The sequence below is a fragment of the Vibrio sp. nBUS_14 genome (genome assembly GCF_051201655.1).
GTDB lineage: Bacteria > Pseudomonadota > Gammaproteobacteria > Enterobacterales > Vibrionaceae > Vibrio.
In genome coordinates, this window is sequence record NZ_CP179206.1 from 1,153,429 (window position 1) to 1,384,114 (window position 230,686).

General features: G+C 43.3%; 201 protein-coding genes, 5 tRNA genes, 1 other RNA gene and 24 pseudogenes (2 of these 231 running past the window's edge). 154 read left to right on the forward strand and 77 right to left on the reverse strand.

All coding sequences use genetic code 11. The annotated features are described in order from the left end of the window. Nucleotides 1–357, forward strand: partial view of an o-succinylbenzoate--CoA ligase gene (gene menE / locus ACMAZD_RS05325; protein ID WP_435248820.1) — the 3' end only. The gene continues 1,074 nt to the left of window position 1, outside the view; only the last 357 of its 1,431 coding nucleotides appear in the window; the start codon falls outside the window, past its left edge; the stop codon is at nucleotides 355–357. Nucleotides 358–513: 156 nt separating this feature from the next. After that, nucleotides 514–678 (forward strand): hypothetical protein, encoded by a 165-nt coding sequence (locus tag ACMAZD_RS05330; protein ID WP_435248821.1) that lies wholly within the window; start codon nucleotides 514–516, stop codon nucleotides 676–678. Nucleotides 679–833: 155 nt separating this feature from the next. On the opposite strand, the gene ACMAZD_RS05335 is transcribed toward ACMAZD_RS05330, so the two are convergent. The 3 genes from ACMAZD_RS05335 to ACMAZD_RS05345 form a co-directional block, all read right to left on the reverse strand. Further along, nucleotides 834–1,754 carry a YeiH family protein gene (locus ACMAZD_RS05335; RefSeq protein WP_435248822.1) on the reverse strand — a complete coding sequence of 307 codons (921 nt, stop codon included), beginning with the start codon at nucleotides 1,752–1,754 and terminating at the stop codon, nucleotides 834–836. 162 nt (nucleotides 1,755–1,916) lie between these two features. Further along, nucleotides 1,917–3,791 carry an MFS transporter gene (locus ACMAZD_RS05340; protein WP_435248823.1) on the reverse strand — a complete coding sequence of 625 codons (1,875 nt, stop codon included), beginning with the start codon at nucleotides 3,789–3,791 and terminating at the stop codon, nucleotides 1,917–1,919. Nucleotides 3,792–3,808: 17 nt separating this feature from the next. Next, a complete protein-coding gene (locus ACMAZD_RS05345; RefSeq protein WP_435248824.1) occupies nucleotides 3,809–4,399 on the reverse strand; it encodes a TetR/AcrR family transcriptional regulator in 591 nt (196 codons plus the stop codon). A gap of 196 nt (nucleotides 4,400–4,595) precedes the next feature. Between ACMAZD_RS05345 and ACMAZD_RS05350 the strand changes: the two genes are divergently transcribed. The 4 genes from ACMAZD_RS05350 (at nucleotide 4,596) to tsgA (ending at nucleotide 9,611) form a co-directional block, all read left to right on the forward strand. Then, complete coding sequence (locus ACMAZD_RS05350; protein ID WP_435248825.1) at nucleotides 4,596–5,516, forward strand: Tim44 domain-containing protein; 921 nt, start codon at nucleotides 4,596–4,598, stop codon at nucleotides 5,514–5,516. 657 nt (nucleotides 5,517–6,173) lie between these two features. After that, nucleotides 6,174–7,466, forward strand: coding sequence for a group II intron reverse transcriptase/maturase (ltrA, locus tag ACMAZD_RS05355; RefSeq protein ID WP_435249317.1), 1,293 nt, complete (start codon nucleotides 6,174–6,176; stop codon nucleotides 7,464–7,466). Between the two features lie 204 nt (nucleotides 7,467–7,670). Next, on the forward strand, nucleotides 7,671–8,381 hold the full coding sequence (gene deoD / locus ACMAZD_RS05360) for a purine-nucleoside phosphorylase (protein WP_435249330.1): 711 nt from the start codon (nucleotides 7,671–7,673) through the stop codon (nucleotides 8,379–8,381). Nucleotides 8,382–8,453: 72 nt separating this feature from the next. Then, nucleotides 8,454–9,611, forward strand: coding sequence for an MFS transporter TsgA (tsgA, locus tag ACMAZD_RS05365; RefSeq protein WP_435248826.1), 1,158 nt, complete (start codon nucleotides 8,454–8,456; stop codon nucleotides 9,609–9,611). Nucleotides 9,612–9,684: 73 nt separating this feature from the next. On the opposite strand, the gene ACMAZD_RS05370 is transcribed toward tsgA, so the two are convergent. From ACMAZD_RS05370 to ACMAZD_RS05395, 6 genes are all read right to left on the reverse strand, one after another. Further along, nucleotides 9,685–10,359, reverse strand: a complete 675-nt coding sequence (locus ACMAZD_RS05370) for a Crp/Fnr family transcriptional regulator (protein WP_435248827.1) — start codon at nucleotides 10,357–10,359, stop codon at nucleotides 9,685–9,687. Nucleotides 10,360–10,522: 163 nt separating this feature from the next. Further along, nucleotides 10,523–10,607, reverse strand: a tRNA-Tyr gene (locus ACMAZD_RS05375). 102 nt (nucleotides 10,608–10,709) lie between these two features. Beyond that, nucleotides 10,710–10,794 (reverse strand) — tRNA-Tyr (locus ACMAZD_RS05380). 101 nt (nucleotides 10,795–10,895) lie between these two features. Then, a tRNA-Tyr gene (locus ACMAZD_RS05385) sits at nucleotides 10,896–10,980 on the reverse strand. Between the two features lie 102 nt (nucleotides 10,981–11,082). Next, nucleotides 11,083–11,167 (reverse strand) — tRNA-Tyr (locus tag ACMAZD_RS05390). Between the two features lie 102 nt (nucleotides 11,168–11,269). Continuing rightward, nucleotides 11,270–11,354 (reverse strand) — tRNA-Tyr (locus ACMAZD_RS05395). A 389-nt stretch (nucleotides 11,355–11,743) separates the two neighbouring features. Here ACMAZD_RS05395 and ACMAZD_RS05400 point away from each other — a divergent pair. The 3 genes from ACMAZD_RS05400 (at nucleotide 11,744) to ACMAZD_RS05410 (ending at nucleotide 16,437) form a co-directional block, all read left to right on the forward strand. Continuing rightward, nucleotides 11,744–12,862, forward strand: a complete 1,119-nt coding sequence (locus tag ACMAZD_RS05400; protein WP_435248828.1) for an efflux RND transporter periplasmic adaptor subunit — start codon at nucleotides 11,744–11,746, stop codon at nucleotides 12,860–12,862. Continuing rightward, entirely contained in the window at nucleotides 12,862–15,975 is a 3,114-nt protein-coding gene (vexH, locus tag ACMAZD_RS05405) for a vibriobactin export RND transporter permease subunit VexH (RefSeq protein ID WP_435248829.1), read from the forward strand. Before ACMAZD_RS05400 ends, vexH begins: the two co-directional genes overlap by 1 nt. 141 nt (nucleotides 15,976–16,116) lie before the next feature. After that, nucleotides 16,117–16,437: a DUF1244 domain-containing protein gene (locus ACMAZD_RS05410; protein WP_004736423.1), complete on the forward strand. Its 321-nt coding sequence runs from the start codon at nucleotides 16,117–16,119 to the stop codon at nucleotides 16,435–16,437. Nucleotides 16,438–16,528: 91 nt separating this feature from the next. On the opposite strand, the gene ACMAZD_RS05415 is transcribed toward ACMAZD_RS05410, so the two are convergent. Beyond that, a complete protein-coding gene (locus tag ACMAZD_RS05415; RefSeq protein ID WP_435248830.1) occupies nucleotides 16,529–17,596 on the reverse strand; it encodes a PLP-dependent cysteine synthase family protein in 1,068 nt (355 codons plus the stop codon). Nucleotides 17,597–17,725: 129 nt separating this feature from the next. Between ACMAZD_RS05415 and ACMAZD_RS05420 the strand changes: the two genes are divergently transcribed. Further along, entirely contained in the window at nucleotides 17,726–18,199 is a 474-nt protein-coding gene (locus ACMAZD_RS05420; protein ID WP_318842411.1) for an Lrp/AsnC family transcriptional regulator, read from the forward strand. A gap of 72 nt (nucleotides 18,200–18,271) precedes the next feature. Then, complete coding sequence (locus ACMAZD_RS05425) at nucleotides 18,272–18,937, forward strand: hypothetical protein (protein ID WP_435248831.1); 666 nt, start codon at nucleotides 18,272–18,274, stop codon at nucleotides 18,935–18,937. 123 nt (nucleotides 18,938–19,060) lie between these two features. On the opposite strand, the gene tesB is transcribed toward ACMAZD_RS05425, so the two are convergent. Beyond that, nucleotides 19,061–19,921, reverse strand: a complete 861-nt coding sequence (gene tesB, locus ACMAZD_RS05430; protein WP_435248832.1) for an acyl-CoA thioesterase II — start codon at nucleotides 19,919–19,921, stop codon at nucleotides 19,061–19,063. A 168-nt stretch (nucleotides 19,922–20,089) separates the two neighbouring features. Between tesB and ACMAZD_RS05435 the strand changes: the two genes are divergently transcribed. Then, nucleotides 20,090–20,530: a YbaY family lipoprotein gene (locus ACMAZD_RS05435; RefSeq protein WP_435248833.1), complete on the forward strand. Its 441-nt coding sequence runs from the start codon at nucleotides 20,090–20,092 to the stop codon at nucleotides 20,528–20,530. Between the two features lie 99 nt (nucleotides 20,531–20,629). On the opposite strand, the gene ACMAZD_RS05440 is transcribed toward ACMAZD_RS05435, so the two are convergent. Beyond that, nucleotides 20,630–20,932, reverse strand: coding sequence for an MGMT family protein (locus tag ACMAZD_RS05440; protein ID WP_435248834.1), 303 nt, complete (start codon nucleotides 20,930–20,932; stop codon nucleotides 20,630–20,632). Between the two features lie 171 nt (nucleotides 20,933–21,103). Here ACMAZD_RS05440 and ACMAZD_RS05445 point away from each other — a divergent pair, with 171 nt between their 5' ends. The 5 genes from ACMAZD_RS05445 (at nucleotide 21,104) to ACMAZD_RS05465 (ending at nucleotide 25,861) form a co-directional block, all read left to right on the forward strand. After that, on the forward strand, nucleotides 21,104–21,847 hold the full coding sequence (locus ACMAZD_RS05445; protein WP_435248835.1) for a hypothetical protein: 744 nt from the start codon (nucleotides 21,104–21,106) through the stop codon (nucleotides 21,845–21,847). Nucleotides 21,848–22,091: 244 nt separating this feature from the next. Further along, nucleotides 22,092–22,188: signal recognition particle sRNA small type (ffs, locus tag ACMAZD_RS05450), an RNA gene on the forward strand. A 118-nt stretch (nucleotides 22,189–22,306) separates the two neighbouring features. Further along, the gene (locus tag ACMAZD_RS05455; protein WP_102557431.1) at nucleotides 22,307–22,930 is read left to right on the forward strand and encodes a TnsA endonuclease N-terminal domain-containing protein; all 624 of its coding nucleotides are present in this window, start codon (nucleotides 22,307–22,309) and stop codon (nucleotides 22,928–22,930) included. A gap of 2 nt (nucleotides 22,931–22,932) precedes the next feature. Next, nucleotides 22,933–24,798, forward strand: coding sequence for a Mu transposase C-terminal domain-containing protein (locus ACMAZD_RS05460; RefSeq protein ID WP_435248836.1), 1,866 nt, complete (start codon nucleotides 22,933–22,935; stop codon nucleotides 24,796–24,798). Then, a complete protein-coding gene (locus tag ACMAZD_RS05465) occupies nucleotides 24,767–25,861 on the forward strand; it encodes a TniB family NTP-binding protein (protein ID WP_435248837.1) in 1,095 nt (364 codons plus the stop codon). Before ACMAZD_RS05460 ends, ACMAZD_RS05465 begins: the two co-directional genes overlap by 32 nt. Nucleotides 25,862–25,864: 3 nt before the next feature. Here the strand turns inward: ACMAZD_RS05465 and ACMAZD_RS05470 are convergent, their stop codons facing one another. Further along, on the reverse strand, nucleotides 25,865–26,173 hold the full coding sequence (locus tag ACMAZD_RS05470; RefSeq protein ID WP_057623759.1) for a helix-turn-helix domain-containing protein: 309 nt from the start codon (nucleotides 26,171–26,173) through the stop codon (nucleotides 25,865–25,867). 100 nt (nucleotides 26,174–26,273) lie between these two features. Here ACMAZD_RS05470 and ACMAZD_RS05475 point away from each other — a divergent pair, with 100 nt between their 5' ends. From ACMAZD_RS05475 to hsdR, 3 genes are all read left to right on the forward strand, one after another. Next, entirely contained in the window at nucleotides 26,274–26,819 is a 546-nt protein-coding gene (locus ACMAZD_RS05475; protein WP_435248838.1) for a hypothetical protein, read from the forward strand. Further along, nucleotides 26,813–28,195 (forward strand): DEAD/DEAH box helicase, encoded by a 1,383-nt coding sequence (locus tag ACMAZD_RS05480; protein ID WP_435248839.1) that lies wholly within the window; start codon nucleotides 26,813–26,815, stop codon nucleotides 28,193–28,195. The genes ACMAZD_RS05475 and ACMAZD_RS05480 overlap by 7 nt, the downstream gene beginning before the upstream one ends. An 85-nt stretch (nucleotides 28,196–28,280) precedes the next feature. Further along, nucleotides 28,281–30,728 (forward strand): EcoAI/FtnUII family type I restriction enzme subunit R, encoded by a 2,448-nt coding sequence (hsdR, locus tag ACMAZD_RS05485; protein WP_435248840.1) that lies wholly within the window; start codon nucleotides 28,281–28,283, stop codon nucleotides 30,726–30,728. Between the two features lie 45 nt (nucleotides 30,729–30,773). Here hsdR and ACMAZD_RS05490 read toward each other — a convergent pair whose 3' ends face one another. After that, nucleotides 30,774–31,151 (reverse strand): elongation factor Ts, encoded by a 378-nt coding sequence (locus ACMAZD_RS05490; protein ID WP_102403116.1) that lies wholly within the window; start codon nucleotides 31,149–31,151, stop codon nucleotides 30,774–30,776. Nucleotides 31,152–31,225: 74 nt separating this feature from the next. On the opposite strand from ACMAZD_RS05490, the gene ACMAZD_RS05495 reads away from it, so the two are divergent. Further along, nucleotides 31,226–31,375 (forward strand): hypothetical protein, encoded by a 150-nt coding sequence (locus tag ACMAZD_RS05495; RefSeq protein ID WP_008220701.1) that lies wholly within the window; start codon nucleotides 31,226–31,228, stop codon nucleotides 31,373–31,375. Nucleotides 31,376–31,535: 160 nt separating this feature from the next. Here the strand turns inward: ACMAZD_RS05495 and ACMAZD_RS05500 are convergent, their stop codons facing one another. Then, a complete protein-coding gene (locus ACMAZD_RS05500) occupies nucleotides 31,536–31,934 on the reverse strand; it encodes a hypothetical protein (RefSeq protein ID WP_008220703.1) in 399 nt (132 codons plus the stop codon). A gap of 155 nt (nucleotides 31,935–32,089) precedes the next feature. Here ACMAZD_RS05500 and ACMAZD_RS05505 point away from each other — a divergent pair, with 155 nt between their 5' ends. The 12 genes from ACMAZD_RS05505 to cas6f all read left to right on the forward strand — a co-directional run bounded on the left by ACMAZD_RS05505 (nucleotide 32,090) and on the right by cas6f (nucleotide 44,766). Then, a complete protein-coding gene (locus ACMAZD_RS05505) occupies nucleotides 32,090–33,568 on the forward strand; it encodes an N-6 DNA methylase (protein WP_435248841.1) in 1,479 nt (492 codons plus the stop codon). Next, on the forward strand, nucleotides 33,568–35,337 hold the full coding sequence (locus tag ACMAZD_RS05510; protein WP_435248842.1) for a restriction endonuclease subunit S: 1,770 nt from the start codon (nucleotides 33,568–33,570) through the stop codon (nucleotides 35,335–35,337). The genes ACMAZD_RS05505 and ACMAZD_RS05510 overlap by 1 nt, the downstream gene beginning before the upstream one ends. 18 nt (nucleotides 35,338–35,355) lie before the next feature. Then, nucleotides 35,356–36,633 carry an AAA family ATPase gene (locus ACMAZD_RS05515; RefSeq protein ID WP_435248843.1) on the forward strand — a complete coding sequence of 426 codons (1,278 nt, stop codon included), beginning with the start codon at nucleotides 35,356–35,358 and terminating at the stop codon, nucleotides 36,631–36,633. Continuing rightward, nucleotides 36,630–37,172: a hypothetical protein gene (locus tag ACMAZD_RS05520; protein WP_435248844.1), complete on the forward strand. Its 543-nt coding sequence runs from the start codon at nucleotides 36,630–36,632 to the stop codon at nucleotides 37,170–37,172. The genes ACMAZD_RS05515 and ACMAZD_RS05520 overlap by 4 nt, the downstream gene beginning before the upstream one ends. Then, a complete protein-coding gene (locus tag ACMAZD_RS05525; RefSeq protein ID WP_435248845.1) occupies nucleotides 37,111–37,842 on the forward strand; it encodes an RNA ligase family protein in 732 nt (243 codons plus the stop codon). The genes ACMAZD_RS05520 and ACMAZD_RS05525 overlap by 62 nt, the downstream gene beginning before the upstream one ends. A gap of 18 nt (nucleotides 37,843–37,860) precedes the next feature. After that, nucleotides 37,861–38,511 carry a toll/interleukin-1 receptor domain-containing protein gene (locus tag ACMAZD_RS05530; RefSeq protein ID WP_435248846.1) on the forward strand — a complete coding sequence of 217 codons (651 nt, stop codon included), beginning with the start codon at nucleotides 37,861–37,863 and terminating at the stop codon, nucleotides 38,509–38,511. 68 nt (nucleotides 38,512–38,579) lie between these two features. Next, complete coding sequence (locus ACMAZD_RS05535; protein ID WP_102276546.1) at nucleotides 38,580–39,341, forward strand: IS5 family transposase; 762 nt, start codon at nucleotides 38,580–38,582, stop codon at nucleotides 39,339–39,341. Between the two features lie 7 nt (nucleotides 39,342–39,348). After that, complete coding sequence (locus ACMAZD_RS05540) at nucleotides 39,349–39,702, forward strand: hypothetical protein (RefSeq protein ID WP_435248847.1); 354 nt, start codon at nucleotides 39,349–39,351, stop codon at nucleotides 39,700–39,702. Between the two features lie 91 nt (nucleotides 39,703–39,793). After that, entirely contained in the window at nucleotides 39,794–41,005 is a 1,212-nt protein-coding gene (locus ACMAZD_RS05545) for a TniQ family protein (protein WP_435248848.1), read from the forward strand. Nucleotides 41,006–41,007: 2 nt separating this feature from the next. Beyond that, nucleotides 41,008–43,095 carry a type I-F CRISPR-associated protein Csy2 gene (locus ACMAZD_RS05550; protein ID WP_435248849.1) on the forward strand — a complete coding sequence of 696 codons (2,088 nt, stop codon included), beginning with the start codon at nucleotides 41,008–41,010 and terminating at the stop codon, nucleotides 43,093–43,095. A 6-nt stretch (nucleotides 43,096–43,101) separates the two neighbouring features. Next, nucleotides 43,102–44,151, forward strand: coding sequence for a type I-F CRISPR-associated protein Csy3 (gene csy3 / locus ACMAZD_RS05555; RefSeq protein WP_435248850.1), 1,050 nt, complete (start codon nucleotides 43,102–43,104; stop codon nucleotides 44,149–44,151). Nucleotides 44,152–44,160: 9 nt separating this feature from the next. Further along, complete coding sequence (gene cas6f, locus ACMAZD_RS05560; protein ID WP_435248851.1) at nucleotides 44,161–44,766, forward strand: type I-F CRISPR-associated endoribonuclease Cas6/Csy4; 606 nt, start codon at nucleotides 44,161–44,163, stop codon at nucleotides 44,764–44,766. 719 nt (nucleotides 44,767–45,485) lie between these two features. On the opposite strand, the gene ltrA (ACMAZD_RS05565) is transcribed toward cas6f, so the two are convergent. Beyond that, entirely contained in the window at nucleotides 45,486–46,958 is a 1,473-nt protein-coding gene (ltrA, locus tag ACMAZD_RS05565; RefSeq protein WP_435248852.1) for a group II intron reverse transcriptase/maturase, read from the reverse strand. Between the two features lie 874 nt (nucleotides 46,959–47,832). Between ltrA (ACMAZD_RS05565) and ACMAZD_RS05570 the strand changes: the two genes are divergently transcribed. Then, nucleotides 47,833–48,240 (forward strand): hypothetical protein, encoded by a 408-nt coding sequence (locus ACMAZD_RS05570; RefSeq protein ID WP_435248853.1) that lies wholly within the window; start codon nucleotides 47,833–47,835, stop codon nucleotides 48,238–48,240. Between the two features lie 441 nt (nucleotides 48,241–48,681). Here the strand turns inward: ACMAZD_RS05570 and ltrA (ACMAZD_RS05575) are convergent, their stop codons facing one another. Further along, on the reverse strand, nucleotides 48,682–50,154 hold the full coding sequence (gene ltrA / locus ACMAZD_RS05575) for a group II intron reverse transcriptase/maturase (RefSeq protein ID WP_435249331.1): 1,473 nt from the start codon (nucleotides 50,152–50,154) through the stop codon (nucleotides 48,682–48,684). A gap of 799 nt (nucleotides 50,155–50,953) precedes the next feature. Between ltrA (ACMAZD_RS05575) and ACMAZD_RS05580 the strand changes: the two genes are divergently transcribed. From ACMAZD_RS05580 to ACMAZD_RS05590, 3 genes are all read left to right on the forward strand, one after another. Then, complete coding sequence (locus tag ACMAZD_RS05580; RefSeq protein ID WP_435248854.1) at nucleotides 50,954–52,483, forward strand: DUF4041 domain-containing protein; 1,530 nt, start codon at nucleotides 50,954–50,956, stop codon at nucleotides 52,481–52,483. A 624-nt stretch (nucleotides 52,484–53,107) separates the two neighbouring features. Beyond that, complete coding sequence (locus ACMAZD_RS05585; RefSeq protein WP_435248855.1) at nucleotides 53,108–53,647, forward strand: hypothetical protein; 540 nt, start codon at nucleotides 53,108–53,110, stop codon at nucleotides 53,645–53,647. Nucleotides 53,648–53,834: 187 nt separating this feature from the next. Beyond that, nucleotides 53,835–54,212, forward strand: a complete 378-nt coding sequence (locus ACMAZD_RS05590) for a PEGA domain-containing protein (protein ID WP_435248856.1) — start codon at nucleotides 53,835–53,837, stop codon at nucleotides 54,210–54,212. Nucleotides 54,213–54,473: 261 nt separating this feature from the next. On the opposite strand, the gene ACMAZD_RS05595 is transcribed toward ACMAZD_RS05590, so the two are convergent. After that, nucleotides 54,474–55,577 carry an ISAs1 family transposase gene (locus ACMAZD_RS05595; protein ID WP_435247125.1) on the reverse strand — a complete coding sequence of 368 codons (1,104 nt, stop codon included), beginning with the start codon at nucleotides 55,575–55,577 and terminating at the stop codon, nucleotides 54,474–54,476. Between the two features lie 181 nt (nucleotides 55,578–55,758). On the opposite strand from ACMAZD_RS05595, the pseudogene ACMAZD_RS05600 reads away from it, so the two are divergent. From ACMAZD_RS05600 to ACMAZD_RS05665, 14 genes and pseudogenes are all read left to right on the forward strand, one after another. Continuing rightward, a pseudogene (locus ACMAZD_RS05600) lies at nucleotides 55,759–56,009 on the forward strand (hypothetical protein). Between the two features lie 422 nt (nucleotides 56,010–56,431). Beyond that, entirely contained in the window at nucleotides 56,432–56,863 is a 432-nt protein-coding gene (locus tag ACMAZD_RS05605) for a regulatory protein RecX (RefSeq protein ID WP_435248857.1), read from the forward strand. Between the two features lie 210 nt (nucleotides 56,864–57,073). After that, the gene (locus ACMAZD_RS05610) at nucleotides 57,074–57,358 is read left to right on the forward strand and encodes a helix-turn-helix domain-containing protein (protein ID WP_435248858.1); all 285 of its coding nucleotides are present in this window, start codon (nucleotides 57,074–57,076) and stop codon (nucleotides 57,356–57,358) included. A gap of 236 nt (nucleotides 57,359–57,594) precedes the next feature. Beyond that, nucleotides 57,595–58,188 (forward strand): tyrosine-type recombinase/integrase, encoded by a 594-nt coding sequence (locus ACMAZD_RS05615; RefSeq protein ID WP_096444297.1) that lies wholly within the window; start codon nucleotides 57,595–57,597, stop codon nucleotides 58,186–58,188. A gap of 187 nt (nucleotides 58,189–58,375) precedes the next feature. After that, nucleotides 58,376–58,780, forward strand: a complete 405-nt coding sequence (locus ACMAZD_RS05620) for a DUF6088 family protein (RefSeq protein ID WP_008218079.1) — start codon at nucleotides 58,376–58,378, stop codon at nucleotides 58,778–58,780. Between the two features lies 1 nt (nucleotide 58,781). After that, the gene (locus tag ACMAZD_RS05625; RefSeq protein ID WP_435248859.1) at nucleotides 58,782–59,735 is read left to right on the forward strand and encodes a nucleotidyl transferase AbiEii/AbiGii toxin family protein; all 954 of its coding nucleotides are present in this window, start codon (nucleotides 58,782–58,784) and stop codon (nucleotides 59,733–59,735) included. 18 nt (nucleotides 59,736–59,753) lie between these two features. Beyond that, entirely contained in the window at nucleotides 59,754–61,301 is a 1,548-nt protein-coding gene (locus tag ACMAZD_RS05630; RefSeq protein ID WP_435248860.1) for a type I restriction-modification system subunit M, read from the forward strand. Beyond that, entirely contained in the window at nucleotides 61,291–62,553 is a 1,263-nt protein-coding gene (locus tag ACMAZD_RS05635) for a restriction endonuclease subunit S (RefSeq protein ID WP_435248861.1), read from the forward strand. The genes ACMAZD_RS05630 and ACMAZD_RS05635 overlap by 11 nt, the downstream gene beginning before the upstream one ends. A gap of 78 nt (nucleotides 62,554–62,631) precedes the next feature. Beyond that, complete coding sequence (locus ACMAZD_RS05640; RefSeq protein WP_435248862.1) at nucleotides 62,632–62,823, forward strand: hypothetical protein; 192 nt, start codon at nucleotides 62,632–62,634, stop codon at nucleotides 62,821–62,823. Nucleotides 62,824–62,828: 5 nt separating this feature from the next. Next, entirely contained in the window at nucleotides 62,829–63,482 is a 654-nt protein-coding gene (locus ACMAZD_RS05645) for a DUF6933 domain-containing protein (protein ID WP_435248863.1), read from the forward strand. A gap of 44 nt (nucleotides 63,483–63,526) precedes the next feature. Further along, nucleotides 63,527–66,805: a type I restriction endonuclease subunit R gene (locus tag ACMAZD_RS05650; RefSeq protein ID WP_435248864.1), complete on the forward strand. Its 3,279-nt coding sequence runs from the start codon at nucleotides 63,527–63,529 to the stop codon at nucleotides 66,803–66,805. Further along, nucleotides 66,805–67,581: a M48 family metallopeptidase gene (locus ACMAZD_RS05655; protein WP_435248865.1), complete on the forward strand. Its 777-nt coding sequence runs from the start codon at nucleotides 66,805–66,807 to the stop codon at nucleotides 67,579–67,581. The genes ACMAZD_RS05650 and ACMAZD_RS05655 overlap by 1 nt, the downstream gene beginning before the upstream one ends. An 8-nt stretch (nucleotides 67,582–67,589) precedes the next feature. Then, complete coding sequence (locus ACMAZD_RS05660; RefSeq protein ID WP_435248866.1) at nucleotides 67,590–68,516, forward strand: COG2958 family protein; 927 nt, start codon at nucleotides 67,590–67,592, stop codon at nucleotides 68,514–68,516. A gap of 325 nt (nucleotides 68,517–68,841) precedes the next feature. Beyond that, entirely contained in the window at nucleotides 68,842–69,801 is a 960-nt protein-coding gene (locus tag ACMAZD_RS05665) for an Rpn family recombination-promoting nuclease/putative transposase (protein ID WP_435248867.1), read from the forward strand. A gap of 43 nt (nucleotides 69,802–69,844) precedes the next feature. On the opposite strand, the gene ACMAZD_RS05670 is transcribed toward ACMAZD_RS05665, so the two are convergent. Continuing rightward, on the reverse strand, nucleotides 69,845–69,940 hold the full coding sequence (locus tag ACMAZD_RS05670; RefSeq protein ID WP_435248868.1) for a helix-turn-helix domain-containing protein: 96 nt from the start codon (nucleotides 69,938–69,940) through the stop codon (nucleotides 69,845–69,847). Between the two features lie 69 nt (nucleotides 69,941–70,009). On the opposite strand from ACMAZD_RS05670, the gene ACMAZD_RS05675 reads away from it, so the two are divergent. After that, complete coding sequence (locus tag ACMAZD_RS05675) at nucleotides 70,010–70,747, forward strand: IS6 family transposase (protein WP_435248869.1); 738 nt, start codon at nucleotides 70,010–70,012, stop codon at nucleotides 70,745–70,747. 399 nt (nucleotides 70,748–71,146) lie between these two features. Continuing rightward, nucleotides 71,147–71,953 carry a hypothetical protein gene (locus ACMAZD_RS05680; protein ID WP_435248870.1) on the forward strand — a complete coding sequence of 269 codons (807 nt, stop codon included), beginning with the start codon at nucleotides 71,147–71,149 and terminating at the stop codon, nucleotides 71,951–71,953. A gap of 358 nt (nucleotides 71,954–72,311) precedes the next feature. Here ACMAZD_RS05680 and ACMAZD_RS05685 read toward each other — a convergent pair whose 3' ends face one another. The 3 genes from ACMAZD_RS05685 to ACMAZD_RS05695 form a co-directional block, all read right to left on the reverse strand. Then, nucleotides 72,312–72,548, reverse strand: coding sequence for a hypothetical protein (locus ACMAZD_RS05685; protein ID WP_435248871.1), 237 nt, complete (start codon nucleotides 72,546–72,548; stop codon nucleotides 72,312–72,314). Between the two features lie 886 nt (nucleotides 72,549–73,434). After that, entirely contained in the window at nucleotides 73,435–74,628 is a 1,194-nt protein-coding gene (locus ACMAZD_RS05690) for an IS91 family transposase (RefSeq protein WP_435248872.1), read from the reverse strand. 101 nt (nucleotides 74,629–74,729) lie between these two features. Beyond that, on the reverse strand, nucleotides 74,730–74,888 hold the full coding sequence (locus tag ACMAZD_RS05695) for a hypothetical protein (RefSeq protein ID WP_435248873.1): 159 nt from the start codon (nucleotides 74,886–74,888) through the stop codon (nucleotides 74,730–74,732). Between ACMAZD_RS05695 and tnpC (ACMAZD_RS05700) the strand changes: the two are divergent. Further along, nucleotides 74,849–75,947 (forward strand): annotated as a pseudogene (tnpC, locus tag ACMAZD_RS05700) (IS66 family transposase); the annotation flags it as partial. The gene ACMAZD_RS05695 and the pseudogene tnpC (ACMAZD_RS05700) sit on opposite strands and share 40 nt — an antisense overlap. 18 nt (nucleotides 75,948–75,965) lie before the next feature. On the opposite strand, the pseudogene ACMAZD_RS05705 reads toward tnpC (ACMAZD_RS05700), so the two are convergent. The 5 genes and pseudogenes from ACMAZD_RS05705 to ACMAZD_RS05725 form a co-directional block, all read right to left on the reverse strand. Beyond that, nucleotides 75,966–77,327 (reverse strand): annotated as a pseudogene (locus ACMAZD_RS05705) (IS1634 family transposase); the annotation flags it as partial. A gap of 100 nt (nucleotides 77,328–77,427) precedes the next feature. Beyond that, complete coding sequence (tnpC, locus tag ACMAZD_RS05710) at nucleotides 77,428–79,011, reverse strand: IS66 family transposase (protein ID WP_435248587.1); 1,584 nt, start codon at nucleotides 79,009–79,011, stop codon at nucleotides 77,428–77,430. Nucleotides 79,012–79,066: 55 nt separating this feature from the next. Continuing rightward, the gene (gene tnpB, locus ACMAZD_RS05715; protein WP_102481560.1) at nucleotides 79,067–79,423 is read right to left on the reverse strand and encodes an IS66 family insertion sequence element accessory protein TnpB; all 357 of its coding nucleotides are present in this window, start codon (nucleotides 79,421–79,423) and stop codon (nucleotides 79,067–79,069) included. Continuing rightward, entirely contained in the window at nucleotides 79,420–79,773 is a 354-nt protein-coding gene (gene tnpA / locus ACMAZD_RS05720) for an IS66 family insertion sequence element accessory protein TnpA (protein WP_435248589.1), read from the reverse strand. The genes tnpB and tnpA (ACMAZD_RS05720) overlap by 4 nt, the downstream gene beginning before the upstream one ends. Before the next feature lie 60 nt (nucleotides 79,774–79,833). Then, a pseudogene (locus ACMAZD_RS05725) lies at nucleotides 79,834–80,121 on the reverse strand (DUF4277 domain-containing protein); the annotation flags it as partial. Between the two features lie 133 nt (nucleotides 80,122–80,254). On the opposite strand from ACMAZD_RS05725, the pseudogene ACMAZD_RS05730 reads away from it, so the two are divergent. Next, nucleotides 80,255–80,383, forward strand: a pseudogene (locus ACMAZD_RS05730) (transposase domain-containing protein); the annotation flags it as partial. A gap of 170 nt (nucleotides 80,384–80,553) precedes the next feature. On the opposite strand, the gene ACMAZD_RS05735 reads toward ACMAZD_RS05730, so the two are convergent. The 3 genes and pseudogenes from ACMAZD_RS05735 to ACMAZD_RS05745 form a co-directional block, all read right to left on the reverse strand. Next, nucleotides 80,554–80,886: a hypothetical protein gene (locus ACMAZD_RS05735; protein ID WP_435248874.1), complete on the reverse strand. Its 333-nt coding sequence runs from the start codon at nucleotides 80,884–80,886 to the stop codon at nucleotides 80,554–80,556. A gap of 8 nt (nucleotides 80,887–80,894) precedes the next feature. After that, nucleotides 80,895–81,467, reverse strand: a complete 573-nt coding sequence (locus tag ACMAZD_RS05740) for a heparin lyase I family protein (RefSeq protein WP_435248875.1) — start codon at nucleotides 81,465–81,467, stop codon at nucleotides 80,895–80,897. 121 nt (nucleotides 81,468–81,588) lie between these two features. Continuing rightward, a pseudogene (locus ACMAZD_RS05745) lies at nucleotides 81,589–81,825 on the reverse strand (IS91 family transposase); the annotation flags it as partial. Here ACMAZD_RS05745 and ACMAZD_RS05750 point away from each other — a divergent pair. Continuing rightward, nucleotides 81,822–82,571: pseudogene (locus tag ACMAZD_RS05750) on the forward strand (group II intron maturase-specific domain-containing protein); the annotation flags it as partial. The pseudogenes ACMAZD_RS05745 and ACMAZD_RS05750 overlap by 4 nt on opposite strands. 11 nt (nucleotides 82,572–82,582) lie before the next feature. Here ACMAZD_RS05750 and ACMAZD_RS05755 read toward each other — a convergent pair. Next, nucleotides 82,583–82,882 carry a hypothetical protein gene (locus tag ACMAZD_RS05755; RefSeq protein WP_435248876.1) on the reverse strand — a complete coding sequence of 100 codons (300 nt, stop codon included), beginning with the start codon at nucleotides 82,880–82,882 and terminating at the stop codon, nucleotides 82,583–82,585. Between the two features lie 183 nt (nucleotides 82,883–83,065). On the opposite strand from ACMAZD_RS05755, the gene ACMAZD_RS05760 reads away from it, so the two are divergent. From ACMAZD_RS05760 to tnpA (ACMAZD_RS05790), 7 genes are all read left to right on the forward strand, one after another. Continuing rightward, nucleotides 83,066–83,404, forward strand: coding sequence for a hypothetical protein (locus ACMAZD_RS05760; RefSeq protein ID WP_435248877.1), 339 nt, complete (start codon nucleotides 83,066–83,068; stop codon nucleotides 83,402–83,404). Between the two features lie 24 nt (nucleotides 83,405–83,428). Continuing rightward, a complete protein-coding gene (locus tag ACMAZD_RS05765) occupies nucleotides 83,429–90,469 on the forward strand; it encodes an RHS repeat-associated core domain-containing protein (protein ID WP_435248878.1) in 7,041 nt (2,346 codons plus the stop codon). Nucleotides 90,470–90,481: 12 nt separating this feature from the next. Then, complete coding sequence (locus ACMAZD_RS05770; protein WP_371715199.1) at nucleotides 90,482–91,105, forward strand: DUF4272 domain-containing protein; 624 nt, start codon at nucleotides 90,482–90,484, stop codon at nucleotides 91,103–91,105. 377 nt (nucleotides 91,106–91,482) lie between these two features. Then, nucleotides 91,483–91,743 carry an HNH/ENDO VII family nuclease gene (locus tag ACMAZD_RS05775; protein ID WP_435248879.1) on the forward strand — a complete coding sequence of 87 codons (261 nt, stop codon included), beginning with the start codon at nucleotides 91,483–91,485 and terminating at the stop codon, nucleotides 91,741–91,743. After that, nucleotides 91,664–92,140 (forward strand): hypothetical protein, encoded by a 477-nt coding sequence (locus tag ACMAZD_RS05780; RefSeq protein ID WP_435249403.1) that lies wholly within the window; start codon nucleotides 91,664–91,666, stop codon nucleotides 92,138–92,140. The genes ACMAZD_RS05775 and ACMAZD_RS05780 overlap by 80 nt, the downstream gene beginning before the upstream one ends. Beyond that, nucleotides 92,140–92,616 carry a hypothetical protein gene (locus ACMAZD_RS05785; RefSeq protein WP_435248880.1) on the forward strand — a complete coding sequence of 159 codons (477 nt, stop codon included), beginning with the start codon at nucleotides 92,140–92,142 and terminating at the stop codon, nucleotides 92,614–92,616. Before ACMAZD_RS05780 ends, ACMAZD_RS05785 begins: the two co-directional genes overlap by 1 nt. Before the next feature lie 1,122 nt (nucleotides 92,617–93,738). Next, nucleotides 93,739–94,167 carry an IS200/IS605 family transposase gene (gene tnpA / locus ACMAZD_RS05790; protein WP_435248881.1) on the forward strand — a complete coding sequence of 143 codons (429 nt, stop codon included), beginning with the start codon at nucleotides 93,739–93,741 and terminating at the stop codon, nucleotides 94,165–94,167. Between the two features lie 240 nt (nucleotides 94,168–94,407). Here the strand turns inward: tnpA (ACMAZD_RS05790) and ACMAZD_RS05795 are convergent, their stop codons facing one another. Beyond that, nucleotides 94,408–95,601, reverse strand: a complete 1,194-nt coding sequence (locus ACMAZD_RS05795; protein ID WP_435248882.1) for an IS91 family transposase — start codon at nucleotides 95,599–95,601, stop codon at nucleotides 94,408–94,410. A gap of 51 nt (nucleotides 95,602–95,652) precedes the next feature. Here ACMAZD_RS05795 and ACMAZD_RS05800 point away from each other — a divergent pair, with 51 nt between their 5' ends. Continuing rightward, a complete protein-coding gene (locus tag ACMAZD_RS05800) occupies nucleotides 95,653–96,024 on the forward strand; it encodes a helix-turn-helix domain-containing protein (protein WP_435248883.1) in 372 nt (123 codons plus the stop codon). Between the two features lie 66 nt (nucleotides 96,025–96,090). Here ACMAZD_RS05800 and ACMAZD_RS05805 read toward each other — a convergent pair whose 3' ends face one another. Then, nucleotides 96,091–96,726 carry a recombinase family protein gene (locus ACMAZD_RS05805; protein ID WP_435248884.1) on the reverse strand — a complete coding sequence of 212 codons (636 nt, stop codon included), beginning with the start codon at nucleotides 96,724–96,726 and terminating at the stop codon, nucleotides 96,091–96,093. Nucleotides 96,727–96,934: 208 nt separating this feature from the next. Here ACMAZD_RS05805 and ACMAZD_RS05810 point away from each other — a divergent pair, with 208 nt between their 5' ends. From ACMAZD_RS05810 to ACMAZD_RS05820, 3 genes are all read left to right on the forward strand, one after another. Next, the gene (locus ACMAZD_RS05810; RefSeq protein WP_435248885.1) at nucleotides 96,935–97,204 is read left to right on the forward strand and encodes a hypothetical protein; all 270 of its coding nucleotides are present in this window, start codon (nucleotides 96,935–96,937) and stop codon (nucleotides 97,202–97,204) included. A gap of 869 nt (nucleotides 97,205–98,073) precedes the next feature. Beyond that, nucleotides 98,074–98,829, forward strand: coding sequence for a hypothetical protein (locus tag ACMAZD_RS05815; RefSeq protein WP_435248886.1), 756 nt, complete (start codon nucleotides 98,074–98,076; stop codon nucleotides 98,827–98,829). A gap of 679 nt (nucleotides 98,830–99,508) precedes the next feature. Beyond that, the gene (locus tag ACMAZD_RS05820; RefSeq protein ID WP_435248887.1) at nucleotides 99,509–101,338 is read left to right on the forward strand and encodes an NACHT domain-containing protein; all 1,830 of its coding nucleotides are present in this window, start codon (nucleotides 99,509–99,511) and stop codon (nucleotides 101,336–101,338) included. Nucleotides 101,339–101,943: 605 nt separating this feature from the next. Here the strand turns inward: ACMAZD_RS05820 and ACMAZD_RS05825 are convergent. Together ACMAZD_RS05825 and ACMAZD_RS05830 are read right to left on the reverse strand one after the other, a co-directional pair. Continuing rightward, nucleotides 101,944–102,249, reverse strand: coding sequence for a DUF6482 family protein (locus ACMAZD_RS05825; protein ID WP_435248888.1), 306 nt, complete (start codon nucleotides 102,247–102,249; stop codon nucleotides 101,944–101,946). Between the two features lie 106 nt (nucleotides 102,250–102,355). Beyond that, nucleotides 102,356–102,997, reverse strand: coding sequence for an NAD(P)-dependent oxidoreductase (locus tag ACMAZD_RS05830; RefSeq protein ID WP_435248889.1), 642 nt, complete (start codon nucleotides 102,995–102,997; stop codon nucleotides 102,356–102,358). 371 nt (nucleotides 102,998–103,368) lie between these two features. Here ACMAZD_RS05830 and ACMAZD_RS05835 point away from each other — a divergent pair, with 371 nt between their 5' ends. The 3 genes and pseudogenes from ACMAZD_RS05835 to ACMAZD_RS05845 all read left to right on the forward strand — a co-directional run bounded on the left by ACMAZD_RS05835 (nucleotide 103,369) and on the right by ACMAZD_RS05845 (nucleotide 106,906). After that, nucleotides 103,369–104,562, forward strand: coding sequence for an IS91 family transposase (locus tag ACMAZD_RS05835; protein WP_435248890.1), 1,194 nt, complete (start codon nucleotides 103,369–103,371; stop codon nucleotides 104,560–104,562). Between the two features lie 102 nt (nucleotides 104,563–104,664). Then, a pseudogene (locus ACMAZD_RS05840) lies at nucleotides 104,665–104,979 on the forward strand (DDE-type integrase/transposase/recombinase); the annotation flags it as partial. Nucleotides 104,980–105,343: 364 nt separating this feature from the next. Then, nucleotides 105,344–106,906, forward strand: a complete 1,563-nt coding sequence (locus ACMAZD_RS05845) for a hypothetical protein (RefSeq protein ID WP_435248891.1) — start codon at nucleotides 105,344–105,346, stop codon at nucleotides 106,904–106,906. 127 nt (nucleotides 106,907–107,033) lie between these two features. Here ACMAZD_RS05845 and ACMAZD_RS05850 read toward each other — a convergent pair. Next, nucleotides 107,034–107,195, reverse strand: a pseudogene (locus ACMAZD_RS05850) (transposase); the annotation flags it as partial. Nucleotides 107,196–107,816: 621 nt separating this feature from the next. Between ACMAZD_RS05850 and ACMAZD_RS05855 the strand changes: the two are divergent. Both ACMAZD_RS05855 and ACMAZD_RS05860 read left to right on the forward strand, forming a co-directional pair. Then, complete coding sequence (locus ACMAZD_RS05855) at nucleotides 107,817–108,893, forward strand: hypothetical protein (RefSeq protein WP_435248892.1); 1,077 nt, start codon at nucleotides 107,817–107,819, stop codon at nucleotides 108,891–108,893. A 2-nt stretch (nucleotides 108,894–108,895) separates the two neighbouring features. Continuing rightward, on the forward strand, nucleotides 108,896–109,483 hold the full coding sequence (locus ACMAZD_RS05860; protein WP_435248893.1) for a hypothetical protein: 588 nt from the start codon (nucleotides 108,896–108,898) through the stop codon (nucleotides 109,481–109,483). Nucleotides 109,484–109,523: 40 nt separating this feature from the next. On the opposite strand, the gene ACMAZD_RS05865 is transcribed toward ACMAZD_RS05860, so the two are convergent. Continuing rightward, nucleotides 109,524–109,850: a regulator gene (locus ACMAZD_RS05865; protein WP_435249332.1), complete on the reverse strand. Its 327-nt coding sequence runs from the start codon at nucleotides 109,848–109,850 to the stop codon at nucleotides 109,524–109,526. 720 nt (nucleotides 109,851–110,570) lie between these two features. Here ACMAZD_RS05865 and ACMAZD_RS05870 point away from each other — a divergent pair. Both ACMAZD_RS05870 and ACMAZD_RS05875 read left to right on the forward strand, forming a co-directional pair. Further along, a pseudogene (locus tag ACMAZD_RS05870) lies at nucleotides 110,571–111,245 on the forward strand (IS3 family transposase); the annotation flags it as partial. Nucleotides 111,246–111,290: 45 nt separating this feature from the next. Next, on the forward strand, nucleotides 111,291–111,377 hold the full coding sequence (locus tag ACMAZD_RS05875) for a hypothetical protein (protein ID WP_435249333.1): 87 nt from the start codon (nucleotides 111,291–111,293) through the stop codon (nucleotides 111,375–111,377). Nucleotides 111,378–111,957: 580 nt separating this feature from the next. On the opposite strand, the gene ACMAZD_RS05880 is transcribed toward ACMAZD_RS05875, so the two are convergent. Beyond that, the gene (locus ACMAZD_RS05880) at nucleotides 111,958–112,131 is read right to left on the reverse strand and encodes a hypothetical protein (protein ID WP_435248894.1); all 174 of its coding nucleotides are present in this window, start codon (nucleotides 112,129–112,131) and stop codon (nucleotides 111,958–111,960) included. A 134-nt stretch (nucleotides 112,132–112,265) separates the two neighbouring features. On the opposite strand from ACMAZD_RS05880, the gene ACMAZD_RS05885 reads away from it, so the two are divergent. Further along, complete coding sequence (locus ACMAZD_RS05885) at nucleotides 112,266–112,862, forward strand: helix-turn-helix domain-containing protein (protein ID WP_435248895.1); 597 nt, start codon at nucleotides 112,266–112,268, stop codon at nucleotides 112,860–112,862. Further along, nucleotides 112,855–113,292: a hypothetical protein gene (locus tag ACMAZD_RS05890; protein WP_435248896.1), complete on the forward strand. Its 438-nt coding sequence runs from the start codon at nucleotides 112,855–112,857 to the stop codon at nucleotides 113,290–113,292. The genes ACMAZD_RS05885 and ACMAZD_RS05890 overlap by 8 nt, the downstream gene beginning before the upstream one ends. Here ACMAZD_RS05890 and ACMAZD_RS05895 read toward each other — a convergent pair. After that, complete coding sequence (locus ACMAZD_RS05895) at nucleotides 113,249–114,277, reverse strand: IS630 family transposase (protein WP_435248897.1); 1,029 nt, start codon at nucleotides 114,275–114,277, stop codon at nucleotides 113,249–113,251. The genes ACMAZD_RS05890 and ACMAZD_RS05895 overlap by 44 nt on opposite strands. Nucleotides 114,278–114,322: 45 nt before the next feature. Here ACMAZD_RS05895 and ACMAZD_RS05900 point away from each other — a divergent pair, with 45 nt between their 5' ends. The 5 genes from ACMAZD_RS05900 (at nucleotide 114,323) to ltrA (ACMAZD_RS05920) (ending at nucleotide 120,505) form a co-directional block, all read left to right on the forward strand. Next, a complete protein-coding gene (locus tag ACMAZD_RS05900) occupies nucleotides 114,323–114,835 on the forward strand; it encodes a queuosine precursor transporter (protein WP_435248898.1) in 513 nt (170 codons plus the stop codon). After that, nucleotides 114,819–115,637, forward strand: a complete 819-nt coding sequence (queF, locus tag ACMAZD_RS05905) for an NADPH-dependent 7-cyano-7-deazaguanine reductase QueF (RefSeq protein WP_372142907.1) — start codon at nucleotides 114,819–114,821, stop codon at nucleotides 115,635–115,637. The genes ACMAZD_RS05900 and queF overlap by 17 nt, the downstream gene beginning before the upstream one ends. Nucleotides 115,638–116,268: 631 nt before the next feature. Next, the gene (gene istA, locus ACMAZD_RS05910; RefSeq protein ID WP_435247818.1) at nucleotides 116,269–117,801 is read left to right on the forward strand and encodes an IS21 family transposase; all 1,533 of its coding nucleotides are present in this window, start codon (nucleotides 116,269–116,271) and stop codon (nucleotides 117,799–117,801) included. Nucleotides 117,802–117,811: 10 nt separating this feature from the next. Then, nucleotides 117,812–118,534: an IS21-like element helper ATPase IstB gene (istB, locus tag ACMAZD_RS05915; RefSeq protein WP_286291966.1), complete on the forward strand. Its 723-nt coding sequence runs from the start codon at nucleotides 117,812–117,814 to the stop codon at nucleotides 118,532–118,534. A gap of 498 nt (nucleotides 118,535–119,032) precedes the next feature. Further along, on the forward strand, nucleotides 119,033–120,505 hold the full coding sequence (gene ltrA / locus ACMAZD_RS05920; protein ID WP_435248899.1) for a group II intron reverse transcriptase/maturase: 1,473 nt from the start codon (nucleotides 119,033–119,035) through the stop codon (nucleotides 120,503–120,505). 352 nt (nucleotides 120,506–120,857) lie between these two features. Here the strand turns inward: ltrA (ACMAZD_RS05920) and ACMAZD_RS05925 are convergent, their stop codons facing one another. Continuing rightward, nucleotides 120,858–121,508, reverse strand: coding sequence for a glutathione S-transferase family protein (locus tag ACMAZD_RS05925; RefSeq protein WP_435248900.1), 651 nt, complete (start codon nucleotides 121,506–121,508; stop codon nucleotides 120,858–120,860). A gap of 102 nt (nucleotides 121,509–121,610) precedes the next feature. Here ACMAZD_RS05925 and ACMAZD_RS05930 point away from each other — a divergent pair, with 102 nt between their 5' ends. Continuing rightward, nucleotides 121,611–122,510 (forward strand): LysR family transcriptional regulator, encoded by a 900-nt coding sequence (locus ACMAZD_RS05930; RefSeq protein WP_435248901.1) that lies wholly within the window; start codon nucleotides 121,611–121,613, stop codon nucleotides 122,508–122,510. Between the two features lie 345 nt (nucleotides 122,511–122,855). Beyond that, nucleotides 122,856–123,767: an alpha/beta fold hydrolase gene (locus tag ACMAZD_RS05935; RefSeq protein ID WP_435248902.1), complete on the forward strand. Its 912-nt coding sequence runs from the start codon at nucleotides 122,856–122,858 to the stop codon at nucleotides 123,765–123,767. Here the strand turns inward: ACMAZD_RS05935 and ACMAZD_RS05940 are convergent. Next, nucleotides 123,745–124,788, reverse strand: a complete 1,044-nt coding sequence (locus tag ACMAZD_RS05940) for an AraC family transcriptional regulator ligand-binding domain-containing protein (protein ID WP_435248903.1) — start codon at nucleotides 124,786–124,788, stop codon at nucleotides 123,745–123,747. The two genes, ACMAZD_RS05935 and ACMAZD_RS05940, sit on opposite strands and share 23 nt — an antisense overlap. 159 nt (nucleotides 124,789–124,947) lie before the next feature. On the opposite strand from ACMAZD_RS05940, the pseudogene ACMAZD_RS05945 reads away from it, so the two are divergent. Further along, nucleotides 124,948–125,198 (forward strand): annotated as a pseudogene (locus tag ACMAZD_RS05945) (metal-dependent hydrolase); the annotation flags it as partial. On the opposite strand, the pseudogene ACMAZD_RS05950 reads toward ACMAZD_RS05945, so the two are convergent. The 3 genes and pseudogenes from ACMAZD_RS05950 to ACMAZD_RS05960 all read right to left on the reverse strand — a co-directional run. After that, nucleotides 125,191–125,726: pseudogene (locus tag ACMAZD_RS05950) on the reverse strand (transposase domain-containing protein); the annotation flags it as partial. The pseudogenes ACMAZD_RS05945 and ACMAZD_RS05950 sit on opposite strands and share 8 nt — an antisense overlap. A gap of 181 nt (nucleotides 125,727–125,907) precedes the next feature. Beyond that, nucleotides 125,908–126,669, reverse strand: coding sequence for a transporter substrate-binding domain-containing protein (locus ACMAZD_RS05955; protein ID WP_435248904.1), 762 nt, complete (start codon nucleotides 126,667–126,669; stop codon nucleotides 125,908–125,910). A gap of 170 nt (nucleotides 126,670–126,839) precedes the next feature. Further along, the gene (locus tag ACMAZD_RS05960; RefSeq protein WP_435249334.1) at nucleotides 126,840–127,178 is read right to left on the reverse strand and encodes a hypothetical protein; all 339 of its coding nucleotides are present in this window, start codon (nucleotides 127,176–127,178) and stop codon (nucleotides 126,840–126,842) included. A gap of 247 nt (nucleotides 127,179–127,425) precedes the next feature. On the opposite strand from ACMAZD_RS05960, the gene ACMAZD_RS05965 reads away from it, so the two are divergent. The 5 genes from ACMAZD_RS05965 (at nucleotide 127,426) to ACMAZD_RS05985 (ending at nucleotide 130,654) form a co-directional block, all read left to right on the forward strand. Then, nucleotides 127,426–128,259, forward strand: a complete 834-nt coding sequence (locus tag ACMAZD_RS05965) for an AraC family transcriptional regulator (RefSeq protein ID WP_435248905.1) — start codon at nucleotides 127,426–127,428, stop codon at nucleotides 128,257–128,259. Between the two features lie 104 nt (nucleotides 128,260–128,363). Then, entirely contained in the window at nucleotides 128,364–129,092 is a 729-nt protein-coding gene (locus ACMAZD_RS05970) for an AzlC family ABC transporter permease (RefSeq protein ID WP_435248906.1), read from the forward strand. 2 nt (nucleotides 129,093–129,094) lie between these two features. Further along, on the forward strand, nucleotides 129,095–129,424 hold the full coding sequence (locus tag ACMAZD_RS05975) for an AzlD domain-containing protein (RefSeq protein ID WP_435248907.1): 330 nt from the start codon (nucleotides 129,095–129,097) through the stop codon (nucleotides 129,422–129,424). A gap of 51 nt (nucleotides 129,425–129,475) precedes the next feature. Continuing rightward, a complete protein-coding gene (locus tag ACMAZD_RS05980; RefSeq protein ID WP_435248908.1) occupies nucleotides 129,476–129,781 on the forward strand; it encodes an NIPSNAP family protein in 306 nt (101 codons plus the stop codon). 81 nt (nucleotides 129,782–129,862) lie between these two features. Then, a complete protein-coding gene (locus tag ACMAZD_RS05985; protein WP_435248909.1) occupies nucleotides 129,863–130,654 on the forward strand; it encodes a ribonuclease H1 domain-containing protein in 792 nt (263 codons plus the stop codon). A gap of 136 nt (nucleotides 130,655–130,790) precedes the next feature. On the opposite strand, the gene ACMAZD_RS05990 is transcribed toward ACMAZD_RS05985, so the two are convergent. After that, entirely contained in the window at nucleotides 130,791–131,939 is a 1,149-nt protein-coding gene (locus ACMAZD_RS05990) for a glycosyltransferase (RefSeq protein ID WP_435248910.1), read from the reverse strand. Between the two features lie 283 nt (nucleotides 131,940–132,222). Here ACMAZD_RS05990 and ACMAZD_RS05995 point away from each other — a divergent pair, with 283 nt between their 5' ends. The 9 genes and pseudogenes from ACMAZD_RS05995 to ACMAZD_RS06035 all read left to right on the forward strand — a co-directional run bounded on the left by ACMAZD_RS05995 (nucleotide 132,223) and on the right by ACMAZD_RS06035 (nucleotide 138,623). Next, nucleotides 132,223–133,149: a glycosyltransferase family 2 protein gene (locus ACMAZD_RS05995; RefSeq protein WP_435248911.1), complete on the forward strand. Its 927-nt coding sequence runs from the start codon at nucleotides 132,223–132,225 to the stop codon at nucleotides 133,147–133,149. Between the two features lie 16 nt (nucleotides 133,150–133,165). After that, nucleotides 133,166–134,101: pseudogene (locus ACMAZD_RS06000) on the forward strand (lipopolysaccharide biosynthesis protein); the annotation flags it as partial. A gap of 57 nt (nucleotides 134,102–134,158) precedes the next feature. Continuing rightward, on the forward strand, nucleotides 134,159–134,587 hold the full coding sequence (gene tnpA, locus ACMAZD_RS06005) for an IS200/IS605 family transposase (protein WP_435248912.1): 429 nt from the start codon (nucleotides 134,159–134,161) through the stop codon (nucleotides 134,585–134,587). 36 nt (nucleotides 134,588–134,623) lie between these two features. Next, a pseudogene (locus ACMAZD_RS06010) lies at nucleotides 134,624–135,133 on the forward strand (lipopolysaccharide biosynthesis protein); the annotation flags it as partial. Nucleotides 135,134–135,249: 116 nt separating this feature from the next. Continuing rightward, nucleotides 135,250–135,526: pseudogene (locus ACMAZD_RS06015) on the forward strand (hypothetical protein). 134 nt (nucleotides 135,527–135,660) lie between these two features. Then, the gene (locus ACMAZD_RS06020) at nucleotides 135,661–136,764 is read left to right on the forward strand and encodes an ISAs1 family transposase (RefSeq protein WP_435247125.1); all 1,104 of its coding nucleotides are present in this window, start codon (nucleotides 135,661–135,663) and stop codon (nucleotides 136,762–136,764) included. Nucleotides 136,765–136,899: 135 nt separating this feature from the next. Further along, complete coding sequence (locus ACMAZD_RS06025; RefSeq protein ID WP_435248913.1) at nucleotides 136,900–137,514, forward strand: LysE family translocator; 615 nt, start codon at nucleotides 136,900–136,902, stop codon at nucleotides 137,512–137,514. Nucleotides 137,515–137,562: 48 nt separating this feature from the next. Next, complete coding sequence (locus ACMAZD_RS06030; RefSeq protein ID WP_435248914.1) at nucleotides 137,563–138,339, forward strand: phosphotransferase family protein; 777 nt, start codon at nucleotides 137,563–137,565, stop codon at nucleotides 138,337–138,339. Continuing rightward, a pseudogene (locus tag ACMAZD_RS06035) lies at nucleotides 138,285–138,623 on the forward strand (hypothetical protein). The gene ACMAZD_RS06030 and the pseudogene ACMAZD_RS06035 overlap by 55 nt, the downstream one beginning before the upstream one ends. A gap of 42 nt (nucleotides 138,624–138,665) precedes the next feature. Here ACMAZD_RS06035 and ACMAZD_RS06040 read toward each other — a convergent pair. The 4 genes from ACMAZD_RS06040 to ACMAZD_RS06055 form a co-directional block, all read right to left on the reverse strand. Then, complete coding sequence (locus ACMAZD_RS06040) at nucleotides 138,666–139,133, reverse strand: DUF3429 domain-containing protein (RefSeq protein ID WP_435248915.1); 468 nt, start codon at nucleotides 139,131–139,133, stop codon at nucleotides 138,666–138,668. Then, nucleotides 139,130–139,675 carry a glutathione peroxidase gene (locus ACMAZD_RS06045; protein WP_435248916.1) on the reverse strand — a complete coding sequence of 182 codons (546 nt, stop codon included), beginning with the start codon at nucleotides 139,673–139,675 and terminating at the stop codon, nucleotides 139,130–139,132. The genes ACMAZD_RS06040 and ACMAZD_RS06045 overlap by 4 nt, the downstream gene beginning before the upstream one ends. 97 nt (nucleotides 139,676–139,772) lie before the next feature. Further along, a complete protein-coding gene (locus ACMAZD_RS06050; protein WP_435248917.1) occupies nucleotides 139,773–141,095 on the reverse strand; it encodes an ABC1 kinase family protein in 1,323 nt (440 codons plus the stop codon). Nucleotides 141,096–141,317: 222 nt separating this feature from the next. Continuing rightward, nucleotides 141,318–141,704 carry a thiol-disulfide oxidoreductase DCC family protein gene (locus ACMAZD_RS06055; RefSeq protein ID WP_435248918.1) on the reverse strand — a complete coding sequence of 129 codons (387 nt, stop codon included), beginning with the start codon at nucleotides 141,702–141,704 and terminating at the stop codon, nucleotides 141,318–141,320. A 162-nt stretch (nucleotides 141,705–141,866) separates the two neighbouring features. Between ACMAZD_RS06055 and ACMAZD_RS06060 the strand changes: the two genes are divergently transcribed. The 3 genes from ACMAZD_RS06060 (at nucleotide 141,867) to soxR (ending at nucleotide 143,907) form a co-directional block, all read left to right on the forward strand. Further along, complete coding sequence (locus tag ACMAZD_RS06060; RefSeq protein ID WP_435248919.1) at nucleotides 141,867–142,424, forward strand: DUF1439 domain-containing protein; 558 nt, start codon at nucleotides 141,867–141,869, stop codon at nucleotides 142,422–142,424. Between the two features lie 329 nt (nucleotides 142,425–142,753). After that, nucleotides 142,754–143,275 carry an NADPH-dependent FMN reductase gene (locus tag ACMAZD_RS06065; RefSeq protein ID WP_435248920.1) on the forward strand — a complete coding sequence of 174 codons (522 nt, stop codon included), beginning with the start codon at nucleotides 142,754–142,756 and terminating at the stop codon, nucleotides 143,273–143,275. A gap of 191 nt (nucleotides 143,276–143,466) precedes the next feature. Next, nucleotides 143,467–143,907 (forward strand): redox-sensitive transcriptional activator SoxR, encoded by a 441-nt coding sequence (soxR, locus tag ACMAZD_RS06070; protein ID WP_435248921.1) that lies wholly within the window; start codon nucleotides 143,467–143,469, stop codon nucleotides 143,905–143,907. Between the two features lie 17 nt (nucleotides 143,908–143,924). Here the strand turns inward: soxR and ACMAZD_RS06075 are convergent. Further along, nucleotides 143,925–144,107, reverse strand: a pseudogene (locus tag ACMAZD_RS06075) (ChbG/HpnK family deacetylase); the annotation flags it as partial. A gap of 175 nt (nucleotides 144,108–144,282) precedes the next feature. On the opposite strand from ACMAZD_RS06075, the pseudogene ACMAZD_RS06080 reads away from it, so the two are divergent. After that, nucleotides 144,283–144,851 (forward strand): annotated as a pseudogene (locus ACMAZD_RS06080) (IS1 family transposase); the annotation flags it as partial. A 49-nt stretch (nucleotides 144,852–144,900) separates the two neighbouring features. Here the strand turns inward: ACMAZD_RS06080 and ACMAZD_RS06085 are convergent. Then, a complete protein-coding gene (locus ACMAZD_RS06085) occupies nucleotides 144,901–145,386 on the reverse strand; it encodes an Lrp/AsnC family transcriptional regulator (protein WP_435248922.1) in 486 nt (161 codons plus the stop codon). Nucleotides 145,387–145,508: 122 nt separating this feature from the next. On the opposite strand from ACMAZD_RS06085, the gene ACMAZD_RS06090 reads away from it, so the two are divergent. The 3 genes from ACMAZD_RS06090 (at nucleotide 145,509) to ACMAZD_RS06100 (ending at nucleotide 149,125) form a co-directional block, all read left to right on the forward strand. Beyond that, on the forward strand, nucleotides 145,509–146,108 hold the full coding sequence (locus tag ACMAZD_RS06090; RefSeq protein WP_017092547.1) for a LysE family translocator: 600 nt from the start codon (nucleotides 145,509–145,511) through the stop codon (nucleotides 146,106–146,108). Nucleotides 146,109–146,562: 454 nt separating this feature from the next. Beyond that, nucleotides 146,563–148,044, forward strand: a complete 1,482-nt coding sequence (locus ACMAZD_RS06095; RefSeq protein WP_435248923.1) for a trypsin-like peptidase domain-containing protein — start codon at nucleotides 146,563–146,565, stop codon at nucleotides 148,042–148,044. Between the two features lie 424 nt (nucleotides 148,045–148,468). After that, on the forward strand, nucleotides 148,469–149,125 hold the full coding sequence (locus ACMAZD_RS06100; RefSeq protein WP_435248924.1) for a hypothetical protein: 657 nt from the start codon (nucleotides 148,469–148,471) through the stop codon (nucleotides 149,123–149,125). 134 nt (nucleotides 149,126–149,259) lie between these two features. Here ACMAZD_RS06100 and ACMAZD_RS06105 read toward each other — a convergent pair whose 3' ends face one another. The 5 genes from ACMAZD_RS06105 to ACMAZD_RS06125 all read right to left on the reverse strand — a co-directional run bounded on the left by ACMAZD_RS06105 (nucleotide 149,260) and on the right by ACMAZD_RS06125 (nucleotide 156,656). Next, nucleotides 149,260–151,377, reverse strand: coding sequence for a TonB-dependent receptor (locus tag ACMAZD_RS06105; protein ID WP_435248925.1), 2,118 nt, complete (start codon nucleotides 151,375–151,377; stop codon nucleotides 149,260–149,262). A gap of 391 nt (nucleotides 151,378–151,768) precedes the next feature. After that, a complete protein-coding gene (locus ACMAZD_RS06110; RefSeq protein WP_435248926.1) occupies nucleotides 151,769–152,725 on the reverse strand; it encodes a GntR family transcriptional regulator in 957 nt (318 codons plus the stop codon). Between the two features lie 236 nt (nucleotides 152,726–152,961). After that, on the reverse strand, nucleotides 152,962–154,959 hold the full coding sequence (fhuB, locus tag ACMAZD_RS06115; RefSeq protein ID WP_435248927.1) for a Fe(3+)-hydroxamate ABC transporter permease FhuB: 1,998 nt from the start codon (nucleotides 154,957–154,959) through the stop codon (nucleotides 152,962–152,964). Further along, entirely contained in the window at nucleotides 154,959–155,870 is a 912-nt protein-coding gene (locus ACMAZD_RS06120; protein ID WP_192852678.1) for an ABC transporter substrate-binding protein, read from the reverse strand. The genes fhuB and ACMAZD_RS06120 overlap by 1 nt, the downstream gene beginning before the upstream one ends. 18 nt (nucleotides 155,871–155,888) lie before the next feature. Next, nucleotides 155,889–156,656, reverse strand: coding sequence for an ABC transporter ATP-binding protein (locus ACMAZD_RS06125; protein WP_435248928.1), 768 nt, complete (start codon nucleotides 156,654–156,656; stop codon nucleotides 155,889–155,891). Nucleotides 156,657–156,808: 152 nt separating this feature from the next. Between ACMAZD_RS06125 and ACMAZD_RS06130 the strand changes: the two genes are divergently transcribed. Then, entirely contained in the window at nucleotides 156,809–158,014 is a 1,206-nt protein-coding gene (locus tag ACMAZD_RS06130) for an MFS transporter (RefSeq protein ID WP_435248929.1), read from the forward strand. 122 nt (nucleotides 158,015–158,136) lie between these two features. Here the strand turns inward: ACMAZD_RS06130 and ACMAZD_RS06135 are convergent, their stop codons facing one another. Next, a complete protein-coding gene (locus ACMAZD_RS06135; RefSeq protein WP_435248930.1) occupies nucleotides 158,137–158,313 on the reverse strand; it encodes a hypothetical protein in 177 nt (58 codons plus the stop codon). Between the two features lie 52 nt (nucleotides 158,314–158,365). Here ACMAZD_RS06135 and ACMAZD_RS06140 point away from each other — a divergent pair. Further along, a pseudogene (locus ACMAZD_RS06140) lies at nucleotides 158,366–159,328 on the forward strand (AraC family transcriptional regulator). A gap of 136 nt (nucleotides 159,329–159,464) precedes the next feature. After that, nucleotides 159,465–159,983, forward strand: a complete 519-nt coding sequence (locus ACMAZD_RS06145; RefSeq protein ID WP_435248931.1) for a lipocalin family protein — start codon at nucleotides 159,465–159,467, stop codon at nucleotides 159,981–159,983. A 90-nt stretch (nucleotides 159,984–160,073) separates the two neighbouring features. Here ACMAZD_RS06145 and ACMAZD_RS06150 read toward each other — a convergent pair whose 3' ends face one another. Next, entirely contained in the window at nucleotides 160,074–160,415 is a 342-nt protein-coding gene (locus tag ACMAZD_RS06150) for a hypothetical protein (RefSeq protein ID WP_435249335.1), read from the reverse strand. 126 nt (nucleotides 160,416–160,541) lie between these two features. Here ACMAZD_RS06150 and ACMAZD_RS06155 point away from each other — a divergent pair. Beyond that, nucleotides 160,542–160,705 (forward strand): annotated as a pseudogene (locus ACMAZD_RS06155) (helix-turn-helix domain-containing protein); the annotation flags it as partial. A 76-nt stretch (nucleotides 160,706–160,781) separates the two neighbouring features. On the opposite strand, the gene ACMAZD_RS06160 reads toward ACMAZD_RS06155, so the two are convergent. After that, nucleotides 160,782–161,396 (reverse strand): TetR/AcrR family transcriptional regulator, encoded by a 615-nt coding sequence (locus ACMAZD_RS06160; protein ID WP_435248932.1) that lies wholly within the window; start codon nucleotides 161,394–161,396, stop codon nucleotides 160,782–160,784. Between the two features lie 179 nt (nucleotides 161,397–161,575). Here ACMAZD_RS06160 and ACMAZD_RS06165 point away from each other — a divergent pair, with 179 nt between their 5' ends. The 7 genes from ACMAZD_RS06165 (at nucleotide 161,576) to cyoE (ending at nucleotide 171,325) form a co-directional block, all read left to right on the forward strand. Further along, complete coding sequence (locus ACMAZD_RS06165; RefSeq protein ID WP_435248933.1) at nucleotides 161,576–162,697, forward strand: efflux RND transporter periplasmic adaptor subunit; 1,122 nt, start codon at nucleotides 161,576–161,578, stop codon at nucleotides 162,695–162,697. A gap of 8 nt (nucleotides 162,698–162,705) precedes the next feature. Continuing rightward, nucleotides 162,706–165,804 carry an efflux RND transporter permease subunit gene (locus tag ACMAZD_RS06170; protein ID WP_435248934.1) on the forward strand — a complete coding sequence of 1,033 codons (3,099 nt, stop codon included), beginning with the start codon at nucleotides 162,706–162,708 and terminating at the stop codon, nucleotides 165,802–165,804. A 741-nt stretch (nucleotides 165,805–166,545) separates the two neighbouring features. After that, nucleotides 166,546–167,442 carry a ubiquinol oxidase subunit II gene (cyoA, locus tag ACMAZD_RS06175; protein WP_435248935.1) on the forward strand — a complete coding sequence of 299 codons (897 nt, stop codon included), beginning with the start codon at nucleotides 166,546–166,548 and terminating at the stop codon, nucleotides 167,440–167,442. 5 nt (nucleotides 167,443–167,447) lie between these two features. Next, nucleotides 167,448–169,529, forward strand: coding sequence for a cytochrome o ubiquinol oxidase subunit I (cyoB, locus tag ACMAZD_RS06180; RefSeq protein ID WP_435248936.1), 2,082 nt, complete (start codon nucleotides 167,448–167,450; stop codon nucleotides 169,527–169,529). After that, nucleotides 169,519–170,136: a cytochrome o ubiquinol oxidase subunit III gene (cyoC, locus tag ACMAZD_RS06185; protein WP_246852990.1), complete on the forward strand. Its 618-nt coding sequence runs from the start codon at nucleotides 169,519–169,521 to the stop codon at nucleotides 170,134–170,136. Before cyoB ends, cyoC begins: the two co-directional genes overlap by 11 nt. Next, nucleotides 170,136–170,447, forward strand: a complete 312-nt coding sequence (cyoD, locus tag ACMAZD_RS06190) for a cytochrome o ubiquinol oxidase subunit IV (RefSeq protein ID WP_435248937.1) — start codon at nucleotides 170,136–170,138, stop codon at nucleotides 170,445–170,447. Before cyoC ends, cyoD begins: the two co-directional genes overlap by 1 nt. A gap of 8 nt (nucleotides 170,448–170,455) precedes the next feature. Beyond that, nucleotides 170,456–171,325, forward strand: coding sequence for a heme o synthase (gene cyoE, locus ACMAZD_RS06195; RefSeq protein WP_435249336.1), 870 nt, complete (start codon nucleotides 170,456–170,458; stop codon nucleotides 171,323–171,325). A gap of 115 nt (nucleotides 171,326–171,440) precedes the next feature. Here cyoE and ACMAZD_RS06200 read toward each other — a convergent pair. Beyond that, a pseudogene (locus tag ACMAZD_RS06200) lies at nucleotides 171,441–171,623 on the reverse strand (hemolysin D); the annotation flags it as partial. A gap of 252 nt (nucleotides 171,624–171,875) precedes the next feature. On the opposite strand from ACMAZD_RS06200, the gene gloA reads away from it, so the two are divergent. The 3 genes from gloA to ACMAZD_RS06215 all read left to right on the forward strand — a co-directional run bounded on the left by gloA (nucleotide 171,876) and on the right by ACMAZD_RS06215 (nucleotide 174,343). Next, nucleotides 171,876–172,253 carry a lactoylglutathione lyase gene (gloA, locus tag ACMAZD_RS06205; RefSeq protein WP_435248938.1) on the forward strand — a complete coding sequence of 126 codons (378 nt, stop codon included), beginning with the start codon at nucleotides 171,876–171,878 and terminating at the stop codon, nucleotides 172,251–172,253. A 14-nt stretch (nucleotides 172,254–172,267) separates the two neighbouring features. Beyond that, nucleotides 172,268–173,365, forward strand: a complete 1,098-nt coding sequence (locus ACMAZD_RS06210; protein ID WP_435248939.1) for an alkene reductase — start codon at nucleotides 172,268–172,270, stop codon at nucleotides 173,363–173,365. Nucleotides 173,366–173,476: 111 nt separating this feature from the next. Then, entirely contained in the window at nucleotides 173,477–174,343 is an 867-nt protein-coding gene (locus ACMAZD_RS06215; protein WP_435248940.1) for a DMT family transporter, read from the forward strand. Between the two features lie 62 nt (nucleotides 174,344–174,405). On the opposite strand, the gene ACMAZD_RS06220 is transcribed toward ACMAZD_RS06215, so the two are convergent. The 5 genes and pseudogenes from ACMAZD_RS06220 to ACMAZD_RS06240 all read right to left on the reverse strand — a co-directional run. After that, nucleotides 174,406–174,672 carry a hypothetical protein gene (locus ACMAZD_RS06220; RefSeq protein ID WP_435248941.1) on the reverse strand — a complete coding sequence of 89 codons (267 nt, stop codon included), beginning with the start codon at nucleotides 174,670–174,672 and terminating at the stop codon, nucleotides 174,406–174,408. Between the two features lie 316 nt (nucleotides 174,673–174,988). Continuing rightward, entirely contained in the window at nucleotides 174,989–175,483 is a 495-nt protein-coding gene (locus tag ACMAZD_RS06225) for a peptidylprolyl isomerase (RefSeq protein ID WP_435248942.1), read from the reverse strand. Nucleotides 175,484–175,707: 224 nt separating this feature from the next. Then, entirely contained in the window at nucleotides 175,708–176,208 is a 501-nt protein-coding gene (locus tag ACMAZD_RS06230) for a thiol:disulfide interchange protein DsbA/DsbL (RefSeq protein ID WP_435248943.1), read from the reverse strand. Nucleotides 176,209–176,296: 88 nt separating this feature from the next. Next, nucleotides 176,297–176,431 (reverse strand): hypothetical protein, encoded by a 135-nt coding sequence (locus tag ACMAZD_RS06235; protein ID WP_435249404.1) that lies wholly within the window; start codon nucleotides 176,429–176,431, stop codon nucleotides 176,297–176,299. Further along, a pseudogene (locus ACMAZD_RS06240) lies at nucleotides 176,412–176,489 on the reverse strand (TetR/AcrR family transcriptional regulator); the annotation flags it as partial. The gene ACMAZD_RS06235 and the pseudogene ACMAZD_RS06240, both read right to left, overlap by 20 nt. 267 nt (nucleotides 176,490–176,756) lie before the next feature. On the opposite strand from ACMAZD_RS06240, the gene ACMAZD_RS06245 reads away from it, so the two are divergent. Next, nucleotides 176,757–177,713 (forward strand): glycosyl transferase family protein, encoded by a 957-nt coding sequence (locus tag ACMAZD_RS06245; RefSeq protein ID WP_435248944.1) that lies wholly within the window; start codon nucleotides 176,757–176,759, stop codon nucleotides 177,711–177,713. A gap of 98 nt (nucleotides 177,714–177,811) precedes the next feature. Here the strand turns inward: ACMAZD_RS06245 and ACMAZD_RS06250 are convergent, their stop codons facing one another. Then, entirely contained in the window at nucleotides 177,812–178,024 is a 213-nt protein-coding gene (locus ACMAZD_RS06250; protein ID WP_435248945.1) for a hypothetical protein, read from the reverse strand. Between the two features lie 319 nt (nucleotides 178,025–178,343). On the opposite strand from ACMAZD_RS06250, the gene ACMAZD_RS06255 reads away from it, so the two are divergent. The 4 genes from ACMAZD_RS06255 to udp all read left to right on the forward strand — a co-directional run bounded on the left by ACMAZD_RS06255 (nucleotide 178,344) and on the right by udp (nucleotide 183,985). Beyond that, on the forward strand, nucleotides 178,344–178,760 hold the full coding sequence (locus ACMAZD_RS06255; protein ID WP_435248946.1) for a CBS domain-containing protein: 417 nt from the start codon (nucleotides 178,344–178,346) through the stop codon (nucleotides 178,758–178,760). A 199-nt stretch (nucleotides 178,761–178,959) separates the two neighbouring features. After that, complete coding sequence (locus tag ACMAZD_RS06260) at nucleotides 178,960–180,423, forward strand: MATE family efflux transporter (RefSeq protein ID WP_435248947.1); 1,464 nt, start codon at nucleotides 178,960–178,962, stop codon at nucleotides 180,421–180,423. 168 nt (nucleotides 180,424–180,591) lie between these two features. Beyond that, complete coding sequence (locus ACMAZD_RS06265; RefSeq protein ID WP_435248948.1) at nucleotides 180,592–182,943, forward strand: zinc/cadmium/mercury/lead-transporting ATPase; 2,352 nt, start codon at nucleotides 180,592–180,594, stop codon at nucleotides 182,941–182,943. Nucleotides 182,944–183,226: 283 nt separating this feature from the next. Further along, on the forward strand, nucleotides 183,227–183,985 hold the full coding sequence (gene udp / locus ACMAZD_RS06270; protein WP_004736272.1) for a uridine phosphorylase: 759 nt from the start codon (nucleotides 183,227–183,229) through the stop codon (nucleotides 183,983–183,985). A 224-nt stretch (nucleotides 183,986–184,209) separates the two neighbouring features. On the opposite strand, the gene ACMAZD_RS06275 is transcribed toward udp, so the two are convergent. Both ACMAZD_RS06275 and ACMAZD_RS06280 read right to left on the reverse strand, forming a co-directional pair. Continuing rightward, nucleotides 184,210–185,376, reverse strand: a complete 1,167-nt coding sequence (locus tag ACMAZD_RS06275) for a DUF1887 family protein (RefSeq protein ID WP_435248949.1) — start codon at nucleotides 185,374–185,376, stop codon at nucleotides 184,210–184,212. 198 nt (nucleotides 185,377–185,574) lie between these two features. Further along, a complete protein-coding gene (locus ACMAZD_RS06280) occupies nucleotides 185,575–187,566 on the reverse strand; it encodes a methyl-accepting chemotaxis protein (protein WP_435248950.1) in 1,992 nt (663 codons plus the stop codon). Nucleotides 187,567–187,842: 276 nt separating this feature from the next. Between ACMAZD_RS06280 and hinT the strand changes: the two genes are divergently transcribed. The 7 genes from hinT (at nucleotide 187,843) to ACMAZD_RS06315 (ending at nucleotide 194,440) form a co-directional block, all read left to right on the forward strand. After that, nucleotides 187,843–188,193, forward strand: a complete 351-nt coding sequence (gene hinT / locus ACMAZD_RS06285) for a purine nucleoside phosphoramidase (RefSeq protein ID WP_435248951.1) — start codon at nucleotides 187,843–187,845, stop codon at nucleotides 188,191–188,193. 258 nt (nucleotides 188,194–188,451) lie between these two features. Then, nucleotides 188,452–189,843, forward strand: a complete 1,392-nt coding sequence (locus ACMAZD_RS06290; RefSeq protein ID WP_435248952.1) for a COG3014 family protein — start codon at nucleotides 188,452–188,454, stop codon at nucleotides 189,841–189,843. Beyond that, nucleotides 189,843–190,226: a YcfL family protein gene (locus tag ACMAZD_RS06295; protein ID WP_435248953.1), complete on the forward strand. Its 384-nt coding sequence runs from the start codon at nucleotides 189,843–189,845 to the stop codon at nucleotides 190,224–190,226. Before ACMAZD_RS06290 ends, ACMAZD_RS06295 begins: the two co-directional genes overlap by 1 nt. Nucleotides 190,227–190,360: 134 nt before the next feature. After that, a complete protein-coding gene (gene lpoB, locus ACMAZD_RS06300) occupies nucleotides 190,361–190,951 on the forward strand; it encodes a penicillin-binding protein activator LpoB (protein WP_017107631.1) in 591 nt (196 codons plus the stop codon). Nucleotides 190,952–191,137: 186 nt separating this feature from the next. Further along, nucleotides 191,138–191,992 (forward strand): phosphotransferase, encoded by an 855-nt coding sequence (locus tag ACMAZD_RS06305; RefSeq protein ID WP_435248954.1) that lies wholly within the window; start codon nucleotides 191,138–191,140, stop codon nucleotides 191,990–191,992. 108 nt (nucleotides 191,993–192,100) lie between these two features. Beyond that, a complete protein-coding gene (gene ycfP / locus ACMAZD_RS06310; protein WP_435248955.1) occupies nucleotides 192,101–192,640 on the forward strand; it encodes an alpha/beta hydrolase YcfP in 540 nt (179 codons plus the stop codon). 510 nt (nucleotides 192,641–193,150) lie between these two features. Then, nucleotides 193,151–194,440, forward strand: a complete 1,290-nt coding sequence (locus ACMAZD_RS06315) for an NAD(P)/FAD-dependent oxidoreductase (protein ID WP_435248956.1) — start codon at nucleotides 193,151–193,153, stop codon at nucleotides 194,438–194,440. Between the two features lie 75 nt (nucleotides 194,441–194,515). On the opposite strand, the gene ACMAZD_RS06320 is transcribed toward ACMAZD_RS06315, so the two are convergent. From ACMAZD_RS06320 to ACMAZD_RS06335, 4 genes are all read right to left on the reverse strand, one after another. Continuing rightward, nucleotides 194,516–195,070, reverse strand: coding sequence for a GNAT family N-acetyltransferase (locus ACMAZD_RS06320; protein ID WP_435248957.1), 555 nt, complete (start codon nucleotides 195,068–195,070; stop codon nucleotides 194,516–194,518). 137 nt (nucleotides 195,071–195,207) lie between these two features. After that, a complete protein-coding gene (locus ACMAZD_RS06325) occupies nucleotides 195,208–195,975 on the reverse strand; it encodes a peptidoglycan binding protein CsiV (protein WP_435248958.1) in 768 nt (255 codons plus the stop codon). Nucleotides 195,976–196,037: 62 nt separating this feature from the next. Next, a complete protein-coding gene (gene mfd / locus ACMAZD_RS06330) occupies nucleotides 196,038–199,499 on the reverse strand; it encodes a transcription-repair coupling factor (protein WP_435248959.1) in 3,462 nt (1,153 codons plus the stop codon). A 6-nt stretch (nucleotides 199,500–199,505) separates the two neighbouring features. Next, a complete protein-coding gene (locus ACMAZD_RS06335; protein ID WP_435248960.1) occupies nucleotides 199,506–200,075 on the reverse strand; it encodes a PilZ domain-containing protein in 570 nt (189 codons plus the stop codon). A 227-nt stretch (nucleotides 200,076–200,302) separates the two neighbouring features. Here ACMAZD_RS06335 and lolC point away from each other — a divergent pair, with 227 nt between their 5' ends. The 3 genes from lolC to lolE are packed head-to-tail and all read left to right on the forward strand — an operon-like array spanning nucleotide 200,303 to nucleotide 203,441. Further along, nucleotides 200,303–201,511: a lipoprotein-releasing ABC transporter permease subunit LolC gene (gene lolC, locus ACMAZD_RS06340; protein ID WP_435248961.1), complete on the forward strand. Its 1,209-nt coding sequence runs from the start codon at nucleotides 200,303–200,305 to the stop codon at nucleotides 201,509–201,511. After that, nucleotides 201,504–202,196: a lipoprotein-releasing ABC transporter ATP-binding protein LolD gene (lolD, locus tag ACMAZD_RS06345; protein WP_435248962.1), complete on the forward strand. Its 693-nt coding sequence runs from the start codon at nucleotides 201,504–201,506 to the stop codon at nucleotides 202,194–202,196. Before lolC ends, lolD begins: the two co-directional genes overlap by 8 nt. Further along, nucleotides 202,197–203,441, forward strand: a complete 1,245-nt coding sequence (gene lolE / locus ACMAZD_RS06350; protein WP_435248963.1) for a lipoprotein-releasing ABC transporter permease subunit LolE — start codon at nucleotides 202,197–202,199, stop codon at nucleotides 203,439–203,441. It begins immediately after the preceding gene. 194 nt (nucleotides 203,442–203,635) lie between these two features. On the opposite strand, the gene ACMAZD_RS06355 is transcribed toward lolE, so the two are convergent. Continuing rightward, nucleotides 203,636–204,148, reverse strand: a complete 513-nt coding sequence (locus tag ACMAZD_RS06355) for a DUF2062 domain-containing protein (RefSeq protein ID WP_102433713.1) — start codon at nucleotides 204,146–204,148, stop codon at nucleotides 203,636–203,638. Between the two features lie 17 nt (nucleotides 204,149–204,165). On the opposite strand from ACMAZD_RS06355, the gene ACMAZD_RS06360 reads away from it, so the two are divergent. The 11 genes from ACMAZD_RS06360 (at nucleotide 204,166) to pyrF (ending at nucleotide 215,731) form a co-directional block, all read left to right on the forward strand. Continuing rightward, the gene (locus ACMAZD_RS06360; protein WP_435248964.1) at nucleotides 204,166–206,475 is read left to right on the forward strand and encodes a DNA internalization-related competence protein ComEC/Rec2; all 2,310 of its coding nucleotides are present in this window, start codon (nucleotides 204,166–204,168) and stop codon (nucleotides 206,473–206,475) included. 31 nt (nucleotides 206,476–206,506) lie between these two features. Then, nucleotides 206,507–208,255, forward strand: a complete 1,749-nt coding sequence (gene msbA / locus ACMAZD_RS06365) for a lipid A ABC transporter ATP-binding protein/permease MsbA (protein ID WP_435248965.1) — start codon at nucleotides 206,507–206,509, stop codon at nucleotides 208,253–208,255. 14 nt (nucleotides 208,256–208,269) lie between these two features. Continuing rightward, a complete protein-coding gene (gene lpxK / locus ACMAZD_RS06370) occupies nucleotides 208,270–209,277 on the forward strand; it encodes a tetraacyldisaccharide 4'-kinase (RefSeq protein ID WP_435248966.1) in 1,008 nt (335 codons plus the stop codon). After that, nucleotides 209,258–209,437, forward strand: coding sequence for a Trm112 family protein (locus tag ACMAZD_RS06375; RefSeq protein ID WP_435248967.1), 180 nt, complete (start codon nucleotides 209,258–209,260; stop codon nucleotides 209,435–209,437). The genes lpxK and ACMAZD_RS06375 overlap by 20 nt, the downstream gene beginning before the upstream one ends. Then, complete coding sequence (kdsB, locus tag ACMAZD_RS06380) at nucleotides 209,437–210,183, forward strand: 3-deoxy-manno-octulosonate cytidylyltransferase (RefSeq protein ID WP_435248968.1); 747 nt, start codon at nucleotides 209,437–209,439, stop codon at nucleotides 210,181–210,183. Before ACMAZD_RS06375 ends, kdsB begins: the two co-directional genes overlap by 1 nt. Before the next feature lie 278 nt (nucleotides 210,184–210,461). After that, nucleotides 210,462–211,142, forward strand: a complete 681-nt coding sequence (gene cmk, locus ACMAZD_RS06385) for a (d)CMP kinase (RefSeq protein WP_017109944.1) — start codon at nucleotides 210,462–210,464, stop codon at nucleotides 211,140–211,142. Between the two features lie 106 nt (nucleotides 211,143–211,248). Next, nucleotides 211,249–212,919: a 30S ribosomal protein S1 gene (gene rpsA / locus ACMAZD_RS06390; protein ID WP_017057038.1), complete on the forward strand. Its 1,671-nt coding sequence runs from the start codon at nucleotides 211,249–211,251 to the stop codon at nucleotides 212,917–212,919. Nucleotides 212,920–213,038: 119 nt separating this feature from the next. Then, nucleotides 213,039–213,323 carry an integration host factor subunit beta gene (gene ihfB / locus ACMAZD_RS06395; protein WP_010439923.1) on the forward strand — a complete coding sequence of 95 codons (285 nt, stop codon included), beginning with the start codon at nucleotides 213,039–213,041 and terminating at the stop codon, nucleotides 213,321–213,323. Between the two features lie 129 nt (nucleotides 213,324–213,452). Beyond that, nucleotides 213,453–213,725 carry a LapA family protein gene (locus tag ACMAZD_RS06400; RefSeq protein WP_435248969.1) on the forward strand — a complete coding sequence of 91 codons (273 nt, stop codon included), beginning with the start codon at nucleotides 213,453–213,455 and terminating at the stop codon, nucleotides 213,723–213,725. Between the two features lie 11 nt (nucleotides 213,726–213,736). Then, a complete protein-coding gene (gene lapB, locus ACMAZD_RS06405; RefSeq protein ID WP_435248970.1) occupies nucleotides 213,737–214,912 on the forward strand; it encodes a lipopolysaccharide assembly protein LapB in 1,176 nt (391 codons plus the stop codon). A gap of 123 nt (nucleotides 214,913–215,035) precedes the next feature. Beyond that, nucleotides 215,036–215,731, forward strand: a complete 696-nt coding sequence (gene pyrF / locus ACMAZD_RS06410) for an orotidine-5'-phosphate decarboxylase (protein ID WP_435248971.1) — start codon at nucleotides 215,036–215,038, stop codon at nucleotides 215,729–215,731. 100 nt (nucleotides 215,732–215,831) lie between these two features. Here the strand turns inward: pyrF and miaE are convergent, their stop codons facing one another. Together miaE and ACMAZD_RS06420 are read right to left on the reverse strand one after the other, a co-directional pair. Further along, on the reverse strand, nucleotides 215,832–216,626 hold the full coding sequence (gene miaE / locus ACMAZD_RS06415; RefSeq protein WP_435248972.1) for a tRNA isopentenyl-2-thiomethyl-A-37 hydroxylase MiaE: 795 nt from the start codon (nucleotides 216,624–216,626) through the stop codon (nucleotides 215,832–215,834). 104 nt (nucleotides 216,627–216,730) lie between these two features. Next, complete coding sequence (locus ACMAZD_RS06420) at nucleotides 216,731–217,495, reverse strand: DNA repair protein (protein WP_435248973.1); 765 nt, start codon at nucleotides 217,493–217,495, stop codon at nucleotides 216,731–216,733. Nucleotides 217,496–217,809: 314 nt separating this feature from the next. Here ACMAZD_RS06420 and cysB point away from each other — a divergent pair, with 314 nt between their 5' ends. Together cysB and ACMAZD_RS06430 are read left to right on the forward strand one after the other, a co-directional pair. Next, on the forward strand, nucleotides 217,810–218,784 hold the full coding sequence (gene cysB, locus ACMAZD_RS06425; protein WP_102433705.1) for an HTH-type transcriptional regulator CysB: 975 nt from the start codon (nucleotides 217,810–217,812) through the stop codon (nucleotides 218,782–218,784). Between the two features lie 148 nt (nucleotides 218,785–218,932). Then, nucleotides 218,933–220,135 carry a methyltransferase gene (locus tag ACMAZD_RS06430; protein ID WP_435248974.1) on the forward strand — a complete coding sequence of 401 codons (1,203 nt, stop codon included), beginning with the start codon at nucleotides 218,933–218,935 and terminating at the stop codon, nucleotides 220,133–220,135. Nucleotides 220,136–220,299: 164 nt separating this feature from the next. On the opposite strand, the gene ald is transcribed toward ACMAZD_RS06430, so the two are convergent. After that, complete coding sequence (gene ald / locus ACMAZD_RS06435; RefSeq protein WP_017107652.1) at nucleotides 220,300–221,424, reverse strand: alanine dehydrogenase; 1,125 nt, start codon at nucleotides 221,422–221,424, stop codon at nucleotides 220,300–220,302. A gap of 156 nt (nucleotides 221,425–221,580) precedes the next feature. On the opposite strand from ald, the gene lrp reads away from it, so the two are divergent. From lrp to ACMAZD_RS06470, 7 genes and pseudogenes are all read left to right on the forward strand, one after another. After that, nucleotides 221,581–222,075, forward strand: a complete 495-nt coding sequence (gene lrp, locus ACMAZD_RS06440) for a leucine-responsive transcriptional regulator Lrp (RefSeq protein WP_004734558.1) — start codon at nucleotides 221,581–221,583, stop codon at nucleotides 222,073–222,075. 163 nt (nucleotides 222,076–222,238) lie between these two features. Next, a pseudogene (locus ACMAZD_RS06445) lies at nucleotides 222,239–223,139 on the forward strand (DNA translocase FtsK 4TM domain-containing protein); the annotation flags it as partial. 83 nt (nucleotides 223,140–223,222) lie between these two features. Further along, nucleotides 223,223–225,361 (forward strand): annotated as a pseudogene (locus ACMAZD_RS06450) (DNA translocase FtsK); the annotation flags it as partial. A gap of 238 nt (nucleotides 225,362–225,599) precedes the next feature. Then, nucleotides 225,600–226,196, forward strand: a complete 597-nt coding sequence (gene lolA, locus ACMAZD_RS06455; protein WP_435248975.1) for an outer membrane lipoprotein chaperone LolA — start codon at nucleotides 225,600–225,602, stop codon at nucleotides 226,194–226,196. Between the two features lie 70 nt (nucleotides 226,197–226,266). Next, nucleotides 226,267–227,616: a replication-associated recombination protein A gene (locus ACMAZD_RS06460; protein ID WP_435248976.1), complete on the forward strand. Its 1,350-nt coding sequence runs from the start codon at nucleotides 226,267–226,269 to the stop codon at nucleotides 227,614–227,616. 142 nt (nucleotides 227,617–227,758) lie between these two features. Beyond that, nucleotides 227,759–229,066 (forward strand): serine--tRNA ligase, encoded by a 1,308-nt coding sequence (gene serS, locus ACMAZD_RS06465; protein ID WP_435248977.1) that lies wholly within the window; start codon nucleotides 227,759–227,761, stop codon nucleotides 229,064–229,066. 220 nt (nucleotides 229,067–229,286) lie between these two features. Next, on the forward strand, nucleotides 229,287–229,553 hold the full coding sequence (locus tag ACMAZD_RS06470; RefSeq protein WP_435248978.1) for a DksA/TraR family C4-type zinc finger protein: 267 nt from the start codon (nucleotides 229,287–229,289) through the stop codon (nucleotides 229,551–229,553). A 105-nt stretch (nucleotides 229,554–229,658) separates the two neighbouring features. Here ACMAZD_RS06470 and bioA read toward each other — a convergent pair whose 3' ends face one another. Further along, on the reverse strand, nucleotides 229,659–230,686 hold the 3' portion of the coding sequence (gene bioA, locus ACMAZD_RS06475; protein ID WP_435248979.1) for an adenosylmethionine--8-amino-7-oxononanoate transaminase. Its footprint extends 250 nt past the window's final position; the window shows 1,028 of its 1,278 coding nt (coding positions 251–1,278); the start codon falls outside the window, past its right edge — the gene reads right to left on this strand; it ends in the stop codon at nucleotides 229,659–229,661.

Consider the following 230,686-nt stretch of genomic DNA (forward strand, 5'->3'; position numbering starts at 1 on the left):
GACCTCGGTGAATGGGATGGCGAACAAGTGTCGATTATTGGCCGAGCGGATAACCAGTTTATTTCCGGCGGTGAAAACATCCACTGTGAAGAAATTGAGCGAGCACTCAACCAATTACTTCAAGTTAAACAAGCCTTTGTAGTCCCTGTTGAAGACAATGAATTTGGCTTTAGACCGATTGCGATTGTTGACTGTGATGAACTGCCTACCAAAGAGTGGTTTACAGAACAGTTACAAGGGAGCCTAGAGCGATTCAAATTTCCTATCGAGTATTATCAGATGCCTGAGCAAGAACAGCAGGGGATCAAAGTATCGAGACCAGGCTTGGCATCTTGGTTATTGAAGCATAGGAACTAAAAAGCCGAAGACCTCTGGAAGGCGTGTGTCGTTTGCTAGATTGAGAGGCGGTTAGTTAATTTAGCAATTAGATAGTTCAAAACAGAATTTATTATCTTTATAACCATCCATCATAATAAGTGCTATAAATAACGGATTATAGAATAAAGAATTATTATGAAAATTGCCCTCATCATTGCGGTTTTACTGCAGATAGGCCTAGCAGTCACTTCGTCTGGACTGACGCGATCGTTGGCTGAACTCACCGCATTTGTGTTGGTTTTGGTACTTGTTTTGATGAAAAGGGAGAGCCAAAAGAGTGAAAAGCCCGTGTTTGACTAATGACTGTTGTCACAATGAATATATACGATAAAGGCAAAGCCCATTTGAGCTTTGCCTTTTTATTTTGTCGTTCGCTAATCTGTTTGTCTGGTTAACACATGAACCAATCTACAGTGCTTCTTTACGTATTAGGCGTAATAGGCGTATTAGGTGCATTATGCGAGAATTAACCACGCTAATGAGCCTGTCGAAATCATCGTCCACATTGTAATACCAAACATCAGTGGCTTCGGCCCTGCCGCTTTCAGCTTCTCAACCGAAATACCGCAACCAATCAAGAACAAACACACTACCAGCGCACGCTTAGATACATCAAAGATACCTTGATAGACCATCTCAAATTGTGGCAATAAGTCACTAACAGCGATAGCAGCGCAGTAGAAGAAAATGAAATAAGGAATCGTGATCTTCTTTTGATCGTTCTTGAAGATCATCGCACTGACTAAAGCGATTGGGACAATCCAAAGTGCGCGTGCTAGCTTCAATGTTGTTGCTGTTGTGAGTGCTTCTTCGCCATATGCTGATGCTGCGCCGACTACAGAAGAGGTATCATGAATTGCGATTGCCGCCCATGTACCGAAAGTTTGTTGACTTAGCTCAAGCGCATGGCCAATCATCGGGAACAAGAAAAGGGCAACTGAGTTCAACACAAATACTGTGGCTAACGCTAAACCAATTTGTTCATCGTCTGCTTTAATCGCTGGTGCTACGGCGGCAATGGCACTACCACCACAAATAGCGGTACCAGAAGAGATAAGGTAACCCGTGGTGCGATCCAGCCCCATTTGTTTCGCTAAGAACCAACCAATCACTAGCGTGCCAATGATGGTCGTGACAATCAAACCGATACCGTCGCCTGTTACAGCCAGTGCTTTTTCAAACTGAATGCCAAAACCTAAGCCGACAATTGAGTAGGCCAGTAGCTTCTTGGTGAGTTTGCCTACTTCTAGGTGCTCAGGGACTAAACCTAAACTCGCAAGCAGGAAACCGATCACGAGTGCCGTCGGTGAACTCACCCACGGGGTTAAGCAAAACAGAGCAGCAAGATAAAATGGAACAGACTTTTTTAGATTCATTATATTTAGGTCGTCGCGTCTAGTATTGGCAGCGTAGTGGAAGACTATACGCGTAACACAATGGTAAGTAAGTCTAAATGAATTGAACAAACGTTAAGTAAAACTGAACGCTTGTTCTTATGCTCTAATATTTAGCTAGAGAGTTGTCTGGGATGGCTCTGCTTAGCGCAATGATCCACGAAGCTCTGCAACCGACTGGCGCAATGTTTCACAAGAGGTATCTTTCGGCAAAATCGGCTTCCCAGCTTCGATCTCTAGCTTCGTCCAGAAGCGGGTTGGTAATCCTTTGCACGCTCTGCCTTTGTAACGACTGAAGTAGCTGCCCCATAAACCTTTGAGAGCCATTGGAATGACAGATACAGGAGAACGTTTGATAATCAGTTCCATTCCACGCATGAACTCTGCAACCTCACCATCAGAAGTTAGTTTTCCTTCTGGGAAAATACACACGATGTGGCCTTCATGCAGGGCACGTTCTACTTCTTTGAAAGCATTTCGAATCGATCTGCGGTTCGTTGCGGAGATTGGAATCACCCCCGCTCTTTTTAAGAAGCGTCTAATTGGCGGTAATTGGGTGTAATCTTCTTCCATCACAAAGCGAATCAAGCGAGGGCAAACGGCGCTCAGCAATAATGCATCCATATAACTTACGTGGTTGCAGACAATCAGCGCACCACCTTTCTCTGGTAAGTGGTGAAGATTCTTATGCTTTACACGGTACATGGTGTGAGTGACCACCCACGTAAAGAAGCGGAAAGCGTAAATAGGTACCTGACAGAACAGGTAAAGCATAACTAAAGTGTTTCCAACCGCGAGCAACACAAACAGTTGTGGAATCGAAAGATCTAGAACACTCAAGAAGACGATACCTAAGATTGCGCTTCCCACCATGAACAGTGAGTTATAGATGTTCAAACCTGCGATAACTTGCGCTCGTTCATTGGGTTTGGCTCTAAACTGCATTAAAGAGTACAAAGGCACGATGAAGATGCCACCTGACATGCCAAGCAGTAGTAGATAGGAAAATAGAGGCCATAATTCTGAGTAAGACACGAAGCTTTTGAACGAATCGAATTCAGGAAGTGCATCTGGTATCGAAACGGCCATTAGAAACCCGAAAAAAGAAATACCTAGGCTGCCCATGGGAACAATGCCGATCTCAATCCTGTGGTTGGATAATTTGTCACAAGCCAATGAACCAATGGCAATACCGACTGAAAACAGTGCTAATAAAAATGCGACAGCGCTTTCCGTACCGTTTAGGTAAACCTTGGTAAAGTTGGGAAACTGAGTGAGATAAGTCGCCCCTAAGAACCAAAACCAGCTTATTGCCATCAGTGCTTGGAACGTAGGTCGATCTTTCTTAGCAATCGCGAGCGTTTGGCGTGTCAGTGTAATAGGTTGCCACTTCACCTTTAGGTTAGGTGCATTGCTTGGCGCTTCAGGGATAAAGTGACTGGCTAAATAGCCGAGCACCGCAAACGTCACAATACAGACTGCGGCGATCAGCTTTGAATTCTCTTCTGAGGCAATGATTCCGGCGCCTAAGGTGCCGATCAAAATAGCTAAGAAAGTCCCCGTCTCGACCAAAGCATTACCCGAAACCAGTTCTTTCGATTCTAACTGCTGAGGAAGTAGGGCGTATTTTACAGGGCCAAAGAAGGCACTTTGTGTTCCCATTAAAAACAGTAATAGAAGCAGAATCGCGTAGCTTTCGTAGATAAAACCAATAGCGCCCAGTGACATGATCACGACTTCAAGAAGCTTAACCTTACGAATGAACCAAGATTTTTCGTACTTATCCGCCAAGACGCCCGCTAAAGCAGAAAAGAGAAAGAAGGGCAAGATAAAAAGACCAGCGGCCAAGTTAATGAACAAATTGCTGGAAATTGGCAAGGTGTCTACGCTTGCGAAGGCAACAAAGAGCAGCAGGACATTTTTGAAGATGTTGTCATTAAAGGCTCCCAAAAATTGGGTAATAAAATAGGGTAGGAACCTTTTTTGGGCTAACAGCGAGGATTGGCTGTCATTGTTCATTATCTGTCCTTCAATGATTACCAGTTGGTGAGGTAGTTTGAGATTAGGTTATTAATCAGTTCTTTACCATCAATAGGCTCAGAAGCGAAAAATTTATCATCAACACTCAGCAGGGTTATTCCGTGAACACCAGACCATAACACACGGCTTGCTTTCACAACTTCACTTTCGGTGTGTTCAGGCGCAATGGCCATTAATAATTGTTCTAGCATGCCCGTCATTTTATCAATTCGATTGGATTGCCACTCAGGAAGGTTTTCACCATTCATGTTGTGTTCGAAGATAAGCTGCCAGCGATGAGGATTTTTCTGAGCGTAGTCGTGGTAGCAATAAGCAAGGTTGAATAACGCTTGCTGTGGGTTGCTTGATTTCTCTACGGCTGATGCGGATTCAGAGGCGAGTTCGTCTAGTGTTTGAGCAACAACGTGCAGAAGCAACAGGTTATAGTTACCAAACACATTCACTAGAGTACTTGGTACATACCCGATCATATTGGCGATTTTGCGTAAACTTAACTCGTGATAAGAGTGCTCTTCTAGGAAGTCCGTCACCGTCTTTAAGGTGAGCTGAATCAGTTGTTCTCGAGTGTGATCGTTTCTTCGTGCCATGAGTAGTATCTAGTAAATGAACATCGTTCAATATTTTAATGCTGCCTCAGAGTGCCGTCAATCCCTTAGCTACATTAGTAAACAATTAATAACCGCAATATTATGATACATGTGTAAACGCCGTGAATATTTCATTGTTCTTTGTTAACGAGTATGATTAAGGTGTCGAAAGATAAAAAACCTATAAAGGATAATAATGAAACGATTTTTCTCACTAGTCGCGATCCTGTTAGTAACAGTCGCGGTGACGCCAATCGCGGAAGCGAAAAAGTTTGGTGGTGGTAAGTCATTTGGCAAAAGCTTTAAAACGGCTCCAGCACCAAAACAACAAAACACGAATTCGATCCGTCAAGATCAAACGGGTAAGAACACAGCAGTTAACTCTAGCAAGAAAGGCCTTATGGGCGGTCTGCTAGGTGGTTTACTTGCAGGTGGTCTTTTAGCTGCATTCTTTGGTGGCGCATTTGAGGGTATCCAGTTTATGGATGTTCTGATTATGGGTCTGATTGCTTTCCTAGCGTTCAAATTCCTACGCGGAATGTTGGGTGCGAAACAGGGCTCAATGAATCAGCAGAATGCACGTGGCCAACAGCCAGCATTCGGTGGTATGGGTCAGAACAAGTTTGAACAACCTAAGCAACAGCCAAATGTTCACAACTTCGAGCAAGCACAGCCTCAATCACAACCTCACTCGCCAAATAGTGCTGGTGGTTTCGGCTTTGGTGCACAAAGCGATGTTCCACATAACTACCCACCGGGTTTTGATCAAGCGGCATTCATCAATGGTTCTCGTGAGCACTACCGTACACTGCAAGGTGCATGGAACCACAACGAACTAAACACGATTGAAGAATACGTTTCTCCAAGCCTATTCGAAGACCTGAAAGCTGAGCGTGATAAGCTTTCTGGTGAGCAACATACAGACGTAATGTACGTTGATGCTGAAATCGTTCGTGCTGACCATGATGGTAGTAAAGCACAGCTAAGCCTTCAGTTTAGCGGTCGTTACCGTGATACATCGGATGGCATTGAAGAAGATATCACTGATATCTGGCACTTAGAGCGTGACCTAACAACTGACAATGCACCTTGGTTAATTGTTGGTATTCAAGGTTAATTCCAAGAGTTAACTCAACATCAATATGATGTAGTTATTAGGAATGATACCCAATAATTGAAAAACCCTGCTGAGAAATCAGCAGGGTTTTTTTTGGTGCGCCGAGCATGGCGTTGATCTAGGAGGTGAAAGTCCTCTACGGGCTCAGTCGAGCGAGAACCGTTAGCCTATGCAAGGGTGTTCACCGTGAGGTGAAATCTGAAGGAAGCAAATGGCAAAACTTGGTTGTGACGAACAGAAATCTGATAGTAGGCCATTACAACTTGGGCAACCTAGCCATAGATAGAATAGTCCAATGCCTCGACGGGAAGTGTGTAGTGGTAAATCAGGCACAGCCAAGGGAAAGAACAACGCCTTACCTCGGGAGATCTTATTGTTTGTCTCAATAGAGACTAATACAGCAGTGATGTTGTGTGATGGACAATAAGAAGTCAGCAGAAGGCATAGTACTTTGAGAATGTACAACTCAAAGGAAGGCCTGAACTGAATATATCAAGAAGCAGTCACTAGACACTCAATCATGTGGAGTCATAGCAAGATGAAACTCATCTCTACGTCCCAAAGGGCAATACCGCAAGTAAAGCTCATGGATACGAAGAATGACAAGCATGGTCGGCATAGACAGGAGGGCGAGTCTTGGTGACCTCAACTTCGTTGATGGAGCAAATTTGCTCTTCAACCAATTTGAATCAAGCTCTTAGACGCGTGAAGAAGAACAAAGGGTGTGCAGGAGTCGACAAGCTCGACATCAACGCCACTATCTCAAGACTTCGACAGGCATCAAACGGGCAAGAGCTTCGCCAGATTCTTCTGGATGGAAGCTATCAACCTCAATCTGTTCTTGGTGTAGAAATCCCCAAAGCTAGTGGTGGCGTAAGGCAATTAGGTATCCCAACAGTCCTTGATAGGGTAGTCCAACAGGCAATCACATCAGTGCTGTCATGTATCTATGAGCCGAAGTTCTCCGACAATAGTTACGGGTTTAGACCCAACCGCAGTGCGCACCATGCATTGGCGGCCGCCAGTCGCTACATCCGAGAGGGTCGAGGTTATGTAGTAGATATAGACCTAGCAAAATACTTCGATACAGTGAATCACGATAGGCTAATGCACAGGCTGTCACAAGATATTGCTGATAAACGCGTGTTAAAGCTAATTAGGTCATACCTACAGGTAGGCATAATGCGACATGGACTAGTTGAGCAGAGACAACGAGGCACACCCCAGGGTGGGCCATTATCTCCGCTACTATCAAATATTGTATTAGATGAACTGGATAAAGAGTTAGAGCGTAGAGGGCATAAGTTCTGTCGATATGCAGATGACTGTCAAATCTACGTGCGTAGTGAGGAAGCCGCTCATCGAGTCAAAGAGTCGATAACGGAGTTCTTGGAGCAGAAACTAAAGCTGACGGTAAACCGTAAGAAAAGTGCAGCAACGAGAGTGACAAAGCGAACTTACCTAAGCCATCGCTTCCAGATAGACGGAACAATCGGGATATCGAAGACGGCACAAGCTCAAATGAAGAAGCGAGTACGTCAGATAACGAAGCGAAATCGAGGACGAGAGTTACAGGTGATAATCACGGAGTTAACTCAATATCTAAGAGGATGGCAACACTACTTCAAGCTTACTGTTCGTAAAAGTGCAATGCAGCGCTTAGATGAATGGATACGGCGTAGACTAAGGTGCTACCGACTAAAGCAGCGCAAACGCAGACACAGCATAGCGACATGGTTACAGCGACAAGGTGTAACGGAGCGTAATGCGTGGAAGCTAGCGATGTCAGATAAGGGTTGGTGGCATCTAGCTTTAACGCCACAGGTTAATCACGCCATGCCAATAAAATGGTTCGAGGGGTTGGGGCTGTACTCATTAAGAGATGGGTACGAGTCACTGAAAGTATATTCGGAACCGCCGTATGCGACCCACGCTTGTACGGTGGTGTGAGAGGACGGAGGCTGCGAGGCCTCCTCCTACTCGATTGTATTAGGATAGCCAGTAAGCAATGCTTGGGTCTTTAGAAGAATGAATTCCCGGAATTTGCTAGAGATGATTCAAATTTGAGAGGCGGTACTTTGAAAGCGGACATTTGTCCTCAATGCTTTGTGCAATTGCTCCTTATGATTGCTCCAACAAAACAAATAAGGAAACATTATGACTGCACATATTGCTGGTACTGCTGAGGATTTCGCGTCTACGGTAATTATGCCAGGAGATCCACTACGAGCGAAATACATTGCTGAAACCTACTTAGAAGACTCAAAGCTCGTGACCGATATTCGCAACATGTTTGGATACACTGGCTATTACAAAGGGCAACGCATCTCAGTTATGGGGCATGGTATGGGTGTACCATCAATGGTTCTCTATGGTCACGAGCTGATTAATGACTTCGGTGTGAAGCGTATTATTCGTATCGGTAGTGTTGGAGCAACGCAGAAAGATGTGATGATGCGTGATGTGATTTTGGCACAAGCAGCCGGTACAGACTCTCCAACGAATGCTAAGCGCAGCAGTGGTTATCACATGGCGACATCGGCAACGTTTGAACTTTTGCAAAATGCTTACCTTTCAGCGAAAGAGAAAAATATAGACGTAAAAGTTGGTAACGTGTTTACCGGTGACCTTTATTACGATCCTGATGAAGACCTCATCCCTGCGTTGGAACGTTTTGGGGTGCTTGGTATTGATATGGAAGTTGCAGGCTTATACGGTCTAGCACAACAATTTGGTATTGAGTCATTAGCTATCCTGACGGTATCGGATCATTGCATCACGGGTGAAGAGACGACAGCAGAAGAGCGTCAGCTTTCATTTAACAATATGATTGAAATTGCTTTAGAAACGGCAATCAAAGCTTAAGCCTGTGTGGAGGGCTGAAAGTAAAGCTCTCCAAAACTAGAACATCCAACCTACGAGCCCTTGGAGTGAACAATGAAAAATAAAATAACACTCACTGCTATCAGCTTCCTCGCCAATTTCGTAATGGCGGGATTTGCGACACAATTTGGTATGTTGGTCGAGCCAATAGCCAATGCATTTAACGCTAATGTAAATGAAGTAGCATCAATATTTTCTTTATTAAATGGTGGAGCACTCGCCGGAACTATTGCGGCTTTCTTCTTAATTGAAAAAGTCGGTATTAAACGCATGACGGTACTGTGCTATGGCATTATCGCTCTGTCCTCATTAGGTCTTTATACAGCGCCTTCGTTATCGATCGTGATGTTATGTATGACTATCATTGGCTTTTGTGGCGGTGTTGGTCTGTGTATCGCTGGTACTATTGTCGTTTCACTATGGAAAGACAAAATTCAGAGCACAATGTTAGTGGTACAAGACGCGACATTTAACATTGCAGGTGTTGTGTTCCCTATGATCACCACTTACGCACTTACTAATGCTATGAATTGGAGCATCAGTTACTTGAGTGTTGGTGTGGTTGCATTTGCAACAATGTTTATAGCTTTGCTGACAAACTTCAATCAATGTGGTGATGAAAGCGAAACAAAAACTGAATCAAAGTCTGAATGGAACTTCGGCATTATAAGTGGTGGTATTGGATTATTCTTAGGAATGCTTGCCCTTTATACCTTCTTAACTTGGGCTCCAATGTTTGTGAAAGAGAAGTTCGATATTCCATTTGAACAAGCAGGTAATATTATTACTCAGTATTGGTCAGCAGCGTTGGTTGGTGCTTTAGTTTCGACTGTCATTGTATCGCGTATGAAAATTCAGTATTTCTTATTGACGATTATTACGCTTGCTATGGTGATAACGAGCGTCATCGTTACAACAAACCAACTAGAATGGCTCTCTTACCTGACTTACGGTTATGGGTTTGCTTGCGCCGCACTTTATAATGCTTTCATTGCTTATGGTGTGTCATTTGTTCGCAATGCATCAAGTAAAAATGTGTCTTATATTTTGGTCAGCGGCAGTGCTGGTGCAATGTTTAGTCCTGCGATTAGCTCTATGGTTGAAAGTATTGTTGGCTTACAAACGGTTATGTATGCTATCCCAGTTATTTATGCTGTTGTGTTGGTGATGCTTACTGCATCTACAAAGTACAAAGTACAAAGTACAAAGTGAGCCAATCTAACCAAACTCAATAAAGAGTTATCGGTTTTGAGTTATCCCGAAAGGCCTGCTTTTGTGCAGGCCTTTATTGCTCCGCAAACTTTTTAAGCCCTTCTAGATCAAGAATCCTTAAGCCTTTCTTTTCTTTTGCAATAAAGCCTTTATTCTCAAGCTCTTTCACTGCGCGGCGGTAGACTCGATCGGTAGTCGCGAAACGTTCTGCTTCAAGGTAGTTCTTTTGAAAGCCATCGACGGGTAAGTCATTCAAATATTGATGATAAATGTCGTAGGCAACATTGTAAGTGATCGGATACAGAAGACGCCTTGTTAGGATTTCGACGGTATCTTGATAGTCAATAGCGATAGCACTGGCGAAATAAAGAGAGAGCCTAGGTTGCTCTAACAAATATTTCTTTAGTTTTTGTGCATCAATGATAGATACGCTAATAGGTTCGATTGGCATAATATCCATTTGGCATCGGTATCCGGTAAAGAATTCCATCTCTCCGAAAACTTGTTGCTCGCACTCGAGAGTACCTAGCAAAAATGTTTTACCGTTTCGAGCCGTCATTCCCATAGAAACTCTTCCTGAATCAACAAGGTAGAGGTTCTCTACATGCTCTCCTTGAGTTAATAACCTCTCATTTTCCTCAAATATTCTGCTCGTACAAATACAATCACGAATGGTTTGTTCGATTAGTTGCTTGTCTTCGGTCCATTCAGTTTCGAAGCGACCTTTTCCTAGGGTTTGTAGCTGCATATTTGGTTTTAATTCAGTTGTTGAGAGAAACTTCTCAACTTGGATTATAGGTTATCAAGATCGTTGAACGAGAAAGGTAACGGGTACAGTGAAATATTATACACGGAAACGAAAAAAGCCAACTCAATGAGTTGGCTTTTCGATTTTCCAATTAAGGATAATATGGTGGAGGGAGACGGATTCGAACCATCGAAGGCAGTGCCGGCAGATTTACAGTCTGCTCCCTTTGGCCACTCGGGAACCCCTCCAGGGTGTGTCTTACTTTTCACAAAGTAAGCCTAAATTGATGTTTTCCCATAAGCCCATCAACTAGGTTGTTCTCTTAACTCTCGAAAGAGGTAAGAAGAATATGGTGGAGGGAGACGGATTCGAACCATCGAAGGCAGTGCCGGCAGATTTACAGTCTGCTCCCTTTGGCCACTCGGGAACCCCTCCAGGGTGTGTCTTACTTTTCACAAAGTAAGCCTAAATTGATGTTTCCCATAAGCCCATCAACTAGGTTGTTCTCTTAACTCTCGAAAGAGGTAAGAAGAATATGGTGGAGGGAGACGGATTCGAACCATCGAAGGCAGTGCCGGCAGATTTACAGTCTGCTCCCTTTGGCCACTCGGGAACCCCTCCAGGGTGTGTCTCACTTTTCACAAAGTAAGCCTAAATTGATGTTTTCCCATAAGCCCATCAACTAGGTTGTTCTCTTAACTCTCAAAAGAGGTAAGAAGAATATGGTGGAGGGAGACGGATTCGAACCATCGAAGGCAGTGCCGGCAGATTTACAGTCTGCTCCCTTTGGCCACTCGGGAACCCCTCCAGGGTGTGTCTTACTTTTCACAAAGTAAGCCTAAATTGATGTTTTCCCATAAGCCCATCAACTAGGTTGTTCTCTTAACTCTCAAAAGAGGTAAGAAGAATATGGTGGAGGGAGACGGATTCGAACCATCGAAGGCAGTGCCGGCAGATTTACAGTCTGCTCCCTTTGGCCACTCGGGAACCCCTCCAGGGTGTTTTTCCTAACTCATAATGGATAGGCTAAAGAGATGTTTTTCCCAACGCATCTCTCAAGTTCGGAGCGCATCATAGCAAACACGTTAAACCTGTAAAGAGTTTTTCTTATGGTTTTGTGTTGAATGCTTCCTTTTTGGGCAAAGATGGTGAAAAGTATGCATATTGCTCGGGAAGTGAACATCTGTATTAAGGTTTACGTATTAAATAGGTAACACCTTGAGGGAACTGGCTTTCTGTATTGTGTTTTATTTATGTAATTAGCCAAGAAACGTAAATGGAATTTAATCTAGATTTACACTTCTTGACGTTACATCATTCATCAGTTGATAGAATACGGTTAATTTCATTTATAGATATTAAATCTTACTTGCAGACCATTATTATGAAGCATAAATCTGTTTTAACCCTGCTTAGCTTGTCTATTCTTATGGCGTCTCCAGCCGTACTCGCAAAACGTCAGGGGCCTAGCACAGTAACGGTTGTTACTGAGCAGGTCGATATTCACCAAGTTAGCCAATCTCTTTCGTTGGTCGGTAAGTTAGAAGCCGAGCAATCTGTAATGATCACTTCTGAAGTGGCTGGCAGAGTGGACTCTATCAACATCAAAGCTAATCAAGATGTCACTCAAGGGCAGATGATGGTTCAATTAGATGACGACAAAGCAAAAGCTGCAGTAGCAGAAGCGCAAGCGTACCTAAAAGATGAGCAACGTAAGCTAGCGGAATTTCAACGCCTAGTGAAACGTAACGCGATTACGCAAACTGAAATTGATGCCCAGAAAACCAATGTAGAGATCGCTAACGCTCGTTTAGCCGCTGCAAATGCCAACCTGAAAGATCTGCACATCAGCGCGCCATTCTCGGGTACTGTTGGTTTTATCGACTTTAGCCGCGGTAAAATGGTGACTGCAGGTACTGAACTAGTGACCCTAGATGACCTATCGGTAATGCAATTAGACCTTCAAATTCCTGAGCGTTACCTTTCTAAATTGTCTAAAGGCATGACAGTAACGGCTCGCACCAGTGCATGGGGTGAGACTCAGTTCACGGGCACTGTGGTTGGCATCGATTCTCGTATCAACGCTGAAACCTTGAACTTACGAGTTCGCATCCATTTTGATAACAACAATGATTACTTGAAACCGGGCATGCTAGTGGCCGCGGATATGGACTTTCCGTCAGTTGAAGCACCGATTATCCCAGTTCAAGCGCTTGAGTATTCAGGTACGAAGCGTTTCGTCTATGTTATCGATGAAGATAACAAAGCAACTCGTACCGAAGTCTTTCTTGGGGCACGTATTGATAACGAAGTCGTGATCGACAAAGGTATCGAGATTGGTCAGAAGATCGTAGTGCAAGGGATCGTAAATATGCGTGATGGTGTGTTGGTTCAAGAACTTGCCGTCAATCGACCCGCTAAACTTGACGGCGATACCGCTAATCTTGATGGCAACAAAGCTAAACTTAATGAAAATACAGCAACTCAAGAAGGTGCGAACTAATGTTGTTATCTGATGTTTCTATAAAGAGACCAGTAGCGGCTATCGTATTGAGCTTGCTCTTGGTTGTATTTGGTATTGTATCGTTTAATAAACTGGCTGTTCGTGAGATGCCTGACATTGAAAGCCCAGTAGTGTCGATCAGTACTCGTTATGAAGGTGCATCAGCCTCCATCATTGAAAGCCAAATAACCTCAAATCTCGAAGACCAACTCTCCGGTATCAGTGGTATAGACGAAATTGAGTCAACCACTCGAAATGGTTCTTCAAGAATCACGATCACTTTTGAACTTGGTTATGATCTTAATACCGGTGTCAGTGATGTGCGTGATGCGGTAGCGCGTGCTCAACGTTCGTTGCCCGATGAAGCTGATGACCCGATTGTTTACAAGAACAATGGTAGTGGTGAAGCGTCAGTTTACATCAATCTAAGCTCAACCGAGATGGATCGAACGCAGTTAACCGATTACACCGAGCGAGTGTTGATTGACCGCTTTAGTTTGATCTCCGGTGTAAGTTCAGTAGACATCTCGGGGGGCTTGTACAAAGTAATGTACGTGAAGCTGAAACCTGCTCAGATGGCTGGACGTGGTGTGACGGCTTCTGATATTACGCAGGCGCTGAACAACGAAAATATTGAAAGCCCGGGCGGTGAAGTGCGTAACGATGCGATTGTGATGTCGGTTCGTACCGCTCGTTCTTTCACTGAAGCAAAAGACTTCGAATACCTAGTCGTTAAACGTGCTTCTGATAACACACCTATCTACTTGAAAGACGTAGCGGATGTTTACATTGGCGCAGAAAACGAGAACTCGACCTTTAAGAGTGACGGCGTTGTTAACGTAAGTATGGGGATTGTGCCTCAGTCAGATGCGAACCCACTTGAGGTGGCTGACTTAGTCCATAAAGAAGTCGAAGCAATTCAAAAGTTCTTGCCTGACGGTACTCGTCTAGCGGTGGATTATGATTCAACGGTATTTATCGACCGTTCAATCTCAGAAGTTTACAGCACACTCTTTATCACCGGTGGCCTGGTTATCTTGGTGCTTTACATCTTTATTGGTCAAGCACGTGCAACACTTATTCCAGCGGTAACTGTACCTGTATCTCTGATCTCGTCGTTTATTGCGGCGTACTACTTTGGCTTCTCTATTAACCTGATCACTTTGATGGCACTTATCCTGTCGATTGGTTTGGTGGTAGATGATGCGATTGTGGTGGTTGAGAACATTTTCCACCACATTGAACGTGGTGAGTCACCACTGCTTGCTGCCTATAAAGGTACTCGTGAAGTAGGCTTTGCGGTAATCGCAACAACGCTTGTATTGGTTATGGTATTCCTACCAATCTCGTTCATGGATGGCATGGTTGGCCTATTGTTTACCGAGTTCTCTGTATTGCTCGCTATGTCGGTGATCTTCTCGTCTGTCGTAGCATTAACGTTAACGCCAGTGTTAGGCAGTAAAATTCTTAAAGCGAACGTGAAACCAAATCGCTTCAATCGATTTGTAGAACGTGTGTTTGGCAAGCTAGAAGCTGGGTACAAAGCGATATTGCGCCGTGCTTTAAACTGGCGTTGGGCAGCTCCAATCATCATTATCGCGTGTATGGGCGGTAGCTATGGCTTGATGCAACAAGTGCCGTCGCAACTGACGCCTCAAGAAGACCGTGGTGTTATCTTTGCGTTTGTTCGTGGTGCTGATGCAACCAGTTACAACCGCATGTCTGCCAATATGGACATCGTTGAAGAGCGCCTAATGCCGCTGCTTGGTCAAGGTTTCTTGAAATCGTTCAGCATTCAATCGCCAGCGTTTGGTGGTAATGCGGGCGACCAAACTGGCTTCGTTATCATGATCCTAGAAGATTGGGACGAACGTGATGTCACGGCGCAAGAAGCCTTGAACGAAGTTCGTAAATCTTTGAATGGGATTCCTGATGTGCGTGTATTCCCATTCATGCCTGGCTTCAAAGGGGGTTCAAGTGAGCCAGTTCAGTTTGTTCTTGGCGGTTCTGACTACACTGAGCTTCAGAATTGGGCAGAGCTATTAAAGCAAGCGGCTGAAGACTCTCCAATGATGGAAGGTGCGGACATCGATTACTCTGAGAAGACACCAGAGCTATTGGTTACCGTAGACAAGCAGCGTGCAGCTGAGCTAGGTGTGAGTGTTTCTGATATTTCAGACACGTTAGAAATCATGCTAGGCGGCCGCAGTGAAACCACCTTTGTTGACCGTGGTGAAGAGTACGATGTTTACTTGCGTGGTGATGAAAACAGCTTCAACAACGCCAACGATTTAAGCCAAATCTACATGCGAACTCAGTCTGGCGAGCTAGTAACGCTTGATACGCTGACGCACATTGAAGAAGTGGCATCATCGATTCGTTTGTCGCACTACAACAAGCAGAAGTCGGTGACCATCAAAGCGAACATAATGGAAGGTTACACGCTGGGCGATGCTCTTGATTTCCTTGATGAACAAGCGATTGAGCAGCTTCCGGGTGATATCTCAGTGAGCTACTCAGGCGAGTCTAAAGACTTCAAAGAGAACCAATCGAGTATCTTAGTAGTGTTTGCGCTAGCGATGTTGGTGGCGTACTTGGTATTGGCCGCACAATTTGAGAGCTTCATTAACCCGCTCGTGGTGATGTTCACCGTACCTATGGGCATCTTTGGTGGCTTCTTAGGCTTGGTGTTGATGAGTCAAGGGGTCAACGTATACAGCCAGATCGGTATGATCATGTTGATAGGTATGGTGACCAAAAATGGTATCTTGATCGTAGAGTTTGCTAACCAACTTCGTGACCGTGGTATTGAGTTTGAAAAGGCGATCATTGATGCTTCAGCTCGACGCTTGCGCCCAATCATGATGACGGCATTCACCACGCTAGCGGGTGCAATCCCATTGATTACCTCAACAGGCGCAGGTTATGAGAGCCGAGTGGCGGTGGGTACGGTTATCTTTTTCGGTATGGGCTTCGCGACACTGATAACTTTGTTCGTCATTCCTGCAATGTATCGACTGATCTCTGGCTCAACACGTTCTCCAGGTCACGTGGAAGCAGTTCTAAATAAAGAACTCAGTCATGATAACGTGGGAAGAACTTCTCACGGTTAATGAACACGTACGACTAATGAACATGGAATAGTGTAACAATATAGAAAAGCCTGCGTTTGCTCCTAGCGAGTGGCAGGCTTTTTTTGTATAACAAACAGAGCTCAACGAATTAATACAATAAACCGAATAAAGGAAAGTAAAGTGGCTGAATTTAAATACAAAGATCTTTCTCAAGAAGAACAAGATAAGCTGGATGCAGCAACCTTTCGTCGCCTGTTAGCACACCTAGACAATAATAAGGATGTTCAGAACATCGACCTTATGATCTTGGCTGGCTTCTGCCGTAACTGTTTCAGCAAGTGGTACAAAGCGGAAGCTGAGCAACAAGGCCTAGACTTGGATATCGATGACGCTCGTGAGCGCGTATACGGCATGACTTACGATGAGTGGAAACAAAACCATCAGCCAAAAGCGACACCTGAGCAACTAGCGGCGTTTGAAGCGAAGCAGAAGCCAGAATAATTGTTCTCGCTAGAGATTGATTAATAGAACAAATCAAAAAAGAGCCATTAAGGGCTCTTTTTATTTTGGAAGCTTGTTCTTGGCTAAGTGCTTAAACTAATTCACCCGATTGAGAGAAAGCTTCTAACTTTGCAGCGTAAGGCTTTAGGTCACCAATGTTGTTGTTCACCCACTCGTCATTGAAGTAAGTGTCCAGGTAACGCTCGCCGCTATCACAAAGAAGGGTAACGATAGAGCCTTTCTCACCACGCGCTTTCATCTCGCTTGCCAGTTGAAGCACACCGTACATGTTCGTACCCGTAGATGCGCCAACCTTGCGACCAAGAATGTCAGACAACCAATGTGTGGTTGCGATGCTTGCTGCGTCTGGGATCTTACGCATTTCGTCAACCACACCTGGAATGAAGCTTGGTTCTGCGCGTGGACGACCGATACCTTCAATCTTGCTGAATGTGTTGCCTTTCACACTCGTATTGCCTGTTTTGAAGTACTCATGGAATACTGAGTTTTCAGGGTCGACAACACAAAGCTTAGTCTCATGCTGTTGGTAACGAATGAAACGGCCGATCGTTGCTGAAGTACCACCCGTACCCGGGCTCATTACTACCCAATTTGGAACTGGGTGATCTTCCATCTGCATTTGATTAAAAATCGAGTTCGCGATGTTGTTGTTACCACGCCAGTCAGTTGCACGTTCAGCGTAAGTAAATTGGTCCATGTAGTGGCCATTAAGTTCCGTCGCTAAGCGGCGAGACTCGTCGTAAATTTCATCTGAACGGTCAACAAGGTGTGCTTGGCCGCCGTAGAATTCAATCTGTTCAATCTTTTTCTTCGCTGTGCATTTTGGCATTACCGCAATAAACGGAAGACCAAGTAGGCGAGCAAAGTACGCCTCAGACACAGCCGTGCTGCCAGATGATGATTCAATGATCGTTGTTTCTGGGCCAACCCAACCGTTACAGATAGCGTATAAGAACAGAGAACGCGCTAAACGGTGCTTCAAAGAGCCTGTTGGGTGTGTGCTTTCATCTTTAAGGTAGATATCAATGCCTTCGATGCTTGGAAGGTTTAGCTTGATAAGGTGCGTATCCGCTGAGCGTTGGTAGTCGGCTTCAATTTTACGAATCGCGTTGTTAATCCATTGATGGTCAGTGCACATAAGCGTTCTCCTGATCTTGTGTAGGAATTTTTTGTAATTGGTATGGTTATAATTTAGCTAGAATTCGAGAGAAAAACTTTGCCATATTTGCTTTTTTTTGACTAAAATGTAGAAAATTATGCTCTTTAAATGCGATTTGGTGAAAGTGTGATAGATGCCGTAGATAAAAAAATATTAGGGTTGTTACAAGAAGACAGCACGCTGTCACTGAACGATATTTCTGAAGCCGTTAACCTCACGACAACGCCTTGTTGGAAAAGGCTGAAGCGTCTTGAAGAGAACGGCATTATTGAAAAAAGAGTGGCGTTGCTGAATCCTGAGAAGCTTGATCTTGCTTTTACCGCGTTCGTATTGGTGAAAACAAGTAACCATTCTCATGAGTGGTATGGGCGCTTTGTGAATACTGTGTCGGACTTTCCAGAAGTGATGGAGTTCTATCGAATGGCTGGCGAGTATGATTATATGATGAAGGTTCAGGTTAAAGACATGAAGTGCTTTGATGATTTCTACAAGCGCTTGGTGAATAGTATTGATGGTATCTCGAATGTGACCTCGACGTTTGCTATGGAGCCATTGAAGTACACGACAGCTCTACCGCTTTAAACTATACCGAGCCTCACGTTATATTTTGTCTCAGTTGATACATTGCCTCTGCGATATAGAAAAGGATTACTCATGTTTGCAAAAATCTCTACCGCGATCCAATTAATGTTAGCTGTCGCTATTTTTTACTTAGGTTACACCCTCTACTCATTCACTAACAAAGTTGGTGAAATTGTCGATACCTACCCTCAAGTTATTGAAGATATCTCAATGCTCACCAAAGACTTAAAAGTAGAAGAGTGGCTGGTACTGGCAGAGCACATCGACGAGCTGGCGCCAGAGGTGCTCAATACTGTTGAAGATATTAGAAAGACGGTTGAAAAGGTAAACACAACGGTAGCGTCGGTCGACAGTAAAATTCCTGCTATTTTAGACGAAGTAAAAAATATTCGAACGGAAGTCGAGCAGGTGAGAACTGATGTGATTCCACCAACGCTGACCGAGCTCAAGCGCTACCGTGTTGATGTGATGCCACCAATGCTTGCTGAAAGTAAGTCGTACCGGGAACAAATGATACCTATGGTGATTGCCGAATCTGAAATGCTCAGAGCTGAAGTCCCTGCGATTTTGTTACAAGCAAACCTATTGGCTGACAAGAGTAAGGAATTAGCTCAAAGTGCGGCAGAAGGAGCGGTTAAAGGCGTGGTGTTATCCCCGTTTAACCTGCTTAGAGATGCGGGCGATGGCATTAAAACGCGAGTGCAAGGTGAATTGGAGCCTACGCTAGAGACTGAATAGAGAGTGTTGACTATTGAGTAGCAACCTTTGCTCGGCGTTATGAAAAAGAAAAGAGGCTAGGCTTTACCTAGCCCCTTATTGCTAACTAGTGCTTGTATATTGTTTGTAAAAAGCGCCTATTCATTACTTAGTAAAGCGCATCACACCTTCTTGAACCGCAGTCGCGACTAAATCACCTTTTTGATTGAAGATCTCGCCTCGCACCAGGCCACGAGTGTTTGCTGCTGTCGGGCTTTCAATCGCATAAAGCAACCATTCGTCCATCTTGAATGGGCGATGGAACCAGATCGAGTGGTCAATCGTCGCGACTTGAAAGTTTGGCGTCATAAGTGACACTTCATGCGGGTGAAGTGCCGTAACCAAGAACCCCCAATCTGACGCGTAAGCAAGCAAATATTGGTGAATGAGTTGGTTATCTGGCAACGCACCGTTCGCTCTCACCCACAAATATTGTTTTGCTTCAGTCTTTTTAGGCTTCAGTGGGTTAACGACAGTAACAGGGCGCATTTCAATCGGCTTTTCGCCACAAAAAGTCTTACGCAGTTTTTCAGGTAAGAACTCAGCAATATGGCTCGCTAACTCAGTTTCAGATGCAAAGTTTTCAGGCCCAGGGATGTTTGGCATTTCATTCTGATGTTCAAAACCTGGCGCATCACCATGGTAAGAAGCCGTGAGATAGAAAATAGGGCGGCCATTTTGAATCGCTTTAACACGGCGCGTGCTGAAGCTGCGTCCATCTCTTAGGTTCTCAACATCGTAAATGATTGGCTTTTCAGGATCGCCGGGAAATAGAAAATAACTGTGGAACGAGTGAACACTACGGTCATCTTGAACAGTATAACGAGCCGCGGAAAGCGCTTGCCCTAATACTTGACCACCATAAACCTGTGGTAGGCCGAGGTTCTCACTTTGCCCGCGGAACAGACCTTCTTCCAGCTTCTCTAGCTGAAGTAAACTTAATAATTCTTGTAAAGGTTGACTCATCGCTAGCATGCCTCTTGGTAAAATGGATGTCAGATTATTGTGTTAATCATTTAGCTTAGTCAGATATCTGTCAATAAATCATAGGGTTTCAAGACAGAATATGAAAGCTCTCTTATAATTGATGAGTAGATTTGCCGAGTCCGGCAAACATGTTGAGAGAAATTGAATATGAAAAAGGCTCTAATTCTTATTACGTCTTTAGTATCGTTTGGCCTACTTGTTGGTTGCCAAGCAACGTCAGAAACGAACATTTTTCAGGAAGTAGTTGCAGAGAACGCTCAAGTGATTTCAGGAACCGTAAGCTATCGCGAAAGAATTGCATTACCCGAGAATGCAGTGGTTACCGTAACGTTGGAAGATATTTCTCTGGCTGACGCACCATCGACCGTTATCGCGACTCAAGAATTTACTGCTGATGGTAAACAAGTCCCGTTCGCATTCGAGCTGAGCTACGACAACAACAAGATTCAACCGAACCACCGTTACAACATGCGCGCAACGATTCATGTTGACGGCAAACTGCGTTTCACAACTGACACCATTAAGTCAGTGATTACCGACGTAGAAAACACGCAACAAGCAGACCTACGCTTGGTTGGTGTTCGTTAATTAGAAATGGATCCCAATATTAAGGCATCTTGCTAGTTGATTAGTTGATTAGTTGTTTAGCTAATTCGTCGACTCGCTAACTAGTGATTAATGGCAGTTCTAGGGCTGCCATTTGTATATTCTGAGTTTAACCTTCCCTGTATCACTGACTTCAATCCCTTCTTCGACCAGATGCTGCATCTGGCGGTCAAACGAGTCACCTTTCAAAGATATCTCACCCTTACTATTGAGCACCCGATACCAAGGGAGTTTGCTACCTTCTGGTAAGTTACCTAATGCTTTACCTACATGTCGTGCATACCCCGGAAAACCTGAAAAACGTGCTATGTCTCCATAAGTTGTTACTTTTCCATATGGAATTTGGTGAATCACTGCAAAGATTTGGGGAAAAAATTGGTCCATACTAAATGTTCCTAGTTCATAAATACCAATCAAAGTAAGTAAGTGTTCAAAAATAGCGCAGGAAAAAAGCTTGAGAGCAAGGCAGATTTTTTCGAGTTTTTTAACAAGCTAGGGTGACCAGTTAATTACTACGATTGGTATGGTACCACGGATCGGTAGAAGGAGAGGGCTATGGTATTTTCAACGTTTCAGTTCTTGATAACCACATTATTAGCCGTTGTTTGTGCGAGAGCAATTAGTTTAAGTGAGGGAGATATCCCAGTACTTGCAATGGTCATCCCTGCATTATGGATATTACCGCAGGGCGGAATTGCAGGATTAATTCTGCTTGTTTCCATGACGACTTATGGCTTAACGCTGCCCCTACAGCCCATCACGCTCTCTGTTAGTGCGTGGGTGCTATTCCCATTATTGATGGTGGTCTTTTCAAAACGCAGTAGCTTGTCGGTTGTTATTATTTCGGGATTAATTGTCGCGACCCTACAAGTCGGGATTATGGTGACCCAATCCGCTGGTAAGCTCGATGGCGCTCCTTGGATTACCACACTGCAAACCTTGTCGATCATCATGATTTGGTGGGCGGCGAATCACCTTAAGCCAGCTAGCCGACACAGCTGGTGGTCATTAGGCTTGATTCTTCCATTATGGATGGCCGATTTACCTTACGCGGCTTTGGTTGCATTGTGTGTTACAGGCATCATGGCATCTATGGAAACACTCACTCGCTTGAAAACCTTCCGTTGGAATACACTACTGTGTTGGACATTGCCGACAGTTGGCTTTGCCGCACTAGTGATTACACCCAGCATAGAGGTACCAAGCCCAGTCTTTGTGGTGTGGTTATGTTTGTTGGGCACCGCATGGATGACAGACTACATCATCCGCACGGAAGAGAACGAAGACGCCGACCTCTAGCTGAAGTGAATGATATTTCGCTCGTAATGATAAAGGCGACCACATGTGATTTGAATGAATGCGTTATGAAATAAAGACAAAGGTGGTGCTTTATCCGACAGTTTTACGGCGTGTTGGGTAAAGGGTAATCACTTAAACCACATTTGTTTAAAAAGAGTCGCTTTGTGCTTGCAATGGTTGCTGCGATGCTTAATAATCCAATCACTCTTTGAGGCAAGCCTCTTAGAAAAATAATCTATGGAGGCTCTGGTCCTCCCGCAACACTAACTTGTGAACTCGGTCAGGCCTGGAAGGGAGCAGCCGCAGCAGGCGACGTGTGTGCCGGGATGTGGCTGGGGCTTCCACCCATTTGAAGCCTGCAATATATGTTCGCATAAATTGCAGGCTTTCTTCATATTTGCACCATAAGTCTTCATAGTCTATTTTTTGTTGTAGGTTTACAACAAAAGTGATTTTGCTATGTTCGACCAAACCAAGAAATCATCTCACGTACACAACATCTGTAAGTTCATGAGCTTGAAGAATGATGCTGTTGTTCGCACTCTCTCCATTTTGGAGTTCGATTTCTGCTTTCACCTCGAATATAACGCAAACATTAAAAGTTTTACCTCTCAACCTTTTGGCTTCCACTATCAATTCAATAATCGTAAGTGCCGATATACCCCAGACTTTTTAGTAACAGATCACAACGAGCAGTCAACCCTCTTCGAAGTAAAACACTCTAGTCAGATTCTCAAACCTGATTTCAGGAATAGATTTGAAGAGAAACAAAGAGTTGCGTTGAATGAGTTCAACAGACGCTTAGTTTTGGTTACTGAGAAACAAATTAGAATGGGATCGACGTTAGATAACTTTAAGTTACTACACCGTTATTCCGGATTGCGAACCGTGACTGAGTTTCAAAAGCTAGTATTGGCGTTTATTCAACGAAAACAAATGGTGCAGCTACAAGAGGTGTCTTTGTATTTCGGTTTATCGGAGCAAGACACACTTATCTCTACTCTTCCTTGGATCTCTTCAGGGCAAATCAAAACAGACCTCAACAATATTGGCTTTGGCCTTGAAACTTACGTTTGGTGTTAAGTATGCCATCGGACTCTAACAACATATTTGGGTTCTTTGATGAGTTTGAAGCTTCAGAAGAAGAGTCGCAGCAATTACCAATAAAGCTAATCCAAGAACCTATTGAAATACATTCAACTATCGATAGTCAATCAAAGAAGGTACAACAAGAAGTTCTCCGTCGTATCAAAATCATCGCGTTTGTGGAAAAACGTTTAAAAGGTGGATGGACCGAGAAAAACCTGAATCCCATCTTAAGTCTCGTTGAATCAGAATTACAGCTTACTCCTCCGAGTTGGCGAACCTTAGCAACATGGACAAAGTCCTACTTTGAGGCAGGAAGAGATCCATGTGCGCTTATTCCAAGGCATACGTTTAAAGGCAACCGACAAAAAGAAATCGATTCTCAATCTTTGGTCGATGAAGCAATTAACAGCATATACCTTACCCGAGAAAGACTTAGCGTTGCTGAAGCATACCGATACTATAAGAGTCGAGTGATTCAAATAAATCGTGAGATTGTCGAAGGTAAAATAAAGCCAATTGCTGAACGTTCTTTTTACAATCGAATACACGACTTACCTCCTTATGAGGTAGCGATTGCAAGGTTTGGCAAACGATACGCAGACAGAGAATTTCGTTCGGTTGGTCAGCAAGTAGCTTCGACCAAACCAATGGAATATGTAGAAATTGACCATACCCCAGTACCGGTGATTTTGATTGATGATGAGTTAGATATTCCTTTAGGGCGCCCCTATCTGACGATGCTTTATGACCGCTTCAGTAAGTGTATCGTAGGGTTGAGTGTGAATTTTAGAGATCCCAGTTTCGACTCTGTGCGCAAGGCTTTGCTTAATACTTTAATAGATAAAAGCTGGTTGAAAAATAGCTACCCTTCTATAAAGAATGATTGGCCATGTCACGGAAAGATTGACTACCTAGTTGTTGATAATGGCGCTGAATTTTGGACCGACAGCTTAGAAGACTCTTTAAGGCCATTCGTAACTGACATTCAATATAGTCAAACTGCTAAACCTTGGCGAAAGTCAGGGATCGAAAAGCTGTTTGATCAGATGAATAAAGGGTTAGTGAATTCACTACCTGGAAAAACATTCACCAACCCTACTCAACTACAAGATTACAACCCAAAGAAGGATGCGGTGGTTAGAGTTTCTGTATTTCTTGAATTACTTCATAAATGGATTGTCGATTATTACCACATGGCACCAGATTCAAGAGAACGTGATATTCCATACCACAAGTGGAACCAATCGGAATGGACTCCCTCCTACTACGTTGGTGCTGAGAAGGAGCAGTTGAGAGTTGAGCTAGGTTTGCTTAGATACCGAACTGTTGGAGTGGCAGGGATCAGGCTTCATAACCTACGCTATCAGTCCTCAGAACTTATTGAATACCGTAAATATTGGGCGTCCAACAATGGCAAAAAGCTGTTTGTTAAGACCAAAACAGACCCTTCAGATATCAGCTACATCCATGTTTACCTAGAATCGGAAAAGAGGTACATAAAAATTCCAGCGGTAGACAACAGTGGATATACAAAAGGACTGTCCCTTTTTGAACATGAGCGCATACAAAAAGTACGCAGGCTCAATACTAAGCAGCTTGCTGATGATGAGGCGCTTGCGGATACATTTCTGTATATGAAGAAACGTATTAGGGAAGAAACCGACAGGTTCCGCAGTGCCAAAAGTAATAAGGGTAGCTTGCCTAAAACGGGTAATACTTCGAAATTAGCAAAGTTCAATGATGTGGGCTCAGAGGGTCCAAGCTCAATCCTTACAACTCCGACCAAAAAAGAAGCTGCGGTCGTGTTCGATGTTTCAGAACAAGTAGCTGATGATGACTTTGAAGATATTGAGGGGTATTGATTTGAACTTAACATCTAGACAGTTTGAGCAACTAAAGTCCTTTGAAACCAGCTTTATCGAGTATCCATCTATAACTGAAATCTATTCTATCTTCGATCAGCTTCGTTTTAATCACTCCCTTGGCGGTGAACCGGAGTCTTTCTTGTTAACTGGTGAGGCCGGAAGTGGAAAGACGGCTTTGATTAACAACTATCTATCACGCTTTCCGTCGAGTGGCACTTGGAGCAAACAACCTGTTCTTAGCACCAGAGTGCCAAGCCGCATAAATGAACAGAATACGCTTACGCAGTTTTTAGTCGATTTAGATGGAAAGTCAGGCGGAAGAGGTACTCGACGACGTAATGAAATTGCTCTTGGTGAGGCTGTTGTAAAGCAACTTAAACGTAAATCTGTTGAGCTGATTATCGTCAATGAAATTCAAGAGCTTGTGGAGTTTTCTACAGCAGAAGAAAGGCAAGCTATTGCTAATACGTTCAAATACATAAGTGAAGAAGCAAAAGTCTCGTTTGTGTTGGTTGGTATGCCATATGCTGATGTGATTGCGACAGAGTCACAATGGAATTCGCGATTAAGTTGGAGACGAAAGATTCATTACTTTAAGTTGTTTAAAGCTAACAGCTATTCGAGTGGAACGGCATCTTATAATTTTGACTTGGAGCAAAAAAAGCACTTTGCTAAATTTGTTGCTGGTTTGAGTGCGAGAATGGGCTTTGATGAACCGCCAGTGCTTACAAGAAATGAAGTGTTATATCCTTTGTTTATTATGTGTAGAGGGGAGTGCCGAGCGTTAAAGCACTTCTTGAAAGACGCACTACTTATGAGTTTCAATGAGAACGTCGATACGATAGACAAAGAGATATTGTCGCGCACGTTTTCATTTAAGTTTCCCTACTTGGATAATCCCTTTAATTGTCCTGTAGAGGAGCTTCGTCTTCATCAAATTGACTCTGGATCGTCTTACAACCTAAATGCCATTACTTCAGAAGATAAGATACTAGCTCCACGATTTACGGATGCAATTCCGTTGAGCATGTTATTGAGCAAAAATGGACTTAAAGCTTAAGCATTACTTCTCGTTCTTTAGATTCTCCAACAACACAGCCTTCTCTTCATCACTCATCTTATCAATGGCGCACGCTAACTCAGCGCTCAATTCGCTCCTACAGAAAAAGTAGTTTAGCGGCACATCTAACTCTTCAGCCATACGTTCAAGCGTACCAATATCGGGTACATGCCTGCCTTTCTCGTAATGATTCATACGACCGCTAGCAGAACTCTGCTCCATACCAATTTTCACCCCTAAATCTTTTTGGGTGATCTTGGCTTTTTTACGCGCAGCTTTGAGCCTCGCTGGGATTGGGTTGTCTTTTTGCACTTACACATTTCTTTTCAACCTTTAGATAACTTAGATTGTCTAAGTTTTACTGATTTTTGTATACTTAGCAATCCTAAGTTTTATTGCCTGTAAGAGTCACATGAAGAAAGTAATCAGAATTAACCCTCACATGTTTAACCTATTGATTGAAAAGGGGATGGACAATTTCTCCGTCACAGAAGCTAGAGATGCTTTGCTAAACAGTGCTTCAACCTTCTCGAGTAAGGACGACGCGCGGAAGTATGTTTATAAGCAACTTCTATCATTTGAGGAGAAAGGCTGGCTTTCTGTCATTGGGGCTCGTAGAGACAAACGCTACCACCAAACTAACGAATTCAAAGCGCTCACAATTGAGCCTAGAGTGGCTAGAAATAAGAAAGCTAAGGTCGATTCAATGGCTGTTCAAACTCCAGAGTGCTCTCTAAATGCACTAGAGCAAGAGAAGAAGCAGCATGAAGGCGAACTGGCGATTGCTTTGGGCGAGATTGAGGAATACCAATCGTTGTTAACGCGTTTCCCAAACAACAAGCAAGATATGCAGCCGCTATTTAATGCGGCAAGAGAACGCTCAGCCAAGCTATTAGGCAGAATTAATGCACTAACCAACTGGATGCAAGTCGCCCAAAGTAAGGCTCCTCAATGTTAAGAGCATGGCAAGCCGAGTGTGCAGCTCAAGCTATCGAGAAATTCACTTTAAACAAGCATTCACACTTCCTCTGCCAAGCTACCCCTGGAGCGGGTAAAACCGTTATGGCCGCCGAGGTCGCGAGTCGGTTATTTGAACAAGGCATGATTGACTTAGTGCTGTGTTTCTCCCCTTCACTGACTGTTGCGGAAGGGATGAAAAAGACCTTTTCATGGAAACTAGAATGTTCCTTTAATGGAGGCTTGGGTTCTCTTGGGGGCTCTTACACCTATCAATCAATCCGTTTTTTAGAACAAAACTTTTGGAACACCGTCAGTAAATATCGAGTCTTAGTCGTATTTGATGAGATCCACCATTGTTCGTTTGATGACGAGGGGCGGTCAAACTCATGGGGGCTAGAAATTGTCTCGAAGATCCAAGGCTTTGCTCATTATACTTTGGCGCTGTCGGGCACTCCTTGGCGTTCTGATCGACTACCAATTGTTATGGCCGAGTATTCTGATCCTGATGGCAAGGTTGTTTGCGATTACCAATACGGCTTGCAACAGGCCGTTGAAGATAAGGTATGCCGCCGCCCTAAAATCGTTTTAATCGATAATGAACACCTGAGTGTTAAGGCTGGCAGTGACAATCAACATTTTGCCTCTATTCTTGATTGTCTTAAACAATCCGATGTCTCTTATCAAAGCGTCATTCACAACGAAGACGCTATGAATTACATATTAAATAGTGGTTGCCAAAAGCTAGCGCAGATAAGGCAAGATTCCCCAAGAGCTGGAGGCTTAGTGGTTGCCGCTTCTATTAAGCACGCTAAAGACATTCAAAAGCGACTTGTTGAGCAGTTTAATCAATCAGCATGCATAGTGACTTATCACCATGATAATCCGTTACACGAAATTGAGTCCTTCCGTCACTCAAAGGTTCAGTGGATAGTCAGTGTTGGGATGATAAGTGAAGGAACGGATATTCCAAGGCTTCAGGTTTGCTGCCACATGAGTTCGGTAAAAACGGAACTGTACTTCAGGCAAGTGCTCGGGCGAATTTTAAGAATCAATGACTCACCCAATCAAGAAGCGTGGTTGTATACCTTTGCTGAAGAAAGTTTGATTGGGTTTGCTGAAAGAATTGAGCAGGATATTCCAAAGTCGTGTCTATTTATTAAATCGAATGAACAGAATGAAGAATCAGATAAGGCGCAGAGTTTTACTCCTACAGATTTGTCGAATGATAAGATTATGGTATCTGGGGAGTCCTCAATTCAACTAAATTGGTCAAAAACCGACGGGGTTCAAAACGCTTTTTACTCTGATTTCGAAGATTATGATGAGTTACGTTTAGGTGATTTTAAACAAAGAGTTATCGCAACATTCACTTAATCACACCGTGAATAATGCGCACTCGGATTTATATTGGCTTTACGATATACTGATTAGCTATTGAGTCTCTCTACGAGTAATCCAAATGGTCAGCAGCATTAATAAAGCTAAGTTATCTGAAACCGACATCATTACCAAATTCATACTTCCTGCGATTAAAGAGGCAGGGTGGGATGATATGACTCAGATTCGCCAAGAAGTGAAACTGCGCGATGGTAAAGTGATTGTTCGAGGCCAAGCTGCTGCTCGTCAGAAAGTAAAATCAGCTGACATCGTACTTTATCATAAGCCTAGTATGCCGCTTGCGGTGATTGAGGCAAAAGCCAATAAGCATGAAGTTGGTAAAGGCATGCAACAAGGCATGGTATACGCTGGCCTGTTAGAGGTGCCATTCGTTTTTGCATCGAATGGTGATGGTTTTATTTTCCGAGACTTAACCAACCCAACTCAACTTGAAACGGAAATTCGTTTAGAGGATTTCCCAACACCTCAGCAGTTGTGGGAAAAGTATTGTGCTTGGAAAGGGTATAAAGAAGAACATCTGCCAATTATCACCCAAGATTACCATGATGATGGCAGCGGTAAATCACCGCGTTACTACCAGCTTCAAGCTATCAACAAAACAGTAGAGGCCGTTGCTGCTGGCCAAGACAGAGCCTTACTAGTCATGGCGACGGGTACAGGTAAAACCTACACCGCATTTCAAATTATCTGGCGACTTTGGAAAGCCAAAGCCAAGAAGCGAATTCTGTTCCTAGCGGATAGAAATATTCTCGTCGATCAAACCAAAACGAATGATTTTCAGCCGTTTGGCACGGCAATGACAAAAATTACAGGTCGCAAAGTCGACCCTGCCTTTGAGGTTCATCTAGCGCTTTATCAAGCGCTTACGGGGCCAGAAGAAGAACAAAAAGCCTACAAGCAAGTCGACCCTAACTTCTTTGACTTAATCATCATTGACGAGTGCCACCGTGGTAGTGCTTCAGAAGACAGCGCTTGGCGTGAAATTCTTGAATACTTTAGCAGTGCGACTCAAGTCGGTTTAACGGCAACACCAAAAGAGACCGATGAAGTATCTAACATCGAGTACTTTGGCGATCCAATTTATACCTACTCTCTTAAAGAAGGTATTGAGGATGGCTTCTTAGCCCCTTATAAGGTCGTTCGTGTCGATATTGATGTGGATGTCCAAGGTTGGCGACCAACCAAAGGGCAAACTGACAAAAATGGCGAAGTGATTGAAGATCGAATCTACAACCAAAAAGATTTTGATCGCACTATGGTTATTGATGAGCGTACAGAGCTTGTCGCACAAACCATCACCAACTATCTGAAACGCACCGACCCAATGGCCAAAACCATCGTGTTCTGTAACGACATCGACCATGCAGATCGCATGCGCCGTGCATTGGTAAACTTGAACCCTGAGCAAGTTAAGAAGAACGATAAATACGTAATGAAGATCACGGGTGATGATGACATTGGTAAAGATCAGCTAGACAATTTCATCAATCCTAAGAAAAAGTACCCTGTTATTGCCACGACTTCAGAGCTAATGACGACGGGAGTTGATGCAAAAACCTGTAAATTAGTGGTGCTTGATCAAGGTATTCAATCGATGACCAAGTTTAAGCAAATCATTGGTCGTGGTACTCGTATTGATGATCGCTATGGCAAGCTTTGGTTCACTATCTTGGATTTCAAAAAAGCGACAGAACTGTTTGCTGATGAACGCTTCGACGGAACTCCAGAACGCGTGAAGGTCACTACGCCAGAGCAGTTCGAAGATGAAGAAGATTTAGATGACATCATCGACGGCGTTGATGATGTCGATGTTGATAACCCATTCGGTGATGAAGACATTGATCCTGATTCAATTCAAGAACCAGAGGCTACCTATGGTGAAGATTTTGGAAGCTCCCCTGAAAGTACAGGCGGTGCAGACGATTGGGATGATGAGAATCGAGTTCGCAAATTCCATGTGAATGGAGTTCCAGTAAAAGCGCTCGCTGAACGCGTCCAATATTACGATTCAGACGGTAAGCTTGTGACCGAGTCATTTAAAGACTACACCCGAAAAACCATGGTGAAACAGTTCTCCTCTTTAGATGAGTTCACCAAGCGTTGGAACGAATCTGACCGCAAGCAAGCCATTATCGATGAGCTAGCCGAAGCCGGTATTCTATGGGAAGCGCTAGAAGACGAAGTGGGTAAAGACATGGACCCATTCGATATGATTTGTCATGTCGTTTACGATCAACCTGCTTTAACTCGTAAAGAGCGCGCCGATAACGTGAAAAAGCGTAACTACTTCACTAAATATGGCGATACCGCGCAGCAGGTTCTGAACAACCTTCTCGACAAGTATGCTGATGAGGGAGTGCAAGAAATCGAAAACATCCACGTTCTTAAAGTGAAACCTTTCGATGAAATGGGCAGACCGTTAGAAATCATTAAGAAAGGCTTTGGTGGCAAACTGCAATATTTAGAAGCGGTTAATGAACTGGAAGCTGCTATCTACCAATCTGCTTAACAATATTCACACCGTGTAGATACGAAAACCTTTAAGGCCGCTAAATTAGCGGCCATTTTCATTGTCGTTGAACAGGTCTAGTTCTGCCGATAGCTCCGTTAGCTGATCGGTCAAATCACAATTTATACATTCATGTTCAACATACTTGGGGAGTACAGTTCCTAGCTTTAACGCTTGGTAATCTGGGTGTTCCGACAGTATTAATAAGTACTGTTTTAGCCGTTCGTCAGGTGTCGATTCTCGTTGGAGTTGTTTTTTAATATTTTGGCCAAGCTTACGAATATAATCTTTGTCAGTCTCTTTAAAGTCATCGTTAGCATTGAGCTCATCATAAAGCACACTTGCAAGCTGGCTATGGCTCCAACCCAAGGCATCCAAAGCTTTTTGAATCTGTTTTTGCTTTTGTTTTGTCGCTGTCCCCATTTGTCCCTAACCCCCTAGTTATTATTACCTTGTCTTAGCGAAGACATCTTAATCACGAAAAAAAGGACAAAATCATGACTAAATCAAAAGCACCAATGACACCAGAAGCCGCTGCTCGCATTCAAGGTAATGCCGCAAAACAAAACGGTGGGCAAGTTCCTAAAGGCGACTTTGCTGGCCGAGCTCAACGCGCAGCTGCTCACAACCAAAAACAAGGGAAATAGGAGTTCATCATGAATAAACCAGCTTCAAGTACACCTAAAGGTGGCGCTAAGCCGAATCCCAATTACCCAAGCACGACGGGCAAACCATCGGGCGGTGGTCGCGGAAACACACCTAAGCGCTAATAATTAAAGGAGGGGTAGCATAATGCTGCCTCTCCTTTTATGAGCATCTGTTGGCGTGTTGCTTGAATGTGCGAAGAAATATAGCTTGATCTGATTTGTAGTCTGAATATGCCACATCATTTTCTGTTTTTTCTAATGCGCATAAACAAGTTTCCCGTTTACTTTCATACCAACTTACCGACACCATATTTTTGCTAGAATTCACGCAAGTATCGACAATCGCGTATTCCACTTCGAGAGGATACCTTTCTTTGTCTAACCCGCTTTCAACAGCGTAACCCCCTAGGGCTCCAACCAGTAAAGCGGAGCTAGCAGAAACGAGCTTTCGCTTGCTGAACTTAAACCCTTTAAAACTCTTCTCACACTCTGAACACGATATGTTTTCTGCAAATTCAATCTCATTGTCCTTCTGGCAACGAGGGCATTCTATTTTCATTATTTAGCCAACTGTATTTATGATTATGATTTTATAAGTTCAGGCTATAGATTAATGAATCTTATATCTATGGTTTCATAGAACTAACTTCATTTTTTTTGACCTAGTTCTGCTATAATTCGCGACAAATTTCAGTTGTTTAAAAGTAGAAAAACATGTCTATCAGTTCAGTTATCAAATCCATTCAAGACATCATGCGTAAAGATGCGGGTGTCGACGGTGATGCACAGCGCCTTGGTCAAATGTCTTGGTTACTTTTTCTTAAAGTATTTGACGCTCAAGAAGAAGAGTTAGAACTAGAACTGGACGACTACAAATCACCAATCCCAGAACAATATCTATGGCGTAATTGGGCGCAAGATGTCGAAGGCATTACCGGTGAAGCACTGCTTGAGTTCGTAAACGATGACTTGTTCTACAAACTGAAAAACTTAACCGCACCAGTTGACCTAAACCCCCGTGGTTTTGTAGTGAAAGAAGCCTTTAGCGATGCGTTTAACTACATGAAAAACGGTACGTTACTGCGCCAGGTGATCAACAAGCTGAATGAAATTGATTTTACTGATTCTTCAGAGCGCCACCTGTTTGGTGATATCTACGAGCAAATCTTAAAAGATCTACAAAGCGCAGGTAACGCGGGTGAATTCTATACGCCTCGTGCCGTTACACGCTTCATCGTCAACCGATTAGATCCAAAGCTTGGCGAAGCGATTATGGACCCAGCAACGGGTACCGGCGGCTTCCTAGCGTGTTCGTTTGACCACGTAAAAGACAACTACGTGAAAACAGCAGCGGATCACCAAACACTGCAAAAGCAAATTCACGGTGTAGAGAAGAAGCAGCTTCCGCATCTATTGTGTATCACCAACATGATGCTGCACGGTATTGAAGTACCAGTACAAATTAAACACGGTAATACGCTTAACAAGCCGCTTTCAAGTTGGGATAGCAACATCAACGTAATTGCGACCAACCCGCCGTTTGGTGGTACCGAAGAAGACGGCATTGAGAAGAACTTCCCTGCAGAAATGCAGACGCGTGAAACTGCCGATCTGTTCTTACAGCTTATTATTGAAGTGCTTGATGAAAACAACGGTCGAGCAGGCGTAGTACTGCCAGATGGCACATTGTTTGGTGAAGGCGTTAAAACCAAAATCAAAAAGGTGCTTACCGAAGAATGTAACCTGCACACCATTGTGCGTTTACCTAATGGCGTGTTTAACCCATACACAGGCATCAAAACTAACATTCTGTTCTTCACCAAAGGTAAGCCAACCAAAGACGTATGGTTCTACGAGCACCCATACCCAGAAGGCGTGAAGAACTACAGCAAAACCAAACCAATGAAGTTTGAAGAGTTCCAACAAGAAATTGATTGGTGGGGCAATGAAGAAGACGGTTTTGCAAGCCGCGTTGAAAACAATCACGCTTGGAAAGTGCCAATCGCCGACATCATTGAGCGTAACTTCAACCTGGATATTAAAAACCCATACCAAGGTGAAGTGATAAGCCACGATCCAAACGAGTTATTAGAGAGCTACCAACAGCAGCAGCAAGAGATCTCTCAGCTTCGTAATCAACTTAAAGATATTCTAGGTGAAGCCCTGAATTCGTCCGTGGGTGGTGCTGAATAATGAGTGTAGAACAGACCTCTATGAATCAGTTGATCACCGACAATATCGACATTTGGACTTCAACCGTTAAAACCAAATCCGCCTCTGGTCGTGGCAGCAGCAAAAAGCGCGAGCTTTATGGCGTAAAGAAACTGCGTGAGCTGATTTTAGAATTGGCAGTGCGCGGTAAGTTAGTGCCCCAAGACCCAACGGATGAACCAGCATCGGTACTGCTAGAGCGAATTGCGGAAGAAAAAGCGCAGTTGGTGAAAGAGAAGAAGATTAAGAAACAAAAAACTCTTCCCGAAGTTACTGAACAAGAAGCCCCATTCAGTGTTCCAAAAGGTTGGGAATGGACGAGACTTGGCAATTTAAGTAGTGATATTCATTATGGGTATACGGCTTCAGCGAAGCCCGACTCGGAAGGGGTCAGACTTCTTAGAATTACCGATATTCAGAATGATAAGGTGAATTGGGGGACAGTTCCAGCTTGTGAAATTACTGATGAAAAAGCAAAATCTTACTTACTTGAAAATGATGATATTTTAATTGCTAGGACTGGTGGGACTATAGGAAAGTCATATCTTGTTGAGAATATCGACTTACAAGCCGTTTTTGCATCATACTTGATACGTGTAAAAAGAATTAAAGCAGTCTACGCACCATTTATTAAGGTATTTTTAGGAAGCCAGCTGTATTGGAAGCAATTGATTGAGAACTCTGCTGGAACAGGGCAACCTAATGTAAATGCAACAGCTCTAAAGCAGTTGTTATTTATAATGCCACCATTCGAACAACAACACCGCATCGTCGCCAAAGTCGATGAACTCATGACACTCTGCGACCAACTAGAGCAACAAACAGAAGCCAGCATTGAAGCGCATCAGGTATTGGTAACAACGCTGTTAGACACGCTAACTAACTCTGCTGATGCCGAAGAGCTAATGCAAAACTGGGCTCGAATTAGTGAGCACTTCGATACCTTGTTCACCACCGAAGCGAGCATCGACCAGCTAAAACAAACCATCCTGCAACTGGCGGTAATGGGTAAGCTATCAAAGCCTTTAGATTCTGATACACCTGTTTCAAATCATTTGGATAGTATCCTAGAGCAACAAAAGTTAACTGCTTCAGCCAAGGAGTTTAAGCTTATAGAAGCTGAACTCGAAAGCGCCAAAGCTGAAGTTGGTGCTAACAGGGTGATGTTAAAAGCCCGATGTTTTTGTGACTTCATTACAAAGGGAACAACACCAAGTAAAACAGAGTTACTAGAAATCGGAGATGTACCTTTCTTAAAAGTTTATAACATTGTAGATAATCAATTGGACTTTGATTACAGACCAATTTTTATTTCTCAAGGTGTACATGAAGGAAAACTAAAGCGATCCATGGCAAGCCCAGGGGATGTGATAATGAACATTGTTGGACCGCCTCTAGGTAAAGTGACGATTCTTACTGATCAATATACACAATGGAATATGAATCAGGCATTAGCTGTTTTTAAACCAGTAGATGTCGTTTTCAACCGTTACCTTTATTACGTATTATCTTGTGACTTGACTCTAAACTCAGTTTTAAAAGAAGTGAAAGGGACTGCTGGGCAAGACAATCTGTCTTTAGAACAATGCCGTGATTTGCTTATTCCTATTATTGGTATTGAAGAGCAAAAAAGGTTAGTTGAGTTAGTCGACATACTACTAGAGCAATGTAAGTTTCTAAAAACTCGCTTAAAAGAGTCTCAAACAACACAACTACACCTTACTGATGCTATTGTTGAACAGGCTGTTTAGAGCCCGAAGGATATTTTTATGTTTAAGAGAATCAAACTTACCAATTTTAAAGCGTGGCGTGAGTCAGGAGATGTCAACCTTGCCCCAGTGACTCTTTTACTTGGTGAAAACTCAACGGGTAAATCTAGCCTGTTACAGAGCTTACTTTTGATGAAGCAAACAGCTATTTCTCCTGATAGAACTATACATTTGAACCTCGGAGGTGATGAGGCCAATGACTATGTCGACATGGGTAGTTTTGAAGATCTTTTAACGCATAATCCAGAGCAAAGACAAATTCGCATTGAAATGGATGTTGAAGGTGATTTTGGTAAGCGGTTTCTTAAAGTTGATTATGCTCAAGATTCGAAAAAAAGTCCGGTAGTGGATGAGTTACAATTGAGTACAGATAATCAACATTGGTTTCGAGCTGTCCGTACTAGTAAAGGTGCATTCAATATTTATCAACCGAATGAAACACGTACCAGCTTAAAAAGCCGAGAGTATGCACCAGAAAGGGGCATATCCTTTTCTAAAGAAGCGATCTATAAGTTAGGACCGCTAGGTGGTGAAGTTGAAGATAGTAGCCTGAATATAAGAAGAGAGCTTGAATCAATTTCTTATCTAGGCCCCCTTCGAAGCAAACCTAAGCGAACTTATGTATGGAATAGAACTCGCCCAGGGTTGATCGGTGTTGATGGTAGTGAAGCTGTTTTTGCACTGCTGGCTAGCAACAGTACTTCGACAAAAAATAGTGATGGTCTCGTTGAATCGGTTTCAAAGTGGTTAAAGAGAATGAAGATTGCCGATAAGCTGGAAGTTAAAACTATCGGCTCAGGAAATTACAATATTCTAGTACATAGAGATGGTGTTCCAGCGAATTTAATTGATGTCGGTACGGGCATTTCTCAAGTCCTTCCCGTTCTTGTCTTAGCATATTTTGCACCCGAAAACTCTACAATTATCTTAGAAGAGCCGGAAATTCATTTGCATCCATTAGCTCAATCGCTACTTGCTGAATTGTTTGTAGAGGTAAGCCGTAAACGAAAAGTTCAGTTTATCGTTGAAACACATTCCGAGCATTTATTTAGACGAATGCAAACCTTGGTTGCAACCAATAAAGCGAAGCCAGAGCAATGTGCATTGTATTTTGTTGAACGAAAAAATTCAGATGCGGTGTTGAAAACATTGAGTATGGATAAATATGGACGGCTAGAAGAATGGCCGCAAAACTTTTTCGGTGATGCTACTGGTGAATTGAGAAAACAAGCTCAAGAAACGATGCAACGAATGAAAGCAGAGCGAGCGAGTCAATGAGTAGACATGTAATTGATACCAACGTGCTGATTGTGGCCAGTGGAGAGCACTCTGAATCCCCCTTTCGCTCTGAAAATCACCCAGTTGAAGATGCTAAAGAGGCAAGTAAAGTCCTTGATTGGCTCGTAGATTTTGATAAGAGCTGCCGTCATATGGTCGTAGATTATGACTATGAAATAATGGGTGAATACGATAATAAGCTCACCGATCAAGATTATGGTAGACGTGTTCTATTCGATAAGATGGATAGAAACCAGATTGACTACGTAGATATTGAGTGGGATACCAACCCTGCTCACACCGCCAAAGTTGCTGTTCTAAACGAGCCATTAAGAACTGTTGTACATGATCTCGCTGATACCAAAGTAGTAGCGACATGTATTAAAGCAAATGAAGAACAACCTGAATGTACGATTGTTAATGCTTGCGACACGGATTGGTATGATTGGGAGTCTGAATTGTTAGATGCAGGTGTCAATGTTGAGCAAATTATCGATGTTTGGCTTAGAGAAAAGTGGCGTCAACATCATGGACGATGAGTTTTTCCGATTTCCTCATACTCCACACATTGCTTGGTTAGGCGATAGGGAACCCAGGGGTGATAAACTATTGCCACCATTAGAAGTGGAATCTTTTTTATCTTCAGAGCTAGTTGTTGAAGAGAAAGTCGATGGGGCGAATGTGGGCTTATCAATTGATCAGCATGGGGAACTAAGAGCACAAAATCGAGGGGCTTGGATAGATAAAGGTGTAGGTGGTCAGTTTAAGCACCTGTGGAAATGGATAAAGCATTATGAGTATCAACTAAAATTAGCTCTTGATAGCGATCTAATACTGTTTGGTGAATGGTGTTATGCCGAGCACTCAATTGGTTACGAAAAGCTACCAAATTGGTTTATTGGCTTTGATATTTATAGTCGTTCAGCAGACAAATTTTATTCTGTTAAAAGAAGGAATGAGTTTCTAGCGACTGTAGGTATTCCCATTGTTTCACCGTTGATTCAAGGTAGATTTAGTCTCAAAGACTTGAAATTGATGCTAGACCAACCGTCATATTATGGTGCTAATAAGATTGAAGGTATTTATTTAAGGAAGGATAAAGGGAACTGGCTTGAGAAAAGGGCCAAATTAGTAAGGGCTGATTTTACTCAAACTATTGACGAACACTGGTCTCGTAAGTCTCTAATTCCAAACAAAATTCAGTATTAAAGTAGAGAGGGAGAGGTAATGGCAAATTTATTTTTTTCGTACTGTCATGTTGATGAAGTGCTACGAAATGAATTAGAAGTCCACCTTGCTATGCTTAAAAGGCAAGGACTGATTACTACGTGGCATGATCGCCGGATTGTTGTTGGTTCTGAAATTGACCAAGATATTAGTCAAAATTTAGAAGATTCAGATGTAATTCTTCTTTTGGTGAGTGCTCACTTCTTAGCTTCAAATTATTGCTATGAAAAAGAAATGGCTAGAGCCCTAGAAAAGCACGAACTCAGGGAGGCAAAAGTGATTCCTGTCATTTTACATCCGTGTGATTGGCATCATGCACCCTTTGGAAAGCTATTGGCTACGCCCACAGATGGAAAGCCTGTAACAATGTTTGCTAATCAACAAGAAGCATTCACAATTATCGCAAAACAGATCAGAGTGGCAATTGATGAACTAACAGTTAGTTCCACCTCTCAAAGCGTTACTAGATCCATTAGCCCTCAAGCTCCTGCCAATTCAGAAAGCGTAGCTTTACCGCGTTCGAGTAATATGCGCTTGAAACAAGAGTTTAGTGATCATGATAGAGATTGCTTTTTGGAAACAAGTTTTGACTACATAGCTCGTTATTTTGAAGGCTCTTTAGAAGAACTAGGGCGTGTTGATCTTTCGTGAGTGTTTTTTGAACAGCATGGTAAAGAGTTATAATTTGCTTCGCCAAAAGTAAAACCATAACCAATACCATGCCAAGAACAATGCTAACTGATATTCGCTGGGAACTGCTACTCCAAGTTATGAAAAGTACAGGTCGTATTTACGATAAAACTGAACATCGAATGACATTTGAAGGAATACTTTATCGAATGAGAACAGGTATTCCTTGGCGAGATCTACCCTCTGAGTTCGGAGAGTGGAGTACCGTTTACAGACGATTTAATCTTTGGTCAAAGAAAGGGATTTTAGATAATCTTTTCAAAAGCTTATCTAGCATGGCTGACTTTGAATGGGTATTTCTTGATGGCTCTATAGTTAGAGCGCATCAGCATAGTACAGGTGCAGCTACTGAAAGTTCAGAGCAAATAGGAAAAAGTCGCGGGGGCAACTCAACCAAAATTCACTTAGCTGTAGATAGTGGTGGCCTGCCGATTTGCTTTGATTTATCAGAGGGACAACGCCACGATATAGTGCATGCCGAAAGCTTAGTTGAGCAACTCGATGAAGTTAATACCATCGTTTGTGATAAAGGATATGACAGCGAACCTTTCCGTACTTTTGTTAAGGAACGTGGCGGAGAAACAGTAATTGCTAAACGCAATTACGGACAAGATATAGACAAAGACAGTATGGATTGGTGTCTATACAAGTATCGTCACTTGGTCGAAAATGCCTTTGGGAGAATTAAGCATTATCGAGCTATTTCAAGTAGATATGACAAGCTAGAAAGGAATTATGCCAGCATGTTATCACTGGCATTCATGTTAATGTGGCTACCGATGTATTGTTGAACACGGAATGTACAGCAAAGATCAACACGCCCTAGGTAATAGGAACCCGCAGATACAAGTTCGTTTTAAGCAAACTACCTCGACACGTTTTTGTGCTTATATTTATGAAAATGGCAGTCAGAAGAGCGTGTGTAATATTTGGTATGGTAGTGGGCACTTTGAGCGCAATACTATTTGTTATTCAAGCTCTGAGAATGATAACAGTATGAATGATTGGCTAAGTGTTGAAAATGATGGTCTTTCATTGTACTTAAAAGCTAGCGGGATGAATTTTTATCGAACAAGTGACACGGAAGAACAACTTACGCTGCAAGGTGCAGCAGAATACTTTTGGTCGTCTTTTATTCATTCTCTACAGTGATCTGCTTTCATACTTATTACAGTTTAAATTTGCATTAATGGGAATATCAGCGAAACTAAAACTTAGATACTCTAAGTTTTAGTGGTGGCATGTGAAAACGGACATTCAACTTTACCCTGACGAATCGCTCGAAAGCTTCTTGCTGCGTTTATCGCAAGAGCAAGGCTGCGAGCGATTTTCTCATTTCGCAGAAGACATCTGGTTCGACACCATGGATCAGCATGAAGCGATGGCTGGTGCTTTCCCCTTAGAGCTCAACCGAGTTAATATCTACCACGCTCAAACCACAAGCCAAATGCGGGTGCGGGTTCTTATTCATCTTGAGAACCAACTAAAGCTCAATAACTTTGGTGTACTGCGCCTAGCGTTATCGCATTCAAAAGCCCAATTCTCTCCGCAATACAAAGCTGTTCATAGATTTGGGGTTGATTACCCTTATGCTTTTCTTCGCAAACGCTTCACGCCTATATGCCCTCTGTGTATTGACGAAGCACCCTACATTCGCCAGCAGTGGCAGCTTATCTCTCACCAAGCTTGTGAAGACCATGGCTGTAAACTGGTTCATCACTGCCCTGAGTGTAAGTCGAGACTTGAATATCAATGTACCGAGACTATTAGCCAATGTGAATGTGGTTATGAACTCCGAAACTCGCCAGTCGAAGATGCGCCAGAGGCTGAGACCTTGGTTGCCCGATGGTTGTCAGGAAATGATTCAAAACCCTTGGGATTGCTGAAGGAAGAAATGACCCTCTCTGAGCGCTATGGTTTTTTACTGTGGTATGTAAATCGCTATGGTGATATCGATGACCTCAGTTTTGAGTCATTCATTGAATGCTGTGGTTCTTGGCCAACGTCATTGTGGCAAGACCTCGATGCTTTGAAAGAGATGGCTGAACTCGTTCGAGTAAAAGATTGGAAGAAGGTGTTTTTCAATGAAGCTTTTGGAGCTCTGCTTAAAGATTGCCGTCAGTTACCCAGTCGGCAGTTGAGTCACAATATCGTACTTGCACAGGTGCTAGCTTACTTTACAAAGCTAATGGCAACAGTGCCTTCAAGCGCGAAAGGAAATATCAGTGATGTACTGCTCAGCCCCTTAGAAGCTTCTACATTACTTTCCTGTACAACAGATGAAGTGTATCGGCTGTATGAGTTTGGTGAGATTAAAGCCGCGATCAGGCCGCGAATGCATACAAAGATAGCGAGTCATGAGTCGGCGTTTACTTTAAGAAGTGTCATCGAAACAAAGTTGACTCGAATGAGCTCTGAAAGTGATGGTTTAAGTGTGTATCTACCTGAGTGGTAATTATGACGAAATTAAGAGACTTATTAGCAATTGAAGACGAGACAGTAAAGCAGATTACGTTAAAGAAGATGTTCATGCCTTATACGGAAGATGTCTGTGTTGAAGGGTGTGAAAAAGAAGCGTTAACGATTTTGCTTAATCTCAGTTCAAGCCATCAAGCCGATAGGTGCTCTGATTGGTTGGATGTAGCCCGTGCTAAAAGGCATTTAAAAGCGCCTGAGAACCTTGAGGCGTCCCTTGATGAGATCAAATGGTTCCACACCCATAATCTCAAATTTCCAGACTGCCGAGTTAAAGATCAGCGAATAATTGCACAGCCTCTTGTGACAACCGAGGCATTTATTTCAAGCGCAGTATTAGAGCAACGCTTGGGGTGGGCGCATAACTCTGCAGTGTATCGCCATACATTGTGGTTATTGAATCCTTTCCGCTGGCAATCACAGTCCGTGAGTCTTCTTTCACTTGTTCAGCAAGAAACCTCTGTTTGGGTTGAGCTGCTCAAAGAATTTGGTTTAGGCATTAAGTCACTTGCTCGCTTAAAACATACAATTGAAGAACAACTTCCTGAAAATAGTTTTCCTGACAGTGTCAGCACTTACAGCAAGCAACTGCGGTTTCCATGGGGGGATGATTATGTTTCGGTGACCCCAGTGGTCAGTCATGCCATCCAAAGAGAGTTAGAAGTGAGATCGAGAAGTCGAGAAAGTAAGCTTAGCTTTGTGTCTTCGTCACTGCCGAACTCTCCGAGTATCGGGAACTTGTGTGGCAGTTTAGCTGGGCATATGAAAGCTCTTAACTACCCGCTAGACGTTAAATCAGCGCAGGTTGGGACGTTACCTGAAAGCCGCAAAAAGAGTGGTCACTACTTTGATGACTATCAGGTAACTAACACCAAAATCTGTCAGGTGCTAAATCATCTAATTGGTTCAGAGCCATCAAAAACACAGAAGCAAAGGGAGAGCGCTCGTAAGGTTAGAAGTAAGATATTGCGAAAGCAGATAGCCCTGTGGATGCTTCCATTAATTGAGTTAAGAGATATCGTTGATGCAGACCTTAATCAACAGCAATTGGAACATGATGATACTTTAGCTCAAGCCTTTTTGGCGCTACCAGAATCGGACCTAGGCTCCTTAGCTAGTGAATTTAACCGTCGCTTACATCTCGCGTTTCAAAATAATAAGTATGCCGCAAAGTTTGCCTATCATCATAAGCTTATGCAGGTCGCCAAAGCCCAAATTGTATGGGTACTTGAACAACTTAGTAAACCAAATGGCAATGAAGATAAGGTAACGGGTGAGCAGTATATCTATTTGTCATCAATGAGAGTGCAAGATGCGGTCGCAATGAGTAGCCCATATCTGTGTGGTGCTCCTTCTTTGGCGGCTATTTGGGGGTTCATGCACCATTACCAAAGAGAGTTTAATAAGCTAGTTAATTGTGATTCCCCGTTTGAGTTTTCGAGTTTCTCTTTTTATGTTCGAAGCGAGAAGATTCAACCGACAGCGAAGCTTACCGAACCCAACTCCGTCGCCAAAGCACGAACGGTTTCGAACGCTAAGCGACCAACCATTCGTAGTGAACGATTGGCGGACCTAGAAATAGACTTAGTTATCAGAGTCCATAGCGACAGCCGAATTTCAGATTTTAAGTCCGCGCTTAAAACGGCACTTCCCGTTGCTTTCGCCGGAGGGGCATTATACCAACCACAGCTCTCGACGCAGGTTGAGTGGCTTAAGACGTATACCAGCAGGAGTGAGCTTTTCCATGTCTTAAAAGGGTTACCAGCATACGGGCGATGGTTATATCCAAGTGAAAAGCAGCCGAATGATTTTGATGATCTAGAACGTTTAATCACTAAAGATGCTGATAACTTACCAGTTTCCATCGGCTACCATTTGTTAGAGCATCCAACTAAACGGTGCAACTCAATCACCAGTTGTCACGCTTACGCAGAGAATGCGATAGGGCTTGCTCAGCGAGTAAACCCGATAGAAGTACGTTTTAGTGGAAGAGATCACTTTTTAAACCACGCCTTTTGGTCGATAGAATGCAGTAGCGAAACTATTCTTATAAAAAACTATAGGGATTAATCGTTTATGGAACTTTGTACTCAGCTGAACTACGTACGCTCTCTTTCCGCTGGCAAAGCATATTTCTACCATCTTTCGAAAAGTGGTGAGATGTGTCCCCTTGAAATTGATAGAACTAGGTTGCGCGCACCAAAAGGGGGTTATGCAGAAGCATATAAGGGAGACAAGTTTGCTGAAAAGAATGTTGCTCCACAAGATTTAGCTTATTCCAATCGTCCGTTCATTGAAGAGTGTTATGTAAAGCCGGGTGTAGATGATATCTACTGTGCATTCCCCCTTCGAATTCGAGCCAATTCTCTAACCCCAGATATCTGTAGTGACGGTGAAGTACGCGGTAAACTTTCATTACTGGCTAAAACTTACAAAGAGCTCAATGGGTATCAGGAGCTAGCTCATCGATTCGCAAAGAACATCCTGCTTGGCACTTGGCTTTGGAGAAACAGAGAGTGTCGACAATTGTCGATAGAAGTGACCACCAGTGATTCACAAACCTTGATTATAGAAAACGCAACAAGGCTTTCTTGGTATGGTCATTGGGACGAAGATTCAGCAGGATGTCTAGAAAAGCTCACAGCCTATTTGATGCGAGCCCTTTCTGACCCAACCGAATACTCCTACATGGATGTCAAAGCTAAAATTGGAGTTGGTTGGGGAGATGAGGTTTACCCAAGCCAAGAGTTTTTAGATAGCCAAGAAGATGGTGTTCCTACTAAGCAGCTTGCCACCATAAAACTATTGAACGGACAGGAAACTGTTGCATTTCATGGTCAAAAAATTGGTGCAGCTTTGCAATCGATTGACGATTGGTGGCATGAAGACGCAGATAAGCCATTAAGAGTGAATGAGTATGGCGCTGATAGAGAATACGTTATAGCAAGGCGACACGTAACACTTAAGAACGATTTCTATCAGCTGCTTAGAAATACCGAGAATTGGACTGAAAGCATGACTGCTACTCAGGCCATTCCCAATGATGTTCATTTTATCATGTCTGTCTTGATCAAAGGCGGCCTATTCAATTGCTCAAGTTCAAAGTCTAAAACGAAGGCTAAGTAAGGGAGAGCTATGACTAAGCGTTACTACTTCTTAATACGTTACATACCTGCACAAGCCGACTATGAGCTGTTAGCAGGGCGTTGTATCTCCCAAATGCACTTGTTTATGGTAAATAACCGACAAGCCATGAATAAAATAGGTGTGAGCTTTCCCTACTGGAGTGATGTTACGGTTGGTCAAACCATAGCTTTTGTTGCCGAAGATAAAGATATGATGGTTGGACTCTCTTTTCAGCCCTATTTCTCTATGATGGTAAATGAAGGTTTGTTTGAGATCTCCAGTGTCTGTGAGGTACCAGACACTGTGGCTGAAGTGAGGTTTGTCCGTAACCAAATGATCGGGAAAAGCTTTTTAGGCTCTAAGAAACGCCGAATCAAACGCAGCATGGCTAGATCCGAACTATCTGGTGCTGGACCATCATTACCAGTCAACAATGAAGAGCGTGTCATCGATAGTTTTCATCGAATACCAATCTCCAGCGGTTCATCAGGGGAAGATTATATGTTGTTTGTACAAAAGGAGTTTGTCGGTGATCGCGTTGCAGCAAACTTTAATAGTTATGGTTTAGCCACCAATCAAGAAAGAAAAGGGACGGTACCTGAGTTACGTTTTTAAACCCTTTTTCTAAAGCTCTTTTTTAGAGACCAAAAAACAATGAGTTACAGATGCAAGGAGAAAAAGGGTATTTTGGGATTTTGTGATGTAAAACCAATGGAATTAACAGCTTAGTGACTATAGTTAACAGTGACCTGCCGCATAGGCAGCTAAGAAAATTGGGTTGGCTGCTGCCGCCATATTGAACGCGTGACCTGCCGCATAGGCAGCTAAGAAATTACTCATTTTTCTAGCGTAGAGCGTCGATTGTGACCTGCCGCATAGGCAGCTAAGAAATTTTCGCTGTAGATTGGCACGAGAACAATCTTGTGACCTGCCGCATAGGCAGCTAAGAAATTACGATTGTTTGTAGGAAGTACGAACGGGCTGTGACCTGCCGCATAGGCAGTTAAGAATAGGCCAGGAAGAAAGCAACCATCCTGCTGAACAAGCAGTTATAATCAAAACCATTGAGTTTCGGCTTGATGGTTTTTCTTTTGTGCGTAGGTAGTAGCAAAATCCCATAGAATGTAGGTCGTATTTAGTATTGCTCACCAAAGAGTGAGTTTGGATGCTCTTTGACCATAAACAGAGGTACATAAACACATGGCATTTTCTAGCTCGAAAATGTCGAGTAGACGACACTTGTTACCAAGTGCCGTCCCTCTAAGAACCCAGCGTGCAACTTTCACCGCACTAGGCTCAAGCCTTCACGAAGGCACCTATTGGCACCCAGCAACTTATAAAGCAGCGAGAGCAGGCTCATCCCAAGAGTTACGACATTGCCTTTTTGACTTTCTCTTTGCCAAGTATTCTTGGTATTGAGGGTCAAAAGGCGTTGCGGCACTCCTGATTTTCACATGTCTCTCTATTGGCACCTTGGCTATTTGAAACAGATTGAACTGACAATCCATATTCATGATCTTCTGCCAACCGTGAAATTGCCATTGGCCTTGACGGTTGATGAAGTACTTAAGAGCGATCCAAGTTCTCGATTTGGTTGGGTGACGTCTTTTAGCCCAGTGCCATAGCGTTTGGAATAGCTTGTGACCTACATATCCGAATACCTGTTTGGCCACGCAGTGTCGATAGTAATTCGACCAGCCCCTGAGTTTCGGATTTATCAATTTGATTAAATCGTTGACGGGGATAGTTGCGTGCTTTTTGATGAGTTCGCGCAAGTTACTCAAGAACAACAGTGTGTTGGATTTGCTCGGTTTGATGAGCAATTTTCCTTTATACTTCCTATGGTTAAAACCTAGGAAATCAAAACCACGACTGATATGAGTAATGTGCGTTTTCTCTTCGGAGAATGTTAAGCCTCTTTCTGCTAAGAAATCAGCAATCAACGGTTTGATATCGTTCTCTAGCACTTCCTTTGAAGCACAGGTGACGACGAAATCGTCGGCGTATCCAATAAAGTTAGCTCTTGCCCCCTTTTTGAGAGCGGTTGACTTTATGCGCTGCTCAAGTCCTGCAAGGGTCATTAGCATCAAGGTGGGGGATATAACCCCGCCTTGAGGTGTTCCCTCATCTGTACGATAGAACAGCCCTTTGTCCATAAAACCAGACTTTAACCATTGTTCCAACATGCGTTTATCCACGGCAATGTTGTTCATAAGCCATTGATGCCCAATCTTGTCGAAACAGGCTTTGATGTCTCCCTCAAGTACCCACTGAGCTGATTTCTTTAGTGCCAGACACTTGAAGCACTGCGCGATAGCATCAGCAGTGCTTCGGTTTGGTCTAAATCCATAGCTGTTAGGATCGGCAAGTGTTTCTGATACTGGCTCTAGTGCAAGAAGATGAAGCGCTTGCTGCGCTCTATCGACCATGCAGGGGATACCCAGTGGTCTGAGTTTGCCGTTTTTCTTGGGGATGTAGATACGCTTGAGCGGTTTAGCTTGATAAGCTTTTCTGCTCAATTGATTGACTGCTTTCATGCGGCGCGTATCTGTATTCCAGATAACGCCGTCAATTCCAGGCGTTTTACTGCCTTTATTTTGTGATACCCGCTTAACAGCAAGAAGTTTTGCTGAGCGCGAGTGAGTCAGTATCCACTGCAATGCTTTCGCTTTGCCGTGTTTACCTTCTCGTGTTGCCTTTGCAATACGCATCTGAAGCTTTAAAACATGGGATTCAACGGCTTTCCAGTTTATGGACTGCCACTGAGCGCTGTCAGGAGAGGCACTAATCTCTTTTGAAATCATCATTTGCGTTTCTCCTTGAATAAAGTTCTTCAAATTCTCTTGCAACGGAAGACCAGTCGGAAGTCAGCTCACTTTCGTGCCAGATAGAGACCTGTATCTGCATCGTTACAATGCAGCCTTCGCTTTTTCCAACCTCCTCTACCTGCATCACTATCGGTCGCAGAGACTTTCCCAGTGGGAGTGATACAGGCTTACCGTGTTCCGTATGTCGCGCAATGTCAGTTTAGATGCCCGCTATGGTGCGGAGAGCTCAACGATCACGAAAGAGCATGGGGCAATCTCTTTCCGACTCTCTTGCCTTTTGGCTACAGCGTATTAACCACTTCCGCTGTTTACACGTATAACGCACCTTACACGGATTCACGTATGTTCATCATACTGCCTACCTAGCACTCACCCGACTCGTGGTTATCAGGAGGATCGTCTTCTCACGATTTCGATCCCGATTGGCAAATGCCAACCTTCGTTACATTGTCAGAGCCGCTACTTTATTCAGGCTCCTAGGTTCATCTGGTGATACAGATGGTTCACTCGTTAAGCGGTGAACAGCGCTTCATACGACTTCACGTCGCACGCCCCAATACGTGTTATACCAAATGCTCTACAAAATTCAGGGGCGTGCGTTTTCCCTATTAAATCTAATCAGACGAAAGAAGATAAGACCATGCTTATTTGGAGTGCAATCAGGGTGAAAATCGTATTGCTCGGAATCCGCCGGAGTTATACGGAAACTTTCGGCAATTTCTGATGTTCACATCCTAGTCGCTAGGCAATACGGGCATGAGATTGAACGTGAATATAATTAGCGCTACTATTGGTTGCATATAATTACTGAAAAAATCCGTCTATAAAGCGTTATGTAGCAAGGAGATTTGGTGTGCTTAACTTTTTGAATAAAAAGTCTTATGTTCAGTCAGTAGCTATAGATGTAGCTCCTAAACTGTGTGCTAAATTTGGGGAAAAGCCCGTTTATTCGTTCCAGGAAATTAGTTGGGCATTGAGTGAGATTAAGCGCAGTGATGACCAGTTCTATAAGTCAGTTTCTTATGGCATGTTGCTGCCTTACAGCGAAGATTTGGCTATCGAGTTACACGAAGACTTAGGTGACTTGTTAGAGTTTCAAAAGTCTGTCGGAGAGATCTTATTTAACGTGTCGGAAGTTCCTTCTTTTGAAAGCTACCTGTTATATGCAGAGGTAAATTCAGTACCTAAGTGTAAAGTTACGAACACGACTTTAGATAGTTCCGGTGGAGTAAACTTTCTTGATTTTGGTGGCGGTGACTAGCTACATAACAAATAAGGATTAAGCGTTGCGTAGCCAACGCTAAATCCCAAGTGTTGAACAAGCCTGAGCCTCTATATAAGTAAATTGTGCGATCTGCTCTAGAAGGACGGCGAACTTGGTGCTTTTCTCAATACAAGCGCGGTCTTAGAAGAGCAGAGGTTTCGACACATCATCCGGTGCGGCCTGCATGTCAGTTTTGCTATTGGCCTATCTGTAGTTATTCATGATTTGCTAATGTAAGATTTTTCTAAACTCATTTTGTCCAGAAGCTTCATAGAACTGAAATCTTACACGGCACTTTTCTCTCAAAGTGCCTGCTAGCTAAGATCTGTCGGGTGGACGACACTTGTTACCAAGTGTCGTCTCCCTGAGAACCCAGCGTGCAACTTTCACTGCACTAGGCTCAAGCCTCTACAAAGGCATCAAGTGATACCCAGCAACTTATAAAGCAGTGAGAACAGGTTCAATCCAAGAATTACGAGCTAGCCTTTTGTGTTTCCTCTTTCCCAAGTATTCTTGGTATTGAGGGTCGAAAGGTGTCGCTGCGCTTCGGATCTTCACATGTCTTTCTATCGGCACTGTAGCTATCTGGAAAAGATTAAACTGGCAATCCATATCCTTTATCTTCTGCCAACCGTGAAACTGCCATTGGCCTTTTCGGTTGATGAAGTATTTTAGGGCGATCCAAGTTTTAGATTTTGTTGGATGTCGTCTTCTAGCCCAATGCCATAACGCTTGAAATAGTTTGTGACTAACATAACTGAATACCTGCTTAGCAACGCAGTGGCGATAATAGTTCGACCACCCTCTAAGCTTTGGGTTAATCAGTTTGATAAGGTCGTTCACCGTTAAGGTAACGTGCTTTTTGATGAGTCCGCGCAAGTTACTTAGGAACGTCAACGTGTTAGCCTTGCTCGGTTTAATGAGAAGTTTTCCTTTGTACTTCCTGTGGTTGAACCCAAGGAAGTCAAAACCGTCGTTGATGTGAGTAATGTGCGTTTTCTCTTCGGATAACGTTAAGCCTCGAACCGCTAAGAAGTCAGCAATCAGTGGTTTGATATCGTTCTCCAACACTTCCTTTGAAGCGCAGGTGACGACGAAATCGTCGGCATATCCAATAAAGTTAGCTCTTGCGCCTTTCTTAAGCGCGGTAGACTTAATGCGCTGTTCGAGACCCGATAACGTCATCAACATCAAGGTGGGGGATATAATCCCGCCTTGAGGCGTGCCTTCGTCGGTGTCGTAAAACAGCCCTTTGTCTACAAAGCCAGACTTTAGCCATTGCTCCAGCATTCGTTTATCGATGGCGATGTTATCCATCATCCACTGATGCCCGATTTTATCGAAGCAAGCTTTGATATCTCCTTCAAGAACCCATTTAGCAGATCGCTTTAGAGCCAAACATTTGAAACACTGACTGACAGCGTCAGCCGTGCTTCGATTTGGTCTGAAACCATAACTATTAGGGTCGGCAAGCGTTTCGGACACCGGTTCTAATGCTAGAAGATGAAGAGCTTGTTGGGCTCTGTCAATCATGCATGGAATACCCAGTGGCCTGAGTTTACCGTTCTTTTTGGGGATGTAGATACGCTTGAGTGGTTTTGCTTGATAAGCTTTCCGACTCAGTTGATTTGCCGCTTTCATACGACGCGTGTCTGTGTTCCAGACAACGCCGTCTATTCCAGGCGTTTTACTGCCTTTATTTTGAGAGACTCGCTTAACAGCAAGAAGTTTTGCTGAGCGAGAGTGAGTCAGTATCCACTGCAATGCTTTTGCTTTGCCGTGCTTACCGTCTCTAGTTGCCTTTGCGATACGCATTTGAAGCTTTAAGACGTTTGCCTCTACGGCCTTCCAGTTAATGGATTGCCACTGTGCACTGTCAGAAGATGCACTAATCTCATTCGAAATCATCATTTGCTTTTCTTCCTTAATAAAGTTCTTCAAACTCTCTCGCAACGAGAGACCAGTTGGAAGTGGGCTCACTTTCGTGACCAGACACAAGTCTGTATCTGCATCGTTACAATACAGCCTTTGCTTTTTCCAACCTCCTCTACCTGCATCACTATCGGCCACTTCGGCTTTCCCAGAGGGAGTGATACAGGCTTACCATGTTCCGTATGCAACGCAATGGTAGGTTAGGTGCCCGCTATAATGCGAAGAGCGTGTCGATCACGAAAGAGCATGGGGCAATCTCTTTCCTACTCTTAGTGCCTTTTGGCGACAGCGTAAAAACCACTTCCGCTGTTTACAATATAACGCATCTTATGCGGATTCACGTGTGTTCACCATACTACCTGCCTAGCACTCACCCGATTTATGTGGTTATCAGGAGGAGCCTTCTCTCGCGATTTAGCTCCCGACAAGATAGTTTCTTGTCTTCGTTACATTGTCAGAGCCGCTACTTGATTCAGGCTCTTAGGCTCATCTGGTGATACAGATGGTCCATTCTTAACGCGATGGACAGCGCTGCATACGACCTCATGTCGCACGCCCCAAAATTGCTTAGACTAAATGCTCTACAAGTTTTTGGGGCGTGCATTTCCCCTAGAAATACTAATAGAAAGCCTCGAAGCATGTTGGCACATGAAGCCAGGATGATTGCCTCACATTTTCCGCACACAAATATCTCTATTGTGACATTTGCTCGGTTACACGAGAGTTGATATTAGTTATCTTATCAGTTTTATATTCAATGAGACGGTAGGGGCGGTAAATGGAACAAATTTCACTAACTTACATGCTAATAGGAGCTATAGTAATCTTGCTTGTTGTCGGGCTTTTTGGGGTAAGAAAGTCTTCAAAGCTGAGTCAGAAACTGGCAGTTACAGAAACTCAATTATCAGAGGCAGCAACAACAATCGAAGAGTATAAAGAAAAATACTCTCAGATATTTGATGTTGAAGCTGAGTGTGAGCAAATCAAGGATCAGCTGAAAATTGACAAGAATGAGATAGAAGAAAAAGCGAGTCAAGCCTTACGCGAAATCGAATCCAAGAGAGACGAGGCAATTACGAAACGTCAGTTTGTTGAAAAGCAGATCAGTGAACTTCATGTCAACTACAAAAGTAAGAAAATCACTTATGACTCTTTAACTAAGCAAATCGCCATATTCAGCGAAGATATTGAGCTTATCGAACTCGGATTCTATGAGCCAAAGTTCGATTTTGATGCATCTGAAACATTCAAAGAAGAGATCAAGAAATGTAAGGAGTGCCAGAAAACCTTGTTGAGAGAGAAGTCTTCCAGTGGTGCGATACATTGCTACCGTGAATGGACTGTCGACGGTTCTCGAACCGAAGGCAAGAAAATGACCAACAAGAGTATTCGTCTCACCGCAAGAGCCTTCAATAACGAATGTGAGGCAGCTATTGCCAACTGTACGTGGAAAAACGTTACAAAGATGGAAGAACGTATAAAGAAAGCATTCGTCGCAATCAATCAGCTAAATGAACCGAATGCCATATCTATTACAGAGCGTTATCTCAGAGAAAAGTTAAAAGAACTCCAATTAACTTACGAATATCGTGAAAAGAAACAACGCGAGAAAGAAGAACAGGCGGAAATCAAAGCACAAATGCGTGAAGAAGCAAGAATAGAGGCAGAGATTAAAAAAGCAGAAGCGGAAGCTATAAAGGAAGAGAAACGTTATCACAAAGCTTTGGATGCTGCGAGAAAAGAGCTTGAAAAAGCTAGCGACGAAATGAAATCAGAACTAGAAAAACAGATTGCACAGTTACAGGCAAATTTAGAGGAAGCAGAGCGCAAGCACCAACGCGCTCAATCAATGGCGGAGCAAACTAAGCAAGGTCATGTTTATGTTATTTCTAACATTGGATCGTTTGGAGAAAATGTCTACAAGATAGGCATGACCCGTCGATTAGAACCAATGGATAGAGTGAAAGAGCTTGGAGATGCTTCAGTACCATTTACCTTTGATGTACATGCAATGATTCATACTGATGATGCTCCAACTCTAGAGAAGAAGCTTCACGATAAGTTTGATACTCACCGATTGAATATGATTAATCGACGTAAAGAGTTTTTCAGTGTCTCGCTGGAAGAGATCAAACATGCGGTAAGTGACTTTACCGATCAGTCTGTGGAGTTCATTGAAACAGTGATTGCACAGGACTATTACGAAACACAAGCGATGAACAAACAGCGCCTAGCAAGAGAAGGAAAGTTAGAAGGAGAAGAGTTATCGTCTTCCAGTGCTCTCCCCAAATTTGCTGATGTCCTGTAGAGCTCCTTATAGATTTTACTGAAAGGGGCATACAGTAATTTGAAATGTCCCACTTCGTAACAGTCTCTTCAATCTGGCACGATATGCCCCAATATTGGTTTCGCCAAAAAGTCTACATTCACATGCGAGTGGGTTTTGACCAAATAGGACTAATCAGAAACCCAACACTCATAAAGAACAAAATGGGTGTTAGAGTGCGGTTCTTAGCTCAAATGAATTTGCTAATTTTTGCCCAGTAAATCGCTCTTAAAACGTCACTAAATTACAAGGCGCTATGAAAGCATACAGCCTTGTTCAAGTGTCTAAAATCTTCGCTATGGTTGCTTGAGTCGGTCTGAGTGTTATTTTTGACTTACCATAATAGGAATAATGGACACAGCTTTTTTGAACTGTTTGATAGCATTTCTCTCTTGGGCTTATGTCCCGTTTTTCTGGTGCAGTTCACTTAGTGTAAAACCCACAGCTTTAGACGAAAGAACGGCTCCCAAAAGGGCCGTTCTTCGTTACAGAGTCTCATAATTGAATATACTAAAACTAGGAATGGAAACTTGATATGGCTTAAACGAAATCATTTTTATCTTATGGTATAGTGTCGAGTCTTATTTTTATCGAACTATTGAGAAAATGTTTTACCGTATTGTTCCCGTGTTTCTTTCTTTTATCATTCTTGGAGGTTGCGCATCTACCTATAAGAAACCAACTATACCTGATAATGTGCTTAACTCTCTTTCAACTAAATGGGTTATCGCTGAGGAATGTTACAATTCAGGTGATTATGATGTGCAGCAGTTGTTAGATTACCAAGAAGCTATTAATTACTTTGTATCCACATGGAATGCACCTCAATCAGACATCAATCGCGTTGTTAGTGAGAAGCGTCAATTAGTCTCAGAATTGAAGGAAAGAAATGATGTCCTAGCTCCAATATGTAAAAGTTGGCTCGTAACTATGGAAACTGATGTTAGAAATGCAAACAAGCATAAAGAAAAAGCCAGATTGATTGAGCAGCGTAATTATGAAATGAGGAAAGCCAAAGCTACTATTGATTATTCGAATGGACTTAATAAAACAATCCAGTGCACTAAACTTGGTGTTATGACTCTTAATGCAAATGTCCAAGTGTTTAAAGGCAGTGTGTGTCCCTTAGGCTGGATGCCGCTTTAATACAGTGAAGGAAAAACAAAAAGCAGTCGGTTTGTCATAACGTCACTTAGTTTAGACACCGCAATAACGGCTCTCGATTGGGAGTCGCTCTTCGTTGTGGAGTAACTCAATATCTTTTATTCACTAAGTTGTTTATTTCTATGGCTAAGTTTATAATCCCCAGCTTAAAAAATATGGATTTATAACTATGAAAAACATTATTTCAGCTGTCGTTGCCCTTTTCCTTTTAAGTGGTTGTGCCGCTATGTTCAATGGGACTAGTCAACAAGTTTCAATTAGAAGTAAAAACCCAACTGCAAAAATTTATGTTAATGATGCTTATCTTGGTGATGGTAATGTGATCACTACATTCAAAAAGAAAAAAGATTACACCATTCGTGTAGAGCAAGATGGTTGTAACTCGGTATCCATACCTGTAACAAAATCTTTTGATGCTACCACCTTGCTTGGAGTCTTAATTGATTTTGGTGTGGTTTCAGTACTTGTTGTTGATGGGGTCGGAACGGGAGCTTGGCAGCAATTCGATCAAGAAAGCTATATTGTTAATGCACAATGTATTTCGTAGTTTTTGATATAAACATCCGGTGTTTTTCAAGGTGGTTGTCATCGTTGTGCGTGCATAATTTAACGAAACAGCACTTACCTCAATTCTAGTCCCGCATTTTTGCTAGTGCGATTTTACTCATCGTACTAGCACTTCCCCACAGTAACGTTACCATACTTCTAGTTATTCATGGTTTGCTAATATTCGATTTTTCCGAAAATGATAATTGCCCCATTCTGTGTTTCAAAGCAGACCTTACATTAAGGGCACGAATGTACTTTGTTAATTTGATGTAAACAAAACCGAAGCTCTGTAATCTTTGTCCCATACCGCTTTATTCATCTTCCTGGGTACTGACAAGTTCCCTTCGGATTTTCTAAACAAGTTCTGAACAAAACGTCTGCAACAAGCCATATTTAGTGCTGAATCTCCAGCATAAATACATTGTTCATCTTCTTTGAAAATAACGTCCAACGCCCAGTGCTGCTGGTTCTCGATGTGCCAGTGTTTTCTGGTCGCTTGTAAGGCTAACTCTAACGACAAGTGATCTGTGCAAATATAATACGATGTTTCATAACTTCCTTTCCCTTTGACACTTCTATCTCTCACCACTGCAACAACACTTTTAACGACAGACCACTTTTCTCTGAGTGCTTCACTGAAGGCTGCTGGGAGAACGTAAACCTCACGAACCTCTTTTCTGCCATGCCCTTTATCTTCGGTGATGTATGACTCTTGTTTATCTTCAGGCAAAGACCAATAGTCTTGGAATTGTGCATCCACTTCTGCAAGCAAACTGGGCTGATTCAGTTTGACTTGCACTAAGAAATCGCCACCTTTATCAACCACTTTATTCAGAGTTTCAACCTGACAATGCAGGGCATCAGCCGTTAATAGACATCCTTTTATATCTAAAGTATCTAACAGGTTTCTTATCGCTGTTAGCTCCGTCCCTTTGCCTTTACAGGGTTGATGTGTGAGGGTCAAACCTTCATCAACATCGAATGCCGAGACCATATAAAGGGGGTTATCTTGTTTGTTTGCTTTAGCACCTTTTAGTACCTTCCCGTCAACACTGATGATAGGTTGAGCATGCCTCTCTCTATGCAAATTAACCCAGCCCACCATAGCTTCTAAGAGTGTTTCAGGAACAATAGTCCTCATAATTGCTGCAATATTATGACGAGTAGGAAGGCCATTTTCGTAGGGGAAATACTCACGTAACCAGTCGATATTTCCTTCACCAAAATCCTTGATATCCGTCCACTTGTTTTGACCACAAAGCATGGCTGTTATGACAACAAAAGCGACTTCTATAACAGGGTAGACTTGGTTGATGTGCGAACGGGTATCTTTCACTTTTTTTAGCTGTTCAATGATAATCATGCGAGTTTCTCATATTTTTTATTTCATGATCTGATCGTGACTATCAGGAAAAGTTCCAATTGAAAATAAAGTTATTTATTTTCAATAACTAAAGTTCGATCCCGCCCTTACCTTACATTATAGCTAGTGTCTCATTATGCTATAAATTATCTAATGCCACTTTTAAATGGAAAAGCGAGCTATGAGCAAGAAACAGCTATCAGAAAAAGAACTGGTTGAGGGGATAACACCCTATACTGCGCATGCTGATGAGCTGGCTGCGGCAAAACTGGATGAGTTCTATGAAAGTGACTACAAAGCGGCATTGAAGCGGCATTGAAGCGGATTGAATATCTGTTTGATACAGCCGAACCAGAGACTCCCAGAGGTGATGAACTTGAAAGACTAGCTGCATTGGTTGAAGAGTACGAGGATAAACATTTCCGCATTTGAAAACTGCAATGCATTTTTGCCTCAATCTGCGTTGCGAGGTCTTAGAGTGGCACTTAACAATATGCCGTTGCTGTATTACAATTGTTTTATAGCCGCGAGGCAAGATTCAAAATTAGCCGCAAGGCAAGTTAAAGAAGGCAGAGTACTCAATGACTCTGCCTTTTTCGTATCCGCTGTATCCAAGCGTATTTCGGTCCGAACCTTCACAGGTAGCGCTTCACAGGTAGCGCTTTGTAAATCAGAAATGCCCCAAAATCATTTTCACACGCTTCATCTTCACTGTTTTTTGCTATCTTTTTAGCCCAACCTGCCCTTGCGAGTATGAATATTTATTCAACCATACACAAAGAGCAACGGGATTGCATTTACGCTCGTTTGAATTGAGTTCATAATGGACTTTTTCTGTTCACCAAGGAGGCTGTATGACAGAGCAAGAGCTATACGAGTATGCGGTTACTTTACTATCAAAACGTGATTACTCATCTGGAGATTTGAAATACCAACTATCGCGCTTATCCGATGAGCACCAGGTTGATGCGGTTATGGAAAGGTTGCTATCTCACCACTATGTAGATGACACACGACTTATCGAGCGAGAGATTCAAAAGCAGCTCACAAAGCTCCATGGCGAAACGCGTATTAAGCACGAATTAAGAAAAAAAGGGCTTGATGCGTTGTTAATCGCACAATCCCTTGAAGATCTCGATGTTGATTGGTTTGAGCTTTGTCTAACCGCTAAAGTGAAAAAGTTTGGCTCGAATAAGCCGAAAGATGAAAAAGAAAAAGCTAAGGTGATCCGTTACTTGCAGTATAGGGGCCACCATATGGGAGCAATCCTAGAATCGCTAAGTTAATACAATACAAACCGCTTCTTATGACCTTTAACGAATACTTCGAAAAAATACAACGACAAATAAGTAAAGCAAGCTCACTAGAAGCCCTCTTGGTTTGGCGTAAAAGAATCAATATTGGTATCGCAGGCTTACCTTACAAAGCAAATAAAGGGGGCCTAGTCGCTCATTGCTATACATCGAACAAAGAAGAAGCTAAGAGAAACAATCAATATGACAATCTTGATCACACGAGGCGAGGTGATTGAATGTGTTAAACAAGAGCTTGAATTGGTAGGAATTGTAGATAAAAAGTACGCCGCGCCCGATCTCAGACAATTACTACCAGAACTGAAGTTCACCATTGTAGAAGCGCTCTTACTACATACTCGTGGCAATCAAGCGCTGGCCGCCCGAATGCTTGGCATTAATCGTGGTACATTACGGAAAATTTCTAAACAAGGCTTTAAGAATGGAAGCTATCTATTAGCAAGAAGCGGCTTTTGTAACGCCTATTAATTGCTGCATAAGAATGGAACAAAAGCCGCCAAAGAATAAAAACGTTTTCTATTCTCCCTTCAAGATGCCTTATCGAAAGTCTTGGACGGATATTAAAAGAGCCATCAAGAAGGAAAGCGAGACTAAAGTAGTCACAGCCAACCGTCAAGCATCTTCCATTAACCACTGTCATTTCTCCTTTACCCCATCCGCTAACCTTACTAAGGCCACTTCTAAAGTTAGACTGGAGGTCAATTATGTGGACAAAGAAAGGTCACCTCACTGGGCAGAAAAAGCCCTTCAAGCTCGAAGATATCTGGCGAATTCGCACTAGGCTAGAAATCGAAGGCAACATCATGGAATTGGCTCTGCTCAATCTCGCTATCGACTGCAAATTGCGTTCATGTGATTTGCTCAGAATGAAAGTGAGGGATATCTCTTCTGGTGGTGTAATTCAAGAACGAGTACTTTACAGTCAGAGTAAAACTGGCAGAGAAGTACAATTTGAGATTACTTCTCGTACTGCACAATCATTAGCTCAATGGCTAATGCACCGCCAACTGACGGCATCAGACTATATCTTCCCTAGTCCTAGGAGGCAGGGGAAATCGATGAGTTATAGTAACTATGCCACTATCATTCGCCGCTGGGTAACCGAACTCGGCTACGATCCCTACCTTTATGGTACACACTCGATGCGCCGTACCAAGGCTACCTTAATTTATGCGAGAACTAAAAACATTCGCGCTGTGCAGTTATTGCTTGGCCATGTGAAGTTAGATAATACCATTCGCTACTTAGGTGTAGAAATAGAGGATGCTCTAAACATATCTGAGGGGATAGACTCATAGTGAGGTTAGGATGAAACTTATAGATAGGTCGTTTTCATTTATCATTATAAAGCCAATTATAATCAATGCTTTATGGTTTTTTTGTGTTTTTTAACGCCGTATATCTTCTTTTGAATGTGCCGTATTTCTTTCTGTCATTATAAGGTTGCGTTATACTACCGATACGTATGAAAGCTAGGAGGTTCAAATGACAGCTGTTGAACGCGTTTATCAAAAGATAAAGCGCTCAAGACGTTATGTTTTTGAGCGCAAAGACTTTGATGGTTTTGCTAGCTACGACCAAATCGGTCGAGCGTTAAGGCAATTAGTTAAGCAAGGTGAGTTAATCAAGCTTGGCTACGGTCTATACACAAAAGCAAGAATGAATAGTCTAACCGGCAGACCCATGCCCACAAACCCTGGCGGAAGCGATGCCCTGATGCGTGAAATTTTAAAGATGAAAGGTGTCGATTTTGAAATGGACAAACTGTCTTTACAAAGCCTATCTGGTAAAAGCACCCAAATCCCATCCTCCATTCAATACTCATGGAACCATAAACAGTTTAATCGCAAGTTAGCTGTCGGTAACCGAGTCTTAAACTCACCGAGTTAATATGGAAAAACTAAAACAACAATTCCTTGAGGTTTCCGATGCGCTTGAGCTCGGAAACCCAGCCATTATTGAAAAAGATTACTGGGTCGTCGCCTTACTTAGCGAATTAGCGAAGGTGTCGCCTGTGTATCATCAAATGGTTTTTTCTGGGGGGACTGCGCTAGCCAAGTCAAACGTTAAAATCCTGAGAATGTCAGAAGATGTGGATATAAAGCTCATTCCCCATCAAGAATTTGGTGAGCTGAGTCGCGGCCAAAAGAAAGCCGCCCGTAAGACATGCATTCACGAGATTGAAATGGCGATCACTCAAACAGAGCGATTTACCGTTGAGTCGCGTCTCGTTCGTGATAAATATCGCTATGTCGAGTTTGAACTCAGATACCCGCAGCAGTTTAGCCAAGCGCCATGTCTTCGCCCCATCATTAAACTTGAGTTAATAGAGACGATCCCTCTACTGGATGTAGAACCACGGCCGATCCAATCATTGGTAGCGGAACTGTATCGACAGCCACAAGAAGTAAAAGCGTTTGATTGCGTCTCTATTCAAGCGACCTTGGTGGAGAAAGTGATTTCAATGTTGCGCCGTACCATGTCAGTAAAGCGCGATACGCAACGTAAGGACGATGCCACGCTTGTACGCCACATCTATGATGTTTACTGCATTCTAAAGACCGAAGCACAATTAGAAAACTTCGACCTTACAGCAATGACAGCGTTATTTAACACGGTATTGAAGGAAGATATCGATCGCTTTGGTAATCAACACACTGAGTTTGTTGCTAACCCTAAACAAGAGCTACAGCTTGGGCTAAAAGAACTTGAAGATAACCCTGTTTTTCGCCAGCGCTTTCAGGACTTTGTTACCCCTATGGTGTTTAACACCGAGCCTCATGATTTTGATACCTGCTTTGCCTCGTTTAAACGCATTGCGCAGTCATTAATTAAAACAATCTAACCGATTTGAGAACCACTCATGCCACACACTAAAATCAATCAAGATCCGCTATACCAAGAGCAAGTCAACAAAGCCGTATGGGCTGCCTGTGACACTTTTCGAGGCACGGTAGATCCCTCAATCTACAAAGACTTCATCCTAACCATGCTGTTCTTGAAGTACATCTCTGACGTACACCAAGACAAATTTGATGAGCTATCAAAGCAGTTCAATGGTAACGAGCAGATGATCTCAGCGATGATGTCGAAACAGTCTTTCAAAATCCCAACAGGCTCTACTTTCTGGGACTTATATGAGGCTCGCCACGAAGCTGGTAACGGCTCTCGTATCGACCAAGCGCTACACGCCATTGAAGAAGCTAATGGCACAAAGCTAAAGAACGTATTCCAAGACATCAGCTTTAACACTGATAAGCTCGGTGATGAAAAGCAGAAAAACGACATCCTGCGTCACCTACTGGAAGACTTTGGTAAAGACACCCTAAACCTGCGCCCAAGCCGCGTGGGTTCGCTGGACGTGATTGGTAACGCCTACGAGTACCTCATCAAACACTTCGCTGCGGGTAGCGGTAAATCGGCGGGTGAATTCTATACCCCACCAGAAGTATCCGATCTACTCTCTATCATCCTAGAGCCACAACAAGGCGATAGCATTTGTGACCCTGCCTGTGGTTCAGGCTCACTATTGATGAAGTGTGGTAAGCAAGTTCAAAGCAACTTTGCTGGCTCTAAGCAGTACGCGCTGTTTGGCCAAGAAGCGATAGGTTCAACGTGGTCACTGGCAAAGATGAACATGTTTCTGCACGGTGAAGATAACCATCGCATTGAGTGGGGCGATACTATTCGTAACCCTAAGCTTCAGGATAAAGAAGGCGGTCTGCTGCACTTTGATGTGGTAACGGCAAACCCTCCATTCTCGTTAGATAAATGGGGCTTTGAGGATGCAGGTAATGACCACTTTGGTCGCTTCCGCCGTGGTATTCCGCCAAAGACCAAAGGTGACTATGCGTTTATCTCACACATGATTGAAACGCTTAAACCCGCTTCTCAAGGTAAAAAGGGCGGTCGCATGGGTGTGGTTGTGCCTCATGGTGTGCTATTCCGCGCATCAAGTGAAGGTAAAATTCGTAAGCAGCTGATTGATGAAAACCTATTAGATACAGTGATTGGTCTACCTGAAAAGCTGTTTTTTGGTACGGGTATTCCTGCGGCTATTCTGCTGTTCAAAAAACAGAAAGATGATAACAAGGTACTGTTTATTGATGCCTCTCGTGAGTTTAAGTCTGGTAAGAACCAGAACCAACTCACACCTGAGAATATTCAGAAGATTGTCGATACCTATAAAGTACGTGAAACCACAGATAAATACTCATACCTAGCTTCGCTAGAAGAGATTGCCGAGAACGATTACAACCTTAATATTCCTCGTTACGTGGATACCTTTGAGGAAGAAGAAGAGATCGACCTAGTTGCAGTGCGTACCGAGCGCTTGACTCTACAAAATGAGCTGGCTGATCTAGAAACAAAAATGGCAGGCTACCTAGAGGAGTTGGGTTATGGTGCCTAATGGTTGGGAAAGAAAACCGATTAAAGAGCTTTGTGAATCAATCATTGACTGTGTAAATAAGACTGCTAAACACGTGGATTATGTAACACCCTTTAAAATGATTCGAACAACAAATGTACGACATGGGCGTGTTGACACGAATAATGTTAGGTATGTGGAAGAGGATACCTATAAACAATGGATTCGTCGTGGTGCACCAAAGGATGGAGATATCATCTTTACTCGTGAAGCTCCAGTTGGTGAAGCAGGTATTTTAGAAAATGCTCAAGGTATCTTTCTCGGACAAAGAACCATGATGTATCGTTCTCATACAGAGAGATCAGATAATCGTTACTTGTTTTACTCACTAATGAGTGGCTATTGCCAAAAGCAAATCGAAGATTTTAGTAACGGTGGAACTGTAGCTCACATGCGTGTTCCAGATTGCGGGGAGTTAATTATCAACACTCCCCCACTCCCAGAACAACGCAAAATCGCCAAAATCCTCTCAACATGGGATAAAGCGATTGCCACCACAGAAAAGCTGATTGAAACCAGCAAGCAGCAGAAGAAAGCTCTGATGCAACAGCTTTTGACGGGTAAGAATCGTTTGGTTAATCCTAAAACGGGTAAGGCGTTTGAGGGGGAGTGGGGAGAGGTTAGGTTAGGAGAGCTTGGTCAAACCTTTACGGGGTTAACAGGTAAGACAAAAGAAGATTTTGGGAGTGGTGCCAAATATATCCCTTATATCAATATTTTCAATAATTCATCTGTAAACACAGCAAAATTAGAAAAAGTGAATGTAGGTAGCGAAGAAAAGCAAAATTTCGTTCAATTTGGAGACGTTTTTTTTACGACATCCTCAGAAACACCAGATGAGGTTGGAATGTCATCAGTAATGCTTTCTGAACCTGAAGAGCCAATTTATCTGAACTCATTTTGTTTTGGTTTTCGACCAAATGACACTTCCACTGTCATACCTGAGTTTATGCAATACTTGCTGAGAAGTAGTCGAGTTAGAAGATCCATTTCTGTTTTAGCGCAAGGAGCAACTCGCTATAACTTATCAAAAGTGCAACTCCTTAAAATAAACTTACTGTTACCAACATCTGGCGAGCAGAAGAAAATCGCCTCAGTCCTTACCGCTGCCGATAGAGACATTGAAGTCCTTGAGTCTAAGCTTGCTCACTTTAAGCAAGAAAAAAAGGCGTTGATGCAGCAGTTGTTAACGGGTAAGCGCTGTGTGAAAGTGGATGAAGAAGTTGCGGCGTAAAGCGTCTCTTAACTCTCAACTAATGTGTGACGTAGTGCGTCACACATTATCGCCATTACCAAAACTAGGTATTACACAATGTTAGTGTTTAACTGCACCAAAGCCGCTGCGGACTTTTTCACAGTAAAGCGCAATGGCAAAAAAATCTCTCCTTTAGAAGCGCCACCGACGGATTCTGTCAGTGGTTCTGAGGTCGCGAATGTGTTGAATGCCCCTACAGTACCCATCAGTTCTTGGCTGGTTCATGCGTTCAACGCAAGAAAGTACTGATTGCTATGAACGTTGAAACTCGCTATTCCATGGTGTTTGTTGGCATTCAAAAAGGGGATTGGCTCGAATTTACTAACCAACTGCTGGAACGGCTGTTTAACAACATGCAGTTCTTTGGTGAAGAGTTTGAAATGTGCGATGAAGAGAGCTTTGAAGAGATGTTCAATGAGTTCATCAAACTTCATCCTAGACCTTTCTTTTGTCAACGCGGTGACCGCAGTGTACAAAGCCACATTAATGATGTCGCTTGGCAATTTGAAAATCGAGTTTACCAAGTTGGCTCTCTCCCAGACGACCAAGAAGAGTGCGCCAGCTTTGATGAGTGGATAAACAGTTTGATTCGCTCGACCAAACAAAAGAAAGATCACTTTCACCCTGACGAAGAGATGTTCCTTGACTGGATGCAGACCTACAGCGAATTGGGCGACAATGAGGACAAACTGATCCGCCAGTTATTTGGATCTCTACGCCGACAAATGATGCACGCCGAAATGGTTAAGCGTGGGATTCCCGACGACGACTATTTTGATGGGATGAATGCCGAACTCAGCCAAGCAATCCATGAGTATTATCAAGAGATTGCCCCTGACACGTTCAACGAAGAGACACCCGATAACGTTATCGACTTCAATCAGGCCAAAAAACGTAAACTACATTAACAACAATAACGATAATAAAAACGAATCGACAATAAGGGACGACAATGTCAGGCAACTTACCTAACTTCCGAGAAGAACAAAGCGCGAAAATCCCAGCGTTAACCTTGCTCTCTAATCTTGGTTATCAGTTCATTTCACCGAGTGAATGTGTAATTAGGCGTGGTAATCTTTCAACCGTTATTTTGCCTGATGTACTACGTGATGTACTCAAGCACAAAACCTACTCATTCATGGGGAAAGATCATCACCTTTCGGAAGCGGCCATCGATAAAATTATCCACGAGCTAGCTAACCCTGCCATGAACGAAGGGCTGAAAGCGGCCAATGAAAAACTGTATAACGCTCTGACGTATGGCATTGGCGTAACCGAGTTTGTTGATGGTAAGAAAGCTAACCCAACCATCAACATTGTTGACTGGACAGAGCCAAGCAATAACCAATTTCACTTCACGGAAGAGTTAGAGGTGGAAAATAGCCACGGTACTAAACACTTCATCCCAGATATTGTTTGTTTTGTAAATGGCTTACCTTGGGTGGTTATTGAGGCCAAGCGCCCAGATTCTTCAACGGTAGGTAAACCGACGATTGAAGAAGGTGTATCCCAAACTATCCGCAACCAAAAGCAAGATTATATCCCGCAATTATTTGCTTACAGCCAATTGGTCATGTCAATCAATGGGCACAAAGGCTTGTACGGTACGTGTGGTACACCAAGCAAGTTCTGGGCGAAGTGGAAAGAAGAAGAGATCACCGAAGCCACATTCGCGCGTCTTAAAAACACGCCGCTTTCTCCAGCGCAGCTCGATAAGCTATTTGCTCACCGTCCAGCCAAAGTTCGTGATGAATACCTATCGCTGATCGCAGGCGGTGATTTAATGGTGACAGACCAAGACCGTTTGTTGATATCACTACTTCGTCATGACCGCCTTCTGGAAATGACCCAACTCTTTACATTGTTCGATAAAAAAGCAGGCAAAATCGTTGCTCGTTATCAGCAGGTCTTTGGTATTAAAGCCCTGATCGAACGTGTCACCTCTTTTGATGAGCAAGGCGCTCGAAACGGTGGTGTTATTTGGCATACTACTGGCTCAGGTAAATCTTTTACCATGGTGTTCTTATCTAAAGCGCTGATTTGGATTAAAGAACTCGCCAAGTGTCGTGTAGTGGTCGTGACTGACCGTGTTGACTTAGAAGACCAACTAGCGAGTACGTTCGCCTCTGGCGGTGCACTGTCTGAAAAAGATCGTAAAACTGCCATGGCTACAACGGGTAGACGTCTTGCAGAACAAATTGGTAAAGGTAATGAGCGTATTATCTTCTCCATCATCAACAAGTTTGGCACCGCAATTGAACTACCAGAGTGTTATAACGACAGCCCAGATATGATTGTGCTCGTTGATGAAGGCCACCGCAGTCAAAACGGTGAAAACAACATTCGCATGCAGCAAGCCTTACCAAAAGCGGCTTATATAGGGTTTACAGGGACACCGTTGCTGCAAGACGATAAGACTGAAAACAAGTTCGGTAAAATCATCCACTCATACACCATGCAACAAGCGGTGGAAGACAAAACCGTTACCCCGCTGCTGTACGAAGAACGTGTGCCTGAGCTAAGTACCAACGACAAAGCTCTCGATGCATGGTTTGATCGCATCACTGATAAGCTCACCGAAAAACAACGCACGGACTTGAAGAAAAAGTTTGCTCAAAAAGGTCAAATCTATCAAACCGAAGGTCGTATCGAGCTTATCGCTCACGACATTTCTGACCATTTCCAAAACTTTAAGCGCCAAGGTTTAAAAGGTCAGCTTGCTTGTGACTCAAAAGCCTCTGCTATCCAATATAAGAAGCTTCTCGACCAAATTGGCAAGGTGAGTTCAGTTGTTGCCATGTCACCGCCAGATACACGCGAAGGACACGATACAGTTGATGGAGAAAGCAAGGATGTGGTTCAGAATTGGTGGAAAGAAAACGTACTGGACTCAGACTTTGGACAAGATGAAAAAGCCTACACTAAGCATATCATTGACGAATTCGGTAAAGATGACGGCCCCGACTTAATGATCGTGGTCGATAAACTTCTAACGGGCTTTGATGAACCAAAGAACACCGTACTTTACATCGATAAGCCGCTCAAGCAACACAACCTTATACAAGCCATTGCTCGCGTGAATCGTCTACACCAGAAGAAAGAGTTTGGTTACCTCATCGACTACCGAGGCATCTTAAAAGAGTTAGATGCCACCATTGCTGATTACCAAGATTTGGCTGAGCGTACCCAAGGTGGCTTTGATATTGACGACCTTAAAGGCTTATACAGTCGCATGGACACGGAATATAAGAAGCTGCCAGCGCTATACAGTGAACTCTGGGCATTTTTTATTGATGTAAAAAACACACAAGATCCGCAAGCAATGGCACGGGTATTTGCGCCGAACATAGAATATGTCGATGGTCAGCCTACCGATTTAAACCTAAAGAAACGCCAAGATTTTTATAGCACACTCACTGCGTTTGCTAATTGCTTAAAAGTCGCCCTGCAATCTGCCACCTACTTTGAAGACAAGAGCTTTGATGATAAACGTCAGGTTTATAAAGACACGCTAAAAAGCATGACATCGCTACGCCAAGTTGTCCGTCAGGATGCCGAAGAAACCATTGATTATGACGAGTATGCTGAGAGTATTCGCACCATGTTAGACAAGCACATCGGTGGCGTTGAGATCCAAGAATCTAAAGGGGTTTATCTGGTTGGCAACATGGGTAAGGATATAAAACCAGAAGAGCTAAGTGACGATGAAGCTCGTAACAAGAAAGATGCGATCACTGGTCGTGTCACTAAGATGATTGAGCAAGACCTTGCCGACGACCCTTACGCTCAAGAGTATTTCTCGAAGCTACTTAAGCAAGCGATTCAGCAAGCAAAAGAGATGTTTGATGCACCTGTTAAGCAATATCTCCTATTTGCTGATTTTGAAGAGCAAGTGAAAGAGCGCAAAGTCGAAGGGTTACCAACCGATCGCTTCGCAGAGCTAGATCCAAAAATTAAGCGTCATGTACAAGCTTACTTTGGACTGTTCTTAAAGCATGGCGCTGAAGGTCAAGGTCTTACTGAAGATGAATGCTTCAACTATGCAGTAGAGATTGACGAGAAAGTGCGCAAAGCGGTGGCTGAGTTTTCAATCAATCCATCAGAGATTGAAAACCAGATCACTCTAGAGGTACTTCCGTTGCTGTTTGCCGATTTAGGCGTCGATAAAGCGCAAGTCATTGCCGAAGAAGTCGTGCAAATCACCCGCTTAGGTTTAGTAGGTCACCAGTAATGGCTTCAACGGTCTCTGACGAACGTAACAAAGAGGAATACAGCTTCATCTATGGCGATGAGGCTGTGAGCTATGAGGTGCTGCGTAAGCCTATCAAACAAGGAAAAAAGCGAAGTATTACCATCAAGGTGCAACCCAACTGTGATGTCACAGTTAGTACCCCAGAAGACGCTGAGCTTGAGGACATTCACCAAGCGGTAATGAAACGTGCCAAGTGGATTTATGATGCCCTGAAAGAATTTCGAGGTCATTTGGAGTTTGTCCAGCCTAAATACTACGTCAGCGGTGAGATGCAGTTCTATCTTGGTCGTCGTTATGTGCTGAAGGTAGTAGAAGATGCAGATGCCTTGCCAACGGTAAAAATGACTCGCGGTAAGTTACTTGTCACCTTGACGAGGTTTAACGATGACAAAGCAGCCATGGTTAAAGCCTTAGTACGTAACTGGTACATGGTTCGTGCGCAGCGTATGTTCCATGAGCGTCTATCTGAGTTACTACCTCAAGCGACATGGGTTGATGGTATCCCAAGCTTTCGTGTACTGCCTATGACAAAGCAATGGGGAAGCTGTTCAGCCAAAGGGAACCTGATGCTCAACCCTCACCTAATTAAAGCGCCTAAAGAGTGCATTGACTACGTGATCCTCCATGAGCTTTGCCACATCGCAGAGCATAACCACAGTGACAAGTTCTGGCGTTTGCTGACCAGTGTGATGCCGCATTGGAAAGAGATTAAAAGCAAACTAGATGGTATGGCTGAGCTGTATTTGAATGAATAAGAAGAATAATGAGTAAATTATCGCAATCAAAGAAGATAGCACTCTTCCTACAAGATAATCCAAATCAACGATATACCGCAAAAGCGATTGCAGAAGCGATCACTACACGTTATCCAGAAGATTATGCGGAGAAAAGAGTTAACCCTCGGTTTGAGACAGAGCAAGATTTCATTTCGCAAGTTGTCGCTGAAATCGGTGCTCAGAAACAAGGTATTCTAAATCAATCAGACAAGATTAAGTGGCAAGATAAACCACGCCCTAGAGTTTACTGGTTTGATGATGGCATGTTGTTGGCGAATGATGAACCTCTAGCCGAAGAAGAACCATCAGACGAAGCGCCGATAAACAATACGTTGAGTGAGCATGATTTATATCCGATCTTAATGGATTACCTAAAGTCAGAGCATCAACTTTATTGCTTACGAATCGATGAAAAGCGTTCTAAGAACAATTTAGGCAGCGGTGGTAATCAGTGGTTACATCCCGATATTGTCGCGATGGAACCCGTTGCTCAACAATGGCATCAATACGTTAAAAGCTGTGTACTTCAAGGTGGCGGTCAAAGCGTTCGCCTATGGTCATTTGAAGTTAAGAAAACCCTAACGATGGGCAACGTGCGTAAGTGTTTCTTCCAAGCGGTCAGCAACTCGTCATGGGCTAGCGAGGGCTACTTAGTGGCAACGGCGATTGCTGATAGTCGTGTTGAGCAAGAACTCCGTATGCTAAGCGCTCTGCATGGCATAGGTGTTATTCTACTTTCTGTAAACAATCCGTCTGAAAGCGAGTTACTGCTGCCAGCTAAAAAACGCCCTGAGATTGACTGGCAATCTGTTAACCGAATTGTTGAAGAGAACGCAGACTTCAAAGACTTTATCGATTTGGTTTCTAACTACTACCAAACGGGTCGTGTTCGCAGCAAAGATTGGAATCATTAAATTAATAGATTGCATAAGTTAACTGCTATTTAGATTGCTTAAATACTCACTATTGATGGTTTTTTACTCATGCAGCGTGTGATCGCTACATGATAGCAACGAAATAATTAGAGCTTTTGATCTAGCTAATAATTGTCCATAAATCACTTAGAACAAATACTCTAAAACATATTGAATGATTGATTCCAACCGCTCGGCGCAATCCCGTAGCTGGCGTAGACAGTCGAAGGGTGAGCAAGCGGAATGTCACGGTGTTAAGCTAGAATGCGGTCACTGTAGCCTTACTGTGATAAGGTTTAGCCTCATTCAGTGTTAAGATTATGACATGAAAAAGACAACCCCAACCCCACACGATGCGCTCTTTAAGCAGTTTATGACTCACCCAGAAACCGCTAAAGATTTACTGGATATTCATCTACCCGTTGAGCTGCGCGAAATCTGTGATTTAACGACACTCAAGCTCGAGTCTGGCAGTTTTATCGAAGAAAACTTACGTCCTTACTATTCGGATGTGCTCTATTCTCTCAAAACCTCTCAGGGGAAAGGGTACGTATTCGCGTTAATCGAACACCAAAGCCGACCAGATAAAAATATGGCCTTTCGCTTGATGAGATATGCTATCGCCGCTATGCAGCAGCATATCGATGCTGGCCACGAACATTTACCTTTGGTAATACCACTGCAGTTTTACCATGGCAAAGTCTCACCTTATCCCTATGAAATGAATTGGTTGAAAGGTTTTACTAACCCTGACCAGGCTAAAGCACTTTATACTCAGGATTTTCCTTTGGTCGATGTTACCGTTATACCTGACGATGAGATAATGCAGCATCGTCGTATTGCCTTGCTTGAGCTCGTACAAAAGCACGCTCGGCATCGAGATATCATGGATTTCATTCAGCCTCTGGTCACACTGCTATTAACCGATTACACTACAGAGAAGCAAGTACAGTCATTGATGAGTTATCTACTTCAAGTAGGTGAAACAGACGATATAGAGGCGTTAATCACGTCACTGGCCTCATCAGTACCGAAACACGAGGACACACTTATGACGATTGCAGAGCAATTACGCCAACAGGGCGAACAAAGGGGCATTCAGCGTGGACGCCAAGAAGGACGCCAAGAAGGACGCCAAGAAGGGCGTCAAGAAGGGCGTCAAGAAGGGCGTCAAGAAACTCTAAAAGAGATGGCTCGAAAAATGATGCTCAATGGAATGGATCAACAATCCGTTGCAGAAGTCACAGGACTGAGTAAAGACGAAATAGCACAACTTTCTCACTAGACTGCAGAATAAACAAAGCAGCCTTGCCAGCTCGACGGCGAGGCTAACTTTCGCTGCGCTCTGCCCTCATTCTTTTAACGACACGAACAACCGTTCGTGGTGACACTCCCACAAACTTAGCTGTTTCATGAATACTCATTTCGGGCTTGTTGCAAAAACCTCACGAGCCGCCAAACTTTAACTATGATTCATCACTGAGTAATGCGTTATGGTCAAGTCTGAATTCAAATGGCGACATTTCACCCCCGAACTTATCTTATGGTGTGTCCGCTGGTATGGCTCTACTGCAATGAGCTATGCAAACCTCAGTGATATGTTGTCCGAACGAGGTGTCTTAGTTAATCGCTCCACGATTTATCGTTGGTTCATTCACTATGGGCCTATCCTACATAAGAAGTTACGCCGTTATCAATTCACTCGTATCGACACCTCCTGGCAGCTTGATGAAACTTACGTCAAGGTGAAAGGAAAATGGCATTATCTCTACCGAGCCATTAATAAACGTGGGGAAACCCTGGATTTCTTTTTCTCTCGTAAACGCAATAAAGAGGCGGCTTATCAATTCCTCAAACGCTGCTTACGCCGCTATAAAACGTCCTTTCATCCCCAAACATTGAATACTGATAAACATTCGTCTTATGGTAACGCCATTGCTCGCCTCAAGCGTGAAGGCCGTTTACGACAAGATGTAGAACATCGGCAAGTGAAATATCTCAACAATGGCATTGAATCTGACCACGCCCCGATTAAAAAGCTTATCGAAGCCACAGGTGGACTCAAGGAGCGAAAGCGGGCCTGGTCAACGATTCAAGGTTTTGAAGGGATCCGGATGTTGAATAAAGGCCAGTTTGATTTTTGGTTACGTCGCGATGAGCCAAAACTGAGGGTGCAGGAGAGATCCGCCTTCCTCAATGAACTCTTCAATATCTTTGGAATATACGCATGAAATGAAGTGCTCATATGGGCGCCTCATACACATCTTCCATTTTTGCAACAAGCCCAAACAATCGAAACATCACAAGTTAACTAACTTGCCGACTAAATAATTTTTGGTTTTCGAGCTAGAAAATGCCACGGGTAAAAATTCAACCTGAGAAGTTTTTGGACATTTATTTGTAAGTGCTTTTACTAAATTAGCAAACCATCAATAACTACAGGTATGGCAGACTTACTTGTGAAGAGCTAGTGCGATGAGTAGTATCGCACTAGCAAAAGTATTGGTTTTGGTGCGCACTAAGTGACGTTACGTTAAATACACACAATGAGGTTGATTGAAATGTGAACATGATGAAATATTCAATGTTTATGGAATTAAGTTAAAAATCGAATTGGAAGGAACTATCTGATGTTAAAAAGGTTACTTAAAAAAATCAACTCCATTGAAAGTGGCGTTGAATTCACCAAACTCTTTATCGCTCCACAGTTAAGCTATATAGATAAGACTTTCCCTAGGCAAGCCTTGTTATCAAAAACGCCAGAGCACATAAATCATAACTATACAATCCATAGTCTGGCCTACATATTAGCTCTTGTTAATATTTCAGCAAAGCGTCCTCTTAAAGACGAAGAAATTGTGGATACCCTTATTGCTGTGACAGGAAAAGAGACTATTGTAAGGCATCGGTTAAAATTTTACTCCCTTGACGAGTTTAAACGCGGAAGCGGTATTTTTTATGATGTAGCCAAAAACGATATCATGAGAGGAGTAGTAAATGGCAGCAATACCCTTGCCGAAATCGCGAAAGTGAGAGAAGAAATAGATCTGAAGGGAATTAAATCACTCTTTGACTGGGCTATTAGGAACAACATACCCTGTAGTGTTATTCCGAGGAAGATAACCGATTTGGTATTAATGGATGGACTAGATTTAGGGTCATTGAACATTCAAGAAGTACCTTATGGGATACAGTTTATGCCGTACCTAGAAAGCCTCCATTTATATGATAATTGTATTTCAGAGTTGCCGGAATTTTTGTTCGATATTTCTCTTAACAGCTTTAGAGAGGTTCGGGGCTTGAACTCGAGATTAGTTTATGAAATAGACAAAATTGGTCACTTTACATATTTAGATGTTAGAGGCAATAGACTTGAGTCGCTCCCCGCTGGAATAAGTCGTTTGATTTTTTTAGATCCTTACAATGTGTATCAATGATGAAGGCATTTATGAAAGTAGACCCTTTTGAATGTATTTTGTGTGGCTCTAGAATGGGTTTTACAGTATTTATTCGAGAGATGAGGCTTGGTCAGTTGGTCGCTTCACTTGAAAACTTGGCCTTATTGAGGCCGATAATTGGAATCAAACAAGTATTACTATAGGGAATTCAACGTTTACAAAGGGAACATCAGCTGATGGTAATAATTGGAATAGCACATCAAACACTATAGGTAACAGTACTTATACTTCTGGTGCTGATTCTGATGGAAATTCGTTTTCATCTACTTGTAATGAGTACGGTTGCTATTAGAGGCAATCCCCACATAGCAAAAACGGCAAGCGTTGCGAATCACTGTTATGCTTTTTTTCTCAACAGTTCAAGTAGTTCATCCAAACGAGAGACAATGCTAGCTTCAACATTGCCGTACGCTAAAGCTTTGGAAAGGTAATCTTCAAGGTCACTCATTTTAGAAGGCGGGATATCTGTAATTACTTTAGTGGCTAAATCTGCGTTCAGCAATTGACACTGTTCAGCGCTCAAGGAAAACTCTTTTCGAGTTGTAATCAAATCAATATAAGTAGTTAGATTCATATTTTTAAACCTTACGATAAATGTGAATATATTTTACTATTAATTATCAATGTTAACTAACGAAAAGTCAGCAATTATCGTGAACGCATAAGATTTAATTATACTAACCTGATTCATATATATTACCTAAAACAGCCATAATTTCTGCCTTTCTGCCTTTCTGTCTGTCTGTCTGTCGGTGTTCATTATTCCTATTATGGTAAATGTGTGAGTTTGCTATCAGAAACAGCCCTCAGCCCCCCTCAAACGCTCTTAGTGAAGATTTACGACACTTAATCAAGGCAGTACACCTCCATTAAGCCTTGTGAGCTTGTGACGCTTTCAGCGCGATTTAGAGCAAGAATTAACATCTTTTTGATTCAACCAAAGTTCATACCGAATCACCGAAAAGTACACATTAATGGACGCTCATAAAGCAACACCGCAACCAAATCATTGCAGCAATGATTTAGGCTTAAGACCTACGGAGCAAGACTGTAGTTGGATGATATTTGGACAAAAATCAGTTTCGAAAAACCTTACATTAGCAAGTCATGAATAACTACATGTATGGCAAATAGCAAGACCTACGTGCAGAGCGCAACGGATGATGTGTCGATACCTCCACCTTACGAAGACCGCACTGGCCCAGAGAAAAGCATCAAGGCCGCCATCCTTCTAGAGCACATCGCACAATTTATTTATGTATTGAGACTTGGGCTTGTACAACACTTGAGATTTAAGGTAAGGAATCTCAATGTTTCCTGACCTGAACAATCGCGGCATAACTCACGTCAGAATGAGTCCCGGACAGACCTAACTTCTGCTCTACAATCTAAACACGGATGTTTGTTGAACACTTTCACGCTGTTTTCGCTATTTCAGATACTCTCATCCTAAGAAATGCCTAAATTGACCTGATTTGGGCTTGAACCAGAGCATGGTGGACCAGCTCTGACAGCGGCTCCCCAGCCCTAAAGCGAAGAAACGTTAAACGGTGCCCACAAAGAATGCACTCAAACGGATCAACCTTCACATACCCTTTCAACATGGCGGCGTAGCCGGGCATTTCAGGTGCGTCTTTAGGGGCGATGCCTAAGGCATCGTAGACCTTAGGGAGCATCTCACCACGACGTCGGTTTGATAGAAAACCGAAGTATCGAATCATTTTGAAGTGCTTATCAGGAATATGTTCAATCATGCGCTCTATCAGAGCTTCTGGACTCAAAATGAGGGATTCCGTCTGACCATTCCTATGATTAAGATAATCAAATGTCACTAATCCTCCTTGGAAATCATGTCGTAACCTAGACGCCGATATCGGTGGCCGCTTTAGGTATCGACCCATGTAGGTCATGGTGGGGGTCACATTGGCCGTTTTCTTAGCAAAGTGCAGTTTCCATCGACGGCAATATTGGCTGGTTAAAAATCGGGACCAATCTTGATCATTACGAATGAAAGGGCAGTCCTCTCGACTCAAGTCTAACTCTGAGTAATTGGAGTTGAGAAGTTTAGTGATGGCGGTACGCCAACACTTCTCAGTGGTCTTAGCTTTAAAGAAAATGGGCTTCCATAGACCTGTCTTCTTACATAAACCCCCACGGGTGACAGACAAATGGATGTGCACATTCCAATTCAGCTTTCTGCCGTAGGTATGAAGTGCACAGAACACGCCAATATCGATATCGAGTTGCTTTGCCCATCCTAAGAAGATTTTGGCTGCACAGCTAAAGAGATGATTGAGAAGAAAACGATTATCCCGAAAGATTGGCCACAGCGTGTGAGGAAGCGTCAACGTAACGTGTTGATACTCACACTCAGGAAAGACATGTTGTTGCTTTCGTATCCACCGCTCTGTGGCTTTTATGCCACAACTGCTGCAAAAGCGAGATTTACACGTCTGGTGAATGTATTTGTGATGGGTGCAGTCAGCATGACTGCATCGATACTCTTTAGAGCCAAAAGCAGCGGTACTGCAAGCGAGCATCTTGGTGACGTTTTCAATGACGACGGTTCGGAGGGTTTCTCGGTACTTATTGAGGTAGTTCAGCCAAGTATCGTTGGCATTGAAGAGTTGTTTGATGGGCTTATTCGGATGCATGACCTATAGGATAAACGATCCATGTAAAGCACCCTAGTAGGTTGAGTCTCTTTGTTTTCGGCCGTAGGCCGCTCAGGCGACACCGTCGCCGGTTCATCTTCTCAGTAAGCTACCATACGCAGAGACGTTGGAAGACATAGAAGCACTTCTACCTTGGAATCTAACCAAAGCCTAACGGCTTTGGTTCTCCTCATCAATACGCCGAGTAACTGGCGCTTACATCGAACTCGATTTAGACGACCATGAAAAACAGTGTGCATGCTGCCAACATAGTCTGCATAAAATCGGTGAAGACCGCAGTGAGAAACTTGAGTTCTCACCAGCCGTGCTCAAAGTGCTGGAATATGTTCGTCCTAAGTATGCTTGTTGTCAGTGCGAGCAAACTGAAGACAAAAGCCACATCGTTCAAAAGCCAGCGCCCCAGAGCATCATCCCTAAAAGCTTCGCGACAGAAAGCTTGCTGGCCAATATCATCCTTGGTAAATATCAATACGCAATGCCACTTTACCGCCAAGAGTCGCTGTTTACCCAGTCGGGTATCGAGCTATCACGAACCACGATGGCAAGGTGGGTTATCCAAGTCAGTGAGAAGTTCACACCGCTGTATGCGGCCTTGAAAGAGCATCTACTCCAACAAGTAGTGGTTCAGGTGGATGAAACGCCGCTCAATGTCCTCAAAGAAGATAAACAGTGTTATATGTGGCTCTACTGCTCGGGCGCAGACTCGCCCGACGCTGCACTGCCGAATGTGAAGAATATCGCCTTGTACGACTATCAAAACAGTCGCGCGAGGGCATGCCCTGTTGCCTTCTTGGGGGATTACAGTGGTTATCTGCAAACCGATGGCTATGGTGCCTATGATGGTCTTCATCACGTAACCAATGTTGGTTGCTTGGCACATGCACGGCGTAAGTTCATGGATGCTAAGAAGCTTCAAGGTAAAGGTAAGTCAGGCAAAGCAGATAAAGCAGAAGAAAGCGCTAGCCAAAATCCAGAAGCTCTATGGGATAGAATCCCGCTTAAAAGATGCGACTGTCGAGACACGAAAAGCAGAGCGTCAACAGCATGCCAAGCCGATATTGGATGAGTTGTATGAGTGGATGACGACTCAACAAGTGCTAGCGTCTAGCTCGCTGGGCAAGGCGATAAAATACACGCTCGGCCAATGGCCGAAACTTATCCGCTATATCGATGACGGTCATTTATCTATCGATAATAATCGTGCTGAACGCGCCATTAAACCGCTGGTCATTGGCAGAAAAAATTGGCTCTTCTCGAACACACCAAATGGTGCTGATGCGAGCGCGATGCTTTACAGCCGACATTCCGCACCTCATTTAGGAATAAATTGCTTCATACAGCTTACCTAGCAATTGAAGCAATCGCCTCTGATGGTCTTGAATGCCGGTAATAAACCATTGTTCGCCGAACTCAAGTGTATCGACTCCTTCAAATTTTAAAAACACCCAGCGAGCAGTTGGCTTAGATGTGGTTTTGTTCTTAACCATGCTTGGAAAAAACTCTTCAGTAACAGCCAACTCTTGACGTATCTTATGCTCGAGTCCAGCATAAACCATTAGGCTTAAGGTCATTATCATGAGTAAAGCTTCGATGCGTTGTGGTTTTTTTAAGAAGATAGATGATGTTAAAAACTCAGGGCTTTTAAGGAAGCGAAATCCTCGCTCGACTTTCTGTTGTGACTTGTAGTGTTCCAGTAACGCAGCCATATCGAGATCGGTACTTTCAGTATCATTGGTCGCAAGAATGAACATGCCAACTTTAAGCTTCGCGAGTTTTACTTTTTCTAAATCAGTGAACGGATTTGCTTCAATTTTGTAGTGGTATCCAGTTGGATCCTCATCTTTTTTAGGGCGCCCTCGGCCAGCAAACTCGGGCACTTGCCGTATCTCACTTTGCTCGAAACTCAACAGTTGGCATTGACTCTGAAATTCACTCATAGCCTTTTGTGCATCAGTCGCACAGGCAAATTGTTTCTTAGCTAATTGAGCTAGAGATTTAAGCTCTTTGGTCAGATTTTTATCCAAATTTTTATAAAAAGTGGCTTCTTCTCGCTTTGTCGCTTGCTCGCTGTTCACTAACAACCATCGCTGCTTCACGTTGCCATAATCAGATTCAATCCAGTGCCCCGAATAACCATTACCGAAAGGCTCTAATTGCGCTGGCGATAATGCCAGTAGAGCTTGTTTGGCCATTTTAATGGTCATTGGGACGCGTGTAATGAACTTCTGCTTTTGTTCATCAAGTGAGCAAATACTGTCTGACGTGTATAAAGCTGCATCAGCAATAAAGTAACGACTATTTTGCGCGGCTTTAAGGCAGTGAATATGGCGCTTAGTGACCTCTGCAAATGCTTTTGCATCGTTCGTGTTTCCACTGAGAGCCTGCATATAAACAGGGAGCCCTGCTTGATTTTCACAAATTAATTCAAGGACAACCTGATTCAATTCAGGTCGGTGATCTCGACTATAACCTTTGACGAGTTGAATAGAATTAATGTCATCCTCTGCTGATTGAGCATATTCACCATCAACATGGAAACTCGTTATATCAAGGTGGACAGACTCTGTCTTGAGGTTCAATTTTTCAACGGTATGCTCTGCAATAACTTGATATAAAATAGATACATCAGCTTCAAATAAAGCATCTAATGTGCGCCCAAGAACATCATCAGTTAAGTGTAAGCGTCTACGAACCGACTCATTGACTTTCTAATATCTACGCAGATACCGCCAACTAAGGCGGTATCTGTCATTCTGAGCGGTATTCTGTAGGGGCGGACTATTCCGTCTTTGGCATGTTCCAAGGTAGAAGATGACCATGGTCATCCTCACTCTTCAGTTTCGGGATTTCTCGTAACACGTATTCGAGGTACTCATACGGCTCACAGTCGTTAGCCTTCGCGGTTTCGATAAGACTGTACAACACTGCACTGGCGCGGGCTCCATTATGAGTCTTTGAGAACAACCAGTTGTTCCGTCCTACCGTGAACGGACGTACTGAACGTTCCGCTCGGTTATTATCCATGCTTAACCGGCCATCATCGATAACTCTTACTAGCTTCGACCATTGATTGAGACTGTAGCTAATCGCCTCACCCAATTTACTTTTAGGGGGCACCTGAGTGACCGATTTATCTAACCACGCCTTGAATTCATTGAGCAGAGACTGAGTCTTTGACTGGCGGGTAACATATCGCTCTTCCCTCGTCTTATCTTTGAGTGCTTGTTCAACACGATAGAGCTTTTGGAACCAACTCACTGCCCACTGGATTTTACCCCCTTTTCCATGCTTGCCTTTTGGTTGGCTCTGCTCTGCCTCTATGAACTTACGTCTTGCATGAGCCCAGCAACCCACCAACTTCGCTTCTGTCTTTTCATACGCTTTATACCCATCAACATGAAGGTATCCAGTGTAGTTTGACAGGTACGATTCAGGGCAGTGGTGCCCCCGACTCCCTTCCTGGTAGTCGAACAAGACGATACCGGGAGATTGCGCATTACCGCCCCGGTCTGGACCACACCCATACAACCAGATGTAACTTTTCTTTCTTTCGTCATCGAGCACGGTCAACGTGGTCTCGTCCGCGAACAGAACATCTTGTGCAAGGAGGGTTTCTTTCAGTAAGGCGATTAACGGCTCTACCTTATCGGCGCAACGCAGTATCCATTGACTCATCGTTTTTCGGCTGAGCGCTAGCCCATATTGTCTGAACAGCGATTCTTGACGATAGAGAGGCAGGGCGTAGTGGTATTTGTTCGTGATAATTTGCGCAAGCAAAGAGGGAGTCGCGATGCTTTTCGGGATAATCGATGCTGGCGGTGGAGCCATTGCAACAACACCCTTCTCTCCTAACGCGTCACATTGACGACAGACGTATTTGGGTCTTTCAGTGACTTCGACATACAACTTGGCCGGGATATACACCAGTTTTTCACTGGTGCTTTGCCCCATCCTGCAGAGTATCGACTGACAACACGAGCAGGTTTTTTCTGATTCTGGTATGTCCACCACGACTCGCTCTCGTGGCAGGTCTTCAGGAAGCTTTGGGCGACCACGACGTTTTGTCTCGGATGAAGTGTTTTCCGCTTCCGAAGCGTCATCATTCGGATTATCGGGTGCTTCCTCTTCACCTGTCGTATCGGCATGAGTCTCCGCCTCATTGAACTCTAAGTCCTGAGGGGGCAGGGTTTCACTAGTGCTACCAAAGCGTTTACGCCGCGCTAGGTTGAGTTTTTCAACCAGCGATTGGATGGTTAATTCGCTCTCGCTTAGAGATTGGCGAAGTGTGAGTACCGTAGATTCAAGCTCAGTCACTTTTGAACGTAAGAGCGCTAGCTCATCTTCTTTATTTGTATTTGGCATATAAGGAAGATCGCAGAGAGCCGCGAAAGTTCCTTATCCGCTAATATTTTTTAATTTAATTAAGACTTTGGTAATTCAATGTTTGATGGGGTTTCATTTTTTCAATATCGAGCCCATCAAGCAACCAATGCCACTGCTCTTCCGTTAATGAGAGGGTTTTCCCTGGCATTTTTCTTGGCCAAGCGAACTTGTCTTTTTCGAGTCGCTTTTGCCAGAGGCAAAAGCCATTACGCTGCCAGTAGAGAACTTTGAGCTTATCCCGCGTGCGATTACAGAAGACGAATAGCGCTTCGGAGAAGGGATTAAGGTTCATATTCTGTTCAACAATAAAGCTCAAGCCGTTAATGCCCTTTCTAAAATCGACGGGCGCCTTGTGGAGATAGATAACAGAGATATCAGGGAACATTTTCATACAACAGCAAGCTCCTTCAATAGAAGACCGAGCCACTGAGGTGCTACATCACGAGGTACATGAAGAGAGCATGCTCCCGCTTCAAGGCGTAATTCCGTAGGTAACGTAGAGGGAGGCAGTTGCTCGGTTTTGGTATTTAGTATGGCTATTTTTTCAACAACAACGAATTCAGAAAGTGAATCTTCTCGTTTTTTAGGCAGGTTGACTAAGTGGTGTAGTTTGCGACGGTTGTTATCAAATGTTTTTGGATGAAGATTGTGCTCTAAACAAAACTGAGCGGCAGACTGCTCACTATTATAATACTTCTGAACAAGGCGTAGCCATTCTTGCTGAGATCTATGCTGAGACATTTTCGAGTACCTTTAACGATAAAAGTTAAAGGTTACGACGTTTATTAAAAGGATTGAATGAGTCGATTTAAAGACGCTTACAGTTAAGTGGTGCGCTTCTATGTTTTTAGCAAGCAGCTTTGATATTGGCTTTGTCTCGAAAAAGTCAGAAAACATATGCAATGTTCGACTATGGAAGCCCAAACCGTTCAAAATCATGGCTAGAACGGCATCACCGTGTGAGACATTATGCTCTGAATACTTAGGAATTATGCGGTCGATAAGCCCGGGTAAATCAATCTCATGACAGAAGGCAGCGATTAATCCAAGATGATCTAAGCGTTTTATGACAGGTTGAGGAGCAGACATCGTAAGTTACCGGCAAATAAAAGTAATAGATCAAAACGGGGGATCTGCGTCAAGTCTCAACTGCAATCATTATTGATAAATGATCGTGGGATCACACTTAATTTAAATCTAGAATTGGCTGCGGAATGACGGTTACAGCATCGTCGAGACGGCGAAAGCCAACGGCCTTATCCTCTACGACTACATGGTCAAGTGCATGAAAGAGCTAGCGAAAGTTGAGCCTGATATCGATGCGCTCCTACCTTGGAACTTCAAACATTAACAACATCGCCCCGTGGGTTCATGGGGCGTTTACGGTATTTTATGGATTTACCCCTACTACGCATGTGAAAAATTCATGATCCAAGAACGGCTCCCAATCGGGAGCCGTTCTTGTGTCTAAATCTGGGTTCGCACTAAGTGAAATTACTTTAAATAACTAACACTTATAGGCTAATATTCAATATTAACCATATCAAAGTCATCACAATTATTTCCAGCATGATCAACAATTTGCACACGCTTTCTTAGAGCAAATGCAGTCGTTAGAAGAGAAATCAACATTCTACCTCTGTCATCATCAGCATTATATTGAGGATGCAAAGGATACGTTCTACCATTTTCAAAGGTAACAGAAAGTGCATTCCCTCCCCCCCTATTTGAAGGGTTAGTATTTATTACTCCTGCTTGAATACTTTTTATATAATCAGTATCACATACCATACCGTTATTTGCATATGAAGTAGTTGAAATTAAAATACCAGATAATAATATTAATCTTTTCATTTGTAACCTTAATTTAAAATAAACATAACATTAGATGCTATAGTTTCAGGAGATGAAATTGATGATGGTTCTACATAAACAGAGCGTGAACTATCATGTTCTTTACCGAGCATTTCCTTCCAAGACGCGTGATAGATACCAGCTTTAAAGTAGGGTGTATAGTCCCCCATAAAAACATCATCATATACATTGGGACCCACTCTTGAATAAACAGACTTTCCATTTAATTCAATGTTTATGAACCCATTATCATTAGGAGACCAAATGGAGTCCACTACCCAACTATAGTGTGTGTCTAAATTTGCCTTACCTAATATAACCTGTTCTCTTTGAAAATCAGTGGAAGAAGCACTGTCCTTAAAAGTTCTCTTAAGAATCCAATCATGTCCATCCGTTAATATTGCTAAGTTAGGTCTTCTCGGAGACATTCCCGCACTATGTGCGTGCCATTGTAAAACAATGGTTTTTCCTCTTACAGGATCGTCAAGATCAAACCAACCTGCTGATCTTAAAGTAACATTGGCAGCATACACTCGAAGGTAAGGAATCTCAATGTTTCCTGACCTGAACAATCGCGGCATAACTCACGTCAGAATGAGTCCCGGACAGACCTAACTTCTGCTCTACAATTGAAACTCGGGTGTTAATTGAACACTTTCACGCTGTTTTCGCTATTTCAGATACTCTCATCCTAAGAAATGCCTAAATTGACCTGATTTGGGCTTGAACCAGAGCATGGTGGACCAGCTCTGACAGCGGCTCCCCAGCCCTAAAGCGAAGAAACGTTAAACGGTGCCCACAAAGAATGCACTCAAACGGATCAACCTTCACATACCCTTTCAACATGGCGGCGTAGCCGGGCATTTCAGGTGCGTCTTTAGGAGCGACACCCAAGGCATCGTAGACATTAGGGAGCATATCACCACGACGTCGGTTTGATGACGTTATCGGGTCTCGAGCAGCGCATTAAGTCTACCGCGTTTAAAAAAGGCGCAAGAGCTAACTTTATTGGATATACCGACGATTTCGTTGTCACCTGCGCTTCAAAGGAAGTGTTGGAGAACGATATCAAACCACTGATTGCTGACTTCTTAGCGGTTCGAGGCTTAACGTTATCCGAAGAGAAAACGCACATTACTCACATCAACGACGGTTTTGACTTCCTTGGGTTCAACCATAGGAAGTACAAAGGAAAACTGCTCATTAAACCGAGCAAGGCTAACACGTTGACGTTCCTAAGTAACTTGCGCGGACTCATCAAAAAGCACGTTACCTTAACGGTGAACGACCTTATCAAACTGATTAACCCAAAGCTTAGAGGGTGGTCGAACTATTATCGCCACTGCGTTGCTAAGCAGGTATTCAGTTATGTTAGTCACAAACTATTTCAAGCGCTATGGTATTGGGCTAAAAGGCAACATCCAACAAAATCTAAAACTTGGATCGCCCTAAAATACTTCATCAACCGAAAAGGCCAATGGCAGTTTCACGGTTGGCAGAAGATAAAGGATATGGATTGCCAGTTCAATCTTTTCCAAATAGCTAAAGTACCGATAGAAAGACATGTGAAGATCCGAAGCGCAGCGACACCTTTCAACCCTCAATACCAAGAATACTTGGGAAAGAGGAAACACAAAAGGTTAGCTCGTAATTCTTGGATTGAACCTGCTCTCACTGCTTTATAAGTTGCTGGGTATCATTTGATGCCTTTGTAGAGGCTTGAGCCTAGTGCAGTGAAAGTTGCACGCTGGGTTCTCAGGGAGACGGCACTTGGTAACAAGTGTCGTCCACCCGACGCATATTTCATCGTTTTAGTACTATCATTGATAGCACAACCAGTATTTACAGGCTTATTAACGGTAATGACAACTTTGTGTGTCTTCCCTGCCATCACTTTACCAACACTGCTTATAGTATACGGCCCATACCAGTTACCTGCCGAATGTGCATGATAACTCGTCGTGGCAAGTAAAAGCATCAATAGTTTTTTCTTCATAGTCCTTCATAATGCATAGCATATTTTTTTAGTGGTTAACATTAATTTAAATTAGTTTTAATTGTCACAATGCTATCATTAAAATTAATGATGTAAAGCTCTCAATTATCAGTTTTTGTATTGTTTTTTTGTGGGAAAGATAATAGGATTCTTAACTATTTCTAGATGAATATTATTTTTTAAATGACTAAACACTTTTCGGCTTTTTCATCTCTACTCTTAATTATCAGCCTTACAGTTTTCTGCCTTCTTTACTTCTATTTTAATAAAGAAACTAAGAGTGACGTTATTTCTTTACCAAATTCAAAGCCTGAAATAATAAGTGACAAAATTAGCAATAACGCAGATTACCCCATTCCCATTATTAAGCTTCAAAAATTAATGATAACTCCCGAAGATGAACATGTGATTGTTGAGTCTGATATAAACAATCAAATGAATCGTCTGGGTAATAATCATCATGCAAAAACGATTGAATCTTTACGTCTACGCCTTAATCAGTTGCAAAACGACAATCACTAATTTACCTCTAACACGAATAATCATATGACTTACAACCGTTTTACTGAGATATTTTCAAAGGTCTTAGGCTACACATTACTTGCAGCCTTTGCCGGCCAAGTCGCGGCGATGACGCCTTCTATGAGTTCAAATATTCGCCTGTCTGGAGAATACCGCACCAGTGGAGGACAAGCGACTTACACACTTCCTATCGAGCTCACTCCAGGTCGAGGAGGGGTTCAACCCGAACTCTCCTTTTTTTACCGCAGCAATGCAGGTAATGGCTTACTTGGAAAAGGCTGGCGTATTGACGGTGTGTCTAAAATATCTCGTTGTGGTCAAAGCCGAACCATTGATGGACAGTGGGGAGGAGTGAACTTTGATTCCTCTGACCGATTCTGTCTGGACGGGGAACGCTTAATCGCGGTAACAGGTCGTGATGGAGAAGAGCACACAGAGTACCGCGCCGAGAAAAACGGGTATGAAAAAGTCATGTCTTATGGCTCAGTCAATGGGTCCCCCGTGTATTTCAAAGTATGGCACAAAGACGGGAGTACGTTTGAGTACGGTCGAAACTCAAACAGCCGTGCACAATTACCTAATACCAGTAGCACTTATCAGTGGTTGATACATTCACAAAGCGACTTAACCAACAAAAATACGCTGTCATACACTTATAAAAAACTGGCGTCATCCGAGTCGCCTGCTCTCAGTGAGATAACCTATGCCGGTGGACGAGTCGCTTTCGAGTATGAAGTGAGAAATGATGCGCAGTTTTTATATTTAGCGGATAAGGAAATTGATAGACGATATCGCCTCAGCGGTGTCACTACTTTTAACAACGACGATGCGGTTTCGGGTCACTACGAGCTCCGCTACAAAGCACCGTCGAGCTCGCGCCTCTCTCTGTTAGAAGAAATAGAGTATTGTGCCCAATCCGAAGGCGCTACACGTTGTGCAACCCCAGTGACTTTTGATTGGCAAGAGCACACCGCGAATGCTTTTTCAGACGTTGAAAATACCGACTATAATGCGCCGCGATTTTTTGATGTGGATGGCGATGGTAAAGCAAACCTGTACGGCGTGATGGGCCGAAACAGTCGTACTGGACGAGTGACCGTTCGAGATTTAAAGAACAAAGTACACGCTAATTTGAATGCTTTCTCTATAGCGGGAAGCATCCTATCACCCACGCTCAAAGTTAATAACAGCTGTGCCGTTGATGCCGCGTCTTCATACCATGACGGTAATGGCACGCTAGTTCAATATTGTCGCTTTACTTCCTGCAACAATAACGCTTGTCAGTATGACTCCAGAGGGACAACGTATGGTGACTTTAATGGCGATGGGAAGAACACACTGATTAGCGGTTTCTCGGTCGCGGATTTTGATGGGGATGGGCGTGATGACAAATACCGATTTGATATCTCGAATGGTGACTACCGCTATGAACTTGCAACGGGGTTTAGTGGAAAGCTGTCTGATCCGAAAGGTCGAGTAGTAAAAAGCCTATCAGACATCAACCGAGACGGTTATCTGGATGTCGTGACCGGTCCTGCTACAGGGAAAGGGAAGCTCTATATTCACTATTTTACCGGTAGCAAGTTTTCGAAGCCGTTGGAAGTCGCACTCTCCGTAGGGGGCAAAGACGAGATAGTTTTAGGTGATATCACGGGGGACGGATACCCAGAGTTAACACACAAAGGAAAGTTCTATCTCAACTCTAATGGGCGTTTTAAAGAGAGATCGGGTTCTCAGCATGGGAACAATCCGATTGCTTTAGATCCCCCAATTTTTGATATTGGCACCGAAATCTATGCACTCCGCGATGTCAACGGTGATGGACAGATAGATATTCTTACTCGTGCCGATAAACACAGTAAAGTCCAGATACACTATTCAAACTCGTTGGCAAGCAACAAGATAAAGCGCTTCAATGAGTATGGTGTTAGTTATCACGTTGATTACCGCCCCGCAACCGATGATTCCGTGTATCAGATGGAAGAGACCGATAGCGAGGTGTTAAATGCCTTTCCATTTAAACAAATAACGCCCCAATATCATCTTGTATCTAAAGTGACTAAAAAGCCTAAAGGGTACGATGGAACGACGTATACTTATCAATACCAAGGCGCGAGAACGCATCTTCAAGGCGGCGGTTTTCTTGGCTTTTCATCGATATCTGAAACCAAACAGGCTACCGTTATCACGAAGACGGTGACTCAGTATCAGCAAAGTGATTTGAAATTAGCGGGCGAACCGATCAAGAGACAGGTGTTCAAGGCGACGGTGTCGGCACCAAACCAGGAACAATTGATCACGTCGGTTGATTACGAATATGAAACCCAGGTATTCCCAGGATATCAAGCAAGTTACTACCAAGTTTATGCCAATAATGTAACCAAATGGTGGTTTGGAAATGATGCGACTAAATTCGACAAACGCGAAGTTACGGTACGCGAAGTAGACCGTTTCGGAAACATCCAATCAGAGACTACGGAATACAGTAGTGAGCACCGAGGTGCTGGCCTGTATACTCAGACCACAAGTTATGACTATTTGTCTAAGGGGAGCAATGTATCTCGATTCAACTATCGCATAGCAGAGCAAAGGGGTGGGGTATCGCCAGTCACACTGACTCAATATCCAAATGGGCTCACTCGTTACTGCACAGAAAGTGGTGAGATTTATTTTAAGCCCCGCGATGTTTTCGTTTTTATTGGCACGCCAGCAACGCCTATTTTAGCCAAACGTTACGATGAATATTTTAAATATCACGCGAAACACGTTGCAAATACCTCAAGTGGACAAAGCCAATTCTCTGGTGCATTAGTTCGGACCAGTCAAACCCAGTTTGATGCGGTTAACGCTTATGAATGTGGTGAGGTGGCCGTTCAAGCTTCCTCCTCTCGTCAAGACGTCTTGATGACATCGACGGCTTCAACCAATAATGAAATGATGACTGAGAGCCCGACCCATTTCTGGCAACTTTCTGCTCCAGTGAAGGAAATCGTAACCATTAACGATGGGCGTCAATCGCGTGTTGTTGAGAGTACCATGACCTATCACGCGGGAGGACTGCTTAAAGACCGAACCATAAGAGCAAATGCTTATGGCTCGTTAAGCCCTACGATCAAAAGTAAATATCAACGCGATAGTTATGAATACGATCAATTCGGTAATGTGCGTCAAGTCACGACAACAGGTACCGGCCTCACCCCCCGTGTAGAGAGCTATACCTACAAAAATGGTTTGCACTTAGAGACCATTAAAAACGCCAAAAACCATATAACTCGCGAACGCTATGATGCCAATGGCCTTCTAAAACAACGAGTCGGAGCCCTTAAACAGCGCACCTCGAATTATCACTACGATGTGTTTGGTCGGATCCTCTCAGAGCAGTTACCTGGAAAAGGGAACACTCAAGAGTTCAGTTACCAGCTTGGTAACCAGTGCCCTTACGCCACAGATAGAACGGTCAGTTGTGCCATCACTGAAGCGGCTTCCGGTGGAAAAACGATCACGCTATACGACTATGCGGACAGAGAAGTACGCCGTCTACACCAAGGGTTTAATGGTCAGTGGGTGAACTCGCGCACGACATGGGATTTGGATGGGCGTAAACGCTCCATGACGCGCCCTCATTTTGTAAGAGATAGTGTTAACCCACCAACCGTCACTTTTGATTACGACCTATTAAACCGTGAGGTGAAAAAAACAGAACCAAGTAGCGATGGTGGGCGTGCTGAGTCCACAGTTGTTTATGATGGTCTGACGACAAAAACTACCGATCCAAAAGGGAATAGCCATATCAGCGTAGTGAACGTCATGGGCTATATTACAGAGAAAAAGGAGCCGCAAGAAGCGAAGCAGTTTTATGCTTATTACCCAGACGGGCTACTGCATACGACGAGAGACTCAAAAGGCAATGTGACGACCGTCAACTACGACAGCTTTGGCCATCGTAATCGATTGATCGATCCTGACTTAGGTAACTGGACTTATACCTACAATGCGTTGGGTGAACTGACTTATAAGAAAGACGCAAACAGTGTTGTTACTACCCTTGAATATGATGTTCTTGGCCGGAAAACTAAGCAGAAAGAGGGGACGAAAACCTCTGAATGGCAATACGATTTAAATGGTGCCCCCGGCACGCTGTCACAGTTTAGTGGGCGCGGCCAAAGCACCCATTATCAATACAACGCGCAAGGCCTGACCCAACAAGTATCGATAAAAGTGGGCTCTGAGACTTTCTCTACACGCTATGCCTACGATGATTATGAACGATTAACCAAAGAGACGCGTCCGAATGGCGGCGCTTCGGGCAATGGTCAGACTTTAGAAGTCCAGTATGTATTCAACCCTTATGGCTATCTCTCTGCGGTGAGAAGCCCGCGCAGCGCGGCAGACAAAGAGTTTTCCAGCGCTAAGTTCCGTGGAGAGATTAAGCAGCTCCTTGATCAAGCTATTGCGCTAGCAAACACCTACTTGAGCCGAGCAGAAAAGTACGCCAAGCAAAAAGACTTTTACCAAAGCAAAGCACAGACACTAAAAGATGGGACTCTCAACGAGCATCGTCTAGACAGTGCGTCCATGGCCAACGTTGCGGGTTACCACAAAATGGCTCAATGGTGTACCGATGATGGCGAGTGCTACCTAAAGCCGATGGGGTGGGTCTTGATTGGTAATACACCCTCGATACCGGTTGAAGCCGTTATTGAAGGGACGGCTTATCGCTTTGAATCGAACTATCGACAAACCACCTCAGGTACGAGAGTGCATGATGCCTCCCTTACTGAAGTGAGTACAGAAACTCTCGATGCAATGGCGCTCACTCAAGTTCATGACTTTGTTATTAAGAACAAAGGCCATCACCAAACCTCTTTGTTCAGCACTGAAGATGTTTACGTAGCCGCGCCAGACCAAAGTACAAAAAATGAGTTGGCCTATACTGCTCAAGATCTTGATACGGCAGCTAATTTAGCCGCGGATAAGCAACAACACTACACACAACTTGCTGATAAGTTAGTGGGTCTCGTTGAACAAGTCGCTGTGCTGAGTGGCTTGTATTGTGATGACGCCAAAAACTTAGGTGGACAGCATGCTCGTATGGCAAGTCGATGGGGCAGTTGTGGTACACCGACAGAGGTGGGACAAGCGGATCACTTACAACTGGTACTCGATCAGTCCCAGATAGAGGCGTCTGTCGCGAGTGGTTCATACCTCTATTATTGGCAGCGTAAAGATACCGATGCGTATGACCATACGTTATCAGAAGTATTAGGGAATGGACTCTTGAATGACTATGCCCATCATGCAGCAACGGGAAGGCCCGGCATTATTGCCACTCGTGATGGTAAACAGACGATTAGGGAGCTGCATTACCGTTACGACGACAATAACAACGTCACGTATCGTAATGATCTGCAATTGGGGATTATTGACACTTGGGGATACGACTCACAAGACCGAGTCGTCAGCAATTCGATTGCTTTGCGTGATAAAGCTCGCCACGGCGTGAACAACCCTGACTTAACACAGGCGTTTACCTATCAATACGATCAAATTGGTAATATAAAATTAAAGACAGGTATCGGAAGTTACAGCTACAGCGGCGTTCATGCGGGTCCTCATGCCGTCACGAAAGCCGGCTCTTTGAATTACCAGTACGACTCTGTGGGCAACCTCATTCGCACTCAGCGTGATGGGAGTAACACCAGTGAACGAACCTTGACGTGGACAGAGTTTAATAAGCCGGCGACGATCACTCGAAATGGACAGCGTGTTGAGTTTTATTACGATGCCAACCATAACCGTTATTTGAAAAAGAGCAGCGATGGCAGCGAGACTTTCTATTTTGGGAAAACCTACGAGCGCATTAAAGCGAGTGATGGTGAGGTACAACATAAGCACTTTGTTTATGCCGATGGCAAACTCATCGCACTCAATACACAGACTCGTGATTCAGAGAATAAGCTAAAGAATAAGCAGGTTCGTTACCTGCATTATGACGCTCTTAATTCGGTTGACATGATCACCGATGGGTATGGCAACGTTGTTGAACGCCGCAGCTATGACACTTGGGGTAAACAAAGGTCGATAAGCTGGCGCAGTGATAATGTGACGGAGGTTATCCAGTCTGCGATCACCAACCGAGGTTACACAGGGCACGAACAGATTGAGGAAGTTGGCCTCATACACATGAACGGCCGAATCTACGATGCCGAATTAGGCCGGTTCTTGAGTGCTGACACGGTTATTCAGGCTCCTTATGTCACAAGTAGTTTTAATCGTTATTCATATGTTTGGAACAACCCTTTAAAATACACTGATCCTACAGGCTTTAGACTAATAGAAAATGACCCTGATGGAGCATATCAAGATCCAAACGGAGGGCTTCATGACCCAAACAAGGATCGTTTAGGCAGTGGAAAAGACAAGGATCATAGGCAAGCTTCTCATGACACAATTCACGATCCTGAACCGGAACCTAATACTACACCAAGATGGGGGGCTAAAGCATTTGCAGGTGAACTTGATCCTCAGAAGAGAGATGAAGCTCTAGAAAAGGGCATGAACAGTCTGTTAGGTGTTGAAGATCTAATGGATGGATTTAATACGGTGTTAGATGCGGATGCCAGTTTTGCAGAAAAATCTATGGCGGTCGCTGTAGCTCTTGCTAAGTCCAGAGCTCCCAAGCCCCTTGACAAAGCCATTGACAAGCTAGCAGATAAGGTTAACGATGTTACAAAGAGGGGAGACTTCCACGAAGTCTTAACCGAAGCTCCAATCAGCGGAAACACACGAAGTGCTCACCGTAATTCTGCTAATAAAGCGCTCGCTAATGCGTTAGAAAACGATTCTAGCTTTTCTAAAGGAATGAACAATCTTCTTGATAAGGATGTTCTCCAACACATGAAGTCAGGCAAAAGTGGGCTGAAAAATCCTCCAGGTACTGAATGGCATCACCCAAAAGGTAATCCGGGATCGATGCAACTATTGCGTAAAGAAATACATCGAGATAAGAGCCTTCAAAATGTATTACATAAAGATGGTACTGGCGGGTTTGCTGATCATTTCTAATTGAAGGATATTATGGATCTACAAAATATACGTAAAAAATCATTGAACAGTGCAGAGAAGCTGGGTTATGAAATAAACACAGCTTTGCCACTGTTTGATGATGACATTAAGTTGCGACCACAAGAAGAAATTGTAGGTCGTAGTTTAGCCCTCTTTGCTGTTGTTGCTTGTTCTTATGGTTTTGATAAGCCTTCAGCCATCCAATGGATGGCGCGGGAAGGTGTTATAGATTTTCTGAGTGATTCAGAAAGGAGCTTTCTTAATGATGGTGAAGGAGACGTTTCATTCTTTCAATCACAGGTAGAGGGGTTAAATGCTTTTGCTTGGGCATTGGGTTTAGTTAAGTCTATGCCGTTTGATTCTACCTGCGACAATACTTTGATTAAGCGTTTCCCAGATATTAAAAACGATAAAAGCTCTTCTGAATACAAAGCTCAGTTCGCAGATCGTTCTATCGCTCAAATCATATCTGCCTGTGATTTAGCCTATTGCCTTCATTGGGCGATAGTTAATGCAGAGGTGAATGATCAAGATTTACACGGTGGCGTTGGTCGCCACGTAATTATCGAAAGGCGTAGGGCTTTAGAGTGGATGTTATGTACTGATGACTGGGATGAAATAAGCCTAGATACCTAAGCTGAAGCCCGCATTATGCGGGCTTTTTAATGTGCGGCTTGCTGAAGCACAGTATCCAACATCTCCATCACGAACTGCTGCTTCGCTTTTGGCAGTAGCCTTACCTGTTCTATCTGCTGTTGCAATTTCGACGCAGGCCCACGCTTATTACTTCCCTTAGCTGCTTCTGTACCGTGCAGTAACTGTATACAGAAAAAATAGGCAGTTAATGAGAAAAGTGCATCTAGGATTTAAAATAGGTAACATTAAGAAAGCACTGGGGTGTAGGCACTTTAAGGTACTGATGGTATTAGGGTTATGTGCATTGTTGGTTAGGATGAACGTCAGGGTGTTCTGATGTTACAAAGAGTGTAGGCAAGAAGATCCCTAATTGTGATTTGTGCGGATCTCCGAATAAAAAGGGGAATGCTCCAATCGGCAATGATGGGCATCCAGTAGAGCTTCATCATCGAAATCAGAAACCTGATGGGCCTCTAGATGAAATGACTCGAACCGATCACAGGCTTGGGGATAATTTCAAAAAGAACCACCCTAATACAGGCCAAGAACCTTCACAGATTGATAGAAAAGCTTGGCGAAAAGAGCAAAAAGATTATTGGAAAAGAGAGTGGGATAGTTGGCGATTTGATGACATGTGATGGTAGATTTATCGATAATAGAACCGGTTATTCAACTGTTTTTAATGATGATGGACGGGTAGCCTATGCTTATCTTCTTGATGAAACCGAATCTATAGTTGGCGATGTTTGGCTTTATAACAGGTGTAGTACACCTGTTGAGCCCGAATGGAAAGAGCCAGAAAATATGCCATTTGCTAACCCTCAAGCTTATGTAAATGGTATTACTCATGATGTATTTCAGGTAGTGGATACTATTTCAGATGTGAGCGTTGCTTGGGGTAATGATTCTGGAAGGGTAAAAGCCAATATTCTGATTCATAATGAGTTGTTTGCAACTTTGATTGAGGGAATTAAACCAGGTTGGTCTGCCCTAGCGAGTAAAGACGGGCCGTTAGCAAAGGTTTTAGAATTATAATGAGTCTTATATCTGAGATAAAAAAAATAGAAACTCAGTTGACTGGGTTGAAAGCTTCCGAAGAGGATATAAATCAGTTGGTTGAGCAACTTCCAGATGGATTGGTGCCTTCTAGTCTATTGCCTTTATTGAAAAGTTTTCCGTTGGCTGGAGTTTGTTTTTCTTTGGATGAAGAAGATGACGAATCAGAGTTTGGCGCAGACCTTAAGTGGTTTACTGTTCGTCAAATGCTTGAGGAAGCATTAGAGGTATATCCAGGAAAGGGAGTACTTAAATTAGGATACTTGCCCGTCGCCTCTTGTCTAACTGGATCGGGAGATCCTTATTTTTTAAAAGTGTTAAATGATAATGATGATCCTCCTTTGGTTCGTATACCGCATGAGTTTGTATCAGATGACGGAGAATATCCCGAGAGTGAGATTGAACTTGTATGTGGATCTTTAAGTCAGTTTTTTAATAGAACAGAGATAGATTAACTACAAGAAAAGCCCGCACCCAGCGGGCTTTCTTTTATCCGTTAGCTCTTGACCTTCCAGAATCCCACCTTCTGAACTGATACTTGATTAGACGCACCAGTACATCATTTTTAAGCTAGAAGTGCATTTAGGGATGAAAATAGATAACATAATGAAAGCACTGTGGTGTAGTGCTTTAAGATACTAATGTCACTAGGGTTATGTGCTTTGATATCTATGATGAACGTCAGGGTATTCTGATGTTACCAAGAGTACAGTCCGAGCTAATAAAGCTGCGAGTGATGCAATAGCAGCTAGAGCCGTTGGAGTCATTGAGCAAAAACTTCCGAGTGTCTTCTGTGAAATTCCCTGTTGTTTGTCGACTTCCTTTTTGGGTAAATATGCATATTAGGTCAAGCCAAGTTTTAATGATTACCCATTTTATCCAAAAATAAGTAATCCAAATAAAACAAATTAGAGTATTAGGTCTAAGTGGTTTTTGTCCATTTATTGAGAGCTGTCAGTTGTCTTTGTTATCCTGATTGCATATAATTTTCGCGCATAATTTGCTTGAAATCTTGTAATACCTACTTTGCCCACTTTCACCCAGTCTGAGAGTGGGTTTTTTTATGTTCCACACCAAGAGCTTTTAATAATTAGCTTATGAGGCTTTTTGTTTTACCGTATGGTTGTTACAGGTGTATGTTGTGTAGAATATGTTCAATAGTCCAAATTAGGGTGATTTTTGCAGGCTCCATTCTCTAATAGCTACGGAATGGCAGAAATCACCCAACTTCCCTCTCGATACTCACCAATTCCCACTTGACAGTTAATTACAGAACTCCAATAAATGTTAAGGAGTTGTCACTCCCTTTTGTTTCGCCTGATTTTTTGATCTTAAACATTCAAAATGAACAGTTTTCTCTATATTAGTGATACTGACGCCGCTTCGCTCTGTCGGCTTTATACTGACTCTACATGCAAGCATATAGAAGCCAGCATAAACCATACATAAACAAGAACTCATTAAACTATTCATGAAGGTATTTGTTGTGTTGAGCACTGGTAAACTTTATTCTGTGGATACAGAAAACCACGGGTTTACCCGTGGATGAATGCCTTTGGAGACGGTACGATGGATAAATGCAATATTACACCTCGTCCCATAGTGTCTACTACACGAAATATTACGTAGTTTGGGTAACTAAGTACCGTCGGAAAATCCTGAATCCTGGTATGTGCAGCTACCTACGGAAGGTTATGCCAAAGTTACTGCGAAGTTTACCTGGCGTTGAGATCGAGACGATAGGCTTTGATGAAGATCATTTGCATATGATGATGCTTATCCCACCGAAATACAGTATGTCAGACGTCATGGGTAAACTAAAAAGCCAATCGTCGCACCACATGCGAAAAACGTTCAGTTGGCTAAGTAAGGTTTACTGGAAAGAGAACATTGTTTGGTCGCCAGGTTACTTTGTCAGTAGCGTAGGCGTGAATGAACAAGTTATAGCGAATTACGTTAGACACCAGGGCGAAAAGGATTCTGGTCAACTCCGCATGGAGTTGTAACAGTAAGTACCCCGTGCATGCACGGGGGTATCTACTCTAGTGGCTTTTGCACGAATCGGTTACACCATATCTCGAAGGTAAGGAATCTCAATGTTTCCTGACCTGAACAATCGCGGCATAACTCACGTCAGAATGAGTCCCGGACAGACCTAACTTCTGCTCTACAATCTAAACACGGATGTTTGTTGAACACTTTCACGCTGTTTTCGCTATTTCAGATACTCTCATCCTAAGAAATGCCTAAATTGACCTGATTTGGGCTTGAACCAGAGCATGGTGGACCAGCTCTGACAGCGGCTCCCCAGCCCTAAAGCGAAGAAACGTTAAACGGTGCCCACAAAGAATGCACTCAAACGGATCAACCTTCACATACCCTTTCAACATGGCGGCGTAGCCGGGCATTTCAGGTGCGTCTTTAGGGGCGATGCCTAAGGCATCGTAGACCTTAGGGAGCATCTCACCACGACGTCGGTTTGATAGAAAACCGAAGTATCGAATCATTTTGAAGTGCTTATCAGGAATATGTTCAATCATGCGCTCTATCAGAGCTTCTGGACTCAAAATGAGGGATTCCGTCTGACCATTCCTATGATTAAGATAATCAAATGTCACTAATCCTCCTTGGAAATCATGTCGTAACCTAGACGCCGATATCGGTGGCCGCTTTAGGTATCGACCCATGTAGGTCATGGTGGGGGTCACATTGGCCGTTTTCTTAGCAAAGTGCAGTTTCCATCGACGGCAATATTGGCTGGTTAAAAATCGGGACCAATCTTGATCATTACGAATGAAAGGGCAGTCCTCTCCACTCAAGTCTAACTCTGAGTAATTGGAGCTGAGAAGTTGAGTGATAGCGGTACGCCAACACTTCTCAGTGGTCTTAGCTTTAAAGAAAATGGACTTCCATAGACCTGTCTTCTTACATAAACCACCACGTGTGACAGACAAATGGATGTGCACATTCCAATTCAGCTTTCTGCCGTAGGTATGAAGTGCACAGAACACACCAATATCGATATCGAGTTGCTTTGCCCATCCTAAGAAGGTTTTGGCTGCACAGCTAAAGAGATGATTGAGAAGAAAACGATTATCCCGAAAGATTGGCCACAAAGTGTGTGGTAGCGTCAACGTAACGTGTTGATACTCACACTCAGGAAAGATATGTTGCTGCTTTCGTATCCACCGCTCTGTGGCTTTTATGCCACAACTGCTGCAAAAGCGAGATTTACACGTCTGGTGAATGTATTTGTGATGGGTGCAGTCAGCATGACTGCATCGATACTCTTTAGAGCCAAAAGCAGCGGTACTGCAAGCGAGCATCTTGGTGACGTTTTCAATGACGACGGTTCGGAGGGTTTCTCGGTACTTATTGAGGTAGTTCAGCCAAGTATCGTTGGCATTGAAGAGTTGTTTGATGGGCTTATTCGGATGCATGACCTATAGGATAAACGATTCATGTAAAGCACCCTAGTAGGTTGAGTCTCTTTGTTTTCGGCCGTAGGCCGCTCAGGCGACACCGTCGCCGGTTCAGCTTTGCTGATTGATCTGTCAATAGTGATGGGTGATAATTTAGTCTTTCATCAGTCTCACTCCCACTCAATGAACAAAGATATTAAAATCATTAGCCACAAGGCTATCCAGAAACACTTACAAACCTACCTTGAACCGATGTTGCTCGATAAAGCCCAAAATACCGACGTTTCCTGGGTCATGGCGATGATCAAAGATGAAGTTTTTAAAGCCGTAATTGTGCATACTCGTGGCAATCAAACAAAAGCCGCGAAGTTATTGGGTATTAGTCGTAGTAACTTCGCTGTCAAAATCAAAGACACAGCCTCTCAACGACAAGGTAGGTGAAGCTGCACTATTCCATTTCACTTGGTCTGCCATCACAGAGCCTAAACCTAAGTAGGACACACTCACCTATTCACCTTCGCGCTGAGCATTCATCTTCTTAACGACACGTACAACGGTTCTCGCTGAGACGCCTATCATTTTGGCTGTCTCGTTGATGCTCATCTGGTTACCCACTCTAAGCTTGTAGATTTTTCCATGCAGCTCTAAATCTGGCTTTCTTCCTTGATACTTCCCTTCTTTCTTCGCCTTCTCGATACCTTGTTTTTGGCGTCGGCGTCTGTCTTCATAATCTTTTCGAGAAATTGCAGCCAACATGTCCATCATCATGTTATTGATGGCTTTGATCATTGAGTTCGTGAACTCATCAGAAATTTCCGGGGCCAGTGCAATGTGACTGGTCGGTAAATCTAGGCTGATAACTTTCAATTCCTTCTTGTATAGCATTTCCTTTAATTTAGACCAACTTGCTTCATTTAAACGTGAAAGTCGACCAATCTGCTCAATGATGACGACATCCCCTTTTTTAGCATCATTGAGTAATTGAAGTAATTTAGGTCTTTGCAGTGAAGCACCAGATTCTTGCTCAACATACCAAGCAGCAACACGCATGCCTTTTTGTTCGACAAAATCAGAAAGAATGCCTTTTGCTCTTTCTGCATCCTGCTCACTTGTTGATGCTCTTAGGTATCCAAATATGTACATAATGCCCTTTCTATGACGTTTAAGTTATGACTTTATAGGGTGTGTCATTTATATTATGACATATATTGTTTCATTGCCAAAAATGACCAGTGTCATTTCGGTATACCTATATGACATAGTCAATTATCATAACTAGAAGATTATTCATTGCAGCAATGGATAAGGATGGTATTATCTAATCATTGCTAAAATGATTAAAGGAAAGGTGATGTCGGAAGTCAGAATGAGCCAAATTCAAAAAGCTGTGTTGAGTTGTTTGGCCAAAGCGTTCACCAAAGGTGTGAAAAAAGGTAAATCAACCGTCATCAACCAGGCCGTGAATCATTTGCTTCAAAAAGATATCCACCCGAACAATTTTCGAGTCTCATGCAAAACACTAGAGGAGCGCGGGCTAATCATGCGTAAGAAAGTGGATTTAGATTGGTATATCAATATAACGCCAGAGGGATTTGAGATGGCGCTGTCTTGGCTAGACTGAAAAAGGTGGAGCTTTACTGTGCTGATTACGGGTTTTTAGGGCTCGAAAAGTCGGAAAATTTGAATTGAATTTCATTGGAATTATCGTACAAATCAGATAAAGGGCTACTATTCCAAAAAAAACCGACATATAATCACACCGTTGCACATTGGTAGGTTATGTTTTGAAGCGGTTAGATGCAAGTTCCTTAGTGTATGTTTTCAATGAAAACCAGTTAGAAAAGATGTTGTCTTCAGAATCAACTTCTGTGACACACATATATTGCACCCTTAAACACGAAGACTTAAAGCCGTTATTAATCAATAAATTAATGTGCAGCACCCTGACATCTATTAGCTTTAGCGATGCTTATACCCTCTATCCTAACAACGGGGTTTAATAACTGATTTCTATCGGTGCAAGTCCCCTCCCTCACGCAAAACAATCGAAACATCACAAGTTAACTAACTTGCCGACTAAATAATTTTTGGTTTTCGAGCTAGAAAATGCCACGGGTAAAAATTCAACCTGAGAAGTTTTTGGACATTTATTTGCCAGCGCTTTTGCTAAATTAGCAAACTACGAATAACCACAAGTATGGCAAAGTATGTTTCCAGCAGTGAGTCTGAAACAAAGATCGCACTGATAGGAAGCTAGGGTTAAGTGCAGGCCAAGTGCAGTTATGTTAAATCGTCATGTTATCGTTGATTCTCATAAGCAAAAGCCACAACATAAGCGATGATTCACATAAAAGACTTACCTTCCAATTGACTTGTTAGTGATATCTTGTGACTCAAAAAGGCTGCCCTCAACCTGCCTTTATTACTTCGAACTGAATTTTATTGCACGTTAAAAGAGCATCCAGTCATAACTCATTTAAGAGGTAATTAATGCTTCCATTAAATAAGCACGATTGGGAATTGGGTATAGAATTAACCTGTACTGAATACCCTAAAACAATTAAGACTATCGAAAATGTCTTACCTTTTGCTCATCCTGTAGCCGGTCCCTTACTTTCAGGATTTTTTTCGTATTTCACGGGAAAAGTTACTTCAAATGTAGAAAGAGATAAGCTTATTACTTTATTTGACGATCTTACTAATCGTTTAGATAAGCTCGATAGACGAATTGAAATCCATGAACATCAACATAGTAAACTTTCCGAATTTATTTATGATTTAGTGTCTTCTTCCTTAAATGTATCAAGCGCAATGCAACCATATGTAGCAACAATTTTAATTAACAAGTTACTAGGTGAAGAATCATTCGAAGAAGCCAACGCTTGTAAAATGTGGTTATTTCGTATGACAGAATTACATCTGCTAGTTTTAGATGCTTGCAGGAATGCAAAGACCTACCAGTTAATCAATGAAAAAGGAGAAATAATTAAGCTTTCTGGTGAAGGGCATAATTTCTTTAAGTTCACTCCCGAAGATGTAACATCAATGGAAAGTGAATTTTTTGATTATATCCCATCAAATTTTGAACATTACGACCCATTTGTTATCAGACTAATTTCTCAGGATTTACTTGGTATGGGATTACTTGCTAGAACACCTGATGGGATTTCAAATAGAGATTTTGTCTTATCATTATCTGACGCCGGCATCTGGTTTTATAAATGGGCATTTAAATTACGGAAGTGACTTAATAAACCTCACGATTAAGATGAAGTTTCATTGTAGTAAATCTAGCATATACAAAGTCAGAAATCGGTGTTCGTTTAATTACGTAACACCGTAACGAAGAACGGCTCCCAATTGGGGGCCAATTTTACTTATCTAAGAATGAAAAAATTCATAGTTATACTCGTGAATAAAACCAAGATCACACATGATTTTTTCCCATGTTTCCTTCTCTTAATCAGATAATTCCTTATCGTTCAAAGAGGAGAAACGATAAGGAACTGTAGTTTCCTAAAAAAATATCTTTGAGTTTAGTAGATTTATCCAAATCTTGGTGTAGATACATGTTTTTATTGATAGAATCAATAATGCTATTCAAATCAAAAGTGGTAGGGGTTATTTAAAAAATTGTTTATCTTAAAAACTCTTAGTGCATCGATGGGACATTAGTTGACCATGCTAACATAACTGTTGTCCAACTACTTAAAGTTCGGTGTTTATTATTCCTATTATAACGGAATGGTCGCCCCTCCCTCAGCCTTCTACATGAAGGTATCGATGATATCTGAGAAAGGGCATGACTGTGACTACGGGATTATTTAATCCGATCGTTTTGGTATATCTATTTCAATAGAAAAATTATAGAATAATTTAACAAGAAGTGATAAAGTAACAAAAATTATTTGTTTTTAAAATACTCATGTACCAAACATCTATAAATTTAATTGAAAAGTTAATTCAAACAGAGATAGTGAAATTTATTTCAAATAAAACAACAAAAAAGATAGAGAGTAAATTCAAAGAAATAAGAGAGCATGATGATATTATCAAATTACAAAACGCTCTCTTTAAAAAAGGGCAAATAAAAAGTTTTGAAAGTAAGTATTTAACTTGTAAAACTATATGCTCAGATAAAAACATTCACATTGATAGTTTTTTCGTTGATGTTAATGTTGCTAATATTAAGACAGAATGTTATTTTAAATTAGATTATGCTTTAGAATTTTATGATAATATATGTTTAGAAGGTAATGCTGGTTCAGGTAAAACCACTGTGCTTAAAAAATTAGCCAGTAATCTCATAAATAACGATAAGTTACTCATTCCGATATTAATAACTTTAAGAAATATCGACTGGTCAGAAAATCCATCATTATCAAAATTGATACTTAGTGAATTGTGTTCCATTGGCTTTGACGTGAATGATGAAATTTGCGAATCTATGTTAAAAAAAGGTCACTTGATTTTGCTATTTGATGGTTATGACGAGGTTGAAAGCGAGAACTACCTTTATTTAAACAAGATAATAGAAGATTGCGCATTAAAATATGACACAAAGTTTGTTTTAACTACTAGGCCTAGTGTGACAAATTATAACTCACTAACGTTCATAGAGCGTTTTAAAATTAAAAGATTGAAATCAGATGATATTATAAAAAAAATAAAAAAAACAGATATAAATTTATCTGAAGAAGACAAAGAAAAAATAATTGATTCAATAAAACACTCTAAATCTTTAGTATCAATTTTGTCCTCTCCATTATTAGTTGAAATCTATATGTTAATGTATAGTGAGTTTGATTCCCCTCCAAAAGTATCTGCTGATTTCTATGAACCACTGTTTGATTTTATAACATTAAGACATGAGATCTCAAAAGGAAATTGCTCTCAAAAAGAACGTATAACCAGTAAATCTCTAGAGAAAATACTGCATGCTTTCTGCTATATTTATATATTTAAAAATAGTAATTTGAATATCACCAAGAACCAAGCTATAAAAATTATAAGTCGAGCAAATGAATTAACAGTCAGGTACGATTGTAATCCACTCATCATTTTCAATGATCTAGTAGGAAGGTTTAGCCTTATTATTGAAGAGTCAGGGAGTGTTTTTTTTGCACACAAGACAATTGCTGAATTCTATGCAGCTAAATTTGTAGCTAATTTCGGCAAGGCTGAAAAAGAAATTTTCTATAGCAACCTTTTAGAAAGTGATAATATTTCAAACTACTGTCAGGTAATTAAATTTTTAACTGATATAGACTCAACCAACACTATTAATTATTTCATAAACCCAATCTTGAATGACATTAATAATGTTAGGGATAGTAGTGATTTTGTTATAGAATATTTTTCCGAAATAAAAAGTATATATATCTATAAAAATAGTGATTCCAATTTAACTTTAACAAAAGTCAACAAACTTAATAAAAAAGAAATGGCAACTGTTAAAAAAGTTAAATTTATTATCTATTTTCTCGACATAGAAGATGAAATAGACAACTCCTGTCCTAGCATTTTAGATTTTTTGTCAGAAGATATGATTACAGAATGTTCCGAAGGGTTATTGATGGATGATGATAAAGAAATGACTATAAAAATACTTGAATGGTTAGATATTGGTGATTGTAATGATATGATTTATCACAATACTTATTATTTCTGGGATAGTATTAATAAAGCTTTTGAGAGAATCATTGATAAGTCAGAGAAGCAATTTTCAACTAAAGATGATATTCTTAGAATATAACTCAAGAATGTTTATTTGATTCAAAGATTGACGTTCATTGTACGGAGCTATTCCATACTTATATGCAACCTCCCATAATTCAGCTAAATATGTTTAAGCACAAAATCAGCATGTTCTATAATTTTAAGTTGGATTAGATTTAGTAGGGAAAGCAAGCGCACCAAAATAGTTTAGAGTATTTTATCTAACGAATAATGGGGCAAAAATGCGTTTCGGCAAATCGAATATTAGTGTGAATCGAATATTAGAAATTCATGAATAACTTAAGGTATGGCAAAGTGAAAAAAAAGCCCACGGATTGAAGTTAAGAAAGTGGGCAAAATATGGGTGACATGATGATATTCAAAGTAAGCAAGTTAATAATAGGCACACAAACGCATATTGGCAACAGTGTTTCTATGACCTATAGCTCGCTTTTGGACAAGAATCATCTTCGCAAAACCATAATTAGCAAGTCAGGAAACCAGAGAAGCCATCACTCAACATCACAAACACTGAAAAGACAGGATTGATGGTGATGGCTTAAACCGATCTCAAGTTAATTAGTAAGGGTAGGGTGCGATATAACAAACCTAACTCGCACTTTCTCCCCTTTCAATCTAAATTCAATAGAGCTCGTTGTCTCTTAGCAACACTTCCAGCTCGTTAGTATTACTCCTACTTGGCTGCCCAACCATTTCATCGTAGGCACTTTTCTGGCGAAGCACCTGTTTGTTCGCTTTCAAGTTACGACATTGCTTTTGCAACTCCAATATCGAATGCGCCCTTAAAAACTTCCCTTTATCGTCAGTAACAAAGTGTTCCTTTCCGTCGACTACAACCGAGACTTGATACAGAGCAAGATCGAGAGAGTGGATGACCAGCTTGTCGAAATAGAAAAATTTTTCCAGTTTACTTAGTGGCATAGACATTAGGTACCTCCTTGATCCGTGGCTTTGCGTCTGCCGTAATAAAATCGATCACCGATTGAGAAACTTACCTCTCTCACGCGTAGAAATCGGAAAACCAGTGAGATTATTATGCGCCCCCAATATTGACACAAGAACCATCCTTACTAACATCTTCAACACAATCCAGAAAGAATCTAGCTACATCAGGTCGTGGTATAGGTTTAGCGAAGTGTGCCGTCTGTCCTGGTAGGACCTTGTATTGACCCTTGGCAGGTTTATCGGTTAGAGCGTAAGGTCTGACAACTATAAATGGCACATACGTTTCATTACGAACACGCGCCTCTGCGTCTTCATAATCCTTGAATCCTGCACGCCCATTAGCAAGCGTTAACGCTATTTTGATCAACCAAGAAGAGCCTCCTGATCCAACACTAGAAATCATCAAGCACCGTGGTTGATTAGGCTGCTTTGCTGCAGCTTTCATTATATTTTCTGTTGCTTTCAACATAATATGTACACCACGACTTGGGTAAGGGTTACCAAGAGTACTGACTACAACATGAGATCCAGAGACAACGGCAGTTACATCTTCGGCATTGGTAGCATCCCCTTCAATAACCTCAACACGATTATCAATATTTAGCTCAAAACTGCTACGTTTTCTAACCAATACTCGTAGGAAGTAGCCAGAATCGAGAGCCATTTTGACAAACTCACGTCCAACCTTCCCAGTAGCACCAAATACAGCAATACATTTATTCTCCGTCATATAGGACCTCTTTTCGATGTTTTAGCTTGACATTGATGTCAATACCTTTGGGTGCACGTGTTGCACCTAACACATATCAGTCAGCGATTTGCACGTATAAAATCACCAAACTCTGTCAAAACGACTCAACCATACCTATGAACAGACTAGCAAGAGTTGTTTTTATAAGCAGCCTTTTAGGCACTTTTTTGCAGCGATAATTCACAGTATCATAGGTTAGCTATGGTAGGGAAAACACATATGAACAGGTTGTGAATGAGTAAAAGGTCTAGATTAGAACCGGCGACGGTGTCGCCTGAGCGGCCTACGGCCGAAAACAAAGAGACTCAACCTACTAGGGCGCTTTGGATGAATCGTTTATCCTATAGGTCATGCATCCGAATAAGCCCATCAAACAACTCTTCAATGCCAACGATACTTGGCTGAACTACCTCAATAAGTACCGAGAAACCCTCCGAACCGTCGTCATTGAAAACGTCACCAAGATGCTCGCTTGCAGTACCGCTGCTTTTGGCTCTAAAGAGTATCGATGCACTCATGCTGACTGCACCCATCACAAATACATTCACCAGACGTGTAAATCTCGCTTTTGCAGCAGTTGTGGCATAAAAGCCACAGAGCGGTGGATACGAAAGCAACAACATGTCTTTCCTGAGTGTGAGTATCAACACGTTACGTTGACGCTACCACACACGTTGTGGCCCATCTTTCGGGATAATCGTTTTCTTCTCAATCATCTCTTTAGCTGCGCAGCCAAAATCTTCTTAGGATGGGCAAAGCAACTCGATATCGATATTGGCGTGTTCTGTGCACTTCATACCTACGGCAGAAAGCTGAATTGGAATGTGCACATCCATTTGTCTGTCACCCGTGGGGGTTTATGTAAGAAGACTGGTCTATGGAAGCCGATTTTCTTTAAAGCTAAGACCACTGAGAAGTGTTGGCGCGGTGCCATCAATCAACTTCTCAGCTCCAATTACTCAGAGTTAGACTTAAGTGGAGAAAACTGCCCTTTCATTCGTAATGAGCAAGATTGGTCCCGATTTTTAACCAGCCAATATTGCCGTCGATGGAAGCTGCACTTTGCAAAGAAAACAGCCAACGTGACGCCAACCATGACTTACCTGGGTCGATACCTAAAACGGCCACCGATATCGGCGTCGCGTTTACGACATAACTTCCAGGGAGGCTTGGTGACGTTTGATTACCTCAACCATAGGAATGGTCGAACGGAATCCCTCATTTTGAGTCCAGAAGCTCTGATAGAGCGCATGATTGAGCATATTCCAGATAAGCACTTCAAAATGATTCGATACTTCGGTTTTCTATCAAACCGACGTCGTGGTGAGATGCTCCCTAAGGTCTACGGTGCCTTGGGTGTCGCTCCTAAAGACGCACCTGAAATGCCCGGTTACGCAGCTATGCTGAAAGGGTATGTGAAGGTTGATCCGTTTGAATGCATTCTTTGTGGGCACCGTTTAACGTTTCTTCGCTTTAGGGCTGGGGAGCCGCTGTCAGAGCTGGTCCACCATGCTCTGGTTCAAGCCCAAATCAGGTCAATTTAGGCGTTTCACAGGATGGGTGTATCTGAAATAGCGAAAACAGCATGAAAGTGTTCAACAAACATCCGTGTTTAGATTGTAGAGCAGAAGTTAGGTCTGTCCGGGACTCATTCTGACGTGAGTTATGCCGCGATTGTTCAGGTCAGGAAACATTGTCAAGATGTAGAACATCGGCAAGTGAAATATCTCAACAATGGCATTGAATCTGACTACGCCCCGATTAAAAAGCTTATCGAAGCCACAGGTGGACTCAAGGAGCGAAAGCGGGCCTGGTCAACGATTCAAGGTTTTGAAGGGATCCGGATGTTGAATAAAGGCCAGTTTGATTTTTGGTTACGTCGCGATGAGCCAAAACTGAGGGTGCAGGAGAGATCCGTCTTCCTCAATGAACTCTTCAATATCTTTGGAATATACGCGTGAAATGAAGTGCTCATATGGGCGCCTCAGACACATCTTCCATTTTTGCAACAAGCCCAGAATGACGATTATAATCGGACGAGAAGGCACAGTGCTCTTGGGTATCTAAGCCTAGTTAACTTTGAACAACAAAATGTCGCTTAATGAAGTGACCAGTCTGGCTGGAGCAGAACACATTAATAATCAGTATCATTAGTGGATATTAAGCAAATATTAACTAAAAGGCTCAAAGTTTGCGACAGAACCGAAAGTGGAGTAAGTAAGGAAAAAAGCCGATCTGCTTCAGTCAGACAGAATGTAAATTTATAGTGATTTCGCTTCACATTTCTTGTAAACTGGGATGTTAATCACAAAAATTTGGTTCTCTATGATAAATAAACACATTATTCCTGCTCTTGTCGTTTCAACAATGCTTACTGCGTGTGGCGGCGGAAGCGGTGGCGGTAACAATAACAGTACTAATGATACGAATTCTGGATTTACCTTGCCGCGTGAATCGAGCTTGATTACAAATTACAATGTCGATAGCGCCTTTAATACGGTCTTCCCAAGTAACTATCAGATAGCAAAAGATGCGGGCTTTGATTACTTTATTAAAATACCATTGCGCTCAGATCCAAGTATTAGCATTACTATTCTTGCAACAAAAGGTAGTGATGAGGATCTTCGTCAAGCGATAGGTGTATGGACCTCTATTTTGTCTAATAATGGAGCGAATACGGAACTAAGCAAAGTAGATATCTTTAAAATGATAAGTCAGCGACAGGGGACTCTGTTTATGACTTCTTCAGAGGATGACATAGAGACAATTCAACAGGATTTACTTAAGTTTTTAAAAATTCATGAACCTGAAATGGCTTCTGCAACTGAAAACGATTTCTTCGAAACAATAGCTCGGAATAATAATTTATTCAAAAAGTATGGCTGGTTGATCCACAACCAATTCCTTGGTTATAACGAAACGACGTACGTTGGTGAATCAGAGTATTTTTCTGGCTATAACTCAAAAACTGGGGCAGGCTCAAGAGATGCTTCGATTGAAGAGATTCTTCATATTACTCAGGCTCAAGGAATCGCTCCTTTAACTGGAGAGGGTGATAAAGGTGGTCTACAGAAGAGAATAACCGAACATAGCCTGAGTATCTTTAAAGATAATAAGTACGACAGCGCATCAGGTTTATATGTTTACGATGACAAAGATACGACTAAAGACTACGTTGCTGGGAGCTCAATCTGGAGCCCACAAGCTGATGGTTCGACCTATGATGAAAAACGTAAAGCACAATGGGAAGGAGATTGGGCTAATGACGATATCGGTAAAGACCTAGGACTCCCAGAACAATATAAAATGGGACAAACCTTTTCTCACGAATACTTTGCCGCATTAGCAGACACGTATTATGGAATGTATGGTGGGTTTAATACTGAGTTTGGGGGAATGGATAACTACCGATATGTTACACGCGAAACTTTGCCTAGTGACGGAGAAGGCTTTGCTATGGTCAAAGAATTCTTACCTGAATATCATCAATATACTGCAAGGATTGACAGTGAAAAGGTTAATCAATATTTAAAGGAACATCCGAGCTTAAATAATACATTTAAAATACAGTTTTCTTCGAATAGTGATGAAAAGTACACCTTTAAATCCCAGTATATTAAAAACTTGAAAGTTATAGGCTCTGAGCCTTTGAGTGTACTAGGAAACGATCAGGATAACTATTTTGAAGGGAATTCGTCCAACAATAGTTTTGATGGCTCCGATGGTATTGATGTCTTGAAGGTAAATGGTAATAAAAGCGATTATTTGATTGAGAAGCTGGCTGGAGGGGTGACACAAATCTCTGGTAACTCGAATGGGTCGGATAAAATTAAAAACGTGGAATACATTAAATTTAACGACGATATTGTTAAGGTCGACGAGATATAGCTTGGCTTAACTCATTACCTACGCTTCAGATCAACTAGTTTTGAACATTATGCTTGACTCGCCCTTAAAAGGGCGAGTCAAGCAAGAGGTAACTAGGGCGTGTTGATCTTTGCTGTACATTCCGTGTTCAACAATACATCGGTAGCCACATTAACATGAATGCCAGTGATAACATGCTGGCATAATTCCTTTCTAGCTTGTCATATCTACTTGAAATAGCTCGATAATGCTTAATTCTCCCAAAGGCATTTTCGACCAAGTGACGATACTTGTATAGACACCAATCCATACTGTCTTTGTCTATATCTTGTCCGTAATTGCGTTTGATCTGCACCAGAAGTTTTGGACACTGAGTTAAGTGAGTACAATCACTAACGAGGTGAACAATGACAACTAAAAAAACACGAATCAAACATGCTCCTGAATTTAAATCCGAAGCACTTAAGTTGGTGTCAGATGACAAAATAGTTTGATCGATTCCAATAAAGTCTGTCCAGATACAAGTTTGTTACTTTTTGGCTTTAAAACCGTAAATAGCTAGATCACAAAATAGCTAGACACGAGTTATCTAATTTCTGCCCCATTATTGGCCAGAGTAAATACTCATTCACATACTGTTAATGTGCTTTTGCCCTACTAAAAGTTATCCATTCTTCTAATGCAGTTCGTTGTGAATCCCCGTGTTGTATCACGGGGGTAAATTCGACAGTCCATACACGGTTCAGCTAACTAATCTTTTGATCTAGAACTTTTCTTTAATTGACAATCTAATTTATATCAAACAAGTCACACTTGCTAAAACATAGTCTTGCGCGTAACCGCTTGTTACTGCTAATGTTCGCAAATCTATGAGTACTCATTATATGTTGTACTTTAATAATATTAGACTGAATTTATTTTGAGGCGTTTAATGAGTAACGAGCCCCCAGAAGAAACTACTTATAAAAACAAAACTCTTCACTACCGAAAAGCACAATTTGCCGACTATGATGAAGCTTATACTTTAGAAGAATTGTTGATTAAAGCTAGTCGCAACTTTGAAAAAGTAGGTCAAAGGTTCATGACTGTCGACACTGATGATACAGATGCAAGCGAAGATGAACCGTCAAAATCAAAGCTCTTTCTTAACCATTCAACTATTCGTTGGGGAATATTCTTTTCAGACTTATTGAAGTATTCAGACGACACTAACATGAACGTTGTTACTCTTGATGATGACGCTAAGTTCCTAGATGTCGAACAAATTGCCCCAGCCTCTACTAAAGATGGTAAGAAAAGAGAATTTCTAGAAAGTGTATTGTACGTTGGAGTTTTTAAAAACCACCTCGCAATTATTCAATCAGCCTCTCTCCGTACAAGAGACTTAGAAAAATACTTGGATTGGTATCTCAAATCTTCTGGCGTGATGAAAAAAGGATACGTTATCCTTTCTTCAGAAGTGCCAAAAGAGGTAAAAAACCAAATTGCTAACAACAATACAAAATCGGTTAAAGTTGGTGCACCATTAATCGAAAATTTAGATAATGAACCTGTCAAAAAATACCGTGAACTTGAGTCATTTGATACTAAAAGTGTAAAACTGAATCCTTCGGGACCAGGTCTAGACATGGTTAAAAGTATGCTTAGCGCATTTGGTAATACCGACTTACTTGACAAATTTAATCTATCCCAAGAGCTCCTTGCTCAAGATGCTTTGGATGGTAGTGATATCAAGGTCTCTTTGGAGCTAACCTACAAGAGAAAAGCTTCAAACAAGTCTCGAGAAATTTTGAATACCATTTCCACAGCATTTCGACATGCCCACCCAGATGATGTTGAAGTAGAAATAGATAATGTAGGTAAGCTAACTGGTGATAAACTCAACATCAGGAAAACGTTAAATATTAGATATTTCAACGGAATTTTAGACCCAGAAGATCTATACTTGAAAATGAGAGACTGGATGAAAGATCAAATTGAGTTAGATGAAATTGAGGCTGAGATGTAAAAATGTCAACAGGTTTAAAGACGTATACAACAACATTTGTGTTGTTTGGCTCCATAGCATATTGGTTGTTTGTTAACGACCAAGAGCTAATGATGTCATTCAAAACGTTGTTGAATGTCGTTTGTACTGCCGTCATTTCTCTTTTGTCTGTTCTTCTATTTTATGTTTATCAACAAATGAGAGTGGTTAAAGCTATACCTGGTTTAGGCTCAAAAGAGACTGCTCAAGTTGGTCAATTTTCCATTATGTATAATCGTAGGCTTTTTCTTACGTTTTCATTTTATGGTTTTATGTTGTTGTCTGGTGTAGTTCTGGGGAATCTCACCTTCAAGGATAACGTGACCTTGCTGTTTTTGATGTCTGGTTACTCCGGTCTATTGTTCGTGCAAATGGCCACATTACTGTCTATCTATAATCTATTGAAGTCTATAGAAATCTTTGATTCTTATATCCATCTAAGACAAGCTAAGCTTCGCGAAAAAGAAAGAGCAATGGACTTGTTAATGGCCAAAGAGAACTTTTCTTCAGATGATAAAACGTATTTTAACAGAAGCAGGCACGTTATAAACGAGCTGCCCAAGTCACAATAATGGCCGTATAAGTAGTACTCATACGGCTACAATTCTTCGTTTACCTTGGCCTTTTTTCGGTCTGTTTTACTCGCTCAATATCCCTAGCTAACCTTAACAATTGAGTTGAAACTTTGATTTCAAGTTCAGATTGTATTTCCAATAAGCCAATTCCCAAGAGAATTTGTTCTGCAGTTACCAGCTGTCCTGTTGGTAACTCCAGTTTGTCATAATGAATTTTAAACCGCTTCCAACCCTCACTTGTGCCTAGTTTCCAACCCGTGACAGTCCTCACAGTTTTAAAACACAGTTCAGCGACCTCTTCCTTCGTCATTTGGCACTCTAACTCTCGAAAAATGTAATTCTTACTCATTTCGCGATACTTCAATGATAAAACCACTAAATACAAGAGGTTGCACCTTATTGATAAGATATGCACTATTGAACATAAGCAGACAAAGTGCGCACCGTACGAAGGCGCACTAATTGACAAGTTTGCCTTATAAAAAGTTATTCATGAATTGCTAATGTATGGTTTTGCGAAAATGACTTCTGTCCAAAAGTTTGTTACACACATGTCGATTATGTTGTCGATTATGTAGCTAGAGGATTAATTGGAGCGTGGTAATTTTACTACGTTGAATTTTAGTCGTTGTTTAAATTTGCAGACTTTTGATGCAATGTTATGCGAACTTATTTTGCAAATAGTATTTTAACTCATTGATAGTTGGTTCTCGTTATGAAGACTTATGTTGCTAGCATCACCATTAAAAAAGCCGCTCTTAATGAGCGGCTTTTTGCTATCTAAATCATATAAAATCAATACCTTACCTCTATCAATAACGTGATTTCCGCTTGGTATTAAACCGTGGTACTAAAATGCGTTATCTTTCATTACGAAAAAACGGGAACTGGTATTTCCGCTATCAAATTCCCCAACAGTTCCGATACCTTTTTGCAAACAAGTCGGAGTTCAAACGATCATTAGGACAGGTCGATAAAAAACTGCATACTTATATTGTCTAAAATATCAACTGGCAGTTAAGTGCTCCGGACCTGAAGTTTTGGATACTGAGTTAAGTGAGTACAATCACTAACGAGGTGAACAATGACAACTAAGAAAACACGAATCAAACATACTCCTGAATTCAAAGCTGAAGCGCTTAAGTTAGCAGACAAAGTCGGTGTCTCTGCTGCCGCACGACAGCCATCGTTATATGAATCTCAAATCTATGGATGGCGTAAACCGTCAAAAAAGACGCGAAAATCAGCGATAGAGAAAGAGAACTCGCCACTGAGAATGCCAAACTTAAACGATTATTGACTGAGCAAGCTGAAGAGCTAGATATCGTAAAAAAGGCCGCCACCTAATTCGCGAAGAATCTAAAGTAGATTGCTATGAGTTTATGCTTGAACACCTGATGCAATATAGGATTGTCCGCATGGCTAAGGTGTTTAGGGTTTCTCGAAGTGGGTTTTATTATTGGATTAATCATCGACATAAAGTCACTCAACGTAACGAGCACCGTAAGCAGCTTGATAGCAAGGTTCGAGAAGCTTTTGATGCTAATAAGGAACGCGACGGTGCAGGCGTATTCAAAAAGAACTTGAAGAAAATGGAAATAAACATGATGTTAAAACTATTGCCGCGAGCATGAAGCGCCAGAGCTTAGTTGCGAAAGCCGCCCGTAAATTCAAATGTACGACAGACAGTAAGCATAGACTTCCTGTTGCCCCGAATTTGCCTGAGCAAGACTTTAATGCGATAGCACCGAACCAAAAATGAGCTGGAGATATTACCTATCTAGCGCCAAGCGATTTTGAATATATCGAAGTTGATTATAATCGAACAAGAAGGCGCAGTGCTCTTGGGTATCTAAGCTCAGTTAATTTTGAAAAACAAACTGTCGCTTAATGCGGTGCCCAGTCTAACTGGAGCAGATCATCCTAAATTTAATTACGCAACAAAGCCCCATAGATACTGAACACGCGCTTAAGCGAGTTACAATACTTAAGTTAATTCACACCTTGCTAAGTTAGAAAAAAACGCCACTAGGAATTGTCCAGCACCTTCACTGAGGGCACTTCGTAACTCAGAAGTGCCTCTTTGTTGGTTTCGCCAAAAAGGCAAAGTTCTAAGTTGGGTGTATTTAACCAAATGTGACTAATCTGATATCCCAAGCTCACAAATTACGAAAAGTGGGGGTAATTGTGTCGTTTTGGGCTCAAATGAATGTGGGGGGCTTTTGCCCTGTAAATCGCCTCAGAAGCGTTACAAAATTACAAGTCACTATGGAAGCATAGTGCCTTGTCTAAAGAGTCAAAAAAACTTTCCAAAAGCGTTTGAAACTGTTTTTTATTCTAAATACATGAATTAAGAGAATGGGAATAATGAGCGCCGATTTTGGAGAGGTTGGATATCTTTATGATGATATTCAGATTTCAGCGTAAAGAACGATATGTCCATCAAATCAAAGTCATAGTTCACGGGGTATCTACATTTTTGGAGGTACTTGATTAGCTGGCTTCTTACTTTGAAGTTCGTCCAATAGCAGTTGTGTATGCACATAGAGATAACTTACCGCCTCTTTTTTCTCTGGCTCTGTATTAATGCACTTGCACCAGTAAGTTATCTCTTGAAGGCGACGCTCTAGATTTTCTGTATTCATAATTATTTACCAATCTTTAAAGATACATTTTAGGATACACATTATTAACCTATATGCATAGCAAAGTTTTTTTTATATGATACGGGTCAAGTTTCTTGAGATAAAACCCTAGCTTATGACTAAAAGGCACAAAAATGAAGAATAACAGTGAGCAACTAGACATACTCAGAGACAACATAGAGTTTGGTCTAAATAAAAGTAAAGAAACTAAGGCGTCATTAAGTCGCAAAACCGGTGTTACGCGTTCCACTATCTATAAGATACTGGACGGAAAAGTTGAAAGGGTGCAGACCTCGACTGTTGAACGTATTGCCAACTTCTTTGGGACGACCTGTCATATTATTCAAAATGAGTCCCTTGAAGATCTTCTATCTGAAACACCCGTAATGTCGGTCTGTGGGAATAAAAACCCTATTGCAGTCCCGATTCTAAATGAAATGGAGTTCGTACAGAAATGTGAATGTTACATCGGCGACCTAGTCACTGATTATCCCCTTACCTATCATTTTTCTGAAGGAGGTAATATCGTAGCGATTCGAGTAGAGCAGGTTCTATCCAATTATTTTACTCAGGGGAATCTACTGATTATTGAACGCTCGAATTACAATGAAAAAGAGTTGAGTAAGCTTATCGTTCGCGATGGTGAATTACATTCTCTCTCCCCTAACATCCCTCTATTAGAAAATGATTTTCTTTTTGGATTAATACTCGAGGAACGTTTTTGTGTTTAATAAAAAATATAAATTAATTGGTTTTAATGATGCCTCTGAAATTATGGCTAGCGTGATGGTTCGGGGAACTGGAAAGGTTATGAATATGCCTGCTAAGGAGCTTATTTCCAGTGAAGTGGCTGATGATCTAAATCGAAATGAATTAATTGAAGTATGCAAAAAAGCATATTCAAAATCGAGCTTTGAAGGGGCATACGAGCTAGAGGACAGACATGAAAGTTATTGGATGAACTACTCTTTTCTCGTACTTTGCCTGTGTTCGCTTTTTACATTGTCAAACATTACCGGAATTAAACCTGTAGAAATATTCAACACAGGCTTGATCGTACCTGCCGCAATATTACTTTACCCAATTTCGTTTATATTTGTTGATATATTATACCCTTTCAACTTGAAGATGCAGGTATCAGTACCTGAAAATTATCTGTAATTCTGGATACAAGTGAGCCTGCAACTTCTGGTAACGTCACATCGAAAAACTTTTTGATAGCAGAGGTGAATGCTGTTTTGGAGGGAAAATAGACATTGTTCCTCACATGCTCATTCATTACTTTCCAAAGCCGCTCTATTGGATTTAAGTTTGGGCTGTATGGGGGTAAGTAATGAAGCTCTATATTGAGTACTTTTGCCGCATTCCTAAACATTTCTGACCGATGGTAGGCTGCACCATCAAGCACAATATGCACGGTTTGCTCTAGTGGATAATGCTCTTTCTTGAGTTTCCAAAAGAAGCGAACAATACTCTCGCTATCTATCGTTTCATAAGTATCTGTGATCGTTGCGCTGATGTTTTTCAATGACAGAGCACCGATTAGATTCACTCGAGTGCGGCTACCTGTCGTTTCAATTAGCTTATCCTGTCCCTTACGGATCCAGCCACAGCTAAGTTTTGTTGATTGAGTTGGATGAACGGCGTCCATGAAAAGTACAGGCGCATCCTTGGGCTTAAGTACCTCGTTGTAATACTCGATAAATGCTTGCTGCTCTTCAGGCTTTAGTTTATGTGGTACACCTTTGGGCTTTTTGTATGCAAAACCGTGGTGATGTAACCACTTATTAATCCCAGAAACGGTGTAGCTCACACCGAATTCAGCTTCGACGTAAGTAACGATTTGACGCGTATGAAAATAGGTTTTCTCAGTCAAATGCTCGATGAGCTGCATCGTCTGAGTATCAGAAAGTAGACTCTGGCTCCCGCCATTCTCAGGTTTAAGTTTTTCAGATAGAGCATAATCACTAAGATGACGAGCAACTGTAGATTCATGGATACGAAGGGCTTGAGAGATCATAGGCGGGCTCCAACTTTCGGAAGCTAGCAAGACCGCTTTTATACGGTCGCATACTCGACGATCACGCTCAGTATTGTGCATCTGTTCGAGTTGTTGTTTTTGCTCAGGAGTTAGTACCATTTTCATGGTGAGTAGCATGATCCTGATTTCATTGAAAATCAAGCATCTTCAATGATCACGGGTATAAATGAATACTTTGGACTAAAGCTCGCAAGAAAAGCCATTAGACAATCGACACTGGTCAATGCAGGGATACTCGCCCTTCTCTATTTATCCACCACCATCCCTAGCATAGGCCCGTGGCAAGCCATGGATGAGCAGTATACTTCACTTGTTACGAATATGACCTCAGTGTTCTTAGCTTCTTTAAGTGCTTACTTTATTTCTGAGAACATTAATGCTTACGTCCTGAACAAAATAAAGATCGCCACACAATCTCGCTGGCTTGCCATTCGAGTCATAGCAAGTACTAGTATCGCATCTGTTGTGGATAGCGCACTATTTATTAGTATTGCATTCTTTAATGTACTACCAAATGACGTGCTTTTGGTTATGTTTTTTAGCCAAGTTACTATCAAGATCTTATATGCGCTGTTCAGCGTCGCACCAATTTACTTCTCAAGAAAATTATTTTCCCGCTTAATCAACGTCAAGGAACTAAATAATAATGACAACCTACGATAAGAACCTAGGTAAAAGAAGTGAGTATATCTCTCAGTATCAACCTGAGTTGCTCGACCCTATCCCAAGAAAAAAAGGCAGAGATGAGATTAAAGATTTAAAGGTCGCCAATCATGCGGGTTATGACCTATGGACTGCTTTTGAAGTGTCATGGTTGAACAATAAAGGAAAGCCAATCGTCGCAATAGCGGAGTTTATGGTTCCTCATACGTCTGACAACTTGATTGAATCTAAGTCATTCAAATTGTATTTAAATAGCTTCAATCAAACACGTTTTGAGTCTAAAGAGATTGTTATTGAGAAAATGCAGTCTGATTTAGCTAATGCTGCCGGTGCTGAAGTGACGGTATCATTTACGGATGTAGATGAACCACAACAGACCTCGATAAATAAGCAATTTAATTGTATTGACAATTTAGACATCACGGTAGACTCGTTTGAGTATGATGCGGATTCTCTCTCCGGAAGTACAGTAGATGAATATGTCTCTGAATCTTTATGCTCTCACCTCTTGAAATCGAACTGTTTGGTGACGAATCAGCCAGATTGGGGAAGCGTATACATTCGTTATAAGGGAGCAAAAATCAACCATGAGAGTCTTCTGAGGTATCTAGTCTCATTTCGTGAACATAATGAATTTCACGAGCAATGTGTCGAGCGTATTTATTCTGATATCAAACGATGCTGTGCTCCTGAAAATCTGACAGTTTTTGCTAGATATACGCGACGAGGCGGTCTCGATATAAACCCTTACCGTAGCGACTTTGAAAGCGAAATTTGCTCTGCTAGAAATCCTAGGCAATAGCATTAAATTTAACATAAAATTCGCTGTGTGTAGATTTAACGTAATTGCACTTAGTGCGAACCTCAATTAAGCCTGTTAGCTAGTGCGATTTTACGCACTCATCGCACTAGCTCTTCAAAACTCACTTTGCAATATCTGTAGTTATCTATGACTTGCTAAATTAGCAAAGACACTAAGTCACAATTGTCCAAAAGCTTCTCAGGTTGAATTTTTACCCGTGGCACTTTCTAGCTCGAATGTGCCCGTGCGACCTGAAGTCGTATGAAGCGTTGTTCACCACGACAAGAGTGAACCATCTGTATCACCAGATGACCCTAGGTTCCTGAATAAAGCAGCGGAACCGACAATGTAACGAAACTCAGTCGTTAGCTGAGTGGGAACGGAATCGTGAGAAGATGTTCCTCCTGAGAACCACAGCTCTTTTGCATATTTCGGAGCTATCCGACCGCCTATTTCGGTTTTAATCGACCACCAAATCCGTTTTTAACCGACCACTCATTTCGGTTTTAATCATCCACTTTTCGGTGTGTTTCCGAAATCGATGGTCGATTTACCGAAATAAACCTCTTTTCTCTTTTAAATCAATAGGTTTAACCTGAGTCTTTCATGTTGAGAGCACTAAGGATAAATCATGCCGAAAAAGAGAATGCCAATGAATAAAATTAAGGAAATATTACGCCTCCGATACGAGTGCAATCTTTCTAATCGACAGATCGCCGCTTGCCTCAATATTGCTCATTCCACTGTATCCCAGCATCTATCCCGATTTAAATCCAGTGGCCTCACGTGGCCACTGGAAGAGACTCATCATGAAAATCAAGTCACCCAAGCTTTGTTTGATGGTCGCTCATCTTCTCAGCATAAAGTGATGCCTGATTTCACTCTCTGCTACTTAGAATTGAAGCGTAAAGGGATGACTAAAGCTTTGCTTTGGGAAGAGTATTGTCATCAGCATCAAGACAAAGCCTATGGCTATACACAGTTCTGCGAACTGTATAGACGTTGGCTAAAGACACAAAAACGCAGTATGCGCCAACTTCACCATGCTGGTGACAAGCTCTTCATTGACTACTGTGGCCCAACGATCCCTGTTGTGAATCCAGATACAGGAGAATGCAGACATGCTCAGGTATTTGTCGCCACTTTAGGGGCGTCAAATTACACCTATGTCGAGGCGAGTGAGAGCCAAGGGCTTGAACACTTCCTCATGGCTCATGTGAATACCTTTAATCACTTTGGTGGTGCTCCGAATCTACTTGTACCTGATAATCTGAAATCTGCTATAACGAAAGCAGACCGTCATAGCCCTATCCTCAATGAGAGCTACCGAAAACTGGCACAACATTACGGCGTTGCTGTGATGCCAGCCAGGCCCTACAAGCCTAAAGATAAAGCCAAAGCTGAGAACGCAGTTCTCATCGTAGAGCGCTGGATAATGATGCGCCTTCGCCACCAAGTGTTCTATACAATGGCTGAGCTGAACCTGGCTATCCGAAAGCTGATGCATGACTTAAACCAACGAGAGATGAAGCAGCTTGGTGTCAATCGACATGACTTGTTCAACAAAGTTGACCGTCCAGCGTTAAAACCACTGCCATCGCAACCATATGTGTATATCGAAACTAAACGAGCAACCGTCTCCCCTGATTATCACATTCAATATAAAAAGCACTTCTACTCTGTGCCGCACCAACTTGTTGGGCAACAAGTTGAGCTTGAAGCAACGCATCAAATAATACGTATCTACCACAAAGGGAGCATTGTTGCTCACCACTGCACAAGCCAAAAAGAATATGGTCTCTCTACCGTTTACGAGCATATGCCAAGCAACCATCAATACCAATCATGGACACCCGAGCGTTTTATCCGTTGGGGAAAATCTATTGGGCCAGCCACAGGTGAACTGACTCAGATGTTGCTCAAACGCCCAGAGCATGAAGCATTGGCCTTTAGAAGTTGCTTTGGGTTACTAAGTCTTGCCAAAAAGCACTCAGACGCACGGTTAGAACAAGCTTGCCGAGATGCCTTAGTGACAGAGAAGCCATACCTTGGCTTCGTCAAAAACTTATTGAAGAACCATCGTGAAGGCACTCTCTCTCAGCCTTCCACTGATACACCAAACCTTAAACACACTAATGTTCGTGGTTCCAACTACTACCACTAGGAGAAACAATATGGACGCAATAATCCAACAGTTAAAATCACTACGCCTAAGTCATGCTTCTGATGCACTGGAACAGCAAAGAATACACCCCGCGACCTATGCTGAACTTGGCTTTGAAGAAAGGTTAGGACTCATCCTTGATCATGAGATAGTGAACCGAGATCAAACCAAAATCCAACGACTTAAACGGCAAGCCAAGCTGCGCCTAAGCGCTAGCGGTAATCAACTGGACTACCGCCCAGAACGAGGCTTAAAAAGAGCAATGATGGGAGAGTTATTATCAGGCACTTATTTACAAAAGCGACAGAATGTCCTGATTACAGGTGCAACAGGTGCAGGTAAAACCTATGTTGCTTGTGCGCTCGCCGAGCAGGCGTGTGAGCAACACTGCCCAAGTCGTTATTATCGCCTAAATCGTTTACTTGATGACCTGAGTAGTAGCCGCCTTGATGGCAGCTATCAAAAGCTACTACTGAGCTTGTCTAAGAAAAAACTGTTGGTTATCGATGACTGGGGAATGGAAAAACTCAGCCAAGAGCATGCAAGTAATCTTCTCGAAGTGCTAGAAGATAGATACCAAGAGTGCAGTACGATCATTATCAGCCAACTACCTGTAAAAGAATGGCACGAGATGATCGACAACTCGACGATCGCTGATGCGATCTTAGATAGGTTGGTTCATCAAAGTCATAGAATCGAGTTACGAGGGGAATCAATGAGAAAACTGGCTTAAATCGACCACTTGGAGTAAAACTAAGGAAGAGAAAAGAGAGGCTTAAAAAGGTGGTCGATTAAAAACGAAACTAGGGGTCACATCAGCCGAAATACGCAGTGAGTGCTAGGGAGTCAATATGATGAATGTAATGTGAATCCATGTAAGGTGCGTCATACGATGAAGCAGCGGAAGTGGTTAATACGCTGTAGCCAAAACGGCAACGAGAGTCGGAAAGGAGTTGGGCATTGGCCTTTCGTGATCAAAGTACTCTCCGCACTAGAGTGGGCATCTAAGTTGACATTTTACGTAACATACGGAACAGGGTAAGCCTGTATCGTTCCCTATGGGAAAGCCCTTGTGGCTTATAGCGATGCGGGTAAAGGAGGTCGGAGAAAGCGAAGGCTGCATTGTAACGATGCAGATACAGACCCGTGTCTGGTCACGAAAGTGAGCCCACTTCCGACTGGTCTTTCGTTGCGAGAAAGTTTGAAGAACTTTATTTAAGGAGAAACGCAAATGATGATTTCTAAAGAGATTAGTGCCTCTCCTGACAGTGCTCAATGGCAGTCTATCGACTGGAAACCTATTGAATCGCATGTATTAAAGCTTCAGATGCGTATCGCAAAGGCAACTAGAGAAGGTAAACACGGTAAAGCGAAAGCCTTGCAGTGGATACTAACTCATTCTCGCTCAGCCAAGCTTCTTGCGGTAAGGCGAGTATCTCAAAATAAAGGTAGTAAAACGCCTGGAATAGATGGTGTCATCTGGAACACAGATGCACGCCGCATAAAAGCAGTTAATCAATTGAGTCGAAAGGCGTACAAAGCCCAACCGCTCAAGCGTATCTACATCCCTAAAAAGAACGGCAAGCTCAGACCATTAGGCATTCCATGCATGATAGACAGAGCGCAACAAGCCCTCCATCTTCTTGCATTAGAGCCTATATCGGAAACGCTTGCTGACCCTAACAGTTATGGATTTAGGCCAAATCGCAGTACTGCCGATGCAGTTGGGCAGTGTTTCAAATGTTTGGCATTAAAGAAATCAGCTAAATGGGTACTTGAAGGGGATATTAAAGCTTGTTTCGACAAGATCGGCCATCAATGGCTTCTTGATAACATCGCTATTGATAAGAGAATGTTGGAACAATGGCTAAAATCTGGCTTTATGGACAAAGGTCTGTTTTATCGCACCGATGAGGGAACACCACAAGGTGGGATAATATCACCAACCTTGATGCTAATGACTCTTGCTGGACTTGAGCAGCATATTAAGTCTACGGCCCTCAAAAAGGGTAGTAGAGCCAATTTCATCGGATACGCCGACGATTTCGTCGTCACCTGCGCTTCAAAGGAAGTGTTGGAGAACGATATTAAACCGTTGATCGCTGACTTTTTAGCGGAAAGAGGATTAACATTATCCGAAGAGAAAACGCACATTACACACATCGATAACGGCTTTAACTTTCTAGGATTCAACCATAGGAAGTACAAAGGGAAATTGATCATTAAACCGAGTAAATCTAACACATTGCTGTTCTTGAGTAATCTGCGCGAACTCATCAAAAAGCATGCAACAACCTCTGTAAACGATCTTATCAAACTGATAAATCCGAAAGTAAGGGGTTGGGCTAATTATTATCGCCATTGCGTGGCTAAACAGGTATTCGGATATGTTGGTCATAAGCTATTTCTTGCATTATGGCACTGGGCAGTGAGGCGTCATCCGACAAAATCCAAAACTTGGGTGGCCCTTAAATACTTCGTCAACCGAAAAGGCCAATGGCATTTTCATGGTTGGCAGAAGGTCATGGATATGGATTGCCAGTTCAATCTCTTCCAAATAGCCAAAGTACCGATCGAGAGGCATGTAAAAATCCGAAGTGCAGCGACACCATATGACCCTCAACACCAAGAATACTTGGCTAAGAGAAAGTCAAAAAGGCAAGCTCGCAACTCTTGGAAGGAGCCTATTCTCACTGCTTTATAAGTTGCTGGGTATCAAACGATGCCTTCGTGAAGGCTTGAGCCTAGTGCAGTGAAAGTTGCACGCTGGGTTCTTAGGGGGACGGCACTTGGTAACAAGTGTCGTCTACCCGACCATTCGAAGTTACGCCTGATTAGTGCACTAATTCAGAAAGCTGCTTTTGGGATTATTTTTATTCATTTTTGAACGAAATAAGAAACAAGTAAAAATTAGCCCTTCTTAACTCTCAATAACCTAAGTTCGAGTCAGTTAAAACGTGACAAAGTAGAGTGAGTAACTCACTCTACTTTAAAGGGATACCCAATACCTAAAAACGATTAGCTAGATAGTAAAGGTAAAGTGAGTTGAGCAATTATCAATGGACTTCGATAATATCACTATTTAGTGATTCCTTCCGAAGACCGACATTCGAAAGTTGCATAGGTACAAAGCCTGATAGCCCTTCTACTCGTTTCAGCCAATCTTCCAAAACAGGGTATTCAGCTAAACTTATCCCACCTTCTGGCGCTAACTTGATATAACTGTAGAGGGCTAAGTCCGCAATAGTAGGCTTTGTTCCGACCAACCATTGACGGCCGTTTTGGTAAGTCTGGAGTTGTTTGAGAAGCTTATGTGCTTCATGAGTGAGCGGTGCACTGTCTATGCTGCGATTGAATAAGTTCGCTGCGCGAAGTTTGGCTATTGAGTTAGCTAGTCGATGAGCCGCTAGGGAAAGAAACTGCTCGATATGCGCACGCACCAGAGGCGACTTTGGAAGCCATATCTGTTCTCTATCATAAACGGTAGCAAGATAAACCAAGATCGCGTTTGAATCAGAAATGACGATTTCACCATCGACTAAAACTGGTACTTGTCCAAAGGGGTTAAGTGCCAAAAACTCTGGCCTTTGATGTTCCCCAGTCGGTAAATCGACGGTAATGAGTTCAAAGTCCAATTCGAGGATATTTAATAGCATGTGCGCGCGGTGTGCGTGCCCTGACATGGGGTGCCAGTATAGTTTTATCATTGTTTTCTCCTAGCTCGTTGTCTGTTCTACATTTAAGAACAAGTTGCGAAGAAGAAAAACCCCGCTAACATGGAATGATAATTTCCAGAATGTTGATAATTTATGGACACTATCGATGGAATGAGAACAGTTGTGGCTGTGATAGAAACAGGCTCATTTACCGCTGCTTCTGAACGTTTAGGTATTTCTAAATCCCTGACCTCCAAATACGTAAACCGTGTAGAAGAGCAGCTCGGAGTCAAACTGTTTCATCGCACCACTCGCAAGCTTTCAGTTAATCAGGCAGGCCAAGAGTACTACCTGCAAGCACAACAGGTTCTGGCTAAGTTTGACCAGCTATACCATCAACTCCACTCAAATAATAAAGAAGCTTATGGCTCTATTCGTGTAACGGCTTCGCAGGGTTTTGCTGAGGAATTATTAAGTCCAATTCTTCCAGAGTTCCACGCGCGATATCCAGATATTCAGATTGATATCATCGTTACTAATCAAAAACTGGATTTAGTCGAACAAGGCATAGACATCGCTTTTCGTGCCAGTCAACTCGAAGACTCCAACTTAAAATATCGTAAAGTAATGTCCCTTCAAAGTTCAGTTTATGCCGCGCCTGAGTTAGCAAAACAGTGCTGCGATGATATGGAATTAAAACAATTACCTTGCCTTATCGACAGCAACCTTCACTCAACAGGTCGTTGGCCTGTGGATAGCGCTATGAAGCAAAGTAATGCTTGTCATAATCTCGCAGTACACGCCGTTTTCAAAAGCAATAATCCACGGCTTATTCGCCAGTTGACGCTCTCAGCGGTTGGAGCAAGCTATCAACCCGATATTATCGCTGCAACTTATGTGGAAAAGGGACTCCTGCAAAAACTTGATATCGGTTTTAAACCACTTAAATATCCGCTGAACGCTCTATACCGTGGAGGTGCTTATCAACCTGAACGAGTGAAAGTATTTTTAGATTTTGTTATTGATAAACTTGGTGCGATTGAGAGCAACTGATACGTCGTATTACCAAGGGAGTTTGATTACCAAGGGGGCCTGACTCGAATCTGCCCCGAAATTGATTTCGCTAAAAAGTCCACAATCACAGTCGATCAGTTTTTGACCTAATAGAACTATTCATTGCCATATCAAGAGTTTTTATTTAACGCCAGGTTTACTTGCTTCGTAAGCATAGTCGAGCAAATCGCTCTTTCCCTTGACCTCCTTCGTTCTTGTTCCCTCACTAAAGTCAAATGAGTCCTAAAAACACAATATTGCAACCTTAAGACCTATTTATCACCACCATCGTCTCTACACTCAAGTTTCTATAATGGAAAACGCAGTAAATAGGGAGAGGGAAGTATGAATTGGAATGTGGCACCAATGATGGCTTTGGTCATGTTGCTGCAAGGATGTGGCGCACAAAATAGCTCGCAAGCCATTGAACAGAGATACACAAATCACGCCTCTAAATTTGCCACTGTTGAAAGTAAACGAGTGCATTACCGAGATGAAGGACAGGGTGAGGTGGTGATTTTATTGCATGGCACTTCGTCGTCACTTCACGCGTGGGAGCAATGGACGCAAATCCTCAAACAAGACTATCGCGTTGTACGTATGGACTTACCGGGTTTTGGCTTGACTGGGCATCTGCCTCAAAACCAGTACGAAATAGCTGACGATATTGCCTTTTTGAACGCCTTTATGAGAGAACTCGACATCGAACAGGCACATTTTGTCGGTAGCTCTTTAGGAGGACGCATAGTGTGGGAGTACGGTTTGCAACATCCAGAGCAGGTTAAAACCCTTACGTTGATAAATGCGTTAGGGTATCCGCAAAAATCGTGGCCGCCAGGCATTGAGATGGCCCAGTGGCCAGTCATCAACAAAATAATGGAACATGTCACTCCAAGGTTTATGTTCGAAGATGGGCTTAAAGAGGTTTATTTCGACCCGCAACTCGTGGATGCGGTGTTGATTGACCGATACTACGAACTGACCACCTACCAACAAAATCGACAGGGATTCACACGTCGCGTCAAAGCATCGCTAGATGAGGACTCGGATAAGATAACACAAATTGCTAAGCCGATTCTTATTCTGTGGGGGAAGGAAGACCGTTATTTTCCAGCTGAAAATGCGAGAAAGTTTGAGCGTGATATTCGGGGCTCTTATGCTGTGGTGTATGACGAAGTGGGACACTTACCGATGGAAGAGGTCCCAGAGCGATCAGCAGAGGCATTTAAACAGTTTATCTCGAAAGGTAAGCCTTAGGACTAACCTGATGCCAGCGCTTGAACGCTTTGTAGAAGCTGCTGGTATCTTTAAAACCAAGACGATAGCTCAACTCGGCAACGCTTGGAGGCGGGGTTTGAGTCAGCCAACGGACTGCTAGCTGATTTCTAGTATCATCAAGAATACTCTGGAAAGAGGTATGCTCTTTTTCCAGTTTGCGGTAGAGCGTTTGTCGGCTGAAGTGTAATTGTTGCGCAACTTTGTCTACGCTGAGCAGTTCTCCATTTTCTAGTCCGTTTACTACTATGGTCCTGACTTGCTGCTGGAGAGGTTGAGTTTTCGTTAGTGTCTCAAGATGACTTTGTGCGGTTTTTGCCATCATCATTTTCAGATACTCACTACTTGTCGCAATGGGAAGGTTGAGCCATTTCGATTCAAATATCAGCTGGTGATAAGCACTGTTAAATTCAATGATTTCTCCAAAGACTGATTGATATTTATCCACATAGTGCGGAGCTAAATACCCAAACTTAGCTTTGGTTAACGGGAAGGACTGGGCACTCAGCATTCTTGCCCACGCCACCATAGCACTCATGCTGCGTTCAATGGCGGCTCTGGGATAATCATGTAGTGATTCAATGGAGAGGGTTAAGCGGCACTGCTGTCCATCGTCATCCACTTGCCAACACTCCGAAGCATTCATCAGAAAAATATTACTTTGGAACGTGTTAAATGCATCTCTTAACGTCGCGCATTGGCTCACCCAACTTGCTAGTACACCTTTTAATTCAGGGGATATAGTTCGCCCAATGATGAGTCCAATTTCGGGCGATGGATGGTGCTGTTCGAGCAGTGACCATAAGGCAACCATTTGGCTTTCTGGAAGTCGATCCGATAGCGATAGCTTAGCGTTATTTTGAATAGCCTTCAGCATTATACCGTCAAGGTCATTAGATGCTTCTACGTGTTCACGCAAAGCGGCGGGCAACAGTGAATAAGCATTTACTAAATCAATGACAGAGGCGAATGAAACGGATTTTTCGATAGAGTTATCTGCCATGAGTGTTACCAAAATTTTAAGTCATAGCTAACTAATATCGCAAATTTACTCGTCTATCAATCTAGAGTACTTCTAAAAAATGGTCAGCTCACAAGATGTTAGCTGATTGAGGTTATCAACCATTCTCTCAAAAATCGGACTGTGTCCTTTATTTAATTCGGGTTAGGGGTGGCGTTTGCTTGGGGAGGCGTCAGCCACATACTCACCGATGCAATGACCGTATCGGGTGTGCTTTTCTCCCCTACAGTGACTGACGCTTTCATCTATTTGGTGGTCGCTTTAGAATGGGCGATCCTGTGGAATACGCCATCTCTGCTGGCGTGGTGATTGCTTGCATTGCGCTTTCTCATATCACGGGCGATCAAGGTTTTGCGCCGTTCTTTTACGATTGGGCTGGCATGTATGAATAAGGTGACTGCGTAGTGATGTAAGTGCGCACATTCGAACGATTGGGTACTCAGTGTACCTGTTTTTTCGGTAGTAAACATATCGATAATGCTCAGCTAAGCTTGGGTTGTCGTGAGTTCTAAACTGTGTACAATCGATTGAAAATAGGCTCAAACCATTCCATTTATCACCGTATCTTCCGACTGTGTCCAGTGCTTTGAAGTGATTGAGAATAATCACTTTAAAGGCTTAGCGGTGAGGCGTTTTCTTGCCTGAGGAATTGTACTAGGTGCAATCGTTTCACCCAATGAATTAGACAATTTGAGGTCGAGTTTATCGAGTACATCGGTAATCGGTCTATCTCGATATAGACCAATACCAACGACTAACCATACAACAAGTTCGGCAGGTAACTTTCTACGGCGCATGCTCGCTTTGTTCGTTTCAGATAAAGCTTGGTTTATCCAATCTAGCGGAAGGTCTTTTTGGAACAAAGAAAGAGATTCTGGATTAGCAAAATCGTCAACATCGATTAACCAGTGTGACAGCATAAAAAAATACCCTTAAACAAAAGTGCTTAAGGGTATTGTCAACCATCTGTAGGATCGTTCAACTGATCAGGAAAATACTTAAATGATCAGTGTTAGCTCTTTATGAGCGTTTTTTTGATATCTGAAGCTTTCTAAAGTGAACAACAGTTCGCAATTAGTTTAGTCCACACTGCATACCAAGCTATTCGTAAATACTGTATGAAAAATACTTATTTGCGATTTTTTGATGCTGACCATTGTCGATCAAGCGTTGTATACCGTCATCAATAAGATCTTTGAGTTCATTATCTTGTTTTCGTACCGCTACACCAATACCACGACCGAACCATTTTTCTTCTGTAAATTTAGGGCCTGTAAAGTGATAGTCTTTACCCTGATCAGTTTCAAGAAAACCCGCATTGAGCCCCATAGAACCACCAAACACGGTATCGAGACGGCCGTTGAGTAAATCGGTAAAGGCTTCGTCGAATGAGCCATAACGTTTAATGTCTACATCAGGGTAGATTTCAGAAAGGTACTTATCACCGATTGTTGCACGTTGAACCCCGATAGTTAGGTCATTCAAGCTGTCGTCATTCATATTGATCTCTCGATCTTTCTTCATCACGAAACGAGTTGGGACTTTGGCGTATGGGATGGTGAAGTTAACTTTCTTTTCACGCTCTTCGGTAATCGTCATTGCTGCAATTATTGCATCGTTCTTACGACTCAAGAGCGAAGGGATAATACCGTCCCAATCTGTTTTGGAGATGATGCACTTTACCCCTAATTCGATACAAAGCGCGTTGGCTAAATCGACCTCAAAACCTTCAAGCTGACCATCTTGCGTTGTCCAGCTAAATGGTGGGTAAGCTCCTTCAACAGTAAAACGAATTTGCTTCCAATCCTTTGCGTATGTGAACACAGAGAAAACACTGACGAATACAACAAGTATCCATTTCATTTGTTATTTCCTTATAGTAATAATGGATACTGATAATTAACCACTTGTTAACATTTTTCAATGCGAATACATATTGATGTGAGCAAAGGCATGCATAGTAATTAGTTAGCCCCAGTTCTATTGCCAGAAGTACGGTTAGCGTATTTAAGGATGTTAAATCAGTTATCCTCTTAATCTGCAGGTAGCACTACAGCAGACGCTTCTTCCTCCGAATCTTCTTTGCCTTCTACTTGCTCGGTGACCCAATCAATTGTCTTTGTTAGATAAAGCTTGTTAGTTTCGGTATCACACCAACTCTTTGATAACCCTCTTCGATTAAATTCACTGCCAATCGCTGCCAGTGTTTGGTTACTCGAACGTCCGTAATACAAGGTGTCACACAGTTGTAGGTTAGACATAGATTGTGGGTATGTATTAACCGACGAGGAGTTCATACTCAGTGCCTTCGACTGGTTGTGAGTACAGCCAGTGAGGCTTAAGAAAAAGATCAATGCTAAGGTTTTCTTCATCATAATTCTGAACGGTTGCCAATGGTTGGCGTGAATTATGAACATGATTTAGCCACTGATTTGTCAATTTTTCGCCAAGTACCTGCACAGCATGACTTTGCTCGCAATTAGAAAATAATATCGAGCGATTTAATTCAACGACCAAAAAGCGTATTAACGGCCAGATGCGCAATTTTGTACAAAAGCTGAAAGAGCCTATAGAGTAGACTGATAAGTCGCTCGATAATTAACAGGCTTGGGAATTGTTATGGAGAACAAGAAACGCTCTAAAGAAAAGGCCGAATATAAGATCACAGAAGAACTCGGTGGCCTTGAAATCCTTAATGCTGAATACGAAAAGCAGAACTTCTCACGCCATAGCCACGAAGGCTACACACTTGGTATTATTGAGCAGGGCGCTCAACGTTTCTATCGAACGGGCGGGCATCATATCGCACCACAAGATGCCATCATTCTGGTGAACGCCGACGAAGTTCACAGCGGACACTCTGCCACTGAAGGTGGTTGGGCGTATCGAGCTATGTATCCACTTCCTGAGCAACTCGCCAAAATCACTCAAGAGCTTAACTTACCTAATTATGGCGCGCCTTATTTCCCAAGAGCGGTGGTTGAAGATCCTGAGCTCGCTAACCAATTAAGGCTAGTGTTTAATGCGATTGACGAATCGGATAATCGCTTGTTACGTGAAACCTTGATGTACGGGATGTTGGTTAAGCTGATTAGTCGACATGGTAAATCAAGCCTTAAACCTCAATTAGATGGCAAAACTCAGCGTCAGCTTGTTCTGGTTAAAGAGTTCTTAGATGATTTTCCACAAGCCGATGTGTCCTTAGAAGAGCTGTCTAAACTTGCGGCTTTAAGCCCGTTTCATTTAGTGCGTTCTTTCCAAAAAGAGTTTGGTCTTCCGCCGCATGCGTATCAGATCCAGTCTCGGTTGAGGCTTTCTCGCAAGTTATTGAAGCAAGGACATACTATTTCAGATACCGCCCAAGAATGTGGTTTTCACGATCAAAGCCATTTTCATCGACACTTTAAAAAAGCCAACGGCTACACGCCGGGACAATACATCAAAATGCTTTAAATGTGGATGACGAATGGGAGTACTAAATCGAGCAAGTTTGTACAATCGAACCAACTCAGGTGTTCTTATATTGAATAGCCAATGTGAAGAGAGACAAGAATAATATGGATAATAAAAAAATGGATAGGCGTACTCAGTTGTGGAAAGGTGTTTTAGCTGGAATGCCTTTGAGTATCGCAGTGATACCGTGGGGGATTCTTGCGGGCTCATACGCAATAGATGCCGGATTGAATCAGCTTCAAGCACAAGCGATGTCAGCGATTTTGTTTGCGGGTTCAGCGCAGTTAGTGGCAGCGGGGATGTTCAAATCGGGCATTGGGTTAGGGACTATGTTGTTAACCACGTTCTTTATTACTTCAAGGCATTTTCTTTATAGCGTTTCGATGCGAGACAAAATCAGTCACCTTCCCGCTCGGTGGCGATTATTGCTCGGTTTTTGGCTCACGGACGAACTGTTTGCGATATGCAGTGGGCAATCTCAGCAAGAGTTCAATCGTTGGTACGCGGCGGGTGTGGGCGGCGGTTTTTATCTGGTTTGGAATATCGCGAGTTTCGTTGGCATTGTCGCTGGAAGCCAAATTCCGTCACTCAATGAAATCGGTCTTGACTTTGCGGTAGCAGCGACCTTTATTGCGTTGGTTTTTCCATTAATCAGAACATTGCCTGTTGTCGTGTGTGTGGTGGTTTCATTGGTCATCTCGGTCGCGATGTCGGTTAACAATGTTGAAGGTGGGCTAATGATTGCGGCGATTGCTGGCATGTTGGCGGGCTTTTTTAGCGAGTCATTTCAAGAACGAAACAATGGCAATAAACCCATCGCGGAGGGGGAATAGAGATGATTTGGTTAACGATATTACTCATGACGGCGATTGTGTTCTTTAGCCGGTATCTGTTCCTAGAACCTGCCATCCCACTTCGTTTGAATCAAACAGCGCGACGCTTGCTACGTTATTCAAGCCCAGCGGTGCTGACTGCGATTTGGGGACCAATTGTTTTCGCACCAGAGCAAATATTTTGGCCAAGCATTGAAAACCCGTATTTGATCGGTGCTCTTGTGACCGGTCTGTTGATATGGAAAACAGGCAATGTGTTGCTAACGATCGGCGTCAGTATGGCGGTGTTTTTGTTCTATAATCTCGTCGCGGTTGATTTTCTTTTCTCTTGATTCCCAATGTTTGATTATATGTTTTATCCGTAATTTAAGGCCTGTATAAATATGATTACTTGTTATGTTCGATATGTGATTGATCCTAAGAAGATAAAGGAGTTCGAGACCTACGCAAAAATGTGGATTCCTTTAGTGGATAAATTGGGCGGTCAACACAATGGGTACTTTTTGCCATCAGAAGGCGCGAACAATATCGCGTTAGCACTATTCTCTTTTGATAGCTTGGCGGCCTATGAAGAGTATCGTACTCAGTCGCTAAATGATCCTGAGTGTATCAAAGCCTTCGAATTTGCTGATGAGGTCGATTGTATTGTAAGTCATGAACGTAGCTTCTTTAGACCTGTTTTTGATTGATTGACCTTGCAACGTATGGCGTGGTGACTTCTAATGTATTGATTCACTATTTGTGTATTTAGGTTCTGGTAAGGAGTTAATTTGGCTAATAAGTATTATGTGGTTTGGAAAGGTCGTACACCGGGTATTTTTACTACTTGGAATGAGTGTAAGTCGCAAGTTGATGGTTTTGCTGGTGCGAGATATAAATCGTTTGCAACATTAGGCGAAGCTGAATCTGCTTTCGGCGGTAAAGCATCTTCTGCGACTCGTTCTACTTCAACATCTGGATCTTCACCGACCAAGCCAAGTACTGCGGGTAAGCCTAAGAAAGCAAAAGTCCCGCCTCTTTCTGAGCAGCAAATCGCTGAAATGCCTTTCGATATCAAGATATACACAGATGGTGCTTGTGAGCCGAACCCTGGTGAAGCGGGAACTGGCTTAGCAGTCTACTTGAATAATGAATTAACCGAGTTGTGGTATGGCTTGTATCAGCAGGTTGGAACTAATAATACGGCAGAGCTGCATGGCTTAAAGCAAGCATTTATTCTGGCTAAGGAAAAGCTGAAAGCTGGTTTGTCTGTCGCGATTTATTGCGATTCTAAGTACTCGATTGACTGCATTACCAAGTGGGCATCTGGGTGGGAGAAAAAAGGTTGGACGAAGTCAGGCGGTGAAATTAAAAACCTAGACATCATCAAACCGGCGTATTCGCTTTACCAAGAGTTGGTTTCCAAGATTACGATCTACCATGTGAATGGTCATGTAGGTATAGAAGGTAATGAATTGGCCGATAGAATGTCGATTATCGCGATTTCATCGAAAGAACAAGATTTAACTCAATATCGTGACATCGAAGATATTGAATCTATTTTGGCACTGCGAGCTGGCTAGGTTTCTTACTGAACAGATCATAACTCCATAATTAGATGGCTGTTAGGTAGAGCGTGACATTTAAAACAATGTAGCCCTCTATTGATTGTTAGATGTTTAGCCGCTAACTACTCATTGTTTTAGTCTTAATGATGTCCTATTGAGCTGGATTTTCTATCCAGCGAGATAATTTCTGAGCTTGTTTTATCGAATTGAAACTGCTTTTCACTCTTTGTCGTGCTTTTAATCCCATCGACATTTTATCGTTACTGCTCAGCTGAGCAAAATGCTCAATTGCTTCTCTTAATTCTTCGGCGCTTTTTTCGTTGACCAAAAAGCCAGTTTCTGGAGTGACGATCTCCTTACAACCCATGATATTGGTGGTAATCACCGGAGTTCCGACGGCCATCGCTTCTTTAAGTACTAATGGGCCAGTGTCCACACAACCAGTTTTTGAGAAGCAGAACGGTGCGATCAAGCTATCGTAATTCGGTAGGGTCTCTTTCACCCATTCATGGGACTTCGCTCCTAAAAAGGTTACGTTTCGATTGAGCCCTTGTTGTTCTACCTGAGTTTTTAGTTGTTGTTCTAAATCACCAGTGCCGACGATATCAAGGTGAATGTCGAGGGGCTGGGCAATCGGTGCTAGTGCATCAATAAGATGGTGAATACCTTTTTGTTCAATTAAGCGGCCAATAAAAACGAAGCGAAGTTGTTTAGCTTCGGTTTTTGGGTACAGTTGAAATTGTTTGGTATTTACTCCGCAATGAAGGAGCTTAACGTTTCCTTTAGCCATATTATTGAAGTCGATGAGCATGTCTTTGCACACTACGACCGCAAAATCACTCGATGAAATCTTCTGTTCAATATCAAAAGCGAATTCGTAAACATCATGACCGTGGGCGACGAAAGAGCAAGTGATATTGAGCAGTTTCGCTGCGACGATGGCGTGAGCGGTAGTATGCTGACAGAAGTGCGCATGAACGTGTTCTACGTCTTTTTCTGCGAGTTGTAGCGCTAATTTGAACCCATAAGCGAGCAGTGATCTTTTGGGCATGCTGGTTTGCTTTGAAACGAAGAATATTGCCCTGATAAAGCCGAACCAATTGACGTTTATCAACTTCCTAACTTGAAAGTCTTGACCAATTTTTACTATGTCATAGTCAAATAACTTTTCGCTCTCTTCTATCTCAAATGCCATCACGCAAACATCATGCCCACAAGCTTTGATGGAGTCGACTTCTGTTTGAATGAAGGTCTCACTGAGTACAGGGTAAGTTGGTGCTATAAATGCTACTTTCTTCACTATTTTTCCCTCTAATCAATACGAATAAGTAGGGTCATAATCAAGAAAGCAAGATACGAACCAAGATCAGATGGCGCTTTCTTATGGTTATCTTATTGATGCGGTCAGTTTTCTCAAATTGATAATCAAATTGGAATTGTGGGCTCCATGTCTGACGGTGTTTTATTTTCATTTTGGGAGTGTCAACGTAGGTGATTGATATGAGTGCAATTTAATAGCTAGGTGCTCTCGGCATAGAACGTGCAAAGTCAACTGCATAAGGTATAGATCAAAGGGCGTCATTATGGCTAAAGTGAGTATTATCATTCCTACCTACAATTGTTTGGATTACCTGCCGAAGGCAATTGATAGTGTATTTCAACAGACTCATCAAGACGTTGAGTTAATTGTTATTGACGACAATAGCAATGATGGAACATCGGCTTATCTCGCATCGATTAATGATGAACGTATTATTAAATTATCAACACTGGGTGTGGGCGCGTCTCAAGCAAGAAATCTTGGAATAGAAAAATCAACGGGTGAATACATCGCTTTTTTAGACGCTGATGATTTTTGGTTTCCCGAAAAACTCGAACGCCAACTCGAATCTCACAAACGATACCCAGACCTTACGATGAGCTTTACTAACTACGAACATCTCACCGAAGACTACCAAGTGACTGGTGATTGTTTTAGTTATTGGGCGCAGTTTCAAGAGCAAGACGAGACATTCATCAATATCGAAAACCCATTAGAGTTCATTATTGAAAACAATGTCATTGGAACGTCAACGGTAATGGTGAAAGCCGATGTTTTTTCTCAAACGGACAGTTTTAATCCTGATATCAAATATGCGGAAGATTGGGAGTTGTGGCTTCGAATTAGTGAAAATCATCAGATTGGTGTTTTGAACTCAGTACAGGTTGGCTACTTGATGAGAGCAAATTCTGTTACTCAAACGGAAAGCCTTAAGCTGAGAAACTTGCAGTCTATCGAAAATATTCTGCAGCATTATCAAAATGACTATCAACGATGGAACCTAACTACTTCGAGTTTCAAAATTGCAAAGGCGAGAATTATGGAAGGCTACGCCGACTATTATAGAGGCTTACAAAAAAAAAGACTTGCGATCTCATACAGTATTCGCTCGTTAATTTTGGCACCAAAAAAACGTACATTAAGACACCTTCTTGGGGACTGTAAGAGTTTTATAATGCCTGTATTGTAAGGAATAGGTGACTACTATGAGTTCACTAAATCAGTCTGCCTATTACGCCATTGGCATTGTCATGATGAAAGGGATCTCGCTCGTGATGATCCCCTATATCACCCATAATATGACGCTGGCAGAATATGGCTCTCTAGAAGCCATCGTCTTGTTGGGTGATATCGGTACTATTCTATTTAGTTTCGGTATTGTTGAGGCAATGTACCGATATGTAGGTGTCGCTGAGGGTGAAGAAAAGAGGAAACTGATCTCGAACTGTTTTACATTGAGTGTCTTGGTCTGTGTGCTCGGGGGCAGTTTGATTGTTCTAAGTATACCCATGTTACTATTGATGCTTCCGGTTGTGTTCCAGCCCTATCAAATACTACTTCTGTTGATACCTACTATGCTCGATGGTGCGATTTCTATCCCACTAACATTGATGCGAATGAATGCTATGGCTAAGCGTTTCTGTTTGCTCAATGTAGTAAAAGCGAGTGTACAAGCTGTCATGACTTTTACACTGCTTGAAGCTGGGTATGGGATTGATGGAGTACTGATTTCTTCCGCTGTTTCGAGTGTGTTATTGATGCTGTGTTTACTGCGTTATCAATGGCAAGAGATGAGCACATTTGGCAGCCTCAAATACTCAGCTAAGATTTTAAAGTTTGGATTGCCTACCTTGGTTAGTGGTGTCTCTATGTACATGATTACAGGGCTGGACCGCTGGGTCATGGCGAGCTTTGTTGGTGTTGAAGAACTTGCAATTTACGCGATCAGTGGCAAATTTGCGTTACTTCTTGGCTTGCTACTACAGCCTTATACTTTGTGGTGGTTTCCAAATCGTGTTGCCATGCTTCAAAAGTCTGGTGGTCAAAAAGTGTGTGCGGACAGAGCGCTCGTCGGCGTTAACCTGGCCATTGTGTTGGGGTGTTTAATGATCCTCACCGTGCCGGGGTTTATTCTGTGGATACAGAAAACCACGGGTTTACCCGTGGATGAATGCCTTTGGAGACGGTACGATGGATAAATGCAATATTACACCTCATCCCATAGTATCTACTACACGAAGTATCACGTAGTTTGGGTAACTAAGTACCGTCGGAAAATCCTGAATCCTGGTATGTGCAGCTACCTACGGAAGGTTATGCCAAAGTTACTGCGAAGTTTACCTGGCGTTGAGATAGAGACGATAGGCTTTGATGAAGATCATCTGCATATGATGATGCTTATCCCACCGAAATACAGTATTTCAGACGTCATGGGTAAACTAAAAAGCCAATCGTCGCACCACATGCGAAAAACGTTCAGTTGGCTAAGTAAGGTTTACTGGAAAGAGAACATTGTGTGGTCGCCAGGTTACTTTGTCAGTAGCGTAGGCGTGAATGAACAAGTTATAGCGAATTACGTTAGACACCAGGGCGAAAAGGATTCTGGTCAACTCCGCATGGAGTTGTAACAGTAAGTACCCCGTGCATGCACGGGGGTATCTACTGCTTTAATTTTGCCCAGCAGTTATGAGTATGCGGGTGTTATCGTCATGGCTCTGTTGGCCATCGGTGTGATTAAATGCGCAGGGGATTATCTCAACCTTGGCTGTTTCAGTGGCGACTCAAGCCAAACGCAAATGTGGATACAAGGTGGGTGTGCGATTTCAGCTGCGATTGGTTATTTTGTTGTGACACCGATTTATGGCGTGTGGGGCGTGATAGTGGTACTTTGCGGCGCTTATACCGTGAGGTTGTCACTGCTCTATATCGTGAGCCAAAAAATGGAATATTTACCTTATGATCACTGTAAATGGATGGTAGCGGTGGGTATCGCTGTAACTTCTATTACTAGTGATAGGCTAATTGGTTGGATGCTGGTTGATGTTCATGACTTTGTTTTAGGCAGTTTTGTGGCAATAGTAGCGCTAGTCGCTTTTGTTCGATACTCTGTTATCCCCGTTCCGCAGGCGTTGCTTAATAAATTTACGTTAGGTAAACAATCGCACGTAAGTTGAGCTCGCTTTATTCAGAGTGCTGGGTATTCTGAGTTGTTCCTGTAAACATAATAACCAGTGATAATGAAACACCGTTCATAACCGTTGGGATTAGATAGTATTTATAAATTTAGTGAATGCTAACTATGGGAAGATATATAAATAAGTGGATGTTGCTTCTTTCTCTATTTTCAGCTGCCTCATACAGTACCTCTGAGGCTCCTACTGAGGATGTTTTCGCTCCCGACTTCAATTCATCAGAGCTCAATTCACCGGATTTCAAGCCGCCTGAAATTTCCCTGCGAGGGTTGGATAACATCGTCTGTGCTAGCGAGTGCGATTTACATCTTCGGTGAAATAGGCCTTGCGGAAAATCTATCGACACCAGAATACGAGAAGTTTTTTGAAAACTAATTAGTAAAGTGCGCCAGTGGGTTGGAAGGGCGGGATCGAACTTTAGTTATTGAAAATAAATAACTTTATTTTCAATTGGAACTTTTCCTGATAGTCACGATCAGATCATGAAATAAAAAATATGAGAAACTCGCATGATTATCATTGAACAGCTAAAAAAAGTGAAAGATACCCGTTCGCACATCAACCAAGTCTACCCTGTTATAGAAGTCGCTTTTGTTGTCATAACAGCCATGCTTTGTGGTCAAAACAAGTGGACGGATATCAAGGATTTTGGTGAAGGAAATATCGACTGGTTACGTGAGTATTTCCCCTACGAAAATGGCCTTCCTACTCGTCATAATATTGCAGCAATTATGAGGACTATTGTTCCTGAAACACTCTTAGAAGCTATGGTGGGCTGGGTTAATTTGCATAGAGAGAGGCATGCTCAACCTATCATCAGTGTTGACGGGAAGGTACTAAAAGGTGCTAAAGCAAACAAACAAGATAACCCCCTTTATATGGTCTCGGCATTCGATGTTGATGAAGGTTTGACCCTCACACATCAACCCTGTAAAGGCAAAGGGACGGAGCTAACAGCGATAAGAAACCTGTTAGATACTTTAGATATAAAAGGATGTCTATTAACGGCTGATGCCCTGCATTGTCAGGTTGAAACTCTGAATAAAGTGGTTGATAAAGGTGGCGATTTCTTAGTGCAAGTCAAACTGAATCAGCCCAGTTTGCTTGCAGAAGTGGATGCACAATTCCAAGACTATTGGTCTTTGCCTGAAGATAAACAAGAGTCATACATCACCGAAGATAAAGGGCATGGCAGAAAAGAGGTTCGTGAGGTTTACGTTCTCCCAGCAGCCTTCAGTGAAGCACTCAGAGAAAAGTGGTCTGTCGTTAAAAGTGTTGTTGCAGTGGTGAGAGATAGAAGTGTCAAAGGGAAAGGAAGTTATGAAACATCGTATTATATTTGCACAGATCACTTGTCGTTAGAGTTAGCCTTACAAGCGACCAGAAAACACTGGCACATCGAGAACCAGCAGCACTGGGCGTTGGACGTTATTTTCAAAGAAGATGAACAATGTATTTATGCTGGAGATTCAGCACTAAATATGGCTTGTTGCAGACGTTTTGTTCAGAACTTGTTTAGAAAATCCGAAGGGAACTTGTCAGTACCCAGGAAGATGAATAAAGCGGTATGGGACAAAGATTACAGAGCTTCGGTTTTGTTTACATCAAATTAACAAAGTACATTCGTGCCCTTAGTGGGTTGGTACTTCTTTTTAATGCAGTGACAAAAGATATTAAATGCTGTTATAAAAGATAAGATCTTGTTTAACGATTTTATAATCACGGCATTTGGCAATTAGGAAGCACTAATGGAAATCTGGAAGCTACTGCTGTTTATCCCAGCTTGTTTTGCGCTCAATATGACTCCGGGGCCAAACAATTTGTTATCAATGAACAACGCCCGTTGTTATGGATTTCAAGCGGCTTTCATCGCGGGATTAGGACGAATCACGGCATTTTCTGGCATGATCGCGCTAGCTGCATCTGGTCTGGCTGTTGTTCTTTATACTTCTGAAACCTTGTTTTTCCTTATCAAGTTTTTTGGCGCCATGTACTTGCTTTGGATTGCGTTCAACCTATGGCGTTCACAAGCCAGCCCAGTAGCGGACATTGAGCGAAATAGGAATTGGCTTGGTCTTTTTAAACAAGAGTTCGCACTGGCTGCTGGTAACCCAAAAGCGATACTCATTTTCACAGCTTTCCTACCTCAATTCGTTGATGTTACCGCTAATGTAAACACGCAGTTCTTTACCTTAGGAAGCACTTTTCTTGTGTTAGAAATACTCGCGATTTCTATCTACGCGGCGTTTGGTTTATACCTAAGAAACTGGTTTTCAAAACCGCAAATGGCCAAGCGTTTCAACAAAGCATGCTCTGTTTTTCTCGCACTATCTGGGGCAAATTTACTTGTGAACCGCCAGTAACGACTCGAGCCATAACAGTTATACCTTTCAGATTTTTAAGGAATTTTAATGAGTAATAACAATCTTGCACAAATGGGTTCGGCTCAAGTTTTTATTGAACAATTTAGGGGCGAGCCTTGTATTCGAAAGCAAGGTGCAGGCGAGGTTGAGATTTCTTTTTATCAATATGCCGCGCAGAATTTATCTGGTGTTCACAGTCCTAAGTTGTTTGCTGTGGAGGGAGATACATTGTTGATCGAACACGTTCCTCACTCTTTAATACTAAATGAGCTTCAAGCGACTTCAGAGGTGCATCAGCAACTATCTCATATCCATCAATCTCTATACTCACCGAATTTTAAAGTGAAAGAGCATAGTTGGAGTTCTTGTGATACTGAAGCTGCACTAGCGTCTCTCAATTTACCTCAAGTTACACAGGATAGCTTACTGAGTATACAGCGATTGAGTGATGTTTTGTTTAACCATAACACCTTGGTTTCAGGTGACACAAACCAAGGAAACTGGGGAAAGAGAGACAATGGTCAGATTGTTTTATTTGATTGGGAGCGTTTTGGTTATGGCAGCCCTGCTATTGATTTAGCACCGCTCGTTTCCCACATGGGTACTCTGTCTGATTATGAGTGTATTGTTGACCAGTACCTACTTCATAACAATATGGTTTCGCGAGAAGACTTAATCAAGCAATTGATTATTGCGAAAAGCTGGATCGTTGTTGAAGTGACGAACCTATTAGTCATGCGTGATATTCCAGACGCGTCAAAGTATCTGGAATGGTACAGGGGTCAATTGCCAACTTGGCTGGACTCTGTGGAAGATCAGCTGTAGGCCGACTAGAGATCTATAAGGGTCTATTTATCCATATTGTCTTTGCGGCACAACGGGAGCAGGCTTTATTTGGCGACCATGCCTAACCGCAGTTTGTCTTTCGTCAGGCCTTTGATTACTGAGGGGAGGGGGTGTTGGTTGCAAAGCAAGAATCGCAGGTTGTGGGTTATGTGTTGATGACGCCTACTGACAAACCACATTATTTGGGTTTTGTCTCTGTCAAAGACGAATCGAACTATTTTGGCAAAGATGAGCCTAGATCAGTGGGGCAGCTCATCATATAATTTTGCTTAACCCTGTGTGTGCTGGTTCTCGTTTCCACACACCTAGGTCAACATCACGATACCATGCATTAACACGACACTAGAGGTGAGCCGAGTTCTCATGTCAAAGTAGCCATCTGGGCCTTCGCTTTGATTTTCTTCTCTCATCGACCTTTCCGCTCTCCAAACCGCAATATAGCCGATGATAAGAATCAGCGTAGTGAGAAACTCCTTTTGTTCCCCAAGTAGCACGGCTAACCACGCGACTAACACAATCACGTTACTTAGAATCAGAGCCTTGTTGCTTGATTGACTTTCGAAATTTTCGATGCCATTTCCCCACAAAATACCCGACAAAAAACTCAATATGACCACGCTGTAGGTGATGAAGAGTGTCTCGCCGCTCAAGCCTAAGAATTGGCTGTCTGTCAGAGACAGCAGTAGGCCAAATAGAAACGGGATTAGCCCCATGTAACCCAGCTTGGCCATGGTATTGCGGATTTGAGTTGTTGCCATGTAATCAGATCTCATAATTGCTGCTCAATTGCATTTTTGAGTGTTGGACTTACAGGTGACGTCGAGCTAGGGAAGGTTGCCACCACTTTGCCTTCTTTACTGATCAAGAATTTGTAGAAGTTCCACTTGGGTGTCACGCCAGCTTGCTGTTGTATCTCTGCGAACACTGGGTTAGCGCTACTGCCAGATAGTGACGCTCGAGCCATCATCGGGAAGGTAACACCGTAATCGAGATAACAAATTTTGGCTGACTTCTCTTCGCTTCCTCGGTCTTGGCGAAAATCATTGCTTGGAAAGCCGACAACCGTGAATCCTTGGTCTTTATAGGTCTGATGCAATTGCTCGAGTTGTTTAAATTGTGGTGTGAAGCCACATTGGCTGGCCGTATTTACAACTAAAAGGGTTTTGCCTTTAAACTCTTCACACAGTTCTATCTCTTCCTTCGAATTTAACAAACGTTGTTTGCCATTGAGTATCTCAGGGCAACTCGCTGCAAAAGCGATAGAGCTCGTTAGGCTTGTAATCAGGGCGGTGGAGCAAAGCAGTGAAGGTTTCATAGGTTTGGCTCATTTTAGTTGGCGTAACTGTTATTACTCTCGCTCAGCAGGAAATGATCACTCTGCTAATCATTAACCGCCACTATTTATGAACTGATCAAGTGTTATTACTGGTGAGATATGGAGAGACCAAACGACTTATGTTCACTCTTGCACCAAGGCGAGCTGCTAACAGATACATGCCGCCGATTTTACGATGTAGGAATAGGGCGTCTGCTGGTGGTGTATGCCAATACTCTTGTTCCATGCTGAGTATAGTTCCGGCTTCGCGTAGCTTTTGAGCGAGTCCGCTGGCTTTAAAATCGTACTCTTCGTCGACCAACATGGGTTCACACGCCATTGTCACTAAGTTAAGAATAGCTTGGCGCTGATCGGGGAGAATCGTCTCACTAAAGAACCCAATCTGCTCTAGCGCCTTGTTGAGCCCTTGTTCATCGTGATTAATCACAGAGGTAAAAGCCAAACGATAGCCATCACTGAAGCGGTCGCTGTATTCACGCGTTGCCCCAAAATCTAACAGCCCAATCTGGCGCGTGTTTTCAACGTAAAGGTAGTTGGCGAAGTTGGGGTCGGTTTGCACCATCTTAAAATCGAACAATTCCTTGAACATGAGTTCGAGCAAGCTGCGCATCACAAAATCACGAGTGCTTTGATCGTAACTTTCTATTTGCTCTATCGAGACGCCTTCAATGAAGTCCATGGCGAGCACCGACTCTGAAGACATTTTAGGATGAATCTTAGGTACAACGAAGTGAGTGTGTTCTTTAAGCGCATGATAGTAACGTGTTGCGTAGTCAGCCTCGCGAGCATAATCCGCTTCATCATGGAGCTGTTTCTTTGCTTCTTCTAATAAGCTTTTGTAATCGACAGACTTTGGTATCAAACCAACGATGTTCAGTAATATGCCTACATTGTCCACATCACTGTCGATGCTTTTTCGAATTCCCGGATATTGGACTTTGATGGCAAGTTTTTTTCCCGAATCACTGTAGGCTTGATGAACTTGTCCAATGGACGCACTGGCGATCGGTTTGAAGTTGAAGGAAAGGAATTCGACTTTCCAATTGATGCCGAGTGAGCTTTCTAACACTTGGTTGAGCTGCTTTGTTGGCAGCGGATCGGCGTCTGAGCGCAGGCGAGAAAGAATGTCGGCGAGTTCAGGTTCGAGGACATCGCCAGCGTCCATTGATAACATCTGGCCAAGCTTCATGGCTGCACCGCGTAGGTGGGCGAGTTGGTTAGTCAGGCGAGCAATGTTCTGCGTCGTGAGCATTAAGTCTTTTGCTTTCGGCCTGTTGCCTTGTGCAAGTTGCTTGGTGCCTTCCGTTATCACATTGCCCGCGACTCTTGTCGCCAGCGAGGCAAACTTACTAAATCTAGAAATGCGATGTGTGGGAAGGTTTCTCTCTTTTGCCGACATAAAGGTTCTCTCTGGGAATCAAGGTTCACTACAAAGTTTTGTCAATCATTGCACAACGTTATGTTTTGTTGTGATAACTTGCCTCGTGGAACAGTAAACAAAATTAATAAGGACAAAGTATGAAGTTTGTTTGGTTGAAAGTGGCCGTCACGTTATTGGTATTTGCAGCCCTATTTGGCATTGTTTATTACAAGGTCGCCAATGGTATATCTTAATCCAATGCTATTTAGTACAGCTGTTACCATCGCAGCGCGACTGTCCGGTTAACCAGAACGAGACTTTATATCGGTTCTTGGCAAATCGTAAATAACACCAATCTGCCATTGGCTTAAATATTGCCCAGCGTAATGGGGCATATAGCCAACCTTTGCCTACCAGTTTCCATGCTTGATAAGTCACGTCCAAACCCAGCAGTAATTTTCCTTTCTCATCGAGTGCATGCAAAATCGTATTGGCTGCCTCTGCATCTATCTGCGGGTAGTCTGAAAATGCTTCACTATAGATATCGATGGTTTGAATCTGATTTTTGGTATCAGATTTAGTCAGTGCCGCCATCTCTTTCGCACAAAGCGGGCACGTTCCATCGTAAAATACCGTTAATACAGTCATTGTTTTCCTTATTTTTTTCGTCAATGCCAATCTATACGACATCACCAATTAGGTGGATCATTCTGCCCAGTTATCCGACACTATCATTATGAGAACTATTTTACAGTATCATCTAGAGGTAACATCCGTTCTATGCATTTACAAATTAAGAGCCTATCTCCAATGACAACAAAGCTAATAAACCGTTTTATTATCGCTATGACGGCCCTGATGCTAAGTGGTTGTGTTAGCTACAGCGTGACTGAGCAAGAAATGACGAACTACCTTCAAGATTCGGTGATGTTAGAGCAGGAAGTGGGTGTACAAAACATTATGTATGCGCAAGTCGCTGTCGATGACTTAGCGGTGCAGATTGGTCGAGCTGATGCCGAGCGTGTTTCTGTACTGGCGAACACCAATGCAAAAGTTCAGGTGTTCAACATGCCTAATATGGGGTTGGACTTGGACATCGAATTCAGCGCAGTCCCTGAATACGACAAAGAAAGTGGCGAGGTGTATTTAAAGTTACTGCGACTAGAGCGCTTTGAGGAGAAGGGCAAGCAGCTTTCTCCTGAAATAGAGAAATTGCTCAAACCCGCTGTATCGATGATCGGCTTTGCATTGTCTCAGTCTCCGGTATACAAACTGGACAGCAATAAAGTGCAAGAGTCGTTGATTAAGTCATCGGAACCCAATCTGGTGATTAAAGACAATAAGCTGGTTATCGAGTTATTCGATTAACCTTTTTCGTTTTAGCTCGGACTAAGATTTCAACATAATGGCTGCCGATTAGGTGGCCATTTTTGTTTGTCAACTTAAGTAAATAGTATTTCGATAAAGCACACTCGTTGTATTTTGGGTGTGCTTATTTTTGTCTGTGTAATGCCAATCTATGTTTAACCTTTCGTAATTAACTGCTTTATAAGTGTTTTTAAATTATTTCCTATTTTTGAAAATATCGCTTTACCTCAAGTTAACTTGAGGTTTTATCATCGCCCCCAATCCAAAAACATCAAGCATCACCTTGTCATTTTTAAAGAAATGTTTCTAACCAAATTTGAGGGTAAATAATGAAAGTATTAGCGATTGGCGCGACCAACAGTAAAGCATCGATCAACCAACAATTTGCAGCGTACGCCGCAAGCTTAGTTGAGGGCGCACAAGTAGAGGTGCTCGATCTTAATGATTTCGAAATGCCGATTTACAGTGAAGACAGAGAAAAGACGTCGGGTATTCACCAGCACGCGCAGCGCTTTTTTAGCAAGATTGGCGAAGCTGACGCTGTGATCATTTCGTTTGCAGAATACAACGGTTCTTATACCGCGGCTTTTAAGAATGTGTTCGATTGGGCATCTCGAATTGATATGAAGGTTTACCAAGGCAAGCCTGTTGTGATGCTCTCCACATCACCAGGCCCTGGTGGTGCAAGTTCTGTGTTGTCGTCAGCGGTAAATTCTGCACCTCACTTTGATGCTGATGTGAAAGGTTCTATGTCGGTGCCAAGCTTCTACGATAACTTCGATATGGAGGCGGGAGAGATGACCAACGTAGAAATGATCGATAACCTCAAGGTGATCATGGAAAAGATCTAAATATAACGTTCATACTTCAATCTAAGAGAAATCAGCCATCACTCGACGGCTGTTTTTTTAATTCAGTTTTGGATGTTTTGCTCAGTGGAACTGAAACTTAGTCCAATATAGCTAAACTTAAGGTTAACTTTAGCTATAATCAAAAATGGATTTGAATCTACCAGCAATATGATCAGGGAAAGTAAACAGACATGAAAAACATCGTGTATTTAACGATTGGTCAACTCTCGGAGCGCAGTGGTGTTACTCCTTCTGCACTGCGTTTCTATGAGACCAAAGGATTAATTGCCTCTATTCGAACTAATGGAAACCAACGCCGTTATCAGTCAGCGATGCTGCGTCGAATTGCGCTGATTCAAGTCGCTCAGTCGATAGGCTTTACTCTTGAAGAGATCACCGAAGAGCTGTCTTGCTTACCGATGAACCATACCGCGACTAAGCGAGATTGGGAACGGGTCGCTAAAAAGTGGCAAGGGCAACTCGACAGTAAGATGGCACAGATTCGTTCCTTACAAGAGAACTTAACTGGCTGCATTGGTTGCGGATGCTTGAGTATGCAAAAGTGCAACTTGCTAAATCCAGATGATATCCTGCATGACCAAGGACAGGGCGCTCAACGCATCGTTGATTAAGCCTGAATTAAGATTTCCTATTTGAGATCGTTGAATCCAATACATTCTATTTGATTGTCGTTAAGCCACTGCTTGAGTTCAGGGCTGGAGAGAAGTTGATGCTCTTCCACTCGTTTATCGCTGTAGCTAGACAGTGACTTTAGCTCTTCGCTCGCAGAAAGCGCGGGGTGACACATTAACTCGACGGTGCCGTTGGGCATTGGGTTTGGTAGCTCATTAGCTGCTAACAAAATGCCACATTAAGCGAGTCGATGAGCAACGCAGGTATGAAGTCTAAGCTCTCACGAATCGTTTCTAGTAAAGCTTCATCGATATGCGAACCACTATCGACAATAGGGTCATGACTCCAATCTGTTGTTTTCGTTTTAGAATTTACGTTTTCGATACCTTGATTGTCAGCGTACTTTTCAGCTCGATTATGCTTACGAAGTAAGTAAGCCTGGCGTAAGAGATACTGGTCGTGTGTTGAAAGTTGCTAACAACTTTTTACGTACTTTAAAAAACTCTCACCTAGGCAAGTAACGACAATCCCTTTTGATATCGCTAACATTGAGTTGATATATGAGGTCGATGAACAATGGTCGTTTGTTGGTAATAAGAAAAATCAACGTTGGCTTTGGTATGCTTGGGAGCCTAGATATAAACGCATCATTACCCACGCTTTTGGAAAAAGAGACACCGAGGCATTTAATAAACTACAACGTCTTCTACCGAAATTTACCATTCCTTTTTATTGTACAGATGACTACCGCGTTTATTCAGTGAACTTACCGAGAGAAAAACACATCATCGGTAAGCGGTATACGCAAAGGATAGAACGATCCAACCTCACCCTGAGAACTCGCTTAAAACGACTCGTTCGAAAAACTATCGGTTTCTCCAGATCAGAAGAAATGCAGGATAAGGTTATCGGAACCTTTATAGAACGAGCGTTTTATCATTAATTAACAGGTTGGAGTCATGACCAAGAAAAGGGTTGCTAGGAGAAGCGGACTAGTCTTTAAGAGGCAGCTGATAGCTGTTTTTCAATTCTTTCACTGAGATGTTGGATTGAATCGCGCTGACGCCTTTGACTCGCCTGATCGAACTAATACGCTCAAAGTACTCTTCCAAATCTTTAGCTAACACTTGCACCATGTAATCGGCACCACCTGCAATGCAGTGACACATCGGAATCCAATCGGTTACCGCAACAAATTCTTCGAACGGTTCCGTGTTTTCAACCTCGTGGTTGCCCAACGTCACTAAGGTGAAACCAGCAACGTGAAAGCCCAGTTTCTTGCGGTTTAGCTTTGCGGCGTAACCATCGATATAGCCTGTCTCTTCCATACGTTTCCAACGGCGCCAGCATGGGGTTTCGCTGAGGTTAACTTTTTCAGCGAGCTTGCTGTTGCTCATGCGACCGTCTTGTTGGATGTGTCCTAAGATGGCGACATCTGTGTCATCCAACACTTCTTTGGTGGATTCTTTCTGTTTCATGGTTTTTATAGAAAAGTCTTGCTCAAATTTGCATTAATATTAGCCTATATAGCAATTTAATTCCTAGTGGAATCTGTAAACTCTCTCCTTATAAATACTTTACTTATTAGGAGTGAGAGGAAATGAGCTCTCAGTTAATGCTGGCGTTCTTGCTGTTTTCAATATCTATCGCAATTACACCTGGGGCAGGAAATATCGCATTACTTGGGATATCAAGTCGTTATGGATTTGCCGCGACTTTACCTTTTATATCTGGAAACGCTTTTGGCATCATCATCGTACTGGCGGGTTCTAGCGTCGGTTTGGTGAGCTTATTCACCCTTTATCCAGAGCTGTACAACATTTTGAAATACGCGGGCGCGGCTTACTTGCTGTTCATGGCGTGGTCGATTGCGAACATGCAAATCGAAGAAAGCACAGTCGATAATCGCTCGGGCTTTATGTCTGGCGTGTTGGTGCAGGTGTTGAATCCTAAAGGTTGGATTGCTTCACTTACGGTCTTTTCGCAGTTCATCACTCCGAATGCAGACTACCTGATTCAAGTGGTGACCATTATTGCTGGTATGGTGATCACGGGCGTACCGTGCATGTTGGTGTGGGCGTATTGTGGCACCATGCTTAAAAAGCTACTGCAATCACCGAAGCAGATGATGTTTGTGAACCGTTGCTTGGGAGGAAGCTTAGCGATGGTGGTTGCCTTTATGCTTTATCAACCTGCATAAAGCGCCTCTACAAATAAAAAAACCACTCCTAAATCCATAGGAGTGGTGTCTAAAAGTCGACTAAGTCGTTAACAGTTTAAGTAGAATTGAACATAGGTGAGTTCAGAATGAACCCTCCATTGAAAAGGGTTGGCATGTTTGCTAGCCCTTTTTTAGTTTTGTATTAACCGCCGATCAAAGTACAAAATATTCCGCAAAGAGCTCTGCCGAACATATCTTCAGATTAGCAAAAACCATAACAACGCTATGATTCTTTTTCGTTTTATTTAGGACGCCATTGTGTACAGGCAATGAGGACAGAACAGGCGAAATTGAGCGCTATCTCATTGAACTCCATAAATTGTCGTTAGTGTGGATATTTCTTTACTCAAAATACAATATGCATATTGTGCCATATGTGTTTTTTACACATATGTTTGTGGAGGGAACACCACAAACCGATAAAGGACATCTAATGAAAGTAATCTTATCTAACCTTAGGCTTGCGATAATATGGTTTTTTTCTTCGCTCGTTAATGCACAACCGCACCTTTTCGTTCAACCGTCTTCTCCTGTTCAACCACATCTTCCGGTTATTGCCGATGAAGTGAAATATCAATTGTCGAACCAAGAGTTGGTTGAGACATCGGGTAGTATACACACACAACAACTTGAACACGCTGGTGCGTCGTTCATTAAGCTTCACTTCAAGTCTCTTACTGTACCGAAAGGGAGCGTGTTACGTATTAAGTCAAACATTACTGATGAGGTTGTGGAGTATCGTGAGAGCCAAATAGATTGGTTCGCTCAATCGATTTCCAGTGATTCTGTCGTTATTGAATCCACCTCCAATTCAAACGGGCAGCATGTTCAGTTTGAAATTGATTACTACATGGCAGGTAAAAGTGCTGATGAAGAGGCTTTAGCGACGCTATCGACTTGTGGTGTGAATGAACGTAAAGATGTCGCTTGTTGGGAAGAGTCACACCCAGATAAGGTTGCTTGGACAACACCAGTGGCAAGGCTACTTATTAATGGTCGTAGCTTGTGTACCGCGTGGCGCGTGGGGCCAGACAACCATATGTTCACTAATAACCATTGTGTCGCCTCAGAGTCTGAACTAAGAAATACCGAGGTATGGTTTAATTATCAGCGTCGTACGTGTGATGGTTCTATGGCGACAACGGTTAAAGTGATGGGGAATAAAATACTCAGCACCGATTATGACCTGGATTACACGCTGTTTACCGTGGATGATTTTTCAAAGGTAGCGTCGTTTGGTTACCTAGGTTTGGATGCCGAAGAGCCTATGATCGGTGATGGGATTTACATTCCTCAACACGGGGCGGGTAAGCCAAAAGAGCTCGCGATTGAGAGCGATCAAAATGGTTCAGGATTGTGTCAGATCGATGTGGCTTCAGCGAATGGGCGAGGATCAAATACGGATACTGGCTATTTCTGTGACACAATTGGAGGCTCGTCTGGATCACCTGTTCTGCGAACCGATAACAACAAAGCCATTGCTTTGCATCATTTCGGAGGCTGCGAAAACCAAGGCGTAAAAATCAGTAAAATCTGGCCATTAGTGGCTTCGCATTTCAATGATGCATTACCTAACGGCTCGGTTGGTAAACCGAACAATGAGATCCCAGAAGTGGCTTTAGATAGTTTAGTGCCCAATCTCGCACTGACTTCAGGTGATCAAAAACTGTTTGTACTTAAGGCGGTAAATCGTACTGCTGATGTTACCGTTACTATTAAGTCAGGTATTGGTGATGCCGACCTATACATTCGTTCAGGACAACAGCCAACGAAAAGTGACTACGACTGTCGTCCGTATCGTTCCGGTAACGTCGAGTCTTGCGATGCACTTAAGGCTGATGAAGACCTCTACATTATGATTAACGCGTTCCGAAGTTTCTCTGGTGTGTCGCTTTCTGTGTCGCAATCTCAATAATCATATTTAACGCAAGAAAAACATTTAACGCAATAACAATACTTCACTCGATAACTCTATTTATATAAAAGTCATTATCGAGCCAATGCGTTAGACTAAATTGATAATAAAAAGACGAGCTATATAGGCTCGTCTTTTTGTGTTGGTAATTAAACAGAATGATTAATAATTTTTAAGTTGGTTTAAACATTGATTCGCTAATGTTGGTGAAATGTCGATATTCTTTAAATAATCATCCTTCCCAATTAACCATTATATTTTTGAGGTGTTGTTATTTCTAGAGGGAAGGTATACTTGATGGAAAGTTTAATATTCATAAAATCAATCATTGCTTTAACCAAGATCACAAATATCAATAAGCGTTGTGTTGCATATTCTGTTTTTGAGTTATTTTCCAGCCGCCAATCATCAAGGAAAAATAACAATGAAAAGAATATTAGCTTTAGTGTCTGTAACTGCTTGCCTAAGCCCGTTTGCTTATGCTGATAATACTAATGTTATCACTGGCGAATCACCGGAAGAGGTTTACGTTCAATATCAGTCTATCAACCAAGTTACCGAGTCGATGAAGACAGAGGGTTTCACGATGCATCGCTGTGGAATCAAGGCTCTGCGTAATAATATCCAAGCGACTCAGAGCCTTGAAGTTCCTCATAGTCAGATCCAATGTTTGTACTCTAAGCCAGGCGTATCAACCAGTGATGAGTCTGAGTTGATCTACTGGCACCTGAATGTGCTTTATAGCATGGAAAGTGGACACTTTATTGCGGATAGTGAGTTTACCGAACGATACACTAGCGAGATCTATACACATAGCCCTGAGTACCTTCTTGATATTGGTCCACATTACTACCGTCAGCGTTCTGAAGTTGAAGCGTTGGGAATGAAGGTCGGCGAATGTAATCTACAAAAAATTTATTACTTCAGCGCGCCAACAGAAGAGTCATATTTATCTGATATTGCATCTTGCCCTGTATATAAAGCTGACGGTGAATTGTCTGGTAATATCACAGTTGAAATTAACCATACACCGGCTAATTTCGGCTATAGTGAGAGACTTGCTCAATTTTACGCTATTTAATCCTGGGCATTTTTGAGTCGATTTTATATTAACAATCTGACTCCTATCTATTTGGTTATTCTAAATTAGTATTAAATAAAAAAGGGTTGGTACTAAATACCAACCCTGTAATTGTTAATAAACTACAGCGAACTTTAGAACTTAACCTGATAGTTCAGAGTATAAGTACGTCCACGGCCTTTGTATTGGTACAGCGCATCGCTACCGGTGTACCAGTGTTGAGCACGTTGGCTCCAGGTTGTGTAGTAATCTTCGTTTAGCAGGTTCTTAATACCAAAGCCCAGATTACCAACTGGAAGCTGGTAGCTACCTGTGAAATCAACTACTGTGAAGCCATCTAGTTCACGTTGATCAGCATCTTTGTAGTCAAACATAGTTAGGCTTTGTAGCTTCAGGCTATAGTCATTGTCGTACCAGCCAACCCAAGCCCCCGCTTTAGAAGTGCTCGCTTCCATCGCCTCGTGATCTTCCCAGCCAGTGTCTGTTTCAATTTCTGTCACAACATAGTGACCTAATAGACCAAGCTGTAGCATGTCTGTTGCCCAGTAGCTGATTTGAGCTTCCGCGCCGTAGACACGTTTAGGCTCTGCAAGATCTGATATCGATAGGTCATCTTCGTACTGAACGGTTGCGCTTGAGTGCGAGTAGTAGATTGCAGATTGTAGTGAGATATTATCTAAATCGTTACGGTAACCCAATTCGTAGCTGTCGGTTTTGATTCCATCTAGCTTAGAAGCGGCGACATCTTGAGTAGCGCTCTTGCCGTAGAAGCGATATAGCTGAGGGATATCGAAACCTTGTGAGAAGTTAGCCCAAACCTGAGAAGTAGGATTTAGGTGATAGATAGTACCAAAGTTAAACAAACCTTCAGCGTAATCTGTTGAGCCACCAGGAATGAAGTCCGAACTAGAGGTCGCTTGGAAGTCAGACACGTCTATGTCCATTTTCTGATAGCGATAACCTGTTTGTACTGACCAATCATCAGTAATGTTGTATTCCGCTTGAATGAAGCCAGCGATAGATTGAGTGTCGATCCCCGGGTAACGACCTTGCATTTCACTGATGACGTTTACTAAACCTCCCGTAGCTTCGGTCGTAGCTTGATCGTAGATCGCTCTGTCGCTATCAAATTTATCGATGTAACCGTCGATACCGTAGGTCAGATTCCAAGAGCCAAATGATCTATTAAGTGCCGCTTTTATTGCCAAAATATCAGTAGATTGGCGAGAGGAGTTAGTCGATAGAGTTGTCTTGCCATCAACAGTGTAAGGCATGAAGGTGTGCTCTTCGGCACGGTAAGATAGTTCAGCAATTAGCTGATGGTTTAAGAAGTTGTTGTTGCTGTATGCCGCACTTAACATGACACGCTCTGTGCCTTGTTCTCGATCCGCTGAGTAGCCCTCTCTCACATCAACAAACTGGAAGTTACCGCTACCATCTTTTTCAAAGTAAAGGCCGTAAGGAGTGTCTTGTTGGCTATCGTAGTACTGAGCCAACAAGTTTAGTTGTTGACCTTCAGCAACATTAATTTGTAGGTTACTCAGTAGGTCAATGGTCTCGTTAAACTGATTCGAACCCTGAGTCATATCTGGAGTTATCATCTCACCATCTGCATCGAAATAGCCTTGTGTTTTGGTGTAAGCGACCGATGCGCGTCCCTGAATTTTCTCGTTTCCACCTGCTATTGACTGAGCCAGTTTGTAGTCAAAATCTTCGCTTGATGAAAAGCCTGAAGTCCCACTAACAAATGATTCAAATTCGACTTCTTCACCAGACGCTTTTTTAGTAATGATATTGATAACACCACCCGAAGCGCCGGCACCGTAAATTGATGTTGCACCAGAGAGTACTTCAATGCGGTCGATGTTGAATGGGTCAATTGAGTCTAACTGACGGCTTATTGATCGAACTGATTGTAGAGATATACCATCAATCATTACCATCAGACTTCGACCGCGTAGGTTTTGGCCAGCGTGAGTGCGACCACCACTGCTTACATCCAGTGAAGGGATAGTAGCTGCCAGAATCTCATCAAGGCTTTTGCCACCGCGGTATTCTTGCTCGATAGTCTCTGAGTTAATGTACCAAACGGTACCTGGAATATCGCTGATCGTTTTAGGCGTGCGGCTAGAAACCACCACCATTTTTTCTTCAGTTGTTAGATCTTGAGCTTGAGCTGTAAATACTGTGGTTACTGCCGCAACTGCTATTGCGACGGTGGAAAGCTTGAAACTTCCTTTTTCGGTCTTCATTTTTTTCTCTGCATTTATCAATGAAAGGCTGCACACATTTCTTTTGGCGCGGTGACTCTATTTTTTATTGTGTTTATCCAGACTCAACAGAGTGGTGAGTAATGACGAATCGGATAAGTGAGTCGTTATTACTGCTGTTTCAGCTCTCAGTCTAAATAAGAATCATTATTATTGTATTTTTGATGCGAAAAAACAACATGGGAATGCAAATTATTTTTAAATGTAACAATAACGTCTGTTGTGTAGGAGCGTTCAAGCCCAGCTTTTATGTCTGGTTTTATCGTTTTATCCTAAGTTTCTTGATTCAATTTATATTTTTTTCGTGATGGCGAGAGGCGACGTAAAGTTAACGCGGAGGAGACGAGCAGCATGAAAGTATGCTGCTCCTAGGTTAGTTGTTTTTTCCTGAAATACTGCTGAGTAATTGTTCTCGTTGTTCGTACGATACATTCATGAAATTGTTGTAGGTGCGATTCATTACTCGTATATCGTTTTCGAGCAGTTGGGCAAGCTTTGCTGAGGCACTTTGATTGTCGCCTGCCAGAACCAGATCCATGATGTCCAAGCGGCGCTGGCATGACTTGACCACGGAAGATTGGATATGCATAGAGACCAAATCAGTAGCCTTACGCAGACGATTTTGTTGTTGCATCATCCCTAACAAAAAGCGGTTTCCGGAGCTGGCTGCGAGCAGTTCATGAAAGTCGACACTTAGTGCGAAGAGTTGACTAGCGGAAGTCGATTTTGGATTGTTGATGGCGTAGATATGGCGATCTCGGCATGCTTCTAGTTCGCTACGCTTTAAGTTCCATGTCGGCTCAAGTAGTCCTGCGGGTTCAAAGATCAAGCGGCATCGATAGCTCTCGGTATGCCTTTCAAGTGTGTTTAGAACACCATCAAGTTGCCATTTATAGCCGGGGCTGCGGCGGAAAATACCATCGCTTTCTAGTAGACGAGTGACATTTTGAATTTCGCCACGGTTAGCCTCATACCGTTCTTGTAAGTCTTTTTCCGAGAAGGAACTGCTTAATTCCCCAAAGAACAGATCCATTAAAATATTCAGATACAGTTGTTCTTGACGGGGCTGTTCGTCGCCTGTCGGTACGTCTAGCTTGATATCAGCCGCGTCCATTTGAAGCACCGAACCTTTATAGGGAACAACCTTAGTAATGCCCTGACTCGACAAATGTTTTAAAACGGCGCGTATTGGGCTTCTTGAGACTTCGAATTGTTTTGCCAAAGAAGATTCATTGAGGCTGCTACCGGCTTTAGTGTCTTCGGTTTTTAAGCTAGCAATGACTTTAAATAGCAAGTCTTGTTGGAGCTTTGTAATTGTCGTTATGTCCATAGGGCTTACAAATCAGTTGATTATTGGAATCATGGTAAACATAAAAGTGCTCGAATACCATTTATTGTGTTTATGCAACCAAAAAACAATTACCAGTATTCCGGATTAGCGATGCCGACTGAGAGGATAAAAGAGGGTTGAGGGGATAAACAAGGATTGAACAGACAAAGATAAAGATAGAATTGAAATAAGCCTCCACTTCGGAGTTCAGCGAAGTGAAGGGGCTTGTTGAAAGGTTACTTTCTCATTAGGTAAAGGAAGTAGCCGCCTCCAAGTAGAGAAGCAAGTAGCCCAGCAGGGAACTGCCAAGGGAACCACAACGTACGACCAATCCAGTCCGCTGCGACCATGATGTTCGCGCCCAACAATGCCGCTGTCAGCATTTGCGGAATTGCTCTATATTGGTGAAGCGAGCGGGCCATGTGAGGTGCTAATAGTCCGATGAAGCTCAGAGGACCAATAACGATAGTGCACAGCGTAGTCAGTGCTGCGACCAATAACAGCAAGGCTAAGCGAACTGTAGTTGTGTTCATCCCCAAACTGCTGGTGGTCACTTCACCCAGGTTTATAAGCTCAATCCAGCGATGTAGTGAAAGGGAAATAGCACCAACCATTGTCACACCAACAGCAAGTAAAACGACATCTTGTGTGGCAACCAGATACGTTGAACCCGATAACCAAGTCAGCAGCGCCGTGGCATTTTCGTTACCTGAACTCATCGTAATACGCAGCAAAGCATCAAGCCCAGCACTTAGCGCGATACCGGTTAACAGAGTTTGCGTTGGCGCGAAGTTGTGCTTTCTGCCCATCAACCAAACTACAGCCGTAACAGATGTTGCTCCAAGTGTACCAAGCAGCATTTGTTCTTCGCGTCCAATCGAGTTGCCCCAGAGTGTGCCGAGAACCAGCGCTAGGGCAGCACCTGAACTTATGCCCAACACTTCCGGACTCGCCATCGGGTTATTTGAAATACGTTGAATAATGGTGCCCGCGAAAGCGAGGCCAATACCACCTAATAGTGCAACCAGTACTCGTGGCGTGCGCAATTCAAATAAGGATTCATGAATCTCAATACTCCAGCCGAATTGATTTTTACCGACAGTGAGCGCAATCAAACATGTAACCGCCAATACTAAAGACATAGCAATCAAGGTTTTGGCCGTATTAGCTCGCTTGTACTGTTCAATATGCTCGTTACGGCTCTTAAGATCCGACTGAAGTTTAGTACGTTGCAATAGCCACAATAAAAATGGAGCGCCAAGCAATGCCGTCATTGCGCCCGTTGGCAGTAGCTCACCACCAAAACCTGAGAATGGCTGAATCACTAAATCGACAATCAACAGGATTAAACTACCGATCAAGCCACTGGTTAATATTTGTTTAGCTAATGATCTGACGCCTAGTAGCCTTGCAATCGCTGGGGCAACAATACCCACAAAGCTAATTAAGCCCACCTCACTGACTACCGCAGCAGTGATAAAGATTGCGAGTGATAGACACAACAGTTTGATTTGCTTAATGTTCACGCCTAGCGAAGTGGCAACATTATCACCAAACTGCAATGCAGATAATGGCCTTTGCAGGACGAGCAGTAGTAGAGTTGGAATGGCAATCAGGGGTAATAAAACTTGAACGCTAGACCAATCATTTTGGTTAAGCACACCTGCGCCCCATACGAATACACTGGTGAGCTGTTGCTCATGCAGCATCAGTAGCATGGTGTTGAGTGATCCCAAAAATAGGCTGACAACCATACCTGCGAGCACCATGTGCAGCGGTGAAAATCCTCGTGCAGAACTTAAGGCAAAGACCAAGCCTGTAGCAAGGCAACCTCCGATGAAAGCTGGGATGAAACCGGGAATGGCAAGGTTGGCAGGAATTAATAAGATCCCCAATACGATACCCAGTTCAGCACCCGCAGCAACACCAAGCGTGGTGGGTGAGGCTATCGGGTTACGCAACACAAACTGCATCACACACCCAGCAACCGCAAGCGCGAATCCGCAAATTAGTGCAACGGTGAGCCGAGGTAAATACGTTAGGTGGGTAATTAAGTGTTGATAGTTTGAAGGATCAAAATGGAAAAGCGTATCCCAGATGAGCCCAACCCCTTGTGAATATGGAGCGGTTATTTGCAGAAGTACGCTGATCAGCAAAACAACAGCGATCGATAGCACTGCTGTTTTGATATTGATTCGTTCAGTGACGGTTTTTTCGAGCTTGATGGTAGCCATTATTCTTGGGTTAGTAATTCTGTAATGTGGTCACTAAATCTTTGAGCGGCAATAAGTCCACCAAAGGTCCAAATACTAGGAAGTTCGTAAACTGAATCTGTACGTGTAAATTCCATCACTTGCCAAAGAGGAGATAGAGTCAGTTGTTTTCGCTCTTCTTCTTGAAGAGGGCCAAATAGCATGACATTGGTTTTTTGGTGCTCAGCGAGTCTTTCCGTTCCTACCGTACTGAAGCCCCATAGGTTAGTTTGCTCTTGCCAGTCATTTTTCAGCCCCATCTTATTGATGGTCGCTTGCGCGAGTGAACCTTGGCTGTGGATTCGTAATGTTTTGTCGTTAATGAAGCGAGCGAATATCAGCGGTTTCTCTGAGTTACCCGCCGCACGCACTTTTTCGCCGTTTTCACGGAGTCGCGTGTTTGTTTCTGCAATTACTTGTTGAGCGCGTTGTTCTCGGTCGAACAACTTCCCTAAAGACAGAGTAATTGACGTTGCAGATTCGTATGGCTGCTTCTTTTTACTGTAGATACTGAAAACCAATACCGGAGCGATTTTGTTTAGCTGATGGTAAGCCGCCGACATATGTTCACTGATTAAAATGACATCGGGTTTGAGTTCGGTCAGCAATTCAAGGTTCGGTTCACGTCGAGAGCCTACATCGGTCACGTTTGAATTCAGTTCGGGTTTCACTACCCATTGTTGATAGCCTTTGGCGTCTGCAATACCCTCTAGTTCAACACCTAGGCTTAAAACGGTTTCTGTAAGAGCCCAGTCTAGTGCCACTACTTTTTTCGGCGTCGTATCGAAAGAGACGATGCCCATTTCGTGTGTGATTTCTAAAGCATGGGCACTCTTTATTGCAAGAGCATTAAAAGCGAATAATGTGCACAGTAGTGTTATGAACGTTTTCACAACCGATTCCTTTTGTATTTAAGGGATGTAACTAATAGGTTGCCCTGTTTCAGGGTGTTTAAAGAGCGCCAGTTCCATGCCGTAGATCTGCATCAGCGTCTCAGGCGTCATCAACTCTTTCGGAGGGCCTGAAGCGATGACTTTTCCGGAATGAAGCGCAATCAAATGGTCACTGAATTTGGCAGCCATGTTGACATCATGCAGGACCATAATAACGGTTAACCCTAACGTCTGGTTGAGTTCCCTGATCAAGGCAAGCAATTCATGTTGATGTGCGACATCGAGTGCAGAAGTTGGCTCATCAAGCAAAATGCATTGGCTTTGTTGAGCGAGCAGCATCGCGACCCAAGCTCTTTGTCTTTCACCACCAGACAATGTGGCAACAAATCGATCTGAAAAAGCGTTCAAACCAACTTTCTCAATCGCTTCGTCTACTATGGCGTAGTCGTTACGGCTGTACCGTCCAAATGCGCCTTTCCACGGATAACGACCAAAGCAAACCAGTTCACGAACTGTCACACCATCAGTAATCGGGGGATGTTGAGGAAGGTAAGCAACTTGGTGTGCAAATTCGAGATTGCTATACGATGAAAGCAACTGCTGGTCGAAGAAAACGTCGCCTTTAGAGGGGGTGTTTTGTCTACTCAACAGTTTAATCAGTGTCGATTTCCCACATCCATTATGACCCAACAAAGTGGTGATCTTTTTAGGTTCAAACGTTAAGTTGGTAGGGGAAAGAATCGTCTTACCGTCGATTTCGAACGAGGCATTGGTAAGTTTGTACATAATGCAATATAGAGTTGAGTTATAGGTTACTAGCCGCTAATGTAATATAATGAAACTCAAATGATAATGATTCTCCAAATCAATCAATTTATCATTATTTATGATATTTCCCATTATTCAGCATTCCAACTTTTTCTAGCGCCTTCGATATTATGTCTGTCATCCAAAATAAAAAATTCCACTTAATGACCATTGGTCTTGCTGCCGCCCTAATGGGAATTGGGCAAAACGGCTTACTCGTTTCTCTGCCTTTTCTTGTGGAACAGTCTGCATTCAGCTTGCCTACGTGGTCGATTCTTATCGCAATAGGAAGCATATTATTTTTGCCGTCTGCGCCTTTTTGGGGAAGACAGAGCGATAAACATGGTCCGAAAAAAGTCGTCATTCAGGCATTGGTAGGCATGGCTGTCAGCTTTGCTTTTTTGTGTTTTTTTGCGATGAACAGTGATCAAGAAAAGGCACTAGTGTTTTGTTTGATTGGACTGATGGTGGCGCGAATTATTTATGGTTGTACGGTGTCTGGAATGGTGCCCGCGAGTCAACATTGGGCGATATTGCTGTGTGGTGAGAAAAACCGCTTACAGGCTATTACTTCGGTGAGTATTGGCTTAAGTGCTGGTCGATTGATTGGCCCGATCATATCCATTCTTGCATTAAAATTTTCACCTTATGCGCCTCTGATTATCATGGTTTTTTTACCATGTTTGGCGTTAATCGCAGCGGTGTTATTGCCAGCACCAGACATGAATACAGAACAAGCGAGTAGCAAGGCTCCATCACCTTGGCTGCCGAGTAGGGCACTATTGCCTTTCTTATCAAGTGGATTATTGCTGTGTGTGGCAGTCGCTTTGTTGCAATACAGTTTCTCTCCATTGATTTATTCGATCACCCATTGGACAACCGATCAATTAAGTGACGCGATTGGCATTCTGTTAACCATCGGTGCGGCGTGTACTTTTGTAACTCAACTGTTGGTTATCAAAAAGGAAAAGCTGACGCCGCTTTTTATGTACCGTTGTGGCGCTTCTGCTTCGGTTGTCGGCTTTGTGATGTTCTTGATTCCTAGTATGTTGGCGTTTGGTGCGGCGATGGTAGTGACGGCGATTGGCGCAGCGCTGCTTGTTCCTGCTTACACGTTGTTTGCGACTGAAAAGCAAAGTGGTGCACCAGGCGCAGCCGCAGGGTATATCGCCATGTCTCATACTCTAGGCTACGGGGTTGCTTCAATGCTCGCGTTTACTTCGACCTTGAACCCTCAGTATCCCATCTATTTATGTGTATTGTGTTCAGCACTGATCTTTGTAACGAGCTACGTTGTAAAAAGAGAGGGAAATATCAAAGTCGCTGAGCAAGCTTAACCTTGTCTTTCCCTGATACTTTTTAGCGAGCCCATTGGAAGTGAGCTAACGGATAGCAAATTAACTAGTAGCAAACGGCTTTGTGTCGAACATTGGTTTGCTAATCCATGTCTTCGAAATAGTTACGACTCTTGTCTTAGGCTGTTACGCAGATCTTTTTCGTATTCTTCATGAGAGTTATAGCCATAAAGTATCCAAGTGCTCTCACCTTTAATGTTGTGGTTGTAGGTGATCTCGCCTATCCACTGTTGACGAGTGGCAAGAATCATATCGCGTATTTTTAATAATAAAGTGTCCATAGTTGCTCTCCTAGTTAAGTTCACTTGCAGTATATTTAGCGGTGATAACCGGATGAGTATCGTTAGCGCAATGTTCAATACTTTTCAGTCAATGTGCTCATTTGAATGGTTTGATGTGTATACTTTCAATATTAAAAAGTCACTGAGCATCGCAATGAAAGGTTACTTGGAAAAAGTGCCACAACGAATTGGCACATCATGGCGCTATAAGAAAATTGTCTAGCACAGTAAAAGCTATGGTTGGCACCGACATGAAGAGTACGAGATAGCGATACATCGTCACTTTGCTGGTCATAGTTTTATCGGGCATCACCAAAGCGATGTGTTTCACAATCACATGATTTTGGTGGGGCCAGATTTACCTCATGCTATTTATTCAGAAGAGAGCGCAGACGACTCGCGAATATGTGAAACGCATGTGATTTGGTTTCGTAAAGATTGGATAGAGCAATTAATCGCGTGCTGCCGCGAGCTCGAACCGCTGCGCGCATTGTTGGAAGATTCAAAGAAAGGTCTGCAGCTTTCGCCCTCTATTGCAGAGAAAGCGACGGAATTGTTGAACAAGGTGATGGACCTGCCACCACATCAACAACTGCTAATCTTGTTTTCTTTGTTTGCGCTATTGCTTGATGACCAAGACGTTGTTCAGTTGATTAATCCTGTCTTTAATACGGGGGACGAAGAGGAGGTCAGCGATAAGCTGGATAAGATTGAAGCCTTCTTGGTGAATAACTTTATCCGTGATATCTCGGTTAACGACTTAGCCGGCCACCTATATCTCAGTGAAAGTAGTGTCAGACGGCTATTTCAAAAGCACTACAATGAGAGTTTTAGCCAGCGATTAAAGAAAATTAGGCTCAATGTGGCGTGTGATTTATTGCTTAACACCTCATTGCCAGTGAATTTGATTTTGGAGAAAGTGGGATACGACAACCAAGCCCACTTCAATCGTCAGTTTAAATCGTATAAGCAAGCGACACCGACTCAGTACCGGTCAGCAATGAAGCATCACTGATTCATTTATTGACGAAACAATTCACAGAAGCGTCTGAATAATTTACTGTTATATGAACCATATAAACGGATTTAACGTATTACTAAATATGTAAGTTAAGGCTCTCACATGGCTATAAAAACAAGTCGAGGTTAGGATGAAGAAAATATTTTTGCTGCTGAGTGTCATCTTATTGGGTGGGTGTGTCGGCATGCCTGAAACAGTCAAACCCGTTCAACAGTTTGAATTGGATAGATACTTGGGAAAATGGTACGAAGTGGCTCGCTTGGACCACTCGTTTGAGCGTGGCCTCAATAGTATCAGTGCCGAATATAGCCTGCGTGATGATGGCGGCGTGAAAGTGATTAACCGCGGTTATTCGGACGAAGATGGCGAATGGAACGAAGCTGAAGGCAAAGCGTATTTTGTCGAAGGCAGCGATCAGGGATATTTGAAGGTGTCATTCTTTGGCCCATTCTATGGCGCTTATGTGGTGTTCGAGTTGGACAAAGAGAACTACCAATACGCGTTTGTTTCTGGCCCAGACACCGGTTACTTATGGTTACTTTCTCGAACCCCAGAAGTTTCCTCTGAGGTAATGGAAAAGTTCACAAAGATGTCTAAAGAGCGCGGCTTCAATACTGATGAATTGATTTATGTGGAGCACTCAAAATAACCTGAGTGCTTGGCTAACGACAGTCGACTGAGAAAAGGCACAGATGATCAATTCAGCTGTGCCTTTTTGTTTTTATTTGTGTAGTACTCGTTAGCTTTGCTTGCGAACCTGCAAAACGCTCAGTACTGATGGCGAAAGGAAGGAAGCGGGGTCGCTCCAACCGAAGCCAACAAAGATATCGGTGAAAGCCGTATACAGTGTGATGACCGCACCCAGCATATTGGCGATAACCAAACCTTGGATGAGCTTTTGGGCGCTGATTCCCGCTTCAATATCTCGAAGTAACCATGTTATCGCTGCAATACCACCAAGGAAGATCCTGGTGTGTTGAGACAGAAAGTAAGTGTACTTGTCATTAATTTCCACACCATACATAGGCCGCATCACCGTTGGTAGGAAAAACAATGCGAAGGCAAACCCTGCGTAAATGATGCCGTGTAAGCTTAAAAACGTTTTATTGTTCGTTTTTTATCTCTCTATCTCGTGCCTTTCGTTAATTCTTTATTCATTCCATTAGCCTTTGATTGGGCCCTTATTAACTGTCAGGATTTTAGACCAATGAGATTAAAGACCACCCTAGACCAATGGCAAACATTGTATGAGATAGACGTGCTGGCAGCATTCAGGCGGCGGCACTGCAATTGAATAAGAGCCATACCACGTTGATTTATGCGCTGAGAAAGTTGGAAGATCAACTAGGTGTGTCTTTGGTGCAGGTTGAGGTAGAAGGGCGGTGTTGTTGGCTTCTACCTTGCCTTCTACTTCCTGAGCGAGTTCAAACGTAAGTTCTAATTCAAACTAACGAGGCTGGTTGCCGTTTAAGAATAGCGCGACACATTCTCGAGTGTAGTGGAGTCTTTCATTATCAGACTCGCCGCTATCGTGTCCGAAGAATCCCCAATACGCCGATTTTCCGTGAAACATCAGTAACAGTTGGCACGCAGCAATGATTGGTGAACTTGATGTTGAAAGCGTTAAGTCACCCGAATCTATTTTCGACTGTAAATAATCAGCGAGTAACTTAGTGGTCTTCTGTGGCCCTGTTTCTAAATAAATAGAAGCGATTTCTGGATGCGTGTTGGATTGACTAACCGCGTTCTGAAAGGTCTGTCTAGATTGCTCATCAAGTAACAAATCTTGAAACTTCACACCAAATTTCACCAATTCTTCTTCCAAAGTGGCATTCATATCAAAGGCTGAAGGGCTGAGTTCGCGCTCCGCACACTTGGTTTGCATACAAGTTTCGAAAAGTTCGTCTTTGTTTTTAAAGTGAGAGTAGACAGTTTGCTTTGAAACGTTCGCTGCTTTGGCTATCTGATCCATATTGATCTTGAAGCCATGCTCAGAGAAAAGCTGGCTTGCTGCGGTTAGGATCTGCGATCTCTTCTGTTCACTTTTGATGATTTTCGTCACGTGCTTATCTCTCGCTACCTATTGCTGACTTGTTGTGCGCTAGCATTATGCTTTTTGTGATGGTTTTATCAATCACTAACGATGAAATTTATTTTTAACATAATCAAACTGGACAGTCTAGTTTGGTTTGGTTAGTCTAAAAAAAGAACATAATTGAGTACCGCATAGGAACAGTAAGTATGTATAAATTGATGAAGGGAAGCGCTGTGGCAGTGGCGTTGTCGACTCTTCTTATCGGGTGTGGTGAAAATACACAAACCGAGACAACATCCGATGCCGCGAGTAACACCGGATCGAATGGTGCTGCATCGACAGTCTTGACGGTAGAAACGGTCGCCCTAGAACGCTCTCCATCATATAAAGTACAACGTGAATATGTCGGTTTGGTAAAGGCGGGACAGCAAGCGAATTTAGGTTTTGAACTGGCGGGCAAAGTAAATGAGATTCTGGTAGATGTAGGTGACACAGTCACAACGGGTCAACCGTTGATTCGATTGGATACTCAGCTATTGGAAACCGAGTCTAGCCAACTGAAAGCGAAGGCTGAAGAAGTGAAAGCTCAACTGAGCCTTGTTGCCGCAAACCTAAAACGCCAACGTTCCTTGAAAGCGAAAGGCTTCAGTGCAGAAGCGGAGATTGACTCTCTTACTAGTGAGCAACGTGTATTGCAGGCGAACTTGCTGCGCATTGATGCCTCGGTAAAAGGTAATCAATTGAAGCTGGTGAAATCGACAGTGCTTGCTCCTTACTCTGGTACCATCGCCACCCGTTTTGTCTCACTCGGAGATGTGGTGAATGTGGGTAACCCAACCCTGACACTGCTCGCCTCTGAAGGGAAAGAGGCCTTCATCGGTATTCCTGCTCACCAAATGCAGAAAGTCACCTCACTCTCTGCGCCCACTATTCGAGTTGGGCGTACAGATTATGCAGTCGATCTATTGAATCCGGGCGCAATGGTCGACACACAGTCTCGCAGTGTCGGTTTGCGCTACTTGTTCCCTGAGCAATCTTCGGTATTGGAAGGGCAACTTACCTACCTTAAATTTGATGAGCAGATTGATGACCCTGGCTACTGGGTGCCATTAACAGGCTTGATTGATGGATTACGTGGTGTATGGAACATCTTCGTGGTAGGTGAAAACAATAAAGTAGAGCGCCGAAGTGTTCAGGTTCTGTTTGCTAATAACCAACAAGCCTATGTCAATGGTGCCATTACCGAAGGTGAGCCGGTGATCGCGAGTGGTCTACATCGATTGGTTCCAGGTCAAACCGTGAAGCCAGCCAGCGTTACTGCTGAATAGGAAATAGTATGAAAATCATAGAGACTATTTCCAATACTCGACTACTTATCTTAATGACCGCACTGCTCATGGTGAGTGGTATTTCTGCGTTCATGACGCTGCCTCGCGCAGAAGATCCAGTGATCATCAACCGTTACGCCAACATTACCACCAGTTTTCCCGGTGCCAGTGCCGAACGTGTTGAAACCTTGGTTACTGAGGTGATTGAGAATAAGTTGCGTGAGCTGAGTGAAGTTAAACTCGTGAGCTCAACCTCAAGGCCGGGCGTGTCTATTGTCACCTTAGAATTGAATGACACCATCACCGAGCCAGAGCCAGTTTGGTCGCAAGCGCGTGACAAGCTGTCTGACATCGAATCCATTTTACCTGCGGGTTCTCATTCTCCCGATCTCGACAGTGACCATACCTACGCTTTTACCACGATTACTGCGCTGACTTGGTCTGGTGCCGGCGAACCTGACCGGTTAACGCTCGGGCGCTATGCCAAAGAACTGGCTAAGCGATTACGAACCTTGTCGGGCACTGAATTCGTTGATGAATATGGGATGTCGCAAGAAGAGATTCAAATCAGCTTGCGTACTGCTGATGCCGCAGCGCTTGGCCGTTCCAGTGTCAATATTGCAAAATCTTTGGAAGGAGCTGATGCTAAGAACTCGGCAGGTGAATTGGTTAGTGCTTATTCTCGTTTCGGTTTAGAAATCCAATCTGAACTTGATTCCATTGAACGTATTAAACAAGTACCAATAGCGACTAACAGCAATGGTCACATCATCCGCATGGAAGACATTGCTTCTGTGAAACGTGGTGAGAAAACCCCACAAGACCAGATTGCCATTATTGATGGTGAACCGGGTGTGATTGTCGCGGCAAGAATGCACCCTGATCTTCGTGTTGATAACTGGACATCGCGTGCTAATGCTCTGATTGCAAAATTCCAACAAGAGCTGCCTAGCAATATCGATGTCACTGTGTTGTTCAACCAACAAGGGTATACCGAGACCCGCTTAGACGATTTAGGTCAGAGCTTGATGATCGGTTTTGGGCTTATCTTGATCGTATTGTTCGTGACCTTGGGTGTCCGCGCTGCAATATTGGTGGCGATATCTCTGCCGTTAACTTCATTACTGACGCTGTCGATCATGAAAATGACTGGTGTTCCAATCAACCAAATGTCGGTGACGGGCTTAATAGTCGCGCTCGGGATCATGGTGGATAACGCGGTAGTAATGGTTGATACCATTCAGGCATATCGCTTGAAAGGGCAACACAGAGCGGAAGCGACCATGAATGCGTTGAAGCACTTGTGGGTGCCTTTGCTGGGTTCAACATTAACCACGGTATTGGCGTTTGCGCCGATCATTCTTATGCCGGGTGCATCGGGTGAGTTTGTCGGTGGTATTGCGATTACTGTGTCTTTCTCGTTGATCGGCTCTTACATTATCTCGCATACCTTAATTGCAGGCTTAGCGACCAAGTTATTACCAAAACAACTCAGCGATGTCGACAAGAAAGGGCAGCACCATTGGTACATGACGGGCTTAAGAATTCCTACTTTAACACGTTGGTTCTCATCTTCTGTTCGCTTTGGTATCACGCATCCAATCATTACTATTACTTTGGTGTTGTTGGTTCCGTTTACTGGCTATTGGAGTATGTCTCAGCTGACAGAGCAATTCTTCCCGCCATCAGACCGAGATATGTTTGAGGTTCAGGTGTACATGCCGCCGCAAGCAAGCATCTACGCCACCAAAAACACCTCTGAAAAAATCGACGACATCATTCATCGCTATCCAGAAGTGGAACGTATTGATTGGCTAGTGGGAGCGAACTTCCCATCCTTCTATTACAACCTACAAGCAAGGCAAAACAACGCGCCGTACTTCTCACAAGCGATGGTGAAAACAGAGAGCTTTGACCAAGCCAATGTGCTAATTCCTGAGCTGCAAAAGGTGCTGGATAATGAGGTGCCGGAAGCACAAATCTTGGTACGCAAGCTTAACCAAGGTCCTCCATTTACTGCGCCAGTTGAGCTGCGTGTTTATGGTGAAAACCTCGATACGTTAAAAGCGATTGGTGAAGATGTTCGCCTGATTCTGGCGGGTGTTCCTCATGTGACTCACACGCGTGAAACATTGCAGCCGGGTACGCCTAAGGTGTGGTTGAAGGTTGATGAAGACACCGCAATACTCAATGGTATCTCACTCAATCAGTTTGCGGGCATGTTGCAAACCACGCTGACTGGTCGTGAAAGTGGCTCGGTGATAGAAGGCAGTGAATCGGTGCCAATCCGTGTTCGAGTGGCGGATGATGCGCGTGAAAACTTAGCGCATTTAAGCAATATCCGTTTGCCGATCAGTTCTGATGTCTATTCCACGGGGGTTAATGTTTCGACTCTGGCTGAGCTTGAACTGACTACAAGTCGCGGCGCGATTACTCGTCGTAACGGGCAGCGTGTCAATACCATTGAGGGTTACATTGAAGCAGGAGTCTTGCCTCAAACCGTCCTTAATGAGTTCCAAAAACGCCTAGCAAGCTATGAGATGCCATCGGGTTACACGATTGGTTTTGGTGGCGAATCTGCTGAACGAGATAATTCAGTCAACGGTCTGATATCGAATGTCGCAGTCGTGGTGGTATTGATGGTGTTGGTGGTGGTGATGTCCTTTAACTCATTCCGAATGAGTAGCATCATCTTCATGGTGGCAGGATTGGCTGGTGGGTTAGGATTGCTATCGGTATGGATCTTCGGTTATCCATTTGGCTTTACGGTGATCATCGCCATGCTTGGGATTGCGGGCTTAGCGATTAACGCCGCCATTGTGATTCTGACGGAATTGAAACTCGATGAACAAGCTTCATCAGGCAATGTGGATGCGGTGGTAGTAGCTGTGATGTCGTGTACTCGTCATATCAGCTCGACAACGATAACGACTGTTGGCGGCTTTATGCCACTGATCATTGCTGGTGGTGGCTTCTGGCCTCCCTTCGCGGTTGCGATTGTCGGCGGTACAGTATTAACTACGCTTATTTCTTTCTACTTTGTGCCTGTGGTTTATCACTTGATGACTAAAAATCAGCGCAAGAAAGTCGTGACTCCAACAGCCTAATCTCTCTTAATGATTATTACTCCTCTCCCTTGAGGGGAGTAATACCCGCTTAAAACCTATCTTAATACCCCCAAAATCGGCTTTTTAGCTTCATCTTTGGCCGCTTTTTGCTGCACATAGCTGACATTATTATCATGAAAATCAACGTGTCATTCGAATATCTAATGGGTTGCCGTCTCTAGTGATGTCTTTTGTAAATACCTTTAAGATCATGTGTGAATCCATAAACTTGATGGCTGTCACATTTTATTTAATTCGCTCTTTCTAATGTAATCCAACATTGTTGTTTCTACTGCTTGTTTACTTTTCTCTCTCCCGTTTCCCTTTAATCCTTTTGCCTACATGGCTCAACTCGTGTGGCACGCTTATGTTGTGCGTCTGAATTGCATCAATTTATCACATTTAACTTTCATAACTGGAAGGTTAGTTTCCAAGTTTGTTTGGTGAGCTTTCAATTTCAACTCCTCATAATGCGCTAAATGTAACAATACATTTCAAAGTGTAACAATTAAGTCATATTTTTTGTGTGGTTTTAACCGTGCGGCAATGTTTCGACTGCGCAGCACTGCCGCTTTAACTTGGCAGACGAACTGTTCAACTGTCGACTATTCAAAATCGTGGCTAATTCCGTTTCGTTTTGAGATGCGTCGTTTCACATGCTCAACACATAAATATTCTAATGACCATGACAACCAGCACTCGGGCGTTCGTTCTGAGGCTGGATAACCATCGAGAAAGTTAATGGAAGTTTCAAGATATAAACGCATTTTATCGAGAGCAAATCTGTCGAGGATTGGTTTGGTGGGAACCGTCCTGATGCTCGAAGGATGTAACTCCGCATTGCTCGACCCAAAAGGTAGCGTTGGCATTCAGGAAAAGGAGCTGATTATTACAGCTCTGTTGCTGATGCTGATTGTCGTCATCCCCGTGATTCTGATGACCATCTACTTTGCTTATAGATACCGTGAAAGTAATACCACAGAAGAGTATGCACCTGACTGGGCGCACTCAACCAAGATCGAAGTGGTGGTATGGACGATTCCAATCATCATCATCGCGATCCTTGCCACCATCACTTGGCGTTCAACACACGAACTGGAGCCCTCCAAACCTCTGGAAAGTGATGTGCAACCTATGGTGATCGAAGTGGTCTCTCTGGACTGGAAATGGCTGTTCATCTATCCAGAGCAAAACATTGCGACGGTTAACTATGTGGCGTTCCCGAAAGACGTACCGGTGACGTTTAAGCTGACTTCAGACAACATCATGAATGCGTTCTTTATCCCGCGCCTTGGTTCGCAGATCTACGCAATGCCGGGAATGGTGACCAAGCTGAACTTGATTGCTAACCATGAAGGTGACTTCAAAGGTTTTGCATCGAACTACAGTGGTAAAGGGTTCTCGCAAATGAAATTCACCGCATCAGCCATGCCTGATCAAGTGGCGTTTCTAAACTGGGTGGAAAAAGTGAAAGCTAGCCCAGACCGTATTGAAGATTGGGAGCAGTTCCGTTCATTGGCTGCACCGAGTGTGGCTGAACCTGTGACTCTGTTCTCCAGTATCCCACCATTTTTATTCACCGATGTCGTGACCCAGCACCCTGGTTCAATGAACTGTTTGCCGGAAACCCAAGGATAATCGTCATGTTTGGAAGATTAACTCTAGACTCAATTCCCTACCACGAACCCATTATTTTGTTCACGTTAACCATGATCGCTTTAGTGGGCGGTTTAGTGGTGTATGCGGTAACAAAAGCCGGTAAGTGGCAATACCTTTGGAATGAATGGTTTACTTCTGTAGACCACAAAAAATTGGGCTTCATGTACATTGCTGTGGCAATGGTGATGTTAGTTCGTGGCTTTGCCGATGCAGTAATGATGCGCAGTCAGCAATTGCTTTCTGCAGCCGGTGAGACGGGCTATTTACCGCCGCATCACTACGACCAGATCTTCACGGCTCACGGCGTGATCATGATTTTCTTCGTCGCGATGCCTTTGGTTATTGGTTTGATGAACATCATCGTGCCATTGCAAATCGGCGCTCGTGATGTTGCATTCCCTTATCTGAATAACCTGAGCTTCTGGCTGTTTGTGGTGGGTATCATCCTAACCAACATGTCACTGGGCTTAGGTGAGTTTGGTCGTACGGGTTGGCTGGCTTATCCGCCGCTGTCTGGCATTGAGGCCAGCCCGGGAGTCGGGGTCGATTATTGGATATGGGCGCTGCAAATATCCGGTGTGGGTACCACATTAACGGGTGTGAACTTCTTCGCGACTATTTTGCGCATGCGCACTCCGTCTATGCCAATGATGAAGATGCCAGTATTCACTTGGGCATCTCTGTGTGCCAACATCCTGATCATCATCTCTTTCCCAATCCTAACGGTCACCATCGCGTTACTGACTTTGGATAGATACATTGGCACGCACTTCTTCACCAACGACCTTGGTGGCAACGTGATGATGTATGTGAACCTAATTTGGGCATGGGGACACCCTGAGGTGTACATCCTGATCTTGCCTATCTTCGGTGTGTTCTCTGAAGTGACTGCAACCTTCTCGCGTAAAAAACTGTTTGGTTATACCTCGCTGGTATGGGCGACAGTGGCGATCACTATTTTAGCGTTTGTGGTTTGGCTACATCACTTCTTCACCATGGGTTCTGGCGCCAATGTGAATGCCTTCTTCGGCATCGCGACCATGATTATCTCTATCCCAACCGGGGTTAAGATCTTCAACTGGCTATTCACCATGTACAAAGGTCGTATCCGCTTTACCACACCAATGATGTGGACGGTCGGTTTCTTAATCACCTTTACTGTTGGTGGTATGACGGGCGTATTGATGGCGGTTCCGGGTGCGGATTTCATTCTGCATAACTCGGTATTCCTGATTGCGCATTTCCACAACGTGATCATCGGCGGCGTAGTATTCGGTTGTTTTGCAGCGATTGGTTACTGGTTCCCGAAAGCGACCGGTTTCACTCTGAACGAGCTTTGGGGTAAACGCGCATTCTACTGCTGGATCATCGGTTTCTTGATGGCGTTCTTGCCGCTTTACGCTCTGGGCTTTATGGGCATGACGCGTCGTTTGAGCCAAGACATCAACCCTGAATTCTTCCCTCTACTGGCGGTTGCGGCTGCAGGTACGGGCGTGATTGCGATGGGTGTTGTGTGTCAGTTCGTGCAGATTTACGTGAGTGTTCGTGACCGCGACCAAAACCGTGATCTAACGGGTGACCCGTGGGGTGGACGTACATTCGAATGGGCAACGTCTTCACCACCGCCGTTCTACAACTTTGCAAAACTGCCTAAGGGCGATGAGATCGATTCGTTCTGGTATCAAAAGCAAAGTGGTGAGTTTGATCCAACTCAGGAAGAAGAATACGAACGTATTCACATGCCGAAGAACACACCGACAGGCATTTATGTATCTGCATGGGCGTTGGTATTTGGCTTCGCAATGATTTGGTACATCTGGTGGCTAGCGGCGGCAAGCCTAGTGGGCATCGTGGTGACGTGTATTCAACACAGCTACAACGACGATGTGGACTATTACGTGGAAGTTGAAGAGATCAAAGCGATTGAAGCAGCTCGACGTGCACAGCTTGAAGAAGCTAAAAAACAGTCAGTGAAAGGCGACAACTCTGGTTGTGGTAACAGCGCTGACGGTGACAGTGATAACAACGAAAATAAAGATGATTTGGAGACGACGTATGCAAGCTAATACTCCGTCACACACTTATGATCTTGCACACTCGCATGATCATCACCACGAAGCTGCGGGCAACAAGTTGTTTGGCTTCTGGGTTTACTTGATGAGTGACTGTGTCCTGTTTGCCACGCTTTTCGCGACTTATGCCGTGCTTGAGAGTGGATCTATCGCAGGGCCGACAGGTAAAGACATCTTTGAACTGCCGTTCGTGTTTGTCGAAACCATGATGCTGTTGTTCAGTAGTATCACCTTTGGTTTTGGCATGATTGCGATGAAGCGCAAAGACGTGACCGGACTGAAGCGATGGATAAAAGTCACTTTCGTACTGGGTTTAGCCTTTATCTGTATGGAAGTGTATGAATTCCATCACTTGATTTCAGAAGGCTATGGCCCTCAAGAAAGTGCATTTCTTTCTGCGTTCTTTACCTTGGTTGGCACACACGGTTTGCACGTAACGTTTGGTCTGATTTGGATGGCGGTGGCGTATCACCAACTTTCAACTAAAGGCTTGAACGACAACATGTCGATGCGTTTCCAGTGCTTGAGCTTGTTTTGGCATTTCCTTGATATCGTTTGGATTTGCGTATTTACCATCGTGTACTTAATGGGGGTGATGTAATGGAACAGGATCTAGACAGCGGTGCAACGGATTATGTGAAAGGCTTTATTGCGTCACTAATTCTGACCATTATTCCGTTCTACATTGTGTGGTCACATGCGCTACCAAGCACGGAAACTTACGTGATCTTGTTCGGTTGTGCGCTGGTGCAAATCTTTGTGCACTTTAAGTACTTCTTACATATGGAAGCGAAATCTTCCGATGGGCGTTGGAACTTGGTGTCACTGATGTTTACTGTCATTGTTGTATTGATTCTTATCGCTGGCTCGGTATGGATCATCTACAACATGAACGTCAACATGAAGTTGTAGGCCAAGGTATGCTGAAAAAATATTTGTCTATTACCAAACCGGGCATCATTTTCGGCAACCTGATTTCTGTTGCGGCGGGGTTCTTCCTCGCTGCAAAAACAGAACCAGCCAGTGCGATGTTGTTACTGACGACTTTAGCGGGTGTAGGGCTTGTGATTGCATCAGGTTGCGTTGTGAACAACATCTTTGATCGAGATATCGACCAGAAAATGAAACGTACCCAGAACCGTGACTTGGTTCAGGGTAATATCAACACAGACGTCGCATTTATCTATGCGTTAGTTATGTTGTTGGCAGGTACAGCGTTGCTGTTTCAATTTGTTAATCCGATGTCTGCGGTTGTGGTGTTACTTGGCTATGTGTTTTACGTCTTTTTCTACACCATGTGGTACAAGCGTAATTCCGTTTACGGCACCTTAGTTGGCAGTATCTCTGGGGCAGTTCCGCCATTAGTTGGTTACCTTGGTGTAACTAATTACTTGAGCTTAGAAGCGGTTTTGCTGTTCATCATGTTCTGCTTATGGCAAATGCCACACTCGTATGCGATTGCGATGTTCCGCATTCAGGATTACCGCGATGCAGGCATTCCTGTTTTACCGGTGAAAGAGGGCGTTGATAAAGCACATCAGCACATGAAAGCTTATGTGGTGGCGTTTGGCGCGGTTGCTCTGGGGTTATTTTTACTCGGAGAGGCGGGTTATGAATACCTAGCGGTGTCGGCAGCCGTTTGCTTTATGTGGACCAAAGTGACATTCCGCAAGGTTGATTGCCTCAACTACATTCAGTGGTCAAAGACCGTCTTCAAGGTCTCTCTGCTGGTGGTCATGAGTATCAGTGGCGTACTCGGACTGGAGCTGATTCCACTGCCTTTTTTGTGAGGTTTGAACAGGGCTTAGTCTATTAAGCTATTCGCACAAATAAAATACCCCGACCAGCGGGGTATTTTTGTTTGTCTTTTGTCTTTTGTCTATTCAACTCTTACGCGTAACTTGTTTACCAAGCGCCTAGGTAAGACTTGTGCGATTGTAGGCGAACGGTTGCTGCACCAATCACATCAATGAAGCCCCAGAATGGGTGAGGCTTCTCAGCTGAAATCCAAGCTGAGCCTGCTGCGCCAATTGGGATGTTGTAATCTTCTGGCTCGAAGATTTCGAGTACGATAGTACGGCCTAAGCCCATAGGCGAGACACGATAGCCAATAAACCTAGAATCACGGCACCGCTAATTGCAGTCCTGCCTTTCGTTTGTCAAATATCACCCTCAGCAAATCATCTGTATTAAATTTGTCATAACAAAAAATTATTACAATGAAAATTTTTGATAATTTCATTTATTTGCTGACAGTTCGTATATTTACCCTAGTAAAAAAGTGGACAACCTCCGGTCACGATTATATCGGCCACGTTGCTGAGCTAAAAAGGGTGAAATATGAAATTCCTACACACAATGATTCGAGTTGCTGATCTAGATAAGTCTATTGAGTTCTACACCAAAGTATTGGGTATGAAAGAGCTTGAGCGCCATGACAATAACGACTACCGCTACACCTTGGTTTTTGTTGGTTACGAGCAAGGCGGCACAACCATCGAACTGACTTATAACTGGGATACCAAAGAATACGAAATGGGTAACGCTTTTGGCCATTTAGCATTGGGTGTGGAAGACATTTACGCGGCGTGTGACAAGATTAAATCGCTGGGTGGCAATGTGACTCGCGAAGCGGGGCCATTAAAAGGCGGTTCAACACACATCGCATTTATCACTGACCCAGACGGCTACCAAATCGAACTGATTCAACTAGGTTAATCGAGGAAATGACAATGACAAACGCACTATTTCAATCAATTCAACTTGGTAACATCGAACTAAAAAACCGTATTGTTATGCCTCCGATGACTCGCTCTCGTGCAACGCAACCTGGGAATTCAGCAAACGAAATGATGGCTGTTTACTACGCTCAACGCGCTTCTGCGGGTTTGATTGTGGCAGAAGGCACACAGATTTCACCTTTGGGTCAAGGTTACGCTTGGACACCGGGTATCTACTCAGCAGAGCAAATCGCGGGTTGGAAAAAAGTAACGGATGCAGTACATAAAAAAGAGGGCGTTATTTTCGCTCAGCTTTGGCATGTAGGCCGTGTAACACACCCAGATAACATCGGCGGTGAACAGCCAATCTCGCCTTCTGCTATAAAAGCGGAAAACGTAAAAGTCTTCATCGATAGGGGCACTGATGAGCCGGGCTTTGTTGATGTGGTTGAACCTCGCGAGATGACTAAAGAAGACATCAAAGAAGTGGTTGAGCAATATCGCCAAGCGGCATTTAATGCAATCAAAGCAGGATTTGATGGCGTTGAACTTCACGCAGCAAATGGCTACCTGATTAACCAATTCATTGACTCTGAGGCGAACAACCGTACTGACGAATATGGCGGTTCAACTGAAAACCGCCTACGTTTCCTCGGTGAAGTGGTTGAAGCTATGGTTGAGGCGATTGGCGCTGACCGTGTTGGTGTTCGTCTTGCTCCGTTTACTTCGCTAAATGGCACGGTTGATGCGACGCCTGTAGAAACTTACACAGCAGTGGCAGCATTCCTAAATCTGTACAAGATCGTTTACCTGCATATCGCAGAAGTAGACTGGGACGATGCGCCTGAAACGCCAAAGGCATTCAAAGCTGCCGTTCGTGAAGCATTCAAAGGTGTTCTGATTTATGCAGGTAAATACGACAGTGAACGTGGCGAGCAAGCAGTCGAAGAAGGCGTAACAGACATGGTTGGCTTTGGTCGCCCGTTCGTTGCGAACCCTGATTTACCCGCCCGTATTCAAAATGGTTTTCCGCTAGCGCTGCACGATCCAAATACCTTGTTTGGTGGTGCAGAAAAAGGCTTAACTGATTACCCTGAATACGCAGGCTAAAAACTGCTGCCTGAAGCAGAGTATTGAGATAGTATCTTGATCCTGTTAAGAGTTTATAAAAAGCAACCGTGCAGAGTCAGGTTGCTTTTTTTGTTATTGGATCGAGTAAAAATGATGAACGTAAAAGCGATGCGTGGCGAGCTTTACCTCTTGTGTGCTACTTTGCTGGCGGGTGTTGGGTGGATTGCATCTAAGCTGGTGGTCATGGAAATGCCTGGGCCAGTGTTCATTGGTGTACGATTTTTTGCGGCAAGCCTGATTCTACTGCCATTCTGTATTCATCATATTCGCAAGCTACCTCTCAAGCAGATCCTATCGCTTTGTGGCGTTGGTCTATTGTTGTCTGCCTCATTGCAGGTATGGGTGTTTGCGGTCTCAGTGACAGAAAGCTTGTCTGAAGGGGCATTTATCATGAGCTTGGCCATGATCATCGCGCCATTTGTCTCTTGGGTCCTGTTCCGAGTTAAACCTAATCGTGCATTTTGGAAATCATTTCCTATCGCGATCATGGGTATGTTGCTGCTTACCCTAACCAACGGTTGGCACGTTGAACAAAGCCAGATCTATTTCCTATTGGCTTCAATGTTGCTCTCTGTTCATTTTGTGATGAACAAGCGTATTATCACCAATATCAAGCCAATTGCTTCGATTTGTGTACAGCTCTTTGTGGTCGGTATCAGTGGGATGGCGTTTGCGTCTATGACCGCTCAGCCGGAATTTGAAATCACCAAAACGCTCATCTTCTGGTTTATCGTGTCTGCTGTTATCTCGACTTCTATTCGTTATTTGCTACAAACGGTAGGGCAGCATTCTGTGAACATGGAAGTGGCTGCACTTATCATGATTCTAGAGCCAGTCTGGACACTATTACTCAGTGTGAGCATGTTGGGAGAAACGGTAGAAATGCAGAAATTGTTGGGTGGGGCAGTGATTATCGGTTCATTGTTTTGCTACATCAAATGGTCGCGAAGAAGATAAAACCCTCGTCTAGGGCGAGGGTCTATTGATGTCTAGTTTTTAAGCGCTTTCTTCAGCGCGAGTTATTGAGCTAGACAGCAACGACCATTTTCTTTAGTAAGCCGATCATCTGTTGTTGCTCTGTGCGTCAAGCTGTAGAAAAAACGGTAGTCAGAAAACAGCGAAGAGTAGGTCGCATCTTCATCATTGCCTAACCAAGTCCCGTGGTTCTCAAAGGTCAGTTCAAACAAGAAGCCGTGATATGGATAGTAGTAGTGTTCTCTTTCATCCCATAAGAATGAAAGCTTTGCTCTTGTGTCAGCTTGGTACTCTTCGTCAAATCCTGTCAACTTTAACAACAGCTTGTCACTCTCGTGTATCAACTTCAAAAGCAGAAACAGAGAAACTGGCAACAGTCGAAAGAACGGCTGTTGCCAAAAAAGAGTGTCGAGTCATGTATGGTGTTACGTCCAATGTAAAGTGAATAGCATTCAACTTTCATAGTTGGCGAGCGGCGATAATGAAACGTCATTAATACTAATTAATAGTAAGGGAATGGTAGGTCTCGGACATATATCGTACGAAAATAAATGCAATTGATAACATAGATAGTAAAAGTGGTGAGAAGGGCTCTCACCATTTGAGGGTTCTTTTCTTGCTTGTGATTTATTTGTTGATGGTGACTTTTGTAATCACGATATCTTCACATGGCACATCTTCATGTCCCCAGCGAGTGGTCGTTGGAGCAACAGCAATCTTGTTAACCACGTCCATGCCTGCCGATACTTTGCCAAACACTGCGTAGCCCCAACCTGCGTTGCTGGTCGCGGTATGATCAAGAAAATCATTGTCGTCAAGGTTGATAAAGAATTGGGCTGTTGCTGAGTGTGGTGCGTCAGTACGTGCCATCGCCACTGAACCAATCACGTTCTTTAGTCCACGGTTTGCTTCATTGACGATAGGTGCGTGTGTCGGTTTTTCTGTCATGTCGATGGTGTGTCCACCACCTTGAATCATAAAGCCTTCAATCACTCGGTGAAACGTAGTGCCTTCATAGAAGCCTTCTTGGCAGTATTTAAGGAAGTTTTTTGAACTTACTGGCGCTTTCTCAAGGTTGAGTTCTATCTCGATGTCGCCAAAGTTAGTGGTAAGAGTAATCATAAAGTTACCTAATGTAGACGTGCTGCTGAGTCGTGAATGACCAAATATGGTTGCAGTATATGAGAAATAACGGCGGATGCCAGTGAACAGTGATTCTGACGTATATTCAAGGACGATCTGAGTGATCTTCACACATCTGTTCTCAAGCTCACTTCACTTGTATAGACAAGAAAGCCAGCGAACAGGTCGCTGTCTTTTGATATTTTAAAGTCTATTTATTTTGACTAAAGCGTCAGAAGGTAGTTCACCAACGGGTTGTATTCTTCATAGCGGGTGATTTTTTCTGGTTTTACGATGTACTTGTTGTTGACCAATACACCCGGAACGCCAGTTAGTGTGCTCGCATCAAGTTGTTTATCAAAACGTTTCTGCATTGAATTAACTGCAAAGCCGTTGTACGTCGCATCAAACTTCTTCGCATCCAAACCGTTATCAATGAAGACTTGGCGTAATTCCGCTTCGTCTCTTGGTGTTTGTTTCATTTCGTGAATTTTAGCGAACATTGCTGGAATCATGTTGTCTTCAGTGTCTAGAGCTATCATGGTTGCGTAAGCTTTGGCCATTGGTACTGCCATGTCGTTGCCCATAAAGGCTACGTGCACTTTTTGGCAATCTGCAGATTCAGGTAAGTCTTGTTTAAGGTACTTGATTACCCCTTCAAATTGAGCGGCATTAATTGAAGCGCTCATGATTAGAGCTGCAAATAAGCTAAATAGCTTTTTCATTGGGTAATTTCCTAAATTCGGATGTCATTGTGTACAGCGATAACGCCGTTTATTGTGGTGGCAAGTATTGCAAAACAGGGACAAACGATTAAGGAATAGGAGGGCGGTATGGCGCTTGAGGTGCAATAATCGCTTTGTGTGAGGGTTCTTTTTCGATTAAAGCCAACGACTCGATTTGAGTGTCGAATGTTTCAGAAACGATGAGTGGTGGCTTTGTAGCCATGCTCGGTAAACTCTGCAGTGGCAGCGGCCACGATAAATTCGCGTTTTCTTTGACTCAGTGTTTTTTTACAGTCACCTGGATACTACTTAAGATGTGCGGTTAGCATTGCTTACGTCAATTTTACACCATGAAGTTTACTTTTAGAACACCAGTAAGTTTCTTTTTCGAATTTCGTTCCCTTAACGGTTGCGTCAACTATTAGCTTGGATTAAAGGAGTAGATAGCAGTGAGAGTGATTCAATCGCTTTGCAACACGCTATGGGTGTCATAGAATCGGTGAAGGATTGAATTTTTAGTGCTATCGACGGAAGAGAATTAATAATCAATGAGTAGTATTTTAGAGTGTATTCGTACTGTTGGACGAGGGGAAAGAGGGCGTAAGCCTTTATCGTTCGATCAAGCCTATCGCATCATGGATGAGTATTTAAGCGGAGAGGTCGGAGACGACCAAATGGCTATGCTACTTATGTTAATTCGTGTGCAGAATGAAACCAATGAAGAGATTGCAGGTTTTGTAAAAGCATTCCAATCGCGCGTTCCTGATCTAGGTGCCGATATTGATTGGCCTTGCTACGCCGGTAAGCGTAATGATACCGCGAGTGGTAAGCCGTGGAATCTACTGGCGGCAAAAATCTTAGCTGACAATGGCTACAAAGTGTTGATGCATGGCTATATGGATAAGCCAAGCGGGCGCACACACGCAGAAACTTATTTGGAGTTAGTGGGTGTTCGTCGTGCTGAAGACCCACAAGATGCAAAACAGATACTAGAAGTGGATGGTATTGCTTATTTGCCTTTGGCGAATTTCGCACCTGAAGCTCAAACCATGATCGGTTGGAAGCACCGCTATGGTCTGCGTACTCCAATCAACACCGTGGTTCGTGCATTAAACCCAGGCGGTGGTCGTTTAGGTTTACGTGGCAGTTTCCATCCTGGGTTCCCACAATTGCATGCAGAAGTAGAGCATGTGATTGGCAACAAATCTCATTCGGTCATTTCATTCAAAGGCATGAATGGTGAGTCGGAGTACAACCCTAAGGTTAGCCAAACAGTGTGGATGAGCTCTCCTGAGAAGGTGGAATCTTTCTATTGGGAAGGCACGATGAACGCAGAACTGCCTTTGCCTGCTGAGTGTGTACTGGGTTCACCGGAAGATGAGATGGAGCTGATGGCAAACAGTGTTGTGGACAGCATGACGGCAATTCTATTTGCTGAAACGCACAATAAAACCGAAGCGTACGAGAAGGCTGTTAGTTTTTGGGAAGCGTATTGTGCTCGCTAATCGATAGTTATTAGTGTTGTTATGATATTAACAGAAGGTCAGCGATTGCTGGCCTTTTTTGTGTCTGGCTGCTTCTACTAGTGGGCAAGTGATAAACGCTATTTTACTCGCATCAGTCGATGCATTGTGTCTTCAAATTTCAATTCAATCACTTGTGATATCTTCATCTTCTCTACACGTTCTAACATCGAAGGCTGATAGTGGCGTTTCTTCATCCATTCTAGCGGCTCATTAAAACCATCTTCATTATTGATTGTTGCAACCAGTGTGTTATCGGTTCCGTCTTTTCCTGAATAGATGTACGCGTACATGCTCTGTTGTGTTGCATTAAAGGCCCAATTGTAACCTTTAAGTTATTTATTGGGTGCAGGTTACAGGATTGGTTCATTCAGGCTAGTGCACTTAAGTAAGGTTAGGAAAGAATAAGTAAGGCTTTGTAAGGGCTCTTTTTTTCTTTTTTTTGACTCGTAAAAACACGCTCGAGCCTTTTACTGTCTCGTTTTAGGGGACTTGTAAGGTTTTGCCTATCAATAAAATTGTTGAAATCCATTTAGTAAAATCAAGATTTTAGACAACAATTAACTTAACGAGATAGAAAAGACATATCGAAAAGTATTTAGGGAGAACGCAATGCATTCAATAAAAGTGAAAGACTACATGACGCAGCAGGTTGTGACATTCACTCCTGATATGCCGTTAAGCCTAGCGTTAGATCGAGTGATGAAGAGTCATCATATGGGCGGCCCAGTTATCGATGAAACAGAACAAGTTATTGGATTTTTATCTGAGCAAGATTTACTAGAGAAATTGGTTAAGGTGAGTTATTTCTGTCAGGACACACACGTTGTGGGTGACTGTATGTACCAAGAGGTACTGTCCGTGTCACCTGATCTATCCATTATTGAGCTGGCTGACATGATGCAAGTAGGTAAACCAAAAGCTTACCCGGTTATCGATAATAGGAAGCTGGTTGGGATCATCACTCGAACCGATGTTTTAAGAGCAATCGGTAAGAACCTGGATGAATGTTTCAAACATCCTGTATAGTAGAGTGTTAAGAACGATTATTTTTCTCAACACCACCAATTAACAAAAGGCGCACTAGCGCCTTTTTTCTGTGTAGAGCTTTTCTGTATAGGTCAGGTTTTGTAGGTAAGCTTTTATAGACTTGTTTTTATAGATCGACTTTTGCCGACCTCAAGCCTATTGAGTTGTAGTTTGTGGTGTTTCAGCTTTTGGAGGTTTCATGTCAAATCAAACTGCAAAGTTTGTAGAAGGTTCAACGATGCGCCACATATTGGTGATGTCGGGAGCTGGCTCTGTCGGTTTGATGGCGTTGTTTGTCGTCGACTTACTGGACATGCTGTTTATCAGTATGCTCGGTCAAGTCGAGTTGGCGGCGGCAGTGGGTTTTGCAGGTACCTTAACTTTCTTCTCGACCTCAGTGTCGATTGGTACCTCGATTGCAATGGGAGCCTTAGTTTCTAAAGCGATTGGCTCAAAAAATAGAGACCAAGCCCGAAACTTAAGCACTAGTATTATGCTGACCGCATTCGTGATTAGTTCAACCGTTACTGCGATCATGTTTGCACACATCCCTGAATTATTGGCCGCGATTGGAGCCAAAGGTGTTGCTGCTGAACGTGCGCAGGCCTATCTGAAAATTTTGTTGCCGAGTGGGCCACTGTTAGCGTTGGCCATGGCTGCGGGTGCAGGCTTAAGAGCAGCTGGGGATGCCAAGCGTTCGATGTGGGCAACTTTGTCTGGTGGTATTGTTAACGCAATCTTAGACCCTCTCTTCATTTTTGGTTTTGGCTGGAACATCGAAGGGGCCGCGATTGCTTCTGTTATTGCGCGTGTCTCGGTTCTCTTTTTCTCACTGTATCCGTTGATACGCAGCCATCAGCTGGTGGCTCTGCCCTCGATGGTGCAGTGGCGTCTTAACATTCGTCCTATTGTTGCGATTGCTATTCCTGCAATTATTACCAATACCGCCACGCCGATCGGCAATGCGATTGTCACCACGGGTATTGCCCAATATGGCGAAGATTTCGTTGCTGGTTTCGCGGTGATTGGCCGTCTGACCCCGGTGTGTTTCGCGGTGATATTTGCGCTTTCTGGCGCTGTTGGCCCAATCATCGGGCAGAACTTTGGTGCTGATCGAGTAGACAGAGTGAAGGAGACGCTGAATAACTCATTGTTGGTGACCACGGTTTATACCATCGCGGTCTGTATTCTTTTGTACTTTGTTCAAGACTACATCATCCAAGGTTTCAGCCTACAAGGTGATGCGGCGATTATTGTCGCGGCTTTCTGTACCTATGTTGCTTTGACCTTCACATTCAATGGTGCACTCTTTGTCGCCAATACGTCGTTTAATAACTTAGGTAAACCACTGTATTCAACGGCGTTGAACTTAGGCAAAGCGACATTAGGGACTCTGCCTTTTGTTTATTTAGGATCGCAGTGGTATGGCGCTCTGGGCGTATTGTATGGACAAGCGCTGGGTAACGTCGTATTTGGTCTGCTTGGTATTTTGGTACTTCGTTATCATGTTGCTGAACTGATGGCGGGATCTCAAATCGACCCAGTCGAAGACGATGTATCGATTGTCAGCTTGAACACTCAACCTTTTTGTTCACATGATGCGGTTCTGATTGATGATGTATCAGCGAATAGAGAAGAGGCTACTGAGCTTAAGCAGCAGTAACACCATATAAGAACATCAATGGCTTTCGATAAAAAATCGAAGAGATTGATCACTTCTTCTTGACCTTGGAGTTACCTCCAAGGTTTATACTTTTAAGGAACTTAAGGTTTGGTTGCTCATTCTACTGGCAACAACCTTAAGGCTTTTTGAGTATTAAGGAGATACATTATGTGCGCAAAACATGCAGCGTGCCGCTCAACAAAAGTGGACGTTCAACCGCAAGCGATTGGGGCGACCTGTTCTAGTCCTAAAGTTACCAGCATTACAGCCGCAGGCACGTTATCATCATGCTGCAGTTCTACAACGGCTTCTGCACCAGCAGATGATTGTTGTGGTTCAGACAGTGGAGAAGAAGACCGGCTGCCCTTAACTGAGTCTCTTAACGCCCAATTTTCCAAAATTTGGCTGGTCTCTGGAATGGACTGTCCAGCTTGTGCTCGAAAAATAGAAAAAGCGATCAGTAACATCGAAGGTGTTATTGAAGCTAAAGTTTTATTCGCTACCGAAAAGCTTGTTGTTAAATTCGATAGTGAAAACCTTGCCGAAACCATCGAAAAAGTCTCTATCAAAACGGGCTTCCCATTGATGGAAGTGGGTTCCAAGAGACAAAAACAACAACCAGAGACTTTTTGGCAAGCTCATATCCAACCTAATTGGCAAATTATAGCGATTGCAGTCTCAATGCTGATCGCCGCCTTACTTAAAAGTTCTCAGCCTCAACTGAGCGAAGGCTTATTCGTCGCTACCTGTTTACTAGGGCTTTATCCTGTCGCAAAAAAAGCGGTTCAACTTGCCCGTTCAGGGACACCTTTTGCAATCGAAACATTAATGAGTGTCGCTGCTCTTGGTGCTTTATATCTTGGTGAAACCGCAGAAGCCGCGATGGTTTTATTATTGTTCTTGATCGGTGAACGTTTAGAAGCCTTTGCCTCGTCGAGAGCAAGAAGTGGTGTTCAAGCCTTAATGGCACTGGTTCCGGAGAATGCGACCAAGATCATTAACGGCGAACGTGTCGAAGTAGAAGTTAGCGATCTTGTTCCTGGCGATGTCATCGAAGTTGCGGCAGGATCTCGTCTGCCTGCTGATGGTCAACTAATCACCGATGCTGCAAGCTTTGATGAAAGTGCTTTAACGGGTGAATCTATCCCAGTTGAACACATCGAAGGTAACAACATCATGGCTGGTGCCGTGGTGGTTGATAAAGTCGTGCGTATTACGATTACTTCAAAGCAGGGCGAGAATGCGATTGACCGTATTTTACACCTGATAGAAGAAGCCGAATCTCGCAAGGCACCACTGGAGCGCTTCCTAGATAAATTCAGCCGCTGGTACACACCATTGATGATGGTTGTCGCGCTGTTGGTGATCATCACGCCGCCATTGTTGTTTGCTCAACCTTGGGAAACCTGGGTTTATCGAGGTTTAGCCTTGTTACTGATTGCTTGTCCTTGTGCACTGGTTATCTCTACGCCAGCAGCGATTACCTCTGGTTTGGCAGCCGCCGCAAAACGCGGTGCGCTGATTAAAGGCGGTGCGGCACTGGAGCAGCTTGGTAAAATTCAAACCATCGCTTTTGATAAAACGGGTACATTGACGGAGGGTAAGCCTCAGGTTACGGATATCCAACCTCTATCTGATTGGCAGCAAGACGCAATGCTACGCGTAGTGGCTGCAATTGAAGTAGGTTCAACCCACCCATTGGCACAGTCACTGGTTGCCAAGGTCAAAGATCTGAATATTGAGATTCCAGAATCTCAAAATAAGAAGGCGTTGATCGGCAGTGGTGTTGAAGGCGATGTTGATGGTGTTAAATACCAAGTTCTCGCACCGTCTAAAGTCACGTTTGACCTCGCTTCTGAAGTGGTGGAAAAAGTTGAAGCCCTTGAAGGCGAAGGTAAAACGGTTGTCCTTGCTCTAGAGGTTAAACATCAAGAGGAGCTTCAAGAGCAGGCGACCAAAGTGATTGGTCTGATTGCTTGGCAAGATACCTTGCGTAGTGATGCGAAAGTTGCGATTGAACGACTTAACGATCTCGGTATTCAATCTATCATGCTGACGGGTGACAACCCACGCAGTGCGGCTGCTATAAGTAGCAAGATTGGTATGCAGTATAAGGCGAACTTGCTTCCAAGTGACAAGGTGTCTTATGTTGAAGAGCTTTCTCAGCAATCGCACGTTGCGATGGTCGGGGATGGCATCAATGATGCGCCAGCGATGAAAACCGCCAACGTGGGTATCGCGATGGGAGGAGGTACTGATGTCGCCTTGGAAACTGCGGATTCAGCACTGACTCACAATCGCCTTACTGAACTGCCAGCGATGATTGAGTTATCGCAAGCAACCATGAACAATATTCGTCAAAACGTGGCTCTAGCGCTCGGTTTGAAAGGCGTGTTCTTGGTGACCAGCTTACTGGGTATTACCGGTTTGTGGGTTGCGGTATTAGCTGATAGTGGTGCGACGGCATTAGTCACATTGAACGCACTGCGTTTGCTGCGATTCAAATCTAAAGCGGATTGAGCACTTCTAGCTAATATCCACTATTTTGATACAAATAAACACCTTTAGCCTTAATAAGCTAAAGGCGTTTTTTGTCTCAATAGTATGCAACGTAGGCGTATGGTTTGCTTGTTTTTGTGATGCCAATCGGTTTTTCGTGAAACTTGAAGTCTTGTTGCGATCATTGGTGTGATGCGCATCACTTAATTTTATGGTGAGCTTGGTTAGAGTGTGTTTGTACCCCACGAATTTACTATGAGCTTAAATAAGGGTGAAAAGCCCAATAAGCCAAAAGGAGCGAACTATGTCTCAAGCTGTTTTCCATTTAGGTGTTACTGAAGCAGATCTTAACGGTGCTACTCTTGCGATCATCCCTGGTGATCCTGCTCGTGTACAAAAAATTGCAGAAGAGATGGAGAATCCAGTATTTCTTGCTAGCCATCGTGAATACACGCTTTACCGCGCAGAGCTAGACGGCAAGCCAGTTGTTGTATGTTCAACAGGTATCGGTGGTCCATCAACGTCTATCGCTGTAGAAGAGCTAGCTCAACTGGGTGTTCGCACTTTCCTTCGTGTTGGTACTACTGGCGCTATCCAACCACACGTAAACGTGGGTGACATGATCGTATCGACTGGTTCTGTTCGTCTAGACGGCGCTAGCCTGCACTTTGCTCCAATGGAGTTCCCAGCAGTTGCTGACTTCGAAGTAGCAACAGCAATGAAAGCGGCAGTTGACGAATCAGGTGCAACAGTTCATATGGGTGTAACGGCATCAAGTGATACGTTCTACCCAGGTCAAGAGCGTTACGACACGTTCTCTGGTCGCGTTGTTAAGCGTTTCCAAGGTTCTATGCAAGAATGGCAAGACATGGGCGTTCTAAACTTTGAAATGGAATCTGCAACACTGTTAACTATGTGTGCAAGTTCTGGACTGAAAGCAGGCTGTGTTGCTGGTGTAATCATCAACCGTACTCAAAAAGAGACGCCTGATCACGAAACGCTAAAAGTAACAGAAGCTCGTTCAATCAAAGTGGTTGTAGAAGCTGCTCGTAAAATGCTTTAAGTTGTATAAATGCTTTAAGTCTGTTTCCAAGATTTAAAAATGGCCGCATCGAATGATGCGGCCATTTTTTATGGGGTAAAGAAATTAAAAGCATAGATAGTTGAAAGATGAAAATAGAGCGAAATAGACGAATGGCCGGATAACAAAAAAGGCGAGTGATTTAATCGTCATTCGCCTTTTTAGATGTAATTAAGAGCGCTAAGCTCTCAAGAGTCAATTGGTTTTTAGCACTCTAAATCTTCATCACCACCGGCTGCGGTAAACCATACCGTTAGGTGTGTTTTCAGATCTTTCAATTCGTCAGGGCCAATCAACGCAAGGCCAAGGTCTTCTGCGCGTGTGATGTCATTATGACGAAGAGGGCGGAAGCTAACCAGCATGGCACGTGCTTGTAGGCCACCTAATAGGTCTCTCAGCGATTCCAGCTTGTACAAGGTATCATCACCATCATCACGCATGCCTTTGGTCTTACATTCGATGATGTGGAGCTTATTGTTCACGACAGAAGCAACATCAAGCTCATTACGAACCTCACGCTCACCTAATTGACGGTAAACTTGAACATTCAAAGAACGGTCTTGGATGGTCGGCATGTCATCTTGGATTTGTTTAACTGTACTGTGAACCAGAGTCTCTAGCCATTCGCCATTAGAGAAACGTCGTGCATCTTCATTGGCAAACGTCAAAATACCATTGTCATAAGTGGCAATCTTAGCTTCAACTAAATCACTCAGTAGCATGTTGAGTTCACGATAGCCTTGTTGTTTCTCAGACAGACCGACAGCGAGCTTTTGTTCTTTACGACAGGTGGTTGCAAGGTAGTTCAATGTTGCGAGGCCTGGGCCTAACTCTAATGCGTTACTTGCCCAACGTTCGCCCAGTTCATACAGCTTCTGGTCAAGTTGAGGAGATAGCTGTACATCGCTGAATTCACCACGAGCACCAAACACAGTTAGGTAGTCGTCGATGGTAATACGGTCTTGCACTTGTGCGTCTTCCTTGCCACTTGGGTATAACCAGCACAGCTTGTCACTGTTCGGTTCAACCACGAAGATTGGCCAATGATAAGTACGAAATACTTCGTACACAGAAAGTAGGCGGTGACGAAGGCCACAACTCGCGTTGAGTTTCACTTCTTCTCCACGAGCTTTGAGGTCTTCGGCAAGGGTTTGGATAGAGGCTTTAATCGCAGATGTATTTACGAGGGTTGGGATCTCGAAAAACTCACTGGTAATGTCGCGCTTCTGCAAAACACTGTCTAAGCGTTGGTACATGCTGACTTGATTCTTGTCGCCGATAAACACGATATGAGAGCTGATCGTTCGGTTATCGAGTAGGGGGGTGATCAAGCGAATGGGATCTTGATCGATAATGCCAACATGAACAGCCATATAAATTCCTTAATAGCGGCTCGCTCATAAAGGTGAAAGAAAAAAACGGGAAGCAGCAAGCCTTAATAATCATATAATGACAAAGATCATAAAAAACAAGGGCAAACCTTGATAAAAGTTGCCCTTGTTCAAATAGTTACCGCTATTGGGTAATAAGTCCCAATGTTTTCACTAAATATCTATCAATTTCTCAGCTACCTATAGCTTGAATTGATGAACCAAATCACCTTGCTGATTTGCCAGAATTGTTAGGTTTTGGCTCGCTTCTGCAATCGATGACATCGCTTGGTAACTTGCATCTGCAATGTGGTTGATGTCTTCAATGTTGCGCGCGATATCGCCAGAAGTTTCACTCTGCTCAGCAGCTGCTTGAGAGATGTGCGTACTCATATGGCTGATCTCTAGAATCAATGCTTGGATTTCTTCCATGGCACTGTTCGCACTTGAAGCTTGTTGAACCGACATGTCCATATCGCTCATACAACTTTCAATGACGTTGCTTGCCGTTTTCGAACTTGATTGCAGGTTGCTGATCATCGTCTCGATTTCAGACGTTGATTGTGTCGTCTTCTGTGCAAGCACTCGAACTTCATCGGCAACCACGGCAAAACCACGACCTTGTTCACCAGCACGCGCCGCTTCGATCGCTGCATTCAGTGCTAGTAGGTTGGTTTGCTCGGCAATCCCGCGGATCACATCGAGAATAGAACCAATCTGGCTACTCATCTGTTGCAACTCACCTACAGCACCTACAGATTCGGTCAAGCGAACCTCAAGTTGGTTAATGGTACTGATGTTGGTGTTCATGGTTTGACGACCAGATTCAGAAGCCGATTCCACTTGTTGAACCATGGTTAAAGAGCTTTGCGCACTGTTTGCCACTTCTTGTACTGAATGAGACATTTCTGTCATCGCAGTCGCTACGGTTGCCGTTTGTTCGCGTTGGCTGTTCAGTTGAGCCTGCGTTTCTGTAGAAGTTTTCTGGTTTACGCTTGCTGTCTTAGTTAAGTCATCGGAAGCGTCATTCAGCTTCACCAGAATATTGCGTAGATTGTCGGCCAAGGTGTTGATGTGACGGCTCACACGGCTGAATTCATTATCATAACGAATATCTATACGCTGAGTCATATCGCCTTCAGTCAGGCCTTCTAATGTGCCAAGAATACGAGTTAATGGCTCTCTTACACTGTGTGCAATGTGGTAACCAATTGCGGCTGCAAATACGGTAACAACAATACCAATTGCAATTGCGTTGAATAGGCCTTTGTCGTAGATACTGCTCGCGTCAGCTAAAGAGGCGTTGAGTTGCTCTTCAGCAGTCACGTTGAATGAATCCAATACCGCCATCGCTTGGTCAACTTCAACGGCTAAGTTTGCGATGTTGACGTACAGCGCTTGTTTCGCTTGCAGGTAGTTGTTGTGTTTGTCTAATACGCCGCCTTTCTGGCCTACGTCTTTGGTGAATTTTTGAACCGATTCATCGAAGACATTTTTAAGCGCAGGCAGTTGTGTCGCTAAACCACGGTATGCGTAGTTTAGGTGAGTCACGGCCTTCTTATTTTGGTTCACGGCTTTTTGCACGAAGGCTACATCAGAACTTGCTAGTGCATCTGAAGTGATAACCTCAGCATCTTGCAGTTTGATGAAGTAGCTTTTCGCCATTACTTTTACAGAGATGCTTTTCTGGTCGGCAACATACTCTTTCATCCCGACTGTTAATTCAGAATGTAAGCGTTGGAAATCACGCGATGCTTTTTGTACTTGTTCTTGTGCTTCGAACATTGTCACATAGTTGGTCATCGCTTCTGCGGCTTCAGTAAAGTAGCGATCTTCCATTGCTCTTAACTGATTAACACGCTCAACGAGAGTGATTTTGTCTTCACTTGCGGCTTCTAATCTTCCTAATGCTTCAGAGAAAGCGTCTTGTGATTCGACAAATGTTGAACGCATTACAGCCATACGTTCAACGTTTTGTGTGGTTAAGAAGTCCTTGAATGACTTATCAGCAGAGAGCAATTGGACACTTGTTTGATTTGAAAGCGCAACAAGCGGTAATGAGGTTTCTGAGACACTCTCAAAATTGCTGTGTATCTGATTCATGCTGTTCATCATGATGGTTATCGTGACTGCGAACATGATGATGATCAGTGCGAAACCAGCGTACATACGCTTGATCACAGATCCCTTCATGGCTTTCTCCCTAATAAAAATGCAGACCCAATGTCAGGTCAAAGTAAAACTAACAAAATTGTCAGCATTCTATTGAGCTCCGCTTGCGCATTTTATGACGCACACGTCAAAAATAACGCTCAGTTATAACCAATATGCCATTCTTGAGAGCTAAGACTCGTTTTCTTTGATTTGAACGGTGTTTTTTATTATGCTTTAAAGCAGATTTATTGTGGTTTGATGCGGCATAGCGCATACTCAAAGCATTAAAAACTCAATGTTTTATCGGAGAAAAACATGGCTGAAGAAACCATTTTTAGTAAGATCATCAATAAAGACATCCCAGCAGAACTGCTATATCAAGACGACTTAGTAACGGCATTCCGTGATATTAACCCTCGCGCTCCTAGCCATATCCTAATTATCCCTAACAAGCTGATCCCTACAACCAACGATGTTGAAATAGAAGATGAAGCAATGATGGGACGCATGTTTACTGTTGCCCGTAAGTTAGCGAAAGAAGAAGGCATCGCAGAAGATGGTTACCGTCTTATCGTGAACTGTAATTCTCACGGTGGCCAAGAGGTTTACCATATTCACATGCATTTAGTGGGTGGCCGTCCGCTTGGCCCTCTTTTAATGAGCTAATTAAAAGGCTAATGCGCTAACGAAAAAGTTAATGAGCGCGTTAATACAAGTTAATGGGTTAACTAACATAAACAGCCAGTTGGAAAATTTGTTGTTTGTATGCCAACTTTAAGTTTTATCTGTTGTCTGAATATCGGCATCACCCAGGCAGAGCTAAATTAAGCAGGTAGCAACTTGCATGAGATTCTTTTAACAACATGTTTCGTTTTGATAATGAGACACATAAAGTTGGCATGTAAACATGCACGGAGACGATAAGTGAAGCAACAGTTAAGATTCGCTTCCATTGCCCTATTATCGGCGTTGACCGCGGGTTGTGCGAGTATTTCTGCAGGGAGTCTGTTCAGTCATTACAGCGCGCAAAACAAAGATATCTATCAAGCAGTGAAATCTGGGGATTATTCAGAGGCTCAACAAGAGTTACCAGATTACGTAGCAGGCAATATCCTTGATAACTTTGAAAGAGGCCGAATTAATCTGCTTGATCAAAAATACCCTGAGAGTAAGTCTTCGTTTGAATTGGCTGATCAGGCAGTAAAAGATCAACAAAATAAAGCCGTGATTTCTATTTCAGACAGTGCAACCAGTGTGGGTGCGTTGGCTGTTAATGATAATATTACCGAGTATGTGCCGCCTGATTACGAGTTAGGCTTTCTTCATCTCTATCTCGGTTTAAATTATCTCAAGAAAAACGATTTAGAAGGTGCGGTGATCGAAATGCGTCGCGCCAACCAAGTTCAAGAACAAGCGAAGAAGCAACGTGAAGCTGAATTAGAAAGTGCAGCCAACGATGCGAAGAAGCAGGGTTTATCTGCCAATGTGGGTAGTATCCTTGCGAATTACCCAGACGCGGGTAAAAAGCTGCAGTCAGTACAGAACGCGTATCTGATGTTTTTATCGGGTCTGCTTTATGAAGCTTCAAACGATCTGAACAGCGCTTATGTAGACTATCGACGTGCTTTGGCTGTGATGCCAGAGAACCAAGAAATTATTGATAGAACGATGGCAACAGCCGCTCGTTTAGGAATGCGACAAGATTTAGCGACACTTGAAAAACGCTACAAACAATCTTCTAAGATTAGCAGCGGTCAAGGCCGTGTGATTGTGCTGCAAGAGCAGAGCGCTGTTCAAGCCATGGACAGTTGGCGTTTAGATTTACCTATTTATGACAGTCGCGATCAAGGTGCAATATATTCTCTGGCGCTGCCATATTACCCGAGCCAAAACGTAGAGCGTTTTTCTGCCTTACAAATCAGTGGACAGCCGTTACAAGAACATTTGATCACGGATGTAAACGCGATGGCTCAAAACGATTTATCTGAGCGCATGACAAGTATTGTTATTCGCCAAGCACTGCGTGTCGTCGCGAAAGATCGTATTCGTAAAGAAGCGACCCAAGGCAATGATGTGGGTAACATTCTGTTTAATGTCTGGAATACCTTTACGGAGCAACCAGACACGCGCAGCTGGCAATCTTTACCCGCAGAGATCAAGAGCAGCACGTTTGTAGCAAATAGCGGTCAATATACGTTAGAAGCGGGTGCTAGAACGTATGACTTTGATATTAGAGAAGGGCAGACCACCTTGGTTTGGATTTCTCGACAAGGCAATAACGCAACAATATGGCATAAACAGCTAGGGAGGCTGTAATGAAAAAGTGGTTAGTGAGCGTAGCAGCGGTCATCGCTCTGGCTGGTTGTGCTGATAACACAGCAGGCGTAAGGGTTGATAGCCTAACTCAAAACGTATTCTTTGGTGACAACGTGCTAGGCAGTCGACTTGTAGTTGATGATATCCGCACTGATCAAATTGATGGTCATACAAGAGGCATTGTTCGTTTAAACAGTGACTATAAAGGCGATCAACATATCCTTTATCGTTTCTACTGGTACGACGATGCTGGGCTTGAGGTCAACCTAAAGCAAGGCCCTTGGAAGCAAGCGATTGTTCGTGGCTTTGAAAGTATTTCGTTGTCGGAAGTGTCGGTAAACCCGAAAGCAACTCAGTTCCGAGTTCAGTTCCGAGAGCAGTAAGCTCTGCGAGAATAGACATAGTTAAAGTGAGCTCGGGTTAATATCGATTCGGGCTACAGAAAGCGGATTGATTCGCTAATATAAGAATTTAAGAGTGAGGGTAACCCCGCTCAGTGATAAGTTGAGGAAACAAAATGAAAAAGAGTGTCATTGCGCTACTAGGTTTAGCGGTTATTTTAGGCGGTTGTTCAAACAAGGTAAGCTACGGTGATGCACAAGCAGTAGAAACCACAACAATCGATTTCGGTTCAACAGATCTTCAAACGATTGCTGGCGAAATGGTCGATAGCATGATGGCTTCTGGTTCTGTTTCTTACATCACACGTGAGCAGCGTCCAATCGTATTCGTAGAACGCATCAAGAACAAAACCAGTGAGCACATTGATACTGAGTCAATCACTGACACCATCAGTACGAAAATGCTGAACTCTGGTAAGTTCCGCTTCGTTGATATGGACCGTGTAGAGTCTGTTCGTGACCAACTGAACTTCCAAAACAACGATGAACTTGTAAACCAAAGCTCAGCAATCCAGTTCGGTAAAATGGTTGGCGCTCAGTACATGTTGTACGGCAACCTATCAAGCATCGTGAAGAAAGACGGTAGCGATGAAGACGTATACTACAAAATGACCATGCGCTTAATGGATCTTGAGTCTGGCTTAATTGAGTGGGCTGACGAGACTGAAATCCGCAAGCAACAATCTAAGAGCCTGTTGGGTCTTTAATCTAGCTTACTTGCCAGTTAAGCGTAGCCAGCTTTGTCAACGCTCAGTCTTGACTGCGCTTAATCTTGGCAACATATAGCTTGGTCACAAGCCAATGCAGTACATGATGTGCTGTTAATAAAAGACACTGGCTTTTGGTCAGTGTCTTTTTTGTAGGGAAATGGAAACGTTTATAGGGAATGAGCAATGGCAATTTTTTCTTGGCCTGAGGCTAAGCTTCTTGATACCAGTTTGAATTCGCTGGGTGGGTACTTTTCTGAGTCACCAGCTAGGGCGCAGACGCTGACAGGCGGTTTGACCAATCGATGTTGGAAGTTGGTGTTAGCCGATGGCACTGCGTATGTTTGGCGTCCAATCACACCGATCACCAAAGCCTTCTTTATCTCTCGTCATGAAGAGTATCAAGTGCTTTCCGCAATTGAGCGTCTAGGTATCGGGCCAAGTCCAATAGTGGTCAATGAGCAAGGCTTATTGGTTGAATGGATTACGGGTGCGACTCTTTACGAAGGCTTAGAACTTGATGATTTGTTGAAGACTCTGATCTCGGTGCATTTGGTTAATACCGCGCGATTGCCGATCCAACCGTTCAGTTTCACAGCGCGAGTCGATCATTACTGGCTTCAACTTGATGCTATTCATAAAACTGAAACCTGCACCAAGATTTATCAAGAGTGGCGCGTGGCTCCAAGTATCCCAAGTGTTGACCTGTCTTTGTGTCATTTTGATCTTGGTGGCTATAACCTTGTGAAGAACCAAGATGGGATTAAGATCATTGACTGGGAATACGCGGCGCTAGCAGACCCGAGGCTCGACTTGACCTTAACGATTGCGGTTGCTGAGGCGCCAGTTATCGAAGCGGTCAATAAGTACTGTCAGCTCAGAGGCATTCATGATGTTCAGCCTTGGCTTGATGGCGTAGAGGCCTGGTTGCCACGAAGTCGAATGATGGCCATGTTGTGGTATTTACTGGCACATCAACTTTGGGGTGATGAAAGTTATCTGCGTGAAGCTGAGTTATTGAGTCACACTTTCTGTCGCTAGGATCACGTTTAGGAAGTGAAAAATATAACTTCTTTGGTGTTCCCTTTAAAACCTTATTTTTCATGTTAGATTAATTAAAACGTACCAATATTCAACAGGGAGGTACTAATGATTATTTATCTACATGGTTTCGACTCAACTAGCCCGGGCAATCACGAAAAAATACTGCAGTTGCAATTCATTGATGATGACGTTCGTTTCATCAACTACAGTACTTTGCATCCAAAGCACGATATGCAGCATCTTCTTAAAGAAGTGCATAAAGTGATAGAACAATCTGATGATCCGCACCCCATTATCTGTGGTGTTGGTTTAGGGGGTTTTTGGTCAGAGCGTATTGGTTTCTTATGTGGGATTAAGCAGGTGGTTTTCAACCCTAATCTGCAACCAGAGAACAATATGGTGGGGCGAATTGACCGTCCTGAAGAGTATGAAGATATTGCGACTAAGTGTGTCGCTCAGTATCGTATGAAAAACAAGGGACGCTGTTTGGTTGTGTTGTCTCGTGAAGATGAAATTCAAGACAATACGCGAACGGAAGCTGAACTTGGGGATTACTATGAGGTAATCTGGGATGAAAAAGAGAGTCATAAATTTAAAAAGATCTCTCAACACCTTCAAGCAATGAAAGTGTTTAAAAACGCCTAATTCACCCTTCTATTTTAAAAAAGCAGCACTCATTTGCGTGCTGCTTTTTTACATCTGAATCCTAGAAACGGGCATTGATAAAACAGTTGTATATGTTTTATCGATGAGTTTACGTATTTATAGATAAGCTTGCGCAAACGTTAACTAATTATCCCCGAATCCTCATTGAGGGTAAGGATTTTTGTTGCGGTCATCTTATTGCTATATATAATGTTCCTAGGCAGAATATTTTGATAAATATCAAGAAAAATTGAGAGCGAGTGATAAAACTTGCCCATTATTTGTGCTCTACCTCTCAGGTAGTCACCTTTTTATCCACGTGAGCAAAGCGACAAGCCAATGTTTGTTGTTTGTAATCCTTCTAACTACTCGGTGAGCTGTCGTTATTCTTTTTCGCGGTTATCCAATTTATAACAGCCTTCGCATTTAAGGCCGAGTAGATACATAGAATTTATCGGTTGGAGTAATCGAGCCGAATCCCATTTATTCATTTTGTAGAGGATTGCCATTGTGACAAAAATTATCGTAGTAGGCGGTGGTGCTGGTGGTTTAGAACTAGCAACTAAGCTAGGCCGCACTTTAGGACGTAAAAATCGTGCCCAGATTACTCTGGTTGACCGTAAAGCAAGCCACCTATGGAAACCATTACTTCATGAAGTAGCGACAGGTTCACTAGACGAAGGTGTTGATGCATTAAGCTACCGAGCACATGCAAAAAACCATTACTTCGATTTCCAAATGGGCAGCCTGAACGACATCGATCGTGAGCGTAAAGTGATTGCACTGAGCGAACTGAAAGATGACCACGGTGAATTGCTGATGCCAAGCCGTGAATTGGAATACGACATTCTAGTAATGGCAATTGGTTCAACATCAAACGACTTCAACACTCCTGGCGTTCATGACAACTGTATTTTCCTTGATAGCCCAGAACAAGCTCACCGTTTCCGTACGGAAATGAACAACCAGTTCTTAAAACTTCACGCTAAAAATGGTCAAAGCACTGTTGATATCGCGATTGTTGGTGCAGGCGCGACAGGTGTAGAGCTTTCTGCTGAACTGCACAACGCTGTGAAAGAGCTTCGTACTTACGGTTTTGGTGATCTAGATTCAAGCAAGCTGAACGTTAACCTTGTTGAAGCGGGTGAGCGAATCCTTCCAGCTTTACCACCTCGTATTTCGAGCGCAGCGCATTCTGAGCTAACTAAGCTTGGTGTTAAAGTGCGTACTAACACTATGGTGATTCAGGCTGATTCTGAAGGCCTAACAACCAAAGATGGCGATAAGATTCCAGCGCAAATTATGGTTTGGGCTGCGGGTATCAAAGCACCAGATTTCCTAAAAGATATTGGCGGTCTTGAGACTAACCGTATCAACCAATTGGTTGTGAAAAATACACTGCAAACCACGCTTGATGACAATATCTTTGCTATCGGTGACTTGGCACAATGTACACAAGCGGATGGTTCATTTGTTCCACCTCGTGCACAAGCGGCTCACCAAATGGCAAGCTGCGCATTCAGCAACATCATTGCTAAACTGAATGGTCGTGACCTGAAAGATTATGTCTATAAAGACAAAGGCTCGCTTGTTTCACTAAGCCGTTTCTCTACGGTAGGTAGTTTGATGGGTAACCTGACTAAAGGCTCAATGATGGTCGAAGGTCGCATTGCTCGTGTAGTTTACATCTCTTTGTATCGCATGCACCAAGTCGCGCTTCACGGCATCATAAAAACGTCGTTAATGATGTTGGTAGGCCGAATCAACCGTGTGTTGCGTCCAAATCTAAAGCTGCACTAATTATTCGCTGAAGATGATCTGCTGCTTTATGCTTACTAAAGAACTAAAGAACTAAAGAACTAAAGAACTAAAGAACTAAAGAACTAAAGAACTTGGAGGTAACACGGAATAAACCACACCGTCTTTTGGTTTGCCGTTAAAGATAAAACGGTTCTTGGCAATGGTTTCACGCTCTGCGCCACACTTCTCTATCAACCTTTGGCTTGGTAGGTTTTCTGTATCGCAAATAATCTCTAAACGCGTTAGTTTGAGTTGGGCAAAGCAGAACTCAAATAAGGTCAACATCGCTTCTTTTGCGATCCCTTTTCGTTGAAATTCGTCGCCAACCCAATAGCCTAAACTTGCCATATTGAAGGTATGGTAAAGCTCATTGATTGCCACCATTCCAACCAGCTTATTGCTGCGGCGTTCAAAAATACCAAACCCAAATGCGTCTGCTTTTACCCAATTTAAGCGGGTAGCCAGAATGAATTTCTCGGCTTCTACAATAGAGAACGCATCGTGGCACCAGTCTACCCAGGGAAATAGGCTCGGGGATGTTTGGATCAACCGAGAAAACTCTGGAGCGTCTATAGCTTCAATAATTTTGAGGCTGAGGTGTTGAGTATTTATCTGGAAGTCAGGGCTCATAAGAAATACCGAATTACATGTAAGTACTGAACAAAGAGAGTCAGTACAGAATAAAGATAGATAGCACTTAATAAAACGCCCTCACTAGGAGGGCGGATTGAATTATTTATATAATTATAGCCGAATCGGCAAGTAACTTACTGCGCTACACGTCTAACTTGAATCACCATGCCCAGAAGTGGGTGATCAAGGTAGTGAGTTTCTGTACTACGCATGCGACGCTTTTGATCCATGCGGTAGCTCTTAAGGAATTCTTCTACCTGCACTGTCGGTGAGATCTCAGTTAAGTTACCTACTTGAACATTGCTGTCTGCACCGCTTACCGGCGTATCCAACTCAATAGGCTGTTCTTTTAGAGTCATTTCACGAACGCTTGGCGCTTTTAAATCTAGCGTGGTTTCAGCGTATAGGTAATGCTGCACGTAGATCTGTAGCTCGCCGTCTAGTTCGTATAGTGGCTTATCAATAGTCTCTTCTTTGAATTCATCGGCAATGCCTGCGGTGATAGCACCTTTTTCAGAACCATCTGCATTGAAATCTTTAGAGAAGTCTTTGCCTGCTTGAATATGGAAAACAGGTGCCGAGCTCTTACCTTGGTCGCCTTGACGCCAAGCGGTATGCATCAGAACTTCAAAGCCTGCGTGCTTACGCAGTTTGTCTTTCTGAGGCGTTAGCTTGTACTCTGAGTAAGGCAGCATTTGTACGCCTTTCTTCGAGCGGTATTGGGTATCTTGAAATGAACCAACGCGTTCAAGTGAAATCTTCGGCTGAGTGTTCGGCCAAGACTCGTTGACTTTTTCTGCATCAACAGCGCGCTTGAAAATGATCACTTCTATATCAAATTGTCTCTGAGCCAAACTTGGCAGTGAGACGAACAATAGTAGCAGTGGGATCAGTATTTTCATTTTTACTCCGTCTTCCAGCCGCTGTAACGGCTGGATAATTTATATGTTCAGTGGATTGGGTTTTATGCCGAAGGCAGCAAGTTCTGTCTGAATTCGCCCAATAAATCACTAACAAATTGAATGCGTTTCCGTCTGTCTACCAATGGTATCGTAAACTTGAACTTTGTTGGTCCTTCCATTGAAAACTTTTGCGGTTGGGATTGCAATAGTTTAACAAGGTAGGCCGGGTTTATGTCAGCATCTGGGTAGAATTCTAAGAATCCGCCCTTGTCGTGAGCTTCAATTTTCTTCGCTTTGATTGACGCAGCCGCCAATTTTAGTTCAGAAACTGATAATAAGTTCTTGGTTGCATCAGGAAGACTGCCAAAGCGGTCGATCAGTTCAACTTTAAGCTCTGCCAGTTCATCTGTGTCACTGACGCTCGCAATACGCTTGTAGGTCGATAATCGAGTATTGATGTCTGGGATATAGTCATCTGGTAATAACGCAGGCAAACGCATTTCGATCTCAGTTTGTTCACGCAGTAGGTCGTCAAGCGATGGCTCTCGACCTTCTTTCAATGCTTCAACAGCCTGCTCAAGCATTTCCATATACAGCGTAAAGCCAACCGATTGGATTTGACCACTCTGCTCGTCACCCAACAGTTCACCCGCGCCTCGAATCTCTAAATCGTGAGTCGCTAGGGTAAAACCGGCGCCCAGGTCTTCCAAAGAGGCAATCGCGTCTAATCGCTTAATTGCGTCTTTGCTCATCGCTTTCGGGTGCGGTGTTAGCATGTAGGCGTAAGCTTGGTGATGCGAACGACCCACACGACCACGTAATTGATGCAGTTGCGCTAAACCGAGATTGTCGGCTCTATCCATCAAGATGGTATTAGCTGTCGGAACGTCGATACCTGTTTCGATAATGGTGGTACATACCAACAAGTTAAAACGCTGATGGTAGAAGTCATTCATTATGCGTTCTAGTTCGCGCTCTCGCATTTGACCATGAGCGACCGTTACACGAGCTTCGGGAATCAACTTCTGTAGGGACTCGGCTGTTTTTTCAATGGTGTCGACTTGATTGTGCAGGAAGTAAACCTGACCACCACGCATGATTTCACGCAGTACCGCTTCTCTTACTACGGCATCGTCACTTTCGCGAACGAAGGTTTTTATCGCTAGGCGTCGTGCTGGTGGCGTTGCGATGATAGAAAGATCGCGCATGCCACTCATCGCCATATTCAGCGTTCGTGGAATAGGCGTTGCGGTTAGCGTTAGGATATCAACATCGGCACGCATCGCTTTCACTTTCTCTTTTTGACGTACACCAAAGCGGTGTTCCTCATCGACAACCAGTAAGCCAAGGTCTTGGAATTTAATTTCACTAGAAAGCAGTTTGTGAGTACCCACCAAGATATCGACTTTACCGTCAGCGACATCTTGCATGATTAACTTTTGCTCTTTAGCTGATTTGAATCGAGACAGAACCTCAACACGAATTGGCAAGTTGGCGAAACGGTCTCGGAAGTTTTCAAAGTGCTGCTGAGCAAGTAGGGTAGTTGGTACTAGCACCGCGACTTGTTTGTCGTTATCGGTACACACGAACGCAGCACGCATTGCGACTTCTGTTTTACCAAAGCCCACATCACCACACACTAAGCGATCCATGGCTTTTGCTTGGCACATATCAGACATCACAGCATTGATTGCCATCGCTTGGTCGTCGGTTTCTTCAAACGGGAAGCCCGATTTGAAGGTCGCATATTGACCGCGGTCCAAGACAAATTTGTAGCCAGGTTTGAGCTCACGCTTAGCGTAAACATCAAGTAGTTCTGCGGCAACGTCACGGACTTTCTCGGCGGCGCGCTTGCGAGCTTTCTGCCATGCTTCGCCACCGAGTTTGTGCAGTGGTGCAGAATCTTCAGCACCACCTGAATAACGGCCAATCAAGTTCAGAGAAGCAACGGGCACGTATAACTTGGCATCGTTTTGATACTCAAGTGTCACGTATTCGGTTTTCATGCCACCGGCTTCAAGTGTTTGCAAGCCGATATAGCGGCCAATACCGTGGTCAATGTGAACAACCGGTTGACCCGGTTTAAGTTCCGCTAAGTGACGGATTACGGTATCGCTGTTAACGCTTTTCTTGTCTTTCTTGCGACGCTGTACAACGCGATCGCCTAATAAATCACTTTCACAGACAAGAGCGATTTTTTGCTCTTCCTGGATAAAGCCGTGTTCAGCCGAGCCTAATATGAGGCTGAACTTGTCTTTTACCTTAATGGCCGCATCCAGGTTTTCAACTTCACTTGGTCGTACTTTAATGCCGCTGAGTAATTCACTCAGGGCTTCACGGCGACCTTCAGACTCAACTGAAAATACCACTTTGCCATCGAAGGCTTCCGTGAATTTTCTGAGATTGGTCAGAGGCTCTTTGTTTTGATGCTGAACACTCAAATCTGGCAGTGATACAACCGGTAGGTTGATGCGGCCTGCTTTTTCTTCAATTGTGTCTAAGCTCAGGTTAACTTGTGGTTTTTGCTTAAAGTGAGCGAACAACTCATCTTTTTTCAGCCACAATTGCTCTGGATTTAATAAAGGCCTTAATGGATCAACACCACGCTGTTCGTATCGATGAGCAACGTCGGTAAGGAAAGCATCAACAGCTATTTCTACGTCACCAAGAACCAAGAGTTGAGCTTCATCGGCAACGTAATCGAACAAGGTTTCGGTGTGGTCAAAAAACAGCGGTTGCCAATATTCAATACCGGCAGGCCAGGTACCTTTAGAAACCTGCATGTAGACAGATTCTGGTTCACGACGCGCATCGAATTGCTGACGCCAGCGAATTCGGAAATCTTCGATTGCGCTTTCTGAGGTTGGAAACTCATGTGCTGGCAGTAATCGGATCTCAGAGATGTCTTCGATAGAGCGTTGGTTTTCAGGATCGAAAGTACGGATCGTGTCGATCTCGTCATCGAAAAAGTCGATACGATATGGGTCTTTGCTGCCCATCGGGAACAAGTCGAGAATTGAACCTCGGCTCGCATATTCACCCGGGCCAAACACTTGATCAACGTAACGATAGCCCGATTTTTCAAGCTGAAGGCGTAGCTTCTCTAACGAGTAGAGGTCGCCGGTTTTTACCATTAAGGTATGTTGTAACAAGAAGTCACGCGGCGATTGACGCTGTAGAAGCGTGCTGATCGGAACGATCGTGATGCCATCTTTTAACGTTGGCAATGCATAAAGTCGCGCTATACGGTCAGAAATGATCTCTTGGTGCGGCGAGAAGCTATCGTATGGCAGCGTTTCCCAGTCAGGGAATAGTGCCACTTCATGTGACGTAAACTGCTCAATTTCTGATTGAAGCTTGAGTGCGATTTGAGGATCGGGCACCGCAAGTAAAGTATGGCTGTTATGCTGCTCCGCGAGTTTAGCAATAGTAAGCTCGAGAGATGAACCAACTAGGTTACCGATGTGTTTTTTATCACCGGCGCCTTTGAGCTTAGGTAGTGTAAAAATGGATTGTTTTGTCATGTCTATTTACTTGTTATCTCGTTCTAGAGAGCGTTGACGTAAGAGCTTTTGTTGTTGATGAAGTGCAGCCTTGATCAGCAAGTCTTGGTCAGTATCACGAAGATGAGTGTATTTGAATTTGATTTCGAAGCCTGAATCTTTAGGTTCGCTAGCGAAGGCTTCCGCGTAGCAATAGATAGCGGCGGCAGGGTGCTCGATAAAGAGTTTGGCTTTTACTAAGCGACCCGCTTCGATATCTGTTTTGGAAAAACAAGAGAACTGACTCGCGCCAAATGAATACGTGTGGGTACGAAATTGTTCATCATCTTGTTGCGACAACATAAAGCTCAACAAGAGATTTAATTTAGAGTTCTGTGCATCCAATAAACTGATGACATTCTTCAAGTCGCTGTTTTTCAGTTCGTTGCGAGCACTGTCGGCTAATAAGTCCAATTGGCTAAACTCACTTGCCACAACAAAAGGGGCAGGGATCTCCGATTCGAACTGAATCTGAGAAGGTAAAGCGAAGTTGATGTCCATTGGCTCAATATTAGCGGTAAGGCTGTGGTGAACGGTGAAAAACTCTTGTTCTGTCATGCGTTAGTTCCTTGAAGTGATCCATTGATTATCGCTATGTGGCCGCAGTAATCAAGGTCAGTTAATTGAAAGTCTCAAATAGTTGTTTGAAAGTTGGCTATTTGACAAGGTTCTGTTTTTCAAGCCTAACTAATTGAGTTAATTCACTCTATATTTTCAATTAACCTCTACACAGTGACGGAAATACCCGTTACATTAACCCGCATCTCCTTTAGATGGTTCAAAGTATGTTTCATCCTATTTCATTATTTGTTGGCCTGCGTTATTTGAAAGGCCGTTCAGGTGATCGCTTTAGCCGTTTTGTTTCTTATATGTCGACGGCCGGAATCACCATTGGTGTGCTGTCTTTGGTTACTGTTTTATCGGTAATGAATGGATTCGAAGCGCAGTTAAAAGATCGAATTCTTGGTGTACTTCCTCAAGCCGTTGTATACGAGCAAGGAGGCACAACGTCACTTTCTGCTCAAGCGCCTAACTTTGCGGAGCAAATGTCGCTCAATGGTCACGTTGAACCTATTGTTCGCAGTGAGGCGGTGATCCAAAGTCCGGCTCAGTTATCTGCCGGCCTGTTAATCGGTATTGAGCCCAATTCAGATGACCCTCTTCAGGATCATTTAATTGCTGGCAGACTGTCTTCACTCCAAGCTGGTCAGTATCAGCTTTTCCTTGGTCATACCTTAGCAAGAAGCTTGAAAGTGTCTATGGGGGACAAAGTTCGCTTAATGGTCACCAGTGCCAGCCAATACACACCATTAGGTCGCATACCTAGCCAGCGAAATTTCATCGTGGCCGGTATTTTTAATACGGGTTCAGATATTGATGCGCAGTTGATGGTCACACACATTCAAGATGCAGGGCGTTTGATGCGTTATAAGTCTGATACGATTTCAGGCTGGCGATTGTTTTTTGATGACCCATTTGAAGTTGCAGATTTATCGAATACTCTGTTACCGGAAGGTTGGGTGTGGAGTGATTGGCGTGACCAACGTGGCGAGCTATTCCAAGCTGTTCGAATGGAAAAAAACATGATGGGCTTGATGCTGGGTCTCATCATCGGTGTTGCGGCGTTTAATATCATTTCTGCGCTGATTATGGTGGTGATGGAGAAGCAATCCGAAGTCGCCATTTTAAAAACTCAAGGTATGCGTGATGGCCAAGTCATGGGAATCTTCATGGTTCAAGGTGCAAGTAGCGGTGTGATTGGTGCATTATCTGGTGGCATTATTGGCGTGATTCTAGCATCTAATCTCAATACTATTTTAGAGGTTATGGGTATTGCTCTGTTCTCATTTGGTGGACAGCTGCCAATATTGATCAACCCAATCCAAATTGCGGTTGTTGTGGTTTTGGCTATTGCACTTAGCCTTGTTGCGACTGTATTCCCTTCTTATCGTGCATCTTCTGTGAAACCTGTTGAGGCCCTTCGTTATGAGTAATTTTCTTCAATGTAATGATATCCGTAAAACGTACCGCGAGGGTTCGTTGGATACCGAAGTCCTCAAAGGTGTCAGCTTCGAAATCGAAAAAGGTGAGCTGGTTGCAATCATTGGTACCTCTGGCTCCGGTAAAAGTACGCTATTGCATATTTTAGGTGCATTGGATGATGCTACCGACGGCAGCGTGAGTTTTCTTGGACAGGACTTAGCGTCTTTGAGCTCGAATAAGCAGGCGAAGCTTCGTAATCAACACCTTGGTTTTGTATATCAATTCCATCATCTTCTTTCGGATTTCTCGGCGCTTGAAAACGTAGCGATGCCGTTGCTAATTGGTGGTGAAAAGCCTGCTAAAGCAAAAGAAGAAGCACAACGTTTGTTGGATAAAGTAGGGCTAAGTCATCGTGTTGATCACCGACCTTCGGAGCTTTCTGGTGGTGAGAGACAACGTGTGGCGATTGCGCGAGCTTTAGTTAATAAGCCGGCTTTGGTGTTGGCGGATGAACCGACAGGTAACCTTGACCACAACACAGCGCTGTCTATTTACGATTTAATGCGAGAATTGAACCGCGAATACGATACCGCTTTCTTGGTTGTAACCCATGATGGTGAACTTGCGGGCAAGATGGATCGCCAACTGCACATGCAAGACGGTTTGCTAGTTAACGTAGAAAAAGAGGAGAGCTAAGTGTTTTCTTCTTTATCTCTATTGATAGGTGGCCGATTTAGTCGGGCGAAACAACGAGACAAGATGGTGTCGTTTATCTCTCTGTCTTCTACGATCGGTATTGCCGTTGGCGTCGCGGTGATCATCATTGGTTTATCTGCGATGAATGGCTTTGAGCGTGAACTACAGTCACGAGTACTTTCTGTTATCCCGCATGGCGAATTTGAGGGAGTCAATAAACCTGTGACTCGTTGGGAGCATGTGATCGAACAAGCGACCCAGCATAATGATGTTGTAGCGGCGGCACCTTATGTGAAAATTACTGCGCTTGCCGAAAAGGGCAAAGAGCTAAAAGCGATTGAAGTCCGAGGTGTTGACCCACAACTTGAGCAACAAGTGTCGAACCTATCGAGTTTTATCGATAAACAGGCATGGAGCGAGTTTAAGGCAGGGCAACAACAGATTATCTTAGGTTCTGGCGTGGCCAATGTGCTCGACGCGAAAGTCGGTGATTACTTAACTCTGATGATCCCAACGGTTAATGGGTCGGTGAAGGTTCAAGCCCCCAAACGTGTTCGAGTCAAAGTCGTTGGTTTACTGACTCTTAATGGCCAAATAGACCACAGCTTGGCTCTAATCCCGATTGGCGATGCGCAAGTCTACGCAAACCTAGGCGAGGCTGTGACAGGAGTTTCTTTAAAAGTGACCGATGTTCTGAATGCAAACTCAATTGTGCGTGAAGTGGGCAATCAGCTCGATGTGTATGTGTACCTGCGCAGTTGGCAACAGAAGTTTGGTTTCTTGTATCGAGATATCCAGTTGGTTCGCACCATCATGTATCTAGTTATGGTGATGGTTATTGGTGTGGCTTGTTTCAATATTGTCTCGACGCTAATGATGGCAGTAAAAGACAGAGCATCAGAGATCGCAATATTAAGAACCATGGGCGCATCGGACGGCCTTGTAAAACGTATTTTCGTTTGGCAGGGCGTATTTTCAGGCGTGTTAGGTAGTATGGTGGGCAGTTCAATAGGCGTGTTAGTCGCGCTTAACCTAACTACGATTATCAAAGGACTTGAGAAGCTTATTGATCACCAATTTTTGTCCGGCGATATCTATTTTGTCGACTTCTTGCCTTCGCAACTCGATATGACAGATGTTGTTGTCGTTTCTGGTACTGCTATTGTTCTGAGCTTACTGGCTACGTGTTACCCAGCATCACGAGCGGCTAAGTTGAACCCAGCAGCGGTACTTAGTTCGAAGTAATGCTCTAAGTAATACGTCATGGCATGATTTGCTATGTACAACCGACACAAAAAAGGATCCCTGATGGGATCCTTTTTTATTGAATTCATACTGCATTTCTTACGACTTTGGTTACATATCAATATTGCAGAGAGCCGATGTTGTTCTAATTTCTCATAGTGTGAGTTTCAATTCACCCACATCCAACGATAGTTTCAGTACCTTGCTTGTCGTTTCTTCCAGCTTCTTACGACTGAATAACGCCATAGCCCGCGAATACCAAAGTAGCCAATCATCGCAGAGATAACACCACAAATCAGACAACCTAATAGGAATGGAGGTCCGATGGTGCTCATTTGCGCCAAGATGAAATCCCAAGACAATTCAAAGTGGAAAGCTTGAGGCGGCACATGCATAACAAACGCGCCTACTTTATAAGCAAAGTAGAATAGCACCGGCATAGTCACGGGATTACTGATCCAAACCAGTGCGACAGAAAGCGGTAAGTTAACACCACATGCAACCGCAAGGCCTGCAGACATAATCATTTGACTTGGTAAAGGGACAAACGCCATGAATAACCCAACAGCGAACGCACCGGCCGCAGAGCGACGATTCAGGCACCATAAGTTGGGGTTGTACAAAACATTGCCAAAAATTTTCAATGCTTTCTGACGCTTGATGAGCTCATGGTCAGGCATAAATCGTTTGATAAACTTTCTTGGCATAGGAGGAAGCTACTCTCTTGTTTAACACTTGGTTCTTAATTTCATTTGCTGCGACAGCTGTGTCTGCCAGCTTTTGGCCTGTGATGCCACATTGGATTTGGGCATCATTAATGCTGTTGTTACTTTTCACATTAATAAAGTATAGCGTTTTCCGGTGTGCAAGAGGTCCAGTAACTGCATTGATACTAGTTATCTGCCTTGGAAATGCAATCGAAACACAAACGAGTCAGTTATTTCAATCTGGGCAGAATATTACCATAAATGCTTCGGTTGTTAGCCTTTTTAGTGAAAATAGCCATGGTTTTGAAAGCGTAATAGTAGTTAGATCAATTGACGGCGAAAAATTAATCTTTCCACAATTGATAAAATTGCGTTTGTTTACTCCTTTCAAGCTAACGCTTGGAGATAAGGTTTATCTCTCTGTGTCAATGAAGCCGATTTTAGGAAAACTCAACGAGGCCGGGTTTGATTTAGAAAAATATCTGTTCAGTGAAAAGATCGTTGCTAATGCTACCTATCAAGCAGGAACAGGCTTTAGCATTCATTCTAGTACAAACTTGCGCGCTCGATGGTTCGAAAGGACTTTGACAACGATCAGTCAGCTAGATAACTCTGATCTGATTGTGGCGTTGAGCTTTGGTTATAGAGAATTCATTCAATCACAGCGCTGGGATTTGCTTAAGAGCAGCGGGCTTGTTCATTTAATGGCGATCTCAGGGTTACACATTGGCATCGCTTTTGGAATCGGTTACCAGCTGGGGAGAATCGTTAGGTTAGGGGCATCACATTTAATTTGGCTTCCGACTATATTTGGTCTTGGGCTCGCGTATTTTTATAGTTGGTTTGCAGGGTTTACTTTACCAACGCTTAGAGCGCTAACCATGTGTATCATTGCGAGCTATTTTCTGTGGCGAGGTCAAAATATAAGTTTGATTCGATATGTGGCCTTGAGTCTTTGTGTCGTGTTGTTAATTTGGCCATTTTCGGTTCTTTCGAGTAGCTTCTGGCTCTCATTTGGAGCGTTAGCAGCCGTTCTTTATATTGCTTCCAATACTCATCTTTCTTCTTACAAAAGCCCTCTACTCACAAAACTCTTCAAGCTATTTAAAATTCAGTTAATGTTGACGTTTTTACTGGCTCCCTTTTCAATGCTGTTCTTTCAGGGGTTCAGTTTGGTCTCGGTGTTGTACAACTTTTTTCTGCTGCCTTGGGTTTCGATAGTGACGATTCCTTTGCTGTTCTTAGCTATGTTTATCAGCTTAATATTTGAATCCACCTGGGCAGAGAACAGTATCGTTGTTTTTTTGTGGACGCTGGTGGACTTATCACTCACCCCCGTTGTTGCCGCTCTGCCTTTCTCTGAACGTTTTTGGGTCACGGTTGATGATGAAATCGCTGCTTTGTTCGTGTTTTTCATTTTTCTATTGGGTCTTTTATGTCATTACTTCCATCGTAGAATGATGTTTTTCGCCAGTGCTGTATTTGTTTTGTGGTGGGAATTTGGAAAGTTGAAACCAGAAGTATTGAGAGTCGATATCTTAGATGTTGGACATGGTTTGTCGGTTGTTCTTCAAAAAAATAACCGGGTTATTGTTTATGATCTTGGTAATGCATGGCCGGGCGGTTCTGTGGTTGAGTCTCTATTGATACCTACGATAGAAAGAAGGGGAATCAAGGAACTTGATGGGGTGATTGTCAGTCATTTCGATTCTGACCATGCTGGTGGATATCAGGCATTACTTTCTCACTACAACGCAAAATGGATACGCGCGAGCCAAAGACTTAAACCTCCAGCCTCGCTCAATAGTCAGTCTACGTTTAATGATCAAGCTTGTGTGATTGGAGAGTCTTGGCATTGGCAAGATGTCGAATTTGAGGTGTTGTGGCCACCCCAAAGTGTTGAAAGGGCATATAACCCTCATTCATGTGTTGTCCGCATCTATGAGCCAAGCACTGAGTTTTCGATGCTTCTTACCGGAGATATTGAATTAGTCAGTGAGTGGTTACTTGCACGCGAGGCTACGCGACTCAAAAGTGATGTAATGTTGGTTCCTCATCATGGTAGCTCAACCTCTTCCATTGCTCGATTTATTGAGGCTGTTTCTTCGCAGTTGGCCATCGCTTCATTGTCTAAAGGAAACCAGTGGGGGATGCCAAGTCAGTCTGTCGTAGAACGTTATCAAGAAGCAGGAAGTACGTGGCTAGATACGGGTGAAAGTGGACAAATAACCATCAGGACAAATAAGGAGGGTTGGAAATATCATACGATTAGAGAGCATCAGGGGGGGCAGTGGTATAGGCAGATGCTTCGTAAGGGAGTAGAATAGATAGACTATTGTAAGAAAATTAAGCGATTCTATGTCAACAGAAACAGATGAAAACACTTGGGTCACATTTAAAAGACTTTGGACTTATATTCGACTGTATAAGGCCGGCCTTGGTGTTGCGGTTATTGCGCTTATTATAAATGCCGTCTCTGATACTTATATGATTTCATTACTAAAGCCATTACTTGATGAAGGCTTTGGTAACGCTGAATCTGACTTTTTACGCACGCTCCCTATTATTATCTTTGCCATGATGTTCATTCGTGGTTTGAGTGGCTTCGTTTCAACCTATTGCTTGAGTTGGGTCTCTGGCAACGTGGTGATGGAGATTCGACGTAAAATTTTCAGTCATTTCATGCATATGCCTGTGTCTTTCTTTGATAAAGAAAAAACGGGCGCACTGCTGTCTCGAATTACTTACGATTCAGAGCAAGTCTCTGCTGCAACCAGCAAGGCTTTGGTCAGTATTGTTCGTGAAGGTGCCAGCATCATTGGCCTGTTGACGCTGATGTTCTGGAATAGCTGGCAGTTGTCTTTGGTGCTATTTGCTGTTGCTCCTTTTGTAGCTTGGGCAATCAGCATTGTATCGAAGCGATTCAGAAAAATTTCTAAGAACATGCAAACCAGCATGGGACATGTGGCTTCTTCAGCAGAACAAATGCTGAAAGGTCATAAGGTGGTTTTAACTTACGGTGGTCAAGATCTAGAAAGAGGTCGTTTTGATACCGTTAGTAATCAGATGCGTCAACAAAGCATGAAATTGGTAACGGCTCAAGCGGCGGCGAACCCAATTATTCAGATGATTGCTTCTATCGCGATTGTGGTTGTTCTTTATTTAGCGAGTGTCGACTCTATTAAAGCTGAACTAACGGCTGGTACGTTTACGGTTGTGTTTTCGGCTATGTTTGGTTTGCTACGACCATTGAAAGCCTTGACTAACGTAACGTCAGAGTTCCAACGCGGTATGGCGGCGAGCACTACTCTATTTGGTTTGATGGATCTCGACACAGAAAAAAACAAAGGTACGTTGAAACCTGCAACCGTAAGCGGTGAAGTTGCTGTAAAAGATGTGACGTTTACTTATGAGGGCGCAGAGAAACCAGCACTCGATAAGGTGAGCTTCAACATACCGACAGGTAAGACAGTAGCGCTTGTTGGACGTTCTGGTTCTGGTAAGAGTACCATTGCCAACCTATTTACTCGTTTCTATGATGTGGACTCAGGCTCTATTGAACTTGATGGACACGACATCCGAGATTATGAGCTGAAAAATCTGCGTGAGCATTTTGCGCTTGTTTCTCAAAATGTTCATCTGTTCAACGATACGGTCGCCAATAATATTGCCTATGCGGCTGGTGAGGTTTACTCGCGCGAACAAATTGAACATGCTGCTAAGCTTGCTCACGCCACTGAATTTATCGAGGGCATGGAAAACGGCATGGATACGATTGTTGGTGAGAACGGTGCAAGCCTATCTGGTGGGCAACGACAACGTATTGCAATTGCACGAGCGTTGTTAAGAGAAGCTCCAGTTTTGATCCTAGATGAAGCAACATCGGCTTTGGATACGGAATCAGAGAGAGCCATTCAATCGGCTTTGGATGAGCTGCAAAAAGATAAAACGGTACTGGTTATTGCACACCGCCTATCAACGATTGAGCAAGCTGACGAAATTATGGTTGTAGACGATGGTCATATTGTTGAACGAGGTCCGCATGCTGAGTTAATCGCACATGACGGTGCTTATGCTCAATTACACCGAATCCAGTTTAGCGAATAAGATTAGGCTTCGTTTTGATCGAAAAAATTTGGTTTAACAATCACCCGCTAAAATACCTTCTTTGGCCATTGTTGTGGCCGTTGAGCCTGTTGTTCAAAATGATCAGCACTCAACGTCGCGAAGCGTATCTCTCTGGGAAGAAAGAGACCTATCGCCCACCTTTGCCTGTGATCGTTGTTGGTAATATTACCGCGGGTGGCAATGGTAAAACTCCGGTGGTTATCTGGTTAGTTGAGATGCTTCAAGCTACTGGCTTCAAGCCTGGTGTGGTTTCTCGAGGATATGGCGGGAAAGCTCCTAGTTATCCATTAGTGTTGGATGAGAACACGCCTACTGAATATTCGGGTGATGAACCTCGATTGATTCGAAAGCGAACAGGGGCGCCTGTAGCGGTTGACCCTATCCGTGCAAATGCAGTGAAGGCTTTGCTGAACGAAGGCGTTAATGTCATTATCACTGATGATGGTCTTCAGCATTATGCACTTGAGCGCGATATTGAGTTTGCAGTTATCGATGGTTCGAGACGTTTTGGTAGCGAATGTCTCATTCCTTTAGGACCATTAAGAGAGTCTGTATCACGCTTAGATACCGTGGATTTTTTGGTTAACAATGGTGGCAAAGCTCAAGGGCGTGAGTTCTCGATGTCTTTGCTACCAAGCCAAGCCGTTAACCTTAAGACGGGCCAGAAAGTACCAGTAGAAAAATTACGAAAGCTGGTGGCTCTTGCAGGTATTGGTCATCCACCGCGCTTTTTTAAAACATTAGAAGATCTTGATGGTGATGTGGTTTTCACACAGGGTTTCGCCGACCATCAAGATTTTGATAAAGATGAACTTCATGCCTTAGCAAAGAAAGGTATGAACATGATTATGACAGAAAAAGACGCTGTTAAATGCGAAGACTATGCGCAAGAAAACTGGTGGTATCTTCCAGTTTCAGCACAGTTTGATGAAGATTCGCAACAGCAAATTTTAAAAAGAATAAAAGAGGTTATGGAATACTATGGATCATCGTCTGCTTGAGATCGTTGCTTGCCCTGTATGTAAAGGTAAACTAACTTTTGACAAGGATAAGCAAGAGCTTGTTTGTAAAATTGACCGCCTAGCTTACCCAATCAAAGAGGGTATCCCTGTTCTTCTAGAGCCTGAAGCTCGTACCGTTTCAATGGATGAGGCTAAATAATGTCGTTTATGGTTGTCATTCCGGCAAGATATCAATCGAGCCGTTTGCCTGGAAAACCATTGGCTGATATTGGTGGAAAGCCGATGATCCAATGGGTTTACGAACAGTCAATGAAGGCGGGGGCTGATAACGTTATTATCGCTACCGATGACGCTCGAGTTGAGAAAGCAGCTAAAGCATTTGGTGCGACCGTTTGTATGACATCTCCGAATCACGAATCAGGTACAGAGCGTTTAGCTGAAGTGATTGAAGTGATGAACATTCCTGATGACCACATTATCGTGAATGTTCAGGGTGATGAGCCCCTTATCCCACCTGCAATTATTAACCAGGTTGCAAATAACCTGGCGAATAGCACAGCACCAATGGCAACGTTAGGTGTAGAAATTACTCACGCTGATGAAGTGTTTAATCCTAATGCTGTGAAAGTCGTAACGGATAAAGACGGTTACGCACTGTATTTTAGCCGAGCAACGATTCCTTGGGATCGCGATGCTTACGCGAACAATGGTACGGCCGCGGAATCGCCTTTGCTGCGTCATATTGGTATCTACGCTTATCGTGCGGGTTTTATAAACACTTATATCAATTGGAAACCAAGTACACTTGAGCGTATTGAGTGCTTAGAGCAACTGCGAGTGCTGTGGTACGGAGAGAAAATCCATGTAGACGTTGCGGCTGAAGCGCCTGCTGCGGGTGTTGATACGCCAGAAGACTTAGAAGCGGTTCGCGCGATTATTGGTTAAGCTTCTTTGAGCTACTACTTCTTTGCTCTACAAAAATGCAAAATCACAGAGCCTCCCTTATTGCGGGGCTTTTTTACGTCTACAGAATGTGTATGTGTGTTTTATTGAACTAAGCGAGAGGATATTGAGTCGGTTGCATTCGCTTATGCATCATCAACTCTGAATTATCTGAGAATTACCTCGCTCGACTTTCAATTTTTCTTTATAATATGCCGCCTATAAAGTAGTGGCGATCTGCTAGTACAGAATACAACTTACGACAAAACGTGGAGTAAAAGATGCCTTCTCAAAGCCCAGTGATTACGGTTGATGGACCAAGTGGTGCAGGTAAAGGTACCCTGTGTATGTTACTAGCAGACAAGCTAGGTTTTCATCTTCTAGACTCAGGTGCGATCTATCGCGTACTGGCTTTAGCGGCAATTCACCACGGTGTAGATACTGAATCGGAAGATGCTTTGGTACCGCTTGCTACTCACCTCGATGTACAGTTTATTGCTGAAGGTGACTTGGTTAAGGTTATCTTGGAAGGCGAAGATGTGTCAGGTGAACTTCGTAAAGAAGAAACGGGCATGGCAGCTTCAAAAGTAGCGGCTCTGCCTCGCGTTCGTGAAGCACTACTGCGTCGTCAGCGTGCTTTTAGCGCAGCTCCCGGTTTAGTTGCAGACGGTCGTGACATGGGAACCGTTGTATTTGTTGAAGCTGAAGCGAAAATATTTTTAGATGCAAGTGCTGAAGAGCGTGCGAACCGCCGCCTTAAACAGTTGCAACAGAAGGGGTTAGATGTTAAATTTGACGACCTTTTGAGCGAGATCCAAGAGCGAGACGACCGAGATCGTAATCGCCCAGTTGCGCCATTACGCCCAGCTGAGGATGCGCTTGTGCTTGATTCTACTTCGATGAACATCGAACAAGTAGTAGAAAAAGCACTACACTATATTGAATCGAAACTGGCTGGGTAATTTCGCCGAGCTAGTACGAACGTTGGTCGCAAGGATGATGACCGGCGAATTTATCAACCCCATGCGGTAGGATACCCATGGACGTTTAATTATTGAAGATTAAATAATGACTGAATCTTTTGCTCAACTCTTTGAAGAGTTTCTATCTGAAACTGAATTCCAACAAGGCAGCATCGTTAAAGGTACTGTAGTAGCTATCGAGAACGGTTTCGTTCTTGTAGATGCTGGTCTTAAGTCTGAATCTGCTATCCCTGCTGAACAATTCAAGAACGCTGCTGGCGAACTTGAAGTTGAAGTTGGTGCTGAAGTAGACGTAGCTCTAGACGCTGTTGAAGATGGTTTCGGTGAGACTCAACTTTCTCGTGAGAAAGCTAAGCGTCACGAAGCTTGGATCGTACTTGAGAAAGCTTGTGAAGAAGCTGAAACTGTTGTTGGTATCATCAACGGTAAAGTTAAAGGCGGTTTCACTGTTGAACTTAACGGTATCCGTGCTTTCCTTCCAGGTTCTCTAGTAGACGTACGTCCTATCCGTGACACTGCTCACCTAGAAAACAAAGAGCTAGAGTTCAAAGTAATCAAGCTAGACCAGAAGCGTAACAACGTTGTTGTTTCTCGTCGTGCTGTTATCGAATCTGAAAACAGTGTTGAGCGTGACGAACTTCTTGAAACTCTACAAGAAGGTACTGAAGTTAAAGGTATCGTTAAGAACCTTACTGACTACGGTGCATTCGTTGATCTTGGCGGTGTTGACGGTCTTCTACATATCACTGATATGGCTTGGAAGCGTGTTAAGCACCCATCAGAGATCGTTAACGTTGGTGACGAAATCCTAGTTAAAGTTCTTAAGTTCGATCGTGAGCGCACTCGTGTATCACTAGGTCTTAAGCAACTAGGCGAAGATCCATGGGTAGCAATCGCTAAGCGTTACCCAGAAGGTCACAAGCTTTCTGGTCGTGTTACGAACCTAACTGACTACGGCTGCTTCGTTGAAATCGAAGAAGGCGTTGAAGGTCTAGTACACGTTTCTGAAATGGATTGGACTAACAAGAACATCCACCCTTCTAAAGTTGTTAATGTTGGCGACGAAGTTGAGGTTATGGTTCTTGATATCGACGAAGAACGTCGTCGTATCTCTCTAGGTCTGAAACAGTGTAAAGCTAACCCATGGCAGTCATTTGCAGAAATGCAAGCTAAGGGCGACAAAGTTACTGGTAAGATCAAGTCTATCACTGACTTTGGTATCTTCATCGGTCTAGAAGGCGGTATCGACGGTCTTGTACACCTATCTGACATTTCTTGGAACGCTGCCGGCGAAGAAGCTGTACGTGAATACAAGAAAGGCGACGAAATCTCTGCTGTTGTTCTAGCAGTAGATGCAGAGCGTGAGCGTATTTCTCTTGGCGTTAAGCAAATGGAAAACGACCCGTTCAACGCATACGTTGCTGACAACAAGAAAGGTGTTCTTGTAAACGGTACTGTAACTGCAGTTGACGCTAAAGGCGCTACTATCGAGCTAATCGAAGGCGTTGAAGGCTACCTACGTGCTTCTGAAGTTTCTCGTGACCGTATCGAAGATGCATCTCTAATCCTAAGCGTTGGTGACAGCGTTGAAGCGAAGTTCACTGGTGTAGACCGTAAGAACCGCGTAATCAACCTATCTATCAAAGCTAAAGATGAAGCTGATGAGCAAGAAGCAATGGCTTCACTGAACAAGTCTGATGAAGGCGCGTTCGGTAACGCAATGGCAGACGCATTCAAAGCTGCTAAAGGCGAATAATAGCTTCTCATTAAGAGAATTATAGCTATATAGCTAAGAAGGAGCCGTAAGGCTCCTTTTTTTTGCTTATTTTTCCGATAGGTCTATAATTTCTAAAAAGAAAACCAACGAGGGTAACTATGACTAAGTCTGAATTGATTGAAAGACTGTGCGCAGAGCAAACGCACCTTTCTGCAAAAGAAATTGAAGACGCTGTAAAAGATATTTTAGAGCACATGGCTTCAACACTAGAAAGTGGTGACCGAATCGAAATTCGCGGTTTTGGTAGCTTTTCTCTTCACTACCGCGAGCCTCGTGTTGGACGTAATCCAAAGACTGGCGACAAGGTAGAGCTGGAAGGTAAATACGTTCCTCACTTTAAACCAGGTAAAGAGCTACGAGAACGAGTAAATTCAGGATTGTAGTCTACTTATCGGAATTAATAAAAGCGGCATACTATAATGTATGCCGCTTTTTTATGACCATAATATGGTGGTCTGATTAGTAATTTTCCTGCATAATCGTACAGCTAACCAACCAATGAGTGATGAACTATGAAAATTATAAAAATAGTCGCTGTTATCGCACTTTTCCTAATTGCACTGGCTTTAGGCTCTCAGAACCAAACCGCTGTGAACTTCAATTATCTGCTAGCACAAGGTGACTTCCACTTATCGAGCTTATTAGGTGTTGTCTTCGTTTCAGGCTTTGGCCTTGCTTGGTTAGTCTTTGGTAATATGCACATGCGTTCTCAGTTGAAAATTCATCGCTTGAAAAAACAACTCAATAAGCAATCAAAGCAGGTAGCTGCTGCCACTAAAGCTTAAGGCTATATTTGATGTTAGAGTTACTGTTCTTACTTTTACCGATTGCAGCCGCTTACGGCTGGTATATGGGTAATCGTAATGCTCAGCAAGAAAAACAAAAGCAATCACACCAGATCTCCCGCCAGTATGTGACGGGTTTGAACCTATTGTTGTCGGACCAATCTGACAAAGCGGTCGATCACTTTATCGAACTGCTTCAAGTGGACAATGAAACCATTGATACTCACTTGGCCTTGGGTAATCTATTTCGTTCAAGAGGCGAGGTAGATAGAGCTATTCGAATTCACCAAAACCTCATCTCTCGTTCGGGGCTAACCCTCGATCAAAAAAACCTCGCACTGCAACAACTCGCAAAAGACTATATGGTCTCTGGTTTCCTAGATCGCGCTGAAAAAATCTTTGAACAGCTTGTAGAAGAACCTGATCATAAAGAGGGTGCTTTGCAACAGCTGGTCGCTATTTATCAGCAAACTCGAGAGTGGAACAAGGCGATTCATTACGGCAATATTCTCGTTAAGCTTGGTAAGAAAAAAAGAAAGATGCGTGCAACTGTTGCACACTTTTGGTGTGAGCTAGCAATGCAAGAGCAAGCTGAGGGTAATCGTTCTAAGGCACTTCAGTTTTTTAAAAAAGCGCTCTCTGAAGACCCTAAGTGTGTTCGATCTAGTATTGCTTTAGGTAAGTTCCATTTAGCTAATGAAGATTACCAGAAGACCATTACCTGTCTTGAGTCTGTGCTTGAACAAGATATCGATTTTATCAGTGAGGTGCTTCCAACCCTTGCTGAGTGTTACCACAAGCTTAGCCAAGAGGCAGAACTTGTTGAATTCCTAAAAGCCTGTATTCAAAAGAAAGCCGGTGTTTCGGCTGAATTGATGCTTGCTCAGTTGGTGGCACATCACGAAGATGTTGGCTCCGCTCAAGAGTTGCTGACCAAGCAACTGGTTAAAAACCCAACCATGAAAGGCTTCTATCGATTAATCGATTATCATCTTGCTGAAGCAGAAGAAGGTCGTGCGAAAGACAGTCTGACGACTCTTCAGTCTATGGTTGGTGAACAACTTAAAGTTAAGCCTCATTACCGCTGTCGTCAGTGTGGTTTCTCGACACACTCGATGTATTGGCACTGCCCTTCATGTAAAGGGTGGGGGACGATCAAGCCTATTCGTGGGCTAGATGGTGAATAGATTTGTGGTCATTGTTAGACCAAATTAATAATTGCAGCTTTCGGGCTGCATTTTTATGACTGTTATTTGTCACTATTACTTGTAGTGATTATTTAAAGAAAGTTAACCGCGTTAGGAGATGAAATGAACGACCAAAAAATCATTGTAGCATTGGATTACGACAATCAAGCGGATGCATTAGCCTTTGTTGATCGTATCGATCCAGCGTCTTGCCGCTTAAAAGTCGGTAAAGAGATGTTTACCCTGTTTGGCCCTGAATTCGTCCGTGAATTACATAAACGTGGTTTCTCAGTGTTCTTAGACCTTAAGTTCCACGACATTCCAAACACATGTTCAAAAGCGGTACGTGCTGCTGCTGAGATGGGCGTGTGGATGGTGAACGTACACGCGAGCGGTGGAGAGCGTATGATGACGGCTTCACGCGAAATTCTAGAACCTTACGGTAAAGATCGTCCATTACTCATCGGCGTTACCGTGTTAACCAGCATGGAACAATCTGATTTGGCTGGTATTGGTTTGAACATTCAACCACAAGAGCAGGTAATGCGCTTGGCGTCTTTGACTAAAAACTCAGGTCTAGATGGCGTTGTATGTTCTGCTCAAGAAGCTTCATTGTTGAAAGGTGAGTTGGGTAAAGAGTTAAAGCTTGTTACCCCTGGTATTCGCCCTGTAGGCGCTGACGTAGGTGACCAGAAGCGTATTATGACGCCAGTTCAAGCAATTCAAGCTGGCTCAGACTACTTAGTTATCGGTCGTCCAATTACTCAAGCAGCAGATCCTGCAGCAGTACTTGCTGAAATCAACGGCACGCTAGTTTAAGTTATTTTTAGATAGCGATACGAATGAATAAGGCCAGCAATTTGCTGGCCTTCTTATTTACTGACGAGATATCAATTGGTTCGGATTTTCTGTGCTGAGCTTAAACCGGAGCACCGCTATGAAATTTGAAGTCGCTGTCTTCTGAAGTGATTAGGTCAGCTTCTACCTGCGCAAAATGAGCAATACGCTCTGAGATATCTTTCCCTGCGATTTGCTCTGCGAGTTCAAGGTAATCCTGATAGTGACGAGCTTCTGAGCGAAGTAGAGAGACGTAAAACTTCTCCATGTCTTCTTCCAAGAAAGGGGCCAGTTTAGCAAAGCGTTCACAAGAGCGAGCTTCAATAAAGGCGCCGATGATCAGCTTATCAACCAGAGCGTCTGGCTCGTAAGTTTTCACTTGCTTGATTAAACCTTTAGCATAACGACCTGCTTCAATTGGTTGATACGTCACGCCTTTCTTTACCATCAATTCCATGACTTGATAAAAGTGATGCAGTTCTTCTTTAATTAGCAGCACCATTTTATCGATCAAGTCGGCGCCGTAATTACAGCCTTCTTTTGCTGTGATTTGCTTAGATACGTTACTTTTACCACGTAGCGACTCCAAATCTCCGATACGACGATAAGCAAATTGCTCGTATGGCAAAATCCACTCATTCAATTGCTTCGCGCTTTCTTTATCTACCGCATACTTACGGATAAGGAACAAAGCACTTTGAGCGGCTTTGAGCTCACAAAGCATGTGATCGCGTAAAATGATATGAAGGTTTTTAGGCTTCTTGGCTTCATCTATCCATGAATCTGGCGTTTCAGCTTTAAGAAAAGAGTGTATTGGGGCTAATAATTCTTGATACATGGTCTGGGCAAGTTTGTTGATAATGCGCGATGTTATCACAGCTCATGAGATCTCCCTATACGGAGAAAGGAAATTCAATAGGCACAAAAAAGGCCGCCCATTTAATGTAAATGAGGCGGCCTTTTCGTGTTTGAGTTAGATGGTTACCATTTCTTCTTCTGACCGAAGAGGGCATCCATATCGTCGTCACGCTCTTTAGATTCCATTTGCTGTAAGTCTTGAGCATTTTTGTTTTGGCGCTTCTGATCAAGCTCGTCCAACATCTGCTGAAGTTTTTCTTTTGCTTGATTAGAGTACGCATCGTTCTTAGTCGCTAAAGCATCAATGCCTTTGCGTAATAGCTGAATCGCTGTGCCTGGTTGCCCACGAGAGATTGAATCGTTAGCACGTTTGATCACGTTTTCGATATTGATACGAATCTGGATCGTTTCTAGACGAGCATTTTCAACCACGTAAGCTTGAGTATCAAAGCGGCCTTTATTGTGTTCGTTACGAACCGTATCGCGAAGGCGTTTAACCAACTTAAGCATCATAATTGCTTGCTTATCACTGCTAGGAACACGGAAAGTGGTACTTTCGCCACCTTGGTAGTTCTCTTTTAGTTGTGTGATCTGCTGTTTTACACTTTCGATTCGTTGCAGTAGTTGCTTATTCTTAGGGTCGAGCTGATACATATTTTCAAGTGCATCAAGGATTCGGTTATTTAAGCATATAAGAAGGTCTTGGCTAAAAGGCATGTGGTGCGCATTGCCAATCAACTCTTCGGTTCCGTCAATAATGGTTAGATAACGAGAAGCTTCCTGTTTCTTCGCTGTTTCTACCTTAACTTTGTATTGAAGCATGATGTTGTAGCCTAAAACCAACACCAGAAGAACGGCGACTAAGGCGATTATTAAACCAATATTCATATATTTGTGTCTGCTTGTTGTTTTTTATAGCTAACTGGAGAGGATACACGATTCCATTGTGTATCGGCACTCGTAAATTGCGATTTCTGATTATCTCTTGTTGAGCGCAATCGGCAATCAAAATTTACCTACTAATATATGAGAATGAGGAGTTGGTTGCAAAGCGATACTGATGTTTTTGTTTGTTAACCTATAAAAACTCAATTTTTCTATCAATTTAGTGCATGAAGCGTTATAACTATTAATTATATTACACGAGACTATGACGCTCTCTTTGCAAATAAGTTAGCACATAAATGAGTAAAAGGTTAGATATGAAGTTACAGCAACTGAAGTACATTGTTGAGGTTCTAAACCATAACCTAAATGTGTCAGCGACCGCTGAGAGTCTATACACATCACAGCCTGGTATTAGTAAGCAAGTTAGATTGCTAGAAGATGAATTGGGCATTCAGATTTTCGAGCGTAGTGGTAAACACTTAACGCAGGTGACTCAAGCTGGCGAAGATATTATTCGTATCTCTCAAGAGATTCTCGCTCGTGTTGAAAGTATTAAAGCCGTCGCCGGTGAACACACTCATCCTGAAATGGGTACATTGAACATTTCAACGACGCACACCCAAGCTCGTTATGCTCTACCGGATGTGATTAAAGGTTTCACGGCGCGATACCCTAAGGTGTCGCTTCACATGCACCAAGGCACGCCAAGCCAAATGTCAGAAGCGGTAGCCAAAGGCACTGCTAACTTTGCCATTGCTACCGAAGCGCTTCATTTATATCAAGACGCGATTATGTTGCCTTGTTATCACTGGAATCGCTCGATCGTTGTCACCAAAGATCACCCTCTGGCGCAAAAGCAATTAGTGTCTATTGAAGACCTTGCCGCCTATTCTCTAGTGACTTATGTGTTCGGCTTTACTGGGCGTTCAGAACTCGATACCGCGTTCAACAAAGTTGGTCTAACACCGCGTGTCGTGTTTACCGCGACAGATGCCGATGTCATTAAAACCTATGTTCGAATGGGGATTGGTGTCGGCGTGATTGCAAGTATGGCGATTGATCACGAGCAAGACACCGACTTAGTAGCTATTGATGCAAGCCACCTATTTGGTGCAAGCACCACAAGCATTGGCTTTAGAAAGGGCACCTTCTTACGTTCTTACATGTTCGACTTTATGGAGCGTTTTGCACCACATCTGACTCGTCCTGTTGTTGAGCAAGCTATTTCGCTTAAATCAAATGATGAGATCGAAGAGATGTTTAAGGATATCGAACTGCCTGTTCGTTAATCTCATCGTGCAAATCTAGATTCTTATCCGGCCTGTATTCACAGGTCGTTTTTCTTTCAGGCTTCTAGTTTTCGTTTTAGTTCTCTCTATATCGAACCTTTCCATTTTGGTCTCTTGCCCCTACAATCCAAGCATCATAGGGGGAAGCATGCATTCACGATTTATAATTCTCGATTCATTTTTGTTAGAGCACCAAGTCTATTGGCGTTCAGAGCCTTTCCACCTATGTCAAATTCAGCAACAGCCATGGGCTGATGTGAATCGTCCTCTTACTGATTGGTTGGATAGTTTGAGTATCGAGAGAATTCAGACTCTCAAAAAACAACCGCAAGACTTGCTAACTGATCTTACGCGTTTCCTTCCTCAGCTAGAGAAAGCCAACCAAAATATCCAGTTCAACCATACTGCGCTTGTTGGGCTCGATCTTCCGCGCGGAACTGCCGATGGTATTCCAGGTAGAAAGCTGCAACAAATTGTTGCGATGGGAGAGGCTTCTCTTGAGCATCACCAAGGGCAAGAGTGGCTTGAATGGTGCTCTGGCAAAGGCTTTCTTGGCAGAATCTTGACTCAACAATCGAATCAAAAGGTCACCAGCTTTGAGTGGCAACAGTCACTGTGTGAAAGCGGCCAACAGATTGCAGATCATCAGAAGCTAGAGATGAACTTTGTTCAAGGTGACGCTTTTTCAGAAAGCGCAGGTGATGTGTTTAATTCAAACCAACACGCTGTCGCTCTTCACGCCTGTGGCGACCTTCATGTCGAGTTAGTGAAAAAGTCTGTATCACATGGGCTTCCAGCCGTGACCATTTCTCCATGTTGTTACCATCTTATTCGCGATGAAAACTACCAAGCGATGTCATCTATCGCGAAAAGCTCGGCACTAGTATTGAGCAAGAGTGATTTAAGAATCCCACTTCAAGAAACGGTCACTGGTGGTGAAAGAGTAAAGAGACATCGTCAATTAGAGATGAGTTATCGTTTGGGCTTCAGCCAATTGCTTAAGTCTGAACTTAATATCGATGAATACATCCCAGTACCGAGCATCAAAAAATCAGAGCTATCTGAAGGGTTTGAATCATTTTGCCAGTGGGCTTCTGAAGTGAAAGAGATAACACTTGGTTCGGATATCGACTTTGAATCCTATTTTGCTCAAGGCGAGACGCTCTTCTGGGAAATGGAGAAGTTGAGTTTAGTCCAACAAGTATTTAGACGACCATTAGAGATATGGTTGGCCTTAGATCGTGCAATCTATCTGCAAGAACAAGGTTATGAAGCTTCGATAGAAGAGTTTTGTGAGCGCAGTGTTACCCCTCGAAACCTGCTGATTCATGGTGTTAAGAGCAAACGTTAGGTCAAAGTTGACGAGCTCATAATAAAGCTCGTTACCCTACCGCTATGGAACAATAGGTATAGATACAAAAAAGCCAGTTCGACAATGTCGGACTGGCTTTTTAATGTGTGTTGTAACTGAACGCTTCAACGAGAAAATTTTACGCTCAGTTAGTCACTACATCACTAGTTAAACATTGCGATTGCTTCTGCTGGTGCTACGTATTCTAGGTCAAAGCTCTCTGCAACTTCTTTACAAGTCACTTTACCGTGGATTACGTTTAGACCTTCTAGGAAACCTTCATCAGATAGAAGTGCTTCGCGGTAGCCTTTGTTCGCTAGCTTAACAATGTAAGGAAGTGTTGCATTGTTTAGTGCGTAAGTCGAAGTACGAGCAACGGCACCTGGCATGTTAGCAACACAGTAATGAACTACGTCATCAACGATGTAAGTTGGATCGGCGTGAGTGGTCGCGTGTGAAGTTTCGAAACAACCACCTTGGTCGATTGCAACATCAACAACAGCTGAACCTGGCTTCATCTTAGCGATGTGATCTTTTGTAACAAGTTTAGGAGCGGCTGCGCCTGGGATTAGTACTGCACCAATCACTAGGTCTGCTTCTAGAACATGCTTCTCAATAGCGTCTTCAGTAGAATAAACCACTTTTGCGCGACCTTGGAATTCTTCATCAAGACGACGAAGCGTATCTACGTTGCGATCAAGGATGGTTACGTCTGCGCGAAGGCCAACAGCCATACGTGCTGCGTTAGCACCAACAACGCCGCCGCCAACTACAACAACTTTCGCTGGCTCAACACCAGGAACGCCGCCAAGAAGGAGACCACAACCACCGTTAGATTTCTCTAGTGTTTGTGCACCTGCTTGAATAGACATGCGACCAGCGACTTCAGACATTGGTGCTAAAAGTGGCAAGCGACCCATATTATCTGTTACAGTCTCATAGGCTACGCAGACAGCTTTGCTCTTGATTAGCTCTTCCGTTTGTGGAAAATCTGGTGCAAGGTGTAAATAGGTAAATAATATTTGCCCTTCACGAAGCATAGCTCGCTCGACAGCTTGAGGTTCTTTAACCTTTACAATCATCTCTGCTTTCGCGAAAACGTCAGCAGCAGTAGGAAGAATGGATGCGCCTACAGCGATGTAATCATCGTCTGAAAAACCGATACCAGTACCGGCATTGGTTTCAACAAAAACTTGGTGACTATGTGAGATTAGTTCTCTCACGCTAGCTGGGGTCATACCAACGCGGTATTCGTGGTTCTTGATTTCCTTAGGTACGCCAATGATCATCCTGACTCCTTATTATATTATGGTTGTTTTATCTATGTGTAGGGTAATTCTGTCGAATTAATATCTAGTATAGATAGGTTCAGATAGAATTTGATACCGAATATTAAAAAGTTGTAGTATATTTTTTTGCAAGGAAGTAATAAGGTGGAATAAAAAATGGCAGACAATTATAAGAAGCCGTCCAAGGAACTAGATCGTATTGACCGCAACATTCTTAATGAGTTGCAAAAAGACGGTCGTATCTCAAACGTTGAACTCTCGAAACGAGTAGGACTTTCTCCCACTCCATGTCTTGAGCGTGTTCGTCGTTTAGAACGTCAAGGTTACATTACTGGGTACACAGCATTGCTGAACCCACAGTACCTTGATGCTTCACTTTTAGTGTTTGTTGAAATTACTTTGAACCGTGGTGCGCCTGATGTGTTCGAACAATTCAACACCGCTGTGCAGAAACTGGATGACATCCAAGAGTGTCATTTAGTGTCGGGTGATTTTGACTATCTTCTAAAAACACGTGTATCGGACATGGGTGCTTACCGTAAGTTGTTGGGTGATACGTTACTGCGGCTACCAGGCGTAAACGACACTCGTACTTACGTTGTAATGGAAGAAGTGAAACAAACTAATCAACTTGTGATTAAAACTCGTTAGTCACAATTGGTGAAATGAAAGAAAGCGGACATTTGTTCCGCTTTCTTGCTTTCTGGAATTGGGTTTTTCTGTTTGATATGGTTAAATCAACAGTAGTTTCATGAAAACGAATGGCTTGTGCCGTTCGCTATGTTTTTATCCCGTTTAATTATTAAGTTGGTTTATGTTCAAGCAGAGCAGTAATAAAGTAGAAACAATCATTAAAACGAGTGAAGAGCCTCAGTCTCCTCGTTTGAATGGTTCTCAACGTCTCAAAGAGTGCAGCCTGATTTTAGGTGTTCTCTTCTCTATTCTACTTGCCGTTGCGTTATTAACTTTTAGTCCTGCAGACCCATCATGGTCGCAAACGGCGTGGGGTGGTGACATTCAGAATGCGGGTGGCTACCTAGGTGCATGGTTGGCGGATACGCTTTTCTTTGTGTTTGGTTCACTGGCTTACCCGCTACCTCTATTAGTGACAGTGGCTGCATGGGTGTTGTTCCGCAAACGTAATGAAGACGAACAAATCGACTTCATGTTGTGGGGCACTCGCTTACTTGGTTTAACCGTTCTTATTCTCACCAGTTGTGGGTTAGCGGATATCAACTTTGATGATATCTGGTACTTTTCATCAGGTGGTGTGGTTGGCGACGTATTAACAAGTCTTGCGCTCCCAACGCTTAACGTTCTTGGCAGTACACTGGTTCTTCTTTTCTTATGGGGTGCTGGTTTTACTTTATTAACGGGTATTTCTTGGCTGAGTATCGTTGAATCGTTGGGTGAATGTGCGATTAAGCTGTTTACCTCTGCTGTTAATAGAGCGCGTGGTGAAGACCAAGAGTTACTTGAGCCACAATTAAGAGAGTCGGCAGACCGAGATTTAATCGAAGAACGTCATCAGCAACATCCAGAGCCGACTTACCGCGATGTCCCTGCTATCGAAGACAACAAAGAAACAACAGAGCATGATCCACTAGATCCTGCACTCAGCTTCTCTGCGACCAATGACTCTTCAGACGTAGCGACAAATGCGCTAGACAATGCTGCATCACCGAAGCGTCATTACAACATCCACATGCCAGTCGATGTTCCGGTTAAGCAAGAAGCTCCCGTCCAAGAACAACCTCAGATTCAATCTCAACACGTTGAGCAAGAGCGGGTTCCTGCTGTACCCGTTTACCAAGCGGCAGAAGAGCCTTTAGAAGAAGGTATCGAACGTTCTAAACAGTTGAACGCGACTATTGAGCAGTTAGAAAACGCGGCTATGTATGAAGATGATCTTGCTGATCAGGAGCAGGTTGACGCGCATGAATCTCAGATCGCGTATCAGCAATACATACAGAATGAGCAACCAGCAGTTAATCCGACTGAGACGGTTGTTGAAAGTGCGGAACCAGTAATGGATAGCTCACCAGAAGTAAATAACGAGTTCGATACTGAAGATGTGCAACCAGAATCTCTACACGCTTCGCCAATGGGTGAAATAGAAGACACACCACAAGAATTCTCAACGCCTTTCGAGGCAACGCAAGAGCAAAGCTTTGAACCTAATTCAGAGCTAGACGCTGAACCTATTGGTAATGATGAAGAGCCACATGCTCCGTCATCTTATGAACAAGAGCTGACGCAAACGACTGAGCAGAACCAAGCACCAGCTATTGATCTTCCTTGGGAAGAGGTAACAGAAGAAGAACCTGTACATCCAGACCAAGACGTAGCGGCATTCCGAAACATTGTCTCTGAAGCACAAGCAAACATGGCTGCAGCGCAAAACCCGTTCCTCGTTCAGCAAGATGTTAACTTGCCTAAACCAGCGGAACCATTGCCTACACTTGAACTGTTGTTCCACCCTGAAAAGCGTGAAACCTTCATTGATCGTGATGCGCTCGAAGCAATCGCTCGTTTGGTTGAATCTAAATTAGCCGATTACAAAATCAAAGCTGATGTGGTTGATATTTTCCCTGGCCCCGTTATCACTCGATTCGAGTTAGACCTTGCTCCGGGTGTGAAAGTAAGTCGTATCTCTGGTCTTTCAATGGACTTAGCACGCTCACTTTCTGCATTGGCAGTACGTGTTGTAGAAGTAATTCCGGGCAAACCTTATGTTGGCTTAGAACTGCCGAACATGAGCCGCCAAACGGTGTTCTTCTCTGATGTGGTTGCTAGCCCTCAGTTCCAAGAAGCAAAATCGCCAACGACTGTCGTGCTAGGACAAGACATCGCAGGTGAAGCGGTTATTGCTGACTTATCGAAAATGCCACACGTTCTTGTCGCGGGTACAACCGGTTCTGGTAAGTCGGTGGGTGTGAACGTGATGATCTTGAGTATGCTTTACAAGGCATCGCCTGAAGACGTTCGTTTTATCATGATTGACCCGAAAATGTTGGAATTGTCTATCTATGAAGGTATTCCACATCTACTGTCTGAAGTTGTGACTGACATGAAAGATGCGTCTAACGCCCTTCGTTGGTGTGTAGGCGAAATGGAACGTCGTTACAAGCTGATGTCGGCGCTCGGTGTCCGTAATATTAAAGGCTACAACGACAAATTGAAGATGGCCGCGGAAGCAGGTCATCCAATTCATGACCCACTGTGGAAGCCGGGTGATAGCATGGATCCTGAAGCACCATTATTGGAAAAACTGCCTTACATCGTGGTTGTCGTCGATGAATTCGCTGATTTAATCATGGTAGTGGGTAAGAAAGTTGAAGAATTGATTGCTCGTTTGGCACAGAAAGCGCGTGCGGCTGGCGTCCACTTGATCTTAGCCACTCAACGTCCTTCGGTTGATGTTATTACGGGTCTTATTAAAGCTAATATCCCGACACGTGTAGCCTTTACTGTATCGACCAAAACAGACTCTCGAACCATTCTTGACCAAGGTGGTGCTGAATCACTCCTTGGTATGGGTGATATGTTGTACTTACCACCGGGGTCAAGCCACACAACTCGTGTACACGGCGCATTTGCATCTGATGATGATGTTCACGCGGTCGTGAACAACTGGAAAGCACGCGGTAAGCCAAACTACATTGATGAGATCACTAACGGCGACCAAACCCCAGAAACACTATTACCGGGTGAGAAGATGGAAGGCGATGAAGAAGTCGATCCTCTGTTTGATCAAGTCGTAGAGCACGTGGTTCATTCACGCCGAGGTTCAGTTTCTGGTGTGCAACGTCGATTTAAGATCGGCTACAACCGTGCCGCACGAATTGTCGAGCAATTAGAAGCTCAAGGTATTGTAAGTGCTCCAGGACACAACGGTAATCGAGAAGTCTTGGCGCCGGCACCACCAAAAGATTAGTTCCAATAGGAACTCATAGCTATTCAGTCGGTCGAAACCAAAACATGACCGACTTATGCCTATCGTAGTAAATAACTGGTCACCCTAGCTGGTTAAAACGCTCGATAACTGCGTTATCATGTTTGATTGTAGAATAACTACTTATCAAAAAATTACGCCTTGTTCTCAAGCTTTTTCTCGGCGCTCTTTCTGATCACTTACTTACTGTGATTGGTATTATGATTTAACAGGACTATTAATGAAAAAAGTATTCGCACTTTTATTTATGAGCTTCTCAGTATTTGCTTCTCCGAAAGAAGAGTTGAGTAGCCGTTTGTCGCTGAATGCAGGTTTTAGCGCTGACTTTAAACAAGTCGTTACCAGCCCTGACGGTGATGTTGTGATGGAAGGTGAAGGCTCGGTAGAGATCGCACGCCCAAGCTTATTCCGCTGGGAAACAACTTTCCCTGATGAAAACCTATTGGTATCTGACGGCCAAAGCTTGTGGTACTACAGTCCGTTCATTGAGCAAGTGAGTATTTACTGGCAAGAACAAGCCACATCACAAACGCCTTTTGTATTACTGACTCGTAATCAAGAAAGCGATTGGGACAACTACAACGTCGCGCAAACGGGTAACCAATTTACGCTAACGCCAACGGCTGTGGATTCTAATCAGGGTGATTTTCAGATTAACATTACTGAAAAGGGCATTGTTCAGGGCTTTAATGTGATTGAACAAGACGGTCAGAAAGGCGAGTTTATCTTTAGCAATGTTGACTTAGGTAAACCTGCTGCAGACCGCTTTACTTTTGTGGCACCGGAAGGTGTCGAGGTCGACGACCAAAGAAACTGATCCATACTGGCAGATCGTTTGGTAGTCAGTCGATAGGCATTGATGCCATCAACGAATCAAGAGATTGCAATTGAGTAATTACAGCTTAGATTTTGCAGGGGACGAAGATTTTCGTCCCCTTGCTGCTCGTATGAGGCCTGAAACGGTTGAACAGTACATAGGTCAGCAGCACATATTAGGTCCAGGTAAACCTCTTCGTAGAGCGTTGGAAGCGGGCCATCTCCACTCCATGATTTTATGGGGACCACCGGGCACCGGTAAAACCACACTGGCAGAAGTGGCAGCAAATTACGCCAATGCAGAAGTTGAGCGCGTATCAGCGGTGACGTCTGGTGTAAAAGACATTCGTATCGCCATTGAAAAAGCGCGTGAGAACAAGCAAGCGGGGCGTAGAACGATTCTATTTGTGGACGAAGTCCATCGCTTTAACAAAAGCCAGCAAGATGCCTTTCTACCCCATATCGAAGATGGCACGGTTACGTTTATCGGCGCGACCACAGAAAACCCTTCTTTTGAATTGAACAACGCTTTGTTGTCGCGTGCTCGTGTCTACAAACTGACTTCTCTCAATACTAAGGATATCTCTCTCGTCATTCGCCAAGCTATTGAAGATAAACAGCGTGGTCTGGGTGATGTGACGGCTGATTTTGCTGATAACGTCTTAGATCGCCTGGCTGAACTGGTCAATGGTGACGCACGTATGTCGCTCAACTATCTTGAACTGCTGTATGACATGGCAGAAGACAATGATAAGGGCAAGAGAGCGATAACGCTGCAGTTGTTAGCTGAAGTGGCTGGCGAGAAGGTTGCTCGTTTCGATAACAAGGGGGATATTTGGTACGACCTCATTTCTGCGGTTCATAAGTCGATTCGTGGCTCTAATCCTGATGCCGCCTTGTATTGGTCGGCGCGAATGATTGCGGCGGGTTGTGACCCTTTGTATATCGTAAGGCGCTTATTGGCGATTGCTTCTGAAGATATTGGTAACGCTGACCCAAGAGCAATGCAAGTTGCGATGTCGGCTTGGGATTGCTTCACGCGTATTGGCCCAGCCGAAGGGGAGCGTGCAATTGCTCAAGCTGTTGTCTATTTAGCATGTGCACCTAAGAGTAATGCCGTTTACACCGCTTGGAAGCAAGCCTTAACGGACGCACACAATCTACCTGAATATGAAGTGCCTCATCATTTGCGAAATGCACCCACAACTTTGATGAAGGACATGGGCTACGGGCAAGAATACCGTTATGCTCATGACGAACCAGGTGCCTACGCGGCTGGAGAAAAGTATTTACCGCCTGAAATGGGCGAAACACAATACTATTTCCCAACAAAACGAGGCTTAGAGACCAAAATTGGCGAGAAGCTCGATTATCTGGCGGACTTGGACGCAAAAAGCCCACAAAAACGCTATGAAAAGTAGTCTTTTTTGGATATCGTTACCTAGTCATAAAATTTATATTAAATCGTTAAAAATTGGTCGAAATAGCACCATTTTTAGAGGTTTAGCAGTGATTCAGTAGCAAACTACTGAATATTCAAATAACTAAAGCATAGGATTAGCAATGCTGGATTCTAAATTACTTCGAGCTGAGCTGGATGAAACAGCGGCAAAATTAGCAGGTCGAGGCTTCGCCCTTGATGTAGAGACAATTCGTGAACTTGAAGAAAAACGTAAGTCCCTTCAGATGAAAACTGAAGAGCTACAAGCGTTACGTAACTCTCGATCGAAGTCCATTGGTCAAGCGAAAGCAAAAGGCGACCATGAAGAAGCTGAGCGTATCCTTGCTGAAGTAGGCAACTTAGGCGCAGAACTAGACCAAGCTAAAGCAGCATTGGCTGAGCTTCAATCTGATCTAGAAACGATCACTATGTCTATTCCAAACCTGCCAGACGAGTCTGTACCAGAAGGTAAAGACGAAGATGATAACGTTGAAGTTTCTCGTTGGGGTCAACCCAAGACTTACGACTTCGAAGTGAAAGATCACGTAGATCTTGGCGAAATGTCCGGCGGTCTTGATTTTGCTAGCGCAGTTAAAATCTCGGGTTCTCGCTTCATCGTGATGAAAGGCAAATTCGCACGTCTACACCGTGCTATTGCTCAGTTCATGCTGGACCTTCACACTGATGAACACGGCTACACAGAAATGTACGTACCGTACCTAGTGAACCACGATAGCCTATACGGTACTGGTCAACTTCCTAAATTCGGCGAAGACTTGTTCCACACAAGCCCGCTAAGTGAGCAAGTAAGTGATGTACCTCTTAAGACGCTATCGCTTATCCCTACTGCGGAAGTACCGGTAACGAACATGGTTCGTGACACGATTACTGATGAAGCTGAACTGCCACTTAAGATGACAGCTCACACTCCATGTTTCCGTTCTGAAGCGGGCTCTTACGGTCGTGACACTCGTGGTCTTATCCGTATGCACCAATTCGACAAAGTTGAATTAGTACAAATCACTAAGCCAGAAGACTCAATGGCAGCGCTTGAAGAGCTAACAGGTCACGCTGAGAAAGTACTTCAACTTCTAGAGCTTCCTTACCGTAAAGTGATTCTATGTACTGGTGACATGGGCTTCGGTTCTGCGAAAACTTACGACTTAGAAGTCTGGGTTCCAGCACAAGAGACATACCGTGAAATTTCTTCTTGTTCAAACATGTGGGATTTTCAAGCGCGTCGTATGCAGGCTCGTTTCCGTCGTAAAGGCGAAAAGAAACCTGAACTTGTACACACACTGAACGGTTCTGGTCTTGCTGTTGGTCGTACTATGGTTGCTATTCTTGAGAACAACCAAGAAGCAGATGGCCGTATTGCTATCCCAGCAGTACTTCAGCCATACATGGGCGGCGTAACGCACATCGGTTAACTAGATTGATTCAGCATTAGGTTGCTAATAGAACCCAGCCAGCAGGCTGGGTTTTTTATTGCCTATAGAATGGGGTAATGGTGAGAAACAATCAACTTTGTTACCTGTGAGTAATAGTGTTTTCTTGATTTTTATGATTATTGCAAGTCGATGATGTGGTTATAATGTGCTCTTACCGCGGTAGGTATAGATTTTCTCGTTCAAATACTGAGGAGGGCTTATGGCCGTAGGATGGGCTGGTGACGATAGTGTGAGCCAGCAAATTCAAAATACCATTGATGAAGAGATCTCTCGAGTTAGAGGTAACATTCAAGGCGGAGAAAGCTTACGTTATTGCGATGAATGCGGTGGTGAGATACCAGAACAAAGGCGACTTGCGATAAAAGGCATACGTTTCTGTATTGAATGCCAGTCAATGTTAGAGCATGCAGTACATCGATATTCATTGTTTAATCGTCGAGCAAGTAAAGATAGTCAATTACGTTAAATTGTTAGCTATCACCGAAAATAGAATAAGGCTTTACCTTCACGTAAGGCCTTTTAATTTATGAGATTCACTAACAAAGAAAGATAAGAGTAAACTTCGTTAGCTTTACTTAAAGCAGTCCTTATCTTGTAATGCACTTTCAATGGATGAAACAAGCTGTTCGATATGTTCCGGTTGGCTAATGAAGGGAGGCATCATATAAATCAATTTGCCAAACGGGCGTATCCAAACACCTTGTTCAACAAAGTGCGCTTGGATGGTTTCCATATCGATAGGCGAGTGAGTTTCGACAACGCCAATTGCGCCTAACCAGCGTACATCTTTAACAAGATCATGCATTCGCAAAGGTGGTAGTAACTCAGAGAATAACTGCTCTATTTGTTGAGTCTGATTCTGCCAATTGCCTTGCTCTATGATGGACAAGCTTGCTGCGCCGACTGCGCAAGCCAATGGATTACCCATAAAAGTAGGGCCGTGCATAAAGCAACCTGCTTCACCACCACATACTGTGTCTGCGACTTCTTTACTGGCAAGCGTCGCTGACAGTGTCATATAGCCGCCAGTTAACGCCTTGCCTACGCATAAAATATCCGGTTGAACATCGGCGTGCTCGCAGGCGAACAATTTCCCTGTACGGCCAAATCCGGTTGCAATTTCATCCAAGATCAGTAATACGTTGAATTCATCACACAGCAAGCGAACTCGTCTTAGGAACTCAGGGTGGTAGATGCGCATACCGCCAGCACCTTGAACAATTGGTTCTAGGATCACGGCTGCGACTTCTTGATGGTGTGCAGCTAGCTTTTCTCGAAAGCTGTCTATGTCGCTAGCGTCCCATTGTTCCCAAAAACCTGTTTTCGGTGAGTCTGCAAAAATGTGTTCAGGTAAAAAGCCTCTGTAGAGGCTGTGCATCGAGTTATCTGGGTCGGTAACCGACATCGCTGCAAAAGTATCACCGTGGTAGCCATCTCTCAGCGTGAGGAATTTTGAACGAGGTTGTCCTTTTGCATGCCAGTATTGCAGAGCCATCTTGAGGCTCACTTCCACGGCTACTGAACCTGAATCGGCCAAAAATACATGTTCAAGATTACTTGGCGCGAGATTCAAAATCTTCTTACACAAATCGATAGCAG

Bases quoted from the DNA above. Each gene is read 5' to 3' on its own strand.
- ACMAZD_RS05770 (WP_371715199.1), top strand. From the start codon at position 90,482: ATGGATCTACAAAATATACGTAAAAAATCATTGAACAGTGCAGAGAAG.
- ACMAZD_RS05740 (WP_435248875.1), bottom strand. From the start codon at position 81,467: ATGCCGCGATTGTTCAGGTCAGGAAACATTGAGATTCCTTACCTTCGA.
- cyoD (WP_435248937.1), top strand. From the start codon at position 170,136: ATGGAACAGGATCTAGACAGCGGTGCAACGGATTATGTGAAAGGCTTT.
- tsgA (WP_435248826.1), top strand. From the start codon at position 8,454: ATGAAAAATAAAATAACACTCACTGCTATCAGCTTCCTCGCCAATTTC.
- ACMAZD_RS05640 (WP_435248862.1), top strand. From the start codon at position 62,632: ATGTTAGTGTTTAACTGCACCAAAGCCGCTGCGGACTTTTTCACAGTA.
- ACMAZD_RS05535 (WP_102276546.1), top strand. From the start codon at position 38,580: ATGCCAAGAACAATGCTAACTGATATTCGCTGGGAACTGCTACTCCAA.
- cmk (WP_017109944.1), top strand. From the start codon at position 210,462: ATGCCTTCTCAAAGCCCAGTGATTACGGTTGATGGACCAAGTGGTGCA.
- gloA (WP_435248938.1), top strand. From the start codon at position 171,876: ATGAAATTCCTACACACAATGATTCGAGTTGCTGATCTAGATAAGTCT.
- ACMAZD_RS06225 (WP_435248942.1), bottom strand. From the start codon at position 175,483: ATGATTACTCTTACCACTAACTTTGGCGACATCGAGATAGAACTCAAC.
- mfd (WP_435248959.1), bottom strand. From the start codon at position 199,499: ATGACAAAACAATCCATTTTTACACTACCTAAGCTCAAAGGCGCCGGT.
- ACMAZD_RS05965 (WP_435248905.1), top strand. From the start codon at position 127,426: ATGGAGAACAAGAAACGCTCTAAAGAAAAGGCCGAATATAAGATCACA.
- ACMAZD_RS05420 (WP_318842411.1), top strand. From the start codon at position 17,726: ATGCGATTTGGTGAAAGTGTGATAGATGCCGTAGATAAAAAAATATTA.
- lolD (WP_435248962.1), top strand. From the start codon at position 201,504: ATGAGTAATTTTCTTCAATGTAATGATATCCGTAAAACGTACCGCGAG.
- ACMAZD_RS06420 (WP_435248973.1), bottom strand. From the start codon at position 217,495: ATGAATATTGGTTTAATAATCGCCTTAGTCGCCGTTCTTCTGGTGTTG.
- soxR (WP_435248921.1), top strand. From the start codon at position 143,467: ATGAAAAACATCGTGTATTTAACGATTGGTCAACTCTCGGAGCGCAGT.
- ACMAZD_RS05900 (WP_435248898.1), top strand. From the start codon at position 114,323: ATGATCACGGGTATAAATGAATACTTTGGACTAAAGCTCGCAAGAAAA.
- ACMAZD_RS05930 (WP_435248901.1), top strand. From the start codon at position 121,611: ATGGACACTATCGATGGAATGAGAACAGTTGTGGCTGTGATAGAAACA.
- ACMAZD_RS05515 (WP_435248843.1), top strand. From the start codon at position 35,356: ATGTTTAAGAGAATCAAACTTACCAATTTTAAAGCGTGGCGTGAGTCA.
- ACMAZD_RS06025 (WP_435248913.1), top strand. From the start codon at position 136,900: ATGGAAATCTGGAAGCTACTGCTGTTTATCCCAGCTTGTTTTGCGCTC.
- ACMAZD_RS05580 (WP_435248854.1), top strand. From the start codon at position 50,954: ATGGAACAAATTTCACTAACTTACATGCTAATAGGAGCTATAGTAATC.
- ACMAZD_RS05880 (WP_435248894.1), bottom strand. From the start codon at position 112,131: ATGAATACAGAAAATCTAGAGCGTCGCCTTCAAGAGATAACTTACTGG.
- ACMAZD_RS05440 (WP_435248834.1), bottom strand. From the start codon at position 20,932: ATGGACCAATTTTTTCCCCAAATCTTTGCAGTGATTCACCAAATTCCA.
- ACMAZD_RS05495 (WP_008220701.1), top strand. From the start codon at position 31,226: ATGACTAAATCAAAAGCACCAATGACACCAGAAGCCGCTGCTCGCATT.
- ACMAZD_RS05785 (WP_435248880.1), top strand. From the start codon at position 92,140: ATGAGTCTTATATCTGAGATAAAAAAAATAGAAACTCAGTTGACTGGG.
- ACMAZD_RS05425 (WP_435248831.1), top strand. From the start codon at position 18,272: ATGTTTGCAAAAATCTCTACCGCGATCCAATTAATGTTAGCTGTCGCT.
- ACMAZD_RS05635 (WP_435248861.1), top strand. From the start codon at position 61,291: ATGGTGCCTAATGGTTGGGAAAGAAAACCGATTAAAGAGCTTTGTGAA.
- ACMAZD_RS06105 (WP_435248925.1), bottom strand. From the start codon at position 151,377: ATGAAGACCGAAAAAGGAAGTTTCAAGCTTTCCACCGTCGCAATAGCA.
- ACMAZD_RS05895 (WP_435248897.1), bottom strand. From the start codon at position 114,277: ATGAAAATGGTACTAACTCCTGAGCAAAAACAACAACTCGAACAGATG.
- rpsA (WP_017057038.1), top strand. From the start codon at position 211,249: ATGACTGAATCTTTTGCTCAACTCTTTGAAGAGTTTCTATCTGAAACT.
- ACMAZD_RS05685 (WP_435248871.1), bottom strand. From the start codon at position 72,548: ATGAATCTAACTACTTATATTGATTTGATTACAACTCGAAAAGAGTTT.
- ACMAZD_RS06065 (WP_435248920.1), top strand. From the start codon at position 142,754: ATGAAAGTATTAGCGATTGGCGCGACCAACAGTAAAGCATCGATCAAC.
- ald (WP_017107652.1), bottom strand. From the start codon at position 221,424: ATGATCATTGGCGTACCTAAGGAAATCAAGAACCACGAATACCGCGTT.
- ACMAZD_RS05830 (WP_435248889.1), bottom strand. From the start codon at position 102,997: ATGACGGAGAATAAATGTATTGCTGTATTTGGTGCTACTGGGAAGGTT.
- ACMAZD_RS06085 (WP_435248922.1), bottom strand. From the start codon at position 145,386: ATGAAACAGAAAGAATCCACCAAAGAAGTGTTGGATGACACAGATGTC.
- cyoC (WP_246852990.1), top strand. From the start codon at position 169,519: ATGCAAGCTAATACTCCGTCACACACTTATGATCTTGCACACTCGCAT.
- ACMAZD_RS05885 (WP_435248895.1), top strand. From the start codon at position 112,266: ATGAAGAATAACAGTGAGCAACTAGACATACTCAGAGACAACATAGAG.
- ACMAZD_RS05465 (WP_435248837.1), top strand. From the start codon at position 24,767: ATGATGACTTTGAAGATATTGAGGGGTATTGATTTGAACTTAACATCT.
- ACMAZD_RS05940 (WP_435248903.1), bottom strand. From the start codon at position 124,788: ATGGCAGATAACTCTATCGAAAAATCCGTTTCATTCGCCTCTGTCATT.
- ltrA (WP_435249331.1), bottom strand. From the start codon at position 50,154: ATGATGATTTCGAATGAGATTAGTGCATCTTCTGACAGTGCACAGTGG.
- ACMAZD_RS05585 (WP_435248855.1), top strand. From the start codon at position 53,108: ATGTTTTACCGTATTGTTCCCGTGTTTCTTTCTTTTATCATTCTTGGA.
- ACMAZD_RS05445 (WP_435248835.1), top strand. From the start codon at position 21,104: ATGGTATTTTCAACGTTTCAGTTCTTGATAACCACATTATTAGCCGTT.
- ACMAZD_RS05605 (WP_435248857.1), top strand. From the start codon at position 56,432: ATGACAGAGCAAGAGCTATACGAGTATGCGGTTACTTTACTATCAAAA.
- pyrF (WP_435248971.1), top strand. From the start codon at position 215,036: ATGAACGACCAAAAAATCATTGTAGCATTGGATTACGACAATCAAGCG.
- ACMAZD_RS05330 (WP_435248821.1), top strand. From the start codon at position 514: ATGAAAATTGCCCTCATCATTGCGGTTTTACTGCAGATAGGCCTAGCA.
- istA (WP_435247818.1), top strand. From the start codon at position 116,269: ATGCCGAAAAAGAGAATGCCAATGAATAAAATTAAGGAAATATTACGC.
- csy3 (WP_435248850.1), top strand. From the start codon at position 43,102: ATGGAACTTTGTACTCAGCTGAACTACGTACGCTCTCTTTCCGCTGGC.
- ACMAZD_RS05820 (WP_435248887.1), top strand. From the start codon at position 99,509: ATGTACCAAACATCTATAAATTTAATTGAAAAGTTAATTCAAACAGAG.
- ACMAZD_RS05505 (WP_435248841.1), top strand. From the start codon at position 32,090: ATGTCTATCAGTTCAGTTATCAAATCCATTCAAGACATCATGCGTAAA.
- istB (WP_286291966.1), top strand. From the start codon at position 117,812: ATGGACGCAATAATCCAACAGTTAAAATCACTACGCCTAAGTCATGCT.
- lpoB (WP_017107631.1), top strand. From the start codon at position 190,361: ATGAAAAAGAGTGTCATTGCGCTACTAGGTTTAGCGGTTATTTTAGGC.
- ACMAZD_RS05415 (WP_435248830.1), bottom strand. From the start codon at position 17,596: ATGTGCACTGACCATCAATGGATTAACAACGCGATTCGTAAAATTGAA.
- udp (WP_004736272.1), top strand. From the start codon at position 183,227: ATGTCTCAAGCTGTTTTCCATTTAGGTGTTACTGAAGCAGATCTTAAC.
- ACMAZD_RS05590 (WP_435248856.1), top strand. From the start codon at position 53,835: ATGAAAAACATTATTTCAGCTGTCGTTGCCCTTTTCCTTTTAAGTGGT.
- ACMAZD_RS05645 (WP_435248863.1), top strand. From the start codon at position 62,829: ATGAACGTTGAAACTCGCTATTCCATGGTGTTTGTTGGCATTCAAAAA.
- ACMAZD_RS05765 (WP_435248878.1), top strand. From the start codon at position 83,429: ATGACTTACAACCGTTTTACTGAGATATTTTCAAAGGTCTTAGGCTAC.
- ACMAZD_RS05550 (WP_435248849.1), top strand. From the start codon at position 41,008: ATGACGAAATTAAGAGACTTATTAGCAATTGAAGACGAGACAGTAAAG.
- ACMAZD_RS05675 (WP_435248869.1), top strand. From the start codon at position 70,010: ATGGTCAAGTCTGAATTCAAATGGCGACATTTCACCCCCGAACTTATC.
- ACMAZD_RS06260 (WP_435248947.1), top strand. From the start codon at position 178,960: ATGTCAAATCAAACTGCAAAGTTTGTAGAAGGTTCAACGATGCGCCAC.
- cyoA (WP_435248935.1), top strand. From the start codon at position 166,546: ATGGAAGTTTCAAGATATAAACGCATTTTATCGAGAGCAAATCTGTCG.
- ACMAZD_RS06090 (WP_017092547.1), top strand. From the start codon at position 145,509: ATGAGCTCTCAGTTAATGCTGGCGTTCTTGCTGTTTTCAATATCTATC.
- ACMAZD_RS05455 (WP_102557431.1), top strand. From the start codon at position 22,307: ATGTTCGACCAAACCAAGAAATCATCTCACGTACACAACATCTGTAAG.
- ACMAZD_RS05610 (WP_435248858.1), top strand. From the start codon at position 57,074: ATGACAATCTTGATCACACGAGGCGAGGTGATTGAATGTGTTAAACAA.
- ACMAZD_RS05615 (WP_096444297.1), top strand. From the start codon at position 57,595: ATGTGGACAAAGAAAGGTCACCTCACTGGGCAGAAAAAGCCCTTCAAG.
- ACMAZD_RS05845 (WP_435248891.1), top strand. From the start codon at position 105,344: ATGATAAATAAACACATTATTCCTGCTCTTGTCGTTTCAACAATGCTT.
- ACMAZD_RS06135 (WP_435248930.1), bottom strand. From the start codon at position 158,313: ATGGACACTTTATTATTAAAAATACGCGATATGATTCTTGCCACTCGT.
- ACMAZD_RS05630 (WP_435248860.1), top strand. From the start codon at position 59,754: ATGCCACACACTAAAATCAATCAAGATCCGCTATACCAAGAGCAAGTC.
- ACMAZD_RS06255 (WP_435248946.1), top strand. From the start codon at position 178,344: ATGCATTCAATAAAAGTGAAAGACTACATGACGCAGCAGGTTGTGACA.
- tesB (WP_435248832.1), bottom strand. From the start codon at position 19,921: ATGAGTCAACCTTTACAAGAATTATTAAGTTTACTTCAGCTAGAGAAG.
- cyoB (WP_435248936.1), top strand. From the start codon at position 167,448: ATGTTTGGAAGATTAACTCTAGACTCAATTCCCTACCACGAACCCATT.
- ACMAZD_RS05345 (WP_435248824.1), bottom strand. From the start codon at position 4,399: ATGGCACGAAGAAACGATCACACTCGAGAACAACTGATTCAGCTCACC.
- ACMAZD_RS06020 (WP_435247125.1), top strand. From the start codon at position 135,661: ATGATTATCATTGAACAGCTAAAAAAAGTGAAAGATACCCGTTCGCAC.
- ACMAZD_RS05960 (WP_435249334.1), bottom strand. From the start codon at position 127,178: ATGAAGAAAACCTTAGCATTGATCTTTTTCTTAAGCCTCACTGGCTGT.
- ACMAZD_RS05855 (WP_435248892.1), top strand. From the start codon at position 107,817: ATGAGTAACGAGCCCCCAGAAGAAACTACTTATAAAAACAAAACTCTT.
- queF (WP_372142907.1), top strand. From the start codon at position 114,819: ATGACAACCTACGATAAGAACCTAGGTAAAAGAAGTGAGTATATCTCT.
- ACMAZD_RS06055 (WP_435248918.1), bottom strand. From the start codon at position 141,704: ATGACTGTATTAACGGTATTTTACGATGGAACGTGCCCGCTTTGTGCG.
- ACMAZD_RS05755 (WP_435248876.1), bottom strand. From the start codon at position 82,882: ATGAAGAAAAAACTATTGATGCTTTTACTTGCCACGACGAGTTATCAT.
- fhuB (WP_435248927.1), bottom strand. From the start codon at position 154,959: ATGGCTACCATCAAGCTCGAAAAAACCGTCACTGAACGAATCAATATC.
- ACMAZD_RS05650 (WP_435248864.1), top strand. From the start codon at position 63,527: ATGTCAGGCAACTTACCTAACTTCCGAGAAGAACAAAGCGCGAAAATC.
- ACMAZD_RS06235 (WP_435249404.1), bottom strand. From the start codon at position 176,431: ATGGCTACAAAGCCACCACTCATCGTTTCTGAAACATTCGACACTCAA.
- ACMAZD_RS06060 (WP_435248919.1), top strand. From the start codon at position 141,867: ATGACAACAAAGCTAATAAACCGTTTTATTATCGCTATGACGGCCCTG.
- ACMAZD_RS05975 (WP_435248907.1), top strand. From the start codon at position 129,095: ATGATTTGGTTAACGATATTACTCATGACGGCGATTGTGTTCTTTAGC.
- ACMAZD_RS05525 (WP_435248845.1), top strand. From the start codon at position 37,111: ATGTTGAGCAAATTATCGATGTTTGGCTTAGAGAAAAGTGGCGTCAAC.
- ACMAZD_RS06215 (WP_435248940.1), top strand. From the start codon at position 173,477: ATGATGAACGTAAAAGCGATGCGTGGCGAGCTTTACCTCTTGTGTGCT.
- ACMAZD_RS05660 (WP_435248866.1), top strand. From the start codon at position 67,590: ATGAGTAAATTATCGCAATCAAAGAAGATAGCACTCTTCCTACAAGAT.
- ACMAZD_RS06130 (WP_435248929.1), top strand. From the start codon at position 156,809: ATGTCTGTCATCCAAAATAAAAAATTCCACTTAATGACCATTGGTCTT.
- ltrA (WP_435248852.1), bottom strand. From the start codon at position 46,958: ATGATGATTTCAAAAGAGATTAGTGCCTCTCCTGACAGCGCTCAGTGG.
- ACMAZD_RS05860 (WP_435248893.1), top strand. From the start codon at position 108,896: ATGTCAACAGGTTTAAAGACGTATACAACAACATTTGTGTTGTTTGGC.
- ACMAZD_RS05520 (WP_435248844.1), top strand. From the start codon at position 36,630: ATGAGTAGACATGTAATTGATACCAACGTGCTGATTGTGGCCAGTGGA.
- ACMAZD_RS06295 (WP_435248953.1), top strand. From the start codon at position 189,843: ATGAAAAAGTGGTTAGTGAGCGTAGCAGCGGTCATCGCTCTGGCTGGT.
- tnpA (WP_435248881.1), top strand. From the start codon at position 93,739: ATGCAATATTACACCTCGTCCCATAGTGTCTACTACACGAAATATTAC.
- ACMAZD_RS06125 (WP_435248928.1), bottom strand. From the start codon at position 156,656: ATGTACAAACTTACCAATGCCTCGTTCGAAATCGACGGTAAGACGATT.
- ACMAZD_RS06110 (WP_435248926.1), bottom strand. From the start codon at position 152,725: ATGGACATAACGACAATTACAAAGCTCCAACAAGACTTGCTATTTAAA.
- ACMAZD_RS06375 (WP_435248967.1), top strand. From the start codon at position 209,258: ATGGATCATCGTCTGCTTGAGATCGTTGCTTGCCCTGTATGTAAAGGT.
- ACMAZD_RS05690 (WP_435248872.1), bottom strand. From the start codon at position 74,628: ATGCATCCGAATAAGCCCATCAAACAACTCTTCAATGCCAACGATACT.
- ACMAZD_RS05340 (WP_435248823.1), bottom strand. From the start codon at position 3,791: ATGAACAATGACAGCCAATCCTCGCTGTTAGCCCAAAAAAGGTTCCTA.
- ACMAZD_RS06320 (WP_435248957.1), bottom strand. From the start codon at position 195,070: ATGAGCCCTGACTTCCAGATAAATACTCAACACCTCAGCCTCAAAATT.
- ACMAZD_RS05935 (WP_435248902.1), top strand. From the start codon at position 122,856: ATGAATTGGAATGTGGCACCAATGATGGCTTTGGTCATGTTGCTGCAA.
- ACMAZD_RS06280 (WP_435248950.1), bottom strand. From the start codon at position 187,566: ATGAAGGGATCTGTGATCAAGCGTATGTACGCTGGTTTCGCACTGATC.
- ycfP (WP_435248955.1), top strand. From the start codon at position 192,101: ATGATTATTTATCTACATGGTTTCGACTCAACTAGCCCGGGCAATCAC.
- msbA (WP_435248965.1), top strand. From the start codon at position 206,507: ATGTCAACAGAAACAGATGAAAACACTTGGGTCACATTTAAAAGACTT.
- lapB (WP_435248970.1), top strand. From the start codon at position 213,737: ATGTTAGAGTTACTGTTCTTACTTTTACCGATTGCAGCCGCTTACGGC.
- ACMAZD_RS06305 (WP_435248954.1), top strand. From the start codon at position 191,138: ATGGCAATTTTTTCTTGGCCTGAGGCTAAGCTTCTTGATACCAGTTTG.
- ACMAZD_RS05460 (WP_435248836.1), top strand. From the start codon at position 22,933: ATGCCATCGGACTCTAACAACATATTTGGGTTCTTTGATGAGTTTGAA.
- ACMAZD_RS06165 (WP_435248933.1), top strand. From the start codon at position 161,576: ATGTATAAATTGATGAAGGGAAGCGCTGTGGCAGTGGCGTTGTCGACT.
- ACMAZD_RS05530 (WP_435248846.1), top strand. From the start codon at position 37,861: ATGGCAAATTTATTTTTTTCGTACTGTCATGTTGATGAAGTGCTACGA.
- ACMAZD_RS06250 (WP_435248945.1), bottom strand. From the start codon at position 178,024: ATGTACGCGTACATCTATTCAGGAAAAGACGGAACCGATAACACACTG.
- ACMAZD_RS06230 (WP_435248943.1), bottom strand. From the start codon at position 176,208: ATGAAAAAGCTATTTAGCTTATTTGCAGCTCTAATCATGAGCGCTTCA.
- tnpA (WP_435248912.1), top strand. From the start codon at position 134,159: ATGCAATATTACACCTCATCCCATAGTATCTACTACACGAAGTATCAC.
- ACMAZD_RS05805 (WP_435248884.1), bottom strand. From the start codon at position 96,726: ATGTACATATTTGGATACCTAAGAGCATCAACAAGTGAGCAGGATGCA.
- ACMAZD_RS06045 (WP_435248916.1), bottom strand. From the start codon at position 139,675: ATGAAACCTTCACTGCTTTGCTCCACCGCCCTGATTACAAGCCTAACG.
- ACMAZD_RS06050 (WP_435248917.1), bottom strand. From the start codon at position 141,095: ATGTCGGCAAAAGAGAGAAACCTTCCCACACATCGCATTTCTAGATTT.
- ACMAZD_RS05510 (WP_435248842.1), top strand. From the start codon at position 33,568: ATGAGTGTAGAACAGACCTCTATGAATCAGTTGATCACCGACAATATC.
- ACMAZD_RS06100 (WP_435248924.1), top strand. From the start codon at position 148,469: ATGAAAAGAATATTAGCTTTAGTGTCTGTAACTGCTTGCCTAAGCCCG.
- ACMAZD_RS06040 (WP_435248915.1), bottom strand. From the start codon at position 139,133: ATGAGATCTGATTACATGGCAACAACTCAAATCCGCAATACCATGGCC.
- vexH (WP_435248829.1), top strand. From the start codon at position 12,862: ATGTTGTTATCTGATGTTTCTATAAAGAGACCAGTAGCGGCTATCGTA.
- ACMAZD_RS05670 (WP_435248868.1), bottom strand. From the start codon at position 69,940: ATGAGTATTCATGAAACAGCTAAGTTTGTGGGAGTGTCACCACGAACG.
- ACMAZD_RS06430 (WP_435248974.1), top strand. From the start codon at position 218,933: ATGCATTCACGATTTATAATTCTCGATTCATTTTTGTTAGAGCACCAA.
- ACMAZD_RS05335 (WP_435248822.1), bottom strand. From the start codon at position 1,754: ATGAATCTAAAAAAGTCTGTTCCATTTTATCTTGCTGCTCTGTTTTGC.
- ACMAZD_RS06265 (WP_435248948.1), top strand. From the start codon at position 180,592: ATGTGCGCAAAACATGCAGCGTGCCGCTCAACAAAAGTGGACGTTCAA.
- tnpB (WP_102481560.1), bottom strand. From the start codon at position 79,423: ATGAAAATGTTCCCTGATATCTCTGTTATCTATCTCCACAAGGCGCCC.
- cyoE (WP_435249336.1), top strand. From the start codon at position 170,456: ATGCTGAAAAAATATTTGTCTATTACCAAACCGGGCATCATTTTCGGC.
- kdsB (WP_435248968.1), top strand. From the start codon at position 209,437: ATGTCGTTTATGGTTGTCATTCCGGCAAGATATCAATCGAGCCGTTTG.
- ACMAZD_RS05370 (WP_435248827.1), bottom strand. From the start codon at position 10,359: ATGCAGCTACAAACCCTAGGAAAAGGTCGCTTCGAAACTGAATGGACC.
- lolA (WP_435248975.1), top strand. From the start codon at position 225,600: ATGAAAAAAGTATTCGCACTTTTATTTATGAGCTTCTCAGTATTTGCT.
- ACMAZD_RS06210 (WP_435248939.1), top strand. From the start codon at position 172,268: ATGACAAACGCACTATTTCAATCAATTCAACTTGGTAACATCGAACTA.
- ACMAZD_RS05955 (WP_435248904.1), bottom strand. From the start codon at position 126,669: ATGAAATGGATACTTGTTGTATTCGTCAGTGTTTTCTCTGTGTTCACA.
- ACMAZD_RS06335 (WP_435248960.1), bottom strand. From the start codon at position 200,075: ATGACAGAACAAGAGTTTTTCACCGTTCACCACAGCCTTACCGCTAAT.
- ACMAZD_RS05735 (WP_435248874.1), bottom strand. From the start codon at position 80,886: ATGAAAAGATTAATATTATTATCTGGTATTTTAATTTCAACTACTTCA.
- ACMAZD_RS05665 (WP_435248867.1), top strand. From the start codon at position 68,842: ATGAAAAAGACAACCCCAACCCCACACGATGCGCTCTTTAAGCAGTTT.
- ACMAZD_RS06030 (WP_435248914.1), top strand. From the start codon at position 137,563: ATGAGTAATAACAATCTTGCACAAATGGGTTCGGCTCAAGTTTTTATT.
- ACMAZD_RS05620 (WP_008218079.1), top strand. From the start codon at position 58,376: ATGACAGCTGTTGAACGCGTTTATCAAAAGATAAAGCGCTCAAGACGT.
- tnpC (WP_435248587.1), bottom strand. From the start codon at position 79,011: ATGCCAAATACAAATAAAGAAGATGAGCTAGCGCTCTTACGTTCAAAA.
- ACMAZD_RS05480 (WP_435248839.1), top strand. From the start codon at position 26,813: ATGTTAAGAGCATGGCAAGCCGAGTGTGCAGCTCAAGCTATCGAGAAA.
- ACMAZD_RS06400 (WP_435248969.1), top strand. From the start codon at position 213,453: ATGAAAATTATAAAAATAGTCGCTGTTATCGCACTTTTCCTAATTGCA.
- cas6f (WP_435248851.1), top strand. From the start codon at position 44,161: ATGACTAAGCGTTACTACTTCTTAATACGTTACATACCTGCACAAGCC.
- ltrA (WP_435249317.1), top strand. From the start codon at position 6,174: ATGGAGCAAATTTGCTCTTCAACCAATTTGAATCAAGCTCTTAGACGC.
- ACMAZD_RS05995 (WP_435248911.1), top strand. From the start codon at position 132,223: ATGGCTAAAGTGAGTATTATCATTCCTACCTACAATTGTTTGGATTAC.
- ihfB (WP_010439923.1), top strand. From the start codon at position 213,039: ATGACTAAGTCTGAATTGATTGAAAGACTGTGCGCAGAGCAAACGCAC.
- ACMAZD_RS05595 (WP_435247125.1), bottom strand. From the start codon at position 55,577: ATGATTATCATTGAACAGCTAAAAAAAGTGAAAGATACCCGTTCGCAC.
- ACMAZD_RS05680 (WP_435248870.1), top strand. From the start codon at position 71,147: ATGTTAAAAAGGTTACTTAAAAAAATCAACTCCATTGAAAGTGGCGTT.
- ACMAZD_RS06245 (WP_435248944.1), top strand. From the start codon at position 176,757: ATGAGTAGTATTTTAGAGTGTATTCGTACTGTTGGACGAGGGGAAAGA.
- ACMAZD_RS06145 (WP_435248931.1), top strand. From the start codon at position 159,465: ATGAAGAAAATATTTTTGCTGCTGAGTGTCATCTTATTGGGTGGGTGT.
- ACMAZD_RS05810 (WP_435248885.1), top strand. From the start codon at position 96,935: ATGTCGGAAGTCAGAATGAGCCAAATTCAAAAAGCTGTGTTGAGTTGT.
- lrp (WP_004734558.1), top strand. From the start codon at position 221,581: ATGGCAGACAATTATAAGAAGCCGTCCAAGGAACTAGATCGTATTGAC.
- ACMAZD_RS06095 (WP_435248923.1), top strand. From the start codon at position 146,563: ATGAAAGTAATCTTATCTAACCTTAGGCTTGCGATAATATGGTTTTTT.
- ACMAZD_RS05625 (WP_435248859.1), top strand. From the start codon at position 58,782: ATGGAAAAACTAAAACAACAATTCCTTGAGGTTTCCGATGCGCTTGAG.
- ACMAZD_RS05795 (WP_435248882.1), bottom strand. From the start codon at position 95,601: ATGCATCCGAATAAGCCCATCAAACAACTCTTCAATGCCAACGATACT.
- ACMAZD_RS05490 (WP_102403116.1), bottom strand. From the start codon at position 31,151: ATGGGGACAGCGACAAAACAAAAGCAAAAACAGATTCAAAAAGCTTTG.
- hinT (WP_435248951.1), top strand. From the start codon at position 187,843: ATGGCTGAAGAAACCATTTTTAGTAAGATCATCAATAAAGACATCCCA.
- ACMAZD_RS05815 (WP_435248886.1), top strand. From the start codon at position 98,074: ATGCTTCCATTAAATAAGCACGATTGGGAATTGGGTATAGAATTAACC.
- ACMAZD_RS05350 (WP_435248825.1), top strand. From the start codon at position 4,596: ATGAAACGATTTTTCTCACTAGTCGCGATCCTGTTAGTAACAGTCGCG.
- ACMAZD_RS05970 (WP_435248906.1), top strand. From the start codon at position 128,364: ATGGATAATAAAAAAATGGATAGGCGTACTCAGTTGTGGAAAGGTGTT.
- hsdR (WP_435248840.1), top strand. From the start codon at position 28,281: ATGGTCAGCAGCATTAATAAAGCTAAGTTATCTGAAACCGACATCATT.
- ACMAZD_RS05540 (WP_435248847.1), top strand. From the start codon at position 39,349: ATGTACAGCAAAGATCAACACGCCCTAGGTAATAGGAACCCGCAGATA.
- ACMAZD_RS05655 (WP_435248865.1), top strand. From the start codon at position 66,805: ATGGCTTCAACGGTCTCTGACGAACGTAACAAAGAGGAATACAGCTTC.
- ACMAZD_RS06355 (WP_102433713.1), bottom strand. From the start codon at position 204,148: ATGCCAAGAAAGTTTATCAAACGATTTATGCCTGACCATGAGCTCATC.
- cysB (WP_102433705.1), top strand. From the start codon at position 217,810: ATGAAGTTACAGCAACTGAAGTACATTGTTGAGGTTCTAAACCATAAC.
- ACMAZD_RS05980 (WP_435248908.1), top strand. From the start codon at position 129,476: ATGATTACTTGTTATGTTCGATATGTGATTGATCCTAAGAAGATAAAG.
- ACMAZD_RS06170 (WP_435248934.1), top strand. From the start codon at position 162,706: ATGAAAATCATAGAGACTATTTCCAATACTCGACTACTTATCTTAATG.
- ACMAZD_RS05475 (WP_435248838.1), top strand. From the start codon at position 26,274: ATGAAGAAAGTAATCAGAATTAACCCTCACATGTTTAACCTATTGATT.
- ACMAZD_RS05400 (WP_435248828.1), top strand. From the start codon at position 11,744: ATGAAGCATAAATCTGTTTTAACCCTGCTTAGCTTGTCTATTCTTATG.
- ACMAZD_RS05925 (WP_435248900.1), bottom strand. From the start codon at position 121,508: ATGATAAAACTATACTGGCACCCCATGTCAGGGCACGCACACCGCGCG.
- tnpA (WP_435248589.1), bottom strand. From the start codon at position 79,773: ATGTCTCAGCATAGATCTCAGCAAGAATGGCTACGCCTTGTTCAGAAG.
- ACMAZD_RS05435 (WP_435248833.1), top strand. From the start codon at position 20,090: ATGAAAAAGGCTCTAATTCTTATTACGTCTTTAGTATCGTTTGGCCTA.
- ACMAZD_RS05835 (WP_435248890.1), top strand. From the start codon at position 103,369: ATGCATCCGAATAAGCCCATCAAACAACTCTTCAATGCCAACGATACT.
- ltrA (WP_435248899.1), top strand. From the start codon at position 119,033: ATGATGATTTCTAAAGAGATTAGTGCCTCTCCTGACAGTGCTCAATGG.
- ACMAZD_RS06275 (WP_435248949.1), bottom strand. From the start codon at position 185,376: ATGGCTGTTCATGTTGGCATTATCGATCAAGATCCCATTCGCTTGATC.
- ACMAZD_RS05500 (WP_008220703.1), bottom strand. From the start codon at position 31,934: ATGAAAATAGAATGCCCTCGTTGCCAGAAGGACAATGAGATTGAATTT.
- ACMAZD_RS06325 (WP_435248958.1), bottom strand. From the start codon at position 195,975: ATGAAAATACTGATCCCACTGCTACTATTGTTCGTCTCACTGCCAAGT.
- ACMAZD_RS05825 (WP_435248888.1), bottom strand. From the start codon at position 102,249: ATGTCTATGCCACTAAGTAAACTGGAAAAATTTTTCTATTTCGACAAG.
- serS (WP_435248977.1), top strand. From the start codon at position 227,759: ATGCTGGATTCTAAATTACTTCGAGCTGAGCTGGATGAAACAGCGGCA.
- ACMAZD_RS06470 (WP_435248978.1), top strand. From the start codon at position 229,287: ATGGCCGTAGGATGGGCTGGTGACGATAGTGTGAGCCAGCAAATTCAA.
- ACMAZD_RS05760 (WP_435248877.1), top strand. From the start codon at position 83,066: ATGACTAAACACTTTTCGGCTTTTTCATCTCTACTCTTAATTATCAGC.
- lolC (WP_435248961.1), top strand. From the start codon at position 200,303: ATGTTTCATCCTATTTCATTATTTGTTGGCCTGCGTTATTTGAAAGGC.
- ACMAZD_RS05695 (WP_435248873.1), bottom strand. From the start codon at position 74,888: ATGCACACTGTTTTTCATGGTCGTCTAAATCGAGTTCGATGTAAGCGC.